This window comes from Leucobacter chromiiresistens (genome assembly GCF_900102345.1).
Taxonomy (GTDB): Bacteria; Actinomycetota; Actinomycetes; order Actinomycetales; family Microbacteriaceae; genus Leucobacter; species Leucobacter chromiiresistens.
The window spans coordinates 53,025-280,663 of the sequence record NZ_FNKB01000002.1; the positions used below are offsets into that span (position 1 = coordinate 53,025).

The window sequence follows — 227,639 nt, forward strand, 5'->3', positions numbered from 1 at the left end:
CGCGCTGCCGAAGGGCGACGACCTCGGCACCGCGAGCGCCGAGGTGACCGCCGCCCTCGAATCGCTCGAGCTGCCCGACGGGGCGAGCGCGAGCGTCGGCGGGGTGCTGTCGCAGCAGGCCGACGCATTCCAGCAGCTCGGCATCGCGCTGCTCGCCGCCATTCTCATCGTCTACGTCGTGATGGTCGCGACTTTCCGCAGTCTGCTGCAGCCGCTGCTGCTGCTCATCTCGGTGCCGTTCGCCGCCACCGGGGCGATCCTGCTGCTCATCGTCACCGGGATCCCGCTCGGCGTCGCCTCGCTCATCGGCGTGCTGATGCTCATCGGCATCGTCGTGACGAACGCGATCGTGCTCATCGACCTCGTGAATCAGTACCGGATGCGCGGGGACGCGCTGCGCGACGCCGTGCTGCACGGATCCCTGCAGCGACTCCGGCCGATCGTGATGACGGCGCTCGCCACCATTCTCGCGCTCACGCCGATGGCGCTCGGCATCACCGGCAAGGGCGGCTTCATCTCGCAGCCGCTCGCCGTCGTCGTGATCGGCGGACTGCTGTCGTCGACGGTGCTGACCCTCGTCGTGCTCCCCACCCTCTACTACCTCGTGGAGCGCCGCCGCGAGGGCGGCCCGAAGCGGGGCGGCCCGGTGCGTCGTCGGCGCAGCCCGAGGCCCGACGCGGGGCCCGCGCTCGCGGGTGCCGGCGCCGGTGCTGTCACGGGTGCGGGCCTCGGTGCGGGTACGGGCGCTGCATCGGGATCGGGCGCTGCAGCGGGTGCCGTTTCCGCGGCGGGCGCGGGCTCCGTCTTCGGAGTGCGCCGCAGGCGCGGCGCCGGAGCGGCCGGCGACGCCCGCGCCCACGCGGAGACCGACGTGGACTCGGTGGGCGCCGCGCATGCCACCCATGCCGCGGACCCCGCTGAGCCGCCGACGCCGGCTGCACCTGTTCCCGCGGTGCCGGCGCCCGCCGCACCCGCGCCCCCGGTGCCGTCCGCGTCGGCCGTGCCGCCGGTGCCCGCGGTGCCCGTGGTGCTGCCGGCGCCGCAGGAGCCCGTCGCACCCGCGCAGCAGCCCCGCGCGGAGCCCGAGGCTCCGCGCGGGGCCGCCGCGGCGGAGGAGGCGATCGAATCGCCGGTGCTGCGGGAGTCGACGCCCGCTCACGGCATTCCGGAGCAGGTGGAGCAGCCGAGGGTCGCGCATGCCCCGGCGGAGCAAGCCGTTGCGGAATCCCCGGTCGACGAACCGGTCGCCGGCGAGCCGGAGCAGCTCGACGCGGCGGAGGCCGACCCGGTCACCATCGAGCCCGCCGCGGTGAACGAGCCCATGGGGCCGGCCACCGAGCAGATGTCGCTCGCCCTCGACGAGCTCGGCTTCACGGGTGACGACAACCCGCTCGCCGATCTCGGATTCGATGAGCCTGCGGAGGGCGCAGCACCGGCGCACGACCCGAGCCCCGAGCCTGCGTCGCAGGAGCGCCGCGGCGCGGATCACGCGGTGAGCCCGCTCTTCGCCGACGGGCCGGTCGCCGCAGGCGACGCCTCGATCGACCCCGCCTCGACCGACCCCGCCTCGAACGACCCCGCCTCGACCGGGCACGACCCGCGCGTGCCGGAGTCGGCCGCGCCCGGAGAGACCGAGTCGATCCCCGCACCGGTCTCGGCACCGGTCTCGGCATCCGCGCCGACCGCGTCGGCAGCGCCCGAGCCCGAACCGGCGCCGGAGCCCGCGGCCGACGCCGAACCGGATGCCGGGCCACAACCCGGCCCGGCATCGGCACCGGCTCACGCCCCGACGCCCGATCCCGCAAGCGATCCCGAGGCCGAGCCGGAGCGGGCCGAACCGGCACCTCCGATCACGGGGGAGCTCGACTGGGAGCAGCTCATGTGGCAGGCCACGCAGGAGGTCGACGAAGCGGAGAACGCCGCGAGCCCGAAGACCGACCCGGGTGCCGGCGACGCCCCGGATGCGACGCCGGGAACGCTCCCCGGGAACGCGCGCTGATCGTGGCGCGCAAGCGAGGCGGCGGGTTCAAGCCCCCCGCCAACTACGACCCCCACCGCAAGCCGAAGCGCGCCGGGAGCGCCGAGCCGCGCCGCGGGCGACCGGCGGCGCCCACGGAGGATCGCGTCGAGCCGTCGCAGCGGGCTGCGCCGGGGCGGCAGTCAGCCCGAACAGCGGGGCGCGCATCGGGAACGGACGCGACGGCATCGCGATCCGCCGCGAACCGGCGCGAGACCCCCCGCGCCGCCGCGCCGCCGCAGCGACTCGAAGCCCGGCGCACGACCGCCGCGGATGCGGCCGGGCTCGCATTCGGCGACCTCGGGCTCGGGGGCAACCTCATCCGGGTGCTCGGCGAGCTCGGGGCCGAGAAGCCGTTCCCGATCCAGGCGGCGACGATCCCCGACGCGGTCGCCGGCCGCGACGTGCTCGGGCGCGCGCGCACCGGATCCGGCAAGACGATCGCCTTCGGCGCGGCGCTCGTCGAGCGTCTGCTGCGGTTGAAGGGGCAGGGCGCGTTCGCGTCGGACCCGAAGCCCGCCCAGGCGCGGAAGCAGCGGGGCGTGCGCGAGACGCGGGGCGCGACCCGCAAGCCGAAGGCGCTGATCCTCGCACCGACCCGCGAGCTCGCGCTGCAGATCGACCGAACCGTGCAGCCCCTCGCCCGGTCGGTCGGCTTCTACACGGCGCAGCTCGTCGGCGGAGTGCCCGTCGACCCGCAGATCCACGCCCTCGAGCGCGGCGCCGACATCATCATCGGCACCCCGGGGCGGGTCGAAGACCTCGTCGCGCGTCGACGTCTCGACCTGCGCGAGGTGCTCGTCTCCGTCATCGACGAGGCCGACCACATGTGCGACCTCGGGTTCCTCGAACCCGTGCAGCGCGTGCTGCGGCACACGGTGCGCGGCGGCCAGCGGCTGCTGTTCTCCGCGACGCTCGACGCGTCGGTGTCGGCGCTCATCGGGGAGTTCCTCTCCGACCCGGCGGTGCACGAGGCCGAGGAGGCCGCGGCGATGCCGGTCGATCACCGCGTGCTCGTCGTGCAGCGCGCGCAGAAGAACGAGGTGCTCGTCGAACTCGCCGCGGGCGGAGGGCGCACGATCGTGTTCTGCCGCACCCGCGCATCCGCCGAGCAGGTCGCCGAGATGCTCGGCGCCGCCGGCATCACGGTGACCGCGCTCCACGGCAACCTCAGCCAGGCGCGGAGAGAGCTCAACCTCGCGAAGTTCACCTCGGGCCGGGCGAGCGTGCTCGTCGCCACCGACGTCGCGGCGCGCGGCCTCCACATCGACGGCGTCGACCTCGTCGTGCAGGCCGATGCGCCGGAGGACGCGAAGGGGTACCTGCACCGCACCGGCCGCACCGGTCGCGCGGGGGAGGCGGGGAGCGCCGTGCTCGTGATCCCGCCCTCGCGCGAACCGCGCACGCGCCAGCTGCTCGAGGAGGCGGGCGTCAGCGCTTCGTTCTTCGGCCCGGCCGCGCCGGTCTCCGCCGGTGCAGCGACCCGCGGTTGACGAACCCGCCAGCGCGAGGCGCCTCGATTTAGAGGAAGCTCACAACGCGCACCCGTGACCACCGGGCGCCGATTTGTGGCTGCACGGCCCATCGCTTGGCAGTGTCGGCGCGCGTCTCTAGGCTGACAGCAATTCGGGGCCCGGCAGGCCCGGGCCGCCCCGCTCGTCACCTTCGAAGGAGTTCCGATGGCCGACCTCAGCGCATCGTCCCACCCCCGAATCGATCCCGCCGTCGTGAGCGACGCGCTGCTCGGCAAGTGGAAGACCGAGCGGCTCGAGTCACGGAGGCTCGCGGCCGACCCGCGGCTCCACACCATCCCCGGGCAGTCGATGAGCGACCACCGCGAGCGCGCCCTCGAACAGCTGAGCATCCTCGTCGAAGCGGGCGCGATCCAGCGCGCGTTCCCCGCAGCAGCCGGCGGGAGCGATAACCACGGCGGCAACATCGCCGCCTTCCAGGAACTGGTGCTCGCCGACCCCTCGCTGCAGATCAAGAGCGGAGTGCAGTGGGGCCTGTTCGGCGCCGCGATCCTGCACCTCGGCACCGCGAAGCACCACGAGCGCTGGCTGCCCGACGTCATCAGCCTGCAGACGCCGGGCGCGTTCGCGATGACCGAGATCGGGCACGGATCGGACGTCGCATCGATCGGCACCACGGCCACCTACGATCCGGAGACCGAGGAGTTCGAGATCCACACGCCGTTCGCCGGCGCGTGGAAGGACTACCTCGGCAACGCCGCCCTGCACGGGCGCGCCGCCGTGGTGTTCGCGCAGCTCATCACCCGCGGGGTGAACCACGGCGTGCACGCCTTCTACGTGCCGATCCGCACCCCCGAGGGGGAGATGCTGCCCGGCGTCGGCAGTGAGGACGACGGCGTGAAGGGCGGTCTCAACGGGATCGACAACGGGCGCCTGCACTTCACGCGGGTGCGCGTACCGCGCGAGAACCTGCTCAACCGGTACGGCGACGTCGCGGCCGACGGCACCTACTCCTCGGAGATCGACAGCCCCGGCCGACGCTTCTTCACGATGATCGGCACGCTCGTGCAGGGCCGCGTCTCGCTCGACGGATCGGCGGTGCGCGCCATGCAGGCGGCCCTCGGCATCGCGATCCGGTACGGCAGCGAGCGCCGCCAGTTCCCCGGCGCATCCGGGCGTGAGACCGTGCTGCTCGACTACGGCCTGCATCAGCGACGCCTCATCCCGCGCCTCGCGCAGACCTACGCCATGCAGTTCGCCGACGAGCGCCTGCTCACCGTCTTCGACGAGGTGTTCTCGGGGGCGAAGGACACCGACGAGAACCGCGAAGACCTCGAAACGCTCGCAGCGGCGTTCAAGCCGCTATCGACCTGGGCCGCGCTCGACACCCTGCAGGAGGCCCGCGAGGCCTGCGGCGGCGCCGGGTTCATCGCGAAGAACCGCATCGTCGGCCTGCGCGCCGACCTCGACATCTACGTGACCTTCGAGGGCGACAACAACGTGCTGCTGCAACTCGTCGGCAAGCGCCTCCTCAGCGACTACGCCGCGCAGTTCAAGAACGCCGATCGCGCAGCGCTCGCACGCGCCGCCGCCAGCCAGATCGGCAACCGCGTCAGCCGCTTCGGCCTGCGCGTCGTCGGGCAGAGCATCGCCGACTTCGGGCAGGTCGCCCGCTCGATCGAGAGCATGCGCTCGCCGCAGGCGCAGCGGCAGCTGCTCGCGGATCGCGTGCAGACCATGATCGGCGAGATCGCGCTCGCGCTGCGCGACGCGACGAAGGGCATCCCGAAAGACGATCGGCGTGCCCGCGCGATCGCGAACGAGAACGCGTTCAACGCGCAGCAGTACAAGCTCATCGAGGCGGCTCGCGCGCACGGAGAGCTGCTGCAGTGGGAGGCGTTCACCGACGCGCTCGAGAAGATCACTGACGCCGGGTCGCGGCAGGTGCTCACCTGGATGCGAGACCTCTTCGGGCTCGGGATCATCGAGCGCAACGCCGCCTGGTACCTCACCGCCGGGCGGATCTCCCCGCACCGGGCCGAATCGGTGACGGCCTACGTCGACCGCCTCATCTCGCGACTGCGCCCGCACGCACTCGATCTGATCGAGCCGTTCGGGCTCACCCCCGAACTGCTGCGCGCCGAGATCGCGACCGGCATCGAGGCGGAGCGGCAGCAGGAGGCGCACGACTACGTGGAGGCGCAGCGCGCCGCCGGCACCTGGCCCGTGCACGAGAAGGAGCTGCGCCGGCGCCAGCAGGAGGCCGAGCGCCGCGCGGCGGGCCAGGCGAAGGTGAGCTGAGCCCGTGCCGCCCGCCGCTCGTTAGGGTGGAGGCATGAGCGAAGCGCTGCGAGACCTGTACCCCGCCATCGAGCCCTACGCGGAGGGCATGCTCGACGTCGGCGACGGCCACTCCGTCTACTGGGAGGCGTGCGGTAATCCTGACGGGAAGCCCGTCGTGTTCCTCCACGGCGGCCCCGGCGGCGGCTGCGCGCCCGATCATCGGCGCTTCTTCGATCCCGAGCGCTACCGCATCGTGCTGTTCGACCAGCGCGGCTGCGGGCGCAGCGTGCCGCACGCGAGCGCGCCCGACGCCGATCTCTCGACGAACACCACCTGGCATCTGGTCGCCGACATCGAGTGGCTGCGCGAGTCGCTCGGCATCGAACGCTGGCAGGTCTTCGGCGGATCATGGGGCTCGACCCTCGCGCTTGCATACGCCCAGACCCACCCGCAGCGGGTGACGGAGCTCGTGCTGCGCGGCATCTTCACGCTGCGCGCCGCCGAGATCCGCTGGTTCTACCAGGAGGGGGCGTCGCACCTCTTCCCCGACATGTGGGAGGAGTACCTCGCGGTCATTCCCGAGGCGGAGCGCGACGACCTCGTCGCCGCCTACCACCGCCGCCTCTTCGACGCCGATCCGGCGGTGCACGTGCCCGCCGGGGTGGCATGGACCGTCTGGGAGAACTCGACGATCAGACTCCTCCCCGACCTCGAGGGCATCGCGGAGGCGCGGGCGGACACGGTGAGCGCCGTCGCATTCGCGCGCATCGAGAACCACTACTTCTCGAACGCGGGGTGGCTCGAGGAGGGTCAGTTGATCCGCGATGCAGCCGAGAAGCTCGCCGGCATCCCCGGCGTCATCGTGCAGGGACGCTACGACGCGTGCACGCCGCCCGAGACGGCGTGGGATCTGCACCGCGCCTGGCCCGAAGCGCACTTCGAGATGATTCCCGACGCGGGGCACGCGGCGAGCGAGCCCGGCATCGTCGACGCGCTCGTGCGCGCCACCGATCGCTTCGCCGCGTGAGCGCTCAGATGCCGCTCGACCTGCAGGAGATCCTCGACGATGTGCACGAGGCCGTGCGCCCGCTCATCGGCTCGGGCAGCGTCGCCGACTACATTCCGCGCCTCGCGGCGGTGAACCCCGACCACTTCGGCATCTCCGTCATGATGACCGACGGCACCCAGCGCTCGTCGGGCGATGCCGATGTCGAATTCTCCATCCAGAGCATTTCGAAGGTCTTCTCCCTGGCGCTCGTGATCGCGGGCGACGGCGACGAGATCTGGCAGCGCGTGGATCGCGAGCCCTCGGGCGCGGCGTTCAACTCGCTGGCGCAGCTCGAGTACAAGCGCGGCATTCCCCGCAACCCGTTCATGAATGCCGGCGCGCTCGTCGTCGCCGACCACCTGCTGTCGCTCACGCCCGACGCCGACGACCCGGTGCTCGACTTCGTGCGCACCGAATCGGGCAACCCCGACATCTCGATCGACGCGCTCACCGCGGCATCCGAGCTCGCGCACGCCGACCGCAACTCGTCGATCGCGCACCTGCTGCGGAGCTTCGGCAACCTCATCAACGACGTGGACGCGGTGCTCGACCGGTACGTGCGCCAGTGCTCCATCGCGATGAGCTGCGCCGACCTCGCCGCCGCGGGCGCCTTTCTCGCTCGACGCGGTGAGAGCGCCGACGGCAGGCTGCTGCTCAGCGGCAACCAGACGAAGCGGATGAACGCCGTCATGCTGACCTCGGGCTTCTACGACGCGGCGGGCGAGTTTGCGTACCGCGTCGGCCTGCCCGGCAAATCTGGCGTGGGCGGCGGCATTCTCGCGGTCGTGCCCGACGTGTGCTCGATCTGCGTGTGGGGCCCGGGGCTCGACTCGTCGGGCAACTCGCTGATCGGCATGGCCGCGCTCGACGAGCTCACGTCGCGCACCGGCTGGTCGATCTTCTAGGCCGCCGCTCGGAGGGGCGCGCCGCGGCGGCCGGCCGTGCGAGCGGCGGTCGGTCGTGCGAGCGGCGGTCGTGCGAGCGGGGTCACTTCGGGAGCGTGTTGCACGGGTGCGGGCCCGCAACACCCTCCCGAAGTGACCCCGCTCGCGGAGGCGGCTGCGCTCCGCGCCGCTCCGCACCGGCGCCGGTCGGTCGCGCCGCCCTTCACGCATCCGATGCGGCGGCGGGGCCGCATCTCAGATGCGGCCCCGCTGCGCAAGGTGCCCGCGAACGTACCGATGCTTCACTATCATCGGCAGCACACCGCCGTCGGAACATCCGCGTGATTCCGACGCGCACCGACATCCCCGAGTACCCACAGGAGCAGCCGTGACGTTCAACGACAACGTGCGCATCGACAACAGCAAGGTGCGCAAGCGCCGGGGCGCACGAACCGGCGGGATGGTCGCGGGCGGCGGCATCGGCATCGCACTGCTGCTCGCGCTCGGCTCGCAGCTGCTCGGCTTCGACCTGACCCCGTTCGCCCCCGCGGTGCAGCAGGCGGTGGGCGGCGGCACGACGTCGGAGCAGTCGGAGGTGGTGCTCGACGCATGCAAGAGCGGGGCTGATGCGAACACCGACGACGAGTGCCGCATGAACGCGACCGCCGATTCGCTCGATCGCTTCTGGGCGGGCGAGGTCGGCAACTACCGCTCGCCCGGCCCCGTGATCCTGTTCGACGGTCAGACGCAGTCGGGCTGCGGCGCGGCATCGGCCGCGACCGGCCCGTTCTACTGCCCGGCCGACGAGACCATCTACATCGACGTCGCGTTCTTCGACACCCTCTCGGGGGAGTACGGCGCGTCAGACGGCTCGCTCGCCCAGATGTACGTGCTGGCGCACGAGTGGGGCCACCACATCTCGAACCTCATCGGCTCGCTGCAGAGCACGGGTCGCGAGACGGGCCCCGCTTCGGGGTCCGTACGCCTCGAACTGCAGGCGGATTGCTTCGCGGGCGCGTGGGTGCAGGCCGCGTCGACGACCACCGACGACCAGGGCGTGACGTTCTTGAAGCCGGTCACCCAGCAGCAGATCGACGATGCGATGAGTGCAGCCGCTGCGGTCGGCGACGATCACATCATGGAGTCGGCGGGCGTCGACGTGAACCCCGAGCGGTTCACGCACGGCAGCTCGGAGCAGCGGCAGCGGTGGTTCATGACGGGCTACGAGGAGGGGCCCACGGCCTGCGGCACGTTCGACGTGAGCGCCGCAGACCTGTAGGGCGACGCGGATCAGCGGCGCTTCCGCCGCTTCGCCTGCCGGGCCTCCGCCTTCTTGCGCTCCGCCTTCTCCTTGGCCGCCTGGAGCTGCGCGCCGCGCGAGTTCGGCTTCAGCTTCGGGGCCTGCTTCTTCGGCTGCGCCTGCACTCGGGGCGCGGGCGCAGTGCGCTTCGTCTCCTCCTGCGCGGATTCGCGGGAGCTGTTGGCGGTGCGCCCGCGCAGGATGCCGGCGAGGTGCTGCACCGTCGCGTCGTCGCGCTCCGCGTTCCAGACCGCCCAGACGACGGGGCCGTCGAGGGGCTGCTCGCCCGCCTCGGGGCGGATGGGCAGCACGGTGTGCTCGCGCTTGTCGATGAGGTGCCGTGCGAGCGGCACCGGCAGGAGTACGGCCCCGGCGCCCGTCGCGACGAGCGCGAGCGCGGCTCGAGGCCCCTTCGGCATCCACTCCGGGTCGTCCCACGAGCGCGCGGCGGGCCAGCCCGCGTCGTGATCGGGGTGGTCGAGCAGCTCGACGAAGGCGATCTCGGCCAGGCTCACGGACTCCTGCTGCGCGAGTTCGTGGTCGGCGGGCACGACGAGCGCCATCGATTCGGCGTACAGCCGGATCGCGCGGCGGGTGCTCTCCGGGCCGTCGGAGCCGCTCGGGCGGGCATCGGGGGCGGTGCGCTCGATGAGCACGTCGCAGCCGGCGGCGGCGGCGGCCGTCTCCCGATTCCGCGCGTCGAGCGCCGTGCCGAAGGCGACCTCCAGCGGCACGAGTTCGAGCTTGCGCCCGGGGGTCGCGGCCTTCCAGCGGCGGGCCCACTTGCTGGGGGCGATGCCGCGGGCGAACCCGAGGCGGATCGGCGCGGGCGCCGATCCCGCATCGTTCGGCGCACCGGGGTCGTGTGCGGTCGTCGTGTCGCTCACAGCGCCACCTCTCCGTAGATGTCATGGGTGTAGGGGAGCCGAGCCGCCGACAGCGCGATGCGGTAATCGCCCGAGAGGGCAGCGCGACGCGCAGCGGGTGCGCTCGCCGCCGCAGCGGTGCCCGCCCGGGCGGTGCCCGCCCGGGCGGTGCCCGTCGGGCGGATCGGCGTGCCCTCGTCGAGGTAGTGCGGCAGCGCGAGCGCGGCGTGGCCCTGCGGGGGCTTGCCGCTGGCGGGCACGACCCGCCACCACGGCGACGCGTGCCCGTAGAGTGCGAGCACGCGGCCGACGGCGCGCGGAGCGGACGAGCCGATCGCGATCCCGACGTCGCCGTACGTCATGACGCGCCCCGGCGGAATGCGCACGACGACGTCGAGCACCGCTTCGACGAATTCGGCGCTGGGCATGTGATCAGCCTACGCGCTCGGGCGCGATGCCACCGCGTCGTCCGGTCGTGCCGCCGTCGCTCCGGGCTACGCCACCGAGACCCCGAGCAGCGACCCGATCGTGTAGGTCACCGCGACGGCGATGCCGCCGAACAGCAGCTGCCGCGCGGCGCCCATCAGCCAGTTGCGCTTCGTGAACCGTGCGGCGAGACCTCCCGCGATCAGCAGCCCGCCGGCGCCGAACGCGAGCCCGAAGCCGAGGGTGCCGAAGCCGAAGATGAAGGGGAGGATCGGGATCAGCGCGCCGATGCCGAAAGCCGCGAGTGATGAGAACGCGGCGACCCATGGAGACGGCCGCTCCTCGGGGCTGACGCCGAGCTCGGAGAGCAGGTGCACCCGCACGGCCTGATCGGCGTTCGCGTGCACCTGCTCGGCGGCGGTCTCGGCGATGCGCGGCTCGACGCCCAGGTTCTCGAGGAGGGCGGTGAGCTCCGCCATCTCGCCCTCGGGGTTGCGCAGGTGCGCCTCCCGCTCGATGCGCACTTCGGCGTCGAGCTGCTCGTTGGCCGTGCGCACCGAGGTGTACTCGCCGAGGGCCATCGAGATGGCGCCCGCGATGAGTCCCGAGATGCCGGTGATGGCGACGATGCCGGGCGCCGCGCCCGCTGCGGCGATGCCCGCGATGAGGCCGAGATTCGAGACGAGGCCGTCCATCGCGCCGAAGACGCTGGCGCGCAGCCAGCCGGCGCTGACGTCGGCGTGACGGTGGTCGTAGTCGTGCGGCTTCGCGATGTTGTACTCGCTCATGTGTGCTCCAGTCGTGCGGTGCGCGGCGGCGCACGAGCAGCAACCGTAGCAACGTTCGCGTGATCGTGAGAAGCCCGGATCAGACCTCGAAACGGGGTGTGTCGCGAGTTCGGCGCGGCGAACTCTGCGCGGGGGCGCCTGCGCGCTCTAGGCTGGTGGGGGCCGGGCGATCCGGCATCGAGCAGCGTGGAGCAGGGTGGAGGCCGACATGACCGAGGCGAGCGGGCGCGTCGTCGCGACGGAGCGCGGCCGGGACCTGGTGCTGGTGCGCTCTCTGGCGCTCAGCGATGCGGAGGCGTGGGCGTACCTCACCGAATCGGAGCTCACCGAGCAGTGGTTCGGCCCGTGGGAGGGCGATCACCGGGTGGGCGGCGCAGTGCGCGTGCGCATGCGCTTCGAGGAGCACGAGCCCGCGGTCACGATGAAGATTCTGGCGTGTGAGCCGCCGCGCGCGCTCGCGCTGCTGTCGGACGAGGAGATCGGATCGTGGCGACTCGAGCTGCACCTCGAGCCCGACGGCGACGACTCCCTGCTCACCTTCGTGCATCACCTCGCACCCGACGACGCCGTGGGGGAGATCGGGCCCGGCTGGGAGTACTACCTCGACCTGCTCGTCGCGGCGACCGAGGGCACCGAGCGCCCCGGCTTCGACCAGTACTACCCGGCACTGCGCGAGGCGTATCTGGCGATGTGACCGCGCGCGGGCGGTAGATTACTCGGTATGAGTGCGGACCCGGCTGTCGAGAGCTTCTGGAACGAACGACGCCGCGCAGACCCCGCACTGCCGGAGGCGCTGCCCGAGGTGTGGGCGTTCGGGGCGACCCCGGCGCACGCCGACGCGCTGCTCGATCTCGTGCTGGCGGGCATCAAGACGGGCACTGCCTCATCGCTCTGGGACTACGAGGCGAGCGGCGATCCGGTGCCCGCCGTCGGCGACCTGAGCGTCATCATCGACGGATCGGGCGCCCCGCGGGCAGTGCTCGAGACGACGCGGATCGACATCGTCCCGTTCCGCGACGTCACCGCCGAGCACGCGCACTCCGAGGGCGAGGGGGATCGCACCCTCGCGGACTGGCGCGAGACGCACGAGCGCTACTGGCGTCGCTACTCGGAGAACGAGCGCGGCTTTGCTCCCGACATGCCGGTGATCTGCGAGCGCTTCATGCTGCGGTACCCGAGCGCGTGAGCGTGCGAGCGTGCCGCTCAGCCGTGCGAGACTACTCAGTACTCAGCGACGCTCGCCTCGGGCGCAGCGGCACCTCACCGAAAGGCGCACATGCAACGCGATGCGTATGAGACCCTCGTCCGCGCCGAGCGCGCCGGTCTGGAGCGCCGCCTCTGCGGGCTGACCGAGGAGCAGTGGCAGGCGACGTCGCTCTGCGACGGCTGGACGGTGGAGGAGGTCGTCGCGCACCTCACGGCGGCGGCGAGCACCGGCACCGCCGCGTGGCTGCTCAGCATCGTGCGCTCCGGGTTCGACGCCGCGAAGCACAACGACCGCATGATCGAGCGCTACCGCGGGGCTGATGCGACCGGCACGCTCGCCCGCTTTCGCGATGCGGTGCCGAGCCGGGTTACCCCGACGCGCGACTACGCGGCGTTTCTCGGCGAGGTCGTAGTGCACGGGCAGGACATCGCGCAGCCGCTCGGCATCCCGCTCGATCCCGACCCGCAGAGCGTGCTCGAGATCGCGCGGTTCTTCTCGACGCGCGACTTCGCGGTGAACAGCAAGAAGATGGTGCGCGGAGTCTCGCTCGAGGCGAGCGACGCTGATTTCGCGAACGGCGCGGGCCCGGCGGTGCGGGGGCCGATCCTCGCGCTCGTCATGGTGATGGCGGGGCGGCGCGCGTTTCTGCCGCAGCTCTCGGGAGACGGCGTCGGCGTGCTCGCGGGGCGCCTCAGCGTCTGAGCGCGGCGGGCCCCGCTCCCACTGAACGGGAAGCGTGGGCACTCGGTGGCGGCGGCCTTGTAGATTGATGGTGCGCTGGGGGGCCACGCCGAAACAGGAGCCCCGAATGCACCACTGGTCGCCCGCGCGAGACCGCACCGCGTCCCGCAGCCGTCAGCCGTTCGTCGACGAAGGCCTCGATTTCGACGAGGATCTGGCCTATGAGCAGGTGATGTCGAAGGTCGATCGGCCTGCTCCGCTGTCGAAGCGCGACGGGGTGATCATTCCGCCGGTGCTGTATCTTCCGGTGCGCGTGGACGAAGCGGGGCGGCCCGCGGCGGAGGTTCGCATGCGCGGCGACGGACGGCATGCCCTCCTCGCATTCACCGCGCTCGAACGGCTCGTGGCGGAACTCGGCGAGGAGCAGGGCTGGGTGCTGATGCCCGTCGAATCGCTCGGCGAGGTGCGCGACGCGCAGCCGTTCGACGTGGTCGCGTTCGATCCTCGCGTGAATCGACACGCTCGGCGCGGTGGAGGAGCGCGATGAGCCGGATCGCGGTCGAACCGGACCAGATGGAGGTGCTGCTGCGTCGAACCGAGAACGTCGCCTCCGACGCAACGGCGGCCCTCGGCGGGTTCGCGATCACCGCGGATGGGGGCATCGCGAGCGACAAGATCGCCTTCATCGTGCGCATGGCGATCGAGGCCGCGCAGCTCGCGGCAGACGCCACCAACGGCCTCGCGGCAGTCGCGCGGGCGGCCGTCACCGGGCAGCTGGGCGACGAAGCAGAGGTGTTCGCATCCCTGCAGGCGATCACCGCGGAGCACTTCGGCTGATGGTCGCGATCGACCTCACGATTCCCGGCCAGCCCTCGGGCATCTATGACCTGGCCGACTGGCTCGACGCGAACGTCGTCACCTCGGCGGAGGAGATCGAGGCGTCGTTGAAGAAAACGGATGGCGACTCGCACGAGTTCTGGCAGGGGCGCACCGGAGACCGGTTTCGCGCGAACGCCGAGACGATCGCCGAAGGCGTGAAGCCGATCGGCGAGTTCGCGGGCGAGGCCGCAGCGGTGTTCCGCGCCTACGCGCGACGGCTCGAGCGCGGACGGGAGGAATTCGCAGGGTACCGCGACGAGGCCGTCGCTTCGGCCCTGATCGTCGCGGGCGACACGATCGCGCTTCCCATGCCGCCGAAGACCTACATCACGGCGCCCGGGCAGGCGACGCCCATCGAGCGCGGGCCGGGCGGGGTGTGCCTCGACCCGATGAGCGGCGAGGAGTACGAGGCGGCGTGCCGACTGTTCGACGAGATCGGCGAGAGCGTGGGCACGTGGTGGGGCGAGCTCGAGAACTGGATCAACGAGCAGATCGTTCCGCTCATGGCACGCGCGACGGACTTCGCACCGCTCACCGACTACATGGACGAGCTGCAGGCGGCGACCGAGTTCGCCCGGTCGGTTCCCCTTGCATTGAGCGCCGGTGCCTGGGAGGAGCAGCTCAGGGCGCTCGAAAGCGAGGCGAAGACGGCCCAGGCGGCCGCCGACGAGTTCGCCGACCGACTCCGTTCGGGAGATCCGTCGGTCTCGGGGCCGTTGCAGCGCACGTCGAAGGCGGAGGTGCGCGCCGTCGCCGACGTGCTCGCAGACCGCGTCGGGCAGCTCAAAGTCGGCACGAAGATCATCATCCCCGGCTCCGGGCTGGTCATCGACATCGTCTCGGCGAGCGCGGACGTGGCGAACGGCGGATCGGTCTCATCTGCGGGGGTGGGGCTCGCCGGTAGCGCTGCAGGTGGTTCAGCGGGTGCAGCGATCCTTGCAGCTACTGCCCTCTCTCCGGGTGTCGCAGCCCTCATTGTTGCTGCGATCGCGGCTGGCGTGGGCTGGGTGTCTGAGAAGGTGTGGGAGTCACAGGTACCCCTAGACATTCGGGAGGCCATCGACGCGGGGGACTTCGGTTATGTCTTCACGTGAGCATGTTCTGAGGGTCGACCGGGTGCGGCGGCCACTCGTCGATGCGCCGGCCTCGTTCGATGCAGTGATGAGGTCGAGTCATGTTCCAGCAGCATGGCGAAGCGTGCTCTTCACGGCTGTCAGTATGGGGTGCCTGGCGTTCGCCATACTCGCCGACCGAGAAGACCGGCCCTTCGCGGTGATGGTGACGTTGCTCTTCCTGGGGGTCACTTTCCTCGTCGTCATGGAGCTCGTCATGCTCAGGCGCGTGGTGTGGGACGGCTTTCGGCTCCGATCCGGCACCGAGATGCACTTCGTCGGCACTGGATTCTCCGGCGTATCGCCCGCACTCGCGGGGCTGTGCTTCACGAGTGCGGCAGCCATCATCATATGGACGTGGGTCACCCCCGGTGAGATCCCCATCACCGGTCCCGTCGGTCGCACCGGGGGGCTGCTCCTGCTCACCTTCATGGGGCTCGGCACGCTGAGCGTCGTCGTTCTCAAACGCTTCTATCCGTCCGGCATCAAGATGGACGCGGAAGCAGTGCGGGTGCGCCAGGGGATCAGCGAACATTGCTTTCGTTGGAGCGAACTCGAGAGCGTAACCCTGCATATCCGCCGCAGACACGCCTTTCTCGACATCGCGGGCGAGGAGGGAAACCACCTGTCGCTTCCCGCCATCTACTACGAGTCGAATCCCTACTACGTCGCGGAGCTGATCCTCTTCTACCTGCGTCACCCGGATCGGCGCGAGCTGCTGTGCGATCCGGATGCTGCGATCCGCGAGGTGATGGAGATCGAAGGGCCTGATGCGCCATGACGACGCGTGCGAAGCGATCGATTCAGGGGACTTCGGCTATGTATTCACGTAAGTCCGTAGTGCAGATCACGCGGGTCCTCAGGCCGATGCTTTCTCACCCGAATTCCTGCGAGCTCAGCGGGGTGTCGTGGAAGTGCCTCGAGGGTCCGCTCTGCTTGCTTCCATTGTTGTCTCTCGTTGCCCTTGCAGGGGCAATCCTCGGCGAGGACGATCTGCGTCCGCTGGCTGTCAGTACGACGCTCGTATTTGCCGGGATGAGTTCACTCATGTTCGTATCAGTGTTGGTTTACCGCAGGATCGCCTGGACCGGGCTGCGAGTGCGTTCTGGGGGAGAGTTGCATCTCGTCGGAGGGGAGTACGGGGGTCCACTCACAGTGCTCGTCGGACTCTGTTTCGTGGGTTCGGTGATTGCGGAGTTTTGGTTGAGAGCAAATATGGGCATGCCACCAAGCTCCGGGTACAGCGGGCGTAGGGGAGGCCCACTTTTCTTCGTACTCGTCGGACTCGGCTGCGTGGCATTCGGAATAGTCAAGCCGTTCCTGCCTTCGGGGATCAGAATCTGCGAGGACGCGGTCTGGGTGCGTAAAGGGATTATCGAGCACCGAATGCCTTGGGATCAGCTCGAAGACGTTGCTCTGAAAATGCGCGGAAAAGCTCTAGCGCTCGAGCTCAGTTTTGAATCAGGTCCGGACTACTCGGTCAGGCCTATGTATTTCGGATCGAACCCCTACTACGTCGCGGAGCTGATCCTCTACTACCTGCGTCACCCGGGTCGGCGCGAGCTGCTGCGCGATCCGGATGCTGCGATCCGCGAGGTGATGGAGGTTGCCTGAGAGGAGATCGAAGGGCTCTCTGCCATCGGGTGCTGCCAGGGGGGATCGCGTCGTCGTGGTCGCCCGAGTGGGCGACCAGCCCCTGCTTCATCCGAGGACGTTGGGGTTGGGAGGCGTCACCTGGAAGCTCCTGGCGCGGCGACTTTGGGTGATGCCTGTCCTGTTCTTCGCCGCGCTTGCGTGGGTGCTGTTCAGTGAGGACGACTGGCGCCCGATGGCCACATCGCTGATGCTGATGGTCGCCGCCTTGGACTTGCTCCTCTTCGTATCGGTGCGAGCGAACCTGCGGATCGTATGGAACGGATTTCGGATTCGGTCGCAGGGACCACTGCATCTCATCGGCGGGAAGTACGGCGGCTCGCTGACGGTGCTCGCCGGGCTCTGTCTCATCGGCGTCGTGTTCGCCGATGCCTGGTTGAGCGCGCGCTTCGGGGTGCCGCCGGTCTTCGGAAACGGCGGTCGACGAGGTGGACCACTCGTCTTCCTGATCTCTGGGGCCGGTTGCGTCGTCGCGGGGACCATAAAACCGTTCCTGCCGACAGGAATCAAGATCGGAGAGGATGCGCTTCGAGTGCGGAAAGGGATCATCGAGCACACGATTCCCTGGCATCAGCTCGAGAGCGTATCTCTTCGGCCCGTGAAGCGGGATCTGACGGTGGTGCTCGAGTTCCAGTCCGGCCCCGACTATTCCGTCATGCCAGTCCACGTCGGGTCAAACCCCTACTACGTCGCGGAGCTGATCCTCTTCTACCTGCGTCACCCGGACCGGCGCGAGCTGCTGCGCGATCCGGATGCTGCGATCCGCGAGGTGATGGAGATCGAGGGGGCCGAACCGGCCAACGGCCCCGGTGGGCGCAGGAGCCGAACCGTCGGGACGACCGACCAGCCCTGACGCCCGCCCGCGGTCAATCGGCGATGAGCCGTTTGCCGAGAGAGACGGTCTCGTCGATCCCGTACCCGAGGTGCCGGTAGAACTCCACGACGTCGGCGTTGTCGGCGCGCACCTGCAGGTTGAGCTTCGGGCACCCGAGGTTGAGCAATGCCTGCTCGACGTGCTCCACGAGCGCACGGGCCACCCCGGTGCCGCGCGCCTCGGGGTGCGTGGCGAGGTAGTTCATCCACCCCCGGTGCCCGTCGTACCCCGCCATGACCGACCCGAGAACGCGCCCGTCTGCGCTCTCCGCGACGACGAACAGCTCCGACTGCACCTCGCGCTTGCGCGCGATGTCCTTCCGCGGGTCGTTCCACGGGCGCGTGAGGCCGGCCACCTCCCAGAGCGCCACCACGGCATCGGCGTCTGCGGGTCGAACAGGGCGTATCTGCATGCGAACAGTATGCCCCTGCGCGACGGGTGCGCGGGATCGCTACGCCAACTGCTCGATGATGCTGCTCGCCCACGGGTGCTGCTGCATCAGCTGCCGCTTCGCGTCTCCGTCAAGACCGAGCGGAAACCTCCTCCGCACCTCGGCTTCGAGCAGCTCGACGCGCTGCAGTTCCAGCCGCGCGCGCCCCCACTCCGTAATCGGCAAGGATGCCGCATCGGCGTAATCGGGGAAGGCTCGGGCCTTCGCCGGCGCCCAGACGGATTGGCGGAGCTGCTCCACCTCGGCGCGAGCCCGCGCCTCTCTCTGCTCCTCGGCCTGGCGGCGCCGACTCTCCGCCACCGCGGCATCGAAGTTCCGCCGAGCCCGCCGCCGGGGCCCGAAATACGGAATCCGGTCGGCGAGCGCCCCGAACGCCGTTCCGAGTTCGCCGGATCGCTCGACGATGATCGGCGGCACCGTCAGTGCGAGGAACGCGCCGATGGCGATCGCCAACTCGTGCGGCTCCCAGCTCGGCGACGAGAAGTCACCGCCGCTGAAGGCGAAGAGCACGATCGACGCAGGGAGCGCGAACAGTGCGAGCACGAGGATCAGCAGCCAGAACCAGAAGAACCCTCCGATGATCGCCAGGGCGATCGCGATGATGATGCCCGACGGCATTCCACCGGTGGTACCGCTGCCGTACTGGTTGCCCCAGGCGGCGCCTCCGATGGTGATGAAGGGAAGCGCGACGCCGACGAGGATCACGAGCAGCCCGTTGGCCCCCATGTCGATCAAGATGCTGATCGCCCACCCGGTGATCAGCAGGCCGACGAAGCCGATGATGACCGCCACGGCGTACACGACCATCATCTTCACCACCCATCCGAAGCCGAAGACCCACCAGCGCGCCGGGAGGCTGAAGATGCGGAAGAACGCTCGCGAGACCCGCGCGAGCCGACTGCTCCCGCTCTCGTCGGAGGATCGCGTGACGAAGAGTGCGGCGAGCGCGGCGACGATGAGCCCGATGATCGGGAGTGCGCCGACGATCAGCAGTGCGGTGCCGGGCTCGACCGAGCCGCGGAAGCCGAGCAGCGCGGTGATCGCCGTGGCGACGAGCGCGAGGCCCAGAGCCTGCACCAGCCAGCTGAAGGGAATCCAGAGGATCGAGGCGGTCAGCCGCCGATTGTCGGAGAGGGAGTCGAGCATGGGAATGCCGTTTCGGGAAGAGTGAGCTGGGAGCCGGATGGGAACCGCCGGAGATTCGGGGCGGGGGAGAAAGGGCAGCGGCAGCGGCAGTGGGGCCGTGCGGCCGGGCTTCCGGGCTGCCGGGCTTCCGCCACCGCGGGCGGGCGTCAGCTCGGGGGCAGGTCGCCGCTGCGCACGACGCTCGATGTCGCCGCATCCCACGTGAAGGTGGAGGTCGCAGTATTCGCGGGCCCCGCGAAGTCGGATCCGGGCCACATGAACTTCAGCGCCACGCTGCTCTCGGACGCCCGAGCGGGCGGTGCAGTGGTGTCGATCGCGTACTGGGCGACGGTCGCGCTCGGCACGAGTTCGCCCTGATGGAAGAAGAGCACCGGCGTGATCGAGAACCGGGTGCAGCAGGGCTCGGGGCGCAGCACGATCCAGGAGAGCGCAGCGCACGGGTCGTAGCCGCTGACATCGGAGAACTGACCGGTGACGTCCCAGGGGCCGCCGGGCACGTTCGGTGCGCTCGCCGCGAGCATCGCCAGGCCGTCGCTGCTCGCGCACGCGCCCGCGGCTTCAGCGGCGCCCTGCGGCTCATCGGGATCGGCATCCGAGCCGGCGTCGGCGTTAGCGGCGGCGTCGGCGAGTGAGGGGTTCGCCGACATGACGGCCTCCAGTGCGGCGGGCGCGTACGCCCGGTCGCCGGCGGTGTCGAAGACCGCGATCCAGACATCGCCGATGAAGAGATGGGTGATCTCGGTGGCGCTCATGTAGCCGTTCGGTGCGGGGCTCTCGTAGGAGAAGCTCGCCGCCGCGTCGAGCGCGGCCTCGGTCACGGTCGTATCGCTGCGCAGTGCGGCGACGAGCGGCGCTTGAGCGGCCTGCGGCAGCTCGGCCACGTACTCGATGACGGTTCCCTGCGAGTGGATCGGCCACCGGCACCCGCGCTGCTGCTCGGCCGCAGCCATCGCCTCCTGCGCGACGGGCCCGCTGAACTCGGTGAAGGCGGCGAGATCCGTCTCCCCGGCCGGCTCCGCGAACATCTCGACGCCGAACTCCTCGTACTCCTGCTGCGCGGTCGCGTTCATCGCGCCGCAGGCGGGGAGCACGATGGGCTCCGGGGTCGGCTTCGTCTCCTCGACGGGCGGGTTCGCGTCGGCGGTCTTCGCCGGCGGCGTGCTCGGCGGCTCCGGCTGCGCGCCGCACCCGGTCAACAGGATCGCGCTGCTCAGCCCGAGAGCCAGCGCGCATGCCCAGCGTCGCGTGTGTCGAAGTCGCACGGTGCTCCTCGTTTCCGTCGTGCCGTGTGAGCGGCGGGCGCCGTCTCCGAGGTCACGCTAATGGAGCACCGCTGCTCAACCGTGCCGTTCTGCGGTTCTCGCACAACTCTGCACAGTTCGAGGGCGCTCGGCGGTATCGTGGAGGAACGCGCTCGCGGCCATATGCCGCGGTGGCCATACGAAGGGGAGACGGATGCCGGAGCCGAGCCGCGCCCCGCAGCTGCAGCCGGAGTCGTTCGACCGCATCGCTCGCGATCTGCAGGCGCTCCGGCTCGACGCCGGGCCGGTCTCGTACGCGGAGATCGTCAGGCGCATCGCCGACCAGCGCGTGCAGCGGGGAGTGCCCGCCGCCGCCGCGATCCTGGCCCGCTCCACCGTGTACAACGCCTTCACCACCGGTCGGGCGCGCATGGACACGGAACTGCTGCGCGACATCGTGATCGCCCTGGGAGCGACGCCGGGGGAGGCGGATGCGTGGGTGCAGCGGTGCCGGCGCGCTCGGAGCGCCGCGGAGTCCGGCGCCGCAGTGCCGCGGGGTGAGGGGCAGCATCGGGCGCTCGCGCGCGACGCGAGCGCCCCGCCCCCGTCGCGCTCCGCGCCTCGGGCCGGCGTGGTGATCGTGCTGCTGGCTGGCGGGGTGGCGTTGAACCTGCTCGGTCTCTGGGTCACCGCCGTCTTCAAGCTCTCCGTCTACCTCGACATGGTGGGCACCGCGATCGCCTCGCTCGTGCTCGGCCCGTGGCACGGGGTCGCGGTGGCGCTGCTGTCGAGCAATCTCGGGTTCGTCACCGGCGATCTGCACACGTGGGAGTTCACTCCGGTGAACATCGCGGGCGCGCTCATCTGGGGATACGGGGTTCGCCGCCTCCGCCTCGGAGCGAGCCTCACGCGCTTCTTCTCGCTCAACCTCGCGGTGGCGCTCGGCTGCTCCCTCGTGGCCGCGCCGATCGTGGTCGCGGCGTTCGGCGGCGAGAACGGGCACGCCTCGGTCTCGGCGGTGCTCTCGCTCGAGTCGCTCGGAGTGCCGATGATGGCATCGGTCTTCTCCGCGAACATCATCACGTCGATCATGGACAAGCTGCTGACCGGCTTCGTCGGGCTGCTGGCGTTCACGCTGCTGCACGGCAGATTCGGCGTGCCGGCAGCCCACATGCCGCTCGTCGAGAAGCTCGGGGCGCTGAGCGCCGCAGAAGCAGGGGGCGCGAGGGGCGCGCCGCGGGAGGCGCGCACCATGTCGGGATCGCGGCCGCCCCGAGCCCCCGCGGCGCCGTAGCCGCGGCTGACGGCCCGGGCGGGCGCGACGTGCGCGGCCCTCAGACCGTGTCGCCCCGCACCGGCCCCTCGGTGTTCGGCTGCCAGCCCAATGCGGGCGCGACGTGCTCGGCGAAGGCCTGCAGCACGTGCAGGTTGTACTCGGGCCCGAGTTGGTTCGGGATGGTGAGCATGAGCGTGTCGGCCGCCATCACCGCCTCGTCGCCTCGGAGCTGCTCGATGAGCCGGTCGGGGGTGTCGGCGTAGGTCTTGCCGAAGGTCGAGCGGAACCCGTCGATGATGCCGACCTGGTCCATGTTCTCGCGGGAGCGGAGGCCGAAGTACGCCTCGTCCTCGGCGGAGACGATCGGGAACACGCTGCGGCTCACGGACACGCGCGGTGCGCCGGTGTGCCCGGCGGCGCGGTACGCCTCCCGGTAGCGGTCGATCTGCTCGCGCTGGAGCACGTGGAACGGCTGACCGGTCGCCTCGGTGAGCAGGGTGGAGCTCATGAGGTTCACGCCCATGCGGCCGACCTGCTCGGCGGAGTCGCGCGATCCCGCGCCCCACCAGATGCGGTCGCGCAGACCGGGCGAGCGCGGTTCGATGGCGAGCCTGCCCGGGGGAGCCATCTGCGGGTCGCTGTCGACGACGGGTTCGCCGTCGATCGCGCGCAGGAAGGCGTCGAACTTGTCGCGGGCCAGGTCGGCGCCGCGGGGGTCGTCCGATCGCCGTACCCGAACGCCTCGTAGCCGCGCAGCGCGGTCTCGGGCGATCCTCGGCTGATGCCGATCGCGATCCGCTGGTCGGCGAGGAGGTCGAGCGCCGCGAGCTCCTCGGCGAGGTACAGCGGGTTCTCGTACCGCATGTCGATGACGCCGGTGCCGACCTCGATGCGCTGCGTGCGGGCGGCCATGGCGGTGAGCAGCGGGATCGGCGATGCGGCCTGCCGCGCGAAGTGGTGCACGCGCACGTATGCGCCGTTGACGCCGATCTCGTCGGCGCCCTCCGCGAGTTCGACGGTCTGCCGCAGCATGTCGCCCGCGGTGCGCACGCGCGAGCCGGGTACCGGGCCGTAGTGCCCGAACGAGAGGAATCCGAATGCTTTCATGCCCGGTACAACTCGGGTGCGGCAGATATATTCCCGCGCATACAGTTGGTCTCGCAGCCGGCACCCGGGTGCGCCGCGAACGGCACCGGGGTCCCATCCGCTTCGTACCCCGGCACGATCCGCGCGACGCCGCCTCGCTCGTACCTTCGGAGCATGCAGACAACACCTGGCGCAAGAGAAATGGTCGCGCTCGTCGCCGACCTCAGCAAGCAGTACGGCGCGGGCGAGCAGCGGGTGCGCGCCCTCGACGACGTGTCGATCGGGATCGCGCGCGGCCAGTTCACCGCGATCATGGGGCCGTCGGGATCGGGCAAATCCACGCTCATGCACGTGATGGCCGGCCTCGACACCCCCACCAGCGGGCGGGTGTGGCTCGGCAGCGATGAGATCACCGGGCTCGGCGACGCCGCCCTCACCCGCCTGCGCCGCCGCAGGATCGGCTTCGTCTTCCAGTCGTTCAACCTCGTGCCCACCCTCGACGTGCGGGGCAACATCCTGCTGCCCTTCCACCTCGACGGGGTGAAGCCCGACCGCGAGACCCTCGCGCGCATCGACGCGCTCCTCGGATCCCTCGGGCTCGCCGATCGCGCCTCGCACCGACCGCACGAGCTCTCGGGCGGCCAGCAGCAGCGCGTGGCGATCGCACGGGCGCTCGCCACGCAGCCCGACATCATCTTCGCCGACGAGCCCACCGGCGCGCTCGACACGCGCACCGGCCGCGAGGTGCTCGGCCTGCTGCGATCCGCGGTCGCGCAGTCGGAGCAGAGCATCGCGATGGTGACCCACGACCCCATCGCCGCGAGCCACGCCGATCGCATCCTCTTCCTCGCCGACGGCCGCATCGTCGCGGATCGGGGCGCGATGTCGCCCGAGCAGATCTCCGAGACGATGCTGGGCCTCGAGCGGGGCGCCGTCGCGGGCGGCGGGAGCCGCGCATGAGCGCGATCGCGGGGGCCACGGGCAAGGTGCGCGAGCACGTCGCGACGATCGTCGTGGCAGCGCTCGGCACGCTGTTCGCCGTCACCCTGATCCTCGGCACCGGCATTCTGACCGCCGCCCTCGACCCGGCGCTCATCGAGGAGTCGGGCACCTTCCGGCTCATGCTCCTCATGGTGAGCGTCATCTTCATCATCATCGCGCTGTACGTCGGCGCGATCGTCACCGCGAACACCTTCGCGACGGTGATCGCCGGCCGCACCCGCACGATCGCGCTGCTCCGGCTCGTCGGCGCCACCGCCCGCTCGGTGCGCAGCCGCGTCGCCGCCGAGGGGCTGCTGATGGGCGCCGCCGGCGCCGTCGCGGGGTGGGTGCTCGCCGAGGCGCTCGCGCTCGCCATCACCAGGCTCGGCCCCGCACTGGGCTGGCTGCCCGAGGGCCGCGACTACCCCCTGTTCGACCCCCTGACGCTGGTCGCGGTCGCGGTCGTCGCGCTGACGACGTGGGCGGCGGCGTGGGCGGGATCCCGCCGCGTCGCAGGTGTCTCGCCCATCGCGGCGACCGGCGCCGCCGTCGAGATGCGGCCCGAGGCGGCCCGCCGCCGCTCGGGGCGCTCGGTCTGGGCCGTGATCCTCATGGTGTCGGGCTGCGCGCTGATCGCGCTCGGGCTCGTGCTCGGCTTCCTCACCCCGATCGCGCTCTTCGTCGCCTTCCTCGGCGGGCTGGCCTCGTTCACCGGCATCGCGATCGGCGCGCACCTCATCATGCCGCCGGTGCTGCGGCTCGCGGGCCGCGTCATCGGGCGCGGGCCGACCGGAGCGCTCGCCGCGGCGAACGCGGTGCGCTACCCCGAGCGCAGCGCGCGCTCCACGATCGGCCTCGTCATCGGCGTCACGCTGGTCACCCTCTTCGCCGTGGCCCTCGACAGCTACCGCTCGATGACGCTGCTCGCCTTCGAGCTCGACCCCGACATGGCGAGCGCCCTCGATCAGACGCTCAGCATCACGACGGGCATCTTCACCGGTCTCGTCGGGTTCTCCGCGGTCATCGCGGCCGTGGGTCTCGTGAACACGCTCTCGCTGGGCGTGCTGCAGCGCACGCGCGAGCTCGGCCTGCTGCGCACGCTCGGATTCACGGGAGCGCAGGTGCGCCGCATGTTCGTCGCCGAGAGCGCGCAGATGACGCTCGCCGCCCTCGGCCTCGGCCTCGTGCTCGGCATCGGCTACGGCTGGCTGGCGGCTCAGACGCTCCTCGGGTCGCAGGTCGGGCTCGCCGCGCCCACCATTCCGTGGCCGGTGCTGGCGGGCGTCGTGGTGTTCGGGGCGGTGCTCGCCGTGGGGGCCGCCGCCGTGCCCGCGCGGCGCGCGATCCGCCTCTCGCCCGTAGCTGCGCTGGCAGCGGATTGAGCCCGGCGATGTCGGCGGTCGGGGCTAGTCTTGACGCCATGAGCGTTGTGATTGACCCTGCATTCGACCCCGTCCCCTCCCTCGCCGAACAGGTCTCGGTTCGTGTCGTCACCGGTGCCGAGCCCGAGCCCGGCACCGCGGTGGCCCGCTTCGTGACGAGCGAGGGCGAGCTGCCCGAGGGGCTCGGCGACACCACCCGCGAGGCGCTCGCGGCGGCGGGCTTCACCGGGGCGAAGCACCAGACGCTGGCGCTGCCCGGCGCGCGCCTGCAGGTGCTCGTCGGCACCGGCGACGGCATCGGGTCGACGGCGCAGCTGCGCGACGCAGTGGCCGCCTTCACCCGCGCGGCCCGGGAGGTCGCCGACCTCGCCGTCGATCTGCGCGAAGCGGTCGCGGGCGCGGAGCGGATCAGCGCCGCGGACGCGGCGCTCGCGGCGACCGAGGGCGCGATCCTCGCCCGCTACCGCTACGACGCGCTGAAGGGCGAGCCGAACACCGTCGCACTCGCGTCGCTCGCGCTCGCCGCAGACGAAGCCGACGTCGAGGCGGCGCGCACGGGCGTGGAGCGCGGGCTGATCCTCGCCCGGTCGGCGAGCGTCGCGCGCGACCTGGCGAACACGCCCCCGCGCCACCTGAGCGCGGAGAAGTTCGCCGAGGTCGTCGAGCGTCTCGCGCCCGAATTCGGGCTCGAGACCGAGGTGTTCGACCGCGCGCAGCTCATCGAGCTCGGCGCGGGCGGCCTGCTCGGCGTCAACGCGGGCAGCGTCGAGGAGCCCCGCATGATCAAGATCTCGTACCGCCCGGCCGACCCCGAGGGGCACCTCGCGCTCATCGGCAAGGGCATCATGTACGACTCGGGCGGCATCAGCCTGAAGCCGTCGAATGCGATGCACGCGGCGATGAAGTTCGACATGATGGGCGCCGGCTCCGTCTTCTCCTCGATGATCGCGCTGCGCGACCTCGGTGTGCAGACCGCCGTCACCGGGTGGCTCATGTGCACCGACAACATGCCCTCGGGGAGCGCCACCAAGCTCGGCGACGTGCTCACCATCCGCGGCGGCAAGACCGTCGAGGTCAAGAACACGGACGCGGAGGGCCGGCTGGTCATGGCCGACGGCCTCGTGCTCGCGACCGAGGATCGCACGATCGACGAGCGCCGGCCCGACGCCATCGTCGACATCGCCACGCTCACCGGTGCCGCGATGGCAGCGCTCGGCACCCGCACCGCCGCGATGCTCGCGAACGATGACGATGTCGCCGCGCAGCTGCAGGCGGCGGCGGACGCGACCGACGAGAACATCTGGCGCTTCCCGCTCGACCACCGCTACCGCGAGCAGCTCAAGTCGAACGTGGCCGACCTCTCGAACATCGGCGGCCAGTACGCCGGAGTGATCCTCGCGGGCCTCTTCCTGAACGAGTTCGTCGACGGCACCCCCTGGGGCCACCTCGACATCGCCGGCACGATGCAGTCGGAGAGCGACGATCTGTGGCGCTCGGTCGGCTCGACCGGCTTCGGCGCCCGGCTGCTCGCCGAGTACGCCGCCCACTTCACCCCGTCGGCAGCCGACCGCGAAGGAGCATGACCCCGGTGTCCCGTTCACTGCTGCACGATCGCGACGCGTACATCAGCGCGTTCGGCGACTTCGTCTCGGCCTCGCCGAGCTCCTATCACGCCGCCGGGGCCGTCTGCGAGACGCTCTCGAAGGCGGGGTTCGCGGAGCACGACGAGACGGCCGCGTGGTCGCCGCTCGAAGCCTCGGGGCGCGGGTTCGTGCGCCGCGACGGAGCGGTGATCGCCTGGCGCGCGGGTGCCGAGATCGACGCGACCAGCCCCGTGCGCGTGCTCGGCGCGCACACCGACTCGCCCGGTTTCGTGGTGAAGCCGCGACCCGACTTCGAATCCGACGGCTGGGCCCAGGTCGGCGTCGAGATCTACGGCGGCCCCCTGCTGACCTCCTGGCTCGACCGTGATCTCGGCTTCGCGGGCCGTATCGTGACGCGCGACGGCGCGGAGCACCTCGTGCGCACCGGAGCGGTGGCGCGCATCCCGCAGCTCGCCATCCACCTCGATCGCGACGCCAACAAGAGCCTCACCCTCGACCGGCAGCGGCACACCCAGCCGGTCATCGGGCTCGCGGGGGAGGAGCTGTCGGTGCTGGCGCTGCTCGTGCGCGAGCTCGGGGGCGGCCGCACCGGCTCGGGCCGGGGCCGCGCCGCGGCGCGCTCGGCGGCGCGCGCAGCGCTCACCCCCGAAGACCTCGCCGGCATCGACGTGCGCCTCTACGACACGCAGGCCCCGCAGCGCATCGGGGCGAACGGCGAGCTGTTCGCCTCGCCGAGGCTCGACAACCTGAGCTCCACGTACGCGGGCCTGGCGGCGCTGCTCGACACCGAGCCGCACCCGGGCACCATCTCGATGATCGCCGCGTTCGACCACGAGGAGCTCGGATCGAACACGCGCTCGGGCGCGGCAGGGCCCTTCCTCTCCGACGTGCTCGACCGGCTCCGCGCCGGGCTCGGCGCCTCGGCGGAGGACGCCGCCCGCGCGCTCGCGGGCTCCTGGTGCCTCTCGGCAGACGCCGGCCACTCGGTGCACCCGAACTACTCCGAGAAGCACGACCCGAGAGTGCGGCCGCTCGCGGGCCGCGGCCCGATGCTCAAGATCAACGCGAACCAGCGGTACGCGAGCGACGCCCACGGCGCGGCGCTCTGGAGCCGGCTGGGGTCGGCCGCCGAAGTGCCGACCCAGGAGTTCGTGTCGAACAACACCGTGCCCTGCGGGTCGACGATCGGCCCGATCACCGCGACCCGGCTCGGCATCCGCACCGTCGACGTCGGGGTGCCGCTGCTCTCGATGCACTCCGCCCGCGAGCTCGCGCACGTCGACGACCTCTTCGGGCTCGCGAAGATCACGGGGGCGTTCTTCGCGACCGCGTGACGTCGATCGCGGGTCGCGCGAGCGGCCGGACGGGGCTCCCCGCCCGGCCGCTCGCAGACACGGCGAAATACTCCGGCCCGATCCGCTTCGCTCCCGCCGTTTCGGGCCCCTCGAGTCGCCCGATTCGCTAGGATCGTGCTATGAGTGAGATGGAGCAGGCGGATACCGGCAGCGTCGCCCTGTCGAAGAACAAGCTGATGCCCGATGTGCAGCGCATCGGGTCGCGCAATATCGAGATCACCTACCTCGGCAAGAACGCCGAGGGGCTTCCCACCTGGATCATGTGGAACGCGGCCGAACCCCACCTGATCGGCCTGCTCCGCCAGGGCCGAATGGGCTACCACTTCGAGCAGCGCACGAGCTCCGGAGTCATGCTGCACGAGAACATCTCCCTCAGCCGCGTGCAGCGCGCGCTCGGCGGCTTCTGAGCCGAGCCGCCGCCCGCTCACCCGCCGAGCCCCTGCCTGCCCGCCGAGCACCTGCTGGCTCGCCGAGCCCCTGCCTGCGCACCGATTCCCTATCGAGATGAGCGGCATCTCAATAGGGACTCGGCGCCTCGATAGGGACTCGGCGTCCCTCTAGGGACTCGGCGCCCAGATAGGGATTCGGCCGCACGCTGTGCCGCCCCGCAGCACCGGCGCGCAGTCCGCTGCAGCACTCACTCCCGCACGAGCACCCTGCCGAGCGTGCGCGCGTAATCCTCCTTGACGATGTCGTAGTGCGTCCACGACTCGAGCGCGCTCACCCCCGGCAGCCCCCGCATCGCGTCCATCACGGGCAGCAGATGCGCCGAGGACGCCGAGACGAGCGTCGCGATGAAGTCGAAGCTGCCGTGCGAGCGCACCGCGAAGTCGATGTACGGCGACTCCATGATGAAGCGGCGGATCGGCTCGGGGGAGCCGTCGATGGTGATGCCGACCCCGATCGCGAGCCGATTGCGTGAGAAGCTCCCCGACTTGATGGCGGCGATGCGGATGACGCCGGCGTCGATCAGGCGCTGCACGCGCGCGCGGGTCGACGACGGCGAGAGGTGCACGGTGTCGGCGAGCGCGCGGTAGCTCGTGCGCCCGTCCTGCTGCAGCACGGCGATCAGCTCGTAGTCGATGCGGTCGAGCACGATGTCGGTCTGCCCGTGCGAGACGAAGAACCCCTTGAGCACTTCGACGTAGGTGGAGACCAGCACGCGGCGCACCGTCGGCAGACCGCGCACGTGGTCCAGCACCTCGAGCAGCTCGTGGCTGTCGCCGTGCCGGGACTCGAAGACGAGCGGCAGCGGCCCGCTGGTCATGGAGACGAAGACGGCGTCGGGCAGCTGCACGACCTCCTCCGCGATCGGGGCGATGGGCCCGTCGACCTCGACCTTCGCGTGCACGAGCACGTGATGCCCGACGAATCCGGGGTCGAGCGCCGCCACGATGCGCAGCCCCCCGCCGTGCGTGAGCAGTTGCAGTCGCTGCGCGACGAAGTCGCGGCTCGCCCCGAGCAGGATCGCGAGATCGTGGATGCTGGCGCGCCCGTCCGCCTGCAGCGCCCGGATGAGCGAGGCGTCGAAGTCGTCGAGGTCGGCCGCGCCCTGCGGCGTGCGCGGGGCGTTCGTGCGGCGGGTGATGGGCTGCATGGCGTGCTGCTCCTTCGCGCTCCGGGCGTCGTCGCCGAAGCTTCTCGAAATACGCTGATCTGAGCGAGTCGCGCCGCAAAAATTCGGTGCACCCCGGTCGAATGCAAGCGTAATCGGAGCAAGCGGGAAATGCACGGCGCGAAACGACGGCGAATCGCGCGCTCCGAGCGAACGCGTGCCGAGCGCCGACGCCGCCGCTCATCTACAGTCGATCCAGTTGCGCGCACCGCGCCGTCCTCAAGCAAGGGAGCTTCCGTATGTCCACCGCAACCGCGCCGGCGAACACGCACCGCCGCGCGCTCAAGTCCGGCTTCGCCGCCGCCGTCGGCACCACCATCGAGTGGTACGACTTCTACGTCTACGCGACCGCCGCCGCCATCGTCTTCCCCGTCGTCTTCTTCCCCGAACTCGACCGGGGCCTCGGCACGCTCGCCTCGTTCGGCACTTACGCCGTCGCCTACTTCGCCCGCCCGCTCGGCGGCATCATCTTCGGGCACATCGGCGACAAGCTCGGCCGCAAGCCCGCGCTTACCATCACCCTGCTCCTCATGGGCATCGCCACGACGCTCGTCGGCGTGCTGCCCACCTATGAGACGATCGGCATCTGGGGGCCGATCCTGCTCATCGTGCTGCGCATCGCGCAGGGCCTCGCAGTTGGCGGCGAATGGGGCGGCGCAAGCCTCATGGCGGTCGAGAGCGCGCCGCCGAAGTTCAAGGTCTTCTACGGCGGCTTCACGCAGCTCGGCAATCCGCTCGGCGCGCTCCTGTCGACCGGCGCCTTCTGGGTGCTCGCCCTCATGGGCGACGACGTGCTGCTCACCTGGGGCTGGCGCATCCCGTTCCTGTTCAGCATCGTGCTCATCGGCGTCGGCTTCTGGGTGCGGTACCGCGTCGAGGAGACGCCGGTCTTCGAGGCCAAGATCGAGGGCCACGAGCAGTCGACGCCGATCCTCTTCGCACTCCGCAACAACTGGTGGCCCATGCTGCTCGGCTTCGGCATCATCGCGATGTCCTCCGGCGGCTACGTGCTCGCGACCACGTTCGTGCAGAGCTACGCGACCAGCCCCGACATCGGTCTCGACGCCGACATCATCCTCGGCGCGATGACGGTCGCGGCCTTCGTCGAGACGCTCGTCACGCTGCCCCTCGCGCTGCTGGGCGACAAGGTCGGCGCGAAGACGATCATGATCCTCGGGTCGGGCCTCTCGCTCGTCGCCGTGATCCCGCTCGTGCTCTTCATCGACGCGCACAACGTGGCCATGATCTACCTCTTCGTCTCCGTGCTGCGCCTCACGCTGAGCGGCGCCTGGGCCCCGCTCTCGACGCTCATGGCTCAGATGTTCCGCCCGCAGGCGCGCTACACCTCCATGTCGCTCTCCTACGGCATCGGCGCAGCGGTGTGGGGCGGCCTGTCGCCCGCGATCGCCACCGGCCTGCTCGTCGCGACCGGCAACTTCTGGTCGGTCATCGCGTTCTTCGGGCTGCTCGCCGTGCTCGCGATCCTCGGCAGCGCCCTGGCCCCGCAGCACTCCGACACGGCTCCCGCGACGGGCTCCCTCAAAGCCCGCCTCGACACGACCGCCGTTCCCACCTCCGGCCGCGCGGCCAACCGGAAATAACCACCCCCTCACCGAAGGAGCACCACCGTGCGACAGCTCGCCACCTACGACGCCCGCGACTCGATCCCGACGATCGTGACCGCGCAGCGCATCCTCACCGTCGATGCCGACCAGCCGGAGGCCGAGGCGTTCCTCAGCGCCGGCGGCCGCATCCTCGCCGTGGGCAGTATCGCGGACGTCGAGGCGGCGGCTGCCGCGGCGGGCCTCGACCCCGCCCGCGCCGACTACCCCGAGGCCACGATCGTGCCCGGGTTCATCGACCCGCACGCCCACCCGCTCATGTACGGGCAGATGCTCACCTGGATCGACATCTCGCCCGCGCAGGCGGGGTCGATCCCTGAGATCGTCGAGCTCATGCGCGCCGGCGCCGAGCGGCTGCCGGCCGGCGCCCCCATCCGCGGCTACGGCTACGAGCAGCGCAACCTCGCCGAGCGCCGGCACCCGACGCGCCAGGAGCTCGACGAGATCGCGACGGATCGCGAGGTGTACATCATGAACGCCTCCGGGCACGGCGGCGTGGTGAACACGTACACCTTCGAGAAGTTCGGCATCACCCGCGACACTCCGAACCCGGAGGGCGGCGAGTTCTTCCGCGACGCCGACGGCGAGCTCACGGGCGAGCTCTCCGACGCCGCGTGCAACGTGCTCACGGGCCTGCACGGCGTCAAGATTGGGCACCACGGGCCCAACTTCCACCTCGGCGACGAGCCGGCCGAGCATCAGCGGCAGCTCGACCTCGTGCAGCGCGAGTTCCTGCGCGGCGGCGTCACCGCGATCGGCGACGCGCAGGTGTCGAAGCGGGAGTTCGCCGCGTACCTGGAGGCCGCCGACCGCGGGGCGCTCGACATGCGCGTCTCGATGTACTTCCTGTCGCACCTGCTCGACCAGGTGCTCGACATCGGCCTCACCGGGCCGTTCGGCAACCCCTTCCTCGCCGCGACCGGCATCAAGCTGTACGCCGACGGCACGCTCGGCGGCTGGACCGCGTACTTCCCCGAGGGGTACGTCGGGGATCCCTGCCGCACGGGGCAGCTGTACCACGAGCCGCGCGAGTACACGGAACTCGTGAGCAAGGCGCACGCGGCGGGGCTGCAGACCGCCACGCACGCGCAGTCGCCGACCGCGATCAAGCTCGTGGTCGACGCGATCGAGCAGGCGCTCATCGAACGGCCCGACGCCGACGCGCGGCACCGCATCGAGCACTGCGGCCTGCCGACCCCCGAGGAGATCACGCGCATGGCCGAGCTCGGCATCCGGCCCGTCAACCAGACCCAGCACTACTACAACTGGGGCGAGGGCGTGGAGCAGGCCATCGGCACCCCGGGTGAGCGGTTCAACCCGCTGGGCGAGTTCATCGAGGCGGGCGTGCCCGTGACGATCTCCTCCGACGCCCCCGTCGCCGAGCCGCGCCCGCTCGAAGCGATCCAGGCCGCCGTGACCCGCGTCACGCGTCGCGGCGCGCAGCTCGGCCCCGACTCGCTCCGCATCAGCCCCGAGGCCGCCCTGCGCGGGCACACCCTCGAAGGCGCGATCACCCTCGGCCGGGAGAACGAGCTCGGGTCGATCACCGTCGGCAAGCGCGCCGACTTCGTGGTGCTCGGCGCGAACCCGCTCGAGGTCGACGGCGCCGACATCGCGCGGATCGCGGTGCGCGAGACCTGGGTCGACGGCAGTCGCCGCTTCGCAGCAGACGAGGTGCGCTGATGAGCGCCATCGCCTCGACCGAGGCGCGCCGCACCACCGGGTGGGTGGTCGTCGAGACGATCCGCGGCTACGGGGTCGACACCGTCTTCGGCATCCCCGGCACGCACAATCTCGAACTGTACCGGCCGCTCGACGCGCTCGGGATCCGCCCGGTCACGACCCGCCACGAGCAGGGCGCGGGCTACGCGGCCGACGGGTGGTCGCTGCAGACCGGCCTGCCCGGGGTCGTCATCACGACGAGCGGCCCCGGACTGCTGAACGCGCTCTCGGCCGCGGGCACCGCGTACTGCGAATCACGCCCGATGATCATCATCGCTCCCGGCCCGGCCCGCGGCGCCGAGTTCGCCGACGTCGGCACCCTCCACGAGACGAAGGATCAGCTCGCGGCCGCCTCGGCCATCGTCGAGTGGGGCCGACGCGTGCAGACCGCCGCAGAGGCCGTCGCCGCGGTGCACGACGCCTTCGAGCTGTTCGCCGCGCGCCGGCCCCGCCCCGTCTACATCGAGATTCCACTCGACCTGCTCGAGGCGGAGGCCGACGTGCCCGCCGACGCGCTCGCTCCCCGCGCCGGCGCTCCCGCGACCCGGCCCGACGCGGAGAGCGTCGCGACCGCGGCACGGCTGCTCGCCGGGGCCCGGGAGCCGGTGGTGCTCGCGGGCGGCGGCTCGCGCGGCGCCGCCGCCGAGCTGCGCGCGCTCGCCGAGCGGCTCTCCGCTCCGGTCATCACGACGCTCAACGGCAAGGGCGTGCTCGACGAGCGGCACCCGCTGGCGATCGGATCGAGCCTGCGCCTCGCCGCCGGCCGCTCCCGCGCCCAGGAGGCCGACGTACTGCTCGTCGTCGGGTCGAAGCTCGGCGAGGCCGAGCTCTGGGTCGACCGTCTCGCAGCGCGGGGCACCGTGATCCGCATCGACCTGCTCGACTCCCAGATCGCGAAGAACCAGCACGCGGATCTCGGCATCGTGGCAGACGCGCGCCCCGCGCTCGCCGCGATCCTCGACGCCCTCGAGCAGCACCCCGTCGACGCCGCAGAGGCGCAGAAGCGCAGCGAGCGGGCGGAGGCGTCGGTCGCCGAGACGGTGGCCCGGGTGCGCGCCGAATCGGCCGAGCTGTCGGCGCAGAACACGGCCCTCGCCGAGCACATCGCCGCGGCCCTGCCCGAGCGGGCCGTTGTCGCCACCGACTCGTCGCAGATCGCCTACTGGGGCCTGCTCAACACGCTGCGCGTCTCCGAGCCGAACTCGACCCCGTACATGGCGACCTACGCGACCCTCGGGTACGGCCTCCCCGCCGCGCTCGGCGCGCGCATCGCCGCACCCGACCGGCCCGCGTTCGTGGTGGTCGGCGACGGAGCCCTCATGTTCTCCATGCAGGAGTTCATCACCGTCGTCGAGCAGCGCCTCGACGTGACCGTCATCGTCGTCGACAACGGCGGGTACGCCGAGATCAAGCAGAACGAGGCCGACGCGGGCATCGCGCCCGTCGGCGTCGACCTCGTGCAGCCCGACTGGGCGGCGGTGGCGACGGCCTTCGGCGGCACCGGGCGCCGCGCCTCCGACGCGCAGCAGCTCGCCGCCGCGGTGGAGGCCGCGGGCGCGGAGGGCGGCCTGCAGCTCATCCACATCGACCAGGCGGCGTACGCCTACGACTCGGGGGAGGCCCGACGATGACGCACCACCTCGACGCGCGGCGCCCCGTCGCCGTCTACACCGACGCCGACGACACCGACATCACGCCCGGCGTGCGCCTGCTCGAAGCCGCCGGCTACGAGGTGCGCGTGCTCGGCACCCGCGACGCCGCCGAGATCATCGCCGGTGCGCGCGACGCCGAGGTGCTGCTGCCCGGCTACGCGAGCATCACGCGCGAGATCATCGACGCACTGCCCGAGCTGCGCATCATCGCCCTCATGTCCATGGGCTTCGACTACGTCGACACCGACGCCGCGGCGGAGCGGGGGGTGTGGGTGACGAACGTGCCCGGCGCCGCCACCGAGGAGGTCGCGACCCACGCCCTCGCGATCCTGCTGCACGCCGTGCGCCAGCTGCCGTTCTACCTCGCCTCGGCCACCCCCGGCGACTGGAACTCGCGCGCCGACGCCGCACCGCCGCGCCTCAGCGAGACCACGCTCGGCATCGTGGGGCTCGGCAAGATCGGCCGCGAGCTCGCGCGCCTCGCGGGCCCCCTCTTCGGGCGCGTGCTCGGCTACGACCCGCTGCTGCCCGACACCGCCGCGGTGCGCGACGAGCTCGACGGCCTCGGCGTGACGCGCACCGACCTCGACGAGGTGCGGCGGAGCTCGCACGTGCTCTCGCTGCACCTGCCGCTCACGCCGCAGACCGAGCGCATGGTCGACGCCGCGTTCATCGACGGCATGCCGCAGGGCGCGGTGCTCGTGAACGTGTCGCGCGGCGCGCTGATCGACGAACCCGCGCTCGCCGCCGCACTCGACCGCGGGCGGCTCTCGGCCGCGGCCCTCGACGTGCTCTCGGAGGAGCCGCCGAGCCCCGGGCACCCGCTCGTCGGGCGCCGCGACGTGGTGCTCACCCCGCACATCGCCTACTTCTCGGCGCGCACCGAGATCGAGTACGTGCGCATCCAGGCGCAGAACGCGGTCGCGCTGCGCGAGACCGGCGCCCCCGAAGCGCCCGTGAACCGCCCCGTCGTCGCACCCCCGGGAACCACTCCGGGACGCACCCCTGGAACCACCCCGGGGTCCGCTCCGGGGCGCACCCCCGACGCCGCATCAGAGAGGACCCAGAGATCGTGACCGCACTCACCGCCGAGGCCAAGCGCACCGCGCAGGCGTGGATCGACGACCGCCTGCCGCAGCTCACCGAATGGCACACCCGCATCTGGGAACTCGCCGAGCCCGCCTGGCGCGAGTACCGCTCCCAGCAGTGGTACGTCGAGCGGCTGCGCGCCGAGGGGTTCACCGTCGAAGACGGGTCGGCGGGCATGCCCACTGCGTTCAGCGCGCGCTGGTCGAACGGCGACGGGCCCACGCTGCTCACGTACGCCGAGTACGACGCCGTGCCCGGCAACAACCAGGCCGCGACCACCACCGAGACGCCGCGCGACGGCCTCTCGCGGTTCGCCCCGGGCCACACCGACCCGCACTCCGTGCTCGGCATCTCGACGCTCGCCGGCGTGCTCGCCGTACAGCACGCGATGCGCGAGCACGGCATCGGCGGCACGCTCCACTACACGGGAGAACCCGCCGAGAAGATGCACGGCTCGAAAGTGGTGCACGGGCTGCGCGGCTACTACGACGACGCCGACGCGATCGTCTCGTTCCACCCCTTCTACATGCTCCCGCTCTGCAACACCGCCCGCTGGGACACGCAGTGCGGCGCCTACTACAGCAAGGTCTACAGCTTCGTCTGCGATCGCCCCGAGCAGTGGCAGCTGTCGAGCGCCGACCCGAACTCGCCCATCCCCGCGTCGCACTCGGCCGCCCGCGCCCCCGGCGCGAACCTGTCGCTCGTGCAGATGTACTCGGCCTCGCGCAGCATGCTCGACGCCATGCTGCCCGCGACGGGCGGGTGGAGTTTCTCCGATGCGATCCTCACCGACGGCCAGGCGACGGCCGACAACCTGCCGCAGCGCGTCGCACGCGTGCAGTTCTCGTGGCGCACGCCCGACATCGAGATGGCCGAGCACATTCTCCAGGTGCTCGACCGCAACGCCGCAGCGGCGGCGGCGATGGGGCACTGCGACCTCGAGGAGCGCTGGATCGCCCGCAGCCGACCCGGCCGCACGAACCACGCGATGGCGACCGTGCTGTTCGACAACCTGACCGAGGTGGGGGCGCCGAGCTACGGGCCGGAGGCCGTGGCGATCGCGCAGGAGGTGCAGCGCTCGCTCGGGATCGAGCCCGCCGAGCGCCCGTTCCTCGCCGAGACCGAGCAGCTCATCTCGCCGCAGGAGGCGGAGCGGGGCCTGCGCGAGCACATGCCCGCGTGGCAGCGCAACTGGACGAGCGACGACTACGTCGAGATGAGCCACTACGCGCCGCTCGTGCGCTTCTACGTGTCGCGCCCCGCCCTGCAGCCCGTGCCCGGGGCGGGACCGTACCCCGCGTGGGTCATGAACGCACTCGGAGGCATCCCCGAGACGATCGCGCCGACCATCGTCACCGCGGGCAAGACGGTCGCCGGCACGTTCATCGACCTGCTGACGAAACCCGAGGTGCTCGCCGAAGCCCAGCGGGAGTTCGCCGAGCGCACGGCGGCCGAGCCGATGCCCGCGCTCCTGCCGCGCGACTTCGAGCCCCCGATCGACCTGCCCTGGCCCGACTACCGCACGGACCCGTCCGGATCGCACGAGCACCGGCACTGGTAGGGGAGCGCGCCGAGCCCCTGCTAGCGCGCCGAGCCCCTGTCAGCGCCCCGAGCCCCTGTTCGCGCCCCGAGCCCGTGTTCGCGCCCGAGCCCCTGCCAGCGCGCCGAGCCCCTGGCAGCGCGCCGGGCCCCTGTCGAGAGCACCGCATCTCGACAGGGGCTCGGCGGTTCCACAGGGGTTCGGCGGCGCGAGAGGGGCTCGGCGTCGTGCTTCCGAACGCGTCGCGGGCTAGCCGCCCCCGCCACGGCTCCCGCCGCCCCCGCCACGGCTCCCGCCGCCCCGCCCCGGCCCCCGCCCCGCTCCCTCGAGCGGTCAGCGCGATGCACTACCCGCCCGCGAAACGCATCGAACTGACCGCTTCTGCGCCCTCGATCCGACCGGCTCCTCACCGCGACACGCCAGAGATACCGGTAACGCGGGCTCGATTTGCGTCGCGGTGGAGAACCCCCGTAAGATTTCATCTCGGTAGCAAGCGAGAAATCGCTTCGGCCCCATCGTTTAGCGGCCTAGGACACCGCCCTTTCACGGCGGCAGCACGGGTTCGAATCCCGTTGGGGTCACTGGTACCGACGAATAATTGAATAGCAACACATCATGGCCCTGTAGCGCAGTTGGTTAGCGCGCCGCCCTGTCACGGCGGAGGTCGCGGGTTCAAGTCCCGTCAGGGTCGCTGGATGAAGAGCCCTTCCTCGGAAGGGCTTCTTCGTCTCCGGCGATCGCCTTTGGTGAGTGCCCGGCTCTGTAGCTCAGTTGGTAGAGCGTTCGACTGAAAATCGAAAGGTCACCGGATCGATGCCGGTCGGAGCCACTGAACCCCCTCGTAGCTTCTACATCGAGGGGGTTCTTTTTGCTTTTGACCTGGGCTTTCTGTTACGGCCCGGGTCGTGGCCCTAACTCGGGCGCAAAATTTTCAGTCGAGCACCCCGCAAAAACCCCGCACTTTCAAATCAGCTTGCCGAGCTGACTCTGCATCACATCACGCGCCTTGGTCGCACCCTTGATCGTGTTCATGTAGACATCCTGCGTCATGGATGGATTCTCGTGCCCGAGATAGTCGGCGATCTCCGTAGCCGAGAGTCCGGCCTTATCAAGGATCGTCGCGGCCGTCTTGCGAAACGAGTGAGTCGAGAGGTCTGGATAGCCGAGCAGCTCGCGGCGGTCCCGGATCTCTCGCTGCGTGTTCGACGGATCGCGAGGGCGCATGAGAGGCGTTGGGAACAACAGGGTGGTGAATTCCTTGAGCCGGTCGTGCCGACGTCGCAGGAGCGCCATTGTGGCCTTTGGTAGGGGAGTGGTGCGGCCGGACTTCTCGGTCTTGGGGAACTCCTGGCGAACGATGCCCTTACCCTTCACGCGCACGTTGATAGCCTCAACGGTTGCCGTGCCGGCCTTCCAAGCGATGGAGGAAGCGTCGAGTGCGCAGACCTCGGCGACGCGCCACCCCGACGACAGCATGAACTCGATCAGTTCAACCGTGTCCCACTCGGTGAGCTTCTCGTCGGCACGGATCGCCTTGAGGAACGCCGGAAGCTGATCCAGAGGGATCGCCGCGGAGCCCTTCTTCTTTCGCTGCGAGATCCGCTCGAGCTCCCGTACCGGATTGTGCGAGATCGCACCGTTACGGACCGCGATACCGAGCATCCCTGAGAGCGTCGAGCGACAGTTCTTCGCGGCACCGGGGCCGCTCTCCTTCTCTACCGATGTCAGGAAGCGCTGCAGTCGCTCGGGCTTGGCCTCGGCGATGCTCATGTCACCGATCTTCGGTGTGATGTGTGCCGACACCGCGTAGCCGTACGTTTCCAGCGTGCCCTCCGAGCGTCCGAGATCGCGCTTGGATGCGAGGAACTGCTGACCGAGCGCACGCAGCGTCGTGGATGGCTTGAGTTCCCCGCCACGGTCCGCCTCGATTGTGAGGAGCGCCTTCTTGAGCTTGTTCTCTGCTTTCGGTCCGGTCGTGTCGAATCGTTCGACCTGGCGAGATTTCCCATCACTGAACCTGTAGCGGGTCCGTGCCCGATACTTGACCTTTGGAACTAGCTCGTCAACCTTGATGACGCCGTGCGAGCCGATCGGATTACGCGAGCGAGCCATTGCGTTCTACTTCTTCCCGGATTTGACGAATAAGCGCCCGAGTCATCGCACCACGAGCCTGGGGAGAAGGCTCCTCGAGTGACTCCAAACGCTCTCTCGCTAGCTTGTCCGCCTTCTCTTCAAGATCCATTCCCCATAGTTTTATCGCCCAAACACGAACTGAATCAGGGCGAATTCCTAAAGTGCGCGCGGCCCTTTCCTCAGCGAGTGAAGCAGACCGATTTTGCGATTCGACCCGCTCAATCGTCTGAAGGTCTATGCCTTTCGGGAGTTCCTTGAGCCAACCCTTCATCTTCTCCGGGAAGTCGGTAATTATCTGCTTGGCTTTCTCTTCTCCACCGAGCAGATTCTCAACATGACCGATCTCGACCGGAGCGCCTGCCAACACCTTGTCGACCCACGCACGACGCACTGGAAGCCCGAGCGCCCGCGGGGATTCGAAGGCTTGAGCTTTCCCTAGTACGTCGGCCAGCGTGAGATGTGTTCCCGCGAGGTTATTGAGAGCGAGTGTGAGCGAGATCAGGTTTTGGAGGCTCGTTACAGCCCTGCCACTCTCGATGTTCTTGACGCTCGATGCGCTCCAGCTCGCGCCGAACTCTCGGGCGGAGCGAGCCACCTGATCCAACGTAAACCCGTGGTCGGACCGAAATTCTCGTAGGAAATCTCCGACGGCTGTCGAGATACTCGTCACCTGACTCATGGGTGACAGGTTACAGGACTTGTAGTTTCTTCGCTCTCTTGCTAACCTCGCACTACAGGTCACAAGTTCTAGAACCTGTAACGTGAGGAGAGATTGTGAACGGATTAGAAGTCAACGCTCGTCCCAATGCACTGCTTCGGGCGGCCGACATTGCGGAGCAGTTGGGCATCAGTACGGCGTCCGTATACCGGAGACGTTCGCTGGGGGAGCCGCTGCCACCAGCAATCAAAATCGGAGGTTCGGTGCGCTGGAAGCAGTCTGACGTGGACGCATGGATCGATTCTCAGCGGGAGGAGCGATGACTAAGCGCAAGGAAAAAGCCCCGAACGAGTTGCAGCTCGCCGAGGCCAAGAAGTCCGACACCATCAACCACCAGGAAGAGGTAGGAACTATGTCCACCATCATCTCACCCGATGTCGCCGCTGACAACTTCGCGGTTATCCATGTGGCCGGCTCGACCGTGGCGCCCGACACCGTCGGCGGCAATCACGTTGTACTCGAGTTCGACGGAGCCGGAGAACGACTTGTCGGCCTCACGGAGGCTTGTGCTCTTGCCGCGGCACTCCAGGCTGTCGCCGTGCACGTCATGGAGCAGCAGGAGGTGACGTGCTGATGGAAACCATCGTCACGGCCGAGACTGTCCAGGAGACGCTCCGGCAGCACGTCGGGGACTCGCCCCGCCGTCACCGCTCGATCGCCGCGCTCGCCGGCATCCCTCTCCCCACGTTCACCCGGAAGCTTGCCGCGAAGGAGTGCCCGTTCACGGTTCGCGAGTTGGCGAACATCGCCTTCGCTCTCGGCATCAAGGTCGAGACGTTCTGGCAGCCGGTCCCGGTAAAGGACCGGAAGTTGCAGCGCGGCACCGAGCCCGGTGAACCCGACCAGCAAGGCGTCGGAGGTGGGCTCTGATGACCGACTTCAATCACTACGTCCGGCGCACAGACATTACGCGTTCGATCGTGATGGGCGGCACGGCGAAAGCGCTGTGCGGTGAAACGCTCCAGCCGAAACACCAAGGCGCCAAAGCGATTCCCAACCAGGAGGTCGCCCACGTCGAGTTCGAGACCTGTCCTGATTGCGAGTTGTTCTATCAGGCACTTGCGTCAGAAGCTAAAGCGAAGGAGCCCACTCATGCCTGACACCACGCAGATCGCTCGTTTCATCGTCTCGCACGGCGAGTGGGAGCGTCCCGGTCACCCGGAGTATCAGCGGAAGATCGTGCTGCTCGACGGCGATGACGAAGTCACCCACTGGTTGAACCGTGACGAAGCTCTCGCGGTCGCAGGACGCTTGCAGGAGCTTGCTTCACGCCTCAACCATCCGTCCGAGTGGGTGCGGAGACCGACGCCCATCTCGCTTGCTGATCGACGCGCTCGTGACGCGGCTGACGATTAGCGAGATCGCTGCACGGCACCTCGACCAGTGGCGCGACCAGACCGAACGAGGGGAGCTTCAACTCTGGGAACTCCCCCCAGCGGTCCAGGCCTGGTACTTCGCAGGTTGGGCGGAGGCCATGCAGCAGGCACGGGAACAAGCCCGCATCTACGAGCACCAGCTCAACGTGCTCTACATGCAGGCATTCTCGCCGAACGACCGACGCGAGGAATATCAGCGCCGTCTCGATCACCACTTCGCCGAACAGGCGGAGCGATTCTTCACCGAACCCCTCATTGAGGGGCCTGCCCTGAGGAGGGCTGCATGACACTGATCATCACCGGCTACACGCCGACGCTGTACGAGAACATCCGGGAGCTGCTGGAGCGTGGCCCGGTCGCACCCCCGGCCCCCGGTATCGGACAGCGCAGCGATGGGATCGGCACCGTGTACGCCGGTCACGCAAACTGCGTCCTCGGGCCTCCGGAGTCGGGCAAGACATGGTACGCGCAGGCGACGGCCGCGGAAGTGCTCTTCACCGGTGGCAGCGTCCTCATGATCGACCTCGACCACAACGGCGTCGACGCTACCGTGTCCCGCTTCCAATCGTTCGGGATCGCAGGAGACGTGCTGAGTGACCCGACCCGATTCCGGTATTGCGAACCCGACGACCAGCGCGAGATCGACGGCATCGTGCAAGACGCTTCGGACTGGCAACCGACGCTCGTTGTGATCGACTCGTTTGGGGAGCTCGGTCCGATGTACGGGGCAAGTAGCAACTCAGCGGATGACTTCACGAACGTGTTCAGGCGGGCCGTGAAACCGTTCGCGCTGCACGGGTCTTGCGTCGTCGTCATCGACCATGAAGCGAAATCGAAGGACTCGGCAGCCTACGGGGCGACGGGAACCAGCGCGAAGAAGCGGGCATACTCCGGCACAATGCTCCGCTTCCGCATCGACCGGCCCTTCACCCCCGGTAGCGGCGGAGAGGCCGAGGTAACACTCGTGAAAGACCGCAACGGTGGTCTGCGTCGTCACCTCGCCACGGAGAAGGAACCGCTCGTGGGTCGCTTCAAGATGACCGACACCAACGGTGCGTTGGACGCGTACATCGTCGCGGCGCAGGCCGGGGAACAACCGAAGATGCTCGGGAGCACGACGGGCGCCAATCTCCCGGATCTCGTGCGGGAACTTGATCGTCTCGACCCTCCGCCCTCATCCGTTCGGGACGTGTGTGCCCGGATGACTTGGGGTAAGGACAAAGCTCGAGAAGCTCTGAAGGCGTGGCGTGAGGTCAATGGCATCGAAGCGGTCGTCACGCCGTTCCCGGACCGTACCTGACTGTACCTGGCCGAGGTGTACCTCAGATACACCCTCAGGTACGCCAACTTTGGCTCTACGACTGTACCGGGTACGTACCGGGTACAGCGGTGTACCTGTACCTGGACCCTATACCCCAGGTACAGGTACACCCCCTCGAAACTCGTCAATTCAGACACCCGCGAAAGGGGTCACCATGACCGCAATAACCACGATGGCAGCACACACTCACGACTGTCCCGACTGCCTATCTGAAACCCGCCTCGTGCACCTCGCCGACAACATCCACGTCGTGCAAATCCTCCACGACGACACCTGCCCCACCTACCAACGAATCGAGGGCGACTGATGAAAATGCGCGTGCGCGTCGTCCGGCGGGTTTGGACGAGTCCGACTACCGGCGAGGAGCAGGACAGCATCTTGATCCACAGCAACGGGGGCTTCGCAGTCATCCCGTTCGACAAGGCCCGTCGAGTGGTTGACGCAGTGCACGACCTTTGCGACGAGCACGACCGAGAACTCCGAGAAAGGAATGACCGTGATTACCACCCCGTATAAGCAGCTCCGCGACGAGCTCGGCAAACCGGAGGAGTGGCGACCCTCCTGGGCGCAGCACCTCGAGGTTCGACGCCACGGCGAGCGGACGATCTACTCCGCGAAAGTTGAGCACCTCACTGCGGACCAGCTCGAGGAACTGCACGCGCTCGGTCTGAGCGGCTGGGATCTCCGAATTGACTCCCCAGCCCTCAACCGCCTCCGCATCGCCCTCTGGCGAACCGACGAAAGGACACCTCATGCCTGAACGAGAGAACTTCTGGGGCGACGTACCCGCACCCACGGTGAACAACGCGCCGCCCATCGCCCTCAACGATGACGCCAGCCTCGCAGCCATCATCACCGGCCAACTGAACGGCCACACGACACCGCTCGAAACACTCATCCGCGCCGAGCTCGAGCGCCCCATCGAAAGGAACACCAATGCTTGACCACACCCTCATCCGAGAAGAGAGCATCCGCGCCATTGAAGCGGCCGGAGGTGAGTTCACCGACGAATACCACCGCCTCATCCGACGTCGCACCGAATGCGACCCCAGCACCATCAACGCGGCCCAGCAATACGCCGAAGCCGTCATCTCAGACGCAGACCCCACGCAAGTCGCCATGTGGGGCACCCTCGCCCTCGCGCAGACCACAGCATCCTCCGTCGATGAAGCAACAGTCCGCAACGGCCTCGCACGGGCACTGGCGCCAGTCCTCGACGCCGAGATCGCTAAGACCGCGGTGAAGAACTACGAGAAGTTCCGACGCCAGTTCAACACCGCCGCCACTGCCTTCACCAAAGCCCACGACATCATCCCGGCGACCACCGACCCGGGCGACCTCATCAACGCATCCTCCGAGATCCGCACCGCGTGGGCAGAAGGACAATCACTCGCGCACAATTTCGACGGCCTCGTGCCGACACTCACCGCCGCAGCAACCATCGCTGGCACCCAGACCAGCAACCCCATCGGCCTCATCCTCAACACCGAAGGACTCCACCGCCGCCGAGTGTGGGAAGCATGGACCGGACCCAACCGGTGGACCGCGCTACTGCAGCTCGGAGCCACCATCCACGCGGTCGCCCTCGAGGAATACGAGGACTACCGAGAGCCCGCACCCATGCAGCAGCGACACATTCGCGGCGACGTGGGCTGGCGCACCGTAGACGTAGACCCCGAGGACCACACGCCCGACGAGGACGACGAGTAACCGGGGGCACTCACTGAAGCAGGGGGCGGGGTATCTCACCATAGAACCCCGCCCCTCGCGCCCGAGAGGAGGGCACCATGCCGAACAGCGGCACACCATCCCGCACCGCCACCACCGCATGGCGACGCATCGCAGCAGCAGTACGCGAAGAAGGCCGCAAGCACGATCTTCCCTGCCACCTCTGCCGTGGCGCACGCGGCCCAATCGACTACCGCACACAAGCCGAAGCAGACCGAGACGCGAGAGCCGAAGGAAAGTACTGGCTCGTCCGAGCACCGCGACCGCTCGCGTTCGCCGCCGATCACGTCATCGCGCACGCAGCAGGAGGACAAGACAGCATCGACAACGCGAAACCATCGCACCGCTTTTGCAATGAACAAGCAGGAGCGAAACAAGCAACACCACGAACACGAACACGACAAGCACAAGCAGTCGTTGGCTACTGGTTCCGGAACGACGGACAAGGGCAACCACTACCAGGCCGAGCAATCCACGGATCACGCACGGCAACACACACATTCAGGGGAGGGGGTTAGGGGGTCGCGAAGCGATCAGCCGTCCACCCGCGGCATAGGCGATACCTCCAGGGCGCATGAACCGCCAGGAGGCGATTTGAGAGGAGATAACGGATGAGTAGTCCGAGGAGTATGTTGAGGGCGATTCAAGCACACCCGGAGGACGCGGTGCAGCGACTTGGGGTGCTGCGAGAGATCGTTGCGGAACGTCTGGATGGCACGGATTCAGCACGTGAAACGGCTTCGTTGGCGCGGTGCATGTTGGATATCGAGTCTGCGCTGCGAGGCTACGCGGGAGCAACGGCGACGACGCCTGTAGATGAGCTTCTGGCGAAGCGGAAAGCTCGGGGTGCATCGTGATTGCGGGGGTGCAGGAGCCGACGTTCGAGGTTGTACCGACGATCCCGGATCTTTCGACGGGGGATGACGCTATCGAGCTCGCGGAGGCTGCCGGTGTCTCTTTGCTGGGGTGGCAGGAGGTGCAGGTGCGCCGCATTCTCGGCCTGACGGAGGACAACCGCTGGGCAGCAACAAGGGTCGGCATCGCCGTTGGCCGGCAAAACGGTAAGGGAGTCATTCTCGAGGTCGTTGCTCTGGCGAAAGCGGTGCTGATGGCGGAGCGGGTGCTTTGGACGGCGCACGAGGTGAGGACGATGCAGGAGTCATTCTCAAGGTTCCGGGCGATCCTCGAGGCGGTGCCAGCGTTGTCCGCGATGGTGAAGGTGGTTCGGGCGGCGAATGGCCAGGAGAAGATCTCGTTCACGAACGGCGCGGAGGTGAAGTTCACGGCGCGCTCGAAGTCCGCTACTCGTGGGCTCGGCTTCACGACGATCATCGCTGACGAAGCGCAGGAACTGGACTATCTGACGATGGGCGCCATGCTGCCGACGCTCTCGGGGCAGGGCGACGCTCGCACACAGCTTGTGTTGACGGGCACACCGCCGTACTCCAGTAAGGGCGAGTTCTTCGCGGACGTTCGTGCTGCCGCTTATCTTGGCGGTGACGACCGGCTCTCGTGGTCGGAATGGTCGTGCGCGCCGGAGGACCGCCTCGATGATCCGAAGGTGTGGGCGAAGTGCAACCCGTCGCTCGGCGCTGTCATTCGTGAGGAGAAGATCGTGGATGAACTTCAAGCGCTCCAGGCCCGCCCCGACGTGTTCCGGCGTGAACGTCTCGGAGAGTGGGGAAAGTCCGGTGACCACGCCCTCGCCCTGGATGAAGTGGCCTGGGGCAACGGCCGCAACGGCACCGCGAATCGACGGGATGAGAACTTCACGTTCCGGCACGGCGACTTCCGAGTGTTCGGCATCGACACGACCTACAACCGAGAGATGACAACGATCGTTGAAGCGATCCCGCTGCATTCTGGGAAGGTGCGACTCCAGGTGCTCGCGTCGGCTCCGGGGCTCGAATGGGTGGGGAACGCGCTGAGCAAGGTGCGGGAGGAAACCGCGATGCTGAACGTGGTGTTCGATCCGCTCCGCACGGGCGACATCACGCCCGATCTCTGGGCCGCCGGCGTGCGTGACGCAAAGAACCGGAAGCGGCTCTCGCTGGCGACTGGACGCGAACTCACTCTTGCTTGCGACGGGCTCGTGCGGGCCGTTCGTGAGGGGCAACTGCTGCATTACGATCCTCGCCTAGATGCTGCCGCGCAAGGCGCTACTCGCTCCACGTTCGATGACGCGAAAGGGTGGAAGTTCGTGGGCGTCAACGGTGCGGACGTATCGCCGCTTATTGCCGGCGCTCTCGCCCTCCGAGTGTTGCGAGCATCGTCTCCGAAGCGGAAGGGCCGAGGAGTGTCGACGTTGGAGGAAAAAGAATCTCGCCCGCCAATGCTGATGTGGTGAGCGGACTGCGTGAGCCCCCGGCCAAGTTGGCCGGGGGCTTTCGCTTTGTCCGAGATGCCGGAGACAATGAGCTTATGAATGAACTACCCAACGGCGTGGCTGAGATTGCGAAGCTCTTGGCGGACACGACGCGAGGCTACGGAAACGAACTTCAGCAACACACTATTGCGAAGTTCAAAGCTGACCTGATGAACGCGACGGATCGCTGGCGGGTCATAGATCCGAAAGTGTTTGAAGCGGCACTGCTCGGCCATGGAATGCGTCCCCAGGATGCCGCCGTATTGGTGGACAACTTGCGAAAGCGGAAGGCCGGTAAGCGGCTCGTTCCGACGCAGGATCGCGAGTTCAAGTTCAGGTCTCCGGTGACCGTGTTCCCACCGCCCATCGAGTTCTAGCGGTGGATTGCGGGATCTTTCGACGCAAGTCTGCGATAATTGAGGCGAGGCCTGCTCGTCATTTCTCTAGACAGAATCTCCTCGTCCAGGTCGCGAGCGGGCCTCACTCGTGCACGCCATCGACTGGCGTATATCCCGCATCTATCCCGCACATTGGCCGATAGCCGAGCGAAGCGATTGCTACGTCGTTCGTAATCGGCGTCTGGTGAAGCGAAGATCCTTCCATCCCGCATAAACGGATGATTACTGAGAATTCTTAATCGAAAGGTCACCGGATCGATGCCGGTCGGAGCCACTGAACCCCCTCGTAGCTTCTACATCGAGGGGGTTCTTTTTTGCTTCCCCCGAAGATAGCGCAGCGCCCCCAAAAGGGTGTCGCCCCTCCCGGCACAGGCGATGGAAGGGGCGACGCGTCGTTGACTCGCAAGTGCATGGGGTACACGGTTCAGCGGGAACGACACTGACAAGTGTGGACGCACTCCAGAAGTACCGTCACCCCCTTGATTTTCCGAAGAAGCAGCCGGTCGTGCGCAACCCCCGGAACGGGAACGATCCGCGACCCTACGATGGGCTCATGACCGCTCTCATCTGGTTCCGCGACGATCTGCGACTTGCCGACCACGCGGCGCTCTCGGCGGGGGCGCGCGACGAGGGCGGGGTGGTGGCGCTCTACGTGCTCGACGAGGAGTCGGACGAGACGCGTCCGCTCGGCGGCGCGGCGAAGTGGTGGCTGCACGAGTCGCTCACGCGTCTCGGCGAGGCCCTGCACGAGCGGGGAGTGCCGCTGGTGCTCCGCCGTGGCGCCGCGGAATCGGTGGTTCCGGCGGTCGCCGCAGAGGTCGGAGCCGATCACGTGTACTGGAACCGCCGGTACGGCGCCGAGCGGCACATCGACGCGCGCATCAAGGAGCGGCTGCACGGCGACGGCGTCGACGCGCACTCGTTCCCGGGAGGGCTCCTGTTCGAGCCGTGGACCGTCGAGACCCAGTCGGGCGGCCACTACCGCGTCTACTCGCCGTTCTGGCGGGCGTGCCTCGCGATGCCGGGCCCCGCGGAGCCGCTGCCGATTCCGGAGCCGCTGCGGGGCGCGGAGCCGAGCGCTGCCAGCGATGCTCTCGACGACTGGCGGTTGCAGTCGAAGCACCCCGATTGGGCGACGGGGATCGCCGAGCGCTGGCAGCCGGGCGAGGATCAGGCGCTCGCGCGGCTCGAGCGCTTCCTCTCGAGCCGCGCGGGCGCGTACGCCGGGCGACGCGACTTCCCGTCCGAGGAGGTGTGCTCCGAGCTCTCCCCGTACCTGCGCTGGGGTGAGATCAGCCCGCGCACGGTCTGGCATCGGGCCCTCGCATCGGGCGCCGACGCCGGCGCGTTCCTCTCCGAGCTGGGCTGGCGCGAGTTCGCCTGGCATACGACGTTCCACAATTCGCCGCTGCATCTGCGCGAGCTCAACCCCCAGTTCGCGCACTTCCCATGGAAGGATCCCGACGAGCAGCAGCTGCGGGCGTGGCAGCGGGGCGAGACCGGCTACGGGCTCGTCGACGCCGGCATGCGGGAGCTGTGGCAGACGGGGTACATGCACAATCGCGTGCGCATGGTCACCGCGTCTTTCCTGACGAAGAACCTGCTTACGGACTGGCGGATCGGCGAGGCCTGGTTCTGGGACACCCTGGTCGACGCCGACACCGCGAGCAATCCGTTCAACTGGCAGTGGGTGGCCGGGTGCGGGGCCGACGCGGCGCCGTACTTCCGCATCTTCAACCCGGTGACGCAGCAGAAGAAGTTCGACCCCGATGGGCACTACGTGAGCCTGTGGGCGAGCGACAGCGTGCTGTTCCCCGAGATCGTGGATCTTCGCGCGACCCGTGCGCGGGCGCTCGCCGCCTACGACACCGCCCGTCACAGCGACGCGCGATCCGACGACTGATCGAGGGATGGGGCTTCGATGGCGACGCGAACCCCGGCGATGATCCCCTCCGACACGCCGGTGGGGGAGGTGCTCGATCACGTGACGGGCGCGCGACGCGATGAGGCGGAGCAGCTGCTCGACCTGCACCGGGAGGTGAGCGGCGAGCGGCCGGTGGTGTGGGCGGGCCGCATCATCGGCTTCGGCGAGCATCACTACCGGTACGAGAGCGGCCACTCCGGCACCGTGCCGGTGCTCGCGTTCGCCTCGGGTCCGGCGAAGCACACCGTCTATCTGGCGAGCGATTTCTCGGAGCGGTGGCCGGAGGCGCTCGCGGCGCTCGGTCCGCATCGGGCGAGTCGCGCGTGCCTGTACGTGTCGCGGCTCGCACGGGTCGATCTCGCAGCGCTGCGGCGGATCCTCGAGCTGAGCCGCGACGCGACGCTCGGCGGGTGATGGCCGGCGATCCTCGTCGCGTCGGTGCCGGATCGCGCGGCCCGCGACCGCGGCAGCTGTGCGTGCGCTGTGCAGCATGCGCATATTCAGCGGGACGCATGGTGCGGCCGATAGCGTGAGGCCAGCGATCGGCACCCGGCCTGTGGCTTACCCAGGGCTCGCTCACCAGCGGCCCGGAACGGAACGGTGCCGACGATGACGCCAGCGAACACCCGCACCCTCGAGGGCCTGGGCCGACTGCAGCCGACGCGGGCGCGCGCGAGCGACTTCCCGCCGATCGCCAAGGCGTACACGCGGGTGTCGCAGGTCGTGCGCGAGTCGGGCCTGCTGCGCCGCGCGCACTGGTTCTACGCGAGCGTCGCCGTCGGTATCGCCCTCGCCCTCGGCGGCGCGGTGACCGGCTTCATCCTGCTCGGCGACAGCTGGTTCCAGCTGCTCATTGCGGGTGCGCTCGGCATCATCTTCACGCAGATCGCATTCCTCGCCCATGAGGCGGCGCACCGCCAGATCCTGTCGACGGGCCCGGCGAACGACCGACTCGCGCGTTGGCTGGCGGGCGCGATCGGCATGAGCTACTCGTGGTGGGATTCGAAGCACACCCGGCACCACGCGAACCCGAACCGGGTCGGCAAGGATCCTGACATCGAGGTCGACACCATCTCCTTCATCGAGGAGGATGCGGCGCAGGCGCGCGGCTTCGTGCGCGCGATCACGCGGCGGCAGGGGTGGCTCTTCTTCCCGCTGCTCACGCTCGAAGGCCTCAACCTGCACTTCCACAGTTTCAAGTACCTGTTCAGCCGGGAGCCGGTGAACGGTCGCTGGACGGAGCTCGCGATCATCCTCGTGCGGTTCGCGGTCGTGCTCGTGCCCGTCTTCCTGCTGCTCCCCGTCGGCATGGCGTTCGCCTTCATCGGGGTGCAGCTCGCTGTCTTCGGCGTCTACATGGGCGCGTCGTTCGCGCCCAACCACAAGGGCATGCCGGTGATCGCGCACGACGCGAAGCTCGACTTCTTCTCGAAGCAGGTGCGCACGTCGCGCAACATCCGCGGCGGGTGGTGGGCGACCTGGCTGATGGGAGGCCTCAACTACCAGGTGGAGCACCACCTGTTCCCGAGCATGGCGCGGCCGCACCTCTCGAAGGCGCGCGCGATCGTGCGCGAGCACTGCCGCACACTCGGCGTGCCGTACACGGAGACGTCGCTGTGGCGCTCGTACGCGGTCGTCATCGACTACCTGAACCGCGTGGGCCTCGCGGCCCGCGACCCGTTCGACTGCCCCATCACGGCGCAGTACCGCCGCGCGTAGGGGCGCCGCGAGCGCGGCGCCCTCCCGGCGCGCCGCGCTCGCGGCGCTCTCCCGGGGCGCCGCCGTTGCCCGGGGCGCCGCTGGTAGCCGTGGGTGTGCGGCGTCGCTACTGGCCGGCCTGCTCCGCGTCGTAGTCGGTCTCGCGGCGCTTGCGTCGGGGCGACGTCGTCGACTTCACGAAGAGACGCACCAGTGCCCGCTTCTTCTCGAAGTACGCATGGCGGCTCAGCTCGCCCGCCTCGAACTGGGCCTCCAGCTCGCGCAGCGTCTCCTCCGCCGTCGCTGCGTCGAAGCGCGAGTACCCGTTCGCGAGCGTGTGCTCTTCTCTGATCCCCATGGTTCCCCTTTCGCTGTCATGGATGCTACGCGAGGGCGCCGACATTCTCGCCGTGCGGGCCCTTAGGCCGTGTTGCTCAAGAGACTGAGGCCGAACGCGGCCATGAATCCCATCCGTCGGGAAGGGCGCGCAGGATGGGTTTGGCGTCTTTGAGGCGCCGGGCAGGAAGATCTTGGGAGCGGGACTTCCCGGAGCTCGCGCCGTCGGGATAGGTGAAGGCGTAGTCGACCCAGGGGCGAAGTCCGCGTTCAATCGTCTCTCGGTAGTTACCGCTGACGATCGCCAATACTTGCTGCTCAAGTTCATCGGCTTCGGCCTGCCAGCTCGAGTCGCATGCGTCGCAACCGCAGGCTGGGTAGTAGAAGTCGTGCAATAGGCCCGCGTGCATGTGGATCCCCGGATAGGCGGTGAAGACCATCGTCAAGGACGCGCACTTCGGATCATTGGGCCGTATCCGCACGGCGCGCACCACATCATGAAGTTCAGGACGCAGCAGATCGGCCGCCGCCTCAACACCTTCATCGACCTCGACGTCGTACGTCTCTCGGAGGTGCGCGATGAGGGCATCGGCGACAACGTGGATCGGCGCGAACCGCTCGGGATGCGTGTCGACCGAGTAGGTGTCCTCCGGAGGCGACCCGTGCCACCGATTCCCATAGTTGATTACGCCGTCGTCAGCATCGCGGAAGACCGGCGCGTCGATCAAGGGGCGGACGTAGGAACTCATTCCATCATCCTGCCTCATCCTTGCGGTTCGACGGGCCCGTGCTCAGGCCGGACGGGACAGGTCCGCCTTCATCCATATCAGAGTGGCGGCGAAGCTGGCGGCGGCTCGGTAGTTGCGAGCGGTCTTGTCGAAGCTCATCGCGATTCCGCGCCCGTTGCTTGAGCTTGTCGAAGCATTGCTCGACGACGTTTCGGCACTTGTAGCGCTCTGCTGGTGACCGAAGTCGATCGGCTGGCCCGGCTTATTTCGACGGTGAGCGATCTGGTTGTCGCGCTCAGAAATCGTCGCGGCGATCCCGCGGTCGCGGAGCCATGCGCGGTTCGCCTTCGACGGGTATCCCTTATCGGCGAGCACCCGGTCGGGACGGGTGCGGGGTCTGCCCTTCCCGTCCGCGTCGGACTGCTGCTGCACCTGGGCGAGCATCTTCTCCCAGGTGCCGTCTCCGGCCCACCGATTGAACCGCTCGTAGATCGAATTTCACTTTCGGAACCGTTCCGGCACGTCCCGCCACGGCCCCCCGGTTCGGTACTTTCACGCCACTCCTTCGACAGCGAGTCGATGATCTGTCCATGGCCGCGACCGACCCGTCACTGTCGGCATCAACGGCTACATCACCCACCACACCTTGTCAGATATCTCCTGCCGCGTCACCGTTCGAGACTCACCCAGCCAGTGGCGGAACCGCTTGATCAACACGCCCTAGCACGAACGAGTGCGAGGCGAGGAAGGCGCGCGGAACGGGGGGTCGTGGTTCCGCAGTGGCGAGGCGCCGCGGAACGACGACCGTTCTTCTCTCGGTCGCTCGCTCGGCTACTGAATTTCGCCGAAACCGCAATACTCGCTGCCACTCGTACGACTACTTAAATTCTCTCCCCTATTCCCCCCCCCCTCCCCCCCGCATCGATACTGCATTTCCCTGGTTCTGTACTGCATTCGGCAGACAAGCCTGCTGAAATTCGCCAAAGACGCCGGTAGCGAATTTCTTTCCCGCTGAGATGAAGGTGCCGCCCACGACTGAGGCGCGGCACTGTCGCTGATCGGTAACACTGATCACTGGCGAACTCGTCCATGTCCCTCTCGAAGCGGACTACAGCAAAAGGAATACTCATGGAAATTGCATCCACCGTGCACGGCAAACGACGCGTTCTCCTCGCCGGCGGCGCTCTCCTCGCAGCAGCCGGTCTCGTCACCGCTGCGGCCTTCAGCGACTTTGCGAACCTCAATCTGGGGAACGGAACCGACGGGGGCGGCATCGGCGGAACGGAGTCGCGATTCAACATCCAGGTCGTGGGCACCGACGATGCGGGCGTGCCGGTCGCGGGCACCTGGCAGGAGGCCGACACCCCGGAGGGCGTCAACATCGCCATCCCCGGCGCGGATCTGATCACCCCGGGCGACACCATCTCCGTCGAGATCCCGTTCCGCAATGAGAGCCCGCGCCTCGGCGCCGACATCAACTTCTCGCTGCAGGATCGTCCGGGATTCACCTCGGACGATGCGATGGCCAGCGCGCTTCGCTACAGCGTCGCACTCGGCGATACCGTCATCGCGGATGGCGTGACGCAGGCCGAGGTCGCGGATCTCGACCTCGGAGTGTACGAGAGCGGTGCCGAGGGCGTGCTCAAGGTCTCGGTGGCGCTGCCCGACCAGGGCAGTGCTGACGCGAACAACGCGCTGCAGGGCCAGACGTCGTACGTTCAGGCGAACTTCGACGCTACGTCGGTTCAGCCGTAAACAGGCGAAACGGGCGGGCGCGACTGAGTCTCGCGCCCGCTCGTTTCCGAAAGCAGCAGGTGGAATCACGTGAAAGTGAAGGACCTCGAAATGAGAAGAACTCTCGATGGGAGACGCCGCACAGTTCTGGCCTCTGGCGCTCTGTTCGCTGTTGCGGTGCTGACCACCGCTGCAGCGTTCACGGACTACGCGGACGTGAATGTAGCAATTGATGGAAAAGACAACACCTTCGACATCGTCGCCGCGGGAAGCAGTGCCGCTGGGTGGCAGCCCAGCGACTCCGACTGGGCGCAGGGAAACCCCGAGGCGTATCGCATCCACTTGACCGAGGACGGTCGTGGGTATCCGCTCGCTCCCGGAGGCCGGTTGGAGCTGCGCGTCGCGGCGAAGAACGCGAGCCCGAAGCTCGCCGGAGCGCTGTCGGTGCGTATCAGCGATCCCAACCCGCAGCAGGACGCCGTCGACCCGGGCACGGGTCGCTATCTTGAGCTCTTCGACCAGCTGAACTTCAGTCTCATGGACGGAGACGTCGTCGTCATGGATCATGTGCCGGCCAGTGAGCTGCAGAGTTTCACCTGGGACGCGGCGCTCGAGGCCGGCGAGGTGCGCCTGCTCGATGTGGTCATCGAACTGCCCGAGAGCGTGGACAACCGTTGGCAGCAGGCATCGACCGACGTGCAGTTCTCATTCGAGGCGGTGAACGTATGACTGAGTCATCACGGGTCAAGGATCGCGTGAAGCTCGCACTCGCCGCCGGTGCGCTCCTCGGGCTTACCGTCGGGGTGACGAGCGCGGCCTTCTTCGATCACGCAACAGTCGCAGTCGAGCCGGTGGGCGCGACGTACGACTTGGCCTTCGCAGTTGGCAGCGAAGACGTCATCGAGCAGGGCAACCCGGAGCCGAATGCGCTCGATCTTTCCGCGATGGCGGACATCGAGGAACTCGGCGCTCCTGACACGGCGACCCTGCAGCTGCGCGTCAAGAACAATGGAACGACGAATGCGGGGGACGTGCATCTCACGGCAGGCTCGTTGCTGCAGAACCCGACTCCCGATGTCGACGGGGTCACTCGCGATCCCTTCGATGTGCTGTTGATGTCGGTCGCGGTCGAGGGTGAGCAGGCGACCGATTTCCTTCCGGCGGGTGACGTGGACGTCGCCCTTGCTGACTGGCCGGCCGGCGAGATTCGCAGCGTCACTGTCAAATTCGCCTTCGAGCCGGGCGCCAGCGATGGTCCCTTCTACCACGGGCGCGACGTACTGATTGGACTTCTAGTGACGGGAGAGTCGCGATGAGCGTGCTGGGAATGGACTACGCCGCAGCGAGAAAGCGCGTGCGGGGCCTCGGGTTGTTCGCGGTCGCGGCACTTGCTGCGGTGGCGACGGGCTCTACGACGATGGCGGCGGAGCCGACGCGGGCCGGCTATGTGGACACCGCTCAGATGGCGGTGCCCGCACTTACCGCGCCTGTGGACTACATCGCCGTCTCGACTCAGTTCTCCGCAACATCTGCCGCACTGTCCAATGGATATGCGTGGGTCTGGGGCTACAAGGAGCGGGGCATGGGCGGCAATGGCGCAGCTTCGGAATCGGATCGCTCGCCGCAACCGGTGTACAGCCTCCCCAAAGTGGTCAAAGTTGTCGGTGCATCGGACCTCGGCGAGGACTACGGCACGTTCGGAGTGCTGACTGAGGATGGAGAGGTGTGGACCTGGGGGTCGAACAAGCGCGGCCGCTTGGGCATCGGTGAGACGTCCGGCGTGAACGACTTCCGTGCGACGCCGCAAAAAGTGGAGTTCCCTCCTGGCGAGCGGATCATCGATCTCGGTTCGATGCGAGCAACGATGGCTGCGCTCTCGGAGAGCGGGAAGGTCTATACATGGGGATCCGGTCAGTGGGGGCAGGCCGGGAACGGCAGCACCACGGAAACCAATGGCCCGTTGTCGCCCTACTTGGTGATCGACAATGTGCATTCGATGCACGTCGGTCAGCGAATCGTGTGGGTCGTCACCCGAGAGAACAAAGTCATCTGGTGGGGCCGCAGTTACATCGGGGAAGGCGGTACTGGGAAGTCCGCGACGAACAACAACCCGAACCCCGAGGAGTTGCCCGCGCTCACGGCCTTCGCGTCCGGGTGCGAAGGGCCGGCGATCGCCGAGTACGACGAAGCGGATGCCTGCTCGATTCGGGCACTCACCTCATCTCGTCAGGCATCGGCGCTTTTGCTGCAAGACGGAACCGTGTACACCTTCGGCAATCGCACCGACAGTCAGATCGGGCGAGAAACGACCGCTGCCGGAGCGTTGATTCCCGGACTCATCGAGCTCCCGCAGAAGGTCGAGCGGGTTTCTGCAGGAAACTACCACTTCACCGCGTTGACGGAGAACGGCGAGGTGTGGGGCTGGGGAGACAACCTGGAGTGGGCTGCTACCGGCAACATCCGACCCGACGGATCGACGGGTCAAGGCACGACCGATGCGAAGACACCGACCAAGCTGCCACTCCAAGACATCATCGCAATCGGCGGCTCACGAGATACCAGCTACGCCACGCGGTCTGACTCTGTCCTGATCGGATGGGGCGATGGTCGACTCGGGGCGATTTACGGAGCGGAGAAGCGTCGGCAGTCCTTCACCTGGCTCGAGCTGCCCGGAATTCGGGTGGGGGAGCAATGATCCGGTTGAATCCGAGAGGAAGCAATGCCATGCAGAAGTCTCAAGCGTTTGTGATGAAGACGACTCTTGTCGGAATCGTCGGCGCGAGCTTGATGACGGGGTCTTCGGCGTCAGCCATCGAGCCTGCCGACCTCATCGAGGGCGACGAGCCTGAAGTGCTCATCGAGTCGCCGGCTCCCGGCCACCTCCAGCAATGGGACATGTCGGTGAAGAACGTCAGCGGCGCCGTATTGCCGCTCGAAATGCAGATTGACGGTGAGTCCGAACAACTGTTCGGCGGTGCGGCGCCCCTGCGCGTGACCCTTGCCGAGACGGAGACCGGTGCAGTGCTCGCCAGTGGCGCTGCGAGCGAGTTGCTGGCTGCTGACGTTCAGTTGCCGAGCCTCGGCCCGGGAGATACCTACCGGCTTACCGGCACGGTCGCGCTTCCGATCGAAGCTGGTAATGAGTACCAGGGTGCGTCGGGGTCGCTGGACTTCCGGTTCGTAGCAGTCTCGGACGACCCTGTAGCGAGCGCAAAGTCCGTTGGCGCTGTCTCACAAGCGAAAGAAGACCTCGCGAAGACGGGTGATGACGGCACTCTGAGTGCGCTCATGGCAGGCGCCATTGCGGCCCTGGTCGCAGGCGGAGCTCTCTTAGCGCGACGGTTCCGCCATGCCGGTCACGCAACGGCGGTAACGAGCAAGGAGACTTCACGATGACACTGAAGCGCGCAAACGCGTCGTCCGGTGGATTGCTGGGAAGACGAGCGATTTCCGGTCTGACCGCCCTGTCGCTCGGCGCTGGAGCCATCGCTCTCACGGTGGCCGGTGCCACCGTGACTGCGGCGGCACTCCAGGATGACGCTCGACTCAATGTGACGGCGGTGGGCTTCGACGGTGTCTTCGACGTTGGCGTGGTCACGCCCGAGGGGACCGTGGAACAGGCCGACGGTGATGCGCCGTATCTGTACCCATTCCCTGCGGGTGCAACCCTGCTGCCGGGCGGATCGGTGACCGCCGAGATTCCGGTGTTCAACAATACGAACGGGCTCGCCGCTGCCACCGATTTTCAGGTCCAGCTGCTGAACGAGGATGGGAGGGTCGATGCGGCTACTCCGAATATCACGCCCTTCATACGATTCTCTGCGGTGAACCCAGCAGGTGAGCTCATCTTCGAGAACGTCACCTGGGACCAGGCAAAGGGCTCCCTCGGCGTACTCTCTTCGCGCGGAGCGGAACCGCTCAGCCCGGGTGCGAGCTTCACCGAGGGAGCGGATGGCAGCAAAGGGGTGCTCGCTTTGACCGTCTCGTACCTCGATGCGGACGGGGTGCGTGAACTCAATGGAGGACAATCCGCCTTCGCAATCCGATTCGACGCTTCTTCGGTGAAATCATGACGCTCCAGACCAGTACTCCTCCGACGCAGGAGACCGCGCTCGGCGCGGGGAAACCCTCGATCGAGATGTCACCCGTGCTGCGCACCTATGCATTCGTCCGATCCGCTCTGCTGTCCGTAGCTGCGGTCATCGGCGTGCTGTGCATCGTCGCCTTTCTCGCTGCGATCCTGTTCAAAGTGCAGCCCGTCGTCGTGATCTCCGGCTCCATGGAGCCGAAACTGCCCGTCGGCTCAGTGGTGTTTGTGAAACCGACTCCTGCCGGTGAGCTGGAGCCCGGGGACATTGTGACGGTCGAGCGGCCTCGCGAGCTCGGATTGGTGACGCACCGTCTTGTCGAGAAAGAAGAGATCGGATCGGAGGGGTGGGCGCTCACTCTGCGCGGTGACGCGAACGCCTCCGACGACCCCGAACCCTACAACGTGAAGACGGCTGGCAAGTACGTCTTCCACGTCGTCGCGCTCGGCCACCTGACGCTGATGATGCAGGATGGCGGCGGTTGGCTCTTCATCGCGGCATTCGGAATCGCGCTCCTGGCGCTCTTCGTGCTGGATCCGTCGAAGCTCGCTCGTAAGACGGCAGGGCCGTAGCGCAGCCCGAGTTACCCCGAGACGCGGCGCCGTAGAGCAATGCGCGATAGCACGGGACGCGGCTCTCTCGCACGGGGGTAGCCGCACTCCGCTGCGCGTGGGTAACGTGAGAGCTACTTCGGGAAGGAGTCACTCATGAACGCATCGCACAACGAACCGAACGATCACGTCTCGCACAACGAACCGCACGATTCGAACGAGTTCGAGGCATCGAACGGTGCCGGCACCGTGAACACCCCGCGCGACGGGGAGACCCTCGATCGGCCGGTGCTCGACGGATCGACTGAGAATTACGGCCAGGAGGGCCATGAGAAGAACCCGCGCTACGGCCAGGAGAATCCCGAGCTCATCCGCCGCCCGTCGACCGGCGAGGAGACGCCGACGCCCGACGAGGAGTCCTGAGCCGGTTCGGTTCGGAGAGAGCTCGCGCAGCGGGTGCTCTGGTGCGCGTGCGCGTCAGAGCACCCGCTTGATGCTGTCCGCGGTGTAATAGCGGATCGACCCCGTGGTGTCGAGCACGCCGTACGACGTCGCCCCGTTCGTCATCCGACGCACGTCGCAGATGACGCCGCGCGCGCCCGAGGGAGCGACGACGCTCTCGTCAACCTGGAACTCTTCGAGATCAGCCATGGTTCGACCCTAGCCGCGCGCAGCCGCGCGTGACAGGCCTTGCGCGAACCCGGCGGACGGTGCGCAGGCTCGAGCTACCGGCCGGGGTGCACGCCGTACTGGGCGCGGTAGGCCGCAGTGAAGCGCGAGGTGTTGGTGAATCCCCAGCGCCGCGCGATCGTCGCGATGGCGGCGGGCGTATCGGCTGCGCGCAGGTCGCCGTGCGCGCCCTCGAGTCTGACGCGGCGCAGGTACTCGCTCGGCGTGAAGTCGAGGGATCGGCGGAACGCGTACTGCAGCCCGCGCGTCGAGATGTGCGCCGCGCGCGCCACGTCGTCGATCGTGATCGCCTCGTGCGCGTGCGCGTCGATGTATGCGAGCGCCCGTCGCACGGTGGCCGGGGCGGCGGATCGCTGCGGGGTGGTCTCCATCGCCTGCGACAGGCTCGTCGAGAAGCTCGACAGCACGGTCCAGAGCGTGTGGCGCAGCAGCCCCGCCCCCACGACGGTGTCGGGGTCGAGCGTTGCGTCCCCTGAGAGCACGGACGAGGCGACGTAGCCGAAGGTGCGGTCCCACTGGGCGGCCTCGTGCGGGCCGCGGGCCTCGGGCGAGCGCACCTGGATCGAGAGTCCGTCGTCGCCCGAGATCTGGCGGGCCAGCGTCTGGGCGTAGTCGCGGTCGAAGACGAGCGCCTGCACGACGGCGCGATCCTCCCAGTGCGCGGTGACGGGGAGGCCGTGCGAGGCCCAGGGCCTGCCCGCGGGGAGCGAGCGCCGGCCCGCGGTGACCTCGCCGCGCGGCGACTGCACGCTGCAGGTGAACAGCTGCGACTCGGGGGCGACCGACGAGTCGACGGACGCCGCGAGCTCGTAGCGGATCAGCGAGAAGCCGTCGACCGTCGCCGAGAACCAGTCGAGCTTGCACCGATCCTCATCGACCTCGAGCAGTCGGGCCGAGGGGGAGAAGGTCTGCCAGGTGTGGGCGACCTGTTCGGGATCGGTCGCGCGGAACCGCTGGATCTCCACTGCCGCCCCCGAACCGATCTCATCGGCACGCGAAACGGCCGTTCTCTACGAAAGGTAGTTTCGCATACTGTACAGGTCGGGGTCGCGCAAGGTACGGCGCGCCTGGAGACGCGCCGCGACTGGCACCATGTGACCATGGGGTTTCTAATACACGGTGGGAACGAATACGAGTTCGAGGATCGCCTGCTCGCGCACCTCAAGACGGTGATCGGGCAGAAGCTGAAGAAGCAGGAGTGCTTCTTCTTGAGCTGGACGAAGACGCCCGAGCAGGGGAGCGGTCGGGTCTCGGTGTGGCTGTCGCCCTACACGACCGTCGCCTTCCGCTTCTCGGGAAGCCGACCGCCCGAGCTGAACGTCGCGTGGGTCAAGGTGCTGGCCGCTCTGTCGCACACGGCGCGGGGGCTCGTCGTGCTGTCGGAGGAAGAGGCGATCGCGTACGCGAAGAAGAATCCGGATATCGTCTAGCGACGCGGAGCTCTCGGGGGAACCGGGCGAAAACGGTCCATCAACGGCTGGTGAACAGCCTGTGATGCGGCCGTTTTTCCTGTTCACGCGGCCATACACTCGGTCCGGTGAGGCGCTCTTCCACCACTGCCGAATTCGGGGTCGCAGATACCGTCGCCGCGGCCCGTCCGCCGGCGCTCCAGCCGTCGCCGCACGAGGCGAACGCGGCGCTCGCGGCGGGCGAGGCGAGCGATCCGTGCGCGGCGAACGAGGCGAACGAGATTCCGCGTGGGCGCCGTGACGCGGGCTACCGCTTATTCGAGATGCTGCCGGCGATGCTGAGCCTCGGGGTGCCGGTGGCCGCGATCCTGCTCTCCCTCGTCGATCTGCGCGTCGGCATGCTCTTCGTCATCGCCTTCATCGCGCTGACCCTCGTGCGGGCTGTGCGGGGAGGCGTCGACGCGCTGCGCGGGTTCCGTCGCATGCGCCTCGCCGAGCGCGTCGACTGGGCGGCGGTGGCGGCTGAGACGGAGCAGGCGGTGCGCCGGGCGCGCGCATGCCCCGCGGCGCCGGTCGAGCAGCTGCTCGGCCCCGCGACCCGAGCGCTGCCCGAGCCGTTCGCCAGCACGCACGATGCGTTTCTGCGGAGGCTCTCGGCGGATGCGCAGGCGGTGCCGCTCCCCTCCGACGTCGTGCACGCGGTCATCGTCGCCGCGTACAACGAGCCGTTCGAGGTGATCGAGCCGAGCCTGCATTCGCTCGCCGCGTCCTCGGGCGCCGAGCGCTTGGTGGTCGTCTTCGCGTACGAGCAGCGGGGCGGGGCGGCGATGCGGGAGCGCGCCGTGCGGCTGCGGCACGCGTTCGCCCCGCGGTTCGCGGCCTTCATCGCCGTCGAGCACCCGGCCGGGCTGCCCGACGAGATCGCCGGGAAGGGGGCGAACATCACGTACGCGGCTCGTCATCTCCGCTCCTGGCTGCGGCTGAGGGAGATCGATCCCGCCGACGTCGTGGTGACGACGCTCGACTGCGACAACCGGGTGCATCCGCACTACTTCGCCTCCGTGACCTGCGCGTTCGTACGCGACGCCGATCGGGCGCGCCGGTCGTATCAGCCGATCTCCACGTTCGTGAACAACCTGTGGCACGCCCCCGCTCCCACGCGCGTGGTGGCCGCCGGCAACACGCTCTGGAACCTGATCTCGACGGTGCGCCCCGCCACGCTCCGCAACTTCGCCTCGCACTCGCAGCCGATGGACGCGCTGATCGCGATGGACTACTGGAGCCGGCGCACGATCGTGGAGGACGGTCACCAGTACTGGCGCAGCTACTTCCACTTCGACGGCCGGTACGCGGTCACGCCGATCCACCTGCCCGTCTCGCAGGATGCGGTGCTCGGGGCGTCGCTGGCGCGCACGCTGCGGGCGCAGTTCACGCAGCTCTGCCGATGGGCGTACGGCGCCTCCGACATCGCGTTCGTGGGCGCTCGCCTGTTCGCGAAGGATCGCCGGGCGCCCTTCGGGGCGACGCTCGCCCGCTTCGCGACGCTGCTCGACTCGCACGTGACGCTCGCCTGCGTCGCCCCGATGGTGGCGTTCGGCGCATGGATCCCGATCGTCGTCGGCAGCCTCTCGGGCGGGGCGGGCACGCCCCTCGCGATGCTGCTGCGCGAGGCGGGCAGTGCGAGCGCGAACGGCGCGGCCTGGGCGACGCACGCCCTCGGCATCCCGGTCTCCTCGGCGGTGGAGGCGGCGCGCGCGTCGGCCTTCGCCGGGCCGACCCCCTGGAACCACCTCTTCACCGCGCCCCCGTTCTCGGTGGCGCAGCTCGCGGCCGAGCTGCCGGGGATGGTGGGCACGGTGCAGCGCTTCGCCCTCGTGGGGGTCGCCGTCACGATCGTGCTCACCCTGCTGCTCACCCCCAGGCGGCCGGCGCACGTGTCGCGGAGGCGGAGCCTCGGCATGCTCGCGCAGTGGGTGCTGCTGCCGGTCACGCTGCTCTGCTACAACACGGCGAGCGCGGTGGTGTCGCAGTACCGTCTGCTCGTCGGCGCCTACCGCGAGCACTTCGAGGTGACGGAGAAGCGGGCTCCGGCGCCCGCCCGCGCGCCGCGCGCCGAGTCGGAGGGCGCCCGGCCGCCGCACGAGCGGGTGGGGGAGAGCCACTAAACTCGTTCAGTTGGAGCGTCTCGAACGGAACGGGGAAAGCGTGACGGGGTGAGATGCGGGCGCCGGCGGTGGGCTGCGCGGCAGGCGGTTCGGGTTCGCGCTGGCGGTGGCGAGCGTCACCGCGATGATGGCGGGTGCGAGCGCCCCGTCGCCGTTCTACCCGGTGCTCGCCGAGTCGATCGGCTTCTCGCCGCTCGTCACCACGTCGGTGTTCGCCGTGTACGCGCTGGCGCTGCTCGCGACGCTGCTCACGGCGGGCTCCCTCTCCGATCACGTCGGGCGCCGACCGGTCGCGAGCTCGGGGCTCGTGCTGCTCGCGGCGAGCGTGCTCGTGTTCTGGCACGCCGAGTCGGTGCCGCTGCTGATCCTCGCCCGCGTGCTGCAGGGGGTGGCGAGCGGGCTGCTCCTCTCCGCGGTGTCGGCGGCGATCACCGATCTCGAGTCGCCGCGCCGACCCGGATCGGCCGCCGTGTGGAATGCGGTCGCGCCGATGCTCGGGCTCGGCATCGGCGCGCTCGCCGCCGGCCTCGCGCTCGATGGGTCGCGCGATGCGATGGCGCTGGTCTTCGCGCCGCTCGTGGTCGTGTACCTGGGGCTCGCGGCGCTGACCGGCTTCGTGCCGGAGACCGCGCCGCGAGCGCCGGGCGCGCTGCGGTCGCTCGGGTTCCGCTTGACGGTGCCGGCCGAGATGCGCGCGGAGTTCGCGCGGGGCGTGCCCGCCATCTTTGCGGGGTGGGCGACGGGAGGGCTGTTCCTCTCGCTGGGTGCGAGCATCGTGCACTCGGAGCTCGGCGGAACGGCGCACGTGTGGCAGGGGCTCGCGGTCGGGGTGCTCGCCGGTTCGGGCGCCGTCGCCGCGTTCCTGATGCGCCGTCGCTCGCCCCGCGCGATCGCGGTGTTCGGCACGGCGGCGCTCGCGGTGGGCACCGCCTGCTCGCTGGGCGCGCTCGCCGCGGGGTCGCTGCCGGCGTATCTCGTCGCGGTCGCGGTCACCGGGGCCGGCTTCGGCACCGCCTTCTTCGGTGTCGTCAGCTCGCTCGCTCCGCACATCCCCGCCGCGCAGCGGGCCGACGTGTTCGCGGTCGTGTTCCTCGTGTCGTATCTCGCATTCGGGGTGCCGACGGTCGTGGCGGGGCTGCTCGTCGAGTTCGCGGGCCTCACACCCGTGGTGTTCGGGTACGGGGCGGTGGTGATCGTCTTCGCCGGCGTCGCCTGCGCCGTGCGGGTGCTCCGGGGGTAGCGGCGCGCCGGGGTTCGGGTAGAATGCTCGGCATGGATATCGAGGTCGACAGAACTTCATCCGCCGCGCGACACCGCTGAGTGTCGGGCGGGCCAGGCGAGAACCCTCTGTTCTCCGCTCGACCGCCGTCTGCATCGCACGGGGCCGAGCCGACCCGAATCGAGCTCCATGTCTGCATCTTCAGCGATCTCGCTGCACCGCCTCTCGTACACCTGGCCCGACGGTTCGCCGGGGCTGCGGGATGTCACGGGAACCTTCCCGACCGGCCGCACCGGTCTGACGGGCCGCAACGGCTCCGGCAAGTCGACGCTGCTCCGCATGATCTCCGGTGCGCTCGCGCCGTCCTCCGGCACGATCAGCGTCGGCGGCGAGGTCGCCGCCCTGCCGCAACTGCTCACCCTGCATCGTGAGACGACGGTCGCATCGCTGCTCGGCATCGATCGCACGCTCGCCGGCCTGCGCGCCATCGAGGCCGGCGACGTCGACCCGCGCCACTTCGACGCCGTCGGAGACGACTGGGACATCGAGGCGCGAGCGGCGGTCGCGCTGGATCGCATCGGCTTCTCGGCGCTCGACCTCGACCGCAGCGTCGCGACCGTCTCGGGGGGCGAGGCGATGCTCATCGCGATCACGGGACTGCGGTTGCGCCGCGCCCCGATCACGCTGCTCGACGAGCCGACGAACAATCTCGACCGGGCGGCGCGCGCCCGGCTCGGGGCGTTCGTCGACGACTGGCCGGGCACGCTGCTCGTCGTCAGCCACGACGCGGAGCTGCTCGAGCGCATGGAGCACACGGCCGAGCTGCACGATGGCGCCCTGACGGTGTTCGGAGGCCCGTTCAGCGCCTGGCGCGCGCATCAGGAGGCGGAGCAGGCGGCGGCCGAGCAGGCCGCGCGGGCCGCCCAGCAGGCGCTCAAGGTCGAGAAGCGGCAGCGCATCGAGGCCGAGACGAAGCTCGCCCGACGGGAGCGCGCCGGTCGTCAGACGCAGCTCGGCGGCGGCATTCCGAAGATCCTCGCGGGGCGGCGCGCGAGCAGCGCGCAGGAGGCGGCGGGATCGCTGCGCACGACGCTCGACGATCAGGTGCGGGCGGCGCAGGCTGCGGTCGACGACGCCGATGCGCGCGTGCGCCGAGACGAGCGCGTCTCGATCGATCTGCCGGATCCGGCGGTGCCGCGCGGCCGTCGGCTGATCGAGTTCGCGGGAGCGGAGCGGGAGATCGTGGTGCAGGGGCCGGAGCGGGTCGCGCTCGTCGGCGCGAACGGCACCGGCAAGTCCAGTCTGCTCGAACGGCTGGTGCGGTCGCGCGGTGCAGATGGCGAGGCGCCGGGCTCAGGGCAGGGTCCGCATGGGGTGCCCGGCGCTCCCGCCGCAGCGCAGAGCCCGACGCGCCGGTCGGGGCGTCTGCTGACCGATCGCTTCGGCTACCTGCCGCAGCGCCTCGACGGTCTCGACGACGCCGCCAGCGCGGTCGAGAACGTGCGATCCGTGGCCCCGGGCGCGACTCCGGGGGAGATCCGCAACGGCCTCGCGCGGCTCCTCCTCCGCGGTGCGAGCGCCGACCGCCCGGTCGGCACGCTCTCCGGCGGCGAGCGGTTCCGGGTGTCGCTCGCCCGGCTGCTGCTCGCAGATCCGCCCGCGCAGCTGCTCATCCTCGACGAGCCGACGAACAATCTCGATCTGGCGAGCGTCGCGCAGCTCACGGATGCGCTGAACGCCTACCGCGGGGCGATCCTCGTCGTCAGTCACGACCTCGCGTTTCTCGGGGGCATCGGGATCGAGACGGTCATCGAGATCGGCGCGGACGGCGCGCTCCGCGCGCGCGGCGGCCTGCCCGAGTGAGCGCCGCCGCGCGGCGCCGGTGTCGAGCGCCGCGAGCGGCGCCGCGCGAGCCTCGGTACGCTGAGTGGCGACGGGAGTAGTCTCGACGCACGTCGATTGGAGTCGGAATGATCGTGTTCGCACTGGTGCTCGCGGCGCTCGCCGCGCTGCTGCATGTGTACATCTTCTGGATGGAGTCGATCACCTGGACGAGCGAGAAGACGCGCGCCACGTTCGGTCTGAGCGCCCAGCAAGCCGAGTCGACGCGGGAGATGGCGTTCAACCAGGGGTTCTACAACCTGTTCCTCGCGATCGTCACCCTGGTCGGCGTCGCGCTCGTGCTGTTCGCAGCGCCGGCGGCGGGGTACGCTCTCGTGTTCGCGGGCGCCGGCTCGATGCTGGCGGCCGCAGTGGTGCTGCTGGTGTCGTCGCCCGACAAGCGGGGAGCCGCCCTCAAGCAGGGCGCGCTGCCCCTGCTCGCGGTGATCGGGCTGCTGGTCGGCCTCGCCGTCGCGTAGCGGCGCGCGGCACCGGTGATGCAGGAGGGCGCGGGGCGCGACGCGGGGGTGCTCGCCGTGATGCGCGCGGTGCGCGGGTTCGGCGACGCCCACGATCGCATGTCCGCGGAGATGAAGCAGGGCATGGCGATGAACGCGAGCGACCTGGCCGCGCTGCGCCTCCTCATCATCCGCGTGGAGGAGGGCCGGCTCGTGACTCCGAGAGACGTGTCGGCGCACCTGCGCATCTCGACGGCGTCCACGACGAAGCTGATCGATCGACTCAGCGCGTCGGGGCATGTGCGCCGCGCCCCGCACCCGAGCGATCGGCGTGCGCGCGTGATCGAACTCACCGACGCCGCTCGGCAGGAGTTCTTCCGGCGATTCAGCCCGCACCTCCACGCCATGCGCGAGGCGATGGCTCAGTTCTCGGCTGCCGAGCTCGAGGTGGCGGAGCGCGCGTTCCGCGTGCTGGGAGAGGCGATCGACCGCGACGGCTAGCGGTCGCTCGCGAGCGCCGCGTCGACGGCCTCCTCGACGGTGCGGTGGGTGAAGGTGAACCCGGAGTCCAGCAGCGCCTCGGGGGCGACGTCCGCGTCGGAGAGCAGCAGTGCGTCCGCGGCATCGCGGCCGAGCGCGAGCCGCAGCGCCCAGGCGGGGGCGGGGATGAGGAACGGGCGGCGCAGGGTTCTCGCGAGCGCCCGTCCGGTGTCGTTCGCCGTGGCCGGCGTGGGACCGGCGAGATTCACGGGCCCCGATACGTCGCTGTCGATGAGGTGGCGGATCGCGCGCACCTCGTCGACGAGCGAGATCCACGGCCACCGCTGCCGACCGCCGCCGAGCGGGCCGCTGAGTCCGAGCCGGGTGAGCAGCAGCAGCGGCTTCAGCACTCCGCCGCGGTCGATGAGCGGGGCGGTGCGCAGCAGTACGACGCGGGCCCGCGATCCCGCCTCCAGAGCGGCGCGCTCCCATGCGACGCAGATCTCGGCGAGGAAGGTGCTCCCGGGGCTGCTCGCCTCCGTCAGACGCTCACCGGGCCGGTCGCCGTAGTAGCCGACGGCCGAGGCGCTGAGGAGGGCGGGGGCGTCGGCGCCGAGCTCGCGGATCGCGGCGGCCAGGGTGCGGGTCGGCGCGATCCGGGAGTCGAGCAGTGCGGCGCGGTAGGCGGGCGACCAGGGCAGCCGGCCGATGCTCGCGCCGTTCAGGCACACCACGGCGCGGGCGCCCGCGAGCACCTCGGGGTCGAGCGGGGCGTCGCCCGGGCGCCACTCGATCTCGTTCGGGCGGCGCGGGGCGCGGCGCACGAGTCGGGTGACGGCCACCCCGTCGGATCGGAGCGAGCGCGCGAGCGCGCGGCCGATCAGCCCGGAGGCGCCGCTGATCACGACCCGCGGGGCGTCGGGCGGCTGGGGTGCGGGAGTGCTCGGAGTATGCATCACTCACCATTCTCGGTGCGCGACAGCTTCGAGGGCCACCAGATCGCCTTGCCGATGTCGGTCGAGAGCGCCGGCACGAGCAGCGAGCGCACGATGAAGGTGTCGAGCAGCACCCCGAACGCGACGATGAACGCGATCTGCACGAGGAACAGGATCGGTATCACCGAGAGCGCGGCGAACGTGGCGGCCAGCACGAGGCCCGCCGAGGTGATGACGCCGCCGGTGATGGTGAGCCCGCGGAGAATGCCCTCGCGGGTGCCGTGCCGCCGCGACTCCTCGCGCACGCGGGTCATCAGGAAGATGTTGTAGTCGATGCCCAGAGCGACGAGGAAGACGAAGCCGTAGAGCGGCACGGCCGGGTCGGCACCGGGGAAGTCGAGCACGTGGTTGAAGACGAGCGCCGCGACCCCGAGCGCGGTGCCGAACGAGAGCACCGTCGTGAGGATGAGCAGCACGGGGGCGAGGACGGATCGCAGCAGCAGCATGAGGATCACGAGGATCACGCCGAGCACGAGCGGGATGATGAGGTTGCGATCGTGGATCGACGCCTGATTCGTGTCGACCGCGGTGGCGGTGACGCCGCCCACGAGCGCCGTGCCGTCGAGTTCGGCGCGCAGGCCGGTGATCGTCTCCGCCGCCGCGTCGGAATCGGCGGCGTCGGAGAGCGTGGCCTGCAGCAGCACCTTGCCGTCGCGCACCGTGGGCTCTGCGGCCGGGGTGCCGGGAGGGCCGAAGGCCTGGATCCCGTCCGCAGTCACCGGCGCGGTGCCGCTCGGCGAGTCCTCCGCCGTGACGGCGACGCTGTCGATGCCGTTCTGCGCGAGCGCGGTGTCGGCGGTCTGCTGCAGGCGATCCTCGTCGACGAGGATGTAGGCGGGGCTGCCCGATCCGCCGGGGAAGTGCTCGCCGAGCACGGCCTGGCCGTCGCGGGCCTCCGACTGCCCGACCACGAGATCGGACTGGGGGATCCCGCTCGCCTGCAGCTGCGCGACGCCGACCGCGCCGAGCGCCAGCACGACGGTGGTGACGATCCAGATGGGGCGCGGATGGCGCCGGATCACCTCGGCGAGGCGCCGCCACAGGCCGCGGGTGGGCATGCCGTTCTCGGCGGCGACCACGTCGGGCTCGAACTTCGGGCGGCGCGGCCAGTACGCGGCACGGCCGAACGCGAACAGCAGCGCGGGCAGCAGTGTGAGCGCGGCGAGCATGGCGAAGACGATGCCGATCGCCGCCACCGGGCCGAGCGTGCTGTTCGACTTGAGGTCGCTGAGCAGCAGGCAGAGCAGGCCGACGATCACGGTGCCGCCCGAGGCGAGGATCGGCTCGAAGGAGCCCTTGATCGCGGCGAGGATCGCAGTACCGCGATCCTGCGCGACTCGCAGCTCCTCCCGGAAGCGGGCGACGAGCAGCAGCGAGTAGTCGGTCGCCGCGCCGATGACGAGGATGAAGAGGATGCCCTGGGTCTGCCCGCTGAGCAGCAGCACCCCGGCGTCCGCGAGGTGCCAGACCACGAAGAGCGCGACGCACAGGGCGAACAGGCTGGTGCTGAGCACCACGAGGGGGAGCAGGAGGGAGCGGTAGACGATCACGAGGATGACGAGCACCGCGAGGAGCGCCACCAGCAGGAGGATGCCGTCGATGCCGGCGAAGCCCGCGGCGAGGTCCGCGGTGAATCCGGCCGGTCCGGTGACGTGCACATCGACCCCCGCGGGGGCGTCGTCGCGCAGCGTCTCGCCGAGCTGCTCGACGACCTCGGTGACCTCGGCGTCGGCGTCGATCGGCACGAAGAGCTGCACGGCCTCGCCGTCTTCGGACGGGATGGCGGGGGAGCTCTCGTCGCCGATGCCGGGCAGCGCGGCCGCGTCGGAGGCGGCGGTGTCGATGGCGCTCAGCTGCGCGTCGGTGAGGGCGGTGCCCTCGGACGACGAGAAGACGACGATCGCCGGGATGGAGTCGCTGCCGAGGAAGTCGTCTTGCACGTCGCGCACCGCGGTCGCGTCGGCGGAGGAGGGGAGGTATGCCGTCTGGACGTTCGAGGAGACCTCGTCGACCTTGCCGAAGAGCGGGCCCCCGGCCCCGGCGCCGGCGAACCAGAGCACGATCAGCACGGCGGGGAGGAGGATGCGGAGCCAGCGCCGACCGCGGCGAGGCGTCGAGCCCGCGGGCGATGAGGCTGCGTCAGCCGCGGGTGCGGCGTGGGCGGCGTGGGCGCCGTGGGCGGGTGCCGGGTGCGGATCGGTGCGTCGTTGAGACAATTCTCTACTATCTCCCAATGAAAGTATCTAGCCAATCTAGTAAAACTGTAGCGCGCTCGGCTCGAAAGCGGAAGTCGGAGGCTGCCGAGAGCAGCAGCGGATCATTTCGCCGCCGACGTGCCACGGGGCGCCGCCCGTGTCCACCCCCGTTGCCGAGCCCCGCGCGCTCCGTAGACTCGCCGCATGTCAGCCGACGCCGAATCCATCGAGCCCCTGCCCACTGAGCCGCCGTCGACCGAGTCGGGGCGCGCCGACGCCGAACGGACGGAGCCCGTCGATGCGCTGCCCGTCTCCGCCGGCATCGTGCTCGAGCACGACTTCGCCTCGCGGCTGCCCGAGCTCGCCGTACCCTGGCGTGCGTTCCGTCCGGAGGAGCCCCGAACCCTCGCCTGGAACGACGCGCTCGCCGCAGAGCTCGGCATCGACGCCGATCGACTCCCCGAGCCGCTGCGCGCGCGCTTTCTGCTCGGCAACGCGCTGCCGCAGGGGAGCGCCCCCGTGGCTCAGGCGTACGCGGGGCACCAGTTCGGCGGCTACTCCCCGAGACTCGGCGACGGTCGGGCGCTGCTGCTCGGCGAGCTGCGCGACCCGTCGGGGCGACTCCGAGACCTGCACCTCAAGGGATCGGGGCGCACGCCGTTCGCGCGCGCCGACGGGTTCGCCGCGGTGGCCCCCATGCTGCGGGAGTACCTCATGGGGGAGGCGATGGCGGCCCTCGGCGTGCCGACCACCCGCGCGCTCGGCGTGGTCGCGACGGGGCGGCGCGTGCCGCGCGACGGCGAACTGCGCGACGGCGCCGTGCTCGCTCGCGTCGCGAGCAGTCACCTGCGCGTGGGCTCGTTCCAGTTCGCGCGGGGGCTCGGGGATGCGGAGGTGCTGGTGCGCCTCGCCGACTACGCCGTCGAGCGGCACGCACCCGAGCTGGCAGGCGCGCCCGATCGGTACGTCGGGCTGCTCGACGCGGTCGTGCGCGCGCAGGCCGGGCTCGTCGCGCAGTGGGTGCTGGTCGGCTTCGTGCACGGCGTGATGAACACCGACAACATGACGATCTCGGGCGAGACCATCGACTACGGGCCGTGCGCCTTCATCGACGCCTTCGACCCCGCGGCCTCCTTCAGCTCGATCGATCACCAGGGCCGATACGCCTTCGGCAACCAGCCCTCCATCGCGCTCTGGAACCTCACGCGATTCGCGGAGACGCTGCTCCCGCTGCTCGCTCCCGATGTCGAAACGGCGAAGTCGACGGCCGTCGCCTCCCTCGATCGCTTCGGAGGGCTCTACAACGATGCATGGATGGCCGGAATGCGCGGCAAGCTCGGGCTCGCGCACGCAGCGGGCCGGGCGGCGGTCGACGACCGCGCGCTCGCCGAGTTGACGGCCGACATGCTCACCGACCTGCAACGGCACCGCATCGACTACACGAGCTTCTTCCGGGCCCTGGGGCGGGCCGCCGCGGGAGACCCGACGGCACTCGACGGGGTGCTGCCCCGCGAGGGCGGCGGGAGCGGCGCGGGCGACTGGGGTTCCGGGGGCTGGGTGCAGCGCTGGCTCGGCGCGGGGCCCGATGCGGGCGAGATGGATCGCGCCAACCCGCTCTACATTCCGCGCAATCACCTGGTCGAGGAGGCGCTCGCTGCGGCGGAGCGGGGCGACTTCGGGCCGTTCTCGCGCCTGCTCGACGTGCTCGCGCGTCCGTTCGAGGAGCAGAGCGGCAACGAGCGGTACGAGCGGCCTGCGCCCGAGGGCGGCCCCGCGCACGTCACCTTCTGCGGAACCTGATCGGGCGAGCGCGCCCGCTGCAGGCCCGGCGGGCGGCGGCCCGCGGGGACACGACGAAGCCGCCCGCGATCCGAATCCCTGAGCGGGACCCGCATCGCGAGCGGCTGAGTCGCGGCGGGCGTGCTCGTCGCCCGCGCGGCGAGCGGGTTACGCCGTCTGGCCGGGGTGCTCGCCCTCGCCGATCTCCTCGACCAGCTTCGCGTTGAAGGCGGGGAGGTCGTCGGGCGTGCGGCTCGTGACGAGCCCCTGATCGACCACGACCTCCTCGTCGACCCACGTCGCCCCGGCGTTCTGCAGGTCGGTGCGGAGGCTGGCGTACGAGGTGACGGTGCGGCCGTGCAGCACGTCGGCGTCGGCGAGGATCCATCCGCCGTGGCAGATCGCTCCGACCGGCTTGTGCTGGGCGAAGAAGCTCTTCGTGAACGCGACCGCGTCGGCGTCGAGCCGGATCTGATCGCCGTTGACGACGCCGCCGGGCAGCACGAGTGCGTCGAAGTCGTCGGCCTTCGCGTCGGCCGACGTGAGCGAGACCTCCTGCTCGTGGCCGTTCTTGCCCGTGATCGAGCCGGTCTGGGTGGAGACGACGGTGACCTCTGCGCCGTGCTCCTGCACTGCCGAGATCGGTTCCGTGAGCTCGGAGTCCTCGAAGCCGTCGGTGGCGAGAACCGCGACGCGCTTGCCGGTGAGATGTGACATGGGAGTACCTCCTGGGTTCGGGAGTTCGTTGTCCGTCGAGACCCGGATTCCGGGCCGACGACGTCCAGCCTCCCCGACGGCGGCGCGCGGCGGCACCCCGTTGCGAGGCGTCGGGCTCGGCGCTAGTCGCGCGAGCGAGGGGCGCCGAACCCGGCCCCGAGGCCGCGGCGGCCGCGTTTCGCCGCTGGAGAAACCGGGGTCGCGGCGGCGTAGTGTGGAGCGCATGGCACGCATCATCATCTTCGGCGGACACGGCAAGATCGCACTGCTCACGGAGCCTCTGCTCGCGGAGCGGGGCGACGAGGTGACGGCGGTGATCCGCAATCCGGATCAGGCGGACGACGTGCGCGCGGCGGGCGCCGAGCCGCGCGTGGTCGACGTCGAGCAGCTCGACGTCGACCAGCTGACCGAGGTCATCGCGGGGCACGACGCCGTGGTGTGGTCGGCGGGTGCGGGCGGGGGCGACCCTCGCCGAACGCTCGCGGTCGATCGCGACGCGGCGATCCGCACCATGGACGCCGCGGCTCGCGCCGGGGTGCAGCGCTACGTCATGGTCTCGTACTTCGGGGCATCGCGCGATCACGGCGTCGACCTCGAGAACTCGTTCTTCACCTACGCGGAGGCGAAGTCGCAGGCCGACCAGCACCTGCGCGAGTCGGGGCTCGCGTGGACGGTGCTCGGGCCGAGCGGCCTGACCCTCGATCCGGGAACCGGAGCCATCGACGTCGATCCCCCCGAGGCCTCGACGGTGGCGCGTGCAGATGTCGCGGCGACGATCGCGGCCGTGCTCGCCGACGAGAGCACGGCGCTTCGCACGATCCGCTTCAACTCGGGGGAGACGCCGATCGCGGAGGCCGTGCGCGCGCGCTGATCGCGGCGCGCGCCGTCGCGGCGCTCGCCGCTCGCCGCGCCGAGGGCGCTCCTACATTTGAATTGCTCAAAACAACCGGCTAGGCTGGGGCGCATGGAGACGACCACCGAGCACGCACTGCGCGACGCCGGCCTGCGGGCCACGGCGGGGCGCGTCGCCGTGCTCGACGCGCTCGTCTCCATGCCCCACTCGGACGCGGAGCACGTGTTCCGGGTGGTCGCGAGTGCGCTGCCGACCACATCGATCCAATCGGTGCACAACATCCTCGCCGACCTGACCGCGGCGGGGCTCACCCGCCGCATCGAGCCGGCGGGATCCGCGGCGCTCTACGAGCGGCGCGTGAACGACAACCATCATCACGTGGTCTGCTCCGAGTGCGGTGCGATCTCGGATGTCGACTGCGTCGTCGGCCACGCGCCCTGCCTCTCCCCGTCCGAGACGGGGGGCTACACCGTACAGACCGCCGAGGTGACGTTCTGGGGCACCTGCCCCGACTGCGCCGCCTCGGCCGCATAGCCGAATACGCACGTTCGCTCCGGCCCCGGAGCGGTATCCGTCTTGCGCGACACTCCTGAGGAGCAACATGAGTACACCCGATACCACGACCCAGACCGGAACTCCCGTCGCAAGCGACGAGCACTCGCTCGCCGCCGGTCGCGACGGCGCGATCGCACTGCACGACCGCTACCTCGTCGAGAAGCTCGCGCAGTTCAACCGCGAGCGCATCCCCGAGCGCATCGTCCACGCCAAGGGCGGCGGCGCGTTCGGCGAGTTCGTCGTCACCGGCGACGTCTCGGCCTACACCCGTGCCGCCGTCTTCCAGCCGGGCGCCCGCACGGAGACCGTGCAGCGCTTCTCCTCCGTCGCCGGCGAGCAGGGATCGCCCGACACCTGGCGCGACGTGCGCGGATTCTCGGTGAAGTTCTACACCACCGAGGGCAACTACGACATCGTCGGCAACAACACCCCCGTGTTCTTCATCCGCGACGGCATCAAGTTCCCCGACTTCATCCACTCGCAGAAGCGACTGCCGGGCTCGGGCCTGCGCGACGCCGACATGCAGTGGGATTTCTGGACGCTCTCGCCCGAGTCGGCCCACCAGGTGACCTACCTCATGGGAGACCGCGGCCTGCCCCGCTCGTGGCGCCACATGCCCGGATTCGGTTCGCACACCTACCAGTGGATCAACGCCGCGGGCGAGCGGTTCTGGGTGAAGTACCACTTCGACGCCCTGCAGGGCAACGTCGAGATGTCGAGCGAGGAGGCGGAGGCGATCGCCGGCGCCGACGCCGATTACTACCGCCGCGATCTCTACGAGGCGATCGAGCGCGGCGAGTACCCCTCGTGGAAGCTGTCGGTGCAGGTCATGCCCTACGAGGACGCGAAGACGTACCGCTTCAACCCGTTCGACCTCACCAAGGTGTGGCCGCACGCGGACTACCCGCTGATCGAGGTCGGCGTGCACACGCTCAACCGCAACCCCGAGAACTTCTTCGCGCAGATCGAGCAGGCGGCGTTCTCGCCGGCGAACACGGTTCCGGGCATCGACATCAGCCCCGACCGCATGCTGCAGGCGCGCGTCTTCTCGTACCCCGACGCGCAGCGGTACCGCGTCGGCACCAACTACAACCAGATCCCGGTCAACGCTCCGGTGGCCCCCGTGGCGAACTACTCGCAGGACGGCGCGCAGCGCCACGGGTTCAACTCCCCGAGCACCCCGGTGTACGCGCCCAACTCGAAGGGCGGCCCCACCGCTGACGCGGCAGCCGCCGGTGTCGGCTCCTGGGAGTCGGATGGCGAGCTGGTGCGCACCGCCGCTACGCTCCACGCCGAGGACGACGACTTCGGTCAGGCGGGCACGCTCTACCGCGAGGTGTTCGATGCGGCTGCGCAGGCGCGATTCCTGAAGACCATCACCGGTGCCGTCGGCGCCGTGCAGAGCCCCGAGATCCGCGAGCGCGCGATCGCGTACTGGACGCAGGTCGACGCCGAACTGGGGGCGGCGCTGCGCCGCAACCTCGAAGCCGATGTGGAGGCCGTCGCGGCGACCGTCGACGCCTGACGCGCCGGTGCGGGGGCGGCCGAGGCCGACTGACCTCCCGCACCGAGCACCCCTGACGAACCCCCGGTGAGCGCCCAGCGCGCACCGGGGGTTCGCGCGGTTCGGGCATCCCGCGCGTGCGTCTTCGCGTCCCGGCCGTGCTGCGAAAACGAAGGCGGCCGACGATGAGTATCGGTCATCGCACTACTGCAAAACGCTCTTCCGCATACTGCATCGCGTCGAATTCGTACGGGAAATGCGTCCGTTCATTGCTGAAAGGCGCCATTTTTGCGCAATCGTCTCCACGAAGGATTTTAGGCTGCACACGAACCGCGATCAGAGTGTGGGGGAGTTCATGTGCGCTTGGGGTGGCCGGTCGGTTTCGCGAGTCGCGATGCTGCCGCTCGTGAGCGCCGGCGCGGCGGCCACGGCCTCACCCGTCCATGTCGACTGGCCCTGTGCCGCGCCCGGGCGTCATGCTAGCGTGGACCGCGGACGGGGTACTCGATGAGGAGGGGAGCTCCGCGGGTGAAGGGTCGGGAACGCAGCCTCGCGAAAGCGCAGAGCCTGATCGAGAGCGGGCTGAGCGTCGACGTGGTGGGAAGCCGCGGGAGCGGGCGGACCGCGTTCATGGGGGCGCTCGCCAAACGGCTCGATGAGAACGAGTGGACGGTGCACGAGGTGCGCGGCGTCGCCTCGCTGAAGCAGAATCCGTTCGCCGCGCTCGCACTCTCGGGAACGGTCGAACTGGCTGCCGCGCGCCGGATGGACAACCTCATCGAAGAGGTGGGGCGTCAGCTGATCGATCGCGTCGCCAACGACCGCTGCGCCTTCTTCGTCGACGACTGGGACGACCTCGACGAGGCGTCGTGGGGCGTCATCGAGTTCGTGCGGCGCTCGACGGGCGTGCCGATCGTGATCTCGCGACTCCAGGGGCTCCGCGCACGCCACACGCCGAGCGGTCTGCCGGCCGCGACGCTCGCCCCCACCTACGTCATCGACATGCTCCCGCTGCGATTCGAGGACCTCGAGGCCGCGATGAGCGAGTATCTGGGCGGCGTGATCGAGCCCGGCACCTCCCGACGGCTCTACACGAAGTCGGGCGGCAACGTGGGGCTCGCGCTCGCGCTGATCGATGCGACCGTGCGCGAGGGGCGGCTCGTGCAGATCGACGGCGATCCCTGGACGGCGATCGGAGAGCTCTGGAGCCCGACGCTGCGGGCGGTCATGGAGATGCACCTGGAGAGCCTCGACCCCTCTGCGCGCGATGCCCTCGAGACGATCGCCATGGTCGGGCTCGCCGACATCGACACGGTGCGCACCCTCGTGGACTGGCCGACCCTGGAACTGCTCGAGGAGCGCGCGATGATCGCCTTCGCGCAGGGTACGCGGAGCAACTACGTCTCCGTCGTGCCGCCCCTGTTCACGAGCTACTTCAGGCACGATCCGCTCTCGGCCCGACGCATCCGCCTCACCGAGAAGATCCTCACGACGCTCGGCGGCGCGTCCCCCGATTTCGAGCTCGACGAGGTGTGGAGCGACCTGAACACGGCCGGGGAGACGCAGGATGCGCTGTTCGCCGGCATGCTCCGGGAATCGCTCAAGACGCGCCAACTGGTCGCGGGCTACGAGTGGGAGAAGAGCCCCAATGTGCACACCGCGAATGCGTACGTCGAGGTGCTCGCGCAAGCCGGGGTGGCCGTCTCGGGAGCGACGATCGAGCGGGTGTACGCGGAGACCGACGACCGGAGCGGCGACCTGGCGGCGAGAGCGGAGTACTACTCGCGCCGCGCCGATTGGCTGGCCTACGGCCTGGGCCGGGTCGACGAGGCGCTCGAATTCCTCGATCACCGCTCGCGGGAGCTCGCGAGCTTCGGCAGGATCCTTGATGCGCGCGGCATCAGCATCCTCGCCGACTTCCGGGCCGTGCCCGAGGGCTTCGAGGTCGTGCTCGAGGTCACCGACGACCTTCCCGTTCCCGTGCAGGCCGCGCTGCTCGAGAGCCAGCTGCACGTGCTCGTCATCGATGGCCGCCTGCACGACGCCAACCGCGTGTACGCCGAGCTGCGCCGGCTCGACCCGCAGGGCGAGCGCGCCGCGGCGCTCGCGATCCAGGGCATGAGCCTCCTCGCCCAGGGCGACTTCGAGTCGGGGTATCGAGACGTCACGAACGGGCTCGACGAGGCGCGCGGCAACCTCGATCTGCACGCCTTCCGCGCGTTCGCCGGAGCTGTGGCCTACGCGAATCTGCACAGCGGCGACATGCAGTACCAGGGCGAGCTGCTCGACGTCGTGCTGTCGACGGGCGACTTCTCGCCGATCCCCCCTGGCAGTCGCACCATCGTGCTCGTGGCGGCGTCCGTGCTCGCGGCGAGCCGGGGCCAGCGCGACCTGTGCCTGAAGTACGTCGGCCTGCTCCGCTCGGAGGGCGCTGCGGAGCTCGCGCTGCCCGGTCAGAGCCCGGCGTGGGGAGAGGCTCAGCTCGAAGTGCTCGATGGGAAGCTCAAGAGTGCGGCGCGCATTCTGTGGAACTCGTCGCTCGCGCTGCGGGATCGCGGAGCGATCTTCGCCGCCCAGCTCGGCATGCTCGCGTCGCTCGAGATGCACCCGACGGAGGCCCGGCTCGCCGAGGCCATCGCGCTGATCGAGCAGCGGCCCGACATCGTGGTGCACGCGTCTCATATCAGGTACCTCATCGCGGCGACGCGCGGCGATGCGCGAGCGGTGCTCGACGCCGCCCACGAGCTGGAGGCCCATCAGCGCATCGGGCTGGCGATGGCTGCGTACGGCAGGGCCGTCGACCTCTCCACCGACCATCCCGATTCCGAGCTGCGGGAGCAGGCGGCCGCGAACGAGCGCCGGTTGCGCATGCGCCACAGCGGGCGCGTCTTCAACACGACGCGATTCGGCGGGCTGGGAACGACGCTGTCGAAGCGCGAGCGCGAGGTGGCGACGCTGGCGGCGAACGGCCTGAGCAACCAGGAGATCGCCGCTCGTCTCGTGGTCAGCGTGCGCACGGTCGACAGCCACATGTACCGCATCATGCGCAAGCTCGGGGTGTCGAGCCGGGAGTCCCTTGCTGCAAAAGTGGGCAGCGGATCACTGCTGTAGAGCCCGCGACTACTTAAATTCGAGCCCAGACATACTGCAATCCATCGGAAAACGGTTCAACTCGGCATCCGCTTGCTTGAATCAGGTGGTTACGCCAGATTCAAGACAGCAAGGGGTCGATAGCCGTGTTCCTCCACAGCGCGCAATACCAGGTCGAGCAGAAGCCGCGCCGCATCCGCGGAGCGTTCGCGGCGGCGGCCACGGCCGCGGTCCTCATCGCAGCGCCGTGCTCCACCGCTGCCGCGAACGCGGCGCCGATCGTCGCCCTCGCGGCGGATGATATCGAGGGGCCGCTAGCGCTGGCTCCCGACGGGTACATCGGAAGCGCGATTCTCAGCTTCTCGCTCGACCGGGAGTACCTCCCGTGGAGCAGCAGCGGGGAGTACTCGGTCACGCTGACCGTCGAGAGCCTCGTGCTCAAGGAGTACTCGGCGGGAAACACCGTGGTCACCGATCACCACATCTCGCCGCAGAACGCGAACACCAGTTACGTGCTCGTGGTGGTGCGCGACGGCGTGCGCGAGCAGCGGCCCGTGACGCTCTCCGCCGACAACACGATCGTCATCGACGGACTGGTCGAGGGCGTCAACGTCATCGGGCTGCAGGCCTCGTACTTCGAGGAGGAGAACGCTCTGGTGCCCCAGGGCACGATGTCGAAGAACGTGGAGGTCGGATCGGCCCCGCCGCCCATCGCGGCCGACGACGAGACCACCGGCCCGCAGGGCGCACCGCAGTCGATCGATCCGCTCGCCAACGACTCCGCCGGCTCTGACGACCTGCAGCTGGAACCCGACTCCCTGACGCTGCTCGACGCCGACGGGGAGCAGACGGACACGGTGGTCGTGCCGGGCGAGGGCGTGTACACCGTCGAGAACCGCCGCATCGTGTTCACCCCCGAGCCGGGCTTCACGGGCACCGCGACTCCCGTGCAGTACCAGGTGACCGACCAGAACTACCGCGACTGGGCCACCGCGACCTACACGCCCACGGTCACCCCCGTCGCGCCGGTCGTGACCCCAGACGCGACGACGGGCCCGCAGGGCGAGCCGCAGTCGATCGACCCGCTCGCGAATGATTCGGCAGGCGCCGAGTCCGCTCCGCTCGACCCCGGTTCGTTGACGCTGCTGGATGCCGATGGTGCTCCGACCACCACGGTCACCGTGCCGGGCGAGGGCGTCTACACGCTCGAGGGCGGTCTGATCGTCTTCACCCCGGAGCCCGCCTTCACCGGTACGGCGACCCCGGTCGCGTACCGGGTCGCCGACGCGCTGGGAAACGTGGCCTCATCGACGTACACGCCGACCGTGACGCCGGCCGCCCCGGTTGACGCACCTGCGGACCCGGCACCCGAAGCTGCCGGCTCGACTCCCGTCGAGCAGCGTCCTGCCGCTCCGGGTGCGGCAGTCGCGACCGACCCCGCCGCGACGAGCGGAGAAACCTCCGCTGCCGCACCGTCGCACGACGCGGGCGACCCGCCGGCGGCGCTCGCGACGACCGGCGGCGGTTCGCTGTCGCCGCTCCACGGCTGGATCGTCGCACTCTTCGGCGGTGGGCTCGCAGCCCTGGTCTGGGGGAGCCGGCCTCGACGAGTCGTTCGCCAGACCGACGACGCCTGAGGCGTCCTCGCCGCACGGGCGCTCTCGGCGCCCGTGCTCCCGCCCCGGCGCTCGGCGTTGCGCGACGCAATCGCACGTCGAACGCCGGGGTCACCCGAGCACGTGCGCGCCTCCGCGCTGACGCGTGCCACTCCAGACGAAGTGGAGGAGCGCATGTTGCTCGTGGATTGGCAGACCGATCAGCACTCCGAGGGGTTGCGTCGCGCGCCCCGCGAATTCGAGCCGTCATGGGCTTCGGCGAGGCGAATGCTCTTCGCGCGGGAGTTCGACGAGAACTGGTCGGTGCGATGCATCTCGATTCTCGAGACCTCCATCCGCCTGACCGGACGGGAACCGCTGGTGCTGCTGCCCGACGACGTGCAGCTCGAAGAATACGACCTCGCATACGACGTGCGCCACGGGGAAGCGGCGATCGCGGCGCTCGACGCCCTCGCCGAGGGTCGAGTCGGCGGGTCGCCCGATCGCTTCGTCCTCGTCGATCTCGCGCCGGTGCTCATCGCGACCGCACCGCGCTTCCTGAGCGCCCTGCAGCGCCTCCTCGCGACAGAGCTCCCCCACTCGGTGGCCCTAGCCGTCGTCACCTCGCACCCCGGTGAGCTCGACGCCTCGCGATTCGACTGGTCCTCGCCGCTCGCCGACGCGGCGGCGCATGTGACAGCGGTCGTCTCGTAAGCTCACCTATCGTCGCCGAACGCGCTGCGCCTGAGCGACCACCGGTGGCCCGTGCCGGGGGAGCGGCGGGTCCGCACCATACGCAAAATCGCTCGAGAGAATTGCGTAATTAGCCCCCAGAAGTGCTGAGAATGCTGGTTCGGATACGTAAGCGACGATTTTCGCTACTGCAAAACGCGCCGGCGATACCGGGATTCGGCTCAGGAGCGTCGCAGGGGCCCGACGCCGGGGGAGTATTGCAGTACAGCAGAAGCCCGCAGGCCACCCACCCCCCTAGCGACTGGGGGCACGCTGCTCAGAGATGCAATGAACGCATCTCGCCGGAGGATTGGTCGCTCTGGAACCTCGGTTCACGCCCGTACGCGTTAAAGCGGCCAATCCTCCCTTCTCTCGTCGCGTTCCCGCGCTACGCCGCCCGCCTGAGTCGGGCAGCCGTCGAAACCGCCTATCCTCGATATCAGGCGATCGACGCAGAACCCCGCGTCGGTCCGACAGCCGGTGCGGCACCCCGCACCATGCGACGGTAGATGGAGAGAGCTGAGCCATGAGCGACCTTGCAGTATTCGATCGGTACGAGTCGGAGGTGCGCGGGTACATCCGCTCGTTCCCCGTCGTCTTCGAGCGCGCACAGGGATCGGTGCTCACCGCCGACGACGGCCGCGAGTACCTCGACTTCTTCAGCGGCGCCGGTGTGGTGAACTACGGGCACAACAACCCCGTCTTCACGAGCGCGCTGATCGACTACCTGCAGCGCGGCGGCATCATCCACGGCCTCGACATGGCGACCTCGGCGAAACGCGACTTCATCGATGCCTTTCAGCGTCTTGTGCTCGCACCCCGCGGCCTCGACTACAAGATGCAGTTCACGGGGCCCACCGGGGCGAACGCCGTGGAATCGGCGCTGAAGCTGGCCCGCCAGGCGACCGGCCGGCAGAACGTGGTCGCGTTCACCAACGCGTTCCACGGCCTCAGCCTGGGCGCCCTCGCGGCGACCGGCAATGAGAAGTACCGCGCCGCGGGGGGCGTATCGCTCGGCGACGTCACGAGACTGCCCTACGACGGCTACCTCGGCGCGGGCATCGACACGCTCGACCTGCTCGAGCGCATGCTCGACGATCCCGGCTCGGGGCTCGACCTGCCCGCCGCCGTGATCGTCGAGACGATCCAGGGCGAGGGCGGCATCAACGTGGCCGGCGCGGCCTGGCTGCAGCGGCTCCGCGCGATCACCGAGCAGCGCGGCATCCTGCTCATCGTCGACGACATCCAGTCGGGCGTGGGGCGCAGCGGGGCGTTCTTCAGCTTCGAGGCGTCGGGCATCGTGCCCGATCTCGTCACCGTGTCGAAGTCGATCTCCGCGTCGGGCCTGCCGATGGCGCTGCTGCTGATGCGGCCGGAGATCGACGTGTGGAAGCCCGGTGCGCACACGGGCACCTTCCGCGGCAACAACCTCGCGTTCGTCTCGGCGCGGGTCGCGCTCGAGACGTACTGGGCCGACAGCGCCTTCACCGACGCGATCGCCGAGCGGGAGCAGCAGCTGCGGTCCGCGCTCGAGGGAATCGCCGCCGAGTTCCCGGCGGCGGAGTTCGCCGTGCGCGGTCGCGGGCTCATGTACGGCCTCGCGTCCACCGCGATGCCGCAGCTCGCCGGGGCGGCGTCCCAGCAGGCGTTCGAGCGCGGCGTGGTGATCGAGACGTCGGGTGCTCGCGACGAGGTGCTGAAGTTCCTCCCCGCGCTCACCATCACGGCCGAGGAGCTCGATCGGGGCATCGCCGTCGTGCGGGAGGCGCTCGCCGCCGCGCTCGGCGCCGACGCATAACGCAGGGCACGATTCGGTCACAAGGCCTTGTACGGGGGCGGCCCCGTCGCACTAGTGTGGAGGTCAGCGCCGCCTTCGGCGCACGCACCGAGGGGGCGACGTGATCGAATTCGAGCGGGTGTCGAAGGTGTTCCCGGGCGGAGCCACCGCCGTGCACGAGTTCTCGTACACGATCCCCTCGCATCGCGCCGTGGTGCTGGTCGGCTCGTCCGGATCCGGCAAGACGACCCTGATGCGCATGGTCAACCGCATGGTCGAGCCGAGCGGCGGCCGGGTGCTGATCGACGGCGAGGACGTGCGGGATCGCAACGCGGTCGACCTGCGGCGCTCGATCGGCTACGTGCTGCAGCAGGGCGGCCTGCTCCCGCACCGCACCGTCGCCGACAACGTCGCCACCGTGCCGGTGCTCACGGGCACCTCGCGCCGGGAGGCGCGCCGCGCCGCGGGTGCGCTGCTCGAGCGCGTGGGCCTCGATCCCGCGCTCGGCGACCGGTACCCGGCGCAGCTCTCGGGCGGTCAGCAGCAGCGTGTCGGCGTCGCCCGGGCACTCGCCTCCGACCCCAACATCCTGCTCATGGACGAACCCTTCGGGGCCGTCGATCCCATCGTGCGACGCGAACTGCAGCAGGAGCTGCTGCGCCTGCAGGCGGAACTCGGCAAGACGATCCTGTTCGTCACCCACGACGTCGACGAGGCGTTCCTCATCGGCGAGGAGGTCGTCGTGCTCGAGGCGGGCGGGCGGATCGCGCAGAGCGGCACCCCCGCCGACATCCTCGGCAGCCCGACGAACGACTTCGTCCGCGATTTCGTCGGCGCCGACCGCGGAGAGCGCCGTCTCCACGTGGTCGAGAACGGCGGGCAGCGCCTCGCCGTCGACGCGGCGGGCCGGCCGGTGGGAGTGCTCGGGCCGTGAACTGGCCGATCGCGAACTGGGAATTCGTGCTGGAGCTGGCGCTCCAGCATCTGCTGCTGAGCGTGCCCGCGATCCTCATCAGCATCGTCGTGGCGGTGCCGATCGGCCGCCTCGCGTTCCGCAGGCCGCGCATCGGGGGCCCGCTGCTGTCGATCGCGTCGCTGGCGTACGCGATTCCGGCCCTGCCGCTGCTCATCATCATCCCCGCGCTGATCGGCACGTCGCTGCGCTCCTGGCAGACCATGGTGGCGGCGCTGAGCGTCTACGGGGTGGCGCTGCTCGTGCGCACGGCCTGCGACGCGTTCGCCTCGGTCGACGGGCAGTTGCGCGACGCGGCGCTCGCGATCGGCTTCGCCCCGCGAGGGCTGTTCTGGCGCGTCGATCTGCCGCTCGCGGTGCCCGTGCTGATCTCGGGCATCCGGGTCGTATCGGTGTCGACGATCAGTCTGGTCACGCTCGGCGCCCTCATCGGCGTGCCGAGCCTCGGCACACTGCTGACCGACGGGTTCCAGCGCGGCATCTTCGCCGAGATCTGGACGGGCGTCATCGCGACCGTGCTGCTCGCGCTGCTGCTCGACGTCGCCGTGCTCGCGATCGGCCGCGCACTGACCCCGTGGACGCGTCGGGCATCGGAGCGCGGGCCGCATCGCAGTCGGAAGACGGCGACGCCGACGACGGAGCCCGCCCCGGCTGCGGCCCCCGCCCCGGCCTCAGCGCCCCTTTCGGCTGCGGACGGAGAGCGCGCATGAACCTGTTCGCGGACGCGATCGCCTGGCTCACTGACCCCGCGAATTGGAGCGGCAGCGGGGGGATCCCCGCCCGGCTGCTGCAGCATCTCGCCCTCGCGATCGGCGCGCTCCTGCTCGCGGGCATCATCGCGCTGCCGCTCGGCTCGATCATCGGGCACACCCGGCGCGGCGCCGGCGCGGTCGGGGCCCTCGCGGGCGCGGCCCGAGCGCTGCCGACGCTCGGCGTGCTCACCCTCTTCGGGCTCGCGCTCGGCATCGGCGTCACCGCCCCCGTGCTCGCGCTGATCGTGCTCGCGATCCCGTCGCTGCTCGCCGGTGCGTACGCCGGCGTCAGCGCGATCGAGCCGTCCATCCCGTCGGCCGCGAAGGCCGTCGGCTTCAGCCCCGTGCAGGTGCTGCTGCGGGTCGAGCTGCCCCTGGCGCTCCCCGTGATGATCGGCGGCGTGCGCGCGGCGACCCTGCAGGTCGTCTCAACGGCGACGCTCGCGGCGTACACGTCAGACGTGGGCCTCGGCCGGTACCTGTTCGCCGGCCTCAAGTCGCGAGACTACGGCCTGATGCTCGCCGGCGCACTGCTCGTGATCGCGCTCACACTCGTGCTCGAGGTGCTGCTCTCGCTCTGCCAGCGCGCAGCCGCCCGACGCATCGCGCGCGTTCCGGTCGGCTCCGCCTGACGCCCCGCACCGCCGACCGACGCCCCCGCATCTTCCCGTATTCGCCCACACTCCCATCGAGAGGAACCCGATCATGCATCGTCGACCCGCATTCCGCTCCGCCCGCCTGGGCGCGGCGTTCGCCGCAGGCGCCATCGCGCTCACCGCCGCCCTCACCGGCTGCTCGAGCGGCGACCCGCTCGCCGAGGAGGGCGGCGGAGACGCCTCCTCCGAATCCGGCCCCATCGTGGTGGGCTCGCAGGACTACTACTCGAACGAGATCATCGCCGAGATCTACGCGCAGGCGCTCGAGGCCGACGGGTTCGAGGTCGATCGCCAGTTCCGCATCGGCCAGCGCGAGGTGTACCTCCCCGAGATCGAGAGCGGCAAGATCGACCTGTTCCCCGAGTACTCCGGCAACCTGCTGCAGTACTTCGAGGCCGACGCCCCGGAACGCGTCTCGGACGAGGTGTACGACGCGCTCTCCGAGGCGATGCCCGAGGGGCTGCGCGTGCTCGACCAGTCGCCGGCCACCGACCAGGACACCTACGTGGTGACGCGCGAGTTCGCCGAGAAGTGGGATCTCGAGACGGTCGACGACCTGAAGAACGTCACCGATCCGCTCACGTTCGGATCGAATTCGGAGGCCGAGAGCCGCCCGTACGGCCCGAAGGGGCTGGCGGAGACCTACGGCATCGAGGGCGTGCAGTTCACGCCGATCGAGGACAGCGGCGGGCCGCTCACGGTCAAGGCGCTCAAGGACGGGGCCATCCAGTTCGCGAACATCTACTCGGCGGATCCGTCGCTCGCGGCGAACGATCTCGTCACCCTCGAAGACACGAAGGGCATCTTCCTCGCCTCGCACGTCGTGCCGATCGCGAGCGAGAAGATCGACGATCAGGCGGAGGGCGTGATCAACGAGGTCAACGCGGCGCTGAGCGCCGACGATCTCGTCGAGCTCAACGGGCAGAGCGTGAACGACGAGCGCCCGGCGGCCGAGATCGCCACGGAGTGGCTCGAGGGTCAGTCCTTCTGACGCGCTGAGCCGGCCGGCCGATCACCCGGTCGGTCGGCCCGGCCGTCGGCTCGGCCGTCAGCTCAGCGGTCGGCTCGCAGCGCCGGAAAGATGTGCTCGGTGTTGAGCGGGGCCATGTCGGGCCGCGCGGCGCCGGGATCGACCCACTCCAGCGCGGCGATCTCGGCCTGCGGCCCCGCCGACAGGGCGTCGGGCACGAGCGGGTGCTCGAACACCGTCGCCTCGACGACGTGACCCGGCTCGTTCGCGGCGCTCGCACGGAAGACGCCGAGCTCGCGCAGACGCGAGCGATCCAGCTGCACCCCGAGCTCCTCGCCGAACTCGCGCACCGCGGTGTCGATCGCGGCCTCGCCCGGCTCGTGCTTGCCGCCGGGGAGCATGAGCGCCGCGGTTCCGCGCTTGCGCACGTTGAGCACCCGGCCCGCGGCGTCTCGCATCACCACGGCGCTGACGCGGATCACGCGCTCGCCCGCGTCGGCGCTCACCGGGCGTACCCCGGGGCGGTCGGCAGCTCGAAGAACTCCTCGAGCGTCGCGACGCGCTGCTCGTGCATGCGGAGGGCGAGTTCGGGGCCGACGTAGCGGAAGTGCCACGGCTCGGCCATGAAGCCCGTGACCTCCTGCGCGCCCTCGGGGTAGCGCACGACGAAGCCGTGCTCCGCCGCGTGCTCGGCGAGCCACAGGCCCGCGGGCGTCTCCCCGAAGCATGCGGCGAGATAGCAGGCGCCGTGATCGTCGAAGTCGACGGCGAGCCCGGTCTGATGCTCGGAGTGACCCGGGCGCGCCGAGTAGGTGTCCGCCGCCTCCTGCCCGTCGCGCGCGACGTAGCCGTCGTAGAGCGCGACCTGCGTGGCGTAGTCCCGGTAAGCGCTGATGATGCGCACGTCGATCCCGTCCGCAGCCGCGGCGCCGACGAGGGCCTCGACTGCGCGTGCGGCCGGTTCGCGCAGCGGCTGCGCGAACTCGTTCTCCACACCCTCGGGCATGACGAGATCGGTCGGCGCGAAGTCGACCGGCTGCAGCGGCCGCTGCTTGTTGGAGACCACCCAGATCGACATGGGATCATCGATCGAGTGCGCGGAGCGGTCGAACTCCGGCGCGGCATCCGACGCGGCGCCCGACTCCTCGGCGGCGCGGGGCTCGTCGGCGGACGGCGCCTCGGGCGGCGTCTCGGCCGCCCCGTCAGCCGCCGCTCCCGCCGCAGTGCCGGGCTCGGGGGCGCACCCCAGGAGGGCGAACGCCGCCGCCGAGAGGCAGCACGCCGCGATCGCGGTTCTCGGGAGTCGCAGCGCCATGGAACCATGCTACCGACGGAGCGGCGCTGCGTCGGGCGCTCCGTCGCCGGTTACCCTGGAGCCATGCACGACGGCAGCGACACTCCGCAGGACGCCCCGACGGAGTACACGCCGATCGCGGTCACCGGCAGGCGCCGCCTCTCCCGTCGGGCTCGACTCGTGATCTCCATCGCCGCAGTCTGCGCCCTGCTCGGGGCCGGCGGCGCTGCCGCGGCGCTGGTGTGGGGCCCCGAGCGCGGGGCGGATCCGCCCGCCGCACAGGATGCGCCGCCCGAGCCGTCGCCGAGCCCCGACCAGGCGGAGGAGCCCGCCGAGCCCGAGGCGACGCCCGAGAACGCGGCCGAGGACGGCCGGGTGCGGGTGATCGCGATGGGCGACATGCTGCCGCACGACTCGGTCAACGCGCAGGCGCTGCTGCCGAGCGGCACCCCCGACTACGGGCAGTTCTTCTCGGGCATCGCCCCGCAGCTCGACGCCGCCGACGTGACGTTCTGCAACCAGGAGGTGCCGAGCGCCGGGGCCGACTTCGGCATCAGCGGCTACCCGACGTTCAACGCGCCCGTCGAGTTCGCGGGGGCGCTGCGCGACACCGCAGGGTGCGACCTCGTCAACCTCGCGACGAACCACAGCGCCGACCTCGGCGCCGAGGGCATCGCCGCCACCCGCGGGGTGTGGGACGGGCTCGCGCCCGCCATCGTCAGCGGCGCGAACCGCAGTCCGGAGGAGCAGCGGGCTGTTCCGGTATTCGAGCAGGGCGGCGTGAGCTTCGCCCTGGTCTCGTTCGCGGAGTACTCGAACGCCCCGATCGACGGCGTCTCGCTGAACCTGATGGGCGACGACGCGCTGGTCGCCGATCTCATGGCGCGGGCGAACGAGGCGGCCGACGTGGTGATCGTCTCCGCCCACTGGGGCACGGAGGATTCGCACGAGGTGAACGATCAGCAGCGCGCCTTCGCGCAGCACGCGGCCGACCTCGGTGCCGACGTCATCGTCGGCACCGGCCCGCACGTGCTGCAGCCCACCGCGTGGCTCGATCGGGCGGACGGCGGACGCACGCTCGTCTGGTACTCGATCGGCAACATGCTGAACACGCAGCTCGAGCTCGACCAGCGCACGGGCGTGATCGCCGGGTTCGACGCCGTGCGCGATCCTGATTCGGGATCGGTCTCGATCGAGCACCCCACCGGCGTGCTGACCTACATGCACTACGACTGGACGGCTGAGCAGGAGGCGGCGGGCGAACTGCTCGCCCGCACGAACCTGTCGATCACCCCGCTCGCCGCCTCGGGCGATCTGCTGCAGGCGACGCGCTTCGGGGTGACGCCGGAGCAGCAGGTCGAGGCGTCGACCGCGATCCTCGGGCCCGACGTGACGATCCTGCCGGAGTAGCGTCCGAGGAGCGATCGGCGGAGCGATCTGCGCGGAAGGGCCGCGCTCCGGCCCCGCGGGCCGTTCAGAGGCCGCCGTCTGCGAGCGCGCGGTAGTCGGCGGCGCTGAGGCGATCGCCGATCACCGGGAACTCGGCGCGCACGGCGGCGACCTGCGCGGGATCGACGTCGACCATCAGCACCTCCTCGCCGTCGCCGCACTCCGCCACGACGCGGCCCGACGGGTCGATCACGCGGCTGAACCCGCCGAGCTGCACGTCGGACTGACGGCCGCAGGCGTTCGTCGCGACCACCCAGAGCTGGTGCTCGACCGCGCGGGCCTGCGTGAGCAGCCGCCAGTGCTCGCGGCGCGCGGCGGGCCACGCCGCGGGAACGATCGCGGTCTCGGCCCCGCGCTCGCTGAGCTCCTGCCAGAGCCCGGGGAAGCGCAGGTCGTAGCAGGTGGTGCTCGCCGTCGCGCCGAGGGAGCCGGGGGTGACGCTCAACGAGCGACCGGCGGTGAGCAGCTGCGACTCGAGCGACTGGTAGCCGAAGACGTGGATCTTGCGGTACGCCTGCGTCACGCGCCCCGTCGCGTCGACCAGCACGGCCGTGTTGTGCAGTCCGCCGTCGGCGCCGCGCTCGACGATGCTGCCGAGATGCACCTCGCTGCCGAGATGCCGCGCCACTCGCTGCGCCATCTGCACCGTCGGGCCGTCCAGCGTCTCCGCGCGCTCCGCGTACCGCTCGAAGGCGAAGTACCCGGCGCTCCAGAGCTCGGGCAGGGTGATGAGGTCGGCGCCCTCGATCTCGCGCAGCATCGCTTCGACGCGCGCGATGCGCGCCGTCGGCGACTCGTCGTCGGGGCTGGCGATCTGGGCGACGGCGACCCGTCGAGGGCCGGGGGTCGCGGGGCTCGGGTGCGCGTGCATGGTTCACAGCCTAGGCGAGGCGCGCCACGCGCGTCGGGAGGAGCGGGCGTGGCAGGATGGACGTGCCCGATCGCACCGCGATCCGGGGGCGATCACGACGAGACGGGTGGGGTATGACGATCGACACGGCCGAGCTGCCCGACCCCGAGGGCCCCGAGGATCGGCCGACGCCGCCCGGCAACCCGGGCTGGTTGAGCGACGACGAGCTGAGCTTCGTGCGGGGGCGCATGCCGATCATGTACGTCGAGGCCGTGCCGGTGCGGCTCGACGGGCTGGGCCAGGTCGTCGAGGTGGGTCTGCTGCTGCGGAGCACGCCGGAGGGCGTGATGCAGCGCTCGCTCGTGTCGGGCCGGGTGCGCTACGGCGAGACGCTGCGCGAAGCGCTCTTCCGGCACCTGGAGAACGATCTCGGGCCGATGGCGTTCCCGCAGATGCCCGCGGCGCTCGTGCCTGCGCAGGTCGCCGAGTACTTCCCGATGCCGGGCATCTCGCCCTTCGTCGACGACCGGCAGCACGCCGTCTCGCTGGTCTACGTGGTACCCGTCACCGGCACCTGCAATCCGCGGCAGGACGCGCTGGAGGTGACGTGGATGGCGCCCGATGAGGCGATGTCGCCCGCGACGCTCGACGAGTTCTCGAACGGCCGCGGCGCGCTGCTGCGCCAGGCGCTCGCCTCGATCAGCTGCTGATGCCGGATCGCGGGAGCGCTCCCGCGCTCACCTTCTGCGCCACGTGATGACGTGCCGCGGCGAGAACCGGCGCGCGCACGCCCCGCAGGAGTGCACGCGGGTCGGTTTGCGGAAGCGGAAGTGCTCGTGGCCCGCGTCGCAGGTGCCCACCCAGGTTGCGCGCTCGTGGGCGATCTCCCCGCGATGCGTCACGCCGCCGACGTAGCCGATCTCCTCGGCGATCGCCTTCCACCGGGGGCCGTGCGCGGCGGCCGGCCCCGCGAGCGCGTGCGCCACCTCGTGCAGCAGCACCTGATGGATCTCGTCGTCCGCGAACTTCTCGGCGAGGTAGCGCGACACCGTGATGCGCCGGTCGGTGTAGTTGCAGAGCCCCGCGCGCTTCTTGGCGTGGTCGAACGCGAAGGTCCAGCGATCCCCGGGAGGCGTCTCGGCGCGCGCATCGGGTGCAGTGAGGTGCATCGCGATGAGCGCCTCCGCCCAGACGCGCACCCGTGCGAGATCCGCCATCGCGTCAGCCCCGTTCGAAGAGCGCTCGTGCGGGCTCGGGGGAGTCGACCGCCGTCGCGTCCGTGACGGGGGCGGCGCTGCGCACGAGCTCGTCGAACTCGGCGCCCACGACCATGCGCGCGGGGTGGGGGCCGCCCGCGAGCAGCCGCGGAAGCCAGTCGAGGGATTCGAGGTCGGTGTCGGAGGCGATGAACACGACGTTGCCGAAGCGGCGGCCCTTGAGCACCTGCGGTTCGGCGACGGCCGCGGTGGAGGCGAAGAGGCTCGACAGGGTTGCCGCCTGGCCGCGCACGAAGGGCAGCCCCGCCCCGTCGGCGGCGTTGACGACGAGCAGGCCGCCGGGCGCGAGGAACGGGCGCAGCAGCGCGTAGAACTCAACGCTCGAGACGTGCGCGGGCGTGCGGGCCCCCGCGAAGATGTCGACCACGATGAGGTCCATCGCGCCGCGCATGCCCTCCGGGAGCTTCTCGACGACGGCGCGCGCGTCGCCGCGGCGCACGCGGATGCTCGCCCGTTTCGGGAGGGGCGCGGCCTCGCGCACGAGGTCGACGAGCGCGCCCTCGAGCTCGACGACCTGCTGCCGGCTGCCGGGGCGCGTCGCCTCGACGTAGCGGGGCAGCGTGAACGCGCCCCCGCCGAGATGGAGCGCGGAGACGGCCCGCCCGGCCGGGCGGAAGAGATCGATGACGTGCCCGATGCGGCGGATGTACTCGAAGAACAGCTCCGACGGGTCGCTCAGGTTGACGTGGGACTGCGGGGTGCCGTCGACGAGCAGCTGCACCGCTCCGGGCACCCAGCGGTCGGGCTCGATCTCGGCGCGCAGGCCGGAGGAGAGGGTGACCTCGTGAGCCGCGGGTGCGGGGCGATCGGTGCGGCGCGCTTCGCTCATGCGGATCAGCCTACGCGCCGGCCTCGTCACCGCCGCACGACGGGCGCCGACTGCGGGCCGAACCAGAGGCGACGGGCGATGATCGCGGCGGCGATGCCGAGCAGGGCTCCGGCGACGGTGTCGGTGAGCCAGTGCACGTGGAGCGCCGTGCGGCTCCACATCATCGCCGCGATCCAGAGCACTGCGGCGGCGGTGATCCAGCCGCGCAGGCGTGAGTCGATGCGATCGGAGCCGATCGCGATCAGCACCACCGAGACCGCGAGTGCGGAGGCGCCCATCGAGTGCCCGGAAGGGTACGAGGCGCCGAAGCTCTCGAAGAGCTGGCCGGTCGGTCTCGTGCGCAGGGTGAGGGCTTTGACCGCCTCCGACATGACGACGCCGAGGAGCGCGGCGGTGAGGACCGCCGCCCCGTCTCGCGGTCTGCGGAGCGCGAAGCAGAGCGCTGCGAGGATCGCGGCGCACGCAGCCGCGCCGATCCCGTCGCCCACCTGGGCGAGGAACACGGCCACCGCGAAGAGCGCCGACCCGCGCTCGATCGACACCGTGTCGGCCCACCAGCTGTCGATCGCGAAGACGCCGGTCTGCGCGAAGCGCTGGTAGGCGCCGAACGCCCCGATCACCAGCACGGCGACGATGGACGCTGCGACAGCGGCGGGCGGGGGAGTGCGTCGGGCCGCCGCCGACTGCTGCGGTCGAGAAGCGGGGGCGCGGTCGGAGGGGGCCATTCCGTTACGCTAGTGGAGACTCCTGTGAGCGGCGGCCCGAAATGCCGACCCGGGCGGTACGCCATGTCGCACTGGACAGGCGGTAACGATGCTGTTACAGTTGACAGTTGCACTACGGACACCAGTGTGCCTGCATATAGCGGTAGGCCCCGGGAGCTGGCGCGAAAGCGCAGATGAGCCTCGATGGCGTGATCCCGAAGCAATTCTCGCAAGACCAGGTCAACCGGCCCGACGGGGCCCACGGAGGTAGTTTCCTTGGCTGCTGCGCGCAACGCATCGTCCACCCAGAACCCGAAGAACGGCCGCAATCACCAGCGGCTCTCCTTCGCCAAGATTTCCGACAAGCTGTCGGTGCCCAACCTGCTGGCACTGCAGCTCGAGAGCTTCGACTGGCTCGTCGGCAACGACACGTGGAAGTCCCGTGTCGTCGAGGCGCAAGCCCAGGGGCGCGATGACATCGCGCTCAAGAGCGGCCTCGAGGAGATCTTCGACGAGATCTCGCCGATCGAAGACAACGCCGGAACGATGCAGCTCTCCTTCGAGAACCCCATTCTCGACGAGCAGAAGTTCACCATCGAGGAGTGCAAGGAGCGCGGCAAGACCTACGCCGCCCCCCTGTACGTCGAGGCCGCGTTCTACAACACCGAGACGCAGGTGCTCAAGAGCCAGACGGTCTACATGGGCGATTTCCCCATCATGACCGACAAGGGCACCTTCATCATCAACGGCACCGAGCGCGTCATCGTGTCGCAGCTCGTCCGCAGCCCCGGCGTCTACTTCGAGCGGGCGCAGGAGAAGACGAGCGACAAGGACGTCTTCACCGCTCGCGTGATCCCGAGCCGCGGCGCGTGGCTCGAGTTCGAGGTCGACAAGCGCGACCAGGTGGGCGTGCGCATCGACCGCAAGCGCAAGCAGTCGGTCACCGTGTTCCTGAAGGCCCTCGGCATGACGAGCGAGGAGATCCTCGAGGAGTTCGCCGGCTACGAGTCGATCGCCCTCACCCTGGAGAAGGACGCGATCGTCACCCAGGAAGAGGCGCTCAAGGACATCTACCGCAAGCAGCGCCCGGGCGAGCAGGTGGCGATCGAGGCGGCGCGCGCGCTCCTCGACAACAGCTACTTCAACCCCAAGCGCTACGACCTCGCGAAGGTCGGCCGCTACAAGATCAACCGCAAGCTCGGCGTCGACGCGCCCATCACCGACTCGGTGCTGTCGCTCGAAGACATCGTCGCGACGATCAAGTACCTCGTCGGCCTGCACGCGGGCACCGAGAAGCTCCCGGGCACCCGCGACGGCGAGCCCGTCGACGTGCGCCTCGAGACCGACGACATCGATCACTTCGGCAACCGCCGCATCCGCGCCGTGGGCGAGCTGATCCAGAACCAGGTGCGCACCGGCCTCAGCCGCATGGAGCGCGTCGTGCGCGAGCGCATGACCACGCAGGACATCGAGGCGATCACGCCGAACACCCTGATCAACACGCGGCCCGTGCTGGCGGCGATCAAGGAGTTCTTCGGCACGTCGCAGCTGTCGCAGTTCATGGATCAGAACAACCCGCTCGCGGGCCTGACCAACAAGCGCCGCCTCTCCGCGCTCGGCCCCGGCGGGCTCTCGCGCGACCGCGCCGGCGTCGAGGTGCGCGACGTGCACCCGTCGCACTACGGCCGCATGTGCCCGATCGAGACCCCGGAAGGCCCGAACATCGGCCTGATCGGCGCCCTCGCGACGTTCGCGCGCATCAACGCCTTCGGCTTCATCGAGACCCCGTACCGCCGCGTCGTCGACGGCAAGGTCACCGACCAGGTCGACTACCTCACCGCGCACGAGGAGGACGAGTACCTCATCGCTCAGGCCGGTGCACCGCTCACGCAGGACGGCGCCTTCGCCGAGAAGCAGGTGCTCGCGCGCCCCCGCGGCTCCGAGGTCATCATGGTCGACGCCGAGCGCGTCGGCTACATGGACGTCTCGCCCCGCCAGATGGTGTCGGTCGCGACCTCGCTGATCCCGTTCCTCGAGCACGACGACGCGAACCGCGCGCTCATGGGCGCCAACATGCAGCGTCAGGCCGTGCCGCTGGTGCGCAGCGAGTCGCCGGTGGTCGGCACCGGCATGGAGGGCTACGCCGCCATCGACGCGGGTGACGTGATCACCGCGGCGAAGTCGGGCGTGGTCGAGGAGGTCTCGGCCGACTTCGTCACCATCCAGGAGGACGAGGGCGGCACGAAGAGCTACTTCATGCGCAAGTTCGACCGCTCGAACCAGGGCACGAACTACAACCACCGCGTCATCGTCAAGGCCGGCGAGCGCATCGAGGCCGGCGAGGTCATCGCCGACGGCCCCGCCACGGAGAACGGCGAGCTCGCGCTCGGCAAGAACCTGCTCGTCGCCTTCATGTCGTGGGAGGGTCACAACTTCGAGGACGCCATCATCCTGAGCCAGAACCTGGTGAAGGACGACACGCTCTCGTCGATCCACATCGAGGAGTACGACGTCGACGCGCGCGACACCAAGCTCGGCAAGGAGGAGATCACCCGCGACCTCCCCAACGCGAGCATGGAGGCGCTCAAGGATCTCGACGAGCGCGGCATCATCCGCATCGGCGCCGAGGTCGCACCCGGAGACATCCTCGTCGGCAAGGTCACGCCGAAGGGCGAGACCGAGCTCTCGGCCGAGGAGCGCCTGCTGCGCGCCATCTTCAACGAGAAGAGCCGCGAGGTGCGCGACACGTCGCTCAAGGTGCCGCACGGCGTCTCGGGCACCGTCACCTCCGTCAAGGTCTTCGACGCGGAGAACGACAACGACGACGAGCTCGGCTCGGGCGTCAACCAGCGCGTGGTCGTGTACATCGCCCAGAAGCGCAAGATCACCGAGGGCGACAAGCTCGCCGGCCGCCACGGCAACAAGGGCGTCATCTCGAAGATCCTCCCGGTCGAGGACATGCCGTTCCTCGAGGACGGCACGCCCGTCGACGTGATCCTGAACCCGCTGGGCATCCCCGGCCGAATGAACTTCGGTCAGGTGCTCGAGGTGCACCTCGGCTGGATCGCCAAGCAGGGCTGGAAGGTCGAGGGCACCCCCGAGTGGGCCGCCAAGCTCTCCCAGGAGGCGCTCGAGGCCGCTCCGAACACGAAGGTCGCGACGCCGGTGTTCGACGGCGCCTCCGAGGCCGAGATCGCCGGGCTGCTCGACTCGACGCTGGTCACCCGCGACGGCGAGCGACTCATCGACTCGTCGGGCAAGACCCGCCTGTTCGACGGCCGCTCGGGCGAGCCGTACCCGTACCCGATCTCGGTCGGCTACATGTACATCCTGAAGCTGCACCACCTCGTCGACGACAAGATCCACGCGCGCTCGACGGGTCCGTACTCGATGATCACGCAGCAGCCGCTCGGCGGAAAGGCCCAGTTCGGCGGCCAGCGCTTCGGCGAGATGGAGGTGTGGGCGCTCGAGGCGTACGGCGCGGCCTACGCGCTGCAGGAGCTGCTCACGGTCAAGTCCGACGACATCCTGGGTCGCGTGAAGGTGTACGAGGCGATCGTGCGCGGGGAGAACATCCCCGAGCCCGGCGTGCCCGAGTCCTTCCGAGTGCTCATGAAGGAGATGCAGTCGCTCTGCCTGAACGTCGAGGTGCTCGGCGTCGACGGCAACGCGGTCAACCTGCGCGACAACGACGACGAGGCGCACCGCACCGCGGAAGAGCTCGGCATCAATCTCTCCACCCGCTTCGAATCCTCGTCGATCGACGAGATCTAAGCCGGCGACACCTTCACTTCTACTGAAATCCCCAAGGAGAACATTTTGCTCGAGGGTACGAGTTTCAACGAGCTGCAGATCCGTCTCGCGACGGCTGAAGACATCCGCAGCTGGTCGTTCGGCGAGGTCAAGAAGCCGGAGACCATCAACTACCGCACGCTGAAGCCCGAGAAGGACGGTCTGTTCGGCGAGCAGATCTTCGGGCCCAGCCGCGACTGGGAGTGCGCGTGCGGCAAGTACAAGCGCGTCCGCTACAAGGGCATCGTCTGCGAGCGCTGCGGCGTCGAGGTGACGAAGTCGAGCGTGCGCCGCGAGCGCATGGGCCACATCGAGCTCGCCGCGCCGGTCACGCACATCTGGTACTTCAAGGGTGTGCCGTCGCGTCTCGGCTACCTGCTCGACATGGCGCCGAAGGACCTCGAGAAGGTCATCTACTTCGCCGCGTACATGATCATCGACATCGATGAAGAGGGTCGTCACGAGGATCTGGGCGAGCTGGAGGCCGAGCTGCGTCTCGAGCTCAAGGCGCTCGAGGATCAGCGCGACATCTCGATCGCGCAGCGCCAGCAGCAGGCCGAGTCCGACCTCGCCGCGCTCGAGGCCGAAGGGGCGAAGGCCGACCAGCGCCGCCGCGCCGAGGCCTCGGCCGAGAAGGAGATGACGGCCATCCGCAAGGGCTTCGACGACGACATCGCTCGTCTGCAGCGCGTGTGGGAGGACTTCCGGAGCCTCAAGGTCGGCGACCTGAAGCCCGAGGACGCGGTCTTCGCGGACCTGCAGGATCGCTACGGCGACTACTTCGAGGCGTACATGGGCGCCGAGGCGATCAAGAAGCGCCTCGAGTCCTTCGATCTGGCTGCGGAGGCCGAGACGCTGCACCTGCAGATCGCCGAGGGCAAGGGTCAGAAGAAGATCCGCGCCATCAAGCGCCTCAAGGTCGTCAGCTCCTTCCTGCAGACGGGTGCGAGCCCGGCCGCAATGGTGCTCGACGTCGTTCCGGTGATCCCGCCGGAGCTGCGCCCGATGGTGCAGCTCGACGGCGGTCGCTTCGCGACCTCCGATCTGAACGACCTCTACCGCCGCGTGATCAACCGCAACAACCGCCTGCGTCGTCTGCTCGACCTGGGTGCGCCGGAGATCATCGTCAACAACGAGAAGCGCATGCTGCAGGAGGCCGTCGACGCGCTGTTCGACAACGGTCGTCGCGGCCGCCCCGTCACGGGCACCGGCAACCGCGCCCTCAAGTCGCTGAGCGACATGCTCAAGGGCAAGCAGGGGCGCTTCCGTCAGAACCTGCTCGGCAAGCGCGTCGACTACTCGGGCCGCTCGGTCATCGTGGTCGGCCCGCAGCTCAAGCTGCACCAGTGCGGCCTGCCGAAGCAGATGGCGCTCGAGCTGTTCAAGCCGTTCGTCATCAAGCGCCTGATGGATCTGTCGCACGCGCAGAACGTCAAGGCCGCCAAGCGCATGGTCGAGCGCGCGCGCTCCGAGGTGTGGGACGTGCTCGAGGAGATCATCCGCGAGCGCCCCGTGCTGCTCAACCGCGCACCGACGCTGCACCGCCTCGGCATCCAGGCGTTCGAGCCGCAGCTCGTCGAGGGCAAGGCGATCCAGCTGCACCCCCTCGTCTGCGCGGCCTTCAACGCCGACTTCGACGGCGACCAGATGGCGGTGCACCTGCCGCTCTCGGTCGAGGCCCAGGCCGAGGCGCGCGTGCTCATGCTCGCGTCGAACAACATCCTGAAGCCGTCCGACGGCCGCCCGGTGACCCTGCCCTCGCAGGACATGATCATCGGTCTGCACCACCTCACGACGATCAAGCGCGACTCCGTCGGCACCGGCCGTGCCTTCGGATCGATCGCCGAGGCGATCCTCGCCATGGACGAGGGCACCCTCGACCTCGGCGCCCTCGTCAAGATCCGTCTCACCGGGTACACCGATGAGCACGGCGTCACGTCGGAGAAGCCGGTGCTCGTGGAGACCTCGCTCGGACGGGCGATATTCAACGAGGCCCTGCCCGCCGACTACGCGTACTTCGAGCGCGTGGCCGACAAGGGATCGCTCTCGAGCCTGGTCAACGACCTCGCCGAGCGGTACCCGAAGGTGGAGGTCGCGGCGACGCTCGACCGGATCAAGGACGCGGGCTTCCACTGGGCATCGCGCTCGGGTGTGACCGTCTCGCTCTCCGACGTCGTCACGCCGGCGAACAAGGGCGAGATCATCGCGGAGCACGAGCAGCGCGCGGCGAAGGTCGAGCGCGACTACGAGCGCGGCATGATCCAGGACAGCGAGCGCAAGAAGGCGCTGACCGAGATCTGGACCGAGGCGACCGACGAGGTGGCCGCGGCGATGCGCGAGCAGTTCCCGGAGGACAACACGATCTTCCGCATGGTGTCGTCGGGTGCTCGAGGCAACTGGCTGCAGATCCGCAACATCGCCGGCATGCGCGGCCTGGTGTCGAACCCGAAGGGCGAGATCATCCCCCGCCCGATCATCAACTCGTACCGCGAGGGCCTGTCGGTGGCGGAGTACTTCATCGCGACCCACGGTGCGCGCAAGGGTCTCGCCGACACCGCGCTGCGCACCGCCGACTCGGGGTACCTGACCCGTCGTCTGGTGGACGTGTCGCAGGACGTCATCATCCGCGAAGAGGACTGCGGCACGCGTCGCGGCCTCGACCTCCCGATCGCCGCTCCCGACGCGAACGGCGTGCTCGTGCGCGACGAGAACGTCGAGAACTCGGTGTACGCTCGCACGCTCGCCGCGGATGCGGTGAACGGCGACGGCCAGGTCGTCGCGCAGGCGGGCGAGGACGTGGGCGACGTGCTCATCGAGAAGCTCGTCGCGGGCGGCGTCACCGAGATCAAGGTGCGCTCCGTGCTCACCTGCGAGTCGGCCGTCGGCGTGTGCGCGACGTGCTACGGGCGCTCGCTGGCGACCGGTCAGCGCGTCGACATCGGCGAGGCCGTGGGCATCATTGCGGCGCAGTCGATCGGCGAGCCGGGCACCCAGCTCACGATGCGCACCTTCCACACCGGCGGCTCGGCCTCGGCCGACGACATCACGCAGGGTCTGCCCCGCGTGCAGGAGCTGTTCGAGGCGCGCACCCCGAAGGGCGCGTCGCCGATCGCGGAGGCTGCCGGCCGCGTCGTCATCGACGACTCCGAGAAGAGCCGTCGCATCCTGCTCACGCCGGATGACGGCACCGAGGAGAAGGCGTACCCCGTGCTGAAGCGCGCCACGCTGCTCGTCGAGGACGGCGATCACGTCGAGCTGGGCCAGCCCTTCCTCGCCGGAACGCTGGACCCGAAGGACATCCTGCAGGTCGGCTCCACCGAGGGCGGCAAGCACATCCCGGGCGAGCGCGCGGTGCAGAAGTACCTCGTCGAGGGCGTGCAGGGCGTGTACCGCTCGCAGGGCGTGCCGATCCACGACAAGCACATCGAGGTCATCGTGCGCCAGATGCTGCGCAAGGTCACCGTCGTCGACCACGGCGAGACCGAGCTGCTTCCGGGCGAGCTCGTCGACCGCGCGCGGTACCAGCGCATCAACCGCGAGGCGCTCCTCGACTCGAAGCGGGCCGCCACCGCGCGCCCCGAGGTCATGGGCATCACCAAGGCCTCGCTCGCGACCGAGTCGTGGCTCTCCGCCGCCTCCTTCCAGGAGACGACGCGCGTGCTCACGCAGGCCGCGATGGAGGGATCGCGCGATCCGCTCATCGGGCTCAAGGAGAACGTCATCATCGGCAAGCTCATCCCGGCCGGTACCGGTCTGGGCGTGTACCGCGACGTCGATGTGGCTGCGACCGAGGAGGCGAAGGCGGAGCGCTACCCGAACCGCCTCTTCGCGACCGAGGGCACCTTCGACGAGAACGATCTCTCGTTCGTCGACTTCGACAGCTTCACGGCCGACGAGTTCAACCCGGGCAACTACAGCTAGTCTGCAGCGCCGTCGAGACGGGCGTCCGCACCTTCGGGTGCGGGCGCCCGTTTCGTGTGTATCGCCGCGCCACGGCGCGGGAGACGCGCGCGATCGCTCCGAGCTTGTACTGTTGCGCACATGATCGTGTCGGGTGCGAGCACCGCCCCGGCATCCCGATCCGCTACGAGAGGTGAAGCGATGAGCGACGAGCGCGACGGATCCGCGTCGAGGGCTGCAGAGGCGCCCGAGACCTCCGCGAACCCGGGGGCACCGGTCGAGGAGACCGAGGCGAGCCGCACGGAGGTGCTCCGCGCCGTGCAGCGCTCGCGCACGACCGGCGGCGAGAGCGGTGCGGTCGTCGACGGCGAGCGGTCGGAGTCGGAGATCGAGACCGTCGGGGCGGAGGAGGCGGATCGCGCTCCCGCTTCGGATGAGGCGGCGGAACGGGCCCGTCGCGAGCAGGCATCGCTCGTCGACACCCAGCTCGACATGGATCCCCCCGCGAAGCGCTCCGACGCCCCGGCGGCGCCGACCCGCGAGGAGACCGAGGCGCTGCCCGCGCTCGACGACCTCCCGTCGGCCGCCGCGGAGGCGAAGGCGCGCGAGCGGGAGGACGATATCCGCATCAGCTCCGACCACCCGATGGCGGGCCTGTACGTGCAGACGCCGATGCCCCCGGACATCAAGGGGAACCGGGGCGCGGGAGTGCTCATCGCCATCGTCGCGACGATCGGGTTCGCCGCGGTCTTCGCGGGCGTGCTCGCGCTCTGGCTCGCGCCGATGTTCCCGCCCTCCGCGTTCCTCACGGACGGGCTCGTCCCGTGGCTGACGTCGTGGCCGATCATCGCGGGCGCCGTGGCGTTCTTCGTCGGCCTCGTGCTGCTCGTGCTCGTCGTGGGCAGAGCGGGATGGTGGGCCTTCGTGCTCGGCGGCTTCTTCGTGGCGGCCCTCGTGTGGGTTGCGGTCACGCTCGGGCTCGCGTACTTCGGCACGCCCTTCGAGAGCCCGCGCGAGATGCTCGGGGGATCGCGCGGCTGGTCGGGCGACCTGCACACCCTGGTGACGCGATTCGGCCTCACGGTGCCGGCGCTCGGGGCGGCGCTCGTCGCGCGTGAGGTCACCGTCTGGTTCGGAGCCTGGATCGGCGGCCGCGGCCGCCGCATCAAGCAGCGCAACGCGCGCGAGCTGGCCGACTACGAGGCCTCCCTCGCGGAGTCGAAGGCCCCCGCTCAGGCATGACTCCCGAGCCGCGTCGCGGGGTGACCCGCGGCTACGTCGCAGGCCTCGTCGGCGCGGCGATCGTCGTCGCCACGGCGCTGCTCGTCGCGGTGTGGGGCGGGCTCGCGCTGCTGCTCGGGCGCGACCCCGTCGAGTCGGGCGACGTCGTCTCGTGGGCGGCGCCGCTCATCCTCTTCGGCGGCCTCGCCCTGCTCGCGGTGCTGCTGTGGCGCCAGGCGATCACGCTGCTGCGCGGCCGGCGCGAGCCCGCGTGGTCGTCGCTCGTGGGGGCGGCAGCGGGCATCTACCTGTGGTGGGGCGTGCTCGGCATGCTGGCGGGGATGACGGTCGGGGAGACCTGGCTCAGCCCGTTCGCGGCGGCGCTGCCCGTGATCTGGGCTGCCGCGGCGCTTCTCTTCTGGGCCGTTCTCGCCCGTCGGGTCTACACGGATCGGCCGGCGCCGAGGTGGCCGTGGGAGCGCGACGAGGACGAGGAGTGAGGGTGGCGGCCGGCATCGAGGAACGGGTGGACGCCGCGGTCGACTCGTGGCTGCGGTGGGTGCCGCGGTGGAGCCCCGGGACGCACCGGGGCCGTTCGCGCGTGTGCCGTCGCTGCACCGGATCGCCAATGGTCGCTGCGGCGGGGCTCACGGCCGATGTGCCGCATCAGGTGGTGCACGCCCTCGTGTCTCGCCTGCAGCGGATCATCGACAAGCGCGTCGACGAGTTCACGGAATCGCGGCTGCCGACGCTGCACGCGGAGCTGCAGGGCGCCGAGCTGTGGGATGCGGGCGGGTACGACCCGGCCGCCGGGCTCGAACCGGAGTTCGACGGACTCGACCCCGATCCCGAGCCGGGGGACGAGGAGCAGCCGTTCCTCTTCACCCTCGCGGGGCTCGCGGAGGAGTCCCGGCCCGAGCCGCCGCTGCCGCGGCCGCCGCTGAGCGCCGACGAGAAGCAGCGGCTGCGCCGCGAGATCGAGCTCGCCGATGCGCAGGCCGAGGAGGCGGGGCGCGAGGTCTGCTTCGCCCTCGTGGCCCATCGGGGGCGCATCGAGACCGCGGTCCAGCGGTTCGTGGAGCCCCAGGTGCGGAGCATGCTCGACGATCTCAGTCGGAATCTCGAACCGCCCCGCTGAGGGCGACGCTCGCGCCGTTGCCAAAGCGCGCGGCCGAGCGTATAGTTGTGTGTTGGTGTGTTCCACCGGCTCAGTCGTGCCTGCACGACGGCTCCGGGGGACTGCGCCGCAGGGTCGGACGCTTCGCGAGAAGTGGGCCCCCACGGCATACCTGCACTCGGTTCCGCTCGCGGAACAGCAGGTCCGCGGTCGCGCAAGCGGTCGCACATGCTCATCCATTGAAGCATTCCTGTCACCGTGCAGGACAAATGAGGAGAACTATTGCCTACCATTCAGCAGTTGGTTCGCAAGGGCCGGTCGCCGAAGGTCACTAAGACCAAGGCGCCCGCTCTGAAGGCGAACCCGCAGCAGGCTGGCGTATGCACCCGTGTGTACACCACCACTCCGAAGAAGCCGAACTCGGCGATGCGCAAGGTCGCCCGTGTGAAGCTCCGCAACGGCACCGAGGTCACCGCCTACATTCCGGGCGAGGGCCACAACCTGCAGGAGCACTCGCTGGTGCTCGTGCGCGGTGGTCGTGTGAAGGACCTCCCCGGTGTTCGTTACAAGATCGTGCGCGGCGCGCTCGACACGCAGGCGGTCAAGGATCGCCAGCAGGCTCGCAGCCGCTACGGTGCGAAGAAGGTGAAGTAATGCCCCGTAAAGGTCCCGCTCCCAAGCGCCCCGTCGTCGCTGATCCTGTCTACGGCTCGCCCGTAGTCAGCCAGCTCGTCAACAAGATCCTCCTCGACGGCAAGAAGGGTCTCGCCGAGCGCATCGTCTACGGTGCTCTCGAGACCGTCGCCGAGAAGTCGGGTCAGGACGCCGTCACGGTGCTCAAGAAGGCGCTCGACAACGTGCGCCCGACCCTCGAGGTCCGCTCGCGTCGCGTCGGCGGCAGCACCTACCAGGTGCCCGTCGAGGTCAAGCCGCATCGCGCCAACACGCTCGCCCTCCGCTGGCTCACCAGCTACGCGAAGGCTCGTCGTGAGAACTCGATGACGGATCGCCTCACCAACGAGATCCTCGACGCGTCCAACGGCCTCGGCGCCGCTGTGAAGCGTCGTGAGGACACGCACAAGATGGCCGAGTCGAACCGCGCGTTCGCTCACTACCGCTGGTAGAACCTCGACGGTCGGCCGGTGCCCGCACGCACCGGCCGACCGTCATCGGGGCCCCGCCCCGCGACTTGGACGGCGCAGTTCGGCAGCCGAGTCGACATCTCCCGAAACTTCACCCCCACCCCGGAGGAGAACCCTGTGGCACAAGACGTGCTCACCGACCTGAGCAAGGTCCGCAACATCGGCATCATGGCCCACATCGATGCCGGCAAGACCACCACCACCGAGCGCATCCTGTTCTACACGGGTGTGAACCACAAGCTGGGCGAGACGCACGACGGCGCTTCGACGACTGACTGGATGGAGCAGGAGAAGGAGCGCGGCATCACCATCACCAGCGCCGCCGTCACCTGCTTCTGGAACAAGAACCAGATCAACATCATCGACACGCCCGGCCACGTCGACTTCACCGTCGAGGTGGAGCGCTCGCTCCGCGTGCTCGACGGCGCCGTCGCCGTGTTCGACGGCAAGGAGGGCGTGGAGCCCCAGTCCGAGACCGTCTGGCGCCAGGCCGACAAGTACGGCGTGCCCCGCATCTGCTTCGTCAACAAGATGGACAAGATGGGCGCCGACTTCTACTTCACGGTCGACACCATCGTCAGCCGCCTCGGTGCGAAGCCGCTCGTCATGCAGCTCCCGATCGGCTCCGAGTCCGACTTCATCGGGGTCGTCGACCTGCTGTCGATGCAGGCATTCGTCTGGGAGGGCGACGCCAAGGGCGACGTCTCGCTGGGCGCAGCCTACGAGACGCAGGAGATCCCGGCGGATCTGCAGGCGAAGGCCGAGGAGTACCGCGCGCAGCTCGTCGAGGCGGTCGCCGAGGCCGACGACGCGCTGCTCGAGAAGTACTTCGCGGGTGAAGAGCTCAGCATCGACGAGATCAAGGCGGGCATCCGCAAGCTCGTCGTCAACAACGAGATCTACCCCGTGTACTGCGGCTCCGCGTTCAAGAACCGCGGCATCCAGCCGATGCTCGACGCGGTCGTCGACTTCCTCCCGAACCCGCTCGACGTGGGCGCGATCGAGGCGCACGACCCGCGCGACGAGTCCGTCGTCATCGAGCGCAAGCCGTCGGCGAGCGAGCCCTTCTCGGCGCTCGCGTTCAAGATCGCCGTGCACCCGTTCTTCGGTCGTCTGACCTACGTGCGCGTGTACTCCGGCAGCGTCCCCTCGGGCACCCAGGTGGTCAACTCCACCAAGGGCAAGAAGGAGCGCATCGGCAAGATCTTCCAGATGCACGCCAACAAGGAGATCCCGGTCGACGAGCTCACGGCGGGCAACATCTACGCCGTGATCGGTCTGAAGGACACGACCACCGGCGACACGCTCTCGGATTCGGCGAACCAGGTCGTCCTCGAGTCGATGACGTTCCCCGAGCCCGTCATCGAGGTGGCCATCGAGCCGAAGACGAAGAGCGACCAGGAGAAGCTGGGCGTCGCGATCCAGAAGCTCGCTGAAGAGGATCCCACGTTCCGCGTGAGCCTCAACGCCGAGACCGGCCAGACCGTGATCGCCGGCATGGGCGAGCTGCACCTCGACATCCTCGTGGATCGCATGAAGCGCGAGTTCAACGTCGAGGCGAACGTCGGCAAGCCGCAGGTGGCGTACCGCGAGACCATCCGCCGCGAGGTGCCGAAGTACGACTACACCCACAAGAAGCAGACCGGTGGTTCGGGTCAGTTCGCGAAGGTGCAGATCTCGCTGGCGCCGCTCGAGGGCGACGCCGACAAGACCTACGAGTTCGAGGACAAGGTGACCGGCGGCCGCGTGCCGCGCGAGTACATCCCCTCGGTCGACGCGGGCATCCAGGACGCGATGCAGTACGGCATTCTGGCGGGCTTCCCCGTTGTCAACGTGCGCGCGCAGCTGCTGGACGGCCAGTACCACGACGTCGACTCGTCGGAGATGGCGTTCAAGATCGCCGGTTCGATGGCGTTCAAGGAAGCCGCGCGTCTTGCGCAGCCCGTGCTGCTCGAGCCGCTCATGGCGGTCGAGGTGCGTACGCCCGAGGAGTACATGGGCGACGTCATCGGCGATCTGAACTCGCGTCGCGGGCAGATCCAGTCGATGGAGGATGCGAGTGGCGTCAAGGTCGTTCGCGCGCTCGTTCCCCTCTCCGAGATGTTCGGGTACATCGGCGATCTGCGGTCGAAGACCAGCGGCCGCGCGGTGTTCTCGATGACCTTCGACTCGTACGCCGAGGTTCCGAAGGCCGTCTCCGAGGAGATCATCCAGAAGGCCAAGGGCGAGTAATTCCGCCCGCCGGCCGGCGGAGGCGCACTGCATCTCCGCCGGCCGGTCGGCTCAGGTCGCGATCGCAGCCCTGAGCTTGTAACATAGTGACACCAACCCCGTATTCGTGTCCTCCGAAACCGTCGGAGGAAAACGGTACTCGACGTCCTGAGGAGGACCATAGTGGCGAAGGCCAAGTTCGAGCGGACCAAGCCGCACGTAAACATCGGAACGATCGGTCACGTCGACCACGGTAAGACGACTCTTACCGCGGCGATCTCGAAGACCCTCGCCGACAAGTTCCCGTCCGACGTGAACGTGCAGCGCGACTTCGACACGATCGACTCGGCTCCCGAGGAGCGCCAGCGCGGCATCACCATCAACATCTCGCACGTTGAGTACGAGACCGACAAGCGCCACTACGCGCACGTCGATGCCCCCGGTCACGCTGACTACATCAAGAACATGATCACGGGTGCTGCGCAGATGGACGGCGCGATCCTCGTGGTCGCGGCGACCGACGGCATGATGGCTCAGACCAAGGAGCACATCCTGCTCGCCAAGCAGGTCGGCGTTCCCTACCTGCTCGTCGCCCTCAACAAGAGCGACATGGTCGACGACGAGGAGATCCTCGAGCTCGTCGAGATGGAGGTCCGCGAGGAGCTCTCCAAGCAGGGCTACCCCGGAGACGACGTCCCCGTCGTCCGCGTCTCGGGCTACGAGGCGCTGCAGGGCACCGAGAAGTGGGTCAACTCCATCGTCGAGCTCATGGAAGCCGTCGACGAGTCGATCCCGGATCCGGTGCGCGACAAGGACAAGCCGTTCCTGATGCCCGTCGAGGACGTCTTCACGATCACCGGTCGTGGCACCGTCGTCACCGGCCGCGCCGAGCGCGGCACGCTGAAGATCAACTCCGAGGTCGAGATCGTGGGTCTGCGCCCGACGCAGAAGACGACCGTCACCGGTATCGAGATGTTCCACAAGCAGCTCGACGAGGCATGGGCCGGCGAGAACTGCGGTCTGCTCCTCCGCGGCACGAAGCGCGAGGACGTCGAGCGCGGCCAGGTCGTCGTGGCCCCGGGCTCGATCACCCCGCACACCAAGTTCGACGGCACCGCCTACATCCTGAAGAAGGACGAGGGCGGCCGCCACAACCCGTTCGAGACGAACTACCGTCCGCAGTTCTACTTCCGTACGACTGACGTGACCGGTGTCATCACCCTTCCCGAGGACAAGCCGATGGTCATGCCCGGCGACACCACGGACATGTCGGTCGAGCTGATCCAGCCGATCGCTATGGAAGAGGGCCTCGGCTTCGCGATCCGTGAGGGTGGCCGCACCGTCGGCGCCGGCACGGTGACGAAGGTCGTCGAGTAAGTCTCGGAGCACCACCAGTACCCGCCGCCTTCGGGCCGGGTACGAGAACCCCCGGGGATCCGTCCCCGGGGGTTCTTCCGTTCCCCGGGGATCCATCCCGGGCCGCATTCGTTCCCGGGCGCCTGCGCGCGGCCTCCGCTTCCGCGCAGGCGCGCCGCGGTATCCTCGAAGCTGATCCACGCCCGACGTCACCGGACCCGGGCGCAATGAAGGGAGGCCGTGTGCCGCAGTCCGCCGCGGGCCGCATCGCCCACTTCACCCGGCAGTACGGCGTGCTCTTCATCGCCGACGCCGCGGCATGGGGGATCGGGATCCTCGCAGCGCTCGTGCTGCGGTTCGACTTCAACCTCATGCGCATCCACTGGGGGTGGACGCTCGTCGTCATCGGCATCACCGCCCTGCTGCAGCTCGGAGCGGGCTGGGTGTTCTCCCTCTACCGCAACCGCTACCAGGTCGGCAGCTTCGACGAGGTGCGCGTGCTCGTGCTCGACATCGTCGTCGTCATGACCGTGGCGTGGTTGTTCGCCTACATCGTCGGCTACGGCAACGGCATTCCCCGCAGCACCCTCTTCATCGCCGCCCCCATCACCTTCAGCCTCATGGGGGTCGCGCGCTACGTGGCTCGGCTGTACGTCGAGCGGCAGATGCTCCCGGGCTCCGAGGCCGAGCGCACGCTGCTCTACGGGGCGGGGTATCTGGGCGTGCAGACCGCGAAGCGACTGCTGACGGACGCGAAGGGGTCCGCCCTCCCGGTCGGCTTCATCGACGACGATCCGAAGAAGCGCCGGCAGGAGGTGCGCGGCGTGCGCGTGCTCGGCGGCTTCGACGATCTCGCCGACGTGGCCCGGCGCACGCGCGCGACCAAGCTCATCGTCTGCATCGGCGACGCCGATGCGGGGCTCATGCGTCGCGTCGACGAGGCGGCGAATCGGGCGGGCATGACGGCCCTGGTGCTCCCGCCGCTCGACCAGATCCTCCGCAACAACGCGGTGATCTCCGATTTGCGCCAGCTCTCGATCGAGGATCTCATCGGTCGGCACCCGGTCCGGCTCGACACCGAGTCGATCGCGTCGTACCTCCAGGATCGACGGGTGCTGGTGACCGGCGCCGGCGGCTCGATCGGGTCGGAGCTCTGCCGCCAGCTCGCGCGCTTCGCGCCGCGGGAGCTCATCATGCTCGACCGCGACGAGACATCGCTGCAGGAGACGCAGCTCTCCATCAGCGGCCACGGGCTGCTCGACACGAACGACGTGGTGCTCGCCGACATCCGCGATGCGGGCGCGCTCGAGCGGCTCTTCCTCGAGCGGCGCCCCGAGGTGGTCTTCCACGCAGCGGCGCTGAAGCACCTGCCCATGCTCGAGCAGTACCCCGACGAGGCGTGGAAGACGAACGTGCTCGGCACGCTGAACGTGCTGCGCGCGGCCCAGGCGGCTGAGGTGAGCACGTTCGTCAACATCTCGACGGACAAGGCGGCGAACCCCACGAGCGTGCTCGGGCACTCCAAGCGGGTCGCCGAGAAGCTGACCGCGTGGATGGCCGAGCACACGGGTCGGCGGTATCTCTCCGTGCGGTTCGGCAACGTGATCGGCAGCCGCGGGTCGATGCTGCCGACGTTCCGCAAGCTCATCGACGCGGGCGGCCCGGTCACCGTGACGCATCCGAACGTCACGCGGTTCTTCATGACCATCCCGGAGGCCTGCCAGTTGGTGGTGCAGGCGGGCGGCATCGGCCGGCCCGGCGAGGTGCTGATCCTCGACATGGGGGAGCCGGTGAGCATTCTCGACGTTGCGAAGCGCATGATCGCGCAGTCGGGTCGCGATGTCGACATCGTGTTCACGGGGCTGCGGCACGGCGAAAAGCTGCATGAGGAGCTCGTGGGCGACGGCGAGGGAGACGAGCGCCCGTACCATCCCAAGATCTCGCATGCGCGCGTCGACTCGATCTCGCCTGCGGTGCTGGACCACGAGGGGTGGGTGGCGCGCATGGATCTGACCGCCGAAGCCGAGGAGCGGGTGCAGTGACCCCGTTCGCCGCAGCCGGGCTCGCGGGAGGCGTCGCCCTCGTCGCGAGCGCCCTGCTGCCGTTCGCCGTCCGTCCGCTCCTCGTGCGTCTCGGCATCATGGACGTGCCGAACGAGCGCTCCTCGCACGAGCGCCCGGTGCTGCGCGGCCTGGGGCTCTCGGTGCTCATCGCCATGGGGATCCCGGGGGCGACTGCCGTGCTGCTGCTCTCCGCGAGCTCCACTCCCCAGGCCGGGTGGCTGATGCTGGTGATCGTGCTGGCCGGCTCGATCGCGGCCGGACTGCTCGGTCTCGCCGAAGACCTGCGCGGGCTGAGCGTCGCAGCCCGGAGCGTGCTGCTCCTCGCACTTGCGTTCGCCGCGGCCCTCACTCTGCTGCGCACCGCGCCTCGGGGCGTCGACTACGCTCCCGCGCTCGACGGCGGGAGCGCGTCGTTCGGCGCAGTGAGCGGGGGCCCCGCCTTCCCGCTCTGGGCGTCGCTCGCGCTGACGGTGTACGCCGTGCTCTTCATCTCGAGCTACATCAACGTGGCCAACTTCATGGACGGCCTGAACGGCATCAGCGGCTTCCACGGCATCATCGCGGGGCTCACGTTCGCGGCAGCGGGATGGATGCTGGGCGTGCCGTGGCTGTGCGCCGCCGGTCTCGTGCTGGCCGCGGGCTTCGCCGGCTTCCTGCCCTGGAATCTCACCAAGCCCGGCGCTTTTCTCGGCGATGTCGGCAGCTACCTGCTCGGCGGCGCAGTGGCGATCACCAGCTTCGCCGCTCTCGTCGCCGGAGTGCCCCTGCTCGCCACGATCGGGCCGATGGTCATCTACTTCGGCGACGTCGCCGTCACGCTCGTGAAGCGCGTCCGTGCGGGGCGACGGTGGGACGAGCCGCACAAGGAGCACGTCTACCAGCGCATCCAGCAGCTCGGCTACACCCACGTGCAGGCCTCCGGCATGGCCGCGTCGGCGACGCTCGCGACGTCCCTGCTCGGGCTCGGCTCGCTCTTCACCGGCATCGCGGGATCCCTCGCGCTCTTCGCCGCCGGACTGGTGGTGCTCGTGCTCTACCTGCTGCTCCCGAAGCTGCTGCCGAGCCGCGCCTGAGGCGCGCGACACGCCCGGGTTGCACGGTGGCTGCCCGCGTGCGAGAATAGACAGGTTCAGTACTCCGCGCTCCGGTGCGGATCACTGCCAGGCAGTGCATAACCGCCCCGTTCGCTCGGGGTTCCGGTTAGGCCGCGGGTAGCGAACGAGACCTGCACGCCGTTGGGCGGCCAGACGTCAGTCCGGCCGCTTTCGTGCGCGTGGGGCCGCCTCGCCCGTCCATACGGGCAGGGCGGTATTGACAGGTGAACAGAGACCCAGCACGAAGCGCGCAAGCGCTGCAGCCAGGGCGCTGGTACGTAAGACGTCCAATGCCGCGATCCCTCGGGGGAGCGGTACGACGCAAGTAGAAAGTAGAGAGTCACATGGCGGGACAGAAGATCCGCATCCGACTGAAGTCGTATGACCACGAGGTCATCGACAGCTCCGCACGCAAGATCGTCGACACGGTGACCCGCGCGGGTGCGACCGTGATCGGCCCCGTGCCGCTCCCCACGGAGAAGAACGTGATCGCAGTGATCCGTTCGCCCCACAAGTACAAGGACAGCCGCGAGCACTTCGAGAAGCGCACGCACAAGCGCCTGATCGACATCGTCGATCCCACCCCGAAGGCCGTCGATTCGCTCATGCGTCTCGATCTGCCTGCCGACGTCAACATCGAGATCAAGCTCTAAGGGGGGATCCGGAAATGTCAGTAGTACGCAACGTGAAGGGTCTTCTGGGCACCAAGCTCGGTATGACGCAGGTCTGGGACGAGAACGGCAACGTCGTTCCCGTCACCGTCATCGAGGTGGCGCCGAACGTCGTCACCCAGATCCGCACCGCTGAGGTCGACGGCTACAGCGCCGTGCAGATCGCCGCAGGTCAGATCGACCCCCGCAAGGTGAACAAGCCCACGGCCGGTCACTTCGAGAAGGCCGGCGTCACGCCGCGCCGCCACCTCACCGAGGTGCGCACCTCCGACGCGTCGGAGTACTCGCTGGGCCAGGAGCTCACCGTCGACGGCACCTTCGAGGCCGGTCAGCTGATCGACGTCGTCGGCACGTCGAAGGGCAAGGGCTTCGCCGGCGCCATGAAGCGTCACAACTTCAAGGGCGTCAGCGCATCGCACGGCGCGCACCGCAACCACCGCAAGCCCGGCTCGATCGGTGGCGCAGCCACTCCCGGCCGCGTCTTCCGCGGTCAGCGCATGCCCGGTCGCATGGGCGGCGAGCGCGTCACCGTGCAGAACCTCACCGTGCAGGCGGTCGACGCCGAGAAGGGGCTCATCCTGGTCAAGGGTGCGGTTCCCGGCGCGCGCGGTCGTCTCGTATTCGTTCGCAACGCAGTGAAGGGGGCGTAGTTCATGGCTACCGCTACCAAGCTCGAGGTGTTCGACGCACAGGGCAAGAAGGCCGGGTCGGTTGATCTTCCCGAGACCATCTTCGGCGTCGACCCCAACATCCCGCTGATCCACCAGGTGGTCACCGCTCAGCTCGCCGCTGCGCGTCAGGGAACGCACAAGACCAAGAACCGCGGCGAGGTCTCCGGTTCGGGCGTCAAGCCGTTCAAGCAGAAGGGCACCGGCCGCGCCCGTCAGGGTTCGGTGCGCGCTCCCGAGCACCGCGGCGGCGGCGTCGTGCACGGCCCCGTGCCGCGCGACTACGCTCAGCGCACCCCCAAGAAGATGATCGCTGCTGCACTTCGCGGCCTGCTCTCGGATCGCGCCCGCGCGAACCGCCTGCACGTCGTCGAGACGTTCGGCATCGCCGACAAGCCCAGCACCAAGGCCGCTCGCGAGTTCCTCGCGTCGGTGGCGCCGGGCAAGCGCGTGCTCGTGGTCATCACCCGTGAGGATGAGCTGACGGCGCTCAGCGTTCGCAACCTGGCGCACGTCCACGTGCTGTTCCAGGATCAGCTCAACGCCTACGACGTGGTCGTCAGCGACGATCTCGTCTTCACCAAGGCCGCCTTCGACGCGTTCGTCGATGGCCGTGCCGCTCAGGAGGACACGAAGTGAGCTTGAACAAGTCCGCACACGACGTCATCATCCGCCCGATCGTCTCGGAGAAGAGCTACGGTCTCATCGACGCCAACGGCCAGTACACCTTCGAGGTGCAGCCGGAGTCGAACAAGACCGAGATCAAGCTCGCCGTCGAGGAGGTCTTCAATGTGAAGGTCGCCAAGGTCCGCACGCTGACCCGCAAGGGCAAGTCCCGCCGCACCAAGTTCGGCCTGGGCAAGCGCAAGGACACGAAGCGCGCGATCGTCACCCTGAAGTCGGGCTCCATCGACATCTTCACGGCTGCGCTGTAGAAGGGGCGAAGAGGAACACATCATGGCAATTCGCAAGTACAAGCCGACGACCCCGGGTCGTCGCGGCTCGAGCGTTGCTGATTTCGCTGAAATCACCCGCTCGACGCCTGAGAAGTCGCTGCTCCGCCCGCTCCCCAAGACCGGCGGCCGCAACAACCAGGGCCGGATCACCACCCGTCACATCGGTGGTGGCCACAAGCGCCAGTACCGCGTCATCGACTTCCGTCGTCATGACAAGGACGGCGTGAACGCCAAGGTCGCGCACATCGAGTACGACCCGAACCGCACGGCGCGCATCGCGCTGCTGCACTTCGTGGACGGCACGAAGCGTTACATCATCGCCCCGAACAAGCTGAAGCAGGGCGACATCATCGAGTCGGGCGCCGGCGCGGATATCAAGCCGGGCAACAACCTGCCGCTGCGCAACATCCCGACCGGTACCGTCATCCACGCCATCGAGCTGAAGCCGGGCGGGGGAGCGAAGCTCGCTCGTTCCGCCGGCGCTTCGGTCCGCCTCGTGGCGAAGGACGGCCCCTACGCCCAGCTGCGTCTGCCCTCGGGCGAGATCCGCAACGTCGACGCGCGCTGCCGCGCGACCGTCGGCGAGGTGGGCAACGCCGAGCAGTCGAACATCAACTGGGGCAAGGCCGGCCGCATGCGCTGGAAGGGCGTCCGCCCGACCGTGCGCGGTGTCGTCATGAACCCGGTCGATCACCCGCACGGCGGTGGCGAAGGCCGCACCTCCGGTGGACGTCATCCGGTCAGCCCCTGGGGCCAGAAGGAAGGCCGCACGCGCCATCCGAACAAGGAAAGCGACAAGCTCATCGTGCGTCGCCGTAACGCTGGCAAGAAGCGTTAGTCGACAGGTAGGAGAGAGTAGAAGATGCCTCGTAGTCTCAAGAAGGGCCCCTTCGTCGACAACCACCTGTTGAACAAGGTGATTGTCCAGAACGAAGCCGGTTCCAAGAACGTGATCAAGACCTGGTCGCGCCGCTCGATGATCATCCCGGCGATGCTGGGTCACACCATCGCGGTGCACGACGGTCGGAAGCACATCCCCGTGTTCGTCACGGAGACCATGGTCGGTCACAAGCTGGGCGAGTTCGCGCCCACGCGTACCTTCCGCGGTCACGTGAAGGACGACAAGAAGGGCCGTCGCCGCTAAGCGGTGACGTGAAGGAGGAAGAGAAATGGTGGAGTCGATCGCACGCGTGCGTCATATCCGCATCACCCCCCAGAAGGCCCGTCGTGTCATTGACCTGGTCCGCGGGAAGAACGCGCAGGAGGCCCTCGCCATCCTGAAGTTCGCCCCCCAGGCCGCAGCGGAGCCGATTTTCAAGCTCGTCGCCTCGGCGATCGCGAATGCGCGCGTCAAGGCCGACAAGGAGAACCTGCGTCTCAATGAGGACGAGCTCGTCGTGGCTCGTGCCTTCGTGGACGAGGGCGCGACGCTGAAGCGTTTCCGCCCCCGCGCACAGGGCCGCGCATTCCGTATCAACAAGCGCACCAGCCACATCACCATCGTGCTGCAGACGGCTGATGAGCTCGCCGCCGTGAAGAAGGGAGCCTAGGTATGGGCCAGAAGATTCATCCCTATGGCTTCCGCCTCGGGGTCACCACCGATCACGTGTCGCGTTGGTTCTCGGACTCGACGAAGGCCGGTCAGCGTTACGCCGACTACCTCGCCGAGGACATCAAGATCCGTCAGCACCTGACGAAGCAGCTCGATCGTGCGGGCGTCTCGCGCGTCGAGATCGAGCGCACCCGTGACCGCGTCCGCGTGGACATCCACTCGGCGCGTCCCGGCATCGTCATCGGTCGCCGCGGCGCCGAGGCCGAGCGCATCCGCGCCGACCTCGAGAAGCTCACCGGCAAGCAGATCCAGCTGAACATCCTCGAGGTCAAGAACCCCGAGGCCGACGCTCAGCTCGTCGCCCAGGGCATCGCCGAGCAGCTCGCTGCTCGTGTGGCGTTCCGCCGCGCGATGCGCAAGGGTCTGCAGGGCGCTCAGCGCGCCGGCGCCAAGGGCATCCGCATCCAGGTCTCCGGCCGCCTCGGCGGCGCCGAGATGAGCCGCTCGGAGTTCTACCGCGAAGGCCGTGTGCCGCTGCACACGCTCCGCGCGAACATCGATTACGGCTTCTACGAGGCGAAGACCACCTTCGGCCGCATCGGCGTGAAGGTCTGGATCTACAAGGGCGACCTGACCAACAAGGAACTCGCCCGCGAGCAGGCGGCCCAGAAGCCGTCCCGCGACCGCGGCGACCGCCGCCGTGCGCCCCGTGGTGCACAGGCCGAGGCTGCACCCGCTGCAGCAGGAGCGGAGAAGTAAGCATGCTGATTCCCCGTCGAGTCAAGTACCGCAAGCAGCACCACCCCAGCCGTACCGGCCAGTCCAAGGGCGGTAACCAGATCGCCTTCGGCGAGTTCGGTATCCAGGCGCTGACCCCCGCTTACGTGACCAACCGTCAGATCGAGTCCGCTCGTATCGCGATGACGCGTCACATCAAGCGCGGCGGCAAGGTGTGGATCAACATCTACCCCGACCGTCCCCTCACCAAGAAGCCCGCGGAAACCCGCATGGGCTCGGGTAAGGGCTCGCCGGAGTGGTGGGTTGCCAATGTCAAGCCGGGCCGCGTCCTCTTCGAGGTCGCCGGTGTCGATGAGCAGCTCGCTCGTGAGGCGCTCACCCGCGCCATTCACAAGCTGCCGCTCAAGGCCCGCATTATCAAGCGCGAGGAGGGCGACGCGTAATGGCGATCGGTACCAAGGAACTGGCCATCACCGAGCTCGATAGCTTCGAGAACGAGCGACTGGCAGAAGAACTGAAGAAGGCGAAGGGCGAGCTCTTCAACCTTCGTTTCCAGTCGGCCACGGGCCAGCTGGAGAGCCACGGTCGCGTCCGCCAGGTGAAGCGCGACATCGCTCGCATCTACACCGTGCTGCGCGAGCGCGAGCTCGGCATTCGTGCCACCCCGGCTGCTGCGCCCGCGAAGGCGAAGAAGAGCAGCAAGAAGACCGAGCAGGCGGATGCCGCCGCTGAGACGAAGGAGGCCTGAACATGGCTGAGGTCGAGAAGGAACAGCGCGGCTACCGTAAGGCTCGCCGCGGATACGTCGTCAGCGACAAGATGGAGAAGACCATCGTCGTCGAGGTCGAGGATCGCGTGAAGCACCCGCTGTACGGCAAGGTGCTGCGTCGTTCGTCGAAGGTCAAGGCCCACGACGAGCAGAACACGGCCGGCATCGGCGATCTCGTGCTCATCCACGAGACCCGGCCGCTGAGCGCTTCGAAGCGCTGGCGTCTGGTCGAGGTCCTCGAGAAGGCGAAGTAAGCCCTCGGGCTTACTCAGTGAAGGAGTAGCAAGTGATTCAGCAGGAATCCCGACTCAAGGTGGCCGACAACAGCGGCGCCAAGGAGTTGCTCACGATCCGTGTCCTCGGTGGCTCGAAGCGTCGTTACGCCGGTCTCGGCGACACGATCGTTGCGACCGTCAAGGACGCGATCCCCGGTGGCAACGTCAAGAAGGGCGATGTGGTCAAGGCCGTCATCGTCCGGACCCGCAAGTCGACCCGTCGCGTGGACGGTTCGTACATCGCGTTCGACGAGAACGCCGCCGTTATCCTCAAGGCCGACGGGGAGCCCCGCGGCACCCGCATCTTCGGGCCGGTCGGACGTGAACTCCGCGACAAGCGGTTCATGAAGATCGTCTCGCTCGCACCGGAGGTGATCTAGTCCTATGGGCGCAAAGATCAAGAAGGGTGACCTCGTCGAGGTCATCTCTGGCCCGTCGCAGGAGCGCGGCGGCTACAAGGGCAAGCAGGGTCGAGTGATCGAGGTTCTCTCCGACACCGACCGCGTCGTGGTGGAGGGCGTGAACTACGTCACCAAGCACGCACGCGTCGGCCAGTCGGACCGTGGCACCCGCGAGGGTGGCATCGAGACCGTCGAGGCTCCGATCCATGTGTCCAACGTCGCAGTCGTCGACCCCGAGACGAAGAAGCCGACCCGCGTCGGATTCCGCGTCGAAGAGGTCGAGAAGGACGGCAAGAAGAAGACGGTTCGCGTTCGTTTCGCGAAGAAGTCCGGGAAGGATCTCGCATGACCGAGACTGCAGCGACCACCGCTCAGCCCCGCCTGAAGCAGAAGTACCGCTCCGAGATCGTTCCGCAGCTCCGCGAGGAGTTCGGCTACGCCAACATCATGCAGGTTCCCGGCGTCGTCAAGGTCGTCGTGAACACGGGTGTCGGCGAGGCCGCTCGCGATAGCAAGGTCATCGAGGGTGCGATCGCCGATCTCGTGAAGATCACCGGCCAGAAGCCGATGGTCACGAAGGCCCGCAAGTCCATCGCGCAGTTCAAGCTGCGCGAGGGCCAGGCCATCGGTGCTCACGTCACGCTTCGCGGCGATCGGTCGTGGGAGTTCCTCGACCGTCTCGTGAACCTCGCACTGCCGCGCATCCGCGATTTCCGCGGGCTGTCGCCGCGTCAGTTCGACGGAAACGGCAACTACACCTTCGGGTTGACCGAGCAGAGTGTGTTCCACGAGATCGATCAGGATAAGATTGATCGCGTGCGTGGCTTCGACATCACTGTCGTGACCACCGCCAAGACCGACGATGAGGGCCGTGCGCTGCTTCGCGCGCTCGGTTTCCCGTTCAAGTCGGAATAACTGAATAGTCCAAACGGTGAGGGTGCCCGGGATTTCCCGGGCACCCAATCCGTGTGTCACCCAGGTCATGCGGCGGTGTACCGACGTATGAAACCAGGCGAGAAAGAAAGAGTCACTCATGACGATGACTGATCCGGTAGCAGACATGCTCACCCGGCTGCGCAACGCAAACTCTGCGCATCATGACGACGTTTCGCTCCCCGGCTCGAAGCTGAAGGAGCGGATCGCTGAGATCCTCAAGCGCGAGGGCTACATCCAGGACTGGAAGGTCGAGGCGGCGCGCGTCGGCACGACCATCACCATGTCCCTGAAGTACGGCCCGAACCGCGAGCGTTCCATCGAGGGCATCAAGCGGGTCTCCAAGCCCGGCCTTCGCGTGTACGCGGGCTCGACCGAGATCCCGAGCGTGCTCGGCGGACTCGGCATCGCGATCCTGTCCACCTCCTCCGGTCTGCTGACCGACCGCGAGGCCGAGCAGAAGGGCGTCGGCGGGGAAGTCCTCGCCTACGTGTGGTAACGCGTCATGTCACGTATTGGTAAGCTTCCCATCGCCGTTCCCGGCGGTGTAGATGTCAAGATCGACGGCCAGAAGGTCACGGTCAAGGGCGCGAAGGGCGAGCTCTCGCTCGTCGTCGCAGAGCCCATCCGCGTCGCTCTCGAAGACGGACAGGTACTCGTCACCCGTCCGAACGACGAGCGCGACTCCCGAGCGCTGCACGGCCTGAGCCGCACGCTCATCAACAACAACATCATCGGTGTCACCGAGGGCTACTCGAAGCAGCTCGAGGTCGTCGGCACGGGATACCGCGTGCAGCAGAAGGGCTCGGGCCTGGAGCTCGCGCTCGGCTTCTCGCACCCGGTCAGCGTCGAGGCCCCCGAGGGGATCACGCTCGCGGTCGAGGGCAACACCAAGATCACCGTCAGCGGGATCTCGAAGCAGGCTGTCGGCGAAGCCGCAGCCAACATCCGCAAGCTGAAGAAGCCGGAGCCCTACAAGGGCAAGGGCATTCGCTACGCGGGCGAGGTCGTCCGTCGCAAGGCAGGAAAGGCTGGTAAGTAACCCATGGCCGCTTCAGTATCCCGGGCTAAGGGTCGGTCGGCTGCGCGCGTTCGCCGCCACACCCGCCTGCGCAAGAAGATCGTCGGCACGGAGGTCCGCCCCCGTCTCGTCGTCAACCGCTCGTCGCGCCACGTCTTCGTACAGGTCGTCGACGATTCCAAGGGTCTCACCCTCGCATCGGCCTCCACCATGGAAGCCGACCTCCGCTCGTTCGACGGTGACAAGACCGCCAAGGCACGCAAGGTCGGCGAACTCGTCGCCGAGCGCGCCAAGGGCGCTGGCATCGACGCAGTGGTCTTCGACCGCGGCGGGAGCAAGTACGCCGGTCGCGTCGCCGCGATCGCCGATGGCGCTCGTGAAGGAGGGCTGACCCTGTGAGCAACGAAACGAAGGAGCAGCAAGTGTCTGCAGAGGCCCAGTCTGAGACGACGGCCGCGCAGGCCGCTCCGGCTCAGGATCACCGCAACGAGCCGCGCGAGCAGCGTCGCGGAAGCCGCGATCGCGGCACCCGCAACGAGCGCGGCGGCCGCGACCGCAACGAGAGCCAGTTCCTCGAGCGCGTCGTCACCATCAACCGCGTCTCGAAGGTCGTCAAGGGCGGCCGTCGCTTCAGCTTCACCGCGCTCGTCGTGGTGGGCGATGGCAACGGCACCGTCGGCGTCGGCTACGGCAAGGCGAAGGAGGTGCCCCTCGCGATCGCGAAGGGCGTCGAGGAGGCGAAGAAGAACTTCTTCCGCGTCCCCCGCGTCGCGAGCACCATCCCGCACCCCGTGCAGGGCGAGGCCGCAGCCGGCGTCGTGCTGCTGCGTCCGGCTGCAGCCGGTACCGGTGTCATCGCCGGTGGTCCGGTCCGCGCCGTTCTCGAGTGCGCCGGCATCCACGACGTGCTGAGCAAGTCGCTCGGCTCGTCGAACACCCTGAACATCGTGCATGCGACCGTCGAGGCGCTGCAGCAGCTCGAGGAGCCCCGCTCCGTCGCAGCTCGCCGCGGTCTCGACTTCGACCGCGTCGCTCCGGCCCGCATCGTGCGCGCCGAGGCGAAGGCCGCGGCCGACGCTGCCGCGAAGGCAAAGGCAGGTGCGTAATGGCGAAGAGCCTGAAGGTTACGCAGACGAAGTCCGTCATCAGTGAGAAGCAGAACCAGCGCGACACGCTGCGCAGCTTGGGCCTCAAGAAGATCGGCCAGTCGGTCGTTCGCGAGGACACCCAGGCCAACCGCGGCTACATTCGCGCGGTCGCTCACCTGGTAGTGGTTGAGGAGATCGACGCATGAGCGAGAACAACGAGGAGCGTGAGTCGGTGCTGAAGGCGCACCACCTCCGTCCGGCTCCCGGTGCCAAGAAGGCCAAGACCCGCGTGGGTCGCGGCGAGGCATCGAAGGGCAAGACCGCGGGCCGCGGTACCAAGGGAACCAAGGCCCGGTACCAGGTCAAGGTGGGCTTCGAGGGCGGGCAGATGCCGCTGCACATGCGCACCCCGAAGCTGCGCGGGTTCAAGAACCCGTTCCGCACCGAGTACCAGGTGGTGAACGTCGCGAAGCTCGCAGAGCTCTACCCGCAGGGTGGCGACGTGACCGTCGAGGATCTCGTGGCCAAGGGCGCCGTGCGCAAGAACCAGCCCGTCAAGGTGCTGGGCGACGGCGACCTCCAGGTAAAGCTCTCCGTGCAGGTCGACAAGGTCTCGAGCTCCGCGGAGCAGAAGATCGTCGCCGCAGGCGGAGCAGTGAAGTAACGGTCCATTCGGATCAGCAGTATCCTCGGGAATCTCCCGAGTAGCGGGGGCGCGGTGGGTACGGCATGCATGCCGTACCCACCCACCCCCGCTGTTGTGTTTCACCCGCCATTCATGGCGATGGCTCGGTCTTGCGGCGCTCGCCGTGTAGGCTGAAGAAATTGGTTCTCGTCGGTAGGCGAAGCCCCTTACGACGTTCCAGGAGGCAGATTTTGTTCAGCGCCATCGGACGGATCTTCCGGACACCCGATCTGCGGCGGAAGATCGTCTTCACGCTCGCCATCGTGTCGTTGTTCCGGCTCGGGTCATTCATCCCCGCACCGTTCGTCGACTTCAACAACGTTCAGGCGTGCCTGGTGGCAAACCAGAATCAGGGCAGCTCCGGTCTGTACGACATGATCAACCTCTTCAGCGGCGGCGCGCTGCTGCAGCTGTCGATCTTCGCCCTCGGCATCATGCCCTACATCACGGCGTCGATCATCACCCAGCTCCTGCGCGTCGTGATCCCGCACTTCGAGGCGCTGCACAAGGAGGGCCAGGCCGGTCAAGCCAAGCTCACGCAGTACACCCGCTACCTGACGATCGCCCTCGCGATCCTGCAGTCCACCACGCTCATCACGGTCGCCCGCTCGGGCCAGCTGTTCGGCGCCGCGGCCAACCAGGCGTGCCAGAACCTGGTCTCCCAGGAATGGTGGGCCGTGCTCATCATGATCATCACGATGACCGCGGGAACGGGTCTCATCATGTGGTTCGGCGAGCTCATCACCGAGCGCGGCGTCGGCAACGGCATGTCGCTCCTCATCTTCACGTCGATCGCGGCGACCTTCCCCGGCGCCATGTGGATCATCAAGGAGTCGCGCGGCTGGGAGGTCTTCTTCATCGTGCTCGCCGTCGGCCTGCTCGTCGTGGCGGCGGTCGTCTTCGTCGAGCAGTCGCAGCGGCGCATCCCGGTGCAGTACGCGAAGCGCGTGGTGGGGCGTCGCACCTACGGCGGCAGCAGCACCTACATCCCGATCAAGGTGAACATGGCGGGCGTCATCCCCGTGATCTTCGCCTCGGCGATCCTGTACCTGCCCATGCTGATCACGCAGTTCAACCAGCCGCAGATCGGCGAGGACCCGAAGCCCTGGGTCGTGTGGATCCAGAACAACCTGGTCTACGGCGACCAGCCGGTCTACATGCTCGTCTTCTTCCTGCTCGTCATCGGGTTCACCTTCTTCTACGTGCAGATCACGTTCAACCCCGAAGAGGTCTCCGACAACATGAAGCAGTACGGCGGCTTCATCCCGGGAATCCGCGCCGGGCGCCCGACCGCCGAGTACCTCAACTACGTGCTCACCCGCATCACGAGCGCAGGTTCGCTCTACCTCGGCGTCATCGCCCTGCTCCCGCTCATCGCGCTGTCGTTCTTCGGGGCGAACCAGAACTTCCCGTTCGGCGGAGCGTCGATCCTCATCATCGTGGGCGTGGGCCTCGAGACGGTGAAGCAGATCGACGCGCAGCTGCAGCAGCGCCACTACGAAGGGCTCCTCAAGTGACCGAAGCCACCACCGCACGTCTGCTCATCATCGGGCCTCCCGGCGCCGGCAAGGGCACGCAGGCCGGCCGGATCGCCGAGCGCTACGGCGTGCCCGCGATCTCGACGGGCGACATCTTCCGCGCGAACATCCAGGGCGGCACGGAGCTCGGCAAGCAGGTGCAGGCCATCATCGAGCAGGGCGAGCTCGTGCCCGACGCGCTCACCAATGAGATCGTCGCCGACCGGCTCGCGCAGGCCGACGCCGCGTCGGGGTTCCTGCTCGACGGGTACCCGCGCACGGTCGAGCAGGTGCACGCGCTCGACGGCATGCTGAGCGGCGAGTCGCTCGACGCCGTCGTGCTGCTCGAAGCGGACCCCGAGGAGGTCATCGCCCGCCTGCTGAAGCGCGCAGCGCTCGAGGGGCGCGCCGACGACACCGAAGAGGTCATCCGGCACCGCCAGGACGTGTACGCCGCGCAGACGGCGCCCCTCATCGAGCTGTTCTCGGAGCGGGGCATCCTCGTCGCCGTCGACGGGCTCGGCACGATCGACGAGGTCTCGGAGCGGATCGCCGCCGGCCTGTCGGCGAAGCTGAGCGCCCGAGTCGGGCAGTAGCCGTTGGCCCGTCGAGGTCTGCTGCGACGTTCGATCTACAAGTCGCCCGCGCAGCTGCGCCTGATGATCGAGCCGGGTCTTGCGACCGCCGCGGCGCTCGAGCAGATGCGCGCGGCGGTGGCGCCGGGCGTGACGCCGCTCGAACTCGACGCGATCGCTGAGCGGGCCATTCGCGAGCGCGGCGGAGCGCCGAACTTCATGCTCGAGCCCGGGTACCGCCACACCATCTGCGCGAACGTGAATCAGCACGTGGTGCACGCCATCCCGACCGATCGGCCGCTCGAGCCGGGCGACATCGTCGCTCTCGACGCCGGCGCCGTGGTCGACGGGTGGCACGGCGACTCGGCGTTCACCGCGGTGCTGCCCGATCACGCCGACCCGGAGCGCACTGCGGCGAATCAGCGGCTCAGCGACGTCACCGAGCAGGCGATGTGGCGCGGGATCGCGCGGCTCGCCTCGGCCGCGCACCTCAACGAGGTGGGGGAGGCGGTCGCCGGCTACGTGCGCTCGCGCAGCGACTTCGGCGTGCTCGAGGACTACATCGGCCACGGGATCGGCCGCAGCATGCACGAGGATCCGCCGGTGTTCAACGTACCGGTGCGCCGTCGCGGGCCCGAGGTCAAACCGGGGCTGGTGGTCGCCATCGAGCCCATCATCTCCGCGGGCGGCATCGACACCGTCGTCGAGGACGACGATTGGACGGTGACGATCGCGGACGGCTCGATGAGCGCCCAGTGGGAGCACACCGTCGCCGTGCACGAACGGGGCATCTGGGTGCTCACCGCAGCGGACGGCGGCGCGAGCGGCCTGGAGCCGCTCGGCGTGCGCCCCGTTCCGATCCCGTGACCGCGCTCGCCGGCGCGCCTCGCCGATGGAGACGCGCCGAGCTTTACAAAAGCCGACACGCCGAGTACTCTTGATCATTGGTGCTTTGCGCCTGCTTTTGCGTTCGCTCCGGCTCGATTCGGATCGGTCGGAGACGCAGCGGCTGAGCATTCGCATGACCAGTACACCTACGCAAGCGATAGTGAGGCTATGGCGAAGAAAGACGGCGTCATCGAGATCGAGGGACACATCGTCGAGGCTCTGCCGAACGCGATGTTCCGCGTCGAGCTGACCAACGGACATAAAGTGCTCGCTCACATCTCGGGCAAAATGCGCCAGCACTACATCCGCATCCTCCCCGAGGATCGCGTGATCGTCGAGCTGACGCCCTACGATCTGACCCGCGGCCGCATCGTCTACCGCTACAAGTAGGTCGCTGGGAAGTAACGACTCGCGGCACTCTGCGAGTACGAGGACAGCGATACACACGAAGGAACCATCATGAAGGTCAATCCCAGCGTCAAGCCGATCTGCGATCACTGCAAGGTCATCCGTCGCCACGGACGCGTCATGGTGATCTGCAAGAGCAACCCGCGCCACAAGCAGCGCCAGGGCTGAGGCCCGGTCGCCGCCGGCGGCTCCGCAGAACACACAACTGAATAACCGATCCAGCGCATCGAAGAACCCGCGCGGGTCTCATCCCATCGGACGCGCAGCGTCCGTGCGAGAGCCGCGATGAGCCGAAGGCTCACCTCGATCACGAGCGGGGGACACCTCGGGCCGGAGGCCCGAACCCCCGATGCGCACCACACCTCCACGATCCGCAAGGAGAGCCAACATGGCACGTCTCGCAGGAGTCGACATCCCACGCGACAAGCGCGTTGAGATCGCACTCACCTACATCTACGGCGTTGGGCGCACCAGCGCACTCAAGACCCTCGCCGACACGAACATCGACGGCAACATCCGCGTGAAGGACCTGTCGGACGACCAGCTGGTCGCGCTCCGCGACTACATCGAGGGCAACTTCAAGGTCGAGGGCGATCTGCGCCGCGAGGTCGCAGCCGACATCCGCCGCAAGGTCGAGATCGGCAGCTACCAGGGGCTCCGCCACCGTAAGGGCCTGCCTGTGCACGGTCAGCGCACCAAGACGAACGCTCGTACCCGCAAGGGCCCGAAGCGCACCGTCGCCGGCAAGAAGAAGTAACGCCGGTTCGTTAGACCACCACACAGAGCTTTTCAGGAGAACACTCAATGGCTGCACCAAAGACCGCGGCTCGCAAGCCGCGTCGCAAGGACAAGAAGAATGTCGCCGTGGGCCAGGCCCACATCAAGTCGACCTTCAACAACACGATCGTCTCGATCACCGACACCACGGGTGCCGTGATCAGCTGGGCCTCCTCCGGCGGAGTCGGCTTCAAGGGCTCGCGCAAGTCGACCCCGTTCGCCGCTCAGCTGGCCGCCGAGTCCGCTGCCCGCAAGGCGCAGGAGCACGGCATGAAGAAGGTCGACATCTTCGTCAAGGGACCGGGCTCGGGCCGCGAGACCGCGATCCGCTCGCTGCAGGCCGCCGGCCTCGAGGTGGGTTCGATCAACGACGTCACCCCGCAGACGCACAACGGGTGCCGTCCGCCGAAGCGTCGCCGCGTGTGATCGGTGAGTCGCGCCGGCTTCGGCCGGCGCGGCTGCCGCTCTCGAGCGGCGATCCGTCATTCCCAGCGTCGGCTGCGGCCGGCGCTTCAGCCCACTTCATCCCGATACCGCATGAGTCATATAGCGGACTCCAGCGAAAGGATCACACACCGTGCTGATTGCACAGCGACCCACTCTGACTGAAGAATCGATCTCCGAGTTCCGTTCGCGTTTCGCCATCGAGCCGCTCGAGCCCGGCTTCGGCTACACGCTCGGCAACTCGCTGCGTCGTACCCTGCTGTCGTCGATTCCCGGCGCGGCCGTCACGAGCGTGCGCTTCGAGGGCGTCGCCCACGAGTTCACGACCATCCCGGGCGTGACCGAGGACGTCACCGAGATCATCCTCAACATCAAGGATCTCGTCGTCTCGAGCGAGCACGACGAGCCCATCACCGCCTACCTGCGGAAGACCGGCGCCGGTGAGATCACCGCCGCCGACATCTCCGCACCGGCGGGCGTCGAGGTGCACAACCCCGAGCTCGTCATCGCGACGCTCAGCGACTCGGCGCAGTTCGAGCTCGAGCTGACGATCGAGCGCGGCCGCGGATACGTCTCCGCCGCTCAGAACCGCAACGAGGACGCCGAGGTCGGCCGCATCCCGGTCGACTCGATCTACTCGCCGGTGCTCAAGGTCACCTACCGCGTCGAGGCGACGCGTGCGGGTGAGCGCACCGACTTCGACCGCCTCGTGGTCGACGTCGAGTCGAAGCCCGCGATCTCCCCGCGAGACGCGATCGCTTCGGCCGGGTCCACCCTCGTCGAGCTCTTCGGGCTCGCGCGAGAGCTGAACACCGCCGCCGAGGGCGTCGAGATCGGCCCCGCGCCGGTCGAGGTCGTCGCAGAGGGCGAGCTCTCGATCCCGATCGAGGACCTCGATCTCTCGGTGCGCAGCTACAACTGCCTCAAGCGCGAGGGCATTAACACGGTGAGCGAACTGGTCGCGCTCTCCGAGGCGCAGCTGATGAACATTCGCAACTTCGGCCAGAAGTCGGTATTCGAGGTGCGCGACAAGCTCACCGAGATGGGCCTCTCGCTCAAGGATGCGGTGCCCGGGTTCGACGGCGCGCAGTTCTACAGCTACGAAGACGACAACAACTAACGGTTCGGCACTGTCAGCCCGACCGCACATCTACTGGAGTAAATAATGCCCAAGCCCAACAAGGGCCCCCGCCTCGGAGGCGGCCCCGCACACGAGCGTCTGATGCTGAACCAGCTGGCATCGCAGCTCTTCGAGCACAAGCGGATCCAGACGACGGAGACCAAGGCGAAGCGCCTGCAGCCCGTCGCAGAGCGTCTCGTGACCTTCGCGAAGCGCGGCGACCTGCACTCGCGCCGTCGCGTGATGCGTCAGATCCTCGACAAGTCGGTCGTGCACGAGCTCTTCACCGAGATCGCACCGCTCGTCGAGAACCGCGAAGGCGGCTACACGCGCATCGTCAAGACCGGTTTCCGCAAGGGCGACCGTGCGCCGCTCGCCGTGATCGAGCTCGTGCTCGAGCCGGTGTCGCCGAAGCCGAAGGCCGAGAAGCCCGCTGCTCCGGTCGCCGAGGAGACCACCGGGGCTCCCGCCGAGGAGACCAGTGAGGCTCCCGTCGAGGAGACCACCGAGGCTCCGGCCGAGGAGACCACCGAGGCACCCGCCGAGGCGAAGGCCGAGTAAGTCTCAGGCTGTTCGTCGAATGCCCCGTCGCGCACTGCGCGACGGGGCATTCGCGTTCCATGAGGGGGCGGGCGGGGAGCGTTCACCCGACGGCACGCGCCGTTCACCCGCTGTGAAGCTGCGCGCGCTGCGGCCGTCACCCCGGTTCCGTACCGTCGAGAGCGCCGCCCGCTCGGAAGGGCGGCGCACGTCGCCGGAAGCCACCGGCGCCCCGGGCCGCCCGGAGCGGCGTCCCGTGATCAACGGAGAAACGGTGTCCCTGAAACGAACCCATCGCCTCTGCGCGGGTGCGGCGATCGCCGCACTGGCAGCGGTACCGCTCATCGCCACGTCGGCACACGCCAGCATCGACGGCACGGGGGCGGTGATCAACGAGATCTACACCGCCGGAGGCAACAGCGGCGCCGCGCTGAACGCGGACTACGTGGAACTGGCGAACCCGACCGATGCCGAGATCAGCCTCGCCGGCTGGTCGCTGCAGTACCGGCCGGCGACGGCCTCCGCGCCCGCGTCGGGCGCCGGCGTGATCCCGCTCTCCGGTTCGATCCCCGCAGGCGGTACGTTCCTGATCACCGGCTCAGCCGGAGCGAACGGGCAGCCCGTCCCCGCGGGCGATCTCTCGTCCACCCTCGCCGCAGGCGCGGGCGGCGGACAGCTCGTGCTCGCGAAGACCACGGCGCCCATCGCGCTCGGCGGCGAGGCGGATGCCGCGACCGTGGCGGACTTCGCGGGCTACGGCTCGGCGATGCGGTTCGAGGGCGCCGCGCCGGCTCCCGCTCCGACCGCTGCCCAGAGCATCGAACGCGCCGGGTTCGCCGACACGGACGACAACGCGGCCGACTTCACCGCCGCCGCCCCGACGCCCACCGCCTCGGGGGTGCCGCCGGTCGAGCAGCCCGAGCCAATCGACCCGGAGACAGTCACGCCGATCTCCGAGATCCAGGGGACGGGACCCGCCAGCCCGCTCGCCGGGCAACGGGTGAAGACGCGCGGAATCGTCACCGCGACGTACCCCACGGGCAACTTCGCCGGGTACACGATCCAGACCCCGGGCGCCGGCGGCGCCATCGACCCGAGCGAGCACGTCGCCTCCGAGGCGATCTTCGTGTACTCGGCCGACACGGTCGGCCAGGCGGGCGTCGGAGCGCATGTCGAGGTGACCGGCATGGTCTCGGAGTTCAACGGGCTCACCGAGATCACCGCCGCCGCGAGCGAGCTGACCGTGCTCGACGAGCCGGCCGATCCGGTCGTCCCCGCCGCGGTCGGGTTCCCGGCGACCGACGCCGAGCGCGAGACGCTGGAGAGCATGCTGATCGCCCCGCAGGGCGCTTTCACCGTCTCCGACACCTACGACACGAACTTCTTCGGCGAGATCGGCCTCGCAGCCGACAGCGCGCCCCTGCTCACGCCGACCGCGGCCGGTGCGCCGGGAAGCGAGGCCTTCCTCGCCGCGCAGGCGAGGAACGCCGCGGTCGGGGTGCTGCTCGACGACGGGTCGAGCATCAACTTCAACACGCGGAAGGACGCGCCGCTGCCGTACCTCTCGAGCACCGCGCCGGTGCGCGTCGGCGCGGCGGCGACGTTCACGAAACCGGTCGTGCTCGACTACCGCAACGGGGCCTGGAAGTTCCAGCCGACCACGCAGCTCACCCCCGAGAACGCCGCCGCAGTGCAGCCGGCGACGTTCACCGACACGCGTGAGGATCGCCCCGCCGACGTCGGGGGAGACGTGCGCCTCGCCGGCTTCAACGTGCTGAACTACTTCACGACGTGGGGTGCCGACGTCGCCGGATGCCAGCCCTACGAGGATCGCGCCGGGAACGGCATCTCCGTGCGCACCGGGTGCGACGCCCGCGGCGCGTGGGATCGGGCGAGTTTCGACCGGCAGCAGGGCAAGATCGTCGACGCGATCAATGCGCTCGATGCCACCGTCGTGTCGCTCGAGGAGATCGAGAACTCCGCCCGCTTCGGCAAGGACCGCGACGCGGCGCTCGCCGACCTCGTCGCCGCCCTGAACGCCGATGAGGCCGTCACGGGCGGCGAGTGGGACTACGTGCACTCCCCGGCCGAGCTGCCCGCGAGCGAGGACGTCATCCGCACCGCCTTCATCTACAAGAAGGACGCGATCGAGCCGCTCGACGCGTCGGTGATCCTCACCGATTCGGCCGCGTTCTCGAAGGCGCGGCAGCCGCTCGCGCAGCACTTCCGACCGGTCGGCTCGGATGCCGATTTCGTGGTGATCGCGAACCACTTCAAGTCGAAGGGCGACAGCAAGCCCGCGGCGACCGGCGACAACGCCGACGCGAAGGACGGCGTCGGCGCGTTCAACGGCGACCGCACGCGTCAGGCCGAAGCGCTGCTCGACTTCGCCTCCGCGATGGAGCAGCGCGCGGGCACGGACCGCGTGTTCCTCGTCGGCGACTTCAACGCGTACGCGGGTGAGACGCCGATCCAGCGCATTCTCGACGCCGACTTCGTCGACCAGGGCGCCAAGACGGGGGAGCAGACCTACGCATTCGACGGCGCGGTCGGCTCGCTCGACTACGTATTCGCGTCTCCCGCCGCGGAACGCCTCGTCACGGGCGCCGACATCTGGAACATCAACTCCGTCGAAGCCGTCGCCCTCGAGTACAGCCGGTACAACTCGAACGTCGTCGACCTCTTCGCCGAAGGGCCGTTCCGGTCGTCGGATCACGATCCCATCGTCGTCGGCATCTCGGCCGATGCGGCGGCGGCCGAGAAGCAGCAGCTCAATCTGCTCAACATCAACGACTTCCACGGCCGCATCGACGCCAACACCGTCAAGTTCGCCGGAACCGTCGAAGCGCTGCGCGCCGAGCACCCGGAGAGCAGTGCGCTCATCTCGTCGGGCGACAACATCGGCGCGTCGCTGTTCGCGTCGTCGGCGGCCGAGGATCAGCCGACCCTCGACGTGCTGAACGCCCTGGGCCTCACCGCCTCTGCGGCCGGCAATCACGAGTTCGATCGCGGCTACGACGACCTCGACGGCCGTGTGCGGGAAGCCGCGGCGTTCCCCTACCTCGGAGCGAACGTCACCCGCGACGGCGCACCGGCGCTGCAGGAGTACGAGATCATCGAGATCGACGGCGTGGACGTCGCCATCATCGGCGCCGTCACGCAGGAGACGCCGTCGCTCGTGTCGCCCGGGGGCATCGAGGGACTCGAGTTCGGCGATCCCGTCGCGGCCGTCAACCGCGTCGCCGCGCAGCTCAGCGACGGCGACCCCGAGAACGGGGAGGCCGACGTCATCGTCGCCGAGTACCACGAGGGAGCCGCCGGCGGCAACGCGGAGCAGACGACGCTGGAGGAGGAGGTCGCCGCGGGCGGCGTCTTCGCCCGCATCGTCACCGAGACCAGCCCCGAGGTCGACGCGATCTTCAACGGGCACACGCACGCCGAGTACGCCTGGAACGCGCCGGTGCCCGGCGCGGCCGACGGCAGCACCCGCCCGGTGCTGCAGACGGGAAGCTACGGCGAGCGCATCGGCCAGGTGGTGCTCGAGTTCGACACGGAGACCGGGGAGACGGAGACGCTCGTCAACCGCAACGTCGCCCGCGTCACCACCGACGACGCCGAGCTCGTCGCGGGCTCGACCGTCGTCGCCGAGGTGCAGCGGATCGTGAACGATGCGCTCGACAACGCGGCGGAGATCGGCAACCGGAAGATCGGCGAAGCCACCGCCGACATCACCACCGCCCACATCGGGGCGGCGCGCGACGATCGCGGTTCGGAGTCGACGCTCGGCAACTTCGTCGCGGACGCCATGCTCGCCACGCTCGCGTCGCCGGAGCGCGGCGGGGCCGAGATCGGCGTGGTGAACCCGGGAGGCCTCCGCGCCGAGCTCGCAGCGGGGGAGATCACGTACGCCGAGGCGAACGCCGTACTGCCCTTCCTGAACAACCTCTGGACCACGACCCTCACCGGGTCGCAGTTCAAGACCGTGCTCGAGCAGCAGTGGCAGCGCACGGCGGACGGCGATGTGCCCTCGAAGCCGTACCTGCAGCTCGGGCTCTCGAAGAACGTCAGCTACACCTTCGACGCCGCGCGCGCCGAGGGGGATCGCATCACGAGCATCACGGTCGACGGGGCGCCCATCGACCCCGAGCGGGAGTACCGCATCGGCTCGTTCAGCTTCCTGCTGCAGGGCGGCGACAACTTCCGGGAGTTCGCGAACGGGGTGCGCACGCAGGACACGGGGCTGGTGGATCGCGACGCGTGGATCGAGTACCTGCGCAGCAACAGCCCGGTCTCGCCGAGCTACGACCGCCGGTCGGTGCAGGTCGCCGGTCTGCCCGACGGCCCGGTGCAGCCGGGCGACGAGATCGAGCTGCAGTTCGACAAGCTCGACCTCACCTCGCTCGGCGTGCCGCCCAACACCGAGATCTCCGCGTCCATCGTCGCGTCGGGCGAGACCGCGGACGCAGCGGCTACGCAGGGCGGCTCGACCGCGGAGGCCGCGGCCCTGGCCACCGCTCCGGTCTCGGACGGTGCTGCGACACTGTCGCTCACGGTGCCCGAGGGCGTCGGCGGGGCGGCGACGCTCACCGCCACGACCGACGTCAGCGGCACCACCGTGACCGTGCCTCTGCAGGTCGAGGCGGCAGCGCCCGGCGGTGCCGATGGTTCGGCGACGGGCGGCGCAGCGGGGGCGGCGACCGGCGCCGCCGACGGCTCGGGGTCTGCCGGAGCTGCCGGCGGCGCGGAGGGCGCGGCTGCGGGCGGTGCCGACGCCGGCGGCACCGCTGCGGCGCGCGCGGCCGATGCGGCCGGTGCTGCAGACGGCGGAGCGGGGAGCGCGGGAGGCGGTGCGCTCGCCGCGACCGGTTCGGAGTCGCCCACGGCGAGCCTCGCCGTGGCGCTCCTGGCGGCGCTCGGCGGAGCGGCGATCCTCGCCCGGCGTGCGCAGCGCGCTCGCAAGCAGATCGCTGCACGCGCGAGCTGAGCGCCCATGCGGCGTCGGCCGCAGCCTGCCGACGCCGCACCGCAGAGGGAACGCCCGCCGGTCGCCATTCGCGCGACCGGCGGGCGTTCCGCGTTCACCGGCGCGGTACGGAGAAGCCCATGCCCTCACCGGGCTGCTGGAGCGCCGAGAGGGCGCGCTCCACGCTCTCCGCGTACCGCTCGCCCCCGCTCGGATTCGGGTGGATCCCGTCGCCCGCGAGCGCCTCGGCGGGCGCAGCCGTGATCGTCGCGTCCCAGTCGGCGACCACCACGCCGCGGTGAGCATCGGCGTACGCGTCGAGCTCCTGGTTGACTCCGGGAATCCAATCGCGCTCTCCGTGGGCGTTGACCAGCACGATCTGCCGGCCGGCGGCCGCCGTGCGCAGCGCCTCGAGCTCAGCGGGGTCGATCGGGCCATTGGTGCCGAGCCCGACGAGGAGGACGGGGCGCAGCGCCCCCGCATCGGCCTGCTGGGCGGCGATCTCGACGCCCACGCCGAGGCCGCGCGAGACCTCGGCGTCGACGGCGATCCCGGGGAAGCGCTGCTCGAGCTCGGGCAGGCTCGCGAGCATCACCGAGTCGCCGATGGCCGTGAGGTCGGGCCCCTCCGGCTGCACGGGGCCCGCATCCGTGCGCTCCTGCGCTGCATCGGGCGCGCGGCCGTCCGCTCCCTCGCCCGCGCCGGTTCCGGCCCCCGGCTGCTCGGCGTCGCGTGCGGCCTTCCCGCGCGCCACGGCGTCAGCCGCAGAGCTCTGCTCGGGGGCGGTGGCGACGGCGACCACCGTGGTCGGTACGGCGAGTGCGAGCGCGAGCCCCACGAGCGCCGGCGCCCACCGCTGCCGAGGGGCGGCGCGCGCCCGCCGCAGCGCCAGAACGAGCGACCGCCGCAACCCGAACCGCCGCACGGGCTCCTCGACGAAGCGATACGAGAGGGCGGCGATGCCGACGGAAGCCGCGAGCGTGACCGCGCCGACGAGGTGCGCGGGCCATCCGCCGAGCGCCGCCGTAGCGAGCAGCAGCAGCGGCCAGTGCCAGAGGTAGATGCCGTAGGAGCGCTCGCCGATCCACCGCAGCGGCTGGGCGTCGAGTGCCCGGCCGATGCGCGCCGCCGGCCGGCTGACCGCCCAGACCGTGAGGAGCGCAGCCGCGGTGGCGAGCTGGAATCCCCAGGTGAAGCTCTCCGCGCTGCCCTCGCGCAGCGTCGCGGCCAGCCAGCCGAGCACCCCGAGGCCCGTCGCCGCGGCGGCCGTGAGGGCGAGCTGCGCGACCCGTCCTGGCGGCCCGTGCCCCGACAACGACTCCGCGACGGGGGCGGCGGGCCGCGGCGCCGCGATGAGGGCGAGAGCGGCCCCCAGGGCGAGCCCGAACACGTGCGTGTCCGAGCCGAAGTACACCCGCGTCGGGTCGGCGCCCGCGCCCGCAAGCACGGCCATGAGGAGAGCCGAGACGGCGCCGACGACGGCCAGAGGCAGCGCGCGCGCGAACCGGCCCCGGATCCGGAGCACGAGGAGCAGGAGCAGGGGCAGCACGATGTAGTACTGCTCCTCGATCGCGAGCGACCAGGTGTGCCTGAAGAGCTCGGGCGCATCCCGCGCGAAGTAGTCGGATCCGGCGGCGATCGACGTCCAGTTGCTCACGAACAGCGCGGCCCCCGCGATCTGCCGGCCGATGCCCACGAGGAGATCGCGATCCGCCAGCAGGGCGAGCGACGTCGACACGACGAGCACAAGGCCGAGCGCCGGCAGCAACCGGCGGGCTCGGCGCTTCCAGAAATGCCGCAGCGCGATGCGGCCGGTGGAGCGGTGCTCGCGCAGCAGCAGCGTCGTGATGAGGAATCCGCTGATCGCGAAGAAGACATCGACCCCGAGGAAGCCGCCGGGCAGCCACCCCGGGAAGAGGTGGTAGCCGAGCACGAGGCCCACCGCGATCGCGCGGAGCCCGTCGAGACCCCCGAGCCGGTCGGCGCGGGGGAGCGGGGAACGGAGAGGCGGAGTCTGAGTCATAGTGGTCGGAGCGACGCGGCCGGGGCGCCACGGGCATCCAGTGTACGTCGCCCGATCCGAGGCGCTCTGAGCCTTCTGGCAGGATCGAGGCATGCACACCCCTTCCGTTCGCCTGCGCCTCGACCTGTCGTACGACGGCACCGATTTCTCGGGCTGGGCCGCGCAGCCCGGGCTGCGCACCGTGCAGGGCAGCCTCGAGGCCGCGCTCGCCACGCTGCTCAGGATCGCCGAGCCGGAGGCGGCGCGACTCACCGTCGGCGGGCGCACCGACGCCGGGGTGCATGCGCGAGGCCAGGTCGCGCACCTCGACGTCACGCCGGCGCAGCTCGACAAGTGGACGGCGCGGCGCCGCCCGGGCGAGCGCGAGCTCGGCGACGACGAGCTTGCGCGGATGCGCGGCCGCAAACTCACCGGCGTCGTCTCCCGCGATGCGCCCGACATCGCGGTGCACACGGTGCGCGAGGTGCCCACCGCGTTCGACGCGCGGTTCTCCGCGCTGCGGCGCCGCTACGAGTACCGCCTCATCGACGCCGACATGCGCAAGGATCCGCTGGTGGCGCGCTACACCGCCCACGTGCCGCGACCGCTCGACTTCGACGCCATGCAGGCCGCCGCCGACGACCTGCTCGGCCTGAACGACTTCACCACCTTCTGCAAAGCCCGCGAGGGCGCCACCGCGGTGCGCGACCTGCTGCGCTTCGAGTGGCGCACGACCGAGGACGGCGCCTACGCCGCGCGCATCGAAGCCGACGCGTTCTGCCACTCGATGGTGCGGGCGCTCATCGGCGCCGTGGTGGCGGTGGGCAGCGGCCGCATCGCCCGCGAGGAGCTGGCGGCGCTGCGCGACGCCCGAGCGCGCACCAGCCGCTTCACGGTGATGCCGGCGCACGGGCTCTCGCTCGAGGAGATCGCCTACCCGGGTGACGACGCCCTCGAGGAGCGCGCGGAGGCCACGCGGGCTCGGCGCGATCCGCTCCCGTGACGCTCAGCTGACCCGCTTGCACCGCTCCGGTCTGTGCTAGGCTTGACCCTTGGTGCGCAAGCACCCGATTTGTTGAGCCCTCCAGCCGCGCGCGCACCCCTCGGGGACCACGCACCGGAGCGGGATTCACGAACTCCTCCAATTCGACAGAAAGCAGCACTCTAGTGACTCGCACGTATTCACCGAAGGCCGCCGAGCAGAAGCACGATTGGGTCGTCATCGACGCCGCAGACGTGGTGCTCGGCCGCCTGGCATCGCACGCGGCAGCCCTGCTCCGCGGCAAGCACAAGACCACCTTCGCCCCCCACATGGACATGGGCGACTACGTGGTCATCATCAACGCCGACAAGGTCGTGCTGACCGGCAACAAGGCGAAGAACAAGCGCGCCTACCGTCACTCGGGCTACCCAGGCGGCCTCCGCTCCGTCAGCTACACCGAGCTGCTCGAGAAGAACCCCGAGCGCGCGGTCGAGAAGGCGATTCGCGGCATGCTCCCGAAGAACTCGCTCGGCGCAGATCTGTTCCGCAAGCTGAAGGTGTACGCAGGTGCGGAGCACCCGCACGCGGCTCAGCAGCCCACCCCCTACACCTTCGGCCAGGTCGCGCAGTAATCGCGCCCCGAGACCTCAGAGAGAGAATTCACAGTGACTGAAGAGCAGACCGTGGCCACCGAGAGCTACACCACCGAGACGCCGGCCGGGCAGGCCGCCGCCGCTTCCCCCCGTCCCGCGCTCACCGTTCCCGGTGCAGCAGTGGGCCGCCGCAAGCAGGCCATCGCCCGCGTGCGCCTCATCCCCGGCTCGGGCACCTTCACGGTGAACGGCCGCGAGTTCGCGGAGTACTTCCCGAACAAGCTGCACCAGCAGCTCATCACCGACCCCTTCACGGCTCTCGAGCTCAACGGGTCGTACGACATCATCGCCCGCATCGGCGGCGGCGGCCCCTCGGGCCAGGCGGGCGCACTGCGCCTCGCCATCGCGCGTGCGCTCAACGAGATCGACGCCGAGCACAACCGCCCGACGCTGAAGAAGGCCGGCTTCCTCAGCCGCGATGCGCGCATCAAGGAGCGCAAGAAGGCCGGTCTCAAGAAGGCCCGCAAGGCGCCTCAGTACTCGAAGCGCTAAATCGGGGCTTCCAGCACATGGGACGCCTGTTTGGCACCGATGGGGTTCGAGGGCTGGCCGGAGTCGATGTGACTGCCGAGCTGGCCCTCAGCCTCGCTCGCGCTGCGGCTCTCGTTCTCGGGCGTTCTGCCCGGGGCGAGAGCCGTCGTGCTGTTGCCGTCGTCGCGCGCGATCCGCGCGTCTCCGGCGAGTTCATCTCCGCGGCGGTCTCCGCAGGCCTCGCCTCCGCCGGTGTCGACGTGCTCGACGCCGGGGTGATCCCGACGCCCGCAGCGGCGTACCTCGTGGCTGACACGGGCGCCGACTTCGGCGTCATGGTGTCGGCATCGCACAACCCCGCGCCCGACAACGGCATCAAGTTCTTCGCCGAGGGCGGCCGCAAGCTCGCCGACGACGTCGAGGACGAGATCGAGGCTGCGATGGAGGGAGCCGTGGTCGCGGTGACCGGCCGCGAGGTCGGCCGCATCCGCCGGTTCGCCGACGCCGAGGATCGCTATCTCGTGCACCTGCTCGGCACCCTCGAGGGCACGCGCCTCGACGGAGTGCACGTGGTGCTCGACTGCGCGCACGGCGCCGCCGCCGGCATCTCGCCCGACGTGTTCACGGACGCGGGAGCCCGGGTCACCGTGATCGGCAACGACCCCGACGGTTTCAACATCAACGACGGCGTCGGATCGACCCACCTCGAACCGCTCGCCGCCGCAGTGCGGCAGCACGGCGCCGACCTCGGCATCGCGCACGACGGAGACGCCGATCGCTGCCTGGCGGTCGACGCAGACGGAACCGTCGTCGACGGCGACAAGATCATGGCGATCCTCGCCCTCTCGATGTCGAGACGCGGCAAGCTCGAGCGCAACACGCTCGTCGCCACCGTCATGTCGAACCTCGGCCTCAAGCTCGCGATGGCCGACAACGGCATCGACGTGGTCGAGACCGGCGTGGGCGACCGCTACGTGCTCGAGGCCATCAACGCCGAGGGCTACTCGCTCGGCGGCGAGCAGTCGGGCCACGTCATCATGAGCGAGCACGCGACGACGGGCGACGGCATCCTGACCGGGCTGCACATCGCCGCCGAGATCGTGCGCAGCGGCAAGCCGCTCGCCGAGCTCGCCGAATGCATGACCGTCTACCCCCAGGTGCTCGTCAACGTGCGCGGCGTCGATCGCGCCGGCGTCGGCGCCGACGAGGTGCTGCAGCAGGCGGTGCGCCAGGCGGAGATCGCCCTCGCAGGCAAGGGGCGGGTACTCCTGCGCCCCTCCGGCACCGAGCCCGTCGTGCGGGTGATGGTCGAGGCCGAGCACGTCGACGACGCGCAGCGTCTCGCCGACGATCTCGCCGGGATCGTGCTCGACCGCCTCGCGGTCTGAGCGCGCGCCCCGCGCCGCGCCTCGCGGTCGGAGCGGACGCCCCGCGCCGCGCCTTCGGGTGCCGCGCGGGGCGTTCTGCTCAGAGCTTGCGGAGCAGCACCTTCTGCACGCGGTGATCCGACTCCTTGCGCAGCACCAGGCTCGCGCGCGCCCGGGTGGGGCGGATGTTCTCGACCAGGTTCGGCTCGTTGATGTGCGTCCAGAACTCATCGGCGATCGCGAGCGCCGCGTCGTCGTCGATGGTGGCGAACCGGCGGAAGTGCGACGAGGGATCGGCGAACGCGCTCTCGCGGAGCTTCAGGAACCGCTGCCGGTACCAGCGCTGAATGTCGGATGAGCGCGCGTCGACGTACACGGAGAAGTCGAAGAGGTCGCTGACGGCGAGCGGGTGCGCCATCGAGGCCGGCTGCAGCACGTTCAGCCCCTCGACGATCAGGATGTCGGGGCGGCGCACCACCGTGTACTCGCCGGGCACGATGTCGTACACGATATGGCTGTAGTGCGGCGCGCGCACCTCGTCGACGCCGGCCTTCACCTGCGAGACGAACCGCAGCAGGCTGCGGCGGTCGTACGATTCGGGGAAGCCCTTGCGATGCGTGATGCCACGGCGCTCGAGCTCGGCGGCCGGGTAGAGGAATCCGTCGGTGGTGACGAGTTCGACGCGCGGCGTCTCGGGCCACCGGGCGAGCAGGTCGCGGAGAATGCGCGCGACGGTCGACTTGCCCACCGCGACCGAGCCCGCGATCCCGATGACGAACGGGCTCTGCCGCTCGTCGCCCCGCTGCAGGAACCCCCGCGTGCGCTGGTGCATCTCGCGGGCGGCGATCGCGTACTGGTTGATCAGGCGGCTGAGCGGCCGGTAGACCTCGGACACCTCGGCGAGGTCGAGCGGTTCGCCGAGCCCGCGGAAGGCGGCGATCTCGCCCTCGCTGAGCGGCATGGGCGTCTCGCCGGCGAGCCGGGCCCACTCATCGCGGTCGATCTCCGTGAACGGGGAGGTGAACTCGGGGCGGACGAGCGCGTGCGTGTCGGTGGATACCGCGGCGCCGGCCGTGGAGGTGTTCTGGGTCATCGTGCATCAATGGTGCCACTAAACTAAGCACCATGTGTGGAATCGTTGGATATGTCGGCCCGAACGACACGGTCGAGGTACTGCTGAACGGGCTGCGACGGCTGGAGTACCGCGGCTACGACTCCGCGGGCGTCGCGGTCGTCGATACGACGGGAGCGCTGTCGGTGCGGAAGCGCTCCGGCAAGCTGGCACGGCTGGAGGACCTGCTCGAGGCAAGCCCGCTCGACGCGTCGGGCACGGGCATCGGGCACACCCGCTGGGCGACGCACGGCGGTCCCACCGATGTCAACGCGCACCCGCACCTCGGCGACGAGGGCAAGCTCGCGGTGATCCACAACGGCATCGTGGAGAACTTCGCCGAGCTGCGCACGGAGGTCGAGGCGGCGGGGGTCGAGCTGCTGAGCGAGACCGACACCGAGGTGGTCGCGGCGCTGCTCGGGCTCGAGGTGGCCCGGCAGGGCGATCTCGAGTCGGCGTTCCGCTCCGTGGTCGCCCGCCTGCACGGCACGTTCACGCTGCTCGCGATGCACCGGGACGCTCCGGACACGGTGCTCGCGGCGCGCCACCATTCGCCGCTCGTGATCGGTCTCGGGGACGGCGAGAACTTCCTCGGATCCGACGTCGCGGCGTTCGTCTCCTTCACGAAGCGCGCCGTCGCCGTCGAGGAGGACAGCATCGCGATCATCACGCCTGCAGAGGTGCGCGTGACCGACTTCGCCGGCAGCACGATCGAGTTCGAGGAGTTCGAAGTCGAGTGGGATGCCGACGCCTCCGACAAGGGCGGCTGGTCGTCGTTCATGGCGAAGGAGATCAACGAGCAGGCGGACGCCGTCGGCAACACGCTGCGCGGGCGCGTCTCGGGGGCCGGCGTCGAGATTCCCGAGCTCACGGCGCTCGGCGACGATCGCCTCCGGGGCATCGACCGCATCATCATCATCGCCTGCGGCACGGCGTCGTACGCCGGGCAGGTGGGGTCGTACGCGCTGGAGCAGTGGGCGCGCGTGCCCGTCGAGGTGCAGCTGAGCCACGAGTTCCGCTACCGCGATCCCGTGCTCTCCGACCGCACGCTGGTGATCTCGGTCAGCCAGTCGGGCGAGACCATGGACACGCTGATGGCCGTCAAGTACGCCATCGAGCGCGGCGTCACGACGATCTCGGTGTGCAACACGCAGAGCGCGACCATTCCGCGCGAGTCGGACGCGGCGGTGTACACGCACGCCGGTCCCGAGGTGGCGGTCGCGTCGACGAAGGCGTTCGTCGCGCAGATCACGGCGATCTACCTCATCGGTCTGCACCTCGCGCGAGTGCGCGGCACGCTCTCCGCCGAGGATCAGGCGCAGGCGGTCGAGCAGTTCGAGGCCCTCCCGGCGAAGGTCGCCGAGGCGATCGAGACGCGCGATCAGATCGCTCAGCTCGCGCACTGGATGGCCGACACCCGTTCGGTGCTGTTCCTGGGCCGACACGTGGGCTACCCCATCGCTCTCGAGGGCGCGCTGAAGCTGAAGGAGATCGCCTACATCCACGCCGAGGGCTTCGCCGCGGGTGAGCTCAAGCACGGCCCGATCGCGCTGATCGATCACGGTCAGCCGGTGTTCGTGCTGGTGCCGAGCCCGCGCACCTCGCCGATCATGCACTCGAAGGTGGTCTCCAACATCCAGGAGATCCGCGCCCGCGGCGCCCGCGTCATCGCGGTCGTGGAGAAGGGCGACACGGCGGTGCTCCCGTACGCCGACGACGTGGTGCGCCTGCCCCTCGCCGACACGCTCTTCGAGCCGCTGCTGCAGGTCATTCCGCTGCAGTGGTTCGCGCTCGAGCTGTCGACGGCGAAGGGACTCGACGTCGATCAGCCGCGCAACCTCGCGAAGTCGGTCACGGTCGAATAGCCCGGTCGAACAGTCCGGTCGAAGAGCCCGGTCGAGGAGCCCGCTCGAGCGCGCGGGTCGGGTGATCGGGGCAGGGTGCCAGGTGGAGCCGGGGCGGTGTCGTCTCGGGTCGGGAGGAGTGCGATGATTCTCGGAATCGGCGTCGACACGGTCGATGTCGCTCGGTTCGAGCGCACGCTCGACCGCACGCCCCGTCTGCGCGAGCGCCTGTTCGCACCGGCCGAGAGCGAGCGGCCGATGCGCTCGCTCGCCGGCCGCTTCGCCGCGAAGGAGGCGCTCATCAAAGCGCTCGGCGGCTCGGACGGGCTGGGCTGGCACGACATGGAGATCCGTCGCGAGTCGGATCGGCGGCCGTCGTTCGCGCGCACGGAGCGGCTGCTCACGGTGCTCGGGAGCGCGGGCGCCGCGATGCCCCATCTCTCCGTGACGCACGACGGCGGGGTCGCGACCGCGTTCGTCGTCGTGGAGGTCGCGCCGTGAGTGCGGAGCCGAGCGTCGAGGAGCTGCACTGGGCGCCGGATCCCGAGACCATGGGCGAGCTCGGCGTGCGCCTGGGGCGGGTGCTGCGCGCGGGCGACCTCGTGATCCTCACCGGGCCGCTCGGGGCCGGGAAGACGACGCTGACCCGCGGCATCGGCGAGGGGCTGGGCGTGCGCGGGCCGGTGCAGAGCCCGACGTTCGTGCTCGCGAGAACGCATCCGTCGCTCGTCGGCGGCGCCCCGCTGGTGCACGTCGACGCGTATCGCCTCGGCGGCCCGGACGAGCTGGACGACCTGGACCTCGACTTCGATGGGTCGGTGGTGGTCACCGAGTGGGGTGCGGGGATCGTCGACACGCGCGCCGACTGGTTGGAGATCGTGATCGAACGGCCCGTCGGCGCCGCGGAGAACGCTGAAGACGCGGATGACTGGTCGGACGCGCTCGTCGAGCCGCGGCGCATCACCATTGCGGGACACGGGCCGCGCTGGGCGGAAGGGGTACTGGAGTGAGCACGACTGCCGAGCTGTTCTCGACCGCGTGCGACACCGGAGACCACGTGCTGCTCGCCATCGATACGGCGATCGGCACGACGGTGGCGCTCGGGGCCGCGGGTCGCGTGCACGTCGCGGTCAGCGACGATCCGCGCGGGCACGCCGAGGCCATCGGCAGCCTGCTCGACGAGGTCTTCCGCGCGGCCGATGCGGCGCCGTCCCGGGTGAGCGGCGTCGTCGCGGGGATCGGCCCGGGCCCGTTCACCGGGCTCCGCGTCGGGATCGCGGCCGCGCATGCGTTCGCGCTGGGGCGGGGGGTGCCGCTGCTGCCGGTGCCGGGGCACGCGGCGGTGGCGCTCGACGCCTGCGAGGGCGGCGCGACCGGGCCGCTGCGCGTCGTGCAGGATGCCCGTCGCCGCGAGCTGTTCGTCACGGAGTTCGCCGGGCTCGACGACGCGGGCCTGCCCGTGGTCTCGGCGGGGCCGCTGCTGGTCGCGCGATCCGAGTACGTCGAGCAGGGCGGCGATCTCTGGCCCGAGCGGATTCCGGGGGCCGCGCTGGTGCGTCTCGCTGTTCGCTCGCTCGAGGCGGGCCGGCCGTTCGCGGACGACCGGGCGCTGTACCTCCGCGCCCCCGACGTCGCCCAGCCGGGCGCGCCCAAGCGGGTGTCGACGTGAGCGGTGCCGCTGCGATTCCGGTGCTGCGCTCGGCGGTCGCGGAGGACCTCGACGCGGTGTGGGCGCTCGAGAGCTCGGTGTTCGCGCGAGACGCGTGGAGCCGATCGATGCTGCAGGAGGAGCTCGCGGGTGAGCACCGCGACTACCGCGTCCTCGTCGACGACGCCGGGGTCGTGGTCGGGTACGCGGGGCTCCTCGCGGTCGGCCCCGAAGCCGACATTCAGACGATCGCGGTGCACCCGTCGTTGCGGGGGCGGGGCCAGGGCCGACGGCTCATGCGCGCGCTGCTCGCTCGTGCCGACGAACGGGGAGTGCGGGAGGTGTTCCTCGAGGTGCGCGCCGACAACCCGGTGGCGCACGGTCTGTACGCATCGCTGGGGTTCGAGGACATCGGGGTGCGGCCGCGCTACTACCAGCCCGACGGCGTCGATGCGGTGGTGATGCGGCGGGCGCTGCCCGCGCAGCCGGTGCGGGCGACGGCAGAGGAGGATCAGCAATGACCACGACCGAACCGCTCGTGCTCGGCATCGAGACGAGCTGCGATGAGACGGGCGTCGGCATCGTGCGGGGGCGCACCCTGCTCGCCAACGCCATCGCGTCGTCGATGGACGAGCACGCGCGCTACGGCGGCGTCGTGCCCGAGGTCGCCGCGCGAGCGCACCTCGAGGCGATGACGCCGACGATCGAGCGGGCGCTCGCCGACGCCGGCGTCGCGCTGATCGATCTCGACGCCATCGCCGTCACGTCGGGGCCGGGGCTCGCGGGCGCTCTCATGGTCGGCGTCTCTGCGGCGAAGGCGCTGGCCGTCTCGCTCGGCACACCGCTGTACGCGGTGAACCACCTGGTCGGCCACGTCGGCGCCGATCTGCTGCACGGCGACGGGCTCAGGGGCGCGGTCGGAGCGGTCGGCGAGCTCGAACTGCCGACGGTGGCGCTGCTCGTGTCGGGCGGGCACACCTCGCTGCTGCTCGTGCGCGACCTCGTCTCCGACGTCGAGCTGCTCGGCGAGACCATCGACGACGCGGCGGGGGAGGCGTTCGACAAGGTCGCCCGGCTCCTCGGGCTGCCGTACCCGGGCGGGCCCGAGATCGATCGGGTGGCGGCCGAGGGCGATCCGCAGGCGATCCGCTTCCCCCGCGGGCTCACCCTCCCGAAAGACCTCGAGCGCCACCGCTACGACTTCTCGTTCTCGGGCTTGAAGACCTCGGTGGCGCGATGGGTGGAGAAGCGCCGGGCTTCGGGCGACCCCGTTCCGGTGGCCGATGTCGCGGCGAGTTTCCGCGAGGCGGTCGCCGACGTGCTGCTCACCAAGGCGCTCGCCGCGTGCCGCGATCTCGGGGTGCCGAGGCTGCTGCTCGGAGGGGGAGTGGTGGCCAACGCCCGCGTGCGGGAGCTCGCAGCGGAGCGCGCGTCGGCGGCGGGCGTCGACCTGCGGGTGCCCCCGCTGTCACTGTGCACCGACAACGGGGCGATGATCGCGTCGCTCGGAGCCCAGCTCGTCGCGAGTGGGCATGCGCCGTCGGGCCTCGCATTCGGCGCAGATTCGACCCTCCCGGTGCAGCAGGTGCAGATGCACTGACGCGGGAGGCGTCTGTCAAGGCCGCGCCCGGAACCGTCGAAATGCTCCCATCCGTCGAAGCTGAACGTTATCTTTGAAGGGCGAATGGGGGAACACGCCTCATCGACGTTCGATCGAAGGAGAATCATGTCCGACAATCTGCCTGGCAACGACCACCAGTCGAACCCGGTGCCGCCTCCGCCCGCGCCCTCCAGCGCTCCGAACGCGCAGGCCGCCCCGAACGCGCATGCGGCGCCGAGCGCGCCCCCGTACACCGGATCGCCGGCGTACGCCGGTGGGCCTGCACAGCCGAAGGGGCTGGCGCTCACGGCGCTGATCCTCGGCATTCTGAGCCTCATCTTCTGCTGGGTGCCGATCGCGGGCGCCGTCGGCGGCATCGTCGCCCTGGTGCTGGGCATCCTGGCGCTGCGGAAGGCGCAGCCGAAGGGTCTCGCGCTGACGGGTCTGATCACGGGAGCCGTGGCGGCGGTCATCGGCATCATCGTCACGATCCTCTTCTTTGTCGGGCTGAGCCTGCTCGGGGGCTCGATCGACGATGCGCAGCAGGCCGTCGAGGCCTGCCAGTCGGGCGCCGAGACGGTCGAGATCGCCGGGCAGACCGTGTCCTGCTCCAACCTGGACTACTGACCTGCGGCAGATCGCCGATCACGACGACGGGCCCGGGAGCTTCCGCTCCCGGGCCCGTCGTCGTCGCGCGGGGCGCTGCGTCAGCAGCGCTCCGCGAGCAGGGTGATGTGCTTGCCCGCCGCGTCGCGGGTGAGGATCAGCGTGGCGCCCTGCGAACCGCTCAGTCTGAGCCGTTTGCGCAGCGCGGCGGGGTCGACGTCGACACCCCGCTTCTTGATCTCGAGGCGGCCGATGCCCCGCGCGGCGAGGGCCCGGCGCAGGTCCTTCTCGCGGGCGGGGAGGGCGTCGACGACGCGGAAGGCCTGCGCGAACGGCGTCTCGGCGTACGTGTCGCCGGTGAGGTAGGCGATGCCCGGGCTCAGCATGCCGGCCTGGATGCGCTCGCCCAGGGCGCCGATGAGCCGCGCCCGGATCACGGCGCCGTCGGGTTCGTAGACGTACGCGCCGATGGAACGGACGTCGACATCGGGTGCGTCAGCCGCCGCCGTCATCTCGTGCTGCTCTCCGCCGCGGTGGACGAGGGCGGCGCGGGCGACGCCCGGCCGTGCGAGAGCGCCGAACCAGAGCGCCGTCTCGACCACCTGGCCGTCGACGGAGACCCACTGCGCCTCGGCGGTGTCGGGGATGAGTTCGCGGTCGAGGCCGGGGCCGAGCTTCAAGCCGGTCGGCAGGCGCTCGCCCACGGCGTAGGCGAGATGCAGCGAGGGGGAGTAGTCGTCGGGGGACGCGATGCGGCGCGTATCGCTGTGCCCCGCGGTGCGCCGTGCGGGGTCGAGGAAGGCGCCGTCGACCTGCGCGAGGTCGAATGCGGCGGCGTCGCCGATCGACACCTCGGGCGCCGGTGCTTTGCGGGCCCCGGCGACGAGCCGCAGGTTGTGCGCGGCGATGCGCGCGGTGAACGGGTCGAGCTCGACCGGAGCCGGCGCGATGCCGTGCGTCAGCAGCGCGATCGATTCGGTGCCGATGCCGCACCCGAGGTCGGCGACCCGGGTGCACCCGGCGTCCCGGAAGCGTGCGGCGTGCCCGTTCGCGACCGCGATCCTCGTGGCCTGCTCGAGGCCGGCCGCGGTGAAGAGCATCTCGCGGGCGAGGTCGCCGAACTTCGCGCGCGCCCGCTCTCGGAGTCGCGCCTGGGTGAGGAGCGCGGCGACCGCTTCGGGGGCGTGCCCGGCCGAGCGCAGTTCGCGCCCGACCCTCTCGCTCGTCGCGCCGGAGTCGAGGGCGGCGCAGACGTCGCGCAGAGCGGCGATGCCCGCGTCGCCGAGCAGATGCTCCCAGCCCGGGAGCGGCTCGGTCGACGCGCGCCCGCCCGCCGCACTCAATACGACGAGTAGGAGTCGAACCCCGACATCGAACTGCCGACCGCCGCGAAGATGGTGAAGAGGAAGCCGATGTAGAGCACGATGAAGAGGGCGAGCAGCACGAAGTACGCGTAGCTGATGATGAGCCCGGTCAGCGCGATGCCGCGACCGGCGTCGCCCGTTCGCTTGATCTGGCTGAGGCCCATGTGCCCGAACACGATGCCCGCGATGGGGCTCAGGAAGGCGAAGATGATGGAGAGGAACGCGAAGGTGTTCGTCTTGTCGAGGGTCGTGCCCGTCGGCACCGCGGCGAAGCGCTGCGACTCGTAGCCGTTCGGCTCGTAGCCCTGCTGGGGCTGGTAGGCCGGGGGCTGCGGTGCGCCGGCCGGAGCCTGCGGTGCGCCGGCGGGCGGCTGCGGGGGAGTCTGCTGGCCGTAGGCGGCCTCCTGGTCGAGGTGCGGCAGCGGAGTGGTGGGCTGCTCGGGGTACTGCGGCGTGGACATGGCTCCTCCATCGGTGTGCGTCGGATCGTGCGGGATGCACGGGTCGGGGGCCGTGCGGACGTCCCGTCGGGGGTGCCGGTGCAGGCCGTCGCTCCATTCTAGGCACGCCGCCCTGTTCGCTGTCGGCGATTCCCCACCGCCGCGTTGGCACTCCCCTTGCACGAGTGCCAACGCGCGTCCTAGACTCTGGAGTAGACGCGCTCGCATGGGGCGGGCGTGGAATCGCACTTCAGACATTGGAAAGAGGTCAACCGTGTCGGTCGCCATCAAGCCGCTCGAGGATCGTATCGTTATCAAGCAGGTCGAGGCAGAGCAGACCACCGCTTCCGGTCTCGTGATCCCCGACAGCGCCAAGGAGAAGCCCCAGGAGGGCGAAGTCGTCGCAGTCGGCCCGGGCCGCGTCTCCGACTCCGGCACGCGCATCCCGCTCGACGTCGCCACCGGCGACATCGTGATCTACTCGAAGTTCGGCGGCACCGAGGTCAAGGTCGGCGGCGACGACTACCTCGTCCTGTCGGCTCGCGACATCCTCGCAGTCGTCACCCGCTAACCGCGGAGCTCTCCCAGCGGCCCCGCCGATCCCTCGAGGATCGGCGGGGCCGCTGTCGTACTCGGCCGCCCGACGGGAGTAGACTGCTCCGATGCGTCGATCACGTGCGGGACTCGGATTCGGTCTCGGAGCGTATCTCTGGTGGGGCGCGTTCCCCTTCTACTTCGGCCTGATCGCGATGGTCGGGCCGCTCGAAGTCGTGCCGTGGCGGGTGGCCACCACGCTCGTCTTCTGCCTGCTGCTCGTCACCGCGACCCGCGGGTGGGGGCGGGTGGCCGCGATCCTGCGCACCCCGCGGCTGCTCGGGTGGTTCGCGCTCTCCGCACTCTTCCTGTACGCGAACTGGCAGATCTTCGTCATCGGCGTGATGACCGGGCACGTGCTCGAGACCGCGCTCGGCTACTTCATCAACCCGCTCTTCACGATCCTGATCGGCGTCGTATTCCGCAAGGAGCGCCTCAGCCGTCTGCAGTGGATCGCCGTCGCCGTAGCGGGCGTGGGGGTGCTGATCGCGGCGATCGCGTACGGGTCGTTCCCGTGGATCGCACTCGGCATCGCGCTCTCCTTCGGCCTCTACGGTGCGGTGCACAAGCACGCGGGCGAGTCCGTCGACGGCATCACGGGGCTCACCGTGGAGACGTTCGCGACGCTGCCCGTCGCGGCGGTGCAGCTCGTCGTCATCGCCGCCACCTCCGGGCTCACCGCGTTCACGTTCGGGCCGGGCGTCACGGCGCTCGTGCTGCTCAGCGGCATCGTCACCGCGATCCCGCTGATCCTCTTCGGCGAGGCCACGCGGCGCCTACCGCTCGCCCACATCGGCTTCCTCCAGTTCCTCACCCCGATCCTCGGGTTCTTCTACGGGGCGCTCGTCACCCACGAGGAGATCACGACGGGGCGCTGGATCGGTTTCATCGGCGTCTGGATCGCGCTCGTCATCCTCATCGTCGACATGGTGCTGCAGCTGCGGCGTTCGCCGACGGCGCAGGTGAACACCGCCCCCATTCCCTTAGACTGAGAGACCGTACGGGCACCGCATCCCGGTCGCCCGCGAATCTCTGAGAGCCCCACCCCCGACACAGATAGAGGTTCCATGGAACAGCGTGACCCCTTCGCGTTCACCGGTCTGACCTACGACGATGTGCTGCTGCTCCCCGCGCACACCGACGTCATCCCCAGCGAGGCGGACACCTCGACCCAGCTCACACGGCGCATCCGCCTGCAGATCCCGCTGATCTCCGCGGCGATGGACACCGTGACCGAGACCCGCATGGCGGTCGCGATGGCCCGCAACGGCGGCCTCGGCATCCTGCACCGCAACCTGTCGATCCAGGATCAGGCCGAGATGGTCGACCGGGTGAAGCGCAGCGAGGCGGGCATGATCACGAACCCCGTCACCACCTCCGTCGACGCCTCGGTGGCCGAAGTCGACGCGATCTGCGGCGAGTACCGCGTGTCGGGTCTGCCGGTCGTCGACTCGAACGACGTGCTGCTCGGGATCATCACGAATCGCGACATGCGCTTCATCGACCCGAAGGACCGCTCCCAGGTGCGCGTCGAAGACGCGATGACGCGGATGCCGCTCATCACGGGCCCCCGCGGCATCTCGCGTGAGGACGCGGCGGCGATCTTCCGCAAGCACAAGATCGAGAAGCTGCCCCTCGTCGACGGCGAGGGCCGCCTCACCGGCCTCATCACGGTGAAGGACTTCGACAAGGAGGAGCAGTACCCCCTCGCGACGAAGGACGATGCGGGGCGCCTACGCGTCGGCGCAGCGGTCGGCTTCTTCGGCGATGCGTGGAAGCGGGCCGGATCGCTCGTCGAGGCGGGCGTCGACGTGCTCGTCGTCGACACGGCGAACGGCGACAGCAAGGGCGTGCTCGACATAATCGCCAAGATCAGGGCCGACCCCGCGTTCGCGGGCGTGGACGTCATCGGCGGCAACGTCGCGACCTACGCCGGTGCGAAGGCCATCGTCGAGGCGGGCGCCGACGCCGTGAAGGTGGGCGTCGGACCGGGCTCGATCTGCACGACGCGTGTCATCGCGGGCGTCGGGGTGCCGCAGGTCACCGCGGTGTACGAAGCCGCGAAGGCGGCGACCCCCGCGGGCGTTCCGGTGATCGCCGACGGCGGGCTGCAGCACTCGGGCGACATCGCGAAGGCGCTCGTCGCAGGCGCATCGTCCGTGATGATGGGATCGCTGCTCGCCGGCACCGACGAGAGCCCCGGCGACCTGGTCTTCGTGGGCGGCAAGCAGTTCAAGAACTACCGGGGCATGGGCTCGCTCGGCGCGCTGCAGACCCGCGGAGAGCGCACGTCGTACTCGAAGGACCGCTACTTCCAGGCCGACGTGCCGAGCGACGAGAAGCTGATCCCCGAGGGCATCGAGGGTCAGGTGCCCTACCGCGGGCCCGTGGGTGCGGTCAGCCACCAGATGATCGGCGGGCTGCGGCAGTCGATGTTCTACGTCGGGGCGCGCTCGATCGCAGACCTCAAGGAGCGCGGCAACTTCGTGCGCATCACGTCGGCGGGTCTCAAGGAGTCGCACCCGCACGACGTGCAGATGGTCGTGGAGGCGCCGAACTACAAGCGCTGACGATGCGCGTGAGGGGCCCGGTTCGCATGCGAACCGGGCCCCTCGTGCGTCCGGGTGCGCGCGCGACCTGCCGCGCTCGCTGCGCTCAGCCGCCTCCGGATAGACTGGGCGGGTGAGTAACGAGATCGAGATCGGCCGCGGCAAGCGTGCACGTCGCGTGTACACCTTCGACGAGATCGGCATCGTGCCGACGCGTCGCACCCGAGACCCCGAGCTCGTCTCGACCGCGTGGACGATCGACGCCTTCCAGTTCGACATCCCCGTGCTCGGCGCGCCGATGGATTCGGTCATGTCGCCCGCGGCGGCGATCGCCCTCGGTCGGCTGGGCGGCCTCGGCGTGCTCAACCTCGAGGGGCTCTGGACCCGTCACGAGAACCCCGAGCCGCTCCTCGCGGAGCTCGCGGGCATCGACGACGAGGTCGCCGCCGTGGCGCGGATGCGCGAGCTGTACGCGGCTCCGATCCGGGCCGAGCTCATCACCGAGCGCCTCAGCGAGATCCGCGAGGCGGGCGTGACCGTCGCCGGCGCCCTGTCGCCGCACCGCACGGCGCAGTTCACCGAGACGGTGGTGAACGCCGGCGTCGACCTCTTCGTGATCCGCGGCAACACCGTGTCGGCCGAGCACGTCTCGCAGGAGGGGCGCGAGCCGCTCAACCTCAAGGAGTTCATCTACGAGCTCGACGTCCCCGTCATCGTGGGCGGAGCGGCGACCTACCAGTCGGCCCTCCACCTCATGCGCACGGGAGCGGCCGGCGTGCTCGTCGGCTTCGGGGGCGGCGCATCGTCGACCACCCGCGTCACCCTCGGCATCCGCGCGCCCATGGCGAGCGCCATCGCCGACGTCGCCGGCGCCCGCTCCGACTACCTGGACGAGTCGGGCGGCCGCTACGTGCACGTGATCGCCGATGGCGGTCTCGGCACCTCGGGCGATCTCATCAAGGCCATCGCCTGCGGCGCGGATGCGGTGATGCTCGGCACGGCCCTCGCCAAGTCGTCCGAGGCCCCGGGCCGCGGCTGGCACTGGGGCCAGGAGGCGCACCACGAGGATCTGCCGCGCGGTCGCCGGGTGCAGGTCGGATCCGTCGCGCCGCTCGCGGAGATCGTGAACGGCCCGGCCAATGTCGCCGATGGCAGCGCGAACCTCATCGGCGCGCTGCGCCGCGCGATGGCGACCACGGGCTACTCCGAGCTCAAGGAGTTCCAGCGCGTCGGCGTCGTGTACGCCGAGCGCTGAGTCGCGACCCATGTCGCCGCGTAGAGTCGAATACCTGGGGGAGCCGACGCTCGCCCAGGTGATGCGCCGACCGAGCTGGATTCTGGCACTCCTCCTGGCGCTCGGCATCGCCGTCGCGTTCGCCGCGCTCGCGCAGTGGCAGGCGGGGATCGCGGTGCAGTCGCAGCAGCAGGAGCAGGTCGACACCGAGTCGGAGCGCTCCCTCGCGAGCGTGACCTCGTTCGAGCAGGGCGTCACCGATGCGGGAGCCGGCGTCGTCGTGCGGCTGGGAGGCCGCTTCGTCGTCGACGACTTCTCGGTGGTGGCCCCCCGTGAGAACGGCGGCGCCACGGGGGCGTGGGTCGTGGGGAACGTCGTGACCGACGGGCCCGACGCGGAGCCGGGCGCGCACCTCGCCGTCGCGGTCGGCTGGGCGGCCACCGTCGCCGACGCCGAGCGCGCGGCCGATGCGCTGGCCGCCGAGCAGGCCGCCGCCGACGCCCGGGAGATCACCGGACGGTACATGCCCCCGGAAGGCCCCCGAGTGCCCGACGCCGATGAGGATCCGCTCACGCTGCGCGCCATGTCGCCCGCTGCGCTCGCGAACATCTGGAGCGCCGTCGACGGCCCCGTCTACTCGGGATACCTGGTGCTGCACGACGACTCGGGATCCGCCCCACTGCTCGACGCGGCGGGCCTCGCCCCGATCGATTCCGTGGCGCCGCTGCCCGCGGACGCCGTGAACTGGCTGAACGTCTTCTACGCGCTCGAGTGGCTCGTATTCGGCGGCTTCGCCATCTTCTTCTGGTACCGCCTCGCACGCGACGCCTGGGAGAAGGAGCACGAGATGCTCCTGCTCGAGGCGGAGGCCGACGCCTGATCCCTCACTCGGCGCACCGGTCTCGGGCGCCGTCAGCCCGCCGTAGAATGGACACCATGCAGCTGCAGCCCAAGCCCGCCGACTACCCGCGCATTCGGAAAGCACTGAGCTTCTACAAGGTGACCTCGGTGATCACGGGCGTCATGCTGCTGATGCTCTGCGCGGTCATGGTGATGAAGTACGCCTTCAACGTGCAGCTCTTCCTCTTCACCGACGACGGGTTCGCGCACTTCTACGAACTCGCGCCCGAGGGCATCGAGTCCGACTTCCAGGCGAGCGGGTTCGACCTGTTCAAGGCGATCCTCATCGCTCACGGATGGTTCTACGTCGTGTACCTCGTCTCCGACTTCCTCCTGTGGAGCCCGATGCGCTGGGGCTTCCTGAAGTTCCTGCTCATCGCGCTGGGCGGCGTCATCCCCTTCATGTCGTTCTTCCTCGAAGCCCGCATCGTGCGCGAGGTCAACGGCTTCCTCGACTCCCGCGAGGGCGCGCTCGCGTCCGACGCCTCGACCCCACCCTCCGCGGCCTCAGCCGCGACGACTTCGAAAGGCTCCCTGAAGCGATAATGGCGACACTGTCTGAACAGCCGGAAACGGACCACCGACCGGTTCTCGTGGTCGACTTCGGCGCGCAGTACGCGCAGCTCATCGCGCGCCGCGTGCGCGAGGCCGGCGTGTACTCCGAGCTCGTGCCCCACACCATCACCGCGGCGGAAGTGCAGGCCCGCAACCCGCTCGGCATCGTGCTCTCGGGCGGACCCTCGTCCGTGTACGAGGAGGGTGCGCCCGCCTTCGACCCGAGCGTGTTCGACCTCGGCATCCCCGTGCTCGGCATCTGCTACGGCTTTCAGGTCATGGCGCGCGCGCTCGGCGGCACGGTCGGCAACACCGGTGACCGCGAGTACGGCGCCACCCACGCAGAGCTCGTCGGCGACGGCGGGGCGATCCTCGGCGGGCAGCCCGCCGAGCAGAACGTGTGGATGAGCCACGGCGACGCCGTGCAGGCCGCGCCCGACGGGTTCGAGGTGCTCGCGAAGACCGCGGTCACCCCGGTCGCCGCCTTCGGCTCCGCCGAGCGCCGCCTCTACGGCGTGCAGTGGCACCCCGAGGTGAAGCACTCGGACCACGGCCAGCGGATCCTCGAGAACTTCCTCCACCACGTCGCCGGCATCGAGCCCGACTGGAACGCGGGCAACGTCATCGCCGAGCAGATCGCGCGCATCCGCGAGCAGGTCGGCAGCGCGCGAGTCATCTCCGCGCTCTCCGGCGGTGTCGACTCGGCCGTCTCGACCGCGCTCGTGCACGAGGCCATCGGCGACCAGCTGACCGCCGTGTTCGTCGACCACGGTCTGCTGCGCAAGGGGGAGCGCGAGCAGGTCGAGCAGGACTACGTCCAGTCGACCGGCGTGCGGCTCGTCACCGTGGAAGCCGCCGACACCTTCCTCGGCCACCTCGCGGGGGTGACGGACCCGGAGCAGAAGCGCAAGATCATCGGCCGCGAGTTCATCCGCGCGTTCGAGCAGGTGCAGCGCGACCTCGTCGCCGAGGCGAAGGCCGAGGGGGAGCCCATCAAGTTCCTCGTGCAGGGCACGCTCTACCCCGACGTGGTCGAGTCGGGCGGCGGATCGGGCACCGCGAACATCAAGTCGCACCACAACGTCGGGGGCCTGCCCGAGGATCTCGACTTCGAGCTCATCGAGCCGCTCCGCGCCCTCTTCAAGGACGAGGTGCGGGCCATCGGTCGCGAACTCGGCATCCCCGAGGCGATCGTCGGGCGTCAGCCGTTCCCCGGCCCCGGGCTCGGCATCCGCATCGTCGGCGAGGTCACCCGCGAGCGTCTCGAGGTGCTGCGCGAGGCCGACGCGATCGCGCGCGAGGAGCTCACGATCGCGGGTCTCGACAACACGATCTGGCAGTGCCCGGTCGTGCTGCTCGCCGATGTGCGCTCCGTGGGCGTGCAGGGAGACGGACGCACCTACGGTCACCCGATCGTGCTGCGCCCGGTCTCGTCGGAGGACGCCATGACGGCGGACTGGACGCGCGTGCCGTACGACGTGCTGGCCCGCATCTCGAACCGCATCACGAACCAGGTGCCGGAGGTCAACCGAGTGGTGCTCGACGTCACGTCGAAGCCCCCGGGGACGATCGAGTGGGAGTAGCGGAAAGCCCGGCTTCGGCCGGGCTTTTCCGTTGCTGCGCTCGGCGGTCGCCGGGCGCCACCGGCGGATCGTGCCTTCCCGCTGAGCCCCCGTCGACTCGCCGAACTCCTAGTTCGTGGACGGGCGTTCGGCCAGGGGTTCGGCGGGCCGGCGGGGGTTCGGCAGGCCGGCAGGGGTTCGGCGGGACGGCAGGGGTTCGGCGGGCCGGCAGGGGTTCGGCGGGCCGGCGGCGGAGTGGCGCGGACGGCGGACGCAGAAACGGGCCCGGCGCCGAAGCGCCGAGCCCGTCTCCGTGCACTGCCTGTCAGTCGCTGCCGCGCAGGATGGCGAGGATGCGGAGGATCTCGACGTACAGCCAGATCAGCGTGACCATGAGGCCGAATGCGGCCGACCAGGCCCACTTCTCGGGCACGCGGTTCTGCACGCCGTTCTGGATGAGCTCGAAGTCCATCACGAGCGAGTAGGAGGCGAGCAGCACGGCGAACGCGCCGATCGCCAGCCCGAGCCACCCGCTGCGCAGGCCCCAGGGATCGTCGTTCACGCCGGTGAGCATGAGCACGACGTTGACGAGCGAGAACGCGAGGTAGCCGAAGATGGAGACCATGAAGATCTTGTTCAGCTTCGGGCTGGTGCGCACCTTGCCGCTGCGGAAGAGGATCAGCACGACGGCGAACACGGCGAGCGTGCCGATGATCGCCTGCGAGACGATGCCCGACCACTGCGACTCGAAGACGCCCGAGATGCCGCCGAGGAAGACGCCCTGGAAGACGGCGTAGAGCACGATGAGCGGAACACTCGGCTGCTTCTTGAAGGCGTTGACGAGGCCGAGCACGAGGCCGCCGATGGCGGCGGGGAGCGCGAGCCCCGGCAGCTGCCAGCCGACGGCGCCGAATGCGAGCACGATGACGAAGAGCAGGATAGTCTTCGAGATCGTGTTCTCGAACGTCATCGGCTTGTCGGACGGGGCGACCGGCGGGTGCTGGACGCCGCCGTAGGAAGCCTCGGACGCCGGGACGTCGATGCCGGGCCGCTGCGTCTGCGCGGCGGGCTGATCGTAGATGCGGCGCAGCTCATCCGCGCTGAGCGTCTTACCGTTGAGTGCGGGATTGTTGCTGAGAGCGGGGTTGCTCATGCGTCGGGATCCTTTCCAGGCGTATGGGTCTGATCCAGTGTATCGAGGGGGCGCTTCGGATCGGCTGTGACTTCCGGACGGCGTGCAGTGCCCGTCGGCGCCCCTGCTCGCCTAGGCTGAGGGCATGGTCAGCCCCGCACGCCGCCCGCTCGTCATCGGTCACCGGGGGGCGTCGGGCTACCGCCCCGAGCACACGGCGTCGGCGTATCGCCTCGCCTGCGAGATGGGCGCCGACCTCGTCGAACCCGATGTCGTCGCGACGCGCGACGGGGTGCTCGTGGTGCGGCACGAGAACGAGATCTCGGGCACCACGGATGTGGCCGATCGCCCGCACTTCGTCGACCGGCGCACGACGAAGACCGTCGACGGCGAGCTGCTGACGGGCTGGTTCACCGAGGACTTCACCTGGGAGGAGCTGGCGACGCTCGGCAGTCGGGAGCGTCTGCCGGGTATTCGGCCCGAGAACGCGCGGTTCGACGGGGCCGAGGGGATCCTGCGCCTGCGAGACGTGCTCGCCATCGTCGACGAGCGGAGCGCGGCCCTCGACCGCCCGATCGGGGTGGTCGTGGAGGTGAAGCACGCGCGCTTCTTCGAGGATCGCGGCTTCGACCTCGCCGAGATGCTGCGCGCCGAGCTCGCCGCGTGCGGCTGGGCGGATCGCCGGAGACGACTCGTGATCGAGTCGTTCGAGCTCGGCGTGCTCGACCGCCTGCGGGCCTCCGGGGTGCGGGCGGAGATCGTCTTCCTCGCGGAGCGGCTCGGATCGCCGGCCGACGAGCCCGTCGGCGACGCCCCCGCCCGCGACTACGCGTGGTATCGCGGCGATGCCGGTCTCGACCTCCTGGCCGGCCGGGTCGACGGCATCAGCGTCGCGAAGGCCGACCTGCTGCGCGTGGACGCGCTCGGTGAGGCGGTCGGGACGACGAGTCTCGTGGAGCGGGCGCACGCGCGCGGGCTGCGGGTGTACACCTGGACCCTGCGCCCCGAGAACCGCTTCCTGAACCCCGCGTTCCGGCGCGCGTCGCCGGGAGGGGAGGGGGACGACGGCGGGGCGGCGCCCGAGCAGTGGGGCGATTGGCGCGGAGAGTTCGCGATGATCGCGGGCTCAGGCGTCGACGGGGTCTTCGTCGATCACCCCGATCTGGGAGCCGCGATCCGGGACGGCGCGACGGCCTGACCCGGGCGCGGGCGCGTCGGGCCGCTGAGGCGGGCCGGTCGGCGGTGCCGTTCGGCGGTGCGGATCAGCCTCGCCCGTCGATTCAGGCGACTGCGACCGTGCGCTCGCCGACGAGGTTCTGCAGCATGAGGTCGCGGATCTCGGCGTGACCGTGCCCGCGGTCGACGAGGAAGCCGAGCTTGCCCATGGCGGACTCGAGCGTCATGTCGCCGCCGTCGATCGCCCCGGCCGCCGCGAGCTCCCGGCCGACCGCGTACCGGCCGAGGTCGACCCCGCCCGTCGCGCACTGGGTGACGGCCACCACGGGCAGCGCGGCGCACAGCTCCCGGAGGGTGCCGAGCATGCCGGGCCGCGCCATCGGGCCGTTGCCGCTGCCGTAGCACTCGAGCACGAGACCGTGCGGGCCCCCGCCCACCGATGCGCGCAGATCGTCGGCGGTGACCGCGGGTACGAACCGGAACGCGAGCACGCGCGCGGGCGCTGCCGGCGCGGCGTCGGCGGACCCGGCCGGGGCCGGGGGCACGCCGAGGCCGCCCGGAGCGGGCGGAAGCTCCGCACGGAAGGCCGAGAGCGCGATGCTGTCGTGCTTGGTCGCCCGCACGGCCGGGAGCAGCTCGCCGCCGAAGGCGATGGCCGCCGGCGAACCCGGCGCCGCCTTCACCGCGGCTCGGATGGCGAGGGTCAGGTTGCCGATCGCGTCGGAGCCGGCCTCTCCGTGGGCGAGCTGGCTGCCGGTGACGACCACCGGGACGCCGAGGTCGCCGAGCTCGAAGGCGAGCCGCGCCGCCGTGTACGCCAGCGTGTCGGTGCCGTGCGTGATGACCACGCCGCGGGGGCGCTGCGTGCGCACGCGGGCGCGAACGGCGCGGGCGATCTTCGGGGCGGTATCGGCGTCGGCGTTCGCGCTGTCGATGGCGGGGGAGAGGTGGTTGACACGGGCCTCGACGCCGAGCGGCAGGCAGATGCGCGCGACGAGGTCTTCGAGGATATCGGGGAACTCGGGGTCGGGGGCGAGGCCGCTGTCGGTGCGACGCATGCCGATCGTTCCTCCGGTGGCGAAGACGAGCACGGAGGGGCGCCGAGGGGCGGGGGATGACATGACGTCTATTCTCCGGTATCCGGGACCGGCCACCGTACGCCCCGGCCGACGCGTCGAATGTCGGGGGCGCCTCGTAGACTGGGCGCACGATGAGCGACTTCGAACTTCTCGACCCTTCAGGGCTTCCGATCGGCGGCGGATCCGCCGCGCACGGCGCGGGCGACGACCCGCTGGTCGACGGTCTCAACCCCGCGCAGGCGCGTGCGGTGACGACCCGCGGCCCGGCGCTGCTGATCGTGGCGGGCGCAGGGTCGGGCAAGACCCGCGTGCTCACCCACCGCATCGCCCATCTCATCCGCGGGCGCGAGGCGTGGCCGAGCCAGATCCTCGCCATCACCTTCACGAACAAGGCCGCCGCCGAGATGCGCGAGCGCATCGAGGGCCTGCTGGGCGACGCGTCGCAGGGCATGTGGATCTCCACGTTCCACTCGGCATGCGTGCGCATCCTGCGCCGCGAGGCCGAGCGCTTCGGCTACGTCTCCGGCTTCACGATCTACGATTCGGCCGACTCGCGCGCGCTGCTGAAGCGCATCATCAAGGAGCTCGACGCCGACACGTACGGCTTTACGCCCGCGAACTCGGGTGCGAAGATCTCGAAGCTGAAGAACGAGCTCGTCGATGCGGCGACGCACGCGGCGACGATGAACGAGAACGATCCCCGGGAGCGGCTGTTCGTCGAGATCTTCCGCATGTACGAGCAGGAGCTCAAGCGCGCGAACGCGTTCGACTTCGACGACCTCATCGGGCAGACGGTGCACCTCTTCCGCGCGCACCCCGACGTCGCGGCGGTGTACCAGCGGCGCTTCCGCCACATCCTCGTCGACGAGTACCAGGACACGAACCACGCGCAGTACTCGCTCATCCGCGAACTCACCCGACCGGTCGAGGTCGAGGAGGTCGACCGGCTGGTGCCGCCGGCGCGCGCGAAGGAACTCGACGCCGCGGGCCGCATCCCGCCGGCGAGTCTCACGGTGGTGGGCGACTCGGACCAGTCGATCTACGCCTTTCGCGGAGCCGACATCCGCAACATCGTCGAGTTCGAGCGCGACTTCGCCGGCGCCGAGGTGGTGAAGCTCGAGCAGAACTACCGATCGACGCAGAACATCCTCTCCGCCGCGAACGCCGTGATCGGCAACAACTTCGATCGCCAGGAGAAGCACCTCTGGACCTCCGAGGGCGACGGCGAGCGCATCGTCGGGTTCACCGGCTACTCGCAGCACGACGAGGCCCGCTTCGTCGCCGAGGAGATCGAGGATCTGCACCGGGCGGGTCTCGCGTACAGCGACATCGCCGTGTTCTACCGCACCAACTCCCAGACGCGCGCGCTGGAGGAGCTGTTCATCAGATCGGCCATCCCCTATCGCGTGCTCGGCGGCACGAAGTTCTACGAGCGCGCCGAGGTGAAGGACGCGATGGCCTACCTCACGAGCATCGCGAACCCCTACGACCCGATCGCGTGGTCGCGCCTGCTCGGCGCGCCGAAGCGCGGGGTGGGGGCCATGGCCGAGGCCCACCTCGCCAACTTTCAGGAGGCGCAGGGCGTCTCCTTCCACGAGGCGATGCTCCGCGCCGAGGAGGTCACGGCGATCGGGCCGAAGATCCGAGCGACCGTGCGCGCGCTCGGCGAGATGCTGGTTCGGGCGTCGCGCATGGCCGTGGGAGGCGGAGCGACGGACGTCGCGGGCGAGGACGCCAAGCCAGCGCCCGTCGCCGACGTGATGAAGCTGGTGCTCGACGAGACCGACATGATCGAGAAGCTCCGGGCGAAGCGCGACCCGCAGGACGACGCGCGCGCCGAGAACCTCGAAGAGCTGCTCGCCGTGGCGCGCGAGTTCGACGTCAAACAGCCCGGAGCCGGACTGCTCGCCTTCCTGACCGAGGTGAGCCTCGTGGCGGCGGCGGACGACCTCGACGACTCCAGCGGCACGGTATCGCTCATGACGATGCACACCGCGAAGGGACTCGAGTTCAAGGCCGTGTTCATCACCGGCGTCGAGGAGGGGCTCCTGCCGCACCAGATGTCGGTCGACGAGATCGGAGGCATCAGCGAGGAGCGCCGGCTCATGTACGTCGGTATCACGCGAGCCCGCGAGCGCCTGTACCTCACCCTCGCCTCGACCCGCGCGACGTTCGGCGACGTCTCCGTCGCGATGCCGTCTCGGTTCCTGCAGGAGATCCCCGATGGCCTCATCGACTGGCGCCAGTCGCCGGGCGAGGTCACCGGTCGCGGCGGCACCGTGTCGCGCGCCCTCAACTCCCCGCGTGCGAGCGGCGGAGGCGGATCCTGGTCGCGCACCCGCAGCGACTCGGCAGTCACGTTCTCGGGCGGCGGCTCGGGCTCCGGCGCGGTGAGCGAGCCGGCGAGCGGCAACATGCAGTCCGCGCTCGACAAGTGGCGGGAGCGCAAGCGACTCGCGAAGGAGGCGCAGGCCTCGGGCGGCGGCTTCCCGAACCTCGTCGGCGGGTCGGTGCGCGACAACGGGGACCTCGAACTCGCGACCGGCGACCGCATCCGGCACGACGAGTACGGCGACGGGCGGGTCACCGGCATCTCCGGCGTCGGCACGAAGCGCATCGCCCACGTGGTGTTTGACACGGTGGGCGAGCGCAAGCTGCTCGTCAAGCTCGCGCCGATCGAGAAGGTCGAAGCGGCCGAGGAGTAGCGCGGCGCAGCGCGTGCTCGGGCGAGGAGCAGCCCGACGCAGCGCGCCGTCAGCCGAGCAGCGCGCGGAAGTCGTCGGCGATGCGGAGGAAGTCCGACTCCTCGGCGCTGACGTCGCCGCTCGCGGCAGTCCACTCCGTCATCTTCGCGGTCATCGCCCCGTGCACGAGGGCCAGTGCCAACGCGGACTCGCGCTCCGGCGAATCGAGCTTCGCATGCTCGGGGTGCGCGCGCAGCCAGGAGGTCGCGACGGCGCCGAGCTGATAGCCCGACTCCAGAATGGAGATCATCATCAGCCGCCCGGCCTCGTACTGCTCGGAGACGAGACGCATCCGATCCCGAGCGAGATCCGCATTGACGTTGCGGTGGCCGATCGCGGCGAACAGCAGCCGGAACAGTCCGAGCGGCAGATCGTCGGGGGTGCAGTCCAGCACCGAGAAGGCGGCCTCGCCGTCGGGGATCTCGATGGCGCGCCCCACGATGGCGTCGTCGCGCGAGGGGAAGTAGTTGAAGAAGGTGCTCCGGGAGATGTCCGCGCGCTCGCAGATGGCCTCCACGGTGACGTGCTCGACCCCGAGCTCCAGCGCGAGATGCACCGCCGACGACTCGATCGCGTTCTCGGTGCGCCGGCGCTTCCGCGCGCGCAGGCCCTCGGGGCGGTTCTCCTCGGCAGTGCTCACGTGACTTCTCTCCCGCTGCGCCGACTCGGACACCCGCCCCGGAGCGGGCGGGCGGCGGCCACAGCGCGATCGAGTGTATTCTCCATCGCTGAGAGAACGGAAGAGGCCGCCGCTCGGTGGGAGCGCTCGGGCGGCGCGCGTATGTACGGCGGGCGAGGAGATGTGTAGCCTGTATGCGGGCTGGTGGGAATTCGGGGCGGCACACGACGTCGGAAGGGGTGGAGTATGCCCTCGGCGACCGCGCTGCTGCGCAGGCACGATGCGCACTCGTGGTACGTGACCTTCGCGGGCGCACTCATGTCGCTCACCCTCGCGATCGACCTCATCTTCCACGTGAACATGACGCAGCCCTGGCTCAACTGGGTGCTGCTCGCGATCACCGTCAGCGGCGCGACGACGGCGCTCGTCATGGGCCGGCGGCTCCCGCGATGGGTCGGCATCACCGCCGTGCTCGTATTCCTGGCGGCGCAGGGGTACTTCCTGAGCCTCGCCGCCGATCCGCAGACCGTCGTCTCCGCCATGCAGCAGCTCCCCATCGTCGCCTTCTACCTCGGATGGTTCGTCCGCCCGCGGCTCGCCGGGCCGCTGATCGCGCTGAGCATCGCCGTGTTCGGCATCGTGTCGTTCACCAACCCGCTCTTCCACACGGAAGGGCGGATCGGCGCGCCGGTCGCCGTGCACGGACTGCTGAGCCTGCTCTTCTGCTACGTGGCGGGCAACTACCTCTGGCGGCGCGCGAAACGCGTCGAGGCCACCGACGCCCTCACCGGCGCTCTGCACCGCGCGCCGTTCGCCGAGCGCGCCGCCGCCCGACTGCAGCGCACGTCGGCACCGCTCAGCGTTCTCGCCATCGACTTCGACGACTTCAAGCAGATCAACGACGCGCGCGGTCACGCCGCCGGCGACCTGGCCCTCGAATCGACGGTCGCCGCCTGGCGCATCGAGCTCCGCAGCGGCGACGTCGTCGGCCGGCTCGGCGGCGACGAGTTCGCGATCCTGCTCCCCGAGACGGAGCTCGCCGAGGCGAACGCCATCGCCGAGCGGCTGCACGCGACGTCGCCGCACCCGTGGTCGTGGGGCGCGAGCGAGTACGCCCCGGGCGACGACATCGCCGCGCTCCTGATGCGCGCCGACGCGGCGCTGTACCAGCAGAAGCGGAGCAAGCAGGAGGTCGACCGTGCGTGAGCGCCGCGCCAGAACCGTCCGGAGTGCGCTGCGCGACGCCTGGGAGCGCTTCAACCGCCGGCAGACCCCGTTCTCGTACACGAGTGCGGCGGTGCCGCTGCTGCTCGCCACTGTCTTCGTCTTCGATCTCCTGCTCCCGCACCCCCACCTCAACCGCTCGGCGGTCTCGCTGTGGCTCGCCTTCTATAGCATCGCCACGGTGCTGCCGCTGGCGCTCGGGCATCACTACCCGCGGTGGGCCGGGCTCATCGTATTCGCCGGCATCGAATCCCTCTCCACCTACTTCCTCCTCGCCTCGATCCACGTGCACGCCGAGATCAACGCGCTGCTCGAACTGCCGCTCATCGCGCTCTACATCGGCTGGTTCTACCCGGCCGCCCTCGGCCGTGCGCTCATCGCGTTCGGGGTCGTGCGGCTGCTCGCCATCCTCTTCCTGAACCCCGATCTCGGCGGCGGCGTGGCAGACCCGCGCATCATGATCGTGTACGCGATCCTCGTCGCGCTGTTCTGCTTCGAGGGGGCGCGCACCGTGCAGCGGCAGCTGCGCAAGGAGGCCTGTCTCGACTCCCTCACCGGAGCCCTGAACCGCAGGGGGCTGCACGATCTCGCCGGAGCGGTGCGGCGGCGCGCAGCCAGACGCGGCGAGCCGGTCACCGTCGCCATGCTCGACTTCGACGATTTCAAGGGCGTGAACGACGCCGGCGGCCATATCGCCGGAGACGCGGCGCTCTCGGCGAGCGTGAGCGCGTGGAACGAGCTCGTCGAGCGGCGCGGAGCGCACGCGCGGCACGGCGGGCTGGTCGCACGGCTCGGGGGAGACGAGTTCGCCCTCGTGCTCCGCGGCGACGCGGCATCGGTCGAGGATCGGCTGCGGCGCCTGCGCGCGAGCTCCGACTTCGCGTGGTCGTGGGGGATCGCGACGGCCGAGCCCGGGGAGACGCTCGACGCCGTGCTCGCCCGCGCCGACGCGGCCCTCTACCGTGCCAAGCCCGGCACCGGTCGGGGTTCGCCCATCGCGCGGTGATAGGCTGAGCCCCGGTCGAGTTACCTCGACATCGAGACATTTTTCTGCCTCGGATCACCCCGACTCCCAAGCAAAGGACAGTACGTGGATCTGTACGAGTACCAGGCACGAGATCTATTCGAACGATACGAGGTGCCGGTACTGGCCGGCATCGTCGCCGACACCCCCGAAGAGGTGCGCGCGGCCGCCGAGAAGCTCGGCGGCGTGGTCGTCGTGAAGGCCCAGGTCAAGACCGGCGGCCGCGGCAAGGCCGGCGGCGTGAAGGTGGCGAAGAACCCCGACGAGGCGTTCGCGGCGGCGCAGTCGATCCTCGGACTCGACATCAAGGGGCACGTCGTCGAACGCGTCATGGTGGCCGCAGGCGCCGACATCGCGCAGGAGTTCTACTTCTCCGTGCTGCTCGACCGCGCCAACCGCTCGTACCTCTCGCTGGCTTCGGTCGAGGGCGGCATGGAGATCGAGCAGCTCGCCGTCGAGAAGCCCGAGGCGCTCGCGCGCATCGCCGTCGACCCGCTCGTCGGCATCGACGCCGCGAAGGCGGAGGAGATCGCCCGCGCCGCGAAGTTCCCCGAGGAGCTCGTGGCGAAGGTGGTCCCCGTATTCCAGAAGCTCTACGAGGTGTACGTCGGCGAAGACGCGACGCTCGTCGAGGTGAACCCGCTCGTGCTCACCGGCGCCGGCGACATCATCGCCCTCGACGGCAAGGTCTCGCTCGACGAGAACGCCGACTTCCGTCAGCCGCAGCACGCCGAGCTCGCCGACAAGTCCGCCGAGGACCCGCTCGAGGCGAAGGCCAAGGAGCAGGACCTCAACTACGTGAAGCTCGACGGCGAGGTCGGCGTCATCGGCAACGGTGCGGGCCTCGTCATGTCGACGCTCGACGTGGTCGCCTACGCCGGCGAGAACCACGGCGGCGTCAAGCCCGCCAACTTCCTCGACATCGGAGGCGGCGCCTCGGCAGAGGTCATGGCGGCCGGGCTCGACGTGATCCTCGGCGATCCCCAGGTGAAGTCCGTCTTTGTCAACGTCTTCGGCGGCATCACCGCGTGCGACGCCGTCGCCAACGGCATCGTCGGGGCGCTCGAGAAGCTGGGCGACGCGGCGAACAAGCCGCTCGTGGTGCGCCTCGACGGCAACAACGTCGAAGAGGGCCGTGCGATCCTCAACGAGGCCGCGCACCCGCTCGTGACGCAGGCCGCCACCATGGACGAGGGCGCCGACAAGGCCGCCGAACTCGCGAACGCCCGCTGAGCCGAGACGAAAGACTGTAGGAGAACCACCATGTCGATCTTCCTGAACCAGGATTCCAAGGTCATCGTCCAGGGCATCACCGGCGGCGAGGGCACGAAGCACACGGCGCGCATGCTCGCCGCGGGCACGAACGTCGTCGGCGGCGTGAACGCCCGCAAGGCCGGCACGACCGTCTCGCACGTCGACGCCGACGGCAACAGCGTCGAGCTTCCCGTCTTCGCATCGGTCGCCGAGGCGATGGAGGCCACGGGCGCCGACGTCTCGGTCGCGTTCGTGCCGCCCGCCTTCACCAAGGACGCCGCGATCGAGGCCATCGATGCGCGTATCGGGCTGCTCGTCATCATCACCGAGGGCGTTCCCGTGAAGGACTCCGCCGAGCTGTGGGCGCACGCGCAGGCGACCGGCAACGAGACCCGCATCATCGGCCCGAACTGCCCCGGCATCATCACGCCGGGCGAGGCCCTCGCCGGCATCACGCCCGCGACTATCACGGGCAAGGGCCCCATCGGCCTCGTCTCGAAGTCGGGCACGCTCACCTACCAGATGATGTACGAACTGCGCGATCTCGGCTTCTCGACGGCCATCGGCATCGGCGGCGACCCCGTGATCGGCACGACGCACATCGACGCGCTCGCCGCATTCGAGGCGGACCCCGAGACGCGCGCGATCGTGATGATCGGCGAGATCGGCGGCGACGCCGAGGAGCGCGCCGCCGAGTACATCAAGGCCAACGTGACGAAGCCGGTCGTCGGCTACGTCGCCGGCTTCACGGCGCCCGAGGGCAAGACCATGGGCCACGCTGGCGCCATCGTGTCGGGCTCCGCGGGAACCGCGCAGGCGAAGAAGGAGGCCCTCGAGGCGGCGGGCGTCAAGGTCGGCAAGACGCCGACCGAGACGGCGAACCTGCTGCGCGAGGCCTTCACCGCGCTCTAGGCGCCCGGCGTCATCGGTCGGCGGGGCGGTCTCCTTCGGGAGGCCGCCCCGTCTTCGTGCTGCCCGGGAGAGGACGTTCGACGGTTCTCGGTCGCGGCGCGTGCGCGGATCGCGCGGGCGGTGCGAGCAGGGAGTTCGGAGTGCGGGTCGGAGTAAGATTCTGGCAATGAGATCCTTGGTGACTGCGGTGATCGCCGCAATCGAGGCGGTCGCCGTGGCGCTCGCCGGAATCGCCGTCGTCGCCATTCCCGCGGTGCTGATCTGGGTGATCACGTTCGGTCTCGCGGCGGAGCCCGCCGCCGTCGCCGCAGACGTAACCGGCGTGTGGCTGCTCGCGCACTTCGTTCCCCTGCACTTCTCGGTGTCGGCCGAGGCCGCGCTGAGCCTGGGGCTCGCGCCCGAAGCGCTCGACTTCACCCTGTCGCTGGCCCCGCTCGGCATCACGCTGATCTCGGTGCTGCTCGCGCTGCGCGCGGGCTGGCGCTTCGCCGGGCGCGGCGGAGTCGGTGCGATGGGCGTGATCGGCGGCATCGTCGGCTTCGGGGCGGTCGCCCTCGTCGCGTCCGTGTTCGCCGCGCCGCTCATCGAATGGACGGCGATGCAGGCGGCGCTCAGCGCGGCCTCGGTGTACGGCGTCGCTTCGGCTGCGGCGTTCCTCGTGCGGGCGGGGCGCGACGGGCACCCGTGGTGGGAGGGGAGCGTGCGCCAGGCCCTGCGCGCGATCGAGTACCTCGGGGTGCGATCGGGCGCAGCGCTGCCGAGTCGTGCGGCCGAGCTGCTCCGTCTCGCCGCGGCGGCCCTCGCGCTCGTCCTCGGTATCGCGGCGGTCGCCTTCGCCGTCGCCGTCGCGACCGGGTACGCGGATGTGACCGCGCTGGCGCAGAGCCTGCAGCTGGACCCCATCGGATCGCTGACGCTGTTCCTCGTGCAGGTCGCGCTGATGCCGATCGCGATCGTGTGGAGCGTCGCCTGGATGTCGGGCACCGGTTTCGCGATCGGGGCGGGCAGCTCGGTGACGCCGTTCGAGACGCTGCTCGGCCCGCTCCCCGCGCTGCCGATGCTGGGCGTGCTGCCCGACGGGTGGGGTGAGCGGGGAGCGTTCGCCCCGGGTGCGCTCGTCGTGGCCGCCCTCGTGCTCGGGGTGCTCTTCGCCCGCCGGCCGGCGCTGCGCCGCGCATCCTGGCCCGCCGCCCTCGTGATCACGGTGCTGGCAGCCGCACTGGTGGGGCTGTGCGTCGCCGGTGCGAGCGCCCTCGCGACCGGGTCGCTGGGGCCGGATCGCCTCGCCTCGAACGGACCGGACGCCTGGCTCACGGGCGGCGTCGTCGCGCTCGAGGTGGGCGGCGGGCTGCTGATCGGGGTGATCGCGGGCCGCTTCGACGCTGCGAAGGTTCGCGCCGCCATGCCGGACGCGATTCCCGGCATCGGAGGGGTGCGCGGTGCTCGGCCAGCTGCCGCGGAGGCCCCCGGCGCCCCGGGTGCCCCGGACGCCGACGCGGACGTGAATTTCGAGGCCGCGGTGGACGAGGCGCTCGAGCTGGGCGCTGATCGCCGGAGCGCGGCGACGCGGTGGAGCGACGCCGGGCGGCCCGACGCCTTCGAAACCGGAGCTTTCGAGACCGGCGCGGTTGACACCGAAGCCCACGATACCGACGCGTTCGACACCGACGCCTTCGAAACCGACGCGTTCGAGACCGACGCCCACGATGCCGGCGCCTTCGAGACCGACGCCCACGACACCGGCGCATTCGACACCGAATCCTTCGAGACGGAGGAGTTGGCGCGCCCCGCACGGGGCAGCGCGCGGCCCGGCACCGCCGCCGATCCGAAGCCCGGCGCGACAGCCGACGCGACGCCGGGTGCGGACGAGCTGACCGACGAGGCCGCCCTGCTGCAGGCCTATGCGTGGGACGCCGAGTCGCCGACCGCACCAGCAGACGAGGAGCCGCCGGAGACCGAGCGGCGACCCGGTTGGCGCTGGCCCGGGCGCGGGCGTTAGGGTAGGAGAGCAATCCACGGGAGTCCCGGCGCGCGGGGCTGAGAGGGAGCACGCGAGCTCCGACCGTTCACCTGATCTGGTTCATGCCAGCGGAGGAAGGACGCATCGATGATGCCTACGCTCACATCCCGACGAGTGCGACGTGCCGCACTCACCATGACTGCCGCTGCCGCCGCGCTCGGGCTCGGACTGACCGGTTGCGCGACCGGCGACGCCGACGAGACGGGCGGCGACGCGGGCACGGTGACGCTCGCCGTGCACGACTCGTTCCCGAACGAGGACTTCGCGGCCGCCGCGAGCGCCGCGACGGGCTTCGACGTGCAGGTCGTCTCCGCCGGAGACGGCGGCGAGCTGACGAACAAGCTCGTGCTCACGAAGGGTGCACCGATCGCGGACGCCTTCTTCGGCGTCGACAACATCTTCGCCTCGCGTCTGCTCGAGAACGACGTCGTGGTCGAGTACACGCCCGAGAACCTGCCGGGCGACGCGGAGCGGTTCGCGGTCGACGGCGATCCCGACTCGGGCCTCGTCGCGGTGGATCACGGAGCGACGTGCATCAACATCGACACGGCCTGGTTCGCGGATCAGCAGCTCGCCGCGCCCGCGTCGTACGACGACCTGACGAAGCCCGAGTACCGCGACCTCACCGTGCTGCTCGACCCGACCGCGTCGTCGACGGGCGCGTCGTTCCTCGTCGGCACCGTCGCCGAGTTCGGGGAGGACGGGTTCGCCGATTACTGGCAGCGCCTGATCGACAACGGGGCGCGCATCGAGCAGGGGTGGAGCGACGCCTACTACGGCCAGTTCACGCAGGGCGGGGAGGACGGGACGCGGCCGATCGTCGTCTCATACGCGTCGTCGCCGGCGTTCACGGTCGACGAGGCGGGCACTGCGTCGAGCACGGCCGCCCTGCTCGACACCTGCACGCGGCAGGTCGAGTACGCCGGGGTGCTGCAGGGCGCCGAGAACGAGGCCGGCGCCCGCGCCGTGGTCGACTACCTCGTCTCGCACGAGTTCCAGCAGACCATCCCCGACGCGATGTACATGAACCCGGTCGACGGCACGGTCGAGATGCCTGCGGCGTGGACGCAGTTCGCGCCGTCGCCTGCGGCGGGGCAGACCCACGACCTCGACTCGCGCGAGATCGAGGCGGGCCGCGAGACCTGGCTCAAGGCGCTGAGCGAGCAGATCGGGCTGTAACCATCCGCCGCATCGGCCGCGACGCCCCACGTGCCGCACTCGGCCCGTGGGGCGTCACGGCGTGGACGCTGGCCGCCGCGCTGCCGCTCGGGTTCCTCGCCCTCTTCTTCGTCTGGCCGGTGCTCTCGCTCGTCGCGACGGGCTTCACCGAGGAGGGCTCGCTCGATCTGAGCGGCCTGCCCGAGGTGTTCGGCGCCGAGCGCACGTGGCGCGTCATCGGGCAGACGTTCGCGCAGGCCGGCCTCGCGACGGTGCTCTCCCTGCTGCTCGGCGTGCCGGCGGCGTACGCGCTGTACCGTCTCGAATTCCCGGGGAGGGCGCTGCTGCAGGGGGTGCTCACCGTGCCCTTCGTGCTGCCCTCGGTGGTGGTGGGCGTCGCGTTCTCCGCGCTGCTCGGCCCGGGTGGGCCCCTCGCGTCGTGGGAGCGGGATCAGAGCTTCATCGCCGTGGTGCTCGCGCTCGCGTTCCCGAACGTCGGCGTCGTCGCACGCACGGTCGGCGGATTCTGGTCGCGTCTCGACGACACCTCGGAGCAGGCGGCGCGCGTGCTCGGCGCGTCGCGCGCGCAGGCCTGGTGCATGGTCACGCTTCCCGCGCTCGGCCCCGCAATCGCTTCGGCCGCCGCGCTGGTGTTCCTCTTCTGCTCCACGTCGTTCGGCGTCGTGCTCATTCTCGGCGGCACGGCGTTCGCGAACGTGGAGACCGAGATCTACCGGCTGACGGTGCAGTTCCTCGACCTGCGCGGTGCGGCGGTGCTGTCGATCGCCCAGTTCGCGATCGTGGCGCTGGCGCTCGTCGTGTCGTCGCGGCTGCGTCGCGCGGGGGAGCGGGCGGTGGTGCTGCGCGAGGAGCGGGGCCGCGGCGAGCGGCCGAGACGGGCCGATGCGCCGGTGCTGGTGCTGTTCGGGGCGACGGTGGTGCTGCTCCACGCGTTGCCGCTCGGAGCGCTGGTGGCGCGATCGTTCACGGGTCGCGACGGCGCATGGACGCTCGCGAATTATGCAGCGCTCGCGGATCCGCCGCCGGGCCTGCCAATCGACGGAACCGTGGTCGAGGCGATCGTCGCATCGCTGCGGATCGCCGTGGTCGCGGCGCTCATCGCCATGGCGCTCGGGATGCTGCTCGCGCTCGTGCTCTCACGTCGGCCGCGCGCGCCGATGCTGCGCCGGGGCATCGAGGCGTTCGACGGTCTGGTGATGCTGCCGCTCGGGGTGTCGGCGGTGACGCTCGGGTTCGGGCTGCTGCTCACGATGCACCGCCCGCTCGGCATCGGCTTCGACCTGCGCACCTCGACCGCGCTGATTCCAATCGCCCAGGCGCTCGTGGCGCTGCCGCTCGTGGTGCGCACACTGCTGCCGGTGCTGCGGGGCATCGCCCCGGAGCTCAGGGATGCGGCGGCGTCGCTCGGCGCCGGCCCGTTCGCGATGCTGCGCGCCATCGACCTGCCGCTCCTCGGCCGCTCCGCGGGGCTCGCGCTCGGGTTCGCCGGGGCGGCGTCGCTCGGGGAGTTCGGTGCGACCGCCTTCCTGGTGCGGCCGGGCGAGCAGACGCTGCCGGTGGCCGTCGCCGCACTGATCGGGCACCCGGCGCCGGGCAGCTACGGCGCCGGTCTCGCGGGGGCCGTGGTGCTCGGGGCTGTGACGGCGGGGATCATGCTGCTCGCCGAGCGGTGGCGCACCGACGGGGCTCGGGAGTTCTGATGCGGCTCATCGACGCCGACGTGCTCCTCATCGACGGACGCTCCGGTTCGGGCAAGACCCGCCTCGCGGAGCGCGTCGCGTCGGCGTGCGCAGCGGCGGGCAGGCCCGCGCAGGTGCTGCACGTCGAGGCGCTCTACCCGGGCTGGGACGGCCTGGCCGAGGGGTCGGAGGCGCTCGCGGGCGCCCTGCGCTCCGGCGCCTACCGCGTGTACGACTGGATCGCGGGGGAGTTCGGCGCCCGGGAGCGCATCGCGCCCCGCGCCCCGCTCGTGATCGAGGGCTGCGGCGCCATCACCGCCGCGAACCTCGCCGCGGCGCGGCACTGGGCGGCCGGCGCCGACGTCGCGGGGCGGGGCTCCGCCGATCCTCTCGTGCGCAGCGTGTGGCTGGAGGTCGATGCCGAGGTGCGCAAGCGGCGGGCGCTCGCTCGGGACGGCGACGTCTACGCGCCCCACTGGGATCGCTGGGCGGCTCAGGAGGAGGCGCTGTACGCGCGGCACCGCCCCTGGGAGCTCGCCGACCGCACCATCGCGCCGGCGCTGGGACCGGGGCCGGGGCCGGGGCCGGGGCCGGGGCCGGGGCTCGGGCCAGCGCCGCGGGAGCGGCGTTAGAACGCGACCGGAACGTCGGCCTCCTCGAGGGCGCGGCGCACCTCGTCGCTGTGGAAGGCCTCGGCGAGCGCCGCGACCTCCGGCGAATCCGCGTTGTCCTCGCGCGAGACGAGCGACACCGCGAACTGGGGATCCTGCTCGGTGGCGATCGCGTCGTCCTCGGGCGTGAGCCCGAGCTGACGGGCGAAGGTGCCGTGCAGGAAGACGGCGTCCGCCTCGGGGTAGGCGGCGGAGAGCTGCATGATGTCGACCTCGACGAACTCGAGCTTCCGCGCGTTCTCCGTGATGTCGTCGACCGTGACCGACCAGGTGTCGGCCTCGGGATCGAGCTCGATGAGCCCGGCCTGCGCCACCATCTGCAGCGCGCGCGCCGCATTCGAGGTGTCCTGCGGAATCACGATGCGCCCGCCCTCGGGCACATCGTCGAGGCTCGCGTGCGAGCTCGAGTACATGCCGACGACGGTGAGGTAGACGGGTTCGATGACGACGAGCGACGCGTCGTTGCCGGCGTTGAACTCCTCCATGAACGGGGGGTGCTGCACGAAGTTCGCATCGAGCTCGCCGTGCTGCAGCATCGAGTTGGGCTGCACGTAGTCGGCGACCTCGACGAGCTGGATCTCGTAGGGCGGCTCGATGGCTTCGGCCGCCGCTTCCACGACGTCCGTCATGGGAGTCGTGGTGGCGGCCACCTTCAGGGTGCGCGTGCCCTCCCCGTCGGCGCCGGCGGCGTTCGAGTTCGAGCCCGAGGCGCACCCGGAGAGCGCGAAGAGGGCGATGGCGGCGGTGGCGGTGGTGAGAGTCAGACGGCGATGCATGAGGTGCTTCCTGTCGGGTGCGGGTGATCTGGGGTCGGGGGATCCGGCGGCGCCGTCAGCGATGATCGATCGCGCGAGAGACGCGCGTGCCGAGGCTCTGCAGCAGCATGACGCACGCGACGATGAGTGCGATCGTGACGTACATGAGGGTGAAGTCGTACTGGTGGTAGCCGTAGCGCATCGCGAAGTCGCCGATGCCGCCGCCGCCGACGACGCCGAGCACGGTGGAGTAGGAGACGAAGCTGATGGTGGCCGATGTCAGCGCGTAGACGAGACCGGATCGCCCCTCGACGAGCAGGAAGCGGAAGACGGTCTGCACGGTGCTGGCGCCCATGGACTCCGCGGCGAGCAGGAGACCGCTCGGCAGCTCGAGCAGGATCTGCTCGGTCAGCCGCGCATAGATGGCCACCGCGACGAAGCCGAGCGGGAAGGTGGCCGCGACGGTGCCGAAGCTCGTCTCGAACACCAGCCGGGTGACGGGGATCATGAACACGACGAAGAGGAGGAACGGGAAGGAGCGCACGATGGTGACGTACGCGTTCGCCGCAGTCCAGATTCCGCGGCGCGGCATGACGCCGCCCGCGCGCGTGAGGTAGATGACGACGCCGAGCGGCGTGCCGAAGAGCACCGCGACGATGATCGAGGCGAGCACCATGTAGCCGGTCTCGCTCATGGCGCGCGCGATCTCCGCGCCGTGCTCGCCGAAGACGCGCTGCAGTTCGCTCCAGATCGTCACGATGCGAGCCTCGACCGCACATGATCGAGATAGCGTTCCTCCCGCTGCCGGGTGGTGCGGGGCACCGCCACGGTGTCGAGCAGCACCCCCCGTTCGAAGACCGCGGCGGCGTCGCAGACGGCCTGCACGGCGTCGAGCTCGTGGGTGACGAGCGCGATGGTCGTTCCGAACTCCGCGCGCGTCGCCTGCAGCAGATCGAGGATCTCCGCGGTGGTGTGCGTGTCGAGTGCGGAGGTGGGCTCGTCGCAGAGCAGCAGCTCGGGATCGGTGACCAGGGCGCGCGCGATCGCCACGCGCTGCTGCTGGCCGCCGGAGAGTTGCGCGGGGTGCCGATCCGCGAGCGCCGAGAGGCCGACGAACTCCATCATCGCAGCGACCCGCTCGGGATCGCGCCGGTGCTGCAGTCGCAGCGGAAGCGCGACATTGGCGCGCGCGGTGAGGTTGCCGACCAGGTTGAAGTGCTGGAACACCACGCCGATCCGGTGCCGCATCGTGCGCAGCTCGCGGGGTGCGAGCGATGCGAGATCGGTGCCGCCGACGAGCACCCGGCCGCTCGTCGGATGGTCGAGCCCGTTCATGAGTCGCAGCAGCGTCGACTTGCCGGCCCCGCTCTCGCCGAGCACCCCGAAGATCGATCCGCGGGGAATGTCGAGGCTGACGTCGGCGAGCGCGTCGACGGCGCCTTCGCCGATGCCGAACCGTCGCGTGACGCGGTCGAAGACGACCGCCGCGGGCGCGGCAATCGGAGCACTCATGAGACACCGCCCGAGGAGGAGAGGAACGCGGATTACTTAGACTCGGTCTAAGATAGGCGCTGGCGGGCGGCAGGGCAAGTCGCGCGCCCATTCGGGAGCGAGGAGCAGCATGATCCACCACGAAGACTCGGCGGGGAGCGCCCCCGCACTGTTCACCGCGGCCGCGAGAAACGTCGACGGAGTCGACGGCGAGAGCTGGATCGAGGGCGACGGGCTGCGCGTCACCGTCGCATCGCCGACCGGGCCCGCCCGAGCGGGGGCCACGAACCCCGAGGAACTGCTCGCGCTCTCGTGGGCGACCTGCCTCAACGCCGCAGCGCGCGTCGTGGCCGGGCCCGGCATCGAGGTCGAGGCCCGTGCCGAGATCTCCCTGCACGCGCGAGCCGCAGGAGGGTACGAGTTCTCGGGCGAGGCGCAACTGCGGTTCGTCGGCGTTCCGCCCGACGAGGCGCGCGCGCTCGCCGCAGCCGCCCACGAACGGTGCCCCGTCTCGCGCATGCTCAGCGGCCGCTCGGCCGTGCGCGTCACCGCCGTCGCGTAAACTGATGCGGTGCTGAAAATCGCGGTTCTCATCTCCGGTGGCGGCAGCAACCTCAAAGCGCTGATCGACGCCGCCGCAGACCCCGACTTTCCGGCGGAGATCGCCTGCGTCGGGTCGGACACCGACGCGCCCGGCCTCGACCACGCGAGAGCCGCGGGCATCCCGACGTTCGTCGTGCGCCCCCGAGACTCGGCGACGCGCGAGGAATGGGGAGCCGTGCTCGCCGCCGCGATCCAGGAGCACCACGTGGGCACCGGCCCCGACCGCGGACTCGTCGTGAGCGCGGGCCTCATGCGGATCCTGCCGCCCGGCTTCGTGCGCACCTTCAGCCCGCACCTCATCAACACCCACCCCGCGCTGCTCCCCGAATTTCCGGGCGCCCACGCCGTGCGCGACGCGCTCGCCGCAGGCGCCGCACGCACGGGAGTGACCGTGCACGTCATCGACGAGGGCGTCGACACCGGCCCGGTGCTGCGCCAGGCGGCCGTCGACGTGCTGCCCGGCGAAACGGAGGCCGATCTGCACGAGCGCATCAAGCAGCTCGAGCGCCCCCTGCTCGTCGAGACCGTGCGAGACATCGCGCTCGGGCGCCTCGCGCTGCCCGGCGCGGGCTGACCCGCAGCAACGACCGGCCCCCGCCTCCCACTCCGCCAGCGAACACCCCACCGGCCAGCGAACACCCCACCGGCCAGCGAACACCGACCAAAGGAGCCACGCCGCATGGCAGTCCAGAGCCACGACCCCAGCCTCTACGAGCACCGCGACATCGTTCCCGTGCGACGCGCACTCATCTCGGTCAGCGACAAGACCCGCCTCCTCGACCTCGCCGCGGCACTCGCCGAGCACGGCGTCGAGATCGTCTCCACCGGATCGACCGCCGCCACGATCCGCGAGGCCGGCCACGACGTGACCGATGTCGCCGACGTCACCGGGTTCGCCGAGGCCCTCGACGGGCGCGTCAAGACGCTGCACCCGGCCGTGCACTCCGGCCTGCTCGCCGACCTGCGCCTCGCCGACCACCGGGCGCAGCTCGACGCCCTCGGCTTCGCCCCCTTCGAACTAATCGTCGTGAACCTCTACCCGTTCGAGGAGACGGTCGCCTCGGGCAAGCCCGCCGCCGACGTCATCGAGAACGTCGACATCGGGGGCCCGGCGATGGTGCGCGCGAGCGCGAAGAACCACGCCAACGCGGCGATCGTCGTCTCGCCGGCGCGCTACGACGAAGTGATCGCAGCCGTGCGATCCGGAGGCACGACGCTCGCCCAGCGCCGCTCGCTCGCCACCGAGGCCTTCGTGCACACGGCGCAGTACGACGCCGCCGTGGCGAACTGGTTCCTCGAGCAGGAGGACGCCCAGTGGAGCGACGCCCCCGCCGCCGAGGCGGAGGCCGCCGAAGCCTCGATCGACAGCATCTTCGAGACCGGCGAGGGATACGTCGGCTACGAAGTCTTCGGGCTCCGCGAATCGGTGCTGCGATACGGCGAGAACAGCCACCAGCGAGCCGCCCTCTTCACCGAGAACGAGGGCTCCGGCATCGCGCAGGCCACCCAGCTGCACGGCAAGGAGATGTCGTACAACAACTACGTCGACGCCGACGCCGCGCTGCGGGCCGCGTTCGACCACGAGCGCCCCGCCGTCGCCATCATCAAGCACGCCAACCCGTGCGGCATCGCGGTCGCCCCCGACGACGCCGCCGACCCCATCGCGGCTGCGCACGAGCTCGCGCACGCCTGCGACCCCGTCTCCGCATTCGGCGGGGTGATCGCGGCGAACCGCACGGTCACCCGCGCGATGGCCGAGACCGTCTCCGAGATCTTCACCGAGGTGATCGTGGCGCCCGGCTTCGAACCCGACGCGCTCGCCGTGCTCACGCAGAAGAAGAACGTGCGCCTGCTCGTGCTGCCGGCCGACTACACGCCCAACCCGGTCGAGCTGCGGCAGGTCTCCGGCGGCTTCCTGCTGCAGGACTCCGATCGCACGTTCGCGAGCGCATCCGACTGGACGCTCGCGACCGGCGAGCCCGCAGACGCCGAGACGCTCGCCGACCTCGAATTCGCCTGGCGCGCGAGCCGCGCGGTGAAGTCGAACGCCATTCTGCTCGCGAACCGCGGCGCCTCCGTGGGCGTCGGCATGGGGCAGGTCAACCGCGTCGACTCGTGCCGTCTGGCAGTGGAGCGGGCGGGGGATCGCGCACGCGGATCCGTCGCCGCCTCCGACGCGTTCTTCCCGTTCGCAGACGGCCTGCAGGTGCTGCTCGACGCCGGCGTGCGCGCAGTGGTGCAGCCCGGCGGCTCCGTGCGCGACCCCGAGGTCGTCGAGGCCGCCCGGGCCGCGGGCGTCACCATGTACTTCACGGGGGAGCGCCACTTCTTCCATTGATCGCCTGACCTGCGATTTTCTCGCGCATTCATCTGGTGTGAGCAAGCCTCGCCTTCGTTGCGAGAGCTTGCTCGCGCCGGGAGAATCGAGGTGTGGAAATCGTCAAGGGAATTCTCATCGTCCTGCACCTGATCGGATTCGGCGCGGTGTTCGGCAGCACGCTCGCCCAGCTGTCGGCGGTGAAGGAGGCGCGCGCCCGCATCACCCCGGGCATCATGCACGGAGCCTGGCTGCTGCTCGCCACCGGCCTGCTGCTCGTCGGCATGGTTTACGCGACCGGCGGCCAGCCGAACAACGCGAAGATCGGCGTCAAGCTCGTCGTGCTGATCGTGCTCATCGCGATCGTGCTCGTCGGCCGCAAGAAGCAGCCGGTGCCGGGCGGAATGCTCGGCGCGATCGCCGGTCTGTCGGTCGTGAACGTCGCGCTGGCGGTGCTCTGGCACTGACCCCGATGCGTGCAGACCCCCCGGGAGGCTCGGCCTCTCGGGGGGTCTTGCTGTACGCGGGGCGACCCGGCGGCGTCGCGCCGGCGTCGACCGTCGCGCCGGTGTCGGCGTCGCGCCGGTGTCGGTGTCGCGCCGGTGTCGGCGTCGACCGTCGTGCAGGAGATCCGGCTTCGTGCAGGGCGATCGCGGCGATATCGGCCGTCTGACGCCGGATGTCCTGTGCGACGAACGAGGACAGGCGTGCGCGCCAGGGCGCGGGGCCGGGCGGCGCGGGGCTGGGCGGCGCGGGGCCGGGCGGCGCTCTCTCAGTAGTCGATGTCGACGCCCATCGAGGCGACGAACTGCTCGAGCTCGCCGCTCTCCTCCGCGTAGCTGCCGCCCCCGCACGCGGTGAAGGCGGTCAGTGCGAAGTCGCCCGCGCGGTACACCGAGACGAGGCCCTCGAACTCCGGCTCCTTCGGCGCCGTGACTCGAAGGCTGGAGAAGACGAGCAGCGACGACCCGAGCCCGCCGTTGACATCTCCGGTGAGCATCAAAGATTCCGCGGGCTCCACCTCGGCCTCGACATCGAGCAGTGCCGAGACGTACTCCCGGGCCATGTCCTCCGCGATCGTCTCCGCGGTCGGCGTCTCCTCCGTGCCGACGCCCATCGGCTGCTGCAGCTGGACGATGCACGGGGACTACGCCTCGATCGTGGTCACCCCGGGAGCGCTCTCCGCGTCCACGTACTTCCATCCCGTCGGCAGCGCATCCGGAATGCGCCAGACGACATCGATCGGCTCCGTGCCGCCCAGCATCTTGCCCAGCAGATCGAGTTCGGCGTCGGTCGGAGCGCCGCCGATCCCGCCCTCCGACCCGCCGGAACCGCCGGAATCGCCGAAACCGCCGGAACCGCCGAAACCGTCCAAGTCACCTGAGCCTCCACCCAAGCCGCCGTCGCTCCCGCCCTCGGCCGGTGCCGTGCCGCGCAGGCCGGCTGCTCCCAGCGGCGCGAGCGGGAGCAGACCGCAGCCGCTCGCGGCGAGCAGGACGACCATGGCCGCGACGCCGCGGAGCATTCGTGTCGATGACATGCTCCGACGGTAATCGGTCGCGGCGCGGGGGCCCGCTCGCGGCAGGGGCGCCTCGGGGAGTGGCACTGCACGATCCGGACGCGGAGATGCTGAATGCACCGCGGGCGAGTACCCAAAGCGCGTCGCGGCGGGAGCTTCTCGCGCCGACGACTACTGATTCCGGCCCATTCGGATACTGCATGGAGCGAGTGCGAAATGCAGTAGTGCGATTCGCGCCGATCGGCGTGGCGCGGTGTGGTGCGGCGCGGGTCGGCTTGTACGGGTCGACCGGTCCCGGGCCCCGACGCACTCAGGGCCCGGGCGCCCGACGCCCGGGGTCGGTCCCACGGGCCGCGGGTGGTGCTGGTCGGTCAGTGCCAGCGGTGGCCCCAGGTGCGGGATTGGCCGGCGGGGGCGATGTGCTGGGGGATGCCGAGGGGGTTGGTGTCTTGGAGTGCTTCGGGGAGGAGTGCTTGGGGTGCGTTCTGGTAGGCGACGGGGCGTTGGAAGCGGGTGATGGCTGCGGTGCCGACGGAGGTGGAGGAGTCGTTGGTGGTCGCGGGCCAGGGGCCGCCGTGCTGTTGGGCGGGGGTGACGGCGACGCCGGTGGACCAGCCGTTGAACAGGACGCGGCCGACTTGGTTGGCGAGGGCGGCGATGAGGGCGCGCAGTTGGGGGGCGTTGTCGGTTTCTCCGGTGGCTTCGGCTGCGCTGAGGTGGAGGGTGCCGGAGAGGTTGCCCTCGTAGAACTCGGGCATGAGTGCTGCGAGGTCGGTGTGCTCGGGGACCTCGACGAGGATGGAGAGCGGGCCGAATGATTCTTCGAGGAGGGTGTCGCGTCCGGTTCGGAAGTCGTCGAGGCTGATGGTGATGATGGTGGGGGTGGCCCAGCCCTGTCCGTCGTCGTCGAAGCGGATGCCGCCGGGGATCAGCGGGTTCGCTCCGGTGGTGCTCAGTACGGCGGTGCGGCGTTCGTCGTAGGATTTCGCGATGCGGGGGTCGAGGAGGCGGTGCTCGGGGACGTCGGTCGCGTTGCGGGTGATGGCTTGGGGGAGTGGGCTGTCTGCGGGGATGAAGGCGAAGCCGGGTTTGGTGCAGAGCTGGCCGGCGGAGCCTGCGACGCTGGCGAGGTAGCCGGTGGCGATCTCGTCGGCGCGTTCGGTGATGGCGTCGGCGGTGATGAAGACGGGGTTGACGCTGCCGAGTTCTCCGTAGAACGGGATGGGGGCGGGGCGGTTCGCGGCGATGTCGGCGAGGAGGCGGCCGACGCGGATGGAGCCGGTGAAGGAGCCGGCTTTGATGCGGGGGTCTTTCAGGATCTGCACTCCGGCTTCGCGGCCGTGGATGAGTTGGAAGGTGCCTTCGGGCATGCCTGTTTCGGTGAGTGCGTGTGCGGCGACTTCTGCGGTGGCGTCGGAGAGGTCTGGGTGGCTGGAGTGGGCTTTGACGATGAGGGGGCAGCCGGCTGCGAGGATCGCTGCGGAGTCGCCGCCCATGACGGAGAACGCGAAGGGGAAGTTGGAGGCGGAGAAGTTGATGACGGGGCCGAGGGGGAGGTGGGTGCGGCGGATGTCGGGGCGGGGGCCGAGGGCGAAGTCGGGGTCGGCGTGGTCGATGCGGGCGTCGAGGTAGCCGCCGTCGACGATGGTGTCGGCGAAGAGGCGGAGTTGGAGGGCGGTGCGGGTGATCTCGCCGGTGAGGCGGGGGCGGGTGAGGCCGGTTTCGCGGAGGGCGATGTCGACGAGGTCGGGTGCGGCGGTTTCGAGGGCGTCGGCGATGGCGACGAGTGCGCGGGCGCGGTGTGCTGCGGTGGTGGTGGCGAGCAGGGGTGCGGCGGTGGTGGCTCGGGCGATGACGGCCTCGAGATCAGCGGGAAGCGCTTCGTGGGACATGCGACGATCCTTACGTGGCGGTGGGTCTGCGGTGACGGGTCTGCCGCTCATTCTGCCAGCAGGCATGCGGTGCGGGCGGTGCGCCTTCGCACAGTGTCGATGATCCGCACGGTGCGAAGGCGCGCCTCCCGTCTGCCGCCTCCCGTCTGCCACCTCCGGTCGGCCGCCTCCCGTCGAGCTCTGAGCGCCTAGCGCCGATCCGCCCGGTCGCGACCCGGCAGCACGAGTTCCATCGTCTCCGAGAACTCGCGCTCGATATCGGCGTCGGGGCGCTGCGTCGCGAGGCTCACGAGCACCGCGGCGGCCAGCGCGACGACGAAGCCTGGGAGCAGCTCGTAGAGCCCGGTTCCCAGGGCCTTCCAGACGAACACGGTCACCGATCCCGCGACCATGCCGGCGAGCGCGCCCCAGTTCGTGAGCCGGCGCCAGTAGAGGCTGAGCAGCACGATCGGCCCGAACGCGGCGCCGAACCCGGCCCACGCGAAGCTGACGAGCCCGAGCACCGAGTCATTGGGGCTGATCGCCAGCAGGGCCGCGAGCAGCGCGACCACGAGCACGCCGCCGCGCCCGAGCAGCACGAGGGCGCGATCGCTCGGAGGCGTCTTGCGTGCGAGGCGGTAGAGATCCTCGACCAGCGCGGAGGAGCACACGATGAGCTGGCTCGACAGGGTGCTCATGATCGCCGCGAGCACCGCGGCGAGCACGAATCCGGCGACGAGCGGGTGCAGCAGCACCTGCGACATCAGCAGCACGACGGTCTCGGGGTCGGCCGGGGCGCCCCCGAACTTCTCGAAGTACGCCGCGCCGACCAGGCCCGAGGCGACGGCGCCGAGCAGCGACAGGAACTGCCAGCTCGTGCCGATGCGGCGGGCCGACGCGGCCTCCTGCGGCGTGCGCAGTGCCATGAACCGCACGATGATGTGGGGCTGCCCGAAGTATCCGAGCCCCCAGGCGAGCCCCGACACGACGACGAGCACGACCGCTCCCGTCGACAGCGTGCCGTCGCCGAAGAGCGACAGCTGGCCCGCCGAGGCGCCCGAGCCGGTCGCCTCGCCCCAGCCGCCGATCGTGATGATGGCGACGACGGGCACCACGATGAGCGCCACCACCATCATGAGCCCCTGCACGACGTCGGTGAGTGAGGCGCCGAGGAAGCCACCGAAGAGGGTGTAGGCCAGCGTGACGACCGTGACGAGGAGCATGCCGATCCAGTAGTCGCCGCCGAACGTCGACTCGAAGTACTTGCCGCCCGCCACCATGCCCGACGAGGCGTACAGGGTGAAGAAGACGAGGATGATGACGCTCGAGATGGTGCGCAGCAGGCGGGTGCGGTCGCGCGTGCGGTTCTCGAAGAAGCTCGGGATCGTGATGGAGTTGCGCGACACCTCGGAGTAGGCGCGCAGTCGCGGCGCGACGAGCCGCCAGTTGAGGTACGAGCCGATGAGCAGGCCGACGGCGATCCACCACTCGATGAGCCCCGACGCGTAGATCGCACCGGGCAGGCCCATGATGAGCCAGCCCGACATGTCGGAGGCGCCGGCGGAGAGCGCCGCGACCCAGGGCGGCAGCCCCCGACCGGCGAGCATGTAGCCCTCGTGGCTGCTCGTGCGCCGGAAGGCGAGCCAGCCGATGAAGAGCATGACCGCGAAGTAGATCGCGAGGGCGAGGTAGAGGTAGAACTGGGCGGACATCGTCGTCGCCTTTCTGTGATGGGCGCGCGGCTCGGGGCCGCGCGGGGGAGGCGCTGCGGGCGCGAGGGCCCGCAGCGCCTGCGAGCTTAGAGGATTCCCTCGCTGAACCGACTCGGCGTTCCGAACCGGTGGGCCGTGATCGACACCGCCTGCTCGCGCAGGTGCGGCAGCATCTCGACCCGTCCGGCGGCGACCACCGGGCCGCCGTAGACCGCGATGTCGGGCTTGCCGCCGGCGGCGCGCGCGACCTCGCGGGCGACGGCCTCGCGCGACGGCCCGGCCACGATGCGCACCCGCGCGCCGGAGTTCGGTCCGCGCTGCTCGGCGAGCGCGGCGACGCGGGCGGCCCAGGCGGCGTCGTCCTCGTACGCGATCTCCACGCCGGCGCGCTCGAACGCCGCGGCGATCGGGGCGGGCAGCGCGATCGGGGTGCTCAGCCGCGGGTGCGCCCCGGCCCCCACGCCGGCGGCGACGGCGCGCAGCACATCGGCCGGCGCCGCGTCGGCGGCCGCGCGGATCACGGCGTGCATCGGCAGGTACCGCAGCACGTTGCGCTCGACGCCGATCCCCGAGACGTCCCGTCGGGCGCCGAACTCCTGCTCCCACGCGTCCGCATCCGAGCCGAGCGCCGCACGCAGCCGTGCGAGCTCGGCGCCTCCCATGCCCGACTGCTCGGCGGCGGTCAGCAGAGGCGCGGCGGCGGGCAGCGGGGCACGGAGCGCCGCGGTCGTCTCGGCGTCGACCCAGTCGCCGAGGCCGAAGAGGTAGCTCGGGCCGCCCGCCTTCGTCCCGGCGCCGATGGCCGACTTCTTCCAACCGCCGAACGGCTGCCGCCGCACGATGGCGCCGGTGATGCCGCGGTTGACGTACAGATTGCCGGCCTCGACGCGATCGAGCCAGCGGGCGAGCTCGGCCCGGTCGAGCGAGTGCAGGCCGCTGGTGAGCCCGTACTCGATGTCGTTGACCATGTCGATGGCCTCGTCGAGCGTCTCCGCCGTCATGACGCCCAGGATCGGGCCGAAGTACTCGGTCAGGTGGTACTCGCTGCCCCGCTGCACGCCCGCGCGCACGCCCGGGGTCCAGAGCTTTGGGTCGCCGGTGCGGTCGACGGCCAGCGGGTGCTCGGTCTCGACCGGCGCCGGCTCGACCTCCCAGTGCTGCCCGGGTTCGAGTTGCGTGAGCCCGCGCAGCAGCTTGCCCGAGGGGGCGGCGATCAGCGGCCCCATCTGACTCGTCAGATCGTCGGGGGTGCCGACGCGCAGCGAGCGCACGGCGTCGAGCAGCTGCCCGCGGAAGCGCCGGGAGCGGGCGACGGAGCCCACGAGCACGACGAGCGACGCCGCCGAGCACTTCTGCCCGGCGTGCCCGAACGCCGACTGGGCCACGTCGCGCGCCGCGAGGTCGAGATCGGCGTTCGGGGTGACGATGATCGCGTTCTTGCCGCTCGTCTCCGCCAGAATCGGCAGATCCTCGCGCAGACCGCGGAAGGTCTCGGCGGTTTCGTACGCGCCCGTGAGGATCAGCCGGTCGATGCGCGGGTCGGCGACGAGCCCCGATGCGAGTGCGCGATCCTCGAACTGCACGAGTTGCAGCACGTCGGCCGGCACTCCGGCCTCCCACAGGGCTTCGACCATCACCGCGCCCGACCGAGCGGACTGCGCGGCGGGCTTGATGATGACGCTCGATCCGGCAGCGAGGGCCGCGAGCGTGCCGCCCGCCGGGATGGCGACCGGGAAGTTCCAGGGCGGGATCACGGCGGTCAGCCGCTGCGGCACGAAGCGCGCCCCGTCGACGTGCTCGAGCTCCTGGCCGAGCGCCGCATAGTAGTGGGCGAAGTCGATCGCCTCCGAGACCTCGGGGTCGCCCTGGTCGAGCGTCTTGCCGCACTCGGAGCCCATGACCTCGAGCAGGTCGGCGCGGCGGGCCTCGAGCGCCTCGCCCGCCCGGTGCAGGATGCGGGCGCGCTCGTCGGCGCCGAGCGCCTGCCAGCCCTCGGCGGCGGCCCGCCCGCGCTCGATCGCGCGGTCGAGCGCCGCGGCGTCGGCGATCCGCGCCCCGGCGACGGCCGCGGCGCCCAGCTCCGACTGCACCATGCGCTCCGCGATCGCGCGCCCCCACGCCCGGTTGCCGGGCAGATCGGGGTCCGTGTCGGGGGTGTTGCTGAAGCCGGCGGCCCCGCCCTCCACGCGCTCCTCCACCCGGGAGGCGACCTCGGGGCGGGCGAGATGCGCCGCGACCGAGTCGCTCGACCCGGCCCGGCGATCCTGCACGCGATTCGGCTCGGGCACCCGGTAGTGCTCGGGGTCGCCGTCGGCGGTGATCGACTCGAGGTCGGCGAGGGACGCGAGGAAGCGCTCGCGCTCGCGCTCGAAGAGCTCGGCGTGGTCGTGCAGCTCGAACGCGGCCGACATGAAGTTCTCCGTGCTCGCCCCCTCTTCGAGGCGGCGGATGAGGTAGGCGATGGCCACGTCGAACTCCTCGGGGTGCACGACCGGCACGTAGAGCAGCAGGTGCCCCACCTCGCGCCGCACGGCCTCGGCCTGACCCGCCGCCATGCCGAGCAGCATCTCGAACTCGATGCCCTCCGCCGCTCCGCGCCGCTGCGCGAGCAGCCACGCGAGGGCGACGTCGAAGAGGTTGTGGCCGGCGACGCCGATCCGCACGTTGCGCACCCGCTCGGGATGCAGCGCGTAGTCGAGCACGGCCTTGTAGCCGGTGTCGGAGGCCTGCTTGGTGGGCCACGTCCCCGACGGCCAGCCGTGCACAGCCGCGTCGACGAGCTCCATCGGCAGGTTCGCGCCCTTGACGACGCGCACCTTGATGGGGGCGCCGCCGCGGGCGACCCGCTGCGCCGCCCACTCCTGGAGCCGGATCATGGCGCCCAGCGCATCGGGGAGGTACGCCTGCAGCACGATCCCGGCCTCCAGCCCGGTGAACTCCGGGCGGTCGAGGAGGCGCATGAAGACCGCCAGCGTGAGGTCGAGGTCCTTGTACTCCTCCATGTCGAGGTTGATGAACTTCTGCGGAGACGCGTCGGCGGCGCGCGCGAAGAGGGGGAGGAGCTGCTGCTCGATGTGCGCGACCGCCTCGTCGAACGCCCAGTGGTTGTGCGGGGCGACGGTCGCGGAGACCTTGATGGAGACGTAGTCGATGTCGTCGCGGGCGAGGAGGCGGTGGGTGCCCTCCAGGCGCCGCTCGGCATCGGACCGCCCGAGGATCGCCTCGCCCAGCAGGTTCATGTTGAGCCGCACGCCGTCGCGGGCGATCTTCGCGATCGCCGGCCCCAGCCTGGCGTCGCTGGCGTCGATGATGAGGTGGCTGACGAGCTGCCGCAGCACGCGCCGCGCGATCGGTACGACGACCCCCGGCATGGGCCGCGCCAGCGCCCCGCCGAGGCCGATCGCCCCGCGCATCGGCACGGGGAGGAACGCCGGCGTCTTCGGCACGAGTTCGTGCAACCGCTGCGCGGCAACCGCGAGATCCTCGGGGCGCACGACCCCGTCGACGAAGCCCACGGTGAAGTCGAGCCCGTTCGGGTCGCTGAGCACGCCGGCGAGGCGCGCCGCCGAGGCATCGGCCGGGAGGGACGCGGCCTCGGCGAGCCAGCGCCGCACGAGCGCGACGGCGTCGTCTGCGAGGTCTTGCGGGCGGATTTCGTGGGCGGTGCTCATGCGGGCCTTTCGGAACGGCGGGGCGGGGCGCATCGGTGCGGGCCCTCGTGCGTTCAGTCTGACCCCGGCGGAGCATGAAGTACAGCGACGGTTTGTGTGGAATAGTGTGAAGTAGAACTGATGAATCGGGAGGCCGCATGCTCGAGATGAAGCGCTTGCGCCTGCTCTGGGAGCTCGACACGCGCGGCACCGTCGCGGCCGTCGCCGAAGCGCTGAACTACAGCCCGTCGGCGATCTCGCAGCAGCTCGCGCTGCTCGAACGCGAGGCGGGAGTGCCGCTGCTGCGCCGGTCGGGTCGCACGCTCGAACTGACCCCCGCCGCCCAGGTGCTGGTCGCCGAGACGCACGACCTGCTGGCCGGGCTCGAGCGCGCGGAGGCGGCGCTGCACCGCGCGCACGCCGAGGTCGGGGGCACCGTGCGCATCGCCGTGTTCCAGACCGCCCTGCTCGCGCTCATGCCGCAGGTGCTCGGGCGGCTGCGCGACACGCACCCGCGTCTGCGGGTCGAGATGGTGCAGCACGAACCCGAGGCCGGGCTCGAGGAGACGTGGACCCGGCGCTTCGACCTCGTGATCGCCGAGCAGTACCCGGGGCACGCGGCGCCGCGCTTCTCGGGCCTCGACCGGCAGCCCCTGATCACCGACCGCATTCGGCTGGGCCTCCCCGCGCCGGGCGTCGGCTCCGGCGCGTTCGACACGGTGCGACGGCTCGCAGACGCCGCGGAGCTCCCCTGGGTGCTCGAGCCGGAGGGCGCGGCGTCTCGGCACTGGGCGCTGCAGGCCTGCCGCAGCGCCGGGTTCGAACCCGACGTGCGCTACGAGACGGCCGACCTCCAGGCGCAGGTGCGCCTCATCGAAACGGGCAACGCCGTGGCGCTCCTGCCCGACCTGCTGCACGCCGGCACGACGCGCGCGCTGCGCCTCATCGAGCTCGCCGGCGATCCCCAGCGCAGCGTCTTCACCGCGGCCCGGGCGTCGGCGGAGGGGCACCCCGGGCTCGTCGCGGTGCGGGCCGCCCTCCGCGCCGAGGCCGCGCTGCTCGAATCCGGCGAGGCGGGCGCTCGGCGGGGCGCCGGCCCGCCGCGCTGAGACGCGCCCAGCGGGCCGCGCGGGGCACGCGCGACCCGCACCGGGTTCGTCAGGGTCTAGCGGGTCTTCGGCTGCTGCTGCGTGATGCAGTGGATCCCGCCGCCGCGGGCGAAGAGCGGCCGTGCGTCGAGCCCGATCACTTCGCGGCCGGGGTAGGCCTCGCGCAGAATCGCGAGGGCGCGATCATCGGCGGGGTCGTCGAACGCGCACGCGAGCACCGCGCCGTTGATGACGACGTGGTTGATGTAGCTGTAGTCGACGAAGCCCTCGTCGTCGCGCAGCGTCTCGGGGGCGGGCAGGTCGATGATCTCGAAGTTCGCCGAGGTGTCGTCGCGGTACCGGTCGGCGACGTCGCGGTTGGTGCGCGCGATCACATGGTCGGGGTGCGATTCCGCATCCTGCCGGTGCATGAGCAGCAGATCGGGGCTCGTGAAGGCGGCGAGGATGTCGGAGTGGCCGCGGGTGCCGAAGGTGTCGTGGTCGCGGGTGAGGCCGCGCGGCAGCCACAGCGCGCTCGTCGCGCCGATGGTGCGTGCGAGCTCGGCCTCGACCTGCTCCTGAGTCCAGCCCGGGTTGCGGCCCGGATCGAGCTGCACCGTCTTGGTGATCACGACGCGGCCCGTGCCGTCCACCTGGATGCCGCCGCCCTCGTTCGTCATCTCGGAGTCGATCAGCTCGGCGCCGGCCGCCTCGGCCACGATGCGGCCGATGTGCTGGTCGTGGTTCCACTGCGCCCACTCCTGGCCGCCCCAGCCGTTGAACACGAAGTTCACCGCGCCGAGGCGCCCGTCGTCGCCGATGACGAAGCTCGGCCCGATGTCGCGCATCCACGCGTCGTTGAGCGGCGCGGTGATGCGCTCGATCTGAGCGGAGAGGTAGCGGGCGGCGATCGCCTCGTCGCCCGGGTTGACGACCACGGTCACGGGCTCGTGCTCGCTCGCGGCGTTCGCGACGGCCGCCCATGTGGTGCGCGCCTCCTCGGCCTCCGCCTCGGTGTCGCCGAGGGTGTACCCGCTCGTCGGCCAGGCCAGCCACAGCCGCTCCTGCTCGTGTCCCTCGATCGGCATGCGCCAGGTGGTCATCGATACTCCCTCGTGTGCGAAAACTAACGTCGCCCCAGTCTAATGGGCGCGTGACCAATAGCGGATCCCGGAGCGGATCCCGGAGCGGATTCCGGCGCTACGATTCCTCCCGCGCCGTCGCCCACAGCGCCCGCGCGTGCGAGATGTGCCGGTGCAGCACCCGCTCGGCGCCCGCGCCGTCGCCGGCGGCGAGCAGATCGAGGAGCTCGAGGTGCTCCCGAGCGGAGCCGTGGAGCCGGCCCTCGCGCGAGACGGTGGCGATCCCGTACAGGCGCGTGCGCCGGCGCAGCGACGTCGCGAGCTCGACCAGCTGCGCGTTGCCGGTGTATTCGAGCACCCGCGCGTGGAACTCGCGATCGAAGCGCAGATACTCCTCGAGATGGTCGTTCTCGGCCGCGGCGAGGCAGGCGTGCGCGAGTTCGCGGAGGCGGGGGAGATCCTCCTCGGGAATGCGCCCGGCCACGATGCGCATCGCCGGCGGCTCGAGCATGAGCCGGATCTGCGCGAGATCGTCGAGATCGGTCTCGCTCATCGACGTCACGCGGAACCCCTTGTTCTTCACGCTCTCGACCAGGCCCTCGCGCACCAGATCCATCATCGCCTCGCGCACCGGCGTCGCCGAGACCCCCAGCCGCGCGCCGAGCGCGGGGGTCGAGAGCACGTCGCCCTCGCCGAGACGACCGGTGATGATCGCCGTGCGCAAGCGCTCGAGCACCGTTTCGCGCAGGCTCAGCGAGCGCTGCACGAGCGGTTCGCGGCTCGCGGTGTCGCCGTCGGAGAAGGGCATCGGGCTCCTCGGAGTCCTGAACGCGGCGCGTTCGTGTGGGGTGCTCTCATCCTCCCACGCCGCGCCTGGGACGCCGCTCCTCCGGCGATCGGGCCCGCCCGGATCGGTTGCGGCCCGCGCGGTGCGGGCTCGCGCCCCGGCTTCGGCTTCGGCTTCGGTAAGAGATTCGGCTTCGGTGAGGCCCGAATCGCCGGGAAGCTCTCACCGAAGCCGAATCTCTCACCGAGCCGGCGCGCCGCCGCGCCTACCCCTCGAACCGCAGTGCGCGCGCGATGAGCTCCTCCTGCTCGACCGCGTGCACCTTCGCCGAACCGGTCGAGGGCGCAGCCGACGCCGCACGCGACACCACGCGGATGCGATCATTCGCCAGCTTCTTCGACAGCTCCAGCGAGATGAACGGCCACGCGCCCTGGTTCTCGGGCTCGTCCTGCACCCACACGATCTCGGCGCCCTGGTACTGCGCCAGCACGCGCCCCAGCTGGGTCGCGGGGATGGGGTAGAACTGCTCGACCCGCACCACGGCGACGCGCGGATCGGGGTGCTTCTCGAGCGCGGTGCGCAGGTCGTAGTAGACCTTGCCCGAGACGAGCAGCACGCGCTCGACGCGCGACGGCTCCGTCATCGCGGGATCGTCGATGACCGGCTGGAACCCGCCCTCGGTGAAGTCCTCCACCTTCGACGTCGCGCCTCGCAGGCGCAGCATCGACTTCGGGGTGAACACGATGAGCGGCTTCCGGGGCCGCGCGTACGCCTGGCGCCGCAGCAGGTGGAAGTAGTTCGCGGGGGTCGAGGGGCGCGCGACGATCATGTTGTCCTCGGCGCACAGCTGCAGGTAGCGCTCGATGCGGGCCGATGAGTGGTCGGGGCCCTGGCCCTCGTAGCCGTGGGGGAGCAGCATGACCACGGAGGACTGCTGACCCCACTTCTGCTCGGCCGCCGCGATGTACTCGTCGATGACGGCCTGGGCGGTGTTCGCGAAGTCGCCGAACTGCGCCTCCCAGAGCACCAGGGCGTCCTCGCGCTGCAGCGAGTAGCCGTACTCGTAGGCGAGCGCCGCGTACTCCGAGAGCAGCGAGTCGTAGATCCAGAATCGCGCCTGCTCCTCCGAGAGGTTGAGCAGCGGAATCCACTCCTGCCCGTTCGCCCGGTCGTGGAACACGGCGTGCCGCTGCGCGAAGGTGCCGCGACGCGCGTCTTGACCGGCCATGCGCACGGGCGTGCCCTCCATGAGCAGCGAGCCGAGTGCGAGCAGCTCGCCGAAGCCCCAGTCGATGCCGCCCTCGCGGCTCATGTCGACGCGCTTGTTGAGCAGCTGCTGCAGCTTCTGGTGCACGGTGAAGCCCTCGGGCTTGTTCGCGTGCGCGTCGCCGATGCGCTCGATGACGGTGCGATCCACCGCGGTCTCGAGCTGGTGGTCGGATCGGCCGCCCGACTCGGCGAACTCGGAGATGCCGCTGGTGTCGATGACGGGGATCGAGCCGGTCTGCGCGGCATGGGTCTCCTGGAAGGCGCGTTCGAGGCGATCCTGGAAGTCCTGCTTCGCCCGCTCGTACTCCTCCTCCGTGATGTCGCCGCGCCCGACGAGCGCGCTCGTGTAGAGGCGGCGCGTGGAGCGCTTCGCCTCGATGAGGTCGGTCATGAGCGGCTGGGTCATCGAGGGGTCGTCGCCCTCGTTGTGCCCGCGCCGGCGGTAGCACACCAGGTCGATGATGACGTCGATGTGGAAGCGCTGACGGAACTCGTACGCGAGCTTCGCGACGCGCACGACCGACTCGGGATCGTCGCCGTTCACGTGGAAGATGGGCGCCTGCACGGCCTTGCCGATGTCGGAGGAGTACGGCGTCGACCGCGAGTCGAGCGGCAGCGTCGTGAAGCCGACCTGGTTGTTGATGATGATGTGGATCGTGCCGCCCGTGCGGTAGCCGCGCAGCTGCGACATCTGCATGGTCTCGTACACGACGCCCTGACCGGCCATCGCGGCGTCGCCGTGGATGAGGATCGGGAGGGTGGTGAAGGAGCCGATCGGCTTCAGATCCTGCTTCGCGCGCACGATGCCCTCGAGCACGCCGTCCACGGTCTCCAGGTGCGAGGGGTTCGCCGCGAGGTGGATCGGCACCTGCGTGCCGTTCGGTGCGGTGAAGACGCCCGAGGTGCCGAGGTGGTACTTGACGTCGCCCGAGCCGGCCTTCTGGGCCTGCGCCCCCTCGAACTCGCGGAAGATCTGGCCGTACGTCTTGCCCGCGATGTTCGAGAGCACGTTCAGCCGCCCGCGGTGGGCCATGCCGACGTCGACGCTGTCGACGCCGTCCTCAGCCGCATCGATCAGCATGGCGTCGAGCAGAGGGATTACGGTCTCGCCGCCCTCGAGGCTGAAGCGCTTCTGGCCGACGTACTTGGTCTGGAGGAACGTCTCGAACGCCTCCGCCTCGTTGAGCTTCTCGAGGATGCGCATCTGCTCGTCGTGGCTCGGCTTGGCGTAGGGCACCTCGAGCTGCTCGCGCAGCCACAGGCGCTGGGCCGGATCCTGGATGTGCATGTACTCGATGCCGATCTTGCGGCAGTACGAGTCGCGCAGCACGCCGAGGATGTCGCGGAGCGGCATCGTGCGCTTCCCGCCGATGCCCCCGGTTGCGAATTCGCGGTCGAGATCCCAGAACGTGAGCCCGTGCGATTCGATCTCGAGGTCGGGGTGGGTGCGCTGCACGTACTCGAGCGGGTCGACGTCGGCCATGAGGTGCCCGCGCACGCGGAAGGAGTTGATGAGCTCCTGCACCCGCGCCGACTTGTCGACGGCGCCGAACTCGTCGACGTGGATGTCGGAGGCCCACTGCACCGGCTTGTAGGGGATGCGCAGCGCGGCGAAGATCTCCTCGTAGAAGCCGTGCTTGCCGATGAGGCGTTCGTGCACCAGCTTGAGGAACTCGCCGGAGCCGGCGCCCTGGATGACGCGGTGGTCGTAGGTGCTCGTGAGCGTGATGGTCTTCGAGATGCCGAGGCGGTTCAGCGTCTCCTGCGACGCGCCCTGGAACTCGGCGGGGTACTCGAGCGCGCCGGCGCCGATGATGCTGCCCTGGCCCTGCATGAGGCGGGGCACGGAGTGGACGGTGCCGATGCCGCCGGGGTTCGTGAGCGAGATCGTGGTGCCCTGGAAGTCGCCGGCGGCGAGCTTGTTGTCGCGGGCGCGCTTCACGAGATCTTCGTAGGCGGCGAGGAACTCATTGAAGTTGAGCGACTCGGCGCGCTTCACGGAGGGGACGAGCAGCGAGCGGGTGCCGTCGGGCTTCGGCACGTCGATCGCGATGCCGAGGCCGATGTGCGCCGGCGACACGATGGAGGGCTTGCCGTCGACCTCCGCGTAGCTGACGTTCTGGCTCGGGAAGTCCTTGAGGGTCTGGATCAGGGCCCAGCCGATGAGGTGCGTGAACGACACCTTGCCGCCGCGGCTGCGGCGCAGGTGGTTGTTGATCACGATGCGGTTGTCGATGAGGAGCTTGGCGGGGATGGTCCGCACGCTGGTCGCGGTGGGCACCGCGAGGCTCTGGTCCATGTTCTTCGAGAGCGTGCGCGCCATGCCCTTGAGGGGGGTCACCCGGTCGTCTTCGGGGGCGTCCTGCTCGGTGTTCGTGCTGCGCGCCGTGCTGGGGGCGTCGGCGGGGATGGGGGCGACGCGGGGGGCCGCCTTCGTGGTGCGGGCCGGCTGCGTCGGGGTGGTGATGGGGCTCGTCGCGGGAGCCGCTCCTCCGCTCGGCGCAGCGGGCGCGGGCGCCGCGGCTCCGGACTGCGCGGCTCCGTACTTCTCGAGCACCGGCCACCACGACCGATCCACCGAGTTCTTGTCGACTTGGAACTGCTTCCAGAGTTCGTCGACCAGCCACGCATTCGCGCCGAAATCTCCTGCGGGACCAGCTTGATTGGTGGTCTCCGTGCGCTCCGCCAAAGCGACTTCCTCTCGTTCGTGCAGGGTCTGCAAGATTGATGTAGTCGGAGGTATGGGCTCCTGAGCCGTACCGGCACCAAGCCTACGCCCATCTGCGCGCGGAGGGGCGAATACTCCCAGTGCGGATTCCGGGTTGTGGTGGTAGCCTCGGAGGGCTATGGACGCTGACTCTCGAAGACCCTCCGACCCTCCGAGTACCGGCCGCGCTGAGGCGCGGCCCACCGTCTTCTCCCGGAGCCGTCGGTGAACGACTGGCTCCTCCTGCTCATCGGCGTCGTGTTGACGCTCGGCACCGGCATCTTCGTCGCCTCCGAATTCTCGCTGGTCGCGCTCGACCGTCAAGATCTGGAGCGCCGGCGCGGGGCGGGCGAGCGCGGGCTCGACCGCGTGATCCGCGGCCTCTCGCGCACGTCCACCCACCTGTCGAGCGCCCAGCTCGGCATCACGCTCACGACGCTGCTCGCCGGCTACACGCTCGAGCCCGCGCTGAGCAGCTTCCTCGATGTGCCGCTCGGCGCCCTCGGGGTGCCCGAGGAGCTGCGCCGCGCGATCAGCGCGCCGATCGCCGTGGCCGTGGCGACCGTGTTCTCCATGATCGTCGGGGAGCTCGTGCCGAAGAACTTCGCGATCTCCAAGCCGCTCGCCACCGCCCGGCTCGTGATGCCCGCGCAGGCGGCCTTCACGACGACGCTGAAACCGGCCGTCATGGTGCTGAACGGCAGCGCGAACGGCGTGCTGCGCACCCTCGGCATCGAACCGCAGGAAGAGCTCTCGGGGGCCCGCTCGGCGCAGGAGCTCTCGTCCCTGGTGCGCCACTCGGCGAGCGCCGGCCTGCTGGAGGCCGATACGGCGACGCTGCTCGACCGCACGCTGCGCTTCTCCGAGCTGTCGGCGGGCGACGTGATGACGCCGCGCCTCAAAGTGGAGAGCCTGCAGCGGCTCGAGCCCGCGAAGGCGGTGCTCGAGCTGTCGGGCCGCACCGGCTTCTCCCGCTTCCCGGTGATCGATGAGGATCGCGACGACATCGTCGGGGTGGTGCACGTGAAGCAGGCGGTCGCCGTGCCGCGTGCGAAGCGCGACGAGGTGCCCGTGGCGGCGCTCATGGAGGACGCGGTGCGCGTGCCCGAGACGATGCATCTCGACCAGCTGCTCGAGGAGCTGCGGGGCAGCGGCTTCCAGCTCGCGATCGTCGCCGACGAGTACGGCGGCACCGCCGGCATCGTGACGCTCGAGGATCTGGTGGAGGAGATCGTGGGGGAGGTCGCCGACGAGCACGATCGCGCCGCTGCGGGAGTGGTCGGCACCGCCGAGCAGATGAGCTTCCCCGCCGACCTGCGCCCCGATGAGGTGCGCGAGCAGACGGGGGTCGAGATTCCCGAGGACGACGCGTACGACACGGCCGCCGGCTTCGTGCTGCACGAGCTCGGCCGCATCCCGGAGGCCGGCGATCAGGTGGGGCTGCCCGACGGCGGAACGCTCCGGGTGGTGCGCATGGACGGGCGGCGCATCGCCCGCCTGCAGTACACGAGCGCCCCGATCGCGCTCTCGGACGACGAGGGGGAACGCGCATGAGCGACTGGGTCGGGATCGCGTGGCTGATCGTGCTGCTCGCGGCGAACGCCTTCTTCGTGGGCGCCGAGTTCGCGGTCATCTCGGCGCGGCGATCCCAGATCGAGCCGAAGGCCGAGGCGGGCTCGAAGCGCGCCCAGACCGCGCTCTACGCAATGGAGCACGCGACGCTGATGCTGGCGACGAGCCAGTTGGGCATCACGGTGTGCTCCCTGCTGATCCTGAACGTGTCGGAGCCCGCGATCCATCACCTGCTCGAGGGGCCCCTCCACTGGACGGGTATTCCCGAGCAGGCGGTGACCATCTCGGCCTTCGTGCTGACCCTCGTCGGCGTCTCCTACCTGCACGTCGTCTTCGGCGAGATGGTGCCGAAGAATGCGGCGTTCTCGATGCCCGATCGCGCCGTGCTACTGCTCGCTCCGCCGCTCGTCGCCATCTCGCGCCTGCTGCGGCACATCATCGCGGGGCTCAACGCGGTCGCCAACGGCGTGCTGCGGCTGTTCGGCGTGGAGCCGAAGTCGGAGACGAACAGCACCTTCACGCTGGAGGAGGTCGCGAGCATCGTGAGCCACTCGACCCGCGAGGGCGTGCTCGAGGATCGGAGCGGGGCGCTGACGGCCGCCTTCGAGTTCACGACGAAGCGGGCGCGCGATCTGCTCGTGCCGTCGGATCGCCTGGTGGTGCTGCCCGAGGGGTCGACGCCCGGCGACGTGGAGGCGGCGGTGGCGCGCCACGGGTTCTCGCGGTACCCGATCGCCGATGCGGCAGGGGAGCTCGTCGGGTACGTGCACATCAAGGATCTGGTGCGCCTCGGGGAGGATCGGGTCGCCGAGCCGATTCCCGGCAAGCGCATCCGCGAGATGGAGTCGGTGCACGCGGAGACGGAGCTGGAGGACGTGCTGGCCCGGCTGCAGGGCCGCGGCATCCACCTGGCACGCATCCACGACGACGCGGGATCGGTGCTCGGCGTCGTATTCCTCGAAGACGTGATCGAGGAGCTCGTGGGCGAGATCCACGACGCGACGCGGCGGCAGCGCTTCGCCTGAGTCGGGTCGGCGGGCGCGCGGCCGTGCAGACGGGGCCGCCGGGCCGGCGCGCGCGGCCGTGCGTCGCGGACCTACTGGGCGGTCAGCACGAGGTGCGCGGAGACCTCGTCGAAGGGCAGGCCCGCGTTCGAGACCAGGAGGTTGTCGGGCACGGCGAAGGTCACGTCGAACTGCGCCTGATCCTCGCCGAGCTCGGTCGGCCGCAGTTCGACGCTCGTGTTCGGCTGGGAGAGATCGCCGACCGAGAGCGTGCCGACCGACGTCACCGTCTCCTCCATGTCGTCGCGCACCAGCATCGTCGGCGTGGTCTGCACGAAGGAGGCCTCCGGCATGTCGGCGATCGCCACCTGCAGCTCGGCCGACATGATCATGCCGTCGCGCACCACCATGGTGCCGCTCGACGAGATGCGCTCGCCCAGCGCCTCGTGCAGCGATGACGAGCCGAGCGGGGCGTTCAGGGTGAAGTCGGTGACGGCGTAGGTGCGATCGACGGGCACCGTCATGAGGTTCGAATCGGGTGCGGCGCGCAGCTCGGCGGCATTGGCATCGTGCTCCACGGCCGGGGCGCACCCGGCGAGGCACAGCGGGATCACCGCGGACACCGAGGCGACCACTCCCAGAGCGCGCCAGGAAGAACGCGCGTGCACGATAGTCAAGCTGAGGCTCCTCTTCCGATGACGCAGATTTCCGGCGGTCGGGCCGGTCAAGTTACTGGGAGAGACTACGACCCGAAGGTGGGAGGCCCCCGTGTGACCCCTGCGAGGTCGCTCAGGCGGCGGAAGGCCGCCGTCAGGGGGCTCAGGCGGCGAGCAGCCGCCGCAGGTGCGCGCCGACGCGCTCGAACTCGATGAGGAACGCGTCGTGGCCGAAGGGCGACTCGATGCGCGTCGCCTGCGGCCCGTCGAGGCTTCCGGGGGTGTGGCGTGCGATCTCGTCCTGCCCGTCGAGCGTGAACAGGCGGTCGCTGGGAATGCCGAGCACGAGCGTCGGCAGGTCGATCGTGGAGAGCGCCGCGCGCACCCCGCCTCGGCCTCGGCCCACGTCGTGCGAGTTCATGGCCTGCACGAGCGTCACATAGCTGTTCGCGTCGAAGCGCCGGGTGAACTTGTTGCCGTGGAAGTCGAGGTACGACTCGACGGCGAAGCGGCCGCCGCCGCCGAGCGGGCTGACCGCGGACTGCCAGGCGCGGCCGAAGCGCTCGTCGAGCTCGGTGTTGCTGCGGTAGTTGAGCAGCGCGAGCCTTCGGGCGGTGGCGAGGCCGTGATGCGGGCCGACGCCGTCGGGGGCGTCGTAGTAGTTGCCGCCCCGGTAGCAGGGGTCGGAGCGGATCGCCTCGAGCTGCACGAGGTTCAGTCCGATCTGGTCGGCCGTGGTCACGGGGGGCGCTGCGATGACGGCGAGGCGGGCGGTTCGCTCGCGGTGCGAGACGCCCCACTCGAGTGCGTGCATGCCGCCCATCGACCCCCCGATGACCGCCTCGAACCGCTCGATGCCGAGCGCGTCCGCGAAGCGGGCGGCGGCGGCGACCTGGTCGCGGATGGTGAGGTATGGGAACCGGCCGCCCCACTCGCGACCCGACTGGTCGAGCGAGCCCGGACCGGTGGATCCCTGGCAGCCGCCGAGCACGTTGGGCGCGATGATGCAGTAGCGGTCGGTGTCGAGCGGGCGGCCCGGCCCGACGATCTCCGACCACCAGCCGTCGGTGGGGTGCCCGGGGCCCGCGGGTCCGACGAGGTGGCTGTCGCCGGTGAGCGCGTGGAAGACGAGGATCGCGTTGTCGCGCCGTGCGTTGAGCGTGCCGAAGGCCTCGTAGGCCAGGCGCACGTGGGGGATGACCGCTCCGGCCTCGGTCGTGAGCTCGCCGATGGGCACGAACGATCGCTCGCCCACGGGGTCGCCGTCGCGCCACCCGCCCGAGATCGGCGGCCGCCCCATCAGCGCGCGCAGCTGCGCGTCGGTGATGAAGTCGGTCGGGAACGAGTCCTCGGGCGTCTGCCAGTCCATGAGCACCTATTCTGTCGCGACGGGCACCCGGCGGGGGCGAATGTTACGCGGCACGTCCGCCCCCGCGCCTCCGGGTGCGCTCAGGCGTTGGCGGACGACTCGGCGACGACCTTGCGCGCCGCGGCGAAGCCCTGCTCGAGGTCTGCCTTGATGTCGTCGATGTGCTCGAGCCCCACCGAGAGGCGGACCAGACCGGGAGTGACGCCGGCCGTGAGCTGCTGCTCGGGGGTGAGCTGCGAGTGCGTCGTGGACGCCGGGTGGATGATGAGGCTGCGCACATCGCCGATGTTCGCCACGTGGCTGAACAGCTCGACGTTCTCGACGACGGCCCGGCCGGCGTCGACTCCGCCCTTGAGCTCGAACGCGAGCACGGCTCCGACGCCCTTCGGCGCGTACCGGTTCGCCGCCGCGTACCAGGGGCTCGACGGCAGGCCGGAGTAGTGCACGGTGGCGACGTCGTCGTGGGCGTCGAGCCACTCGGCGATCTCCTGCGCGTTCTGCACGTGGCGCTCGACGCGGAGCGACAGCGTCTCGATGCCCTGCAGCAGCAGCCAGGCGCTGAGGGGCGCGATCGAGGAGCCGAGATCGCGCAGCAGCTGCACGCGGGCCTTGATGATGTAGGCGATCGCGTCGCCGACGGCGCCCGTGTAGCTCACGCCGTTGTACGACGGGTCGGGCTCGGTGAGGCCGGGGAACTTGTCGGCGTGCTGCGACCACGGGAAGGTGCCGCCGTCGACGATCACCCCGCCGAGCGTCGTGCCGTGCCCGCCGAGGAACTTCGTGGCGGAGTGCAGCACGATGTCGGCGCCGTGCTCGAAGGGGCGCACCAGGTAGGGGCTCGCGACGGTGTTGTCGATGATGAGCGGGAGGCGGTTCTCGTGCGCGACGTCGGCGACGGCGCGGATGTCGAGCACGTTGGAGCGGGGGTTCGCGATGGACTCGGCGAAGAACAGCTTCGTGTTCGGCCGCACGGCGCGCTGCCAGGCCGCGGGGTCGTCCTGATCCTCCACGAAGGTGACCTCGATGCCCAGCTTCGCGAGCGAGTACTTGAACAGGTTGTACGTGCCGCCGTAGATCGACGCCGATGAGACGATGTGGTCGCCGGCGTTCGCGATGTTCAGCACGGCGAAGGTGGACGCCGCCTGCCCGCTCGCGAGCAGCAGCGCCGCCGTGCCGCCCTCGAGGGCGGCGATGCGCTCTTCGACGACGGCCTGCGTCGGGTTGGTGATGCGGGTGTAGATCGGGCCGAGCTCGGCGAGCGCGAACCGGTTCGCGGCCTGCGCGGTGTCGTCGAACACGAACGACGTGGTCTGGTGGATCGGCACGGCGCGCGCCCCGGTCTCGTCGGGCTGCTGCCCCGAGTGGATCTGCCGGGTCTCGAATCCCCAGGCGCTCTGGTCGGTCATGGTGTCTCCTCGATGAGTGGGTCGCGATGCGTGGCGTGCGGATGGTGCGTGCAGGTGCGGGAAGGCGGGCGGGTGCCGCTGCGCGGATCGGCGCCTCGGTGCGGTTCGAGCGTACGAGACGGGCGCCGCGGCGGCAATGGGCCGAGACGCACTGCGTAACGTGCCGCGCGGTGGCACCCGGTGGCACCCGCCGGCACCCGGCCCCGCCCGCCGCCTCCGAGGCCCCCGACGCCGCGCGGGCGGTCCGCCGCGGTCTGTCGCGCGCCGCGGCGCCTCGCTAGGCTCGGTTCGGATACCGCCGAACGGAGGAGGGCGCATGCAGCGACGGGTCGTGGTGACAGGGGCGAGTTCGGGGATCGGCGCGGCGACCGTGCGCCGATTCGCGGAGCGCGGGTGGGAGACCGTCGCGGTCGCCCGGCGGGTCGATCGTCTCGAGGCGCTCGCCGCCGAGACCGGCGCGCAGCCGATCGCCTGCGATGTGACCGACGAGGCGCAGGTGGCGCGCCTCGCCGCGGAGGTCGCGGCGAGCGGCGGCGCGACCGGCCTCGTGAACAACGCGGGCGGCGCGTGGGGCACCGAATCCGTCGAGCACGCGTCGAACGACGACTGGCGCCGCATGTTCGAGGTGAACGTGATCGGCCTCCGCTCGGTGACGTCGGCGCTGCTGCCCGTGCTGCGCGACGGGGCCCGGCGCTCGGGGTTCGCGTCGATCCTCAACGTGACCTCGACGGCCGGGCACAGCGCCTATCCGGGCGGCGGCGGCTACAACGCCGCCAAGTTCGCGGCGCACGCGGTGACCGGCGTGCTCCGTCTCGAGCTCGGCGGCGAGCCGATCCGCGTCATGGAGCTGGCCCCCGGCCTCGTGCACACGGAGGAGTTCACCCTGAACCGCCTCCGCGGCGACGCCGAGGCCGCCCGCAAGCCGTACGCCGACGTGACGCCGCTGCAGGCGGAGGAGGTCGCGAGCGTGCTCGTCGGGGCGTTCGAGCAGCCCCCGCACGTGAACCAGGATCTGATCGTGCTGCGCCCGGTCGCCCAGACGAGCGTGTTCCACACGCATCGCGGCCCGCTCGTCGCGAAGGGGGAGTAGCCGATGCGCTCCGGCCCGCCGGCGGGCATGGCCGCCGACTGGGCGGCGGCGCTCGCTCCGGTCGCCGGGCAGCTGGCCGACGTCGAGCGGTTCGTGGCGTCGGAGCGCGCGGCGGGCGTCGCGGTGCTGCCCGGCCCCGACCGGGTGCTGGCGGCGTTCGAGCGGCCGATGGCCGACGCCCGCGTGCTCATCGTGGGGCAGGATCCGTATCCCACGCCCGGGCACCCGATCGGCCTGTCGTTCGCGACGTCGCCCGACGTGCGCCCGATCCCGCGCAGTCTGCGCAATATCTACCGCGAGCGGGAGGACGACCTCGGGATCGCGCCCGCCGAGCACGGCGACCTCTCGGCGTGGGCGGACCGCGGCGTGCTGCTGCTCAACCGGGTGCTCACCGTGCGCGCCGGGGAGGCGGGCTCGCACCGCCGCAGGGGCTGGGAGGAGATCACGGCCCGCGCGATCTCGGCGCTCGCCGAGCGGGACGCGCCGCTCGTCGCGATCCTGTGGGGCAGGCCGGCGCAGACGCTGCGTCCGCTGCTCGGCGCGGTGCCCTGCATCGAGAGCGCGCACCCGTCGCCGCTGTCGGCTTCGCGCGGCTTCTTCGGCTCCCGGCCGTTCAGCCGCGCGAACGCGGCGCTCCGCGAGCAGGGGGCCGACGAGATCGACTGGTCGCTGCCCAGCGCAGAACCGGCGCTGTTCTAGCCCCGCTCCTCCGGCGCGGCCGCGGCGCGCTCGCCGGCCGGCACGACCCCGATGGGCTCCGTCTGGTCGACGAGGCGGTAGGGGCGCCGGCCGTCGCCCCGCACGCAGGCGAAGTAGCAGACGGTCACCAGGGCGACCCAGACGAGCCCGACCCAGAGGGCGGGCCGCGAATCGGGCACGACGCCGACGAGCACGATGACGCACACGATGAAGCCGACGGTGAGCCAGGAGGCGACCGGCCAGAGCGGCACCGGGAACTCGCTCGGCAGCCGCCCCTCGCGCGCGATCTCGGCGCGCATGCGGATGTGGGCGACGAGGATGACGAGCCACACCAGCACGGTGGCGAAGGTGGCGAGCGCGCCGAGCAGGAAGAGCACCTGATCGGGGTACAGGAAGTTGAGCACGACGCCGACGAGGAGCCCGACGATCATCGTGACGACGGTCATGATCGGCACGCCGTTGCGGGTGGTCCGGGTGAACGACCGCGGCGCCTGCCCCTGCTCGGCGAGCCCGTGCAGCATCCGCCCCGCTCCGAAGATGTCGGCGTTCATCGCCGAGAGCGCCGCCGTGATGAGGATCACGTTGAAGACGGCCGCCGCGGCCTGGAATCCGATCGACTCGAAGATCGACACGAAGGGGCTCGTCTCGCCGGTGATGTCGACCCAGGGCTGGATGCACATGATCACGCCGAGGGTCAGCACGTAGAAGAGCAGGATGCGGATCGGCACCGAGTTGATCGCCTTCGGGAGCACGCGCTTCGGGTTCTGCGCCTCGCCCGCGGTGACGCCGATGATCTCGATCCCGCCGAAGGCGAACATCACGATCGTGAACGAGGCGATGAGGCCCCAGAGCCCGTTCGGCATGAATCCGCCGTGCTCCACGAGGTTCTGCGGCCCCATCCGATCGTGGCCCGCGATGCCGAATCCGAACAGGATCACGGCGACGCCGGCGACGATCAGCGCGATGATCGCGACGATCTTCACGAGCGCGAACCAGAACTCGAGCTCGCCGAAGACGCGCACCCCGAGCAGGTTGATGGCGGCGATGAAGCAGACGACGGCGAGCACCCACACCCACTGCGACACGTCGGGGAACCAGAACCGCATGTAGACCCCGATGGCGGTGGCGTCGAAGACGGCGACGAGGAACATCTCGAAGGCGAAGGTCCAGCCGACGAGGAAGCCGGCGTACGGGTGGATGTAGCGCGAGGCGTACTGGCCGAAGGAGCCTGAGACGGGGTGCCGCACGATCATCTCGCCGAGCGCCCGCATCACCATGAACACGGCGGCGCCCCCGATGACGTAGGCGATGAGCACGGCGGGGCCGGCGGTCTGGATGGCCCCGGAGGATCCCATGAAGAGCCCGGTGCCGATCGCCGAGCCGAGCGCCATGAACCGGATGTGGCGCGCGGTGAGGCCGCGGCGCAGGCCGGATGCGGTGGTGGTCATGGGAACATCCTTTCGTCTGCGAACGGATTCTCGTGAATCGGGCGCGCTGGGAGCGCCGAGCGGCGCACCGGGCGCGGCGGCGGGAAGGCGGGGGAGGCGGGGGAGCTGGGAGCGGGGACGGGGTGGGGTGGGTCAGCGGCCGAGTCGCTGCGCGAGGCCAGCCGCGGCCTCGAGCACGAGGAGCGCGGCGAGCCGCACCGTGCGGCCGTCGGGCGCATCGGCGGTCGCGTCGACCTCGGCGATGTCGATGCCCCGCACGCGGGCGTCGCCGGCGAGGAGGCGGGCGGCGCGGCGGAGCTCGTGCGCCTGCAGGCCGCCGGGGATGGACGCGGGGCACCCCGGGGCCACGGAGCGGTCGCACACGTCGACGTCGAGGTCGACGTGCACGGGGCCGCCGCCCGCGCCCGCGATGTCGAGCGCCTCCGAGACGATGTCGCTCAGGGGGCGCTCGTGGAGCTCGTCGCGGTGGATCACCGTGACGCCGAGCTGCTGCGCGCGGCTCCGGTAGGCGTGCGAATTCGCGAAGTCGGCGATGCCGATCTGCACGATGCGGCGAGGGTCGAGCCCGGCTTCGATCAGGCGGCGCACGGGGGAGCCGTTGCTGCGGCCGTCGCGCAGATCGTGGTGGGCGTCCAACGTGATGAGCCCGGCGTTCGGCAGTCGCGCCCCGGCCACGCCGAGCGCCGCCGGCACGGTGAGCGCGTTGTCGCCGCCGAGCGCCACGACCAGCTCCGATCGCGCCGCGAGCCGTTCGATGGCCGCGGCCGCCTCCTGCTCGCCGCGCTCGTCGTCGGGGTCTGCGCAGTCGCCGGCGTCGACGATGCGCAGCGCCTCGTCGAGCACGATCTCCGTCTCCGCGCCGCGGCCGTCGCGCGCGGCGACCGTGACGACGTGGCTCGAATAGCGCTGCAGCGCCGCGCGCACCGCTGCGGGGGTCTCGTGCGCGTTCGACGCGGAGAGCGAGGTGCGCCAGGTCGGCACGCCGATGAGCGCGAGGTCGACCCGTTCGTCGTCGCGGGGAGCGGGCCAGGCTCCGGTGCGCGGCCAGGACGGATCGTGCGACAGTGCGGGGGCCATAAGCGTCTCCTCGTGCTCGACAGGGCTGCCACCAGTGTGCAGGGTCCCACGGGGGCGATGCAGCTTCGCGCCGGCCTCCGCGTCCGGAATCCCGGATGCGCGCCCCGTCCGGGATCCCGGACACGCGACGCACGAAGGCGGTGGTCGGGGCGACGCGCATGCGATGGGATCGAGGCATGACAGCCCTGCATCCCGCGACCGTCGCGCTCGGCGACGCCCCGCTCACCATCGCCGACGTCGTATCCGTCGCGCGGCACGACGCCCCCGTCCGCATCGCCGACGCCGCCCGCGAGCGAGTCGTCGCGAGTCGCGCCGTGATCGAGGATCTCGCGAACGACAGCCGGCCCCACTACGGCATCTCCACCGGCTTCGGCGCCCTCGCCAACGTGCAGATCCCCGTCGAGAAGCGCCAGCAGCTGCAGCGCAGCCTGATCCGGTCGCACGCCGCGGGCACCGGCGACGAGGTGGAGCGGGAGGTCGTGCGCGCGCTGATGCTGCTGCGGGTGAACACGCTCGCGAGCGGGCGGACGGGCGTTCGCGCCGAGGTCGTCGACACGTACGCCGCGATCCTCAACGCCGGCATCACCCCCGTGGTGCACGAGTACGGCTCGCTGGGGTGCTCCGGAGACCTCAGCCCGCTCGCGCACTGCGCGCTCACGCTCATGGGGGAGGGCGAGGTGCGCACCGCAGGCGAACCCGACGCGCGCGTGCCCGCGGCGCAGGCGCTCGCCGCAGCGGGCATCGCGCCCCTGGTGCTCGCCGAGAAGGAGGGCCTCGCGCTCATCAACGGCACCGACGGCATGCTCGGCATGCTCTGCCTCGCCCTCACCGACCTCGCGCGCCTGCTCACGATCGCCGACGCCGCGGCGGCCGCCTCCATCGAGGGGCTCACCGGCACCGACGCCGTCTTCGCCGCCGACCTGCACGCCCTCCGCCCGCACCCGGGGCAGGCGACGTCGGCCGCGAACATGCTGCGCGTGCTCGAGGGGTCGGCCCTCGTGCAGCGACCCCGCGAGGGCGAGTTCACGCGCGTGCAAGACGCGTACTCGCTGCGCTGCGCCCCGCAGGTGCACGGCGCGGCGCGCGACACCGCGGCCCACGCCGCCCGGGTCGCCGCCGTCGAACTGGTCTCGGCCATCGACAACCCCGTCGTGCTGCCCGACGGCCGCGTGGAGTCGAACGGCAACTTCCACGGAGCCCCGGTCGGCTACGTGCTCGACTTCCTCGCCATCGCGGTCGCCGACGTCGCGAGCATCTCGGAGCGGCGCACCGACCGCTTCCTCGACGTGGCGCGCAACCACGGGCTGCCGCCGTTCCTCGCCGCGGACGCCGGGCTCGACTCCGGGCTCATGATCGCCCAGTACACCGCGGCGGGCATCGTCTCCGAGCTCAAGCGGCTCGCCGCTCCCGCATCGGTCGACTCGATCCCGTCGTCGGCGATGCAGGAGGACCACGTCTCCATGGGCTGGGCCGCAGGCCGCAAGCTGCGTCGCTCCATCGACGGGCTCGCCCACGTGCTCGGCATCGAGCTGCTCGCCTCGACCCGAGCCCTCGACTTCCGAGCCGGGCAGGGGCTCGGCGATCCCTCGCCCGCAACGGCGGCGGTGCACCGGCTCTTCCGCACGCGGATCCCGGCGCCCGAGACCGACACCTACCTCTCGCCGACCATCACCGCCGCCCACGAGCTCGTCGCGGGAGGGGCGGTGGGCGACGCGCTCGCCGACGCGCTCGGCGCGCCCCTCGACTGAACCGCGGCGCCGGCGAGCGGATAGGCTGCGAGACGTGAGCACCCCGAAGGTTCCGGCTGCGGATCAGACCCTGCGGATCCTCAGCCTGCTCGCGGGCTCGCGCGGTCCGCTCGCCGCGAGCATGATCGCGAGCAAGCTCGACCTGCCGCGCTCGACCGTCTACCACCTGCTCGACACGCTGCAGCAGCACGGCTTCGTGATGCACCTCCCCGAGGAGCGCCGGTTCGGGCTGGGCATCGCCGCGGTCGATCTGAGCTCGGCCTACGCGCGCCAGGAGCCGCTCGCCCGGATCGGGCGCCCGCTCCTCGCCGCGCTCGTCGACCGGGTGCGGCTCAGCGGGCACCTCGCCGTGCCGCACGGCCGCGACGTGCTCTACGTCGTCGAGGAGCGCGCGCCCGGCTCCCCGCCGCTCGTGACCGACGTCGACGTGCGGCTCCCGATGCAGCTCACCGCGAGCGGCCGCGCGATCCTGGCGGCGCTGCCGAAGGCCCAGGTGCGCGCGCTCTTCCCCGATCGCGAGGCCTTCGTGCACCGGCACGACGACCCCGACGCGATCGATCGATACTCGCGGCTGCGGAGCGTGCTCGACGCCACGCGCACCCGCGGGTACGCGCTGGAGGAGGGCTCAGTCACGGCCGGGCTCTCGTCGATCGGGGTGCCGGTGCTCGACCACCGCGGGTGGCCGGTCGCGGCGATCGCCGTGACCTATCCGCAGGGCGCGGTGGAGCCCGAGGTCGCCGAGGCCCTCGCCTCCGAGGTGCGATCGGCCGCGTCGACGCTCTCCGGGCGCATCCACGGGCGCAGCGCCGCCGCGCGCATGGTGTAAACTCGTTGGCTGTACTTCGGCGAGGGGCCTGCGAGCCCGTGATCGACGCGGGACGGACTGCCTCAGCGGGCCATCTTGCTGCGTGACACACGCAAGTGCGAGACACCAATCCGGCGGCCAGACCGCCCTCATTGGGCGAGAGCCCGCAAGGAGAGACCACTATGAGCGAGACCAGCAAGCTCGTCGGCCACGCACGCGAGAACTTCGGCAAGGGAGCGGCGCGCAAGCTCCGCGCCGCAGGCCAGACCCCCGCGGTCGTCTACGGCCACGGCACCGATCCGATCCACGTCTCGGTCGACACGCACCCCCTCAGCCTCATCATCCGTCAGGCCAACGCGCTGATCGAGCTCGACATCGACGGCGCGCCGCAGCTCGTCCTCGTCAAGGACGTGCAGAAGGACCCGGTGCGCCAGATCATCGAGCACATCGACCTCATCGTCGTGAAGCAGGGCGAGACCGTCGAGGTCGAGGTGCCCGTGCACGTCACCGGCGAGTCGTTCGCCGGCACGAACGCGCTGCAGGAGCTCACCACGGTGCACCTGAGCGTTCCCGCGACCGCGATCCCCGAGAACGTCGAGGTGAGCGTCGAGGGCCTCGAGGAGGGCGCGCAGGTGCTCGCGGGCGCCATCGAGCTGCCCCAGGGCGCGACCCTGACCGGCGACCCCGAGCAGCTCGTCGTCAACATCGTCGTGCCGCGCGGCGCCGTCGAGGACGAGGAGTCGGGCGAGGCCGCGGAGGCCGCCGAGTAATCCACTCGAACACGGGCCCGTCGGCTCGGCGCTGCGTCGCCGGGCCGACGGGCCGTTCGTCTGTTCGGGCGAGTGTCGGCGGCGGCTGCGAAGATGGACGCCGGAGGAACTGATGGTGTGGTGGAAGCGGAAGAGAGCGGAGGAACCCGTGTCGGATGACACCTGGCTCGTCGTCGGCCTGGGCAACCCGGGTGCGAAGTACGAGGCCACGCGGCACAACGTCGGCCAGATGGCGCTCGACGTGCTCGCGAGTCGCATCGGCGGCCGCTTCTCGTCGCATCGCACGGGGGCGCGGGTCGCGGAGGGCCGCGTCCGCCCCGGCGGCCCGAAGCTGGTGCTCGCCAAGTCGAACGGGTTCATGAACACCTCGGGCGGCCCGACGTCGGCGCTCGCGAAGTACTTCGCGATCCCCGCCGAGCGCGTCATCGTGCTCCACGACGACCTCGATCTGCCGTTCGACACCGTGAAGCTCAAGCAGGGCGGCGGGCACGGGGGCCACAACGGTCTGCGCGACATCGCGAAGGCGCTCGACACCCCCGCGTTCCTGCGCATCCGCATCGGCATCGGCCGACCGCCGGGGCAGCAGGATCCGGCCGACTTCGTGCTCAAGCCGTTCGCGACGGGCGAGCGCAGCACGCTGCCCGTGCTCCTCGAGGACGCGGCGGACGCCGCGGAGTCGCTCGTCGACGACGGGCTGCTCGCCGCCCAGCAGCGCTTCCACGGCAGGAGCGCGCAGTGACGCTCCGCGGGCTCGACCGCCTGCTCGAGGCGTCGGAGTCGTTCGCCGCCGCGCTCGACGCGAGCGCGGGCGACGCCGAGTTCTCGATCGCGGAGGGGCTCCGCGCGCCCCTCCTCGCCGGCCTGCTCCGCCGGCGCCGCGCCGCGGGGGATCGCGGGGCACTGCTCGTGATCGCCGCGACCAGCCGCGAGGCCGATGCGGTGCGCTCGGCGCTGGAGTCGCTGCTGCCCGATGCGATCACCGCCGAGTTCCCCGCCTGGGAGACGCTGCCGCACGAGCGGCTCAGCCCGAGCGCCGAGACGGTGGGCCGACGGGCCGAGGCCCTCCGCCTGCTGCGCGAGTACGACGGCGAGACCCCGCTCGTGATGGTGGCGTCGGTGCGCGCCGCGCTGCAGCCCGTGTCGCCGCACGCCGCCCTCGCCGAGCCGGTCGTGCTCGCCGCGGGGCGCTCCTCGAACGGACTCGAGGCGATCGCCCGACGGCTCGTGGAGTACGCGTACACCCGGGTCGACATGGTGACGCGGCGCGGCGAGTTCGCCGTGCGCGGCGGCATCCTCGACGTCTTCCCGCCGACGGCGGAGCAGGCCGTGCGCGTCGACTTCTTCGGCGACGAGATCGACCAGATCAAGCGCTTCGCCGTCTCCGATCAGCGCAGCGCCGGCGAGCCGCTCGAGACGGTCGAGCTCTGGCCGGCGCGCGAGCTGCTGCTCACCGACGAGGTGCGCGAGCGCGCCGCCGCCCTGCTGCCGCGCTTCCCCGCACTCGGCTCGCTGCTCGAGAAGATGAGCGAGGGCATCGCCGTCGAGGGGATGGAGAGCCTGCTCCCGCAGCTGGTTCCCGGCCTCTCGCCCCTCACCGCGCTCCTCCCCGACGGCGGCGCCGTGCTCGTCGTGTCGCCGGAGCGGGTGGCCAGCCGCGCCGTCAGCCTCGCCGACACGAACCGCGAGTTCTTGGAGGCCGCGTGGCAGGCCGCGACGGCGGGCGCCGACGCGCCCGTGCCGGTCGACGACAGCGGCATGCTCGCGATGGAGGCGCTGCGCGCCGCATCGCGCGCGCGGCCCTGGTGGTCGGTGTCGAACTTCGTGCGCGACGAGTCGGCGACGGGCGGCGAGCCGCTCGATGCGGGCGCGGCCGGCGACCCCGCGGTGGTCGCGGTGCACGGCGGCGCCTTCCCGCGGCCGGCGCAGGCCGGCGACGCGACGGGCGCCGCGATCCGTCTCATCGGCGAGCGCCTGCGCGACGGCTGGCACGCCGTGGTGACCGCCCAGGGCATCGGTCTCGTCGAGCGCGCCCGCGACGTGCTCGCGGAGGCCGGCGCCGCAGCCCGCATCGTCGACGAGCTGCCCGAGACGTGGGAGGACGGCATCGTCTACCTCGTGACGGGCACCGCCTGGTCGGGCTTCGAGAGCGCCGAGGCGCGCCTGCTGCTGGCGACGGAGGCCGAGTTCTTCGGGCGGTCCGCGGGCTCCCAGGCGGCCGCGGGGCAGAAGCTCGCGAAGCGCCGCGGCAAGAACGTCGTCGATCCGCTGAAGCTCGTGGCGGGCGACTACGTCGTGCACGAGACCCACGGCATCGGGCAGTTCGTCGAGTTGACGCAGCGCATGGTGCCGACCGGCATCGGGCGCGACGCGACGAAGGCGCTGCGCGAGTACCTCGTGCTCGAGTACGCCTCGACGAAGCGGGGCATGCCCCGCGACAAGCTCTACGTGCCCACCGATCAGCTGGATCAGCTCTCGCGGTACGTGGGCGGCGAGGCGCCGACGCTGTCGAAGATGGGCGGCAGCGACTGGGCGAGCGCGAAGAAGAAGGCCCGCAAGGCGGTGCGCGACATCGCGGTGGAGCTCGTGAAGCTCTACTCGGCGCGCGTCGCCTCGAAGGGCTTCGCGTTCTCCGCCGACACTCCCTGGCAGCACGAGCTCGAGGAGGCGTTCCCCTACGCCGAGACGATGGATCAGCTCACGACCATCGACGAGGTGAAGCGCGACATGGAGCGCACGATTCCGATGGATCGCCTGATCGCCGGCGACGTCGGCTTCGGCAAGACGGAGGTCGCCGTGCGCGCCGCGTTCAAGGCGGTGCAGGACGGCAAGCAGGTCGCGATGCTCGTGCCGACGACCCTGCTCGTGACGCAGCACCTGGAGACCTTCCAGAACCGCTTCGCCGGGTTCCCCGTGCGCCTGCGCCCGCTGAGCCGCTTCCAGTCGGAGAAGGAGTCGCGCGACACGATCGAGGGCCTCGCGGCGGGCACCGTAGACGTGGTGATCGGCACGCACCGGCTGCTCGCGGAGAGCGTGCGGTACAAGGATCTGGGACTCGTCATCATCGACGAGGAGCAGCGCTTCGGCGTCGAGCACAAGGACGCGCTGAAGCGGTTGAAGACGAACGTCGACATCCTCGCGATGAGCGCGACCCCGATTCCGCGCACGCTCGAGATGGCGGTCACGGGCATCCGCGAGATGTCGACCCTCGCCACCGCGCCTGAGGATCGACACCCCATCCTCACGTTCGTCGGGCCGCGCAGCGACAAGCAGATCACCGCGGCCATCCGTCGCGAGCTGCTGCGCGAGGGGCAGGTCTTCTTCGTGCACAACCGCGTGCAGTCGATCACCCGGGTGGCGAATCAGATCGCCGAGCTCGTGCCCGAGGCCCGCGTCGCCGTCGCCCACGGCAAGCTGGGCGAGCATCAGCTCGAGCAGGTGGTGCAAGACTTCTGGGAGCGCAAGTTCGACGTGCTCGTCTCGACGACCATCATCGAGACGGGCCTCGACATCGCGAACGCGAACACCATCATCATCGACAACGCCGACAAGTACGGGCTGAGCCAGCTGCACCAGCTGCGCGGGCGCGTCGGGCGCAGCCGCGAGCGCGCGTACGCGTACTTCCTGTACGACCCCGACAAGCCGCTGACCGAGCACGCGCACGAGCGCCTCGACACCCTCGCGACGAACAACGAGCTCGGATCGGGCATGCAGGTGGCGCTGAAGGACCTCGAGCTGCGCGGCGCCGGTAACCTGCTCGGCGGGGAGCAGTCGGGGCACATCGCCGGGGTCGGCTTCGACCTCTACCTGCGCATGATCGGCGAGGCCGTCAGCTCGTTCAAGGGCGAGGAGACGGCGGGCACCACGGAGCTGGTGCTCGAGCTGCCGGTCGACGCGCACATTCCCGAGGACTACGTCGAGAGCGAGCGTCTGCGACTCGAGGCGTACCAGAAGTTCTCCGCCGCTTCCCACCCGCAGGCCCCCGAGGAGCACGTGTCGCTGGTGCTCGAGGAGCTCACCGACCGCTACGGCGCCCCGCCCGTCGAGGTCGAGCGCCTCGCGGCGGTCTCGGCGCTCCGTCGCCGGGCCTCGCGGCTCGGCCTCGCGAAGGTCGTCGCCGCCGGCCCGGCGCTCCGCATGGAGCCGGTGGAGCTGCTCGACTCGCGCCGCATGCGCATGAATCGCATGTACCCGGGCGCGCGCTACGTGGAGGCGTCGAAGAGCCTGCAGATCCCCCTTCCCGGCGGCACCGCCTCGTCGCGGAGCCCGCTCGCGGGGGTCGGCCAGAAGCTCGTGGGCGACGAGGGAGACATCGTCGCGTGGACGGGCCGCGTGCTGGCGACGCTGCTCGAAGCGGAGGCACCCGCAGAAGCCTGACGCTGCGCATCGGGCGCCGTGCGACCGGTGCCTCGCGCGATCCGGAACGAGCGCGGGCCCCGCGCCGTGAGGTGCGAGGCCCGCGTCAGGAGTTCGGGATCAGCCTGCGGAGCAGAGATCCTGCAGCTTCTGCCCGGCCTCGGTGAGGGAGGTCGACTGCTCCTGGAGCTTCGTGGTCATCTCCTCGGCCTCGGCCTGCATCTGCTCGAGCTTGTCCATGGCCGCCGGATCCGACGGGTCGATGCTGCTCGTGTCGGGGATCTCGTAGCCCTCGAGCGTGCCGCTCATGGCCGACAGCTCGTCGGTGAAGGTGGCGAGCGCGCTCGAGACCTCTTCGTTGGTGACCTCCGCCTGCGCCTCCTCCAGCGCCTCGGTGATCGGATCGAACGCGGCGCTCAGATCGCCCTCGCCCGACATCGCGTCCGAGAGCACGCTCTGCAGGTCTCCGGTCGCCTCGTTCACCGTGGAGTTCGCGATGTTGCAGGCGTCGGCCACGCTCTGCCCGCCCGAGCACGAGGCGAGGCTGAACGTCAGCGCGGCGGCTCCGAGGAGCCCGGCGACCTTGACGAGCGACTTCTTGTCCGTCATGAAAATTTCCCCCTTGTATGCGGTATCGCCCCAGCGGGTCTCCCCGGGACCGCACCAGGCTATCAGGGTTCATTCAGGGAGCGATGGCCCAGGAGGCGGGCAGCCGCGGCCCGATAGGGTGGGTGAGCATGAGGACCGACGCAGCCGGTGACCCACGTCCGTTCGATGCGCTCCTCGCCACGGTGCGCAGGCTGGTCGCCCCCGGGGGGTGCGCCTGGCACGAGGCGCAGACGCACGAATCGCTCACCCAGTTCCTCGTCGAGGAGACGGCGGAGCTCATCGATGCGATCGAGCGGCAGCTGCCCCCGTCGGAGATCCAGTCCGAGCTCGGCGACGTGCTCTACCAGGTGCTCTTCCACGCGGCGATCGCCGAGCGGGACGGCGAGGGCTACGAGTTCGACGGCATCGCCTCGACGCTGAACGAGAAGCTCGTGCGCCGGCACCCGCACGTCTTCGGCGACCGCGGGTACATGACCGTCGAGGAGCTGCACGCCGAGTGGGAGCGGCTGAAGGAGGACGCGGCGGGGGAGGACCGGGGATCGCGCGGCCCGCTCGAGGGGATCCCGGCGGGCATGCCGACGCTCGCGCGCGCGGCGAAGGTGATCGAGCGGTTGAAGCGCGCGGGCCTGATCGACCCCGGGGCCGGTGACGCGTACCCCGAGGATCCGCTCGCCGCGCTCATCGGGCCCGACGAGCAGCGGCTCGCCGAGTTCGGCATCGGCGACGCGATGCTCGCGATGCTGATGCGGGCGAACCGCGCGGGCGTGGATCCCGATCGTGCACTGCGGCTCGCCGTCGACCGGCTCACCGCGCGCGTGCTCCACGACGAGGGGTGACGGAGGGCCGCGGGCCGGGCTGCGCAGACCTTGAGCGCCACCGCGCTCGCTACAGCAGCAGCCCCAGCGCGCGAGCGCGCGACACCGCCGCGTGCCGGGTCGACGCGTCGAGCTTCGTCATGGCGGCCCCGAGGTAGCTCTTGACGGTGTTCTCGGCGAGCCCGAGGGTGCGGCCGACCTCGGCGTTCGTGGCCCCGAGCGCGACCTGGGCGAGCGTGTCGATCTCGCGCGGAGACAGCCGCACCGTTGCCGCGGCGTCATGCGGAGCGTCCGGGGCGCGCCGCGCGCCGGGGCCCGCGGGCGGCGCCGCGAGAGCCGTGAGGCGGTGCTCGATCGCGCGCAGCCGGTGGCGCAGGTGCGGCAGCGACGATTCCGCGAGCGCCCCGCGCAGCTCGGCGTGAACGGTGCGCAGCGCCTCGACGGTCGGAGGGGGGAGGGAGACGGGCGAGCCAGGCGAGACGGGCGGGCCCGGCGCGACCGGCGAGCCCTGAGAGACGAGCGAGCCAGGAGAGACGGGCGAGCCCGGCAGCGCGGATGAGCCGACGCCGGTGCGGCCCGAGCCGCCGTGCCGGCGCTCGAGACGCCGCACCACCTCGTCCTCGATGCGGAGCTCGCGCGAGAGATCCCGCGCGACGCCCGCGGCCTCGCGCACGAACGATCCCGACGGCCCCGCGGCCCCGCGCCATCCGCCGTAGAGCACGGCGCGCGGGGCGCCGTCGACGAGCACCGGCATCGCGAAGAGGCCGACGATGCCCTCGCCGCGCACGTGGGCGTCGTACTCGTGCGTGATCTGGCGGCTGCCCACGTAGTCGACGGCGATGCGGGGCCTCCGCTCCCGGAGCGCGCGGCCGCCGAGACCGCGGTCGGCGCGCACCCGCAGCCCCTCGAGGCGTCCGTGCTCGGCACCCGACACGGCGCTCAGCACGGCGTCTCCGGCCCGCTCCAGGCCGCCGAACGCGATGTCGAACCGCGTGGCACGGGCGAACTCGACGACCGCATCGCTCAGGATCCGCTGGGCGTGCTCGTCATCCATCCGCTGCATCGCATCTCCCCACTTTCGGAGGTAGTTCACGCTAACACGCGTTTTCTAGGCTCGGCGTGAGTCGTCGCACCGACGCGACGAGGAAGCTTGCGTTCAAGGGAGAAACGAGTGACCGAATCAGCAGACCCGTACGACGCGCAGCGTGATCCGATCGATTACGTCGCGTTCCAGGCCCGGCCCGAGTTCCACGAGCTGAAACACCGCTTCCGGCGATTCGTGTTCCCGCTCGCGGCGGCGTTCATGCTCTGGTTCCTGCTCTACGTGGTGCTCGCCGCCTTCGCGCACGACTTCATGGCGGCCCCCATGCTCGGCATGAACGTCGGGCTGTGGTTCGGCCTGGCGCAGTTCGTCACGACGTTCGCGATCACCATGGCCTACGTGCGGTTCGCCAACCGCCGCCTCGACCCGCGCACCACGGCGCTCCGCGCCGAGCTCGAGGCAATGGAGGGCGGCCGATGAACGCCACGATCCTGCCCGCGGAGCAGACCGGCGCCGAGCAGAACCCCGTGCTCAACATCGCCATCTTCCTCGTCTTCGTCGCGGTGACGATGGTCATCGTGATCCGCGCGAGCCGCAGCAACAAGAGCGCCGCCGACTTCTACGCCGGCGGCCGCTCGTTCTCCGGTCGGCAGAACGGCGTCGCCATCGCGGGCGACTACCTCTCGGCCGCCTCGTTCCTCGGCATCGTGGGCGCGATCGCCATCAACGGGTACGACGGGTTCCTCTACTCCATCGGCTTCCTCGTCGCCTGGCTCGTCGCCCTGCTGCTCGTCGCCGAGCTCATGCGCAACACCGCGAAGTTCACGATGGCCGATGTGCTCTCGTTCCGGCTGCAGCAGCGGCCGGTGCGCATGGCGGCGGCACTCACGACCCTCGCCGTCTCGTTCTTCTACCTGCTCGCGCAGATGGCCGGCGCCGGCGGGCTCGTGTCGCTGCTGCTCGGCGTGAACGACGCGCTCGGCCAGTCGCTCGTGATCGCCGTCGTCGGCGTCGTCATGATCTGCTACGTGCTCATCGGCGGCATGAAGGGCACGACGTGGGTGCAGATCATCAAGGCGGTGCTGCTCATCGCCGGCGCCGGAGCCATGACCATCTGGGTGCTCGCACTCAAGGGCTTCAACTTCTCCGCCGTGCTCGACGCCGCCGTCAACCACCCCGAGAACGCCAACGGCGCCGCGATCCTCGCCCCCGGCCTGCAGTACGGGGCGAACCCGATCGACTTCGTCTCCCTCGCGCTCGCCCTCGTGCTCGGCACCGCCGGCCTGCCGCACGTGCTCATGCGCTTCTACACGGTGCCGACGGCGAAAGACGCCCGCAAGTCGGTGGTGTGGGCGATCTGGCTGATCGGCATCTTCTACCTCTTCACCCTGGTGCTCGGCTACGGTGCGGGCGCGCTCGTCGGCCCCGAGACGATCGCCGAAGCCCCCGGCGGGCAGAACTCCGCGGCCCCGCTCCTCGCCGCAGAGCTCGGCGGCCCGCTGCTGCTCGGATTCATCTCGGCCGTCGCCTTCGCCACCATCCTCGCCGTCGTCGCGGGCCTCACCATCACGGCCTCCGCCTCGTTCGCGCACGACATCTACAACAGCGTGCTCAAGAAGGGCCGCGCCTCGGCGAAGCAGGAGGTGAAGGTGGCCCGGATCACGACGCTCGTGATCGGCGCCGCGGCGATCCTCGGCGGCATCGGCGTGCAGGGGCAGAACGTCGCCTTCCTCGTCGCTCTCGCGTTCGCGGTCGCCGCGTCGGCGAACCTGCCGACGATTCTGTACTCGCTCTTCTGGTCGAAGTTCACCACGCGGGGCGCCGTGTGGTCGATGGTCGGCGGCCTGCTGTCGGCGGTCGTGCTCATCGCCCTCTCGCCCGTCGTCTCGGGGAGCGAGACCGCGATGCTCGGCCCCGACGTCGACTTCGCGGTCTTCCCGCTGCAGAACCCCGGCATCGTGTCGATCCCGCTCGGCTTCCTGCTCGGCTGGCTGGGGTCGGTGACGAGCTCGCGCAAGGAGTCGAAGCGGCTGGCGGCCGAGATGGAGGTGCGCGCGCTCACCGGCTACGGAGCCGAACCGCCGGTGCAGCACTGACGGCGGGCGACCGGGGCCGGTCGCGCGGGCCCGGTCGCGCGGATCCGGTCGCGCGGCGGGGGAGCGAAGGCCGTGGAAGAATGGTGAACCATGGCCCAACCCGTGAACCCGCCGCGCGGCATGCGCGATTTCCTCCCCGCTGACAAGGCGCGTCGCGAGCACGCGCTGGGGATCATCAGGAGCGTGTACCGCTCGCACGGTTTCGATGAGATCGAGACCCCGGTGGTCGAGGACTACGCGCGGCTGCACGCGGGGCTCGGCGGCGACAACGAGAAGCTCAGCTTCTCGATCCTGAAGCGCGGCATCAGGCCCGAGGCGCTCGCCGCAGCCGCGGAGGCCGGCGCCGCGGAGCAGCTGGCCGACCTGGGGCTGCGCTTCGACCTGACGGTCCCGCTCACCCGCTTCTTCGCCTCGCACCGCGCCGAGCTGCCGCCGGTGTTCCGCTCGATCCAGATCGCGCCGGTCTGGCGGGCGGAGCGGCCCCAGAAGGGGCGGTACCGCCAGTTCGTGCAGGCCGACATCGACATCATCGGCGAGGCCGGCCTGCTGGCCGAGATCGAGCTCATCACCGCGACCTCGCAGGCGCTCGCCGCGCTCGGACTCGACGGCTGCGTGATCCGCGTCAACGACCGCCGCATCCTGTTCGGTCTGCTCGCGCACTGCGGCTTCGCGCCGGAGACGCACGACCGCGCCCTCATCACGATCGACAAGCTCGACAAGATCGGCGCGGCCGGCGTCGTCGAGGAGCTGCGCGAGATCGACGGCGATGCCGCCGAGCGCATCGGCGCGGTGCTGGCGGTGGTCGAGCCGGCGCTCGGCGCCGACGGCGCCGGGGTCGGGATCCCGCTCACCCGCGAGGCGATCGCGGGGGTGCTGCCCGAGGGGGCCGCCGAAGACGGCGTCGCGAACCTCGTCGCCCTGGGCGAGGCGCTCGAGGGCGGCCTGCCCGCGGGAGTGGCCGTGCGCTTCGATCCGACGCTCGTGCGCGGCATGGGCTACTACACCGGAACGATCTTCGAGGTGGCGCACCCGGGCTCGGGCAGCTCCGTTGGCGGCGGCGGCCGGTACGACGGCATGGTCGGCCGCTTCCTGGGGCAGGACGTGCCCGCCGTCGGCTTCTCGATCGGCTTCGAGCGCGTCGTCGACCTGCTGACCCTGCCCGAGTCGACGGGACCGGAGGCGGTGGCGCTCATCGCCGACGCCGACGTCGAGCTGGCGGATCTGCTCGCGCTGAAGCGCGCCCTCGTCGACCGCGGCCACCGCGTGCGCCTCGAGAAGCGGCAGAAGAACATGAAGACGCTGCTCGCCCGCATCGCCGGCGAGGGGTTCGCGCGCGTCGCGAACGTGCGCGCCGGTGTGCGCGACGCCGACGCGCTCGAGTTCCGCGATCTCGCTGACTGAGGTCGGCGCGGCGGCGGTCGACCGGCCGCGTCGGCTGGGCGGCGGCGGTTGACCGGCCGCGTCAGTTGACTGGCCGTGCTCCGTGCGAGATCCGGCCTCGGTGAGACCCGAGCGCCCGAACCGGCCGCACCGACGCCGAATCTCTCACCGAAGCCGAGGCTCTGAGGGCCGCCGAGCGCCGCCGAGGGGTGCCCCCGAGGCGCGGCCGGGCGCCGCCGAGAGCCGCCGTCGCACCCCGGAGTACCGAGGCTCCGGTGCTCTAGACTGGGATGCGGCGGCTCCGCCCGCCCATGCTTCACCCCGGCAGCCGACCCCTTCAAGGAGCGCATAGTGGCATTTATCGACGCAGTGATCGCCCGAGAGATTCTCGATTCGCGTGGCAACCCGACCGTCGAGGTCGAGGTCGGCCTGACCGACGACTCCGTCGGCCGCGCCGCGGTGCCGTCGGGAGCCTCCACCGGGGCGTTCGAGGCCTACGAGCTGCGCGACGGCGACAAGGATCGCTACCTGGGCAAGGGCGTCACGAAGGCCGTCGACGCGGTGTTCGACGAGCTCGCCCCCGCGATCGAGGGCTTCGCGGCCGACGACCAGCGGGTCATCGACCAGGTGCTCCGCGACGTCGACGGCACGCCGAACAAGCAGCGCGTCGGCGCGAACTCGATCCTCGGCGTCAGCCTCGCGGTCGCGCACGCGGCCGCGGCCTCCGCCGAGCTGCCCCTCTACCGCTACCTGGGCGGCCCGAACGCGAGCACCCTTCCGGTGCCGCTCATGAACATCATCAACGGCGGGGCGCACGCCGACACCGGCGTCGACATCCAGGAGTTCATGGCGGTGCCGCTCGGCGCCGAGACCTTCTCCGAGGGCCTGCGCTGGGGCGTCGAGGTCTACCACGCCCTCAAGGCGCTCCTCAACGAGAAGAACCTCTCCACGGGCCTGGGCGACGAGGGCGGCTTCGCCCCCGACCTCCCGACCAACGCCGAGGCGCTCGACCTGATCGTCGAGGCCATCCGCCGCGCCGGTCTCGAGCCGGGGCGAGACGTCGCCGTCGCGCTCGACGTGGCGTCCTCCGAGTTCCACCAGGACGGCCTATACCAGTTCGAGGGGCAGGCGCGCACGGCCGCCGAGATGACCGCGTACTACGCGGATCTGCTCGACCGCTACCCGCTCGTGTCGATCGAGGATCCGCTCGACGAGAGCGATTGGGAGGGGTGGAAGCACCTCACCGACGAACTCGGTGCGCGCGTGCAGCTCGTCGGCGACGATCTCTTCGTCACCAACCCGGAGCGCCTCGCCGACGGCATCGCGAAGGGCGTCGCGAACTCGCTGCTCGTCAAGGTGAACCAGATCGGCACCCTCACCGAGACGTTCGACGCCGTGCAGCTCGCGCAGCGCGCGGGGTACACCGCGGTCATGTCGCACCGCTCGGGCGAGACCGAGGACGTGACGATCGCCGACCTCGCCGTGGCCACCGACTGCGGCCAGATCAAGACCGGTGCGCCCGCACGTTCCGATCGCGTCGCGAAGTACAACCAGCTGCTCCGCATCGAGGAAGAGCTCGGCGGCGCCGCGCGCTACGCCGGCCGCGGCGCCTTCCCGCGCTTCACCGCCTGACCCGCGCACCCGGCAGAGGCGACGACACGGTGAAGGGCTGGATCGACGACGTCGGAACGTGGGCGTCGAGCCTGCGCTTCAGCGGCTTCACCGTGGTCGTCGTCGTTCTGGTGCTCGCCGGCATCGCGATCGTGAGCCCCAGCCTGTCGACGTTCGTGCAGCAGCGGCGCGAGATCGCCGAGTTGCGCGAGAGCGTGCGGCAGAGCCAGGAGGCCGTCAACGAGATCGACGCCGAGCGGGCGAAGTGGAAGGATCCCGTCTACGTGCGGTCGCAGGCGCGCGACCGGCTGTTCTACGTGATGCCGGGGGAGACCCAGGTGAACGTGATCGACGACATCGTCATGCCGATCGAATCGGACGAGGAGCCCGATCCCGAACTCTCGCGCATCCCGACCAACTGGGCGCGCAACCTCTCGGCGTCGTTCCTCAGCGCGGGCACCACGGACGCGCCGCCCGCCGACGCTCCCACCGGAGCCGACCCAGCACCCACCGACCCGTCGACCGATCCGGCCGATCCCGAGTCGCCCCCAGCCCCCGCCGAGGAGACCCCGCAATGACCCGCCCGCCCTATCCCGCACCGACCGAAGCCGACATCGCGGCGGTCTCCGAGCAGCTGGGGCGCGAAGCCCGCGGCGTCATCGGCATCGCGGCGCGCGCCGCCGACGGATCGCCCGCCGTCGTGGCCACCGCGCCGCGCCTGCCCGACGGCTCGCCGTTCCCGACCTTCTACTACCTCTGCCACCCCGAGGCCGTCGCTGCTGCGTCGCGTCTCGAGGCCGCCGGCGTGATGAACGAGTTCAACGAACTGCTCGCGTCGGACGAGACCGTGCGCGAGCAGTACCGGCGCGCGCACGAGCAGTTCATCGCCGATCGCGACAGCGTGGGCGAGGTGCCCGAGGTGGCCGGCGTCAGCTCGGGAGGCATGCCGACGCGCGTCAAGTGCCTCCACGCACTCATGGGTCACGCCCTCGCGGCGGGCCCCGGCGTCAACCCGATCGGCGATCTCGCGCTCGAGCGCAGCGGCTGGAGGGGCTGACCCGCAGCCGCGCGTGCATCGGAGCTGGGAAAACGCGGTAAGCTTTCGGTACGGGTGTTTCGCCCGCTATTTTCTGTGCCCGCAATGCGGGTCCGTCCCTGATTGCTGCAAGGAGATCGCTTCGTGGCGAAGAAGATTCTGATCGTTGGTGGCGGCTATGCCGGCTTCTACACCGCATGGAAGCTGGAGAAGCTGCTCCGTGCCGGCGAGGCCGAGGTCACGATCGTCGATCCGCTGCCCTACATGGCGTACCTGCCGTTCCTCCCCGAGGTCGCCTCGGGCTCGATCGAGCCGCGTCACGCGGTCGTCGCGCGCCGTCGCCACCTGAACCGCACCGCCAACATCGCGGGCAAGGTCACCGGCATCTCGCACGCGACGAAGACGGTCACCATCACGCCCAACGTGGGGGAGCCCTTCGACTTCGCGTACGACCAGATCGTCGTGACCACCGGCTCGGTGTCGCGCACGTTCCCCATCGCGGGCATCGCCGACAACGCGATCGGCATGAAGACGATCGAGGAGGCCGTCGCCGTGCGCGATCGCCTCGTCGGCAACTTCGAGCGCGCGGCCACGCTCCCGAAGGGCTCCGCCGAGCGCGCGCGCCTGCTGACCGTCACGGTCGTCGGCGGCGGCTTCGCGGGCATCGAGACGATCTCCGAGCTCCGCTCGTTCACCACCGCGCTGCTGCGCCGGTACCCCGAGATCACGTTCGACGAGACCGTGTTCCACCTCGTCGAGGCGATGGGCCGGATCATGCCCGAGGTGTCGCAGGAGACCGCCGACTGGGTAGTGAAGGATCAGACCCGCCGCGGCGTGCAGATCCACCTCGACACGCAGCTCTCGTCGGCGCTCGACGGCAAGATCGAGCTCTCGACCGGCGAGACCTACGAGTCGGACCTGATCGTGTGGACCGCGGGCGTCATGCCCCGCCCGTTCCTCCGCGGAACGGATCTGCCGATCGGCCCCCGCGGGCACGTCATCGGCAGCCCGTCGCTGCGCATCACGACCGAGGACGGCGTGCCGCTCGAGGGCGCCTGGACCGCCGGCGACACCTCGCAGACGCCCGACATCTCGTCGACCCCCGGCCCCGGCGGATTCTGCGTGCCCAACGCGCAGCACGCGGTGCGCCAGGGCAAGCTGCTCGCGAAGAACATCGTCGCCGACCTGCGCGGCGAGGGCATCGCCGAGTACAACCACAAGAACCTGGGCGCCGTCGCCGGTCTCGGCGTCAACACCGGCGTCTTCCAGTCCGGCAAGTTCGCGCTCAAGGGCTACTTCGCGTGGCTCGCGCACCGCTTCTACCACGGCCTCGCCATCCCCTCGTGGGAGCGCAAGTGGCGCGTGTTCGGCGGCTGGGTCGGCCACTTCTTCCTGGGCCGCGACACCGTCAACATCGAGGCCGTGCAGCAGCCGCGCGCCATCTTCGAGGAGTTCGCCTCGCGCCCCAAGGCCTGAGCGACGCCCAGCACCGAAAACCCCCGCAGCTTCGGCTGCGGGGGTTCTCGCGTTCGCCCGCTCCTGCGCTCGCCCGCTCCTCTACTCGCCCGCTCCTCCGCTCCTCCGCTCCTCCGCTCCTCCGCTCGAGAGGTCAGATCCGTGCAGAATGCGCGTGCATAACGCACCGAACTGACCGCTCAGCGCGAAGGCGGGGCGGGACGGGGCGGGGCGGGGCGGGGCGGGGCGCCGCGCCGGAAGCGACGAAAGCTCTGCTTTCGCCCTATGCCTCCGGCGCATGCTTCGCGAGGAACTGGTACATCTCCGTATCGTCGACGCCCGGGAACGTGCCCGTCGGCAACGGGGAGAGCACGTGCGCGTGCATGCGGGCGCTCGGCCACGCCTTGCCCTCCCAGCGCGCCAGCAGTTCGGGCCTCGGCGTGCGGCAGCACGCCGGATCCGGACACGTCGACACCTGCCGCTCGGTCGTGTCGCGGCCCCGGAACCACTTCGCGTCGTCGAAGGCGACCCCGCAGGCGATCGCGAACGGGCCCTGCTCGGCGTCGCCGGTCTGCACGCTCGACCAGAACGTGCCCGCCGGGGTGTCGGTGTACTGGTAGAACTCGCTCGTGCGGTTCGTGCGGTTGAAGGCGGTGCGGCCGCCCCACTTGTGGCACAGCACCTCGCCCTCGATCGAACCGGTGTCGTCGGCCGGATACGGCAGCCCGTCGTTCTGATACCCGCGCACGATGGCGCCCGCCCCGTCGGCGCGATAGTGGTGCGCTCGCAGCCCGAGGTGCTGCGTCGCGAGATTCGTGAACCGGTGCGAGGCGGCCTCGTGAGTGACGCCGAACGCGTCGCGGAAATCCTCGATCGCGAGATTGCGGTTGCGCTTCGCCTGCTGCAGGAAGTCGACGGCGGCGGCCTCGGGGATCAGGCAGGCGGCCGCGAAGTAGTTGATCTGGAGGCGCTGCTCGAGAAATTCCGCGTAACTTGCCGGCTCGGAGTGGCCGAGCACGCGGTGCGCCATCGCCTGCAGCGCGAGAGAGCGCAGGCCGTGCCCGCCCGGGATCGACGCCGGCGGCAGGTAGATGCGGCCGTTCTCGAGATCGGTGATGCTGCGCGTGTTCGACGGCAGGTCGTCGACGAAGATGAGGCCGAAGCCCAGCAGCTCCGCGAGCATCGCCACCTCGCGGTGCGTCACCGCGCCGATCGTGTGGCCGATGCGCCGCATGAGGTCGGATGCCACGAGCTCGATGTCCTGAATGTAGTTGTCGCGCTCCTGCATCTGCATGCGGATGGCCGTGTTCGCGCGTCGCGCCTCCTCCGAGGTGGTCGCGGCGGCGCGGGATCGCCTGGCGAGCTCGCGGTGCAGGCCGACCAGGGCCTCGAGCGTGTCGTCGGGGAGCGTGCGCGGCGTGCGCACGTGGGGCAGCCCGAGGCGCGTGTAGGTCGACGTCGCCTGCGCCCGTTCGAGCTCGACCTCCAGGATGCTGCGGCGATCCGGCGCCTCGCGTTTCAGCAGCTCGGATGCGTCGATGCCGAGTTCGCGCGAGATGCTCTGGAGCAGGCCGAGCCGCGGTTCGCGCCGCCCGTTCTCGATGAGCGACAGCTGGCTCGCGACCACGCCCACGCGCTCGCCCAGCTGCTCCAGGGTGAGCCCGGCGCGGGTGCGGAAGAATCGGATGCGCTTGCCGAGGATGAGTCGGTCGAGTTCTGATTCGTCGAAACCGGCGGTCACCGGAACGGGTTCAGCGTGCATCTTTTGACTCTATGTCAAATTCGGGCGATTTTTCCACTGCAAACGATGAATGCGGGGTGAACGGGGCGCTCACAATGGAGATGTCGCCGCTTCTTCGCCGGGCGGCGGGACCTTGAGGAGAACGATATGGCACTCATGCAGACCATCGAGACCGAGATGACCTTCGCCGAGATCGTGCGCGCCGATGCGACCACGAGCAACGAAGAGGTGCTCGCCTGGGTCACCGAGGTCGCCGAGCTCACGCGGCCCGACGAGGTCGTCTGGTGCGACGGCTCGCAGGCGGAGTGGAACCGCATCACCGGCGAGATGGTCGAGGCCGGCACCCTCATCCCGCTCGACAAGAACCTGCGCCCCGGCAGCTTCCTCGCGCGCTCGCACCCCGACGACGTCGCGCGCGTCGAGGATCGCACGTTCATCTGCTCGGCCGACGAGGCCGACGCGGGCCCCACGAACAACTGGATGGCGCCCGACGCCATGAAGGCCGAGCTGGCGCCGCTCTTCGAAGGATCGATGCGCGGGCGCACCATGTACGTCGTCCCGTTCTCGATGGGCCCCGTGGGCGGTGCGATCACCCAGCTCGGCATCGAGCTCACGGACTCGCCCTACGCCGTGCTCAACATGCGCATCATGACGCGCATGGGTCAGGCTGCGCTTGACGGCATCACGCCGGGCAGCGAGTGGGTGCGCACCGTGCACTCCGTGGGTGCGCCGCTCGAGGCCGGGCAGAGCGACGTCGCGTGGCCCTGCAACTCGACCAAGTACATCACCCACTTCCCGGAGACCCTCGAGGTCTGGTCGTACGGCTCGGGCTACGGCGGCAACGCGCTGCTCTCGAAGAAGTGCTTCGCGCTGCGCATCGCGAGCGTCATGGGCCGCAACGAGGGATGGCTCGCCGAGCACATGCTCCTGCTGAAGCTCACCAACACCGAGAGCGGCAAGGCGTACCACCTCTCCGCCGCGTTCCCCTCGGCCTGCGGCAAGACGAACCTCGCCATGCTGCAGCCCACCATCCCCGGGTGGAAGGTGGAGACGATCGGCGACGACATCGCCTGGCTGCGCCCCGGCACCGACGGTCGGCTGTACGCCATCAACCCCGAGGCGGGCTTCTTCGGCGTTGCTCCGGGCACCGGTGAGTCGACGAACCCGGTCGCGGTCGAGACGCTGTGGGGCAACACCATCTTCACCAACGTCGCACTGACCGACGACGGCGACGTGTGGTGGGAGGGGAAGACCGACGAGGTGCCCGCCCACCTCATCGACTGGCAGGGCAACGAGTGGACGCCCGAGAGCGGACGCGTGGCCGCGCACCCGAACTCCCGCTTCACCGTGCCGATCCAGCAGACCCCCACCCTCGCGCAGGAGTGGTACGAGCAGAACGGCGTGCCGATCGACGCCATCCTCTTCGGCGGGCGCCGCGCGACCAACGTGCCGCTCGTGGCCCGCTCGCTCTCGTGGGAGCACGGCGTCTTCGTCGGCGCGACCATCTCCTCGGAGAAGACCGCCGCCCAGGAGGGCACTGTCGGCGAACTGCGTCGCGATCCCTTCGCCATGCTGCCGTTCTGCGGCTACAACATGGCCGACTACTGGGGCCACTGGCTCGACATGGGCCGCGAGCTCGGCGACCAGGCGCCCAAGATCTTCCAGGTGAACTGGTTCCGCAAGGGCGCCGACGGCCGCTTCCTCTGGCCCGGCTTCGGCGAGAACTCGCGCGTCATCGACTGGATCATTCGCAGCGTCGAAGGCTCCGTCGAAGGCCGCGAGACCGCAGTCGGCACCGTGCCCGCGGCGGGCGAGCTCAACCTCGACGGGATCGAGGTGCCCGAGGCCGACCTCGAGGAGCTCTTCTCCATCGACGCGGCGTCGTGGCTCGCGGAGGCCGACCTCACGGAGGAGTTTTTCGCCCAGTTCGGCGATCGCCTCCCCGCCGCCCTGACCGGGCAGCTCGAGCAGCTGCGCCAGCGTCTCGGCGCCGCATAACCGACCGGTGCCGTCGGCCGCCCGCCCCGCTGTGACGCGCCGCGGGCGGCCTGAACCAGCACCTCGCGTCGCGCGCACGCCGCGACGCCCCTAGACCGTAGGCCCCGCCGTTCTGCCCAATGGCGGGGCTTACTCTTTTCTGCGCACGTCGGCTCGGGATAAATGCGCCTGCCGTGCGGCGCGGTTCGGCCACCCGCATCTGCGAGAATCGGATCGCCCCCCATAGCCCAACTGGCAGAGGCAGCCGACTTAAAATCGGCACAGTCAGGGTTCGAATCCCTGTGGGGGGACTGCTTATAGTCGGCGTAATTGCAACGATTAACGGGGTAAAACAGCCTCTGGTCGCAACATTCCCGCAACAACTTGCGAGCTGATAGCCTGATCGAGGTCGCCCGCAACGTCCTCAAGGTCACTGTCGAACAGGTCCGCGTACACGTCGAGCGTCATTGCCGCGCTCGCGTGCCCAAGCATCCGCTGCAGCGCTTTCACGTTCGCACCAGCAGACACGGCCAACGACGCTGCCGTGTGTCGGAGATCGTGAATCGTCATCTTCTCGGCACCCGCTCGGTTCAGCGCGTTCGCCCACCATGTAGATTTCTTCAAGTCGAAGTACGTCTTGCGCTCGAAATTGCCATAGAGATTCGGGAACACAAGCGCGTCTTTGCCCTTCCCCTCGCAGTGCGACTCAAGCAGCTCAGAGATCGTCGCTGGGACGTACACGTGCCTCGCTTCGTGTGTCTTCGGTGTTCCTTCGTGGATCTTCCCGCCTACTTCAACCGCGTTGCGCGTGATGCTGATGCGTCGACGTTTGAAGTTGAGATCAGACACACGGAGCCCGATGGCTTCTCCCCAGCGGAGACCGCAGTATCCCAGCACGAGCACGAGTACACGGCGGCGGCCAGCATTATTCGCCACCGCCCACAGCTGTGAGTGGGTCAGGTATCGCCGTTCTCTGCTCGATTGCTTGCGGGGAAGGTCAACGCCTCGAGCCACGTTTGCGCTGACGCGCCGATCACGGCCGGCAACATCGAGAATGCCAGCCAGAACGCCGTGCGCGCGGATGACCACTGTGGGGCTTTTCTTGATGCCTGACACCCAGGCCTGCACATCTGAGTGTCGAATGCTCGACACTGGGTAGTCGCCCCAAAAGGGCTCGACATATAAGCGCCACGCGGTCTCCAGCGGAGCATAGCTCGACGCCTTCAGACTCGACTCTTTGCCCGCGAGCCACTTCCGGCCCAACTCGCCGATCGTCGCTTTGCCGTCTGCCGGTGCGATCTACTCGCCGCGATGTTTCGACACTTCAACTTCAGCGAGACGCCGTTCAGCATCGCTCTTGCGCGTGAAGCCCGACTCCGAGGTCTGCTTATGGTCAGGGCGGCGGTAGACGATCCGGTAGAGCGGCTTCGCCCGCCCCTTCACGTTGTAGGGGTAGACGCTACCCATCGTCTCGAACGTCCATGCGGTACAGGATCATTCTCTGGACATCAACGGCGAGGTCTTCTTCTGCTTCTTTCAAGCGTTCTTCGAAGGATTCAGTTTCTTCGTTCAGCTCAGCGGCCAGCTTGATCTTGCGTCGAAGCTTAGACGTCTGCAGGAAGTCGGACCACCAACGGAAGAGTGCGGTGATGCGCGAGGTCGCGAGCGCTCCGGCCGCGGTCTCCTCGTCCTGCATGGCGGATTTGAAGTCGGCTTGAAAAGGCACCGCGGGTGCAACGAACCAGCGCGCAGTGTTCGACACGTTCACCGTTCGCACTTCATCCTTGCCTTCGGCGATCTTCACGTGCCCGAACGGGGTGTCGATCGGTAGCGCGATCGCGACGGGTGGCACGCCGAGCGCCCAAGACAGGGTGATGAGTTCGTCTACAGTGAGATCCTTCTTTCGCCCTGTCTCGATATTCGCGATGACGCCCTTCGAGATAGCCCCCAAGGTTCGCTCGCTGAGCTCGGCCGCGCTCATCCCATTCATCTGGCGGTAGAAGGCGATGCGCTTGCCGATGTTCTGACTGGGGCGTTCTATCTGCATATGGAGCATTCTATGTGGAAATCACCGCGACGCGCCGTAAACGAAGCCTGCGCTGCCAAATCGAATAAGGCATTGTAGTTATTGCAACAGTGAGTTCGTTTCGAGAAAGGAGGAGCACATGTCCACCGCAATTGCGCCCGAAGCCCCGTTGCAACTTGAGGGGTACATGAGCCCGAAAGCAGTCGCCGCGAGAATTCCCGGCATGACGACTGGAAACCTTGCCCAACTCCGATTCAAAGGCGAGGGTCCGCGGTACATGAAGCCGAGCGCGAAAGTCGTTGTCTACGATTGGGCCGATGTCGTCGCTTGGTTGGAATCGACTAAGCGCGATGGCACCGCGGAGGTTCCTTAGTGGCACCCCCCGGCCCCGATCCCGGCACTCCGCCCCGTGATGCTTCGCGCTCATGGGAAGGCCTTACGGCAGGAGCGACGATTCGGCGAGCTTTCGAACAGACTGCGGAGTTGATGCTTCAGAAGAGCGATGACTTCTGCATCTTCGAAGCCGGCACGAACTTCAAGTTCAAAGTGAAACGCGAAACACTGCGAGACATGCTGACCCGCGTCACCACGAGAACAGATCCAACCGAATCCGTGTCACATCCGGAGTTCGCGAGGCCCGTCCCGATCCAGCAAGGCGAACTCAGGTTCATCGCTCGCGACGCGACTTCGAACAAGCTCCAGCGAGAGACGCTCCGAGCAATAGAGACGCTCTTCCCAGAGATGCATCCCAACCCAACAAAGGCTGCAGCGATGCGAAGTTGCTTACGAGGTAGCGGCCCCTTCATCGTCTCAACAGACAATCGACAGAGGCTCTACGGAGTAGCGGACGCAAACGCACTCCGAGCGATGATCCAAGGCCTCGAACCGAAGATTAGCCGGAGACGAGAACTCTGGCTCCAGATCCCAACCCAGAAGAAAACCCCCACCGAGATTGCGACCAAACAATCTCTCGGCGGGGGTCACACGAAGCCCTAGAAAGGGGAACGCAGTATGTCTATTATGGCACGCCTGCCACAGGCGAACAACTCACCTTGCAAGATCCAGGGATGCCAGCTCGACGCCCACGACGAGGCGGCACCGACGCTTCACACGGGCGTCACGAAGTACACGGACGCCTGGTCTGTGACCGCGATGTTCGATGAGGCAGACGGCCGGTGGGAAGTCGACGCCGTCTCGACCTACCGCCGCGACCTCACTCTTGCGGAAGCACGAGCGTTCGCAGAGGCAATCATCATGGTCACGTCGTGGTGCGAAATCGTCAGCACGAAGGCGGTGGCAGCATGAGCGCGGCAATGGATACCCGACTCATTGAAGATCGGATCATGAAGGGCTCGCCGTTCATTCAGGCGACCTACCTCCGCAGAGCGCTTCGGGAGTTTTGCCGTAAAAACTCTCTCCCGTGGGAAGAGACGGTCACCGAGCGCCGCAATAGCGCGGGGAAGAAGATCGGCCCGGAGATGACGATCAGCCCTGCATCGGCCACGCTGATGCTCGAAGCCGCAGACCGCATCGACCGCACGCTGACACGGTATCTGGATCACTTGATTCCGACCCCGGAGCATGTGTTCGAACCGTTTGAACCCCAGCCGTGTCCCGTCTACGACTGGTGCGATGCGAACGACAACCCATCCCACGTTGAGGACGGCTTTCACATGGAAGCAGGCGTCACGGACGATGAGCCGGGTCACCTCTGCACTGACCATGTTGTTGAGGATGGCGTGGTCAAGCTCGACATCTCCGACTCAATCTCGTGGCAGATCGATGCAGACGAGTCTCGCGAGTTCTTCCAGACGCTCCGTGGGGCGATCGACACCGCCGAGGCGAAGTTCGATGAGTTTAAAGCCCGCGTGAAGGCGGGGGAGGGGCAGTGATGAGCGGGTCAGCGCCCGATGCGGCCGTCGCTCTACGGGGTCTTCGCGAGGCCGCGGGTATGTCGGTCGCGCAACTCTCGGCTGTGTCAGATGTGTCAGTGCCATTCATTCGCGTCATCGAGTCGGGAGGGCTCACTCCTACGCACGGTGTTATCGCTCGGATGGCCGCGGCGATTGTCCGTTTCATGATGGAAGGAAACCGCGCATGACGCTCTCACTTTCTGGAGGCGACCTCCGCAATCAGCGTGAGCAAGCCGGCCTCGATGTGCGAGAGGTGGCCGACCTGACGGGCCTCCCTGCGGCGTTCATTGAACTGCTCGAATCCGGGAAGCACAGCGCCCCGACCTACGCCTACCGCGTGAAGAAGGCGATCGCCACGTTTGCGACAGAAGGAGACGCAAGCGTTGACCAGAAGCGGGGTCACGATGACCCTTCGCCGGAGTCTTGACGAAGTAACCGAGAACACCCTCGAACAGTGGGCGGTGGCCCTCACAGCAGGCGAAATCAAGCTGTGGGAGCTACCGCCCTCTGTGTCTCAGCTGTACCTCTTCGGGCACATCGACGGTGCCAAATCTCGGCAAGCAGAAATCGACCAACTCACGCGGTCGTACGAACACAAGCTCGACACGGCATACATGCTCACCTTCACCCCGAAGGAGCAGCGCGAGGAGTATCAACGTCGCCTCGACAAGTACTTCCACGAACGGGACGCAGCCTTCTTCGCTGAACCCGCACAACTAACCGATTTGCACTCATTACGGGGCGGACAAGAACCGCCAGAAGCTGGAGTCGAAGATGCAAGCAACCCAACACCTGAGCGCGGTGACCGTGCCGCATAAACCCGCAGGATTTACCCCCAACCTCTACTGCAACGTCCGAGAGCTCCTCGAGCGCGGGCCAGTCGAACCACCAGCTCCCGAGTACGGTTCTCGAACCGATGAAGTGGGGATCTTCTATAAGGGCATGGTGAACTCCCTCATCGGTGACCCGGAGTCAGGCAAGACGTGGATCGCACTCACTGCGGCATCCGAAGTGTTGTTCACAGGTGGCAGCGTCCTGGTCGTTGACCTCGACCACAACGGGCCAGCAGCAACGGTGTCGCGTTTGCGGGCATTCGGGGTACCGGAATCCACGCTCATTGACCCCGAACGGTTTCGTTACACCGAGGCCGATGACAGCACCTCAATGGCCGGTGTGGTGGCGGACGCTCTGCAATGGCGTCCCGACTTCACCGTCATCGACTCCGTTGGCGAGCTGCTCCCGATGTACGGGGCCAACAGCAACTCAGCAGACGACTTCACGCGCGTCCACTCAGTAGCGATCAAACCGTTCGCGATCGCTGGTTCGTCGGTGGTCCTGATCGACCACCAGGCGAAGGGCAGCGACTCCCGCTCATTCGGGGCCACCGGGACGGCGGCGAAGAAGCGAGCGATCTCGGGAACGCTACTGCGCGTCACGATCGATGAGCCGTTCACTCCAGGCTCCGGGGGATCGGCAGAAATCACCCTCGTGAAAGACCGGCACGGCGGCCTCAGGGCACATTGCGCGAAGGACCGGGAACCACTCGTGGGCCGGTTCACGATGACAGACACCGAGGGAGCTCTCAATGCATGGATACGCCCTGCAGTCGACGGGGAACGGCCGAAGCAGAGCATCAAGGTCGACGGTGCTACGGGGGAGCAGTTGCTTGCCGCGTTGGACAAGCTCAACCCGCCGCCTTCGTCTGTTCGTGACATCAAAGTCCGCTGCACTTGGGGAACCGGCAAAGCATCGGAAGCTTGGCGGATGTGGCAAGAGAGGGAAGGGGTAGCAGCATGACGCTTACAAATGAGT

The 227,639-nt window shown here is 69.9% G+C and carries 223 protein-coding genes, 4 tRNA genes, 1 pseudogene and 1 riboswitch (1 of these 229 only partly in view); of the genes and pseudogenes, 175 read left to right on the top strand and 53 right to left on the bottom strand.

The window, feature by feature from the left end; all coding sequences use genetic code 11:
• The 6 genes from BLT44_RS13200 to ypfJ all read left to right on the top strand — a co-directional run.
• Positions 1-1,999 carry the 3' portion of an efflux RND transporter permease subunit gene (locus BLT44_RS13200; protein WP_074690397.1) on the top strand. Its footprint begins 2,543 nt before the window's first position, so only the last 1,999 of its 4,542 coding nucleotides appear in the window; its start codon lies off the left edge, out of view; it ends in the stop codon at positions 1,997-1,999.
• A 2-nt stretch (positions 2,000-2,001) separates the two neighbouring features.
• Positions 2,002-3,510: a DEAD/DEAH box helicase gene (locus tag BLT44_RS13205; RefSeq protein ID WP_074690399.1), complete on the top strand. Its 1,509-nt coding sequence runs from the start codon at positions 2,002-2,004 to the stop codon at positions 3,508-3,510.
• Positions 3,511-3,696: 186 nt separating this feature from the next.
• A complete protein-coding gene (locus BLT44_RS13210) occupies positions 3,697-5,790 on the top strand; it encodes an acyl-CoA dehydrogenase family protein (RefSeq protein ID WP_010156291.1) in 2,094 nt (697 codons plus the stop codon).
• Between the two features lie 34 nt (positions 5,791-5,824).
• Entirely contained in the window at positions 5,825-6,799 is a 975-nt protein-coding gene (pip, locus tag BLT44_RS13215) for a prolyl aminopeptidase (protein ID WP_010156292.1), read from the top strand.
• 8 nt (positions 6,800-6,807) lie between these two features.
• Positions 6,808-7,725, top strand: a complete 918-nt coding sequence (locus BLT44_RS13220; protein ID WP_010156293.1) for a glutaminase — start codon at positions 6,808-6,810, stop codon at positions 7,723-7,725.
• Between the two features lie 367 nt (positions 7,726-8,092).
• Positions 8,093-8,983 carry a KPN_02809 family neutral zinc metallopeptidase gene (ypfJ, locus tag BLT44_RS13230; RefSeq protein ID WP_010156294.1) on the top strand — a complete coding sequence of 297 codons (891 nt, stop codon included), beginning with the start codon at positions 8,093-8,095 and terminating at the stop codon, positions 8,981-8,983.
• An 11-nt stretch (positions 8,984-8,994) separates the two neighbouring features.
• On the opposite strand, the gene BLT44_RS13235 is transcribed toward ypfJ, so the two are convergent.
• The 3 genes from BLT44_RS13235 to BLT44_RS13245 form a co-directional block, all read right to left on the bottom strand.
• Positions 8,995-9,891 (bottom strand): LysR substrate-binding domain-containing protein, encoded by an 897-nt coding sequence (locus BLT44_RS13235; protein WP_010156295.1) that lies wholly within the window; start codon positions 9,889-9,891, stop codon positions 8,995-8,997.
• A complete protein-coding gene (locus BLT44_RS13240; RefSeq protein WP_074690401.1) occupies positions 9,888-10,298 on the bottom strand; it encodes an MGMT family protein in 411 nt (136 codons plus the stop codon). The genes BLT44_RS13235 and BLT44_RS13240 overlap by 4 nt, the downstream gene beginning before the upstream one ends.
• Before the next feature lie 66 nt (positions 10,299-10,364).
• Entirely contained in the window at positions 10,365-11,084 is a 720-nt protein-coding gene (locus BLT44_RS13245) for a VIT1/CCC1 transporter family protein (protein WP_010156297.1), read from the bottom strand.
• A 208-nt stretch (positions 11,085-11,292) separates the two neighbouring features.
• On the opposite strand from BLT44_RS13245, the gene BLT44_RS13250 reads away from it, so the two are divergent.
• The 9 genes from BLT44_RS13250 to BLT44_RS13285 all read left to right on the top strand — a co-directional run bounded on the left by BLT44_RS13250 (position 11,293) and on the right by BLT44_RS13285 (position 17,469).
• A complete protein-coding gene (locus BLT44_RS13250; protein WP_010156298.1) occupies positions 11,293-11,778 on the top strand; it encodes an SRPBCC family protein in 486 nt (161 codons plus the stop codon).
• A gap of 27 nt (positions 11,779-11,805) precedes the next feature.
• The gene (locus BLT44_RS13255) at positions 11,806-12,270 is read left to right on the top strand and encodes an ASCH domain-containing protein (protein ID WP_010156299.1); all 465 of its coding nucleotides are present in this window, start codon (positions 11,806-11,808) and stop codon (positions 12,268-12,270) included.
• Positions 12,271-12,360: 90 nt separating this feature from the next.
• Positions 12,361-12,993, top strand: coding sequence for a maleylpyruvate isomerase family mycothiol-dependent enzyme (locus BLT44_RS13260; protein WP_010156300.1), 633 nt, complete (start codon positions 12,361-12,363; stop codon positions 12,991-12,993).
• A gap of 106 nt (positions 12,994-13,099) precedes the next feature.
• Complete coding sequence (locus BLT44_RS13265; protein ID WP_010156301.1) at positions 13,100-13,519, top strand: SAV_915 family protein; 420 nt, start codon at positions 13,100-13,102, stop codon at positions 13,517-13,519.
• Positions 13,516-13,809, top strand: a complete 294-nt coding sequence (locus BLT44_RS13270; RefSeq protein WP_010156302.1) for a hypothetical protein — start codon at positions 13,516-13,518, stop codon at positions 13,807-13,809. The genes BLT44_RS13265 and BLT44_RS13270 overlap by 4 nt, the downstream gene beginning before the upstream one ends.
• The gene (locus tag BLT44_RS13275; RefSeq protein ID WP_010156303.1) at positions 13,809-14,945 is read left to right on the top strand and encodes a hypothetical protein; all 1,137 of its coding nucleotides are present in this window, start codon (positions 13,809-13,811) and stop codon (positions 14,943-14,945) included. Before BLT44_RS13270 ends, BLT44_RS13275 begins: the two co-directional genes overlap by 1 nt.
• A 103-nt stretch (positions 14,946-15,048) precedes the next feature.
• Positions 15,049-15,744, top strand: coding sequence for a PH domain-containing protein (locus tag BLT44_RS13280; protein WP_010156305.1), 696 nt, complete (start codon positions 15,049-15,051; stop codon positions 15,742-15,744).
• A gap of 512 nt (positions 15,745-16,256) precedes the next feature.
• Complete coding sequence (locus tag BLT44_RS15410; protein ID WP_143026154.1) at positions 16,257-16,577, top strand: hypothetical protein; 321 nt, start codon at positions 16,257-16,259, stop codon at positions 16,575-16,577.
• A 151-nt stretch (positions 16,578-16,728) separates the two neighbouring features.
• Positions 16,729-17,469: a hypothetical protein gene (locus BLT44_RS13285; RefSeq protein WP_143026155.1), complete on the top strand. Its 741-nt coding sequence runs from the start codon at positions 16,729-16,731 to the stop codon at positions 17,467-17,469.
• Positions 17,470-17,482: 13 nt separating this feature from the next.
• Here BLT44_RS13285 and BLT44_RS13290 read toward each other — a convergent pair whose 3' ends face one another.
• The 3 genes from BLT44_RS13290 to BLT44_RS13300 form a co-directional block, all read right to left on the bottom strand.
• Positions 17,483-17,902, bottom strand: a complete 420-nt coding sequence (locus tag BLT44_RS13290) for a GNAT family acetyltransferase (RefSeq protein ID WP_040504961.1) — start codon at positions 17,900-17,902, stop codon at positions 17,483-17,485.
• Between the two features lie 39 nt (positions 17,903-17,941).
• Positions 17,942-19,087 carry a bZIP transcription factor gene (locus tag BLT44_RS13295; RefSeq protein ID WP_010156308.1) on the bottom strand — a complete coding sequence of 382 codons (1,146 nt, stop codon included), beginning with the start codon at positions 19,085-19,087 and terminating at the stop codon, positions 17,942-17,944.
• Between the two features lie 146 nt (positions 19,088-19,233).
• Positions 19,234-20,349 carry an LppP/LprE family lipoprotein gene (locus BLT44_RS13300; protein ID WP_143026156.1) on the bottom strand — a complete coding sequence of 372 codons (1,116 nt, stop codon included), beginning with the start codon at positions 20,347-20,349 and terminating at the stop codon, positions 19,234-19,236.
• 193 nt (positions 20,350-20,542) lie between these two features.
• On the opposite strand from BLT44_RS13300, the gene BLT44_RS13305 reads away from it, so the two are divergent.
• Complete coding sequence (locus tag BLT44_RS13305) at positions 20,543-21,622, top strand: hypothetical protein (protein ID WP_010156310.1); 1,080 nt, start codon at positions 20,543-20,545, stop codon at positions 21,620-21,622.
• A gap of 40 nt (positions 21,623-21,662) precedes the next feature.
• Here BLT44_RS13305 and BLT44_RS13310 read toward each other — a convergent pair.
• A pseudogene (locus BLT44_RS13310) lies at positions 21,663-22,711 on the bottom strand (LLM class flavin-dependent oxidoreductase).
• 153 nt (positions 22,712-22,864) lie between these two features.
• On the opposite strand from BLT44_RS13310, the gene BLT44_RS13315 reads away from it, so the two are divergent.
• The 5 genes from BLT44_RS13315 (at position 22,865) to BLT44_RS13335 (ending at position 28,419) form a co-directional block, all read left to right on the top strand.
• Positions 22,865-23,650, top strand: a complete 786-nt coding sequence (locus BLT44_RS13315) for an ABC transporter ATP-binding protein (protein WP_040504962.1) — start codon at positions 22,865-22,867, stop codon at positions 23,648-23,650.
• Positions 23,647-25,053, top strand: coding sequence for an ABC transporter permease (locus tag BLT44_RS13320; protein ID WP_010156315.1), 1,407 nt, complete (start codon positions 23,647-23,649; stop codon positions 25,051-25,053). The genes BLT44_RS13315 and BLT44_RS13320 overlap by 4 nt, the downstream gene beginning before the upstream one ends.
• A gap of 38 nt (positions 25,054-25,091) precedes the next feature.
• Positions 25,092-26,636 (top strand): leucyl aminopeptidase family protein, encoded by a 1,545-nt coding sequence (locus BLT44_RS13325; RefSeq protein WP_029608224.1) that lies wholly within the window; start codon positions 25,092-25,094, stop codon positions 26,634-26,636.
• Positions 26,633-27,991: a M18 family aminopeptidase gene (locus tag BLT44_RS13330; RefSeq protein WP_074690403.1), complete on the top strand. Its 1,359-nt coding sequence runs from the start codon at positions 26,633-26,635 to the stop codon at positions 27,989-27,991. The genes BLT44_RS13325 and BLT44_RS13330 overlap by 4 nt, the downstream gene beginning before the upstream one ends.
• A 140-nt stretch (positions 27,992-28,131) precedes the next feature.
• Positions 28,132-28,419, top strand: coding sequence for a hypothetical protein (locus tag BLT44_RS13335; protein WP_010156319.1), 288 nt, complete (start codon positions 28,132-28,134; stop codon positions 28,417-28,419).
• A 230-nt stretch (positions 28,420-28,649) separates the two neighbouring features.
• Here the strand turns inward: BLT44_RS13335 and BLT44_RS13340 are convergent, their stop codons facing one another.
• Positions 28,650-29,609: an Lrp/AsnC family transcriptional regulator gene (locus tag BLT44_RS13340; RefSeq protein WP_010156320.1), complete on the bottom strand. Its 960-nt coding sequence runs from the start codon at positions 29,607-29,609 to the stop codon at positions 28,650-28,652.
• 257 nt (positions 29,610-29,866) lie between these two features.
• Between BLT44_RS13340 and BLT44_RS13345 the strand changes: the two genes are divergently transcribed.
• From BLT44_RS13345 to BLT44_RS13380, 8 genes are all read left to right on the top strand, one after another.
• Entirely contained in the window at positions 29,867-31,228 is a 1,362-nt protein-coding gene (locus BLT44_RS13345) for an MFS transporter (protein WP_010156321.1), read from the top strand.
• Between the two features lie 27 nt (positions 31,229-31,255).
• Positions 31,256-32,932 (top strand): amidohydrolase, encoded by a 1,677-nt coding sequence (locus BLT44_RS13350; RefSeq protein ID WP_010156322.1) that lies wholly within the window; start codon positions 31,256-31,258, stop codon positions 32,930-32,932.
• Positions 32,932-34,602: a thiamine pyrophosphate-binding protein gene (locus tag BLT44_RS13355; RefSeq protein WP_074690405.1), complete on the top strand. Its 1,671-nt coding sequence runs from the start codon at positions 32,932-32,934 to the stop codon at positions 34,600-34,602. Before BLT44_RS13350 ends, BLT44_RS13355 begins: the two co-directional genes overlap by 1 nt.
• Positions 34,599-35,699, top strand: a complete 1,101-nt coding sequence (locus tag BLT44_RS13360; protein ID WP_010157808.1) for a C-terminal binding protein — start codon at positions 34,599-34,601, stop codon at positions 35,697-35,699. The genes BLT44_RS13355 and BLT44_RS13360 overlap by 4 nt, the downstream gene beginning before the upstream one ends.
• Complete coding sequence (locus BLT44_RS13365; RefSeq protein WP_010157809.1) at positions 35,696-37,273, top strand: zinc-binding metallopeptidase family protein; 1,578 nt, start codon at positions 35,696-35,698, stop codon at positions 37,271-37,273. The genes BLT44_RS13360 and BLT44_RS13365 overlap by 4 nt, the downstream gene beginning before the upstream one ends.
• Positions 37,274-37,760: 487 nt before the next feature.
• Positions 37,761-37,833, top strand: a tRNA-Glu gene (locus BLT44_RS13370).
• Between the two features lie 36 nt (positions 37,834-37,869).
• Positions 37,870-37,943, top strand: a tRNA-Asp gene (locus BLT44_RS13375).
• 65 nt (positions 37,944-38,008) lie between these two features.
• Positions 38,009-38,081: transfer RNA gene (locus BLT44_RS13380), tRNA-Phe, on the top strand.
• 134 nt (positions 38,082-38,215) lie between these two features.
• Here BLT44_RS13380 and BLT44_RS13385 read toward each other — a convergent pair.
• Together BLT44_RS13385 and BLT44_RS13390 are read right to left on the bottom strand one after the other, a co-directional pair.
• Complete coding sequence (locus tag BLT44_RS13385; protein ID WP_010156325.1) at positions 38,216-39,364, bottom strand: site-specific integrase; 1,149 nt, start codon at positions 39,362-39,364, stop codon at positions 38,216-38,218.
• Complete coding sequence (locus BLT44_RS13390) at positions 39,348-40,064, bottom strand: helix-turn-helix domain-containing protein (RefSeq protein WP_074690407.1); 717 nt, start codon at positions 40,062-40,064, stop codon at positions 39,348-39,350. Before BLT44_RS13390 ends, BLT44_RS13385 begins: the two co-directional genes overlap by 17 nt.
• Positions 40,065-40,159: 95 nt before the next feature.
• Between BLT44_RS13390 and BLT44_RS16190 the strand changes: the two genes are divergently transcribed.
• From BLT44_RS16190 to BLT44_RS13460, 17 genes are all read left to right on the top strand, one after another.
• Positions 40,160-40,366, top strand: coding sequence for a helix-turn-helix transcriptional regulator (locus BLT44_RS16190; RefSeq protein WP_074690408.1), 207 nt, complete (start codon positions 40,160-40,162; stop codon positions 40,364-40,366).
• On the top strand, positions 40,363-40,677 hold the full coding sequence (locus BLT44_RS13400; protein ID WP_010156326.1) for a hypothetical protein: 315 nt from the start codon (positions 40,363-40,365) through the stop codon (positions 40,675-40,677). Before BLT44_RS16190 ends, BLT44_RS13400 begins: the two co-directional genes overlap by 4 nt.
• Positions 40,677-40,973 (top strand): hypothetical protein, encoded by a 297-nt coding sequence (locus BLT44_RS13405; protein WP_143026157.1) that lies wholly within the window; start codon positions 40,677-40,679, stop codon positions 40,971-40,973. The genes BLT44_RS13400 and BLT44_RS13405 overlap by 1 nt, the downstream gene beginning before the upstream one ends.
• Entirely contained in the window at positions 40,973-41,203 is a 231-nt protein-coding gene (locus tag BLT44_RS13410) for a DUF3039 domain-containing protein (RefSeq protein ID WP_010156328.1), read from the top strand. Before BLT44_RS13405 ends, BLT44_RS13410 begins: the two co-directional genes overlap by 1 nt.
• Positions 41,196-41,459: a hypothetical protein gene (locus BLT44_RS15415; RefSeq protein WP_143026158.1), complete on the top strand. Its 264-nt coding sequence runs from the start codon at positions 41,196-41,198 to the stop codon at positions 41,457-41,459. Before BLT44_RS13410 ends, BLT44_RS15415 begins: the two co-directional genes overlap by 8 nt.
• Positions 41,422-41,766, top strand: coding sequence for a hypothetical protein (locus tag BLT44_RS13415; protein ID WP_010156329.1), 345 nt, complete (start codon positions 41,422-41,424; stop codon positions 41,764-41,766). Before BLT44_RS15415 ends, BLT44_RS13415 begins: the two co-directional genes overlap by 38 nt.
• Entirely contained in the window at positions 41,763-42,779 is a 1,017-nt protein-coding gene (locus BLT44_RS13420) for an AAA family ATPase (RefSeq protein ID WP_010156330.1), read from the top strand. Before BLT44_RS13415 ends, BLT44_RS13420 begins: the two co-directional genes overlap by 4 nt.
• Positions 42,780-42,954: 175 nt before the next feature.
• Positions 42,955-43,107 (top strand): hypothetical protein, encoded by a 153-nt coding sequence (locus BLT44_RS15695; protein ID WP_176783309.1) that lies wholly within the window; start codon positions 42,955-42,957, stop codon positions 43,105-43,107.
• Positions 43,108-43,296: 189 nt separating this feature from the next.
• Complete coding sequence (locus tag BLT44_RS13425) at positions 43,297-43,560, top strand: hypothetical protein (RefSeq protein WP_143026159.1); 264 nt, start codon at positions 43,297-43,299, stop codon at positions 43,558-43,560.
• Positions 43,553-43,744: a hypothetical protein gene (locus BLT44_RS13430; protein WP_010156332.1), complete on the top strand. Its 192-nt coding sequence runs from the start codon at positions 43,553-43,555 to the stop codon at positions 43,742-43,744. Before BLT44_RS13425 ends, BLT44_RS13430 begins: the two co-directional genes overlap by 8 nt.
• On the top strand, positions 43,737-44,510 hold the full coding sequence (locus tag BLT44_RS13435; protein WP_010156333.1) for a hypothetical protein: 774 nt from the start codon (positions 43,737-43,739) through the stop codon (positions 44,508-44,510). The genes BLT44_RS13430 and BLT44_RS13435 overlap by 8 nt, the downstream gene beginning before the upstream one ends.
• Positions 44,511-44,587: 77 nt before the next feature.
• Complete coding sequence (locus BLT44_RS16195; RefSeq protein WP_143026160.1) at positions 44,588-45,046, top strand: HNH endonuclease; 459 nt, start codon at positions 44,588-44,590, stop codon at positions 45,044-45,046.
• Between the two features lie 335 nt (positions 45,047-45,381).
• Entirely contained in the window at positions 45,382-46,875 is a 1,494-nt protein-coding gene (locus BLT44_RS13440) for a hypothetical protein (protein WP_010156334.1), read from the top strand.
• 74 nt (positions 46,876-46,949) lie between these two features.
• Positions 46,950-47,270, top strand: coding sequence for a hypothetical protein (locus tag BLT44_RS13445; protein WP_143026161.1), 321 nt, complete (start codon positions 46,950-46,952; stop codon positions 47,268-47,270).
• 574 nt (positions 47,271-47,844) lie between these two features.
• Positions 47,845-49,194 carry a cryptochrome/photolyase family protein gene (locus tag BLT44_RS13450; RefSeq protein WP_029608398.1) on the top strand — a complete coding sequence of 450 codons (1,350 nt, stop codon included), beginning with the start codon at positions 47,845-47,847 and terminating at the stop codon, positions 49,192-49,194.
• Between the two features lie 18 nt (positions 49,195-49,212).
• Positions 49,213-49,629, top strand: coding sequence for a DUF1801 domain-containing protein (locus BLT44_RS13455; RefSeq protein ID WP_010157846.1), 417 nt, complete (start codon positions 49,213-49,215; stop codon positions 49,627-49,629).
• A gap of 195 nt (positions 49,630-49,824) precedes the next feature.
• On the top strand, positions 49,825-50,934 hold the full coding sequence (locus BLT44_RS13460) for a fatty acid desaturase family protein (protein WP_010157844.1): 1,110 nt from the start codon (positions 49,825-49,827) through the stop codon (positions 50,932-50,934).
• A gap of 106 nt (positions 50,935-51,040) precedes the next feature.
• Here BLT44_RS13460 and BLT44_RS13465 read toward each other — a convergent pair whose 3' ends face one another.
• The 3 genes from BLT44_RS13465 to BLT44_RS15020 form a co-directional block, all read right to left on the bottom strand.
• Entirely contained in the window at positions 51,041-51,271 is a 231-nt protein-coding gene (locus BLT44_RS13465) for a hypothetical protein (RefSeq protein WP_010156336.1), read from the bottom strand.
• Positions 51,272-51,347: 76 nt separating this feature from the next.
• A complete protein-coding gene (locus BLT44_RS13470) occupies positions 51,348-51,998 on the bottom strand; it encodes a DUF6226 family protein (protein WP_010156337.1) in 651 nt (216 codons plus the stop codon).
• A 42-nt stretch (positions 51,999-52,040) separates the two neighbouring features.
• Positions 52,041-52,409, bottom strand: a complete 369-nt coding sequence (locus tag BLT44_RS15020) for a transposase (protein ID WP_176783310.1) — start codon at positions 52,407-52,409, stop codon at positions 52,041-52,043.
• Positions 52,410-53,105: 696 nt separating this feature from the next.
• Between BLT44_RS15020 and BLT44_RS13480 the strand changes: the two genes are divergently transcribed.
• The 8 genes from BLT44_RS13480 to BLT44_RS13515 all read left to right on the top strand — a co-directional run bounded on the left by BLT44_RS13480 (position 53,106) and on the right by BLT44_RS13515 (position 58,773).
• Positions 53,106-53,732: a hypothetical protein gene (locus BLT44_RS13480; protein WP_010156339.1), complete on the top strand. Its 627-nt coding sequence runs from the start codon at positions 53,106-53,108 to the stop codon at positions 53,730-53,732.
• A gap of 156 nt (positions 53,733-53,888) precedes the next feature.
• A complete protein-coding gene (locus BLT44_RS15425) occupies positions 53,889-54,440 on the top strand; it encodes a hypothetical protein (RefSeq protein WP_143026162.1) in 552 nt (183 codons plus the stop codon).
• Between the two features lie 26 nt (positions 54,441-54,466).
• Positions 54,467-55,027: a COG1361 family protein gene (locus BLT44_RS13490; RefSeq protein ID WP_010156341.1), complete on the top strand. Its 561-nt coding sequence runs from the start codon at positions 54,467-54,469 to the stop codon at positions 55,025-55,027.
• The gene (locus BLT44_RS13495; protein WP_029608225.1) at positions 55,024-56,406 is read left to right on the top strand and encodes an RCC1 domain-containing protein; all 1,383 of its coding nucleotides are present in this window, start codon (positions 55,024-55,026) and stop codon (positions 56,404-56,406) included. Before BLT44_RS13490 ends, BLT44_RS13495 begins: the two co-directional genes overlap by 4 nt.
• A 29-nt stretch (positions 56,407-56,435) precedes the next feature.
• The gene (locus tag BLT44_RS13500; protein WP_010156343.1) at positions 56,436-57,107 is read left to right on the top strand and encodes an LPXTG cell wall anchor domain-containing protein; all 672 of its coding nucleotides are present in this window, start codon (positions 56,436-56,438) and stop codon (positions 57,105-57,107) included.
• The gene (locus tag BLT44_RS13505; RefSeq protein ID WP_143026163.1) at positions 57,104-57,784 is read left to right on the top strand and encodes a hypothetical protein; all 681 of its coding nucleotides are present in this window, start codon (positions 57,104-57,106) and stop codon (positions 57,782-57,784) included. Before BLT44_RS13500 ends, BLT44_RS13505 begins: the two co-directional genes overlap by 4 nt.
• Entirely contained in the window at positions 57,781-58,371 is a 591-nt protein-coding gene (locus tag BLT44_RS13510) for a signal peptidase I (RefSeq protein WP_010156346.1), read from the top strand. Before BLT44_RS13505 ends, BLT44_RS13510 begins: the two co-directional genes overlap by 4 nt.
• 135 nt (positions 58,372-58,506) lie before the next feature.
• Complete coding sequence (locus tag BLT44_RS13515; RefSeq protein WP_010156347.1) at positions 58,507-58,773, top strand: hypothetical protein; 267 nt, start codon at positions 58,507-58,509, stop codon at positions 58,771-58,773.
• A 54-nt stretch (positions 58,774-58,827) separates the two neighbouring features.
• Here BLT44_RS13515 and BLT44_RS15700 read toward each other — a convergent pair whose 3' ends face one another.
• Positions 58,828-59,001: a hypothetical protein gene (locus tag BLT44_RS15700; protein ID WP_155819053.1), complete on the bottom strand. Its 174-nt coding sequence runs from the start codon at positions 58,999-59,001 to the stop codon at positions 58,828-58,830.
• Positions 59,002-59,075: 74 nt separating this feature from the next.
• A complete protein-coding gene (locus BLT44_RS13520; RefSeq protein ID WP_010156348.1) occupies positions 59,076-60,005 on the bottom strand; it encodes a helix-turn-helix domain-containing protein in 930 nt (309 codons plus the stop codon).
• 135 nt (positions 60,006-60,140) lie between these two features.
• Here BLT44_RS13520 and BLT44_RS13525 point away from each other — a divergent pair, with 135 nt between their 5' ends.
• The 6 genes from BLT44_RS13525 (at position 60,141) to BLT44_RS13550 (ending at position 66,673) form a co-directional block, all read left to right on the top strand.
• The gene (locus BLT44_RS13525; RefSeq protein WP_029608227.1) at positions 60,141-60,470 is read left to right on the top strand and encodes a DUF7882 family protein; all 330 of its coding nucleotides are present in this window, start codon (positions 60,141-60,143) and stop codon (positions 60,468-60,470) included.
• 107 nt (positions 60,471-60,577) lie between these two features.
• Positions 60,578-62,614, top strand: coding sequence for a glycosyltransferase family 2 protein (locus BLT44_RS13530; protein ID WP_010156350.1), 2,037 nt, complete (start codon positions 60,578-60,580; stop codon positions 62,612-62,614).
• Positions 62,615-62,720: 106 nt separating this feature from the next.
• Positions 62,721-63,854: an MFS transporter gene (locus BLT44_RS13535; RefSeq protein ID WP_244887491.1), complete on the top strand. Its 1,134-nt coding sequence runs from the start codon at positions 62,721-62,723 to the stop codon at positions 63,852-63,854.
• A gap of 168 nt (positions 63,855-64,022) precedes the next feature.
• Positions 64,023-65,696, top strand: a complete 1,674-nt coding sequence (locus BLT44_RS13540) for an ABC-F family ATP-binding cassette domain-containing protein (RefSeq protein WP_010156353.1) — start codon at positions 64,023-64,025, stop codon at positions 65,694-65,696.
• 107 nt (positions 65,697-65,803) lie between these two features.
• On the top strand, positions 65,804-66,193 hold the full coding sequence (locus tag BLT44_RS13545; RefSeq protein WP_010156354.1) for a DUF1304 domain-containing protein: 390 nt from the start codon (positions 65,804-65,806) through the stop codon (positions 66,191-66,193).
• 18 nt (positions 66,194-66,211) lie between these two features.
• Positions 66,212-66,673 (top strand): MarR family winged helix-turn-helix transcriptional regulator, encoded by a 462-nt coding sequence (locus BLT44_RS13550; RefSeq protein WP_010156355.1) that lies wholly within the window; start codon positions 66,212-66,214, stop codon positions 66,671-66,673.
• Here BLT44_RS13550 and BLT44_RS13555 read toward each other — a convergent pair.
• Both BLT44_RS13555 and BLT44_RS13560 read right to left on the bottom strand, forming a co-directional pair.
• Positions 66,670-67,608 carry a TIGR01777 family oxidoreductase gene (locus BLT44_RS13555; RefSeq protein ID WP_010156356.1) on the bottom strand — a complete coding sequence of 313 codons (939 nt, stop codon included), beginning with the start codon at positions 67,606-67,608 and terminating at the stop codon, positions 66,670-66,672. The two genes, BLT44_RS13550 and BLT44_RS13555, sit on opposite strands and share 4 nt — an antisense overlap.
• The gene (locus BLT44_RS13560) at positions 67,608-69,731 is read right to left on the bottom strand and encodes an MMPL family transporter (RefSeq protein ID WP_425311212.1); all 2,124 of its coding nucleotides are present in this window, start codon (positions 69,729-69,731) and stop codon (positions 67,608-67,610) included. The genes BLT44_RS13555 and BLT44_RS13560 overlap by 1 nt, the downstream gene beginning before the upstream one ends.
• 315 nt (positions 69,732-70,046) lie before the next feature.
• Between BLT44_RS13560 and BLT44_RS13565 the strand changes: the two genes are divergently transcribed.
• Positions 70,047-71,642, top strand: a complete 1,596-nt coding sequence (locus BLT44_RS13565) for a protein adenylyltransferase SelO (protein WP_010156358.1) — start codon at positions 70,047-70,049, stop codon at positions 71,640-71,642.
• A gap of 147 nt (positions 71,643-71,789) precedes the next feature.
• Here BLT44_RS13565 and BLT44_RS13570 read toward each other — a convergent pair whose 3' ends face one another.
• On the bottom strand, positions 71,790-72,338 hold the full coding sequence (locus tag BLT44_RS13570; RefSeq protein ID WP_010156359.1) for a type 1 glutamine amidotransferase domain-containing protein: 549 nt from the start codon (positions 72,336-72,338) through the stop codon (positions 71,790-71,792).
• Between the two features lie 223 nt (positions 72,339-72,561).
• Here BLT44_RS13570 and BLT44_RS13575 point away from each other — a divergent pair, with 223 nt between their 5' ends.
• The 11 genes from BLT44_RS13575 to BLT44_RS13625 all read left to right on the top strand — a co-directional run bounded on the left by BLT44_RS13575 (position 72,562) and on the right by BLT44_RS13625 (position 85,816).
• On the top strand, positions 72,562-73,209 hold the full coding sequence (locus BLT44_RS13575) for an SDR family oxidoreductase (protein WP_010156360.1): 648 nt from the start codon (positions 72,562-72,564) through the stop codon (positions 73,207-73,209).
• A 93-nt stretch (positions 73,210-73,302) separates the two neighbouring features.
• Positions 73,303-73,725: a Fur family transcriptional regulator gene (locus tag BLT44_RS13580; RefSeq protein WP_010156361.1), complete on the top strand. Its 423-nt coding sequence runs from the start codon at positions 73,303-73,305 to the stop codon at positions 73,723-73,725.
• A 67-nt stretch (positions 73,726-73,792) separates the two neighbouring features.
• Entirely contained in the window at positions 73,793-75,271 is a 1,479-nt protein-coding gene (locus tag BLT44_RS13585; protein WP_010156362.1) for a catalase, read from the top strand.
• Positions 75,272-75,778: 507 nt separating this feature from the next.
• Complete coding sequence (locus BLT44_RS13590) at positions 75,779-78,361, top strand: helix-turn-helix transcriptional regulator (RefSeq protein WP_010156363.1); 2,583 nt, start codon at positions 75,779-75,781, stop codon at positions 78,359-78,361.
• Between the two features lie 125 nt (positions 78,362-78,486).
• The gene (locus BLT44_RS13595) at positions 78,487-79,977 is read left to right on the top strand and encodes an Ig-like domain-containing protein (protein WP_010156364.1); all 1,491 of its coding nucleotides are present in this window, start codon (positions 78,487-78,489) and stop codon (positions 79,975-79,977) included.
• 153 nt (positions 79,978-80,130) lie between these two features.
• Positions 80,131-80,649: a hypothetical protein gene (locus BLT44_RS13600; protein ID WP_010156365.1), complete on the top strand. Its 519-nt coding sequence runs from the start codon at positions 80,131-80,133 to the stop codon at positions 80,647-80,649.
• Positions 80,650-81,193: 544 nt separating this feature from the next.
• Positions 81,194-82,465, top strand: coding sequence for a diaminobutyrate--2-oxoglutarate transaminase (gene ectB / locus BLT44_RS13605; RefSeq protein WP_010156366.1), 1,272 nt, complete (start codon positions 81,194-81,196; stop codon positions 82,463-82,465).
• Positions 82,466-82,565: 100 nt separating this feature from the next.
• A complete protein-coding gene (locus tag BLT44_RS13610; protein ID WP_010156367.1) occupies positions 82,566-83,378 on the top strand; it encodes an ABC transporter ATP-binding protein in 813 nt (270 codons plus the stop codon).
• Entirely contained in the window at positions 83,375-84,127 is a 753-nt protein-coding gene (locus BLT44_RS13615) for an ABC transporter permease (RefSeq protein ID WP_010156368.1), read from the top strand. Before BLT44_RS13610 ends, BLT44_RS13615 begins: the two co-directional genes overlap by 4 nt.
• A complete protein-coding gene (locus BLT44_RS13620) occupies positions 84,124-84,801 on the top strand; it encodes an ABC transporter permease (protein WP_010156369.1) in 678 nt (225 codons plus the stop codon). The genes BLT44_RS13615 and BLT44_RS13620 overlap by 4 nt, the downstream gene beginning before the upstream one ends.
• Before the next feature lie 73 nt (positions 84,802-84,874).
• Complete coding sequence (locus BLT44_RS13625) at positions 84,875-85,816, top strand: ABC transporter substrate-binding protein (RefSeq protein ID WP_010156371.1); 942 nt, start codon at positions 84,875-84,877, stop codon at positions 85,814-85,816.
• Positions 85,817-85,878: 62 nt separating this feature from the next.
• Here BLT44_RS13625 and BLT44_RS13630 read toward each other — a convergent pair whose 3' ends face one another.
• Both BLT44_RS13630 and BLT44_RS15990 read right to left on the bottom strand, forming a co-directional pair.
• Positions 85,879-86,301 carry an NUDIX hydrolase gene (locus BLT44_RS13630; protein WP_010156372.1) on the bottom strand — a complete coding sequence of 141 codons (423 nt, stop codon included), beginning with the start codon at positions 86,299-86,301 and terminating at the stop codon, positions 85,879-85,881.
• The gene (locus BLT44_RS15990; protein ID WP_010156373.1) at positions 86,298-87,110 is read right to left on the bottom strand and encodes a M15 family metallopeptidase; all 813 of its coding nucleotides are present in this window, start codon (positions 87,108-87,110) and stop codon (positions 86,298-86,300) included. Before BLT44_RS15990 ends, BLT44_RS13630 begins: the two co-directional genes overlap by 4 nt.
• Before the next feature lie 63 nt (positions 87,111-87,173).
• Here BLT44_RS15990 and BLT44_RS13640 point away from each other — a divergent pair, with 63 nt between their 5' ends.
• The gene (locus BLT44_RS13640; RefSeq protein ID WP_010156374.1) at positions 87,174-88,499 is read left to right on the top strand and encodes a CapA family protein; all 1,326 of its coding nucleotides are present in this window, start codon (positions 87,174-87,176) and stop codon (positions 88,497-88,499) included.
• Between the two features lie 64 nt (positions 88,500-88,563).
• Here BLT44_RS13640 and BLT44_RS13645 read toward each other — a convergent pair whose 3' ends face one another.
• A complete protein-coding gene (locus BLT44_RS13645; protein ID WP_010156375.1) occupies positions 88,564-89,409 on the bottom strand; it encodes a carbon-nitrogen family hydrolase in 846 nt (281 codons plus the stop codon).
• 113 nt (positions 89,410-89,522) lie between these two features.
• Here BLT44_RS13645 and BLT44_RS13650 point away from each other — a divergent pair, with 113 nt between their 5' ends.
• Complete coding sequence (locus BLT44_RS13650; protein ID WP_010156376.1) at positions 89,523-90,098, top strand: NUDIX hydrolase family protein; 576 nt, start codon at positions 89,523-89,525, stop codon at positions 90,096-90,098.
• A 27-nt stretch (positions 90,099-90,125) separates the two neighbouring features.
• Here BLT44_RS13650 and BLT44_RS13655 read toward each other — a convergent pair whose 3' ends face one another.
• Genes BLT44_RS13655 through BLT44_RS13665 form a run of 3 tightly spaced genes read right to left on the bottom strand, consistent with a single transcriptional unit; the run spans position 90,126 to position 92,219 of the window.
• On the bottom strand, positions 90,126-90,605 hold the full coding sequence (locus BLT44_RS13655) for a SprT-like domain-containing protein (protein ID WP_010156377.1): 480 nt from the start codon (positions 90,603-90,605) through the stop codon (positions 90,126-90,128).
• Positions 90,606-90,609: 4 nt separating this feature from the next.
• Positions 90,610-91,494: a spermidine synthase gene (locus tag BLT44_RS13660; protein ID WP_010156378.1), complete on the bottom strand. Its 885-nt coding sequence runs from the start codon at positions 91,492-91,494 to the stop codon at positions 90,610-90,612.
• A gap of 26 nt (positions 91,495-91,520) precedes the next feature.
• The gene (locus tag BLT44_RS13665; RefSeq protein ID WP_010156379.1) at positions 91,521-92,219 is read right to left on the bottom strand and encodes a phosphatase PAP2 family protein; all 699 of its coding nucleotides are present in this window, start codon (positions 92,217-92,219) and stop codon (positions 91,521-91,523) included.
• 255 nt (positions 92,220-92,474) lie between these two features.
• Between BLT44_RS13665 and rpoB the strand changes: the two genes are divergently transcribed.
• The 41 genes from rpoB to BLT44_RS13870 all read left to right on the top strand — a co-directional run bounded on the left by rpoB (position 92,475) and on the right by BLT44_RS13870 (position 131,104).
• Positions 92,475-95,972, top strand: coding sequence for a DNA-directed RNA polymerase subunit beta (gene rpoB, locus BLT44_RS13670; protein ID WP_010156380.1), 3,498 nt, complete (start codon positions 92,475-92,477; stop codon positions 95,970-95,972).
• Positions 95,973-96,017: 45 nt separating this feature from the next.
• A complete protein-coding gene (gene rpoC / locus BLT44_RS13675; protein ID WP_010156381.1) occupies positions 96,018-99,911 on the top strand; it encodes a DNA-directed RNA polymerase subunit beta' in 3,894 nt (1,297 codons plus the stop codon).
• Positions 99,912-100,091: 180 nt separating this feature from the next.
• Complete coding sequence (locus BLT44_RS13680) at positions 100,092-101,132, top strand: hypothetical protein (protein ID WP_010156382.1); 1,041 nt, start codon at positions 100,092-100,094, stop codon at positions 101,130-101,132.
• Positions 101,129-101,611, top strand: a complete 483-nt coding sequence (locus tag BLT44_RS13685; RefSeq protein WP_010156383.1) for a hypothetical protein — start codon at positions 101,129-101,131, stop codon at positions 101,609-101,611. Before BLT44_RS13680 ends, BLT44_RS13685 begins: the two co-directional genes overlap by 4 nt.
• A 2-nt stretch (positions 101,612-101,613) precedes the next feature.
• Entirely contained in the window at positions 101,614-102,249 is a 636-nt protein-coding gene (locus BLT44_RS13690; RefSeq protein ID WP_010156384.1) for a hypothetical protein, read from the top strand.
• A 261-nt stretch (positions 102,250-102,510) separates the two neighbouring features.
• On the top strand, positions 102,511-102,882 hold the full coding sequence (rpsL, locus tag BLT44_RS13695) for a 30S ribosomal protein S12 (RefSeq protein ID WP_010156385.1): 372 nt from the start codon (positions 102,511-102,513) through the stop codon (positions 102,880-102,882).
• Positions 102,882-103,352, top strand: a complete 471-nt coding sequence (gene rpsG, locus BLT44_RS13700; protein WP_010156386.1) for a 30S ribosomal protein S7 — start codon at positions 102,882-102,884, stop codon at positions 103,350-103,352. Before rpsL ends, rpsG begins: the two co-directional genes overlap by 1 nt.
• A 135-nt stretch (positions 103,353-103,487) precedes the next feature.
• Entirely contained in the window at positions 103,488-105,602 is a 2,115-nt protein-coding gene (gene fusA, locus BLT44_RS13705; protein WP_010156388.1) for an elongation factor G, read from the top strand.
• Between the two features lie 162 nt (positions 105,603-105,764).
• Positions 105,765-106,958 (top strand): elongation factor Tu, encoded by a 1,194-nt coding sequence (tuf, locus tag BLT44_RS13710; RefSeq protein ID WP_010156390.1) that lies wholly within the window; start codon positions 105,765-105,767, stop codon positions 106,956-106,958.
• A 221-nt stretch (positions 106,959-107,179) separates the two neighbouring features.
• Entirely contained in the window at positions 107,180-108,979 is a 1,800-nt protein-coding gene (locus BLT44_RS13715) for a polysaccharide biosynthesis protein (protein ID WP_010156391.1), read from the top strand.
• Complete coding sequence (locus tag BLT44_RS13720) at positions 108,976-110,073, top strand: MraY family glycosyltransferase (protein ID WP_010156392.1); 1,098 nt, start codon at positions 108,976-108,978, stop codon at positions 110,071-110,073. Before BLT44_RS13715 ends, BLT44_RS13720 begins: the two co-directional genes overlap by 4 nt.
• A gap of 365 nt (positions 110,074-110,438) precedes the next feature.
• Complete coding sequence (gene rpsJ, locus BLT44_RS13725; protein WP_010156393.1) at positions 110,439-110,747, top strand: 30S ribosomal protein S10; 309 nt, start codon at positions 110,439-110,441, stop codon at positions 110,745-110,747.
• Between the two features lie 14 nt (positions 110,748-110,761).
• Positions 110,762-111,415 (top strand): 50S ribosomal protein L3, encoded by a 654-nt coding sequence (gene rplC, locus BLT44_RS13730; RefSeq protein ID WP_010156394.1) that lies wholly within the window; start codon positions 110,762-110,764, stop codon positions 111,413-111,415.
• Between the two features lie 3 nt (positions 111,416-111,418).
• Entirely contained in the window at positions 111,419-112,072 is a 654-nt protein-coding gene (gene rplD, locus BLT44_RS13735; RefSeq protein ID WP_010156395.1) for a 50S ribosomal protein L4, read from the top strand.
• Positions 112,069-112,368, top strand: coding sequence for a 50S ribosomal protein L23 (rplW, locus tag BLT44_RS13740; protein ID WP_010156396.1), 300 nt, complete (start codon positions 112,069-112,071; stop codon positions 112,366-112,368). The genes rplD and rplW overlap by 4 nt, the downstream gene beginning before the upstream one ends.
• 22 nt (positions 112,369-112,390) lie before the next feature.
• Positions 112,391-113,227, top strand: coding sequence for a 50S ribosomal protein L2 (rplB, locus tag BLT44_RS13745; protein ID WP_010156397.1), 837 nt, complete (start codon positions 112,391-112,393; stop codon positions 113,225-113,227).
• 24 nt (positions 113,228-113,251) lie between these two features.
• Positions 113,252-113,533, top strand: coding sequence for a 30S ribosomal protein S19 (gene rpsS, locus BLT44_RS13750; protein ID WP_010156398.1), 282 nt, complete (start codon positions 113,252-113,254; stop codon positions 113,531-113,533).
• 25 nt (positions 113,534-113,558) lie between these two features.
• On the top strand, positions 113,559-113,939 hold the full coding sequence (gene rplV / locus BLT44_RS13755; protein ID WP_010156400.1) for a 50S ribosomal protein L22: 381 nt from the start codon (positions 113,559-113,561) through the stop codon (positions 113,937-113,939).
• A 2-nt stretch (positions 113,940-113,941) separates the two neighbouring features.
• Complete coding sequence (rpsC, locus tag BLT44_RS13760) at positions 113,942-114,700, top strand: 30S ribosomal protein S3 (RefSeq protein WP_010156401.1); 759 nt, start codon at positions 113,942-113,944, stop codon at positions 114,698-114,700.
• A 2-nt stretch (positions 114,701-114,702) separates the two neighbouring features.
• Entirely contained in the window at positions 114,703-115,122 is a 420-nt protein-coding gene (gene rplP, locus BLT44_RS13765) for a 50S ribosomal protein L16 (RefSeq protein WP_010156403.1), read from the top strand.
• Entirely contained in the window at positions 115,122-115,427 is a 306-nt protein-coding gene (gene rpmC, locus BLT44_RS13770) for a 50S ribosomal protein L29 (RefSeq protein ID WP_010156404.1), read from the top strand. The genes rplP and rpmC overlap by 1 nt, the downstream gene beginning before the upstream one ends.
• 2 nt (positions 115,428-115,429) lie before the next feature.
• Complete coding sequence (gene rpsQ / locus BLT44_RS13775) at positions 115,430-115,702, top strand: 30S ribosomal protein S17 (protein ID WP_010156405.1); 273 nt, start codon at positions 115,430-115,432, stop codon at positions 115,700-115,702.
• Positions 115,703-115,734: 32 nt separating this feature from the next.
• Entirely contained in the window at positions 115,735-116,103 is a 369-nt protein-coding gene (gene rplN, locus BLT44_RS13780) for a 50S ribosomal protein L14 (protein ID WP_010156406.1), read from the top strand.
• 4 nt (positions 116,104-116,107) lie between these two features.
• Positions 116,108-116,473, top strand: a complete 366-nt coding sequence (gene rplX, locus BLT44_RS13785) for a 50S ribosomal protein L24 (RefSeq protein WP_010156407.1) — start codon at positions 116,108-116,110, stop codon at positions 116,471-116,473.
• A complete protein-coding gene (gene rplE, locus BLT44_RS13790; RefSeq protein ID WP_010156408.1) occupies positions 116,470-117,039 on the top strand; it encodes a 50S ribosomal protein L5 in 570 nt (189 codons plus the stop codon). Before rplX ends, rplE begins: the two co-directional genes overlap by 4 nt.
• 118 nt (positions 117,040-117,157) lie before the next feature.
• Entirely contained in the window at positions 117,158-117,556 is a 399-nt protein-coding gene (rpsH, locus tag BLT44_RS13795; RefSeq protein WP_010156409.1) for a 30S ribosomal protein S8, read from the top strand.
• A gap of 6 nt (positions 117,557-117,562) precedes the next feature.
• On the top strand, positions 117,563-118,099 hold the full coding sequence (gene rplF / locus BLT44_RS13800) for a 50S ribosomal protein L6 (protein ID WP_010156410.1): 537 nt from the start codon (positions 117,563-117,565) through the stop codon (positions 118,097-118,099).
• 3 nt (positions 118,100-118,102) lie between these two features.
• Positions 118,103-118,477 (top strand): 50S ribosomal protein L18, encoded by a 375-nt coding sequence (rplR, locus tag BLT44_RS13805; protein WP_010156412.1) that lies wholly within the window; start codon positions 118,103-118,105, stop codon positions 118,475-118,477.
• Positions 118,474-119,184 carry a 30S ribosomal protein S5 gene (gene rpsE / locus BLT44_RS13810; RefSeq protein ID WP_010156413.1) on the top strand — a complete coding sequence of 237 codons (711 nt, stop codon included), beginning with the start codon at positions 118,474-118,476 and terminating at the stop codon, positions 119,182-119,184. The genes rplR and rpsE overlap by 4 nt, the downstream gene beginning before the upstream one ends.
• Complete coding sequence (gene rpmD / locus BLT44_RS13815; RefSeq protein WP_010156415.1) at positions 119,184-119,372, top strand: 50S ribosomal protein L30; 189 nt, start codon at positions 119,184-119,186, stop codon at positions 119,370-119,372. Before rpsE ends, rpmD begins: the two co-directional genes overlap by 1 nt.
• Positions 119,369-119,830, top strand: coding sequence for a 50S ribosomal protein L15 (gene rplO, locus BLT44_RS13820; protein ID WP_010156416.1), 462 nt, complete (start codon positions 119,369-119,371; stop codon positions 119,828-119,830). Before rpmD ends, rplO begins: the two co-directional genes overlap by 4 nt.
• A gap of 212 nt (positions 119,831-120,042) precedes the next feature.
• Positions 120,043-121,368, top strand: coding sequence for a preprotein translocase subunit SecY (secY, locus tag BLT44_RS13825; protein WP_010156417.1), 1,326 nt, complete (start codon positions 120,043-120,045; stop codon positions 121,366-121,368).
• Positions 121,365-121,964: an adenylate kinase gene (locus BLT44_RS13830; RefSeq protein WP_010156418.1), complete on the top strand. Its 600-nt coding sequence runs from the start codon at positions 121,365-121,367 to the stop codon at positions 121,962-121,964. Before secY ends, BLT44_RS13830 begins: the two co-directional genes overlap by 4 nt.
• Before the next feature lie 3 nt (positions 121,965-121,967).
• A complete protein-coding gene (map, locus tag BLT44_RS13835) occupies positions 121,968-122,810 on the top strand; it encodes a type I methionyl aminopeptidase (protein ID WP_010156419.1) in 843 nt (280 codons plus the stop codon).
• Between the two features lie 189 nt (positions 122,811-122,999).
• Positions 123,000-123,221, top strand: a complete 222-nt coding sequence (gene infA, locus BLT44_RS13840; protein ID WP_010156420.1) for a translation initiation factor IF-1 — start codon at positions 123,000-123,002, stop codon at positions 123,219-123,221.
• Positions 123,222-123,290: 69 nt separating this feature from the next.
• The gene (gene rpmJ / locus BLT44_RS13845) at positions 123,291-123,407 is read left to right on the top strand and encodes a 50S ribosomal protein L36 (protein WP_005050492.1); all 117 of its coding nucleotides are present in this window, start codon (positions 123,291-123,293) and stop codon (positions 123,405-123,407) included.
• A 220-nt stretch (positions 123,408-123,627) separates the two neighbouring features.
• Complete coding sequence (rpsM, locus tag BLT44_RS13850) at positions 123,628-123,996, top strand: 30S ribosomal protein S13 (protein WP_010156422.1); 369 nt, start codon at positions 123,628-123,630, stop codon at positions 123,994-123,996.
• A 47-nt stretch (positions 123,997-124,043) separates the two neighbouring features.
• Entirely contained in the window at positions 124,044-124,442 is a 399-nt protein-coding gene (gene rpsK / locus BLT44_RS13855; protein ID WP_010156423.1) for a 30S ribosomal protein S11, read from the top strand.
• Positions 124,443-124,593: 151 nt separating this feature from the next.
• Positions 124,594-125,580: a DNA-directed RNA polymerase subunit alpha gene (locus tag BLT44_RS13860; RefSeq protein WP_010156424.1), complete on the top strand. Its 987-nt coding sequence runs from the start codon at positions 124,594-124,596 to the stop codon at positions 125,578-125,580.
• Positions 125,581-125,625: 45 nt separating this feature from the next.
• Positions 125,626-126,141: a 50S ribosomal protein L17 gene (gene rplQ, locus BLT44_RS13865; protein ID WP_029608232.1), complete on the top strand. Its 516-nt coding sequence runs from the start codon at positions 125,626-125,628 to the stop codon at positions 126,139-126,141.
• A gap of 253 nt (positions 126,142-126,394) precedes the next feature.
• Positions 126,395-131,104 (top strand): ExeM/NucH family extracellular endonuclease, encoded by a 4,710-nt coding sequence (locus BLT44_RS13870; protein ID WP_244887492.1) that lies wholly within the window; start codon positions 126,395-126,397, stop codon positions 131,102-131,104.
• Positions 131,105-131,198: 94 nt separating this feature from the next.
• Here BLT44_RS13870 and BLT44_RS13875 read toward each other — a convergent pair whose 3' ends face one another.
• A complete protein-coding gene (locus BLT44_RS13875; RefSeq protein WP_010156427.1) occupies positions 131,199-133,106 on the bottom strand; it encodes an acyltransferase family protein in 1,908 nt (635 codons plus the stop codon).
• A gap of 91 nt (positions 133,107-133,197) precedes the next feature.
• Between BLT44_RS13875 and truA the strand changes: the two genes are divergently transcribed.
• The 4 genes from truA to glmM all read left to right on the top strand — a co-directional run bounded on the left by truA (position 133,198) and on the right by glmM (position 136,579).
• A complete protein-coding gene (gene truA / locus BLT44_RS13880; protein ID WP_010156428.1) occupies positions 133,198-134,088 on the top strand; it encodes a tRNA pseudouridine(38-40) synthase TruA in 891 nt (296 codons plus the stop codon).
• 164 nt (positions 134,089-134,252) lie between these two features.
• Entirely contained in the window at positions 134,253-134,699 is a 447-nt protein-coding gene (gene rplM / locus BLT44_RS13885) for a 50S ribosomal protein L13 (protein ID WP_010156429.1), read from the top strand.
• Between the two features lie 33 nt (positions 134,700-134,732).
• Positions 134,733-135,212 carry a 30S ribosomal protein S9 gene (gene rpsI / locus BLT44_RS13890; protein ID WP_010156430.1) on the top strand — a complete coding sequence of 160 codons (480 nt, stop codon included), beginning with the start codon at positions 134,733-134,735 and terminating at the stop codon, positions 135,210-135,212.
• A gap of 17 nt (positions 135,213-135,229) precedes the next feature.
• On the top strand, positions 135,230-136,579 hold the full coding sequence (glmM, locus tag BLT44_RS13895) for a phosphoglucosamine mutase (RefSeq protein WP_029608233.1): 1,350 nt from the start codon (positions 135,230-135,232) through the stop codon (positions 136,577-136,579).
• Positions 136,580-136,658: 79 nt separating this feature from the next.
• On the opposite strand, the gene coaA is transcribed toward glmM, so the two are convergent.
• Complete coding sequence (coaA, locus tag BLT44_RS13900) at positions 136,659-137,651, bottom strand: type I pantothenate kinase (RefSeq protein WP_010156433.1); 993 nt, start codon at positions 137,649-137,651, stop codon at positions 136,659-136,661.
• A 32-nt stretch (positions 137,652-137,683) separates the two neighbouring features.
• Here coaA and glmS point away from each other — a divergent pair, with 32 nt between their 5' ends.
• The 7 genes from glmS (at position 137,684) to BLT44_RS13935 (ending at position 143,388) form a co-directional block, all read left to right on the top strand.
• A complete protein-coding gene (gene glmS, locus BLT44_RS13905; RefSeq protein WP_010156434.1) occupies positions 137,684-139,534 on the top strand; it encodes a glutamine--fructose-6-phosphate transaminase (isomerizing) in 1,851 nt (616 codons plus the stop codon).
• 123 nt (positions 139,535-139,657) lie between these two features.
• The gene (locus BLT44_RS13910) at positions 139,658-140,014 is read left to right on the top strand and encodes a holo-ACP synthase (RefSeq protein WP_010156435.1); all 357 of its coding nucleotides are present in this window, start codon (positions 139,658-139,660) and stop codon (positions 140,012-140,014) included.
• The gene (tsaE, locus tag BLT44_RS13915) at positions 140,011-140,523 is read left to right on the top strand and encodes a tRNA (adenosine(37)-N6)-threonylcarbamoyltransferase complex ATPase subunit type 1 TsaE (RefSeq protein ID WP_010156436.1); all 513 of its coding nucleotides are present in this window, start codon (positions 140,011-140,013) and stop codon (positions 140,521-140,523) included. The genes BLT44_RS13910 and tsaE overlap by 4 nt, the downstream gene beginning before the upstream one ends.
• Entirely contained in the window at positions 140,520-141,182 is a 663-nt protein-coding gene (gene tsaB, locus BLT44_RS15995) for a tRNA (adenosine(37)-N6)-threonylcarbamoyltransferase complex dimerization subunit type 1 TsaB (protein WP_244887493.1), read from the top strand. Before tsaE ends, tsaB begins: the two co-directional genes overlap by 4 nt.
• On the top strand, positions 141,179-141,682 hold the full coding sequence (gene rimI / locus BLT44_RS16000; protein ID WP_010156439.1) for a ribosomal protein S18-alanine N-acetyltransferase: 504 nt from the start codon (positions 141,179-141,181) through the stop codon (positions 141,680-141,682). The genes tsaB and rimI overlap by 4 nt, the downstream gene beginning before the upstream one ends.
• Positions 141,679-142,761 (top strand): tRNA (adenosine(37)-N6)-threonylcarbamoyltransferase complex transferase subunit TsaD, encoded by a 1,083-nt coding sequence (tsaD, locus tag BLT44_RS13930; RefSeq protein ID WP_010156440.1) that lies wholly within the window; start codon positions 141,679-141,681, stop codon positions 142,759-142,761. The genes rimI and tsaD overlap by 4 nt, the downstream gene beginning before the upstream one ends.
• 126 nt (positions 142,762-142,887) lie before the next feature.
• Positions 142,888-143,388, top strand: coding sequence for a DUF4190 domain-containing protein (locus BLT44_RS13935; RefSeq protein ID WP_010156441.1), 501 nt, complete (start codon positions 142,888-142,890; stop codon positions 143,386-143,388).
• Positions 143,389-143,468: 80 nt separating this feature from the next.
• Here the strand turns inward: BLT44_RS13935 and BLT44_RS13940 are convergent, their stop codons facing one another.
• Together BLT44_RS13940 and BLT44_RS13945 are read right to left on the bottom strand one after the other, a co-directional pair.
• Positions 143,469-144,710 carry a THUMP-like domain-containing protein gene (locus tag BLT44_RS13940; protein WP_010156442.1) on the bottom strand — a complete coding sequence of 414 codons (1,242 nt, stop codon included), beginning with the start codon at positions 144,708-144,710 and terminating at the stop codon, positions 143,469-143,471.
• Positions 144,707-145,192: a DUF4190 domain-containing protein gene (locus BLT44_RS13945; RefSeq protein WP_010156443.1), complete on the bottom strand. Its 486-nt coding sequence runs from the start codon at positions 145,190-145,192 to the stop codon at positions 144,707-144,709. Before BLT44_RS13945 ends, BLT44_RS13940 begins: the two co-directional genes overlap by 4 nt.
• 253 nt (positions 145,193-145,445) lie before the next feature.
• Here BLT44_RS13945 and groES point away from each other — a divergent pair, with 253 nt between their 5' ends.
• From groES to guaA, 7 genes are all read left to right on the top strand, one after another.
• The gene (gene groES / locus BLT44_RS13950) at positions 145,446-145,742 is read left to right on the top strand and encodes a co-chaperone GroES (RefSeq protein ID WP_010156444.1); all 297 of its coding nucleotides are present in this window, start codon (positions 145,446-145,448) and stop codon (positions 145,740-145,742) included.
• A gap of 91 nt (positions 145,743-145,833) precedes the next feature.
• Positions 145,834-146,757, top strand: coding sequence for an EamA family transporter RarD (gene rarD / locus BLT44_RS13955; protein ID WP_010156445.1), 924 nt, complete (start codon positions 145,834-145,836; stop codon positions 146,755-146,757).
• 75 nt (positions 146,758-146,832) lie between these two features.
• Complete coding sequence (guaB, locus tag BLT44_RS13960; RefSeq protein ID WP_010156446.1) at positions 146,833-148,335, top strand: IMP dehydrogenase; 1,503 nt, start codon at positions 146,833-146,835, stop codon at positions 148,333-148,335.
• Between the two features lie 112 nt (positions 148,336-148,447).
• The gene (locus BLT44_RS13965; RefSeq protein WP_010156447.1) at positions 148,448-149,569 is read left to right on the top strand and encodes a GuaB3 family IMP dehydrogenase-related protein; all 1,122 of its coding nucleotides are present in this window, start codon (positions 148,448-148,450) and stop codon (positions 149,567-149,569) included.
• Positions 149,570-149,579: 10 nt separating this feature from the next.
• Positions 149,580-150,428 (top strand): SURF1 family cytochrome oxidase biogenesis protein, encoded by an 849-nt coding sequence (locus tag BLT44_RS13970; protein WP_143026165.1) that lies wholly within the window; start codon positions 149,580-149,582, stop codon positions 150,426-150,428.
• Between the two features lie 56 nt (positions 150,429-150,484).
• Positions 150,485-150,994 (top strand): DUF3817 domain-containing protein, encoded by a 510-nt coding sequence (locus BLT44_RS13975; RefSeq protein ID WP_010156449.1) that lies wholly within the window; start codon positions 150,485-150,487, stop codon positions 150,992-150,994.
• Positions 150,995-151,002: 8 nt separating this feature from the next.
• On the top strand, positions 151,003-152,586 hold the full coding sequence (gene guaA, locus BLT44_RS13980) for a glutamine-hydrolyzing GMP synthase (protein ID WP_029608235.1): 1,584 nt from the start codon (positions 151,003-151,005) through the stop codon (positions 152,584-152,586).
• Positions 152,587-152,890: 304 nt separating this feature from the next.
• Here guaA and BLT44_RS13985 read toward each other — a convergent pair whose 3' ends face one another.
• Positions 152,891-153,718, bottom strand: a complete 828-nt coding sequence (locus BLT44_RS13985; RefSeq protein WP_010156452.1) for a Bax inhibitor-1/YccA family protein — start codon at positions 153,716-153,718, stop codon at positions 152,891-152,893.
• Between the two features lie 124 nt (positions 153,719-153,842).
• Here BLT44_RS13985 and BLT44_RS13990 point away from each other — a divergent pair, with 124 nt between their 5' ends.
• Complete coding sequence (locus tag BLT44_RS13990) at positions 153,843-154,895, top strand: glycerophosphodiester phosphodiesterase family protein (protein ID WP_010156453.1); 1,053 nt, start codon at positions 153,843-153,845, stop codon at positions 154,893-154,895.
• 82 nt (positions 154,896-154,977) lie between these two features.
• On the opposite strand, the gene BLT44_RS13995 is transcribed toward BLT44_RS13990, so the two are convergent.
• A complete protein-coding gene (locus BLT44_RS13995; protein ID WP_074690420.1) occupies positions 154,978-155,994 on the bottom strand; it encodes an asparaginase in 1,017 nt (338 codons plus the stop codon).
• An 89-nt stretch (positions 155,995-156,083) separates the two neighbouring features.
• On the opposite strand from BLT44_RS13995, the gene BLT44_RS14000 reads away from it, so the two are divergent.
• On the top strand, positions 156,084-158,657 hold the full coding sequence (locus tag BLT44_RS14000; RefSeq protein WP_010156456.1) for an ATP-dependent helicase: 2,574 nt from the start codon (positions 156,084-156,086) through the stop codon (positions 158,655-158,657).
• A 49-nt stretch (positions 158,658-158,706) separates the two neighbouring features.
• Here the strand turns inward: BLT44_RS14000 and BLT44_RS14005 are convergent, their stop codons facing one another.
• Positions 158,707-159,336: a TetR/AcrR family transcriptional regulator gene (locus BLT44_RS14005; protein WP_010156457.1), complete on the bottom strand. Its 630-nt coding sequence runs from the start codon at positions 159,334-159,336 to the stop codon at positions 158,707-158,709.
• A gap of 225 nt (positions 159,337-159,561) precedes the next feature.
• On the opposite strand from BLT44_RS14005, the gene BLT44_RS14010 reads away from it, so the two are divergent.
• The 8 genes from BLT44_RS14010 (at position 159,562) to BLT44_RS14045 (ending at position 169,239) form a co-directional block, all read left to right on the top strand.
• Complete coding sequence (locus BLT44_RS14010) at positions 159,562-160,521, top strand: GGDEF domain-containing protein (protein ID WP_010156458.1); 960 nt, start codon at positions 159,562-159,564, stop codon at positions 160,519-160,521.
• The gene (locus BLT44_RS14015; RefSeq protein ID WP_010156459.1) at positions 160,514-161,545 is read left to right on the top strand and encodes a GGDEF domain-containing protein; all 1,032 of its coding nucleotides are present in this window, start codon (positions 160,514-160,516) and stop codon (positions 161,543-161,545) included. Before BLT44_RS14010 ends, BLT44_RS14015 begins: the two co-directional genes overlap by 8 nt.
• An 84-nt stretch (positions 161,546-161,629) precedes the next feature.
• Positions 161,630-162,796 carry an ADP-forming succinate--CoA ligase subunit beta gene (gene sucC / locus BLT44_RS14020; protein ID WP_010156460.1) on the top strand — a complete coding sequence of 389 codons (1,167 nt, stop codon included), beginning with the start codon at positions 161,630-161,632 and terminating at the stop codon, positions 162,794-162,796.
• Between the two features lie 30 nt (positions 162,797-162,826).
• Entirely contained in the window at positions 162,827-163,729 is a 903-nt protein-coding gene (gene sucD / locus BLT44_RS14025) for a succinate--CoA ligase subunit alpha (RefSeq protein ID WP_010156461.1), read from the top strand.
• A 166-nt stretch (positions 163,730-163,895) separates the two neighbouring features.
• Positions 163,896-165,728, top strand: a complete 1,833-nt coding sequence (locus BLT44_RS16090; protein ID WP_155819056.1) for a cell division protein PerM — start codon at positions 163,896-163,898, stop codon at positions 165,726-165,728.
• Positions 165,729-165,734: 6 nt separating this feature from the next.
• A riboswitch (TPP riboswitch) is annotated at positions 165,735-165,843 on the top strand.
• Positions 165,844-165,884: 41 nt separating this feature from the next.
• A complete protein-coding gene (locus BLT44_RS14035; protein WP_010156464.1) occupies positions 165,885-166,928 on the top strand; it encodes a thiamine ABC transporter substrate-binding protein in 1,044 nt (347 codons plus the stop codon).
• Positions 166,929-167,047: 119 nt separating this feature from the next.
• Complete coding sequence (locus BLT44_RS14040; protein WP_010156465.1) at positions 167,048-168,628, top strand: ABC transporter permease; 1,581 nt, start codon at positions 167,048-167,050, stop codon at positions 168,626-168,628.
• Complete coding sequence (locus BLT44_RS14045) at positions 168,628-169,239, top strand: nucleoside/nucleotide kinase family protein (RefSeq protein ID WP_074690424.1); 612 nt, start codon at positions 168,628-168,630, stop codon at positions 169,237-169,239. Before BLT44_RS14040 ends, BLT44_RS14045 begins: the two co-directional genes overlap by 1 nt.
• Here BLT44_RS14045 and BLT44_RS14050 read toward each other — a convergent pair.
• From BLT44_RS14050 to BLT44_RS14060, 3 genes are read right to left on the bottom strand one after another with little or no spacing between them, the layout of a single operon-like run.
• On the bottom strand, positions 169,236-170,054 hold the full coding sequence (locus BLT44_RS14050; protein ID WP_010156467.1) for a MetQ/NlpA family ABC transporter substrate-binding protein: 819 nt from the start codon (positions 170,052-170,054) through the stop codon (positions 169,236-169,238). The two genes, BLT44_RS14045 and BLT44_RS14050, sit on opposite strands and share 4 nt — an antisense overlap.
• A gap of 55 nt (positions 170,055-170,109) precedes the next feature.
• Positions 170,110-170,790: a methionine ABC transporter permease gene (locus BLT44_RS14055; protein ID WP_010156468.1), complete on the bottom strand. Its 681-nt coding sequence runs from the start codon at positions 170,788-170,790 to the stop codon at positions 170,110-170,112.
• Positions 170,787-171,545 carry a methionine ABC transporter ATP-binding protein gene (locus BLT44_RS14060; RefSeq protein ID WP_010156469.1) on the bottom strand — a complete coding sequence of 253 codons (759 nt, stop codon included), beginning with the start codon at positions 171,543-171,545 and terminating at the stop codon, positions 170,787-170,789. Before BLT44_RS14060 ends, BLT44_RS14055 begins: the two co-directional genes overlap by 4 nt.
• Positions 171,546-171,654: 109 nt before the next feature.
• Here BLT44_RS14060 and BLT44_RS14065 point away from each other — a divergent pair, with 109 nt between their 5' ends.
• The 4 genes from BLT44_RS14065 to BLT44_RS14080 all read left to right on the top strand — a co-directional run bounded on the left by BLT44_RS14065 (position 171,655) and on the right by BLT44_RS14080 (position 174,911).
• Positions 171,655-172,086, top strand: coding sequence for an OsmC family protein (locus BLT44_RS14065; RefSeq protein ID WP_010156470.1), 432 nt, complete (start codon positions 171,655-171,657; stop codon positions 172,084-172,086).
• Between the two features lie 9 nt (positions 172,087-172,095).
• On the top strand, positions 172,096-172,701 hold the full coding sequence (gene purN / locus BLT44_RS14070; RefSeq protein WP_010156471.1) for a phosphoribosylglycinamide formyltransferase: 606 nt from the start codon (positions 172,096-172,098) through the stop codon (positions 172,699-172,701).
• Between the two features lie 105 nt (positions 172,702-172,806).
• On the top strand, positions 172,807-174,465 hold the full coding sequence (gene purH, locus BLT44_RS14075; protein WP_010156472.1) for a bifunctional phosphoribosylaminoimidazolecarboxamide formyltransferase/IMP cyclohydrolase: 1,659 nt from the start codon (positions 172,807-172,809) through the stop codon (positions 174,463-174,465).
• A 92-nt stretch (positions 174,466-174,557) separates the two neighbouring features.
• Positions 174,558-174,911 carry a hypothetical protein gene (locus BLT44_RS14080; protein WP_010156473.1) on the top strand — a complete coding sequence of 118 codons (354 nt, stop codon included), beginning with the start codon at positions 174,558-174,560 and terminating at the stop codon, positions 174,909-174,911.
• 305 nt (positions 174,912-175,216) lie between these two features.
• Here BLT44_RS14080 and BLT44_RS14085 read toward each other — a convergent pair whose 3' ends face one another.
• The 5 genes from BLT44_RS14085 to BLT44_RS14105 form a co-directional block, all read right to left on the bottom strand.
• A complete protein-coding gene (locus BLT44_RS14085) occupies positions 175,217-175,561 on the bottom strand; it encodes a hypothetical protein (protein ID WP_010156474.1) in 345 nt (114 codons plus the stop codon).
• A 30-nt stretch (positions 175,562-175,591) separates the two neighbouring features.
• Entirely contained in the window at positions 175,592-175,984 is a 393-nt protein-coding gene (locus BLT44_RS15435) for a hypothetical protein (protein WP_143026166.1), read from the bottom strand.
• Positions 175,985-176,334: 350 nt separating this feature from the next.
• Entirely contained in the window at positions 176,335-177,855 is a 1,521-nt protein-coding gene (locus BLT44_RS14095) for an aldehyde dehydrogenase (NADP(+)) (RefSeq protein ID WP_010156476.1), read from the bottom strand.
• Positions 177,856-178,043: 188 nt separating this feature from the next.
• Positions 178,044-179,546, bottom strand: a complete 1,503-nt coding sequence (gene putP / locus BLT44_RS14100; protein WP_010156477.1) for a sodium/proline symporter PutP — start codon at positions 179,544-179,546, stop codon at positions 178,044-178,046.
• Positions 179,547-179,632: 86 nt separating this feature from the next.
• Positions 179,633-183,217 (bottom strand): bifunctional proline dehydrogenase/L-glutamate gamma-semialdehyde dehydrogenase, encoded by a 3,585-nt coding sequence (locus BLT44_RS14105; RefSeq protein WP_074690426.1) that lies wholly within the window; start codon positions 183,215-183,217, stop codon positions 179,633-179,635.
• A 137-nt stretch (positions 183,218-183,354) separates the two neighbouring features.
• Here BLT44_RS14105 and BLT44_RS14110 point away from each other — a divergent pair, with 137 nt between their 5' ends.
• Positions 183,355-184,305 carry a LysR family transcriptional regulator gene (locus BLT44_RS14110; RefSeq protein ID WP_074690428.1) on the top strand — a complete coding sequence of 317 codons (951 nt, stop codon included), beginning with the start codon at positions 183,355-183,357 and terminating at the stop codon, positions 184,303-184,305.
• A 56-nt stretch (positions 184,306-184,361) separates the two neighbouring features.
• Here the strand turns inward: BLT44_RS14110 and BLT44_RS14115 are convergent, their stop codons facing one another.
• The 3 genes from BLT44_RS14115 to BLT44_RS14125 form a co-directional block, all read right to left on the bottom strand.
• On the bottom strand, positions 184,362-185,387 hold the full coding sequence (locus BLT44_RS14115; RefSeq protein ID WP_010156482.1) for an agmatine deiminase family protein: 1,026 nt from the start codon (positions 185,385-185,387) through the stop codon (positions 184,362-184,364).
• A gap of 97 nt (positions 185,388-185,484) precedes the next feature.
• On the bottom strand, positions 185,485-186,174 hold the full coding sequence (locus BLT44_RS14120) for a GntR family transcriptional regulator (RefSeq protein ID WP_010156483.1): 690 nt from the start codon (positions 186,172-186,174) through the stop codon (positions 185,485-185,487).
• Between the two features lie 244 nt (positions 186,175-186,418).
• The gene (locus BLT44_RS14125) at positions 186,419-190,111 is read right to left on the bottom strand and encodes a multifunctional oxoglutarate decarboxylase/oxoglutarate dehydrogenase thiamine pyrophosphate-binding subunit/dihydrolipoyllysine-residue succinyltransferase subunit (protein ID WP_010156484.1); all 3,693 of its coding nucleotides are present in this window, start codon (positions 190,109-190,111) and stop codon (positions 186,419-186,421) included.
• 243 nt (positions 190,112-190,354) lie between these two features.
• Between BLT44_RS14125 and BLT44_RS14130 the strand changes: the two genes are divergently transcribed.
• Both BLT44_RS14130 and BLT44_RS14135 read left to right on the top strand, forming a co-directional pair.
• The gene (locus tag BLT44_RS14130; RefSeq protein ID WP_010156485.1) at positions 190,355-191,683 is read left to right on the top strand and encodes a hemolysin family protein; all 1,329 of its coding nucleotides are present in this window, start codon (positions 190,355-190,357) and stop codon (positions 191,681-191,683) included.
• Complete coding sequence (locus BLT44_RS14135; protein ID WP_010156486.1) at positions 191,680-192,726, top strand: hemolysin family protein; 1,047 nt, start codon at positions 191,680-191,682, stop codon at positions 192,724-192,726. The genes BLT44_RS14130 and BLT44_RS14135 overlap by 4 nt, the downstream gene beginning before the upstream one ends.
• A 71-nt stretch (positions 192,727-192,797) precedes the next feature.
• Here BLT44_RS14135 and BLT44_RS15440 read toward each other — a convergent pair whose 3' ends face one another.
• The 3 genes from BLT44_RS15440 to BLT44_RS14150 all read right to left on the bottom strand — a co-directional run bounded on the left by BLT44_RS15440 (position 192,798) and on the right by BLT44_RS14150 (position 196,136).
• Positions 192,798-193,382 (bottom strand): hypothetical protein, encoded by a 585-nt coding sequence (locus BLT44_RS15440; protein WP_143026167.1) that lies wholly within the window; start codon positions 193,380-193,382, stop codon positions 192,798-192,800.
• 142 nt (positions 193,383-193,524) lie between these two features.
• Entirely contained in the window at positions 193,525-194,730 is a 1,206-nt protein-coding gene (gene metX, locus BLT44_RS14145) for a homoserine O-acetyltransferase MetX (RefSeq protein WP_010156488.1), read from the bottom strand.
• A gap of 80 nt (positions 194,731-194,810) precedes the next feature.
• Positions 194,811-196,136: a bifunctional o-acetylhomoserine/o-acetylserine sulfhydrylase gene (locus tag BLT44_RS14150; RefSeq protein WP_010156489.1), complete on the bottom strand. Its 1,326-nt coding sequence runs from the start codon at positions 196,134-196,136 to the stop codon at positions 194,811-194,813.
• 316 nt (positions 196,137-196,452) lie between these two features.
• Here BLT44_RS14150 and BLT44_RS14155 point away from each other — a divergent pair, with 316 nt between their 5' ends.
• On the top strand, positions 196,453-197,226 hold the full coding sequence (locus BLT44_RS14155; protein WP_010156490.1) for an SDR family oxidoreductase: 774 nt from the start codon (positions 196,453-196,455) through the stop codon (positions 197,224-197,226).
• A 3-nt stretch (positions 197,227-197,229) separates the two neighbouring features.
• The gene (locus tag BLT44_RS14160; protein ID WP_010156491.1) at positions 197,230-197,925 is read left to right on the top strand and encodes a uracil-DNA glycosylase; all 696 of its coding nucleotides are present in this window, start codon (positions 197,230-197,232) and stop codon (positions 197,923-197,925) included.
• On the opposite strand, the gene BLT44_RS14165 is transcribed toward BLT44_RS14160, so the two are convergent.
• Together BLT44_RS14165 and BLT44_RS14170 are read right to left on the bottom strand one after the other, a co-directional pair.
• Positions 197,922-199,373 (bottom strand): amino acid permease, encoded by a 1,452-nt coding sequence (locus BLT44_RS14165; RefSeq protein WP_010156492.1) that lies wholly within the window; start codon positions 199,371-199,373, stop codon positions 197,922-197,924. The two genes, BLT44_RS14160 and BLT44_RS14165, sit on opposite strands and share 4 nt — an antisense overlap.
• A gap of 132 nt (positions 199,374-199,505) precedes the next feature.
• Positions 199,506-200,450 carry an arginase family protein gene (locus BLT44_RS14170; RefSeq protein WP_074690430.1) on the bottom strand — a complete coding sequence of 315 codons (945 nt, stop codon included), beginning with the start codon at positions 200,448-200,450 and terminating at the stop codon, positions 199,506-199,508.
• A gap of 176 nt (positions 200,451-200,626) precedes the next feature.
• On the opposite strand from BLT44_RS14170, the gene hutH reads away from it, so the two are divergent.
• The 5 genes from hutH to mfd all read left to right on the top strand — a co-directional run bounded on the left by hutH (position 200,627) and on the right by mfd (position 208,147).
• Positions 200,627-202,198, top strand: coding sequence for a histidine ammonia-lyase (hutH, locus tag BLT44_RS14175; protein WP_040505335.1), 1,572 nt, complete (start codon positions 200,627-200,629; stop codon positions 202,196-202,198).
• A 34-nt stretch (positions 202,199-202,232) separates the two neighbouring features.
• Positions 202,233-203,024 (top strand): IclR family transcriptional regulator, encoded by a 792-nt coding sequence (locus tag BLT44_RS14180; protein ID WP_010156495.1) that lies wholly within the window; start codon positions 202,233-202,235, stop codon positions 203,022-203,024.
• 161 nt (positions 203,025-203,185) lie between these two features.
• Complete coding sequence (locus BLT44_RS14185; protein ID WP_010156496.1) at positions 203,186-203,773, top strand: 50S ribosomal protein L25/general stress protein Ctc; 588 nt, start codon at positions 203,186-203,188, stop codon at positions 203,771-203,773.
• Positions 203,774-203,921: 148 nt separating this feature from the next.
• A complete protein-coding gene (gene pth / locus BLT44_RS14190) occupies positions 203,922-204,512 on the top strand; it encodes an aminoacyl-tRNA hydrolase (RefSeq protein WP_029608240.1) in 591 nt (196 codons plus the stop codon).
• Positions 204,509-208,147 carry a transcription-repair coupling factor gene (gene mfd / locus BLT44_RS14195; RefSeq protein WP_074690432.1) on the top strand — a complete coding sequence of 1,213 codons (3,639 nt, stop codon included), beginning with the start codon at positions 204,509-204,511 and terminating at the stop codon, positions 208,145-208,147. Before pth ends, mfd begins: the two co-directional genes overlap by 4 nt.
• Before the next feature lie 99 nt (positions 208,148-208,246).
• Here the strand turns inward: mfd and BLT44_RS14200 are convergent, their stop codons facing one another.
• Positions 208,247-208,735, bottom strand: coding sequence for an MltG/YceG/YrrL family protein (locus BLT44_RS14200; protein WP_010156500.1), 489 nt, complete (start codon positions 208,733-208,735; stop codon positions 208,247-208,249).
• 128 nt (positions 208,736-208,863) lie between these two features.
• Here BLT44_RS14200 and BLT44_RS14205 point away from each other — a divergent pair, with 128 nt between their 5' ends.
• On the top strand, positions 208,864-209,571 hold the full coding sequence (locus BLT44_RS14205; protein ID WP_050803111.1) for a MazG nucleotide pyrophosphohydrolase domain-containing protein: 708 nt from the start codon (positions 208,864-208,866) through the stop codon (positions 209,569-209,571).
• Between the two features lie 49 nt (positions 209,572-209,620).
• Here BLT44_RS14205 and BLT44_RS14210 read toward each other — a convergent pair whose 3' ends face one another.
• Positions 209,621-210,643, bottom strand: a complete 1,023-nt coding sequence (locus tag BLT44_RS14210; RefSeq protein ID WP_231291535.1) for a LuxR C-terminal-related transcriptional regulator — start codon at positions 210,641-210,643, stop codon at positions 209,621-209,623.
• Positions 210,644-210,721: 78 nt separating this feature from the next.
• Between BLT44_RS14210 and BLT44_RS14215 the strand changes: the two genes are divergently transcribed.
• The 7 genes from BLT44_RS14215 to BLT44_RS14245 all read left to right on the top strand — a co-directional run bounded on the left by BLT44_RS14215 (position 210,722) and on the right by BLT44_RS14245 (position 218,191).
• Complete coding sequence (locus BLT44_RS14215) at positions 210,722-211,072, top strand: DUF485 domain-containing protein (protein WP_010156505.1); 351 nt, start codon at positions 210,722-210,724, stop codon at positions 211,070-211,072.
• Positions 211,069-212,688 carry a solute symporter family protein gene (locus tag BLT44_RS14220; protein ID WP_010156506.1) on the top strand — a complete coding sequence of 540 codons (1,620 nt, stop codon included), beginning with the start codon at positions 211,069-211,071 and terminating at the stop codon, positions 212,686-212,688. Before BLT44_RS14215 ends, BLT44_RS14220 begins: the two co-directional genes overlap by 4 nt.
• Positions 212,689-212,778: 90 nt before the next feature.
• Entirely contained in the window at positions 212,779-214,089 is a 1,311-nt protein-coding gene (gene hisS, locus BLT44_RS14225; protein ID WP_010156507.1) for a histidine--tRNA ligase, read from the top strand.
• A gap of 330 nt (positions 214,090-214,419) precedes the next feature.
• Positions 214,420-215,700 carry a phosphopyruvate hydratase gene (eno, locus tag BLT44_RS14230; RefSeq protein ID WP_010156508.1) on the top strand — a complete coding sequence of 427 codons (1,281 nt, stop codon included), beginning with the start codon at positions 214,420-214,422 and terminating at the stop codon, positions 215,698-215,700.
• 29 nt (positions 215,701-215,729) lie between these two features.
• Positions 215,730-216,257 carry an FtsB family cell division protein gene (locus BLT44_RS14235; protein WP_010156509.1) on the top strand — a complete coding sequence of 176 codons (528 nt, stop codon included), beginning with the start codon at positions 215,730-215,732 and terminating at the stop codon, positions 216,255-216,257.
• Positions 216,254-216,736, top strand: coding sequence for a DUF501 domain-containing protein (locus tag BLT44_RS14240; protein ID WP_010156510.1), 483 nt, complete (start codon positions 216,254-216,256; stop codon positions 216,734-216,736). Before BLT44_RS14235 ends, BLT44_RS14240 begins: the two co-directional genes overlap by 4 nt.
• A gap of 123 nt (positions 216,737-216,859) precedes the next feature.
• Positions 216,860-218,191: an NAD(P)/FAD-dependent oxidoreductase gene (locus BLT44_RS14245; protein WP_010156511.1), complete on the top strand. Its 1,332-nt coding sequence runs from the start codon at positions 216,860-216,862 to the stop codon at positions 218,189-218,191.
• 262 nt (positions 218,192-218,453) lie between these two features.
• Here BLT44_RS14245 and BLT44_RS14250 read toward each other — a convergent pair whose 3' ends face one another.
• Complete coding sequence (locus tag BLT44_RS14250; protein ID WP_010156512.1) at positions 218,454-219,932, bottom strand: helix-turn-helix domain-containing protein; 1,479 nt, start codon at positions 219,930-219,932, stop codon at positions 218,454-218,456.
• A gap of 126 nt (positions 219,933-220,058) precedes the next feature.
• Here BLT44_RS14250 and BLT44_RS14255 point away from each other — a divergent pair, with 126 nt between their 5' ends.
• Together BLT44_RS14255 and BLT44_RS14260 are read left to right on the top strand one after the other, a co-directional pair.
• Positions 220,059-221,909, top strand: a complete 1,851-nt coding sequence (locus BLT44_RS14255; RefSeq protein ID WP_010156513.1) for a phosphoenolpyruvate carboxykinase (GTP) — start codon at positions 220,059-220,061, stop codon at positions 221,907-221,909.
• Positions 221,910-222,125: 216 nt separating this feature from the next.
• Positions 222,126-222,199: transfer RNA gene (locus BLT44_RS14260), tRNA-Leu, on the top strand.
• A gap of 28 nt (positions 222,200-222,227) precedes the next feature.
• Here the strand turns inward: BLT44_RS14260 and BLT44_RS14265 are convergent.
• Genes BLT44_RS14265 through BLT44_RS14270 form a run of 3 tightly spaced genes read right to left on the bottom strand, consistent with a single transcriptional unit; the run spans position 222,228 to position 223,935 of the window.
• Entirely contained in the window at positions 222,228-223,151 is a 924-nt protein-coding gene (locus BLT44_RS14265) for a tyrosine-type recombinase/integrase (protein ID WP_331270913.1), read from the bottom strand.
• A gap of 36 nt (positions 223,152-223,187) precedes the next feature.
• Positions 223,188-223,355 (bottom strand): hypothetical protein, encoded by a 168-nt coding sequence (locus BLT44_RS16120; protein ID WP_331270914.1) that lies wholly within the window; start codon positions 223,353-223,355, stop codon positions 223,188-223,190.
• Positions 223,348-223,935, bottom strand: a complete 588-nt coding sequence (locus BLT44_RS14270; protein ID WP_010156515.1) for a helix-turn-helix domain-containing protein — start codon at positions 223,933-223,935, stop codon at positions 223,348-223,350. Before BLT44_RS14270 ends, BLT44_RS16120 begins: the two co-directional genes overlap by 8 nt.
• A 118-nt stretch (positions 223,936-224,053) precedes the next feature.
• Here BLT44_RS14270 and BLT44_RS14275 point away from each other — a divergent pair, with 118 nt between their 5' ends.
• The 8 genes from BLT44_RS14275 to BLT44_RS14300 all read left to right on the top strand — a co-directional run bounded on the left by BLT44_RS14275 (position 224,054) and on the right by BLT44_RS14300 (position 227,624).
• On the top strand, positions 224,054-224,287 hold the full coding sequence (locus tag BLT44_RS14275; RefSeq protein ID WP_074690434.1) for a helix-turn-helix transcriptional regulator: 234 nt from the start codon (positions 224,054-224,056) through the stop codon (positions 224,285-224,287).
• Positions 224,288-224,397: 110 nt separating this feature from the next.
• Complete coding sequence (locus BLT44_RS15445; RefSeq protein ID WP_143026168.1) at positions 224,398-224,910, top strand: hypothetical protein; 513 nt, start codon at positions 224,398-224,400, stop codon at positions 224,908-224,910.
• A gap of 24 nt (positions 224,911-224,934) precedes the next feature.
• Entirely contained in the window at positions 224,935-225,219 is a 285-nt protein-coding gene (locus BLT44_RS14280) for a hypothetical protein (protein WP_010156516.1), read from the top strand.
• Positions 225,216-225,806, top strand: coding sequence for a hypothetical protein (locus BLT44_RS14285; RefSeq protein WP_029608243.1), 591 nt, complete (start codon positions 225,216-225,218; stop codon positions 225,804-225,806). The genes BLT44_RS14280 and BLT44_RS14285 overlap by 4 nt, the downstream gene beginning before the upstream one ends.
• On the top strand, positions 225,806-226,015 hold the full coding sequence (locus tag BLT44_RS16200) for a helix-turn-helix domain-containing protein (RefSeq protein ID WP_143026169.1): 210 nt from the start codon (positions 225,806-225,808) through the stop codon (positions 226,013-226,015). Before BLT44_RS14285 ends, BLT44_RS16200 begins: the two co-directional genes overlap by 1 nt.
• Positions 226,012-226,254 (top strand): helix-turn-helix domain-containing protein, encoded by a 243-nt coding sequence (locus BLT44_RS14295; RefSeq protein ID WP_010156518.1) that lies wholly within the window; start codon positions 226,012-226,014, stop codon positions 226,252-226,254. The genes BLT44_RS16200 and BLT44_RS14295 overlap by 4 nt, the downstream gene beginning before the upstream one ends.
• Positions 226,232-226,645: a hypothetical protein gene (locus BLT44_RS15450; protein ID WP_143026170.1), complete on the top strand. Its 414-nt coding sequence runs from the start codon at positions 226,232-226,234 to the stop codon at positions 226,643-226,645. The genes BLT44_RS14295 and BLT44_RS15450 overlap by 23 nt, the downstream gene beginning before the upstream one ends.
• Positions 226,602-227,624 (top strand): AAA family ATPase, encoded by a 1,023-nt coding sequence (locus BLT44_RS14300; RefSeq protein WP_231291536.1) that lies wholly within the window; start codon positions 226,602-226,604, stop codon positions 227,622-227,624. The genes BLT44_RS15450 and BLT44_RS14300 overlap by 44 nt, the downstream gene beginning before the upstream one ends.
• The last annotated feature ends 15 nt before the right edge of the window (positions 227,625-227,639 follow it).

Coding starts and splice junctions, on each gene's coding strand:
- BLT44_RS13210 (WP_010156291.1), top strand. CDS start 3,697: ATGGCCGACCTCAGCGCATCGTCCCACCCCCGAATCGATCCCGCCGTC.
- pip (WP_010156292.1), top strand. CDS start 5,825: ATGAGCGAAGCGCTGCGAGACCTGTACCCCGCCATCGAGCCCTACGCG.
- BLT44_RS13220 (WP_010156293.1), top strand. CDS start 6,808: ATGCCGCTCGACCTGCAGGAGATCCTCGACGATGTGCACGAGGCCGTG.
- BLT44_RS13240 (WP_074690401.1), bottom strand. CDS start 10,298: ATGCCCAGCGCCGAATTCGTCGAAGCGGTGCTCGACGTCGTCGTGCGC.
- BLT44_RS13245 (WP_010156297.1), bottom strand. CDS start 11,084: ATGAGCGAGTACAACATCGCGAAGCCGCACGACTACGACCACCGTCAC.
- BLT44_RS13250 (WP_010156298.1), top strand. CDS start 11,293: ATGACCGAGGCGAGCGGGCGCGTCGTCGCGACGGAGCGCGGCCGGGAC.
- BLT44_RS13255 (WP_010156299.1), top strand. CDS start 11,806: ATGAGTGCGGACCCGGCTGTCGAGAGCTTCTGGAACGAACGACGCCGC.
- BLT44_RS13260 (WP_010156300.1), top strand. CDS start 12,361: ATGCAACGCGATGCGTATGAGACCCTCGTCCGCGCCGAGCGCGCCGGT.
- BLT44_RS13265 (WP_010156301.1), top strand. CDS start 13,100: ATGCACCACTGGTCGCCCGCGCGAGACCGCACCGCGTCCCGCAGCCGT.
- BLT44_RS13270 (WP_010156302.1), top strand. CDS start 13,516: ATGAGCCGGATCGCGGTCGAACCGGACCAGATGGAGGTGCTGCTGCGT.
- BLT44_RS13275 (WP_010156303.1), top strand. CDS start 13,809: ATGGTCGCGATCGACCTCACGATTCCCGGCCAGCCCTCGGGCATCTAT.
- BLT44_RS13285 (WP_143026155.1), top strand. CDS start 16,729: ATGCCTGTCCTGTTCTTCGCCGCGCTTGCGTGGGTGCTGTTCAGTGAG.
- BLT44_RS13290 (WP_040504961.1), bottom strand. CDS start 17,902: ATGCAGATACGCCCTGTTCGACCCGCAGACGCCGATGCCGTGGTGGCG.
- BLT44_RS13295 (WP_010156308.1), bottom strand. CDS start 19,087: ATGCTCGACTCCCTCTCCGACAATCGGCGGCTGACCGCCTCGATCCTC.
- BLT44_RS13305 (WP_010156310.1), top strand. CDS start 20,543: ATGCCGGAGCCGAGCCGCGCCCCGCAGCTGCAGCCGGAGTCGTTCGAC.
- BLT44_RS13315 (WP_040504962.1), top strand. CDS start 22,865: ATGCAGACAACACCTGGCGCAAGAGAAATGGTCGCGCTCGTCGCCGAC.
- BLT44_RS13320 (WP_010156315.1), top strand. CDS start 23,647: ATGAGCGCGATCGCGGGGGCCACGGGCAAGGTGCGCGAGCACGTCGCG.
- BLT44_RS13325 (WP_029608224.1), top strand. CDS start 25,092: ATGAGCGTTGTGATTGACCCTGCATTCGACCCCGTCCCCTCCCTCGCC.
- BLT44_RS13330 (WP_074690403.1), top strand. CDS start 26,633: ATGACCCCGGTGTCCCGTTCACTGCTGCACGATCGCGACGCGTACATC.
- BLT44_RS13335 (WP_010156319.1), top strand. CDS start 28,132: ATGAGTGAGATGGAGCAGGCGGATACCGGCAGCGTCGCCCTGTCGAAG.
- BLT44_RS13340 (WP_010156320.1), bottom strand. CDS start 29,609: ATGCAGCCCATCACCCGCCGCACGAACGCCCCGCGCACGCCGCAGGGC.
- BLT44_RS13345 (WP_010156321.1), top strand. CDS start 29,867: ATGTCCACCGCAACCGCGCCGGCGAACACGCACCGCCGCGCGCTCAAG.
- BLT44_RS13355 (WP_074690405.1), top strand. CDS start 32,932: ATGAGCGCCATCGCCTCGACCGAGGCGCGCCGCACCACCGGGTGGGTG.
- BLT44_RS13360 (WP_010157808.1), top strand. CDS start 34,599: ATGACGCACCACCTCGACGCGCGGCGCCCCGTCGCCGTCTACACCGAC.
- BLT44_RS13385 (WP_010156325.1), bottom strand. CDS start 39,364: ATGGCTCGCTCGCGTAATCCGATCGGCTCGCACGGCGTCATCAAGGTT.
- BLT44_RS13390 (WP_074690407.1), bottom strand. CDS start 40,064: ATGAGTCAGGTGACGAGTATCTCGACAGCCGTCGGAGATTTCCTACGA.
- BLT44_RS13400 (WP_010156326.1), top strand. CDS start 40,363: ATGACTAAGCGCAAGGAAAAAGCCCCGAACGAGTTGCAGCTCGCCGAG.
- BLT44_RS13405 (WP_143026157.1), top strand. CDS start 40,677: ATGGAAACCATCGTCACGGCCGAGACTGTCCAGGAGACGCTCCGGCAG.
- BLT44_RS13410 (WP_010156328.1), top strand. CDS start 40,973: ATGACCGACTTCAATCACTACGTCCGGCGCACAGACATTACGCGTTCG.
- BLT44_RS15415 (WP_143026158.1), top strand. CDS start 41,196: ATGCCTGACACCACGCAGATCGCTCGTTTCATCGTCTCGCACGGCGAG.
- BLT44_RS13420 (WP_010156330.1), top strand. CDS start 41,763: ATGACACTGATCATCACCGGCTACACGCCGACGCTGTACGAGAACATC.
- BLT44_RS15695 (WP_176783309.1), top strand. CDS start 42,955: ATGACCGCAATAACCACGATGGCAGCACACACTCACGACTGTCCCGAC.
- BLT44_RS13430 (WP_010156332.1), top strand. CDS start 43,553: ATGCCTGAACGAGAGAACTTCTGGGGCGACGTACCCGCACCCACGGTG.
- BLT44_RS13435 (WP_010156333.1), top strand. CDS start 43,737: ATGCTTGACCACACCCTCATCCGAGAAGAGAGCATCCGCGCCATTGAA.
- BLT44_RS16195 (WP_143026160.1), top strand. CDS start 44,588: ATGCCGAACAGCGGCACACCATCCCGCACCGCCACCACCGCATGGCGA.
- BLT44_RS13445 (WP_143026161.1), top strand. CDS start 46,950: ATGAATGAACTACCCAACGGCGTGGCTGAGATTGCGAAGCTCTTGGCG.
- BLT44_RS13450 (WP_029608398.1), top strand. CDS start 47,845: ATGACCGCTCTCATCTGGTTCCGCGACGATCTGCGACTTGCCGACCAC.
- BLT44_RS13455 (WP_010157846.1), top strand. CDS start 49,213: ATGGCGACGCGAACCCCGGCGATGATCCCCTCCGACACGCCGGTGGGG.
- BLT44_RS13460 (WP_010157844.1), top strand. CDS start 49,825: ATGACGCCAGCGAACACCCGCACCCTCGAGGGCCTGGGCCGACTGCAG.
- BLT44_RS13465 (WP_010156336.1), bottom strand. CDS start 51,271: ATGGGGATCAGAGAAGAGCACACGCTCGCGAACGGGTACTCGCGCTTC.
- BLT44_RS13470 (WP_010156337.1), bottom strand. CDS start 51,998: ATGAGTTCCTACGTCCGCCCCTTGATCGACGCGCCGGTCTTCCGCGAT.
- BLT44_RS13480 (WP_010156339.1), top strand. CDS start 53,106: ATGGAAATTGCATCCACCGTGCACGGCAAACGACGCGTTCTCCTCGCC.
- BLT44_RS13495 (WP_029608225.1), top strand. CDS start 55,024: ATGAGCGTGCTGGGAATGGACTACGCCGCAGCGAGAAAGCGCGTGCGG.
- BLT44_RS13500 (WP_010156343.1), top strand. CDS start 56,436: ATGCAGAAGTCTCAAGCGTTTGTGATGAAGACGACTCTTGTCGGAATC.
- BLT44_RS13505 (WP_143026163.1), top strand. CDS start 57,104: ATGACACTGAAGCGCGCAAACGCGTCGTCCGGTGGATTGCTGGGAAGA.
- BLT44_RS13510 (WP_010156346.1), top strand. CDS start 57,781: ATGACGCTCCAGACCAGTACTCCTCCGACGCAGGAGACCGCGCTCGGC.
- BLT44_RS13515 (WP_010156347.1), top strand. CDS start 58,507: ATGAACGCATCGCACAACGAACCGAACGATCACGTCTCGCACAACGAA.
- BLT44_RS15700 (WP_155819053.1), bottom strand. CDS start 59,001: ATGGCTGATCTCGAAGAGTTCCAGGTTGACGAGAGCGTCGTCGCTCCC.
- BLT44_RS13525 (WP_029608227.1), top strand. CDS start 60,141: ATGGGGTTTCTAATACACGGTGGGAACGAATACGAGTTCGAGGATCGC.
- BLT44_RS13540 (WP_010156353.1), top strand. CDS start 64,023: ATGTCTGCATCTTCAGCGATCTCGCTGCACCGCCTCTCGTACACCTGG.
- BLT44_RS13545 (WP_010156354.1), top strand. CDS start 65,804: ATGATCGTGTTCGCACTGGTGCTCGCGGCGCTCGCCGCGCTGCTGCAT.
- BLT44_RS13550 (WP_010156355.1), top strand. CDS start 66,212: ATGCAGGAGGGCGCGGGGCGCGACGCGGGGGTGCTCGCCGTGATGCGC.
- BLT44_RS13555 (WP_010156356.1), bottom strand. CDS start 67,608: ATGCATACTCCGAGCACTCCCGCACCCCAGCCGCCCGACGCCCCGCGG.
- BLT44_RS13565 (WP_010156358.1), top strand. CDS start 70,047: ATGTCAGCCGACGCCGAATCCATCGAGCCCCTGCCCACTGAGCCGCCG.
- BLT44_RS13570 (WP_010156359.1), bottom strand. CDS start 72,338: ATGTCACATCTCACCGGCAAGCGCGTCGCGGTTCTCGCCACCGACGGC.
- BLT44_RS13575 (WP_010156360.1), top strand. CDS start 72,562: ATGGCACGCATCATCATCTTCGGCGGACACGGCAAGATCGCACTGCTC.
- BLT44_RS13580 (WP_010156361.1), top strand. CDS start 73,303: ATGGAGACGACCACCGAGCACGCACTGCGCGACGCCGGCCTGCGGGCC.
- BLT44_RS13585 (WP_010156362.1), top strand. CDS start 73,793: ATGAGTACACCCGATACCACGACCCAGACCGGAACTCCCGTCGCAAGC.
- BLT44_RS13600 (WP_010156365.1), top strand. CDS start 80,131: ATGTTGCTCGTGGATTGGCAGACCGATCAGCACTCCGAGGGGTTGCGT.
- ectB (WP_010156366.1), top strand. CDS start 81,194: ATGAGCGACCTTGCAGTATTCGATCGGTACGAGTCGGAGGTGCGCGGG.
- BLT44_RS13620 (WP_010156369.1), top strand. CDS start 84,124: ATGAACCTGTTCGCGGACGCGATCGCCTGGCTCACTGACCCCGCGAAT.
- BLT44_RS13625 (WP_010156371.1), top strand. CDS start 84,875: ATGCATCGTCGACCCGCATTCCGCTCCGCCCGCCTGGGCGCGGCGTTC.
- BLT44_RS15990 (WP_010156373.1), bottom strand. CDS start 87,110: ATGGCGCTGCGACTCCCGAGAACCGCGATCGCGGCGTGCTGCCTCTCG.
- BLT44_RS13640 (WP_010156374.1), top strand. CDS start 87,174: ATGCACGACGGCAGCGACACTCCGCAGGACGCCCCGACGGAGTACACG.
- BLT44_RS13645 (WP_010156375.1), bottom strand. CDS start 89,409: ATGCACGCGCACCCGAGCCCCGCGACCCCCGGCCCTCGACGGGTCGCC.
- BLT44_RS13650 (WP_010156376.1), top strand. CDS start 89,523: ATGACGATCGACACGGCCGAGCTGCCCGACCCCGAGGGCCCCGAGGAT.
- BLT44_RS13655 (WP_010156377.1), bottom strand. CDS start 90,605: ATGGCGGATCTCGCACGGGTGCGCGTCTGGGCGGAGGCGCTCATCGCG.
- BLT44_RS13660 (WP_010156378.1), bottom strand. CDS start 91,494: ATGAGCGAAGCGCGCCGCACCGATCGCCCCGCACCCGCGGCTCACGAG.
- BLT44_RS13665 (WP_010156379.1), bottom strand. CDS start 92,219: ATGGCCCCCTCCGACCGCGCCCCCGCTTCTCGACCGCAGCAGTCGGCG.
- BLT44_RS13680 (WP_010156382.1), top strand. CDS start 100,092: ATGAGCGACGAGCGCGACGGATCCGCGTCGAGGGCTGCAGAGGCGCCC.
- BLT44_RS13685 (WP_010156383.1), top strand. CDS start 101,129: ATGACTCCCGAGCCGCGTCGCGGGGTGACCCGCGGCTACGTCGCAGGC.
- rpsG (WP_010156386.1), top strand. CDS start 102,882: ATGCCCCGTAAAGGTCCCGCTCCCAAGCGCCCCGTCGTCGCTGATCCT.
- rpsJ (WP_010156393.1), top strand. CDS start 110,439: ATGGCGGGACAGAAGATCCGCATCCGACTGAAGTCGTATGACCACGAG.
- rplC (WP_010156394.1), top strand. CDS start 110,762: ATGTCAGTAGTACGCAACGTGAAGGGTCTTCTGGGCACCAAGCTCGGT.
- rplD (WP_010156395.1), top strand. CDS start 111,419: ATGGCTACCGCTACCAAGCTCGAGGTGTTCGACGCACAGGGCAAGAAG.
- rplB (WP_010156397.1), top strand. CDS start 112,391: ATGGCAATTCGCAAGTACAAGCCGACGACCCCGGGTCGTCGCGGCTCG.
- rpsS (WP_010156398.1), top strand. CDS start 113,252: ATGCCTCGTAGTCTCAAGAAGGGCCCCTTCGTCGACAACCACCTGTTG.
- rplV (WP_010156400.1), top strand. CDS start 113,559: ATGGTGGAGTCGATCGCACGCGTGCGTCATATCCGCATCACCCCCCAG.
- rpsC (WP_010156401.1), top strand. CDS start 113,942: ATGGGCCAGAAGATTCATCCCTATGGCTTCCGCCTCGGGGTCACCACC.
- rplP (WP_010156403.1), top strand. CDS start 114,703: ATGCTGATTCCCCGTCGAGTCAAGTACCGCAAGCAGCACCACCCCAGC.
- rpmC (WP_010156404.1), top strand. CDS start 115,122: ATGGCGATCGGTACCAAGGAACTGGCCATCACCGAGCTCGATAGCTTC.
- rpsQ (WP_010156405.1), top strand. CDS start 115,430: ATGGCTGAGGTCGAGAAGGAACAGCGCGGCTACCGTAAGGCTCGCCGC.
- rplX (WP_010156407.1), top strand. CDS start 116,108: ATGGGCGCAAAGATCAAGAAGGGTGACCTCGTCGAGGTCATCTCTGGC.
- rplE (WP_010156408.1), top strand. CDS start 116,470: ATGACCGAGACTGCAGCGACCACCGCTCAGCCCCGCCTGAAGCAGAAG.
- rpsH (WP_010156409.1), top strand. CDS start 117,158: ATGACGATGACTGATCCGGTAGCAGACATGCTCACCCGGCTGCGCAAC.
- rplF (WP_010156410.1), top strand. CDS start 117,563: ATGTCACGTATTGGTAAGCTTCCCATCGCCGTTCCCGGCGGTGTAGAT.
- rplR (WP_010156412.1), top strand. CDS start 118,103: ATGGCCGCTTCAGTATCCCGGGCTAAGGGTCGGTCGGCTGCGCGCGTT.
- rpmD (WP_010156415.1), top strand. CDS start 119,184: ATGGCGAAGAGCCTGAAGGTTACGCAGACGAAGTCCGTCATCAGTGAG.
- rplO (WP_010156416.1), top strand. CDS start 119,369: ATGAGCGAGAACAACGAGGAGCGTGAGTCGGTGCTGAAGGCGCACCAC.
- infA (WP_010156420.1), top strand. CDS start 123,000: ATGGCGAAGAAAGACGGCGTCATCGAGATCGAGGGACACATCGTCGAG.
- rpmJ (WP_005050492.1), top strand. CDS start 123,291: ATGAAGGTCAATCCCAGCGTCAAGCCGATCTGCGATCACTGCAAGGTC.
- rpsM (WP_010156422.1), top strand. CDS start 123,628: ATGGCACGTCTCGCAGGAGTCGACATCCCACGCGACAAGCGCGTTGAG.
- rpsK (WP_010156423.1), top strand. CDS start 124,044: ATGGCTGCACCAAAGACCGCGGCTCGCAAGCCGCGTCGCAAGGACAAG.
- rplQ (WP_029608232.1), top strand. CDS start 125,626: ATGCCCAAGCCCAACAAGGGCCCCCGCCTCGGAGGCGGCCCCGCACAC.
- BLT44_RS13875 (WP_010156427.1), bottom strand. CDS start 133,106: ATGACTCAGACTCCGCCTCTCCGTTCCCCGCTCCCCCGCGCCGACCGG.
- truA (WP_010156428.1), top strand. CDS start 133,198: ATGCACACCCCTTCCGTTCGCCTGCGCCTCGACCTGTCGTACGACGGC.
- glmM (WP_029608233.1), top strand. CDS start 135,230: ATGGGACGCCTGTTTGGCACCGATGGGGTTCGAGGGCTGGCCGGAGTC.
- coaA (WP_010156433.1), bottom strand. CDS start 137,651: ATGACCCAGAACACCTCCACGGCCGGCGCCGCGGTATCCACCGACACG.
- glmS (WP_010156434.1), top strand. CDS start 137,684: ATGTGTGGAATCGTTGGATATGTCGGCCCGAACGACACGGTCGAGGTA.
- BLT44_RS13910 (WP_010156435.1), top strand. CDS start 139,658: ATGATTCTCGGAATCGGCGTCGACACGGTCGATGTCGCTCGGTTCGAG.
- tsaD (WP_010156440.1), top strand. CDS start 141,679: ATGACCACGACCGAACCGCTCGTGCTCGGCATCGAGACGAGCTGCGAT.
- BLT44_RS13935 (WP_010156441.1), top strand. CDS start 142,888: ATGTCCGACAATCTGCCTGGCAACGACCACCAGTCGAACCCGGTGCCG.
- BLT44_RS13945 (WP_010156443.1), bottom strand. CDS start 145,192: ATGTCCACGCCGCAGTACCCCGAGCAGCCCACCACTCCGCTGCCGCAC.
- rarD (WP_010156445.1), top strand. CDS start 145,834: ATGCGTCGATCACGTGCGGGACTCGGATTCGGTCTCGGAGCGTATCTC.
- guaB (WP_010156446.1), top strand. CDS start 146,833: ATGGAACAGCGTGACCCCTTCGCGTTCACCGGTCTGACCTACGACGAT.
- BLT44_RS13970 (WP_143026165.1), top strand. CDS start 149,580: ATGTCGCCGCGTAGAGTCGAATACCTGGGGGAGCCGACGCTCGCCCAG.
- BLT44_RS13975 (WP_010156449.1), top strand. CDS start 150,485: ATGCAGCTGCAGCCCAAGCCCGCCGACTACCCGCGCATTCGGAAAGCA.
- BLT44_RS13985 (WP_010156452.1), bottom strand. CDS start 153,718: ATGAGCAACCCCGCTCTCAGCAACAATCCCGCACTCAACGGTAAGACG.
- BLT44_RS13990 (WP_010156453.1), top strand. CDS start 153,843: ATGGTCAGCCCCGCACGCCGCCCGCTCGTCATCGGTCACCGGGGGGCG.
- BLT44_RS13995 (WP_074690420.1), bottom strand. CDS start 155,994: ATGTCATCCCCCGCCCCTCGGCGCCCCTCCGTGCTCGTCTTCGCCACC.
- BLT44_RS14000 (WP_010156456.1), top strand. CDS start 156,084: ATGAGCGACTTCGAACTTCTCGACCCTTCAGGGCTTCCGATCGGCGGC.
- BLT44_RS14010 (WP_010156458.1), top strand. CDS start 159,562: ATGCCCTCGGCGACCGCGCTGCTGCGCAGGCACGATGCGCACTCGTGG.
- sucD (WP_010156461.1), top strand. CDS start 162,827: ATGTCGATCTTCCTGAACCAGGATTCCAAGGTCATCGTCCAGGGCATC.
- BLT44_RS16090 (WP_155819056.1), top strand. CDS start 163,896: ATGAGATCCTTGGTGACTGCGGTGATCGCCGCAATCGAGGCGGTCGCC.
- BLT44_RS14035 (WP_010156464.1), top strand. CDS start 165,885: ATGACTGCCGCTGCCGCCGCGCTCGGGCTCGGACTGACCGGTTGCGCG.
- BLT44_RS14045 (WP_074690424.1), top strand. CDS start 168,628: ATGCGGCTCATCGACGCCGACGTGCTCCTCATCGACGGACGCTCCGGT.
- BLT44_RS14050 (WP_010156467.1), bottom strand. CDS start 170,054: ATGCATCGCCGTCTGACTCTCACCACCGCCACCGCCGCCATCGCCCTC.
- BLT44_RS14060 (WP_010156469.1), bottom strand. CDS start 171,545: ATGAGTGCTCCGATTGCCGCGCCCGCGGCGGTCGTCTTCGACCGCGTC.
- BLT44_RS14065 (WP_010156470.1), top strand. CDS start 171,655: ATGATCCACCACGAAGACTCGGCGGGGAGCGCCCCCGCACTGTTCACC.
- purH (WP_010156472.1), top strand. CDS start 172,807: ATGGCAGTCCAGAGCCACGACCCCAGCCTCTACGAGCACCGCGACATC.
- BLT44_RS14085 (WP_010156474.1), bottom strand. CDS start 175,561: ATGGGCGTCGGCACGGAGGAGACGCCGACCGCGGAGACGATCGCGGAG.
- BLT44_RS15435 (WP_143026166.1), bottom strand. CDS start 175,984: ATGTCATCGACACGAATGCTCCGCGGCGTCGCGGCCATGGTCGTCCTG.
- BLT44_RS14095 (WP_010156476.1), bottom strand. CDS start 177,855: ATGTCCCACGAAGCGCTTCCCGCTGATCTCGAGGCCGTCATCGCCCGA.
- putP (WP_010156477.1), bottom strand. CDS start 179,546: ATGTCCGCCCAGTTCTACCTCTACCTCGCCCTCGCGATCTACTTCGCG.
- BLT44_RS14105 (WP_074690426.1), bottom strand. CDS start 183,217: ATGAGCACCGCCCACGAAATCCGCCCGCAAGACCTCGCAGACGACGCC.
- BLT44_RS14110 (WP_074690428.1), top strand. CDS start 183,355: ATGCTCGAGATGAAGCGCTTGCGCCTGCTCTGGGAGCTCGACACGCGC.
- BLT44_RS14115 (WP_010156482.1), bottom strand. CDS start 185,387: ATGACCACCTGGCGCATGCCGATCGAGGGACACGAGCAGGAGCGGCTG.
- BLT44_RS14120 (WP_010156483.1), bottom strand. CDS start 186,174: ATGCCCTTCTCCGACGGCGACACCGCGAGCCGCGAACCGCTCGTGCAG.
- BLT44_RS14135 (WP_010156486.1), top strand. CDS start 191,680: ATGAGCGACTGGGTCGGGATCGCGTGGCTGATCGTGCTGCTCGCGGCG.
- metX (WP_010156488.1), bottom strand. CDS start 194,730: ATGGACTGGCAGACGCCCGAGGACTCGTTCCCGACCGACTTCATCACC.
- BLT44_RS14150 (WP_010156489.1), bottom strand. CDS start 196,136: ATGACCGACCAGAGCGCCTGGGGATTCGAGACCCGGCAGATCCACTCG.
- BLT44_RS14155 (WP_010156490.1), top strand. CDS start 196,453: ATGCAGCGACGGGTCGTGGTGACAGGGGCGAGTTCGGGGATCGGCGCG.
- BLT44_RS14160 (WP_010156491.1), top strand. CDS start 197,230: ATGCGCTCCGGCCCGCCGGCGGGCATGGCCGCCGACTGGGCGGCGGCG.
- BLT44_RS14165 (WP_010156492.1), bottom strand. CDS start 199,373: ATGACCACCACCGCATCCGGCCTGCGCCGCGGCCTCACCGCGCGCCAC.
- BLT44_RS14170 (WP_074690430.1), bottom strand. CDS start 200,450: ATGGCCCCCGCACTGTCGCACGATCCGTCCTGGCCGCGCACCGGAGCC.
- hutH (WP_040505335.1), top strand. CDS start 200,627: ATGACAGCCCTGCATCCCGCGACCGTCGCGCTCGGCGACGCCCCGCTC.
- BLT44_RS14185 (WP_010156496.1), top strand. CDS start 203,186: ATGAGCGAGACCAGCAAGCTCGTCGGCCACGCACGCGAGAACTTCGGC.
- BLT44_RS14200 (WP_010156500.1), bottom strand. CDS start 208,735: ATGACGGACAAGAAGTCGCTCGTCAAGGTCGCCGGGCTCCTCGGAGCC.
- BLT44_RS14205 (WP_050803111.1), top strand. CDS start 208,864: ATGAGGACCGACGCAGCCGGTGACCCACGTCCGTTCGATGCGCTCCTC.
- BLT44_RS14220 (WP_010156506.1), top strand. CDS start 211,069: ATGAACGCCACGATCCTGCCCGCGGAGCAGACCGGCGCCGAGCAGAAC.
- hisS (WP_010156507.1), top strand. CDS start 212,779: ATGGCCCAACCCGTGAACCCGCCGCGCGGCATGCGCGATTTCCTCCCC.
- BLT44_RS14240 (WP_010156510.1), top strand. CDS start 216,254: ATGACCCGCCCGCCCTATCCCGCACCGACCGAAGCCGACATCGCGGCG.
- BLT44_RS14250 (WP_010156512.1), bottom strand. CDS start 219,932: ATGCACGCTGAACCCGTTCCGGTGACCGCCGGTTTCGACGAATCAGAA.
- BLT44_RS14255 (WP_010156513.1), top strand. CDS start 220,059: ATGGCACTCATGCAGACCATCGAGACCGAGATGACCTTCGCCGAGATC.
- BLT44_RS16120 (WP_331270914.1), bottom strand. CDS start 223,355: ATGGGTAGCGTCTACCCCTACAACGTGAAGGGGCGGGCGAAGCCGCTC.
- BLT44_RS14270 (WP_010156515.1), bottom strand. CDS start 223,935: ATGCAGATAGAACGCCCCAGTCAGAACATCGGCAAGCGCATCGCCTTC.
- BLT44_RS14275 (WP_074690434.1), top strand. CDS start 224,054: ATGTCCACCGCAATTGCGCCCGAAGCCCCGTTGCAACTTGAGGGGTAC.
- BLT44_RS14280 (WP_010156516.1), top strand. CDS start 224,935: ATGGCACGCCTGCCACAGGCGAACAACTCACCTTGCAAGATCCAGGGA.
- BLT44_RS14285 (WP_029608243.1), top strand. CDS start 225,216: ATGAGCGCGGCAATGGATACCCGACTCATTGAAGATCGGATCATGAAG.
- BLT44_RS16200 (WP_143026169.1), top strand. CDS start 225,806: ATGAGCGGGTCAGCGCCCGATGCGGCCGTCGCTCTACGGGGTCTTCGC.
- BLT44_RS14295 (WP_010156518.1), top strand. CDS start 226,012: ATGACGCTCTCACTTTCTGGAGGCGACCTCCGCAATCAGCGTGAGCAA.
- BLT44_RS15450 (WP_143026170.1), top strand. CDS start 226,232: ATGACCCTTCGCCGGAGTCTTGACGAAGTAACCGAGAACACCCTCGAA.
- BLT44_RS14300 (WP_231291536.1), top strand. CDS start 226,602: ATGCAAGCAACCCAACACCTGAGCGCGGTGACCGTGCCGCATAAACCC.